At 64.9% G+C, this 223,515-nt stretch carries 208 protein-coding genes, 1 other RNA gene and 1 riboswitch (2 of these 210 running past the window's edge); of the genes, 115 read left to right on the top strand and 94 right to left on the bottom strand.

The window, feature by feature from the left end; all coding sequences use genetic code 11:
* On the top strand, window positions 1–815 hold the 3' end of the coding sequence (locus HNE05_RS19335; protein WP_173210403.1) for a bifunctional diguanylate cyclase/phosphodiesterase. 2,959 nt of this gene lie to the left of the window's left edge; only the last 815 of its 3,774 coding nucleotides appear in the window; its start codon lies off the left edge, out of view; the stop codon is at window positions 813–815.
* Window positions 816–1,029: 214 nt separating this feature from the next.
* Here the strand turns inward: HNE05_RS19335 and rimK are convergent, their stop codons facing one another.
* Together rimK and rimB are read right to left on the bottom strand one after the other, a co-directional pair.
* Window positions 1,030–1,935 (bottom strand): 30S ribosomal protein S6--L-glutamate ligase, encoded by a 906-nt coding sequence (gene rimK, locus HNE05_RS19330; RefSeq protein WP_173210401.1) that lies wholly within the window; start codon window positions 1,933–1,935, stop codon window positions 1,030–1,032.
* On the bottom strand, window positions 1,932–2,399 hold the full coding sequence (gene rimB / locus HNE05_RS19325; protein ID WP_173210399.1) for a retropepsin-like aspartic endopeptidase RimB: 468 nt from the start codon (window positions 2,397–2,399) through the stop codon (window positions 1,932–1,934). Before rimB ends, rimK begins: the two co-directional genes overlap by 4 nt.
* 147 nt (window positions 2,400–2,546) lie before the next feature.
* Between rimB and HNE05_RS19320 the strand changes: the two genes are divergently transcribed.
* From HNE05_RS19320 to HNE05_RS19300, 5 genes are all read left to right on the top strand, one after another.
* Window positions 2,547–2,855: a metalloregulator ArsR/SmtB family transcription factor gene (locus HNE05_RS19320; RefSeq protein WP_173210397.1), complete on the top strand. Its 309-nt coding sequence runs from the start codon at window positions 2,547–2,549 to the stop codon at window positions 2,853–2,855.
* 287 nt (window positions 2,856–3,142) lie between these two features.
* Window positions 3,143–4,111, top strand: coding sequence for an acyl-CoA desaturase (locus tag HNE05_RS19315; RefSeq protein ID WP_173210395.1), 969 nt, complete (start codon window positions 3,143–3,145; stop codon window positions 4,109–4,111).
* A 6-nt stretch (window positions 4,112–4,117) separates the two neighbouring features.
* Window positions 4,118–4,513 carry an RNA-binding S4 domain-containing protein gene (locus HNE05_RS19310; RefSeq protein WP_173210393.1) on the top strand — a complete coding sequence of 132 codons (396 nt, stop codon included), beginning with the start codon at window positions 4,118–4,120 and terminating at the stop codon, window positions 4,511–4,513.
* Window positions 4,514–4,597: 84 nt separating this feature from the next.
* Window positions 4,598–5,485: an Hsp33 family molecular chaperone HslO gene (hslO, locus tag HNE05_RS19305; protein WP_173210391.1), complete on the top strand. Its 888-nt coding sequence runs from the start codon at window positions 4,598–4,600 to the stop codon at window positions 5,483–5,485.
* Between the two features lie 158 nt (window positions 5,486–5,643).
* Window positions 5,644–7,185, top strand: coding sequence for a phosphoenolpyruvate carboxykinase (locus HNE05_RS19300; protein WP_173210389.1), 1,542 nt, complete (start codon window positions 5,644–5,646; stop codon window positions 7,183–7,185).
* Window positions 7,186–7,246: 61 nt separating this feature from the next.
* Here HNE05_RS19300 and HNE05_RS19295 read toward each other — a convergent pair whose 3' ends face one another.
* The 14 genes from HNE05_RS19295 to HNE05_RS19230 all read right to left on the bottom strand — a co-directional run bounded on the left by HNE05_RS19295 (window position 7,247) and on the right by HNE05_RS19230 (window position 17,886).
* Complete coding sequence (locus tag HNE05_RS19295) at window positions 7,247–7,648, bottom strand: hypothetical protein (protein ID WP_173210387.1); 402 nt, start codon at window positions 7,646–7,648, stop codon at window positions 7,247–7,249.
* A 239-nt stretch (window positions 7,649–7,887) separates the two neighbouring features.
* A complete protein-coding gene (locus HNE05_RS19290; protein ID WP_173210385.1) occupies window positions 7,888–8,142 on the bottom strand; it encodes a hypothetical protein in 255 nt (84 codons plus the stop codon).
* Between the two features lie 51 nt (window positions 8,143–8,193).
* Window positions 8,194–8,517, bottom strand: coding sequence for a DUF3392 domain-containing protein (locus HNE05_RS19285; protein ID WP_173210382.1), 324 nt, complete (start codon window positions 8,515–8,517; stop codon window positions 8,194–8,196).
* A gap of 229 nt (window positions 8,518–8,746) precedes the next feature.
* Window positions 8,747–9,043, bottom strand: a complete 297-nt coding sequence (locus HNE05_RS19280; RefSeq protein ID WP_173210380.1) for a hypothetical protein — start codon at window positions 9,041–9,043, stop codon at window positions 8,747–8,749.
* A 161-nt stretch (window positions 9,044–9,204) separates the two neighbouring features.
* A complete protein-coding gene (gene hemW / locus HNE05_RS19275; RefSeq protein WP_173210378.1) occupies window positions 9,205–10,365 on the bottom strand; it encodes a radical SAM family heme chaperone HemW in 1,161 nt (386 codons plus the stop codon).
* Window positions 10,362–10,958: an RdgB/HAM1 family non-canonical purine NTP pyrophosphatase gene (gene rdgB, locus HNE05_RS19270; protein ID WP_173210376.1), complete on the bottom strand. Its 597-nt coding sequence runs from the start codon at window positions 10,956–10,958 to the stop codon at window positions 10,362–10,364. Before rdgB ends, hemW begins: the two co-directional genes overlap by 4 nt.
* On the bottom strand, window positions 10,955–11,374 hold the full coding sequence (locus tag HNE05_RS19265; protein WP_173210374.1) for a DUF4426 domain-containing protein: 420 nt from the start codon (window positions 11,372–11,374) through the stop codon (window positions 10,955–10,957). Before HNE05_RS19265 ends, rdgB begins: the two co-directional genes overlap by 4 nt.
* Window positions 11,375–11,398: 24 nt before the next feature.
* Entirely contained in the window at window positions 11,399–12,019 is a 621-nt protein-coding gene (gene metW / locus HNE05_RS19260) for a methionine biosynthesis protein MetW (RefSeq protein ID WP_173210372.1), read from the bottom strand.
* Window positions 12,020–12,021: 2 nt separating this feature from the next.
* On the bottom strand, window positions 12,022–13,161 hold the full coding sequence (gene metX, locus HNE05_RS19255; RefSeq protein WP_173210370.1) for a homoserine O-succinyltransferase MetX: 1,140 nt from the start codon (window positions 13,159–13,161) through the stop codon (window positions 12,022–12,024).
* A gap of 130 nt (window positions 13,162–13,291) precedes the next feature.
* On the bottom strand, window positions 13,292–15,280 hold the full coding sequence (locus HNE05_RS19250; RefSeq protein ID WP_173210368.1) for a dynamin-like GTPase family protein: 1,989 nt from the start codon (window positions 15,278–15,280) through the stop codon (window positions 13,292–13,294).
* A gap of 175 nt (window positions 15,281–15,455) precedes the next feature.
* Complete coding sequence (locus HNE05_RS19245; RefSeq protein ID WP_173210366.1) at window positions 15,456–15,752, bottom strand: DUF167 domain-containing protein; 297 nt, start codon at window positions 15,750–15,752, stop codon at window positions 15,456–15,458.
* A complete protein-coding gene (locus HNE05_RS19240; RefSeq protein WP_173210364.1) occupies window positions 15,753–16,346 on the bottom strand; it encodes a YggT family protein in 594 nt (197 codons plus the stop codon). It abuts the gene before it with no gap.
* A gap of 9 nt (window positions 16,347–16,355) precedes the next feature.
* Window positions 16,356–17,174, bottom strand: coding sequence for a pyrroline-5-carboxylate reductase (proC, locus tag HNE05_RS19235; RefSeq protein WP_173210362.1), 819 nt, complete (start codon window positions 17,172–17,174; stop codon window positions 16,356–16,358).
* 19 nt (window positions 17,175–17,193) lie between these two features.
* Window positions 17,194–17,886, bottom strand: a complete 693-nt coding sequence (locus tag HNE05_RS19230) for a YggS family pyridoxal phosphate-dependent enzyme (RefSeq protein WP_173210360.1) — start codon at window positions 17,884–17,886, stop codon at window positions 17,194–17,196.
* A gap of 72 nt (window positions 17,887–17,958) precedes the next feature.
* On the opposite strand from HNE05_RS19230, the gene pilT reads away from it, so the two are divergent.
* Both pilT and HNE05_RS19220 read left to right on the top strand, forming a co-directional pair.
* On the top strand, window positions 17,959–18,993 hold the full coding sequence (gene pilT, locus HNE05_RS19225) for a type IV pilus twitching motility protein PilT (protein WP_173210358.1): 1,035 nt from the start codon (window positions 17,959–17,961) through the stop codon (window positions 18,991–18,993).
* A 72-nt stretch (window positions 18,994–19,065) separates the two neighbouring features.
* Window positions 19,066–20,211 (top strand): PilT/PilU family type 4a pilus ATPase, encoded by a 1,146-nt coding sequence (locus tag HNE05_RS19220; protein WP_173210356.1) that lies wholly within the window; start codon window positions 19,066–19,068, stop codon window positions 20,209–20,211.
* On the opposite strand, the gene HNE05_RS19215 is transcribed toward HNE05_RS19220, so the two are convergent.
* On the bottom strand, window positions 20,177–21,052 hold the full coding sequence (locus tag HNE05_RS19215; protein ID WP_173211738.1) for a TIGR03915 family putative DNA repair protein: 876 nt from the start codon (window positions 21,050–21,052) through the stop codon (window positions 20,177–20,179). The genes HNE05_RS19220 and HNE05_RS19215 overlap by 35 nt on opposite strands.
* Window positions 21,052–22,263 carry a putative DNA modification/repair radical SAM protein gene (locus HNE05_RS19210; RefSeq protein WP_173210354.1) on the bottom strand — a complete coding sequence of 404 codons (1,212 nt, stop codon included), beginning with the start codon at window positions 22,261–22,263 and terminating at the stop codon, window positions 21,052–21,054. Before HNE05_RS19210 ends, HNE05_RS19215 begins: the two co-directional genes overlap by 1 nt.
* A gap of 149 nt (window positions 22,264–22,412) precedes the next feature.
* On the opposite strand from HNE05_RS19210, the gene HNE05_RS19205 reads away from it, so the two are divergent.
* Entirely contained in the window at window positions 22,413–22,811 is a 399-nt protein-coding gene (locus HNE05_RS19205) for an NINE protein (RefSeq protein WP_173210352.1), read from the top strand.
* Window positions 22,812–22,871: 60 nt separating this feature from the next.
* On the opposite strand, the gene HNE05_RS19200 is transcribed toward HNE05_RS19205, so the two are convergent.
* From HNE05_RS19200 to gshB, 7 genes are all read right to left on the bottom strand, one after another.
* Entirely contained in the window at window positions 22,872–24,143 is a 1,272-nt protein-coding gene (locus HNE05_RS19200; RefSeq protein ID WP_173210350.1) for a dihydroorotase, read from the bottom strand.
* Window positions 24,143–25,144: an aspartate carbamoyltransferase catalytic subunit gene (locus HNE05_RS19195; RefSeq protein ID WP_160492279.1), complete on the bottom strand. Its 1,002-nt coding sequence runs from the start codon at window positions 25,142–25,144 to the stop codon at window positions 24,143–24,145. The genes HNE05_RS19200 and HNE05_RS19195 overlap by 1 nt, the downstream gene beginning before the upstream one ends.
* Before the next feature lie 9 nt (window positions 25,145–25,153).
* Window positions 25,154–25,660: a bifunctional pyr operon transcriptional regulator/uracil phosphoribosyltransferase PyrR gene (gene pyrR / locus HNE05_RS19190; RefSeq protein ID WP_173210348.1), complete on the bottom strand. Its 507-nt coding sequence runs from the start codon at window positions 25,658–25,660 to the stop codon at window positions 25,154–25,156.
* Window positions 25,661–25,758: 98 nt separating this feature from the next.
* A complete protein-coding gene (ruvX, locus tag HNE05_RS19185; RefSeq protein WP_173210346.1) occupies window positions 25,759–26,196 on the bottom strand; it encodes a Holliday junction resolvase RuvX in 438 nt (145 codons plus the stop codon).
* On the bottom strand, window positions 26,193–26,762 hold the full coding sequence (locus HNE05_RS19180) for a YqgE/AlgH family protein (protein WP_173210344.1): 570 nt from the start codon (window positions 26,760–26,762) through the stop codon (window positions 26,193–26,195). Before HNE05_RS19180 ends, ruvX begins: the two co-directional genes overlap by 4 nt.
* Before the next feature lie 60 nt (window positions 26,763–26,822).
* Window positions 26,823–27,719 carry an energy transducer TonB gene (locus HNE05_RS19175; RefSeq protein ID WP_173210342.1) on the bottom strand — a complete coding sequence of 299 codons (897 nt, stop codon included), beginning with the start codon at window positions 27,717–27,719 and terminating at the stop codon, window positions 26,823–26,825.
* 87 nt (window positions 27,720–27,806) lie between these two features.
* The gene (gshB, locus tag HNE05_RS19170) at window positions 27,807–28,778 is read right to left on the bottom strand and encodes a glutathione synthase (protein WP_173210340.1); all 972 of its coding nucleotides are present in this window, start codon (window positions 28,776–28,778) and stop codon (window positions 27,807–27,809) included.
* Window positions 28,779–29,020: 242 nt separating this feature from the next.
* On the opposite strand from gshB, the gene pilG reads away from it, so the two are divergent.
* The 8 genes from pilG to HNE05_RS19130 all read left to right on the top strand — a co-directional run bounded on the left by pilG (window position 29,021) and on the right by HNE05_RS19130 (window position 42,735).
* Entirely contained in the window at window positions 29,021–29,428 is a 408-nt protein-coding gene (gene pilG / locus HNE05_RS19165; RefSeq protein ID WP_160077107.1) for a twitching motility response regulator PilG, read from the top strand.
* Window positions 29,429–29,473: 45 nt separating this feature from the next.
* Complete coding sequence (gene pilH, locus HNE05_RS19160) at window positions 29,474–29,839, top strand: twitching motility response regulator PilH (RefSeq protein WP_068824882.1); 366 nt, start codon at window positions 29,474–29,476, stop codon at window positions 29,837–29,839.
* Between the two features lie 49 nt (window positions 29,840–29,888).
* Complete coding sequence (locus HNE05_RS19155; RefSeq protein ID WP_173210338.1) at window positions 29,889–30,425, top strand: chemotaxis protein CheW; 537 nt, start codon at window positions 29,889–29,891, stop codon at window positions 30,423–30,425.
* A gap of 84 nt (window positions 30,426–30,509) precedes the next feature.
* Window positions 30,510–32,552, top strand: a complete 2,043-nt coding sequence (locus tag HNE05_RS19150) for a methyl-accepting chemotaxis protein (protein WP_173210336.1) — start codon at window positions 30,510–30,512, stop codon at window positions 32,550–32,552.
* 68 nt (window positions 32,553–32,620) lie between these two features.
* Window positions 32,621–33,484 (top strand): CheR family methyltransferase, encoded by an 864-nt coding sequence (locus tag HNE05_RS19145; RefSeq protein ID WP_173211737.1) that lies wholly within the window; start codon window positions 32,621–32,623, stop codon window positions 33,482–33,484.
* A gap of 22 nt (window positions 33,485–33,506) precedes the next feature.
* A complete protein-coding gene (locus HNE05_RS19140) occupies window positions 33,507–41,219 on the top strand; it encodes an Hpt domain-containing protein (RefSeq protein ID WP_173210334.1) in 7,713 nt (2,570 codons plus the stop codon).
* Complete coding sequence (locus HNE05_RS19135) at window positions 41,212–42,234, top strand: chemotaxis protein CheB (RefSeq protein ID WP_173210332.1); 1,023 nt, start codon at window positions 41,212–41,214, stop codon at window positions 42,232–42,234. The genes HNE05_RS19140 and HNE05_RS19135 overlap by 8 nt, the downstream gene beginning before the upstream one ends.
* A gap of 30 nt (window positions 42,235–42,264) precedes the next feature.
* Entirely contained in the window at window positions 42,265–42,735 is a 471-nt protein-coding gene (locus tag HNE05_RS19130; protein WP_173210330.1) for a chemotaxis protein CheW, read from the top strand.
* A gap of 290 nt (window positions 42,736–43,025) precedes the next feature.
* Here HNE05_RS19130 and HNE05_RS19125 read toward each other — a convergent pair whose 3' ends face one another.
* Entirely contained in the window at window positions 43,026–43,745 is a 720-nt protein-coding gene (locus tag HNE05_RS19125; protein ID WP_173210328.1) for a 16S rRNA (uracil(1498)-N(3))-methyltransferase, read from the bottom strand.
* 130 nt (window positions 43,746–43,875) lie between these two features.
* The gene (locus HNE05_RS19120) at window positions 43,876–45,282 is read right to left on the bottom strand and encodes an adenosylmethionine--8-amino-7-oxononanoate transaminase (RefSeq protein ID WP_173210326.1); all 1,407 of its coding nucleotides are present in this window, start codon (window positions 45,280–45,282) and stop codon (window positions 43,876–43,878) included.
* Window positions 45,283–45,423: 141 nt separating this feature from the next.
* On the opposite strand from HNE05_RS19120, the gene HNE05_RS19115 reads away from it, so the two are divergent.
* The 3 genes from HNE05_RS19115 to HNE05_RS19105 all read left to right on the top strand — a co-directional run bounded on the left by HNE05_RS19115 (window position 45,424) and on the right by HNE05_RS19105 (window position 48,324).
* Window positions 45,424–46,908, top strand: coding sequence for a flavin monoamine oxidase family protein (locus HNE05_RS19115; protein ID WP_173210324.1), 1,485 nt, complete (start codon window positions 45,424–45,426; stop codon window positions 46,906–46,908).
* A 261-nt stretch (window positions 46,909–47,169) separates the two neighbouring features.
* Window positions 47,170–47,724, top strand: a complete 555-nt coding sequence (locus HNE05_RS19110; RefSeq protein ID WP_173210322.1) for a cytochrome b — start codon at window positions 47,170–47,172, stop codon at window positions 47,722–47,724.
* Window positions 47,725–47,748: 24 nt separating this feature from the next.
* Window positions 47,749–48,324, top strand: coding sequence for a YceI family protein (locus HNE05_RS19105; protein ID WP_173210320.1), 576 nt, complete (start codon window positions 47,749–47,751; stop codon window positions 48,322–48,324).
* A 216-nt stretch (window positions 48,325–48,540) separates the two neighbouring features.
* On the opposite strand, the gene HNE05_RS19100 is transcribed toward HNE05_RS19105, so the two are convergent.
* The 3 genes from HNE05_RS19100 to ahcY all read right to left on the bottom strand — a co-directional run bounded on the left by HNE05_RS19100 (window position 48,541) and on the right by ahcY (window position 53,320).
* The gene (locus HNE05_RS19100) at window positions 48,541–50,424 is read right to left on the bottom strand and encodes an RNA helicase RhlE2 (RefSeq protein ID WP_173210318.1); all 1,884 of its coding nucleotides are present in this window, start codon (window positions 50,422–50,424) and stop codon (window positions 48,541–48,543) included.
* A 567-nt stretch (window positions 50,425–50,991) separates the two neighbouring features.
* On the bottom strand, window positions 50,992–51,837 hold the full coding sequence (metF, locus tag HNE05_RS19095) for a methylenetetrahydrofolate reductase [NAD(P)H] (RefSeq protein WP_173210316.1): 846 nt from the start codon (window positions 51,835–51,837) through the stop codon (window positions 50,992–50,994).
* A gap of 73 nt (window positions 51,838–51,910) precedes the next feature.
* Entirely contained in the window at window positions 51,911–53,320 is a 1,410-nt protein-coding gene (gene ahcY / locus HNE05_RS19090; RefSeq protein WP_173210314.1) for an adenosylhomocysteinase, read from the bottom strand.
* 8 nt (window positions 53,321–53,328) lie between these two features.
* Window positions 53,329–53,423, bottom strand: a riboswitch (S-adenosyl-L-homocysteine riboswitch).
* 187 nt (window positions 53,424–53,610) lie between these two features.
* Here ahcY and HNE05_RS19085 point away from each other — a divergent pair.
* Both HNE05_RS19085 and HNE05_RS19080 read left to right on the top strand, forming a co-directional pair.
* Window positions 53,611–54,057, top strand: a complete 447-nt coding sequence (locus tag HNE05_RS19085; RefSeq protein WP_173210312.1) for a c-type cytochrome — start codon at window positions 53,611–53,613, stop codon at window positions 54,055–54,057.
* 514 nt (window positions 54,058–54,571) lie between these two features.
* Window positions 54,572–55,372: a lipase family protein gene (locus tag HNE05_RS19080; RefSeq protein WP_173210310.1), complete on the top strand. Its 801-nt coding sequence runs from the start codon at window positions 54,572–54,574 to the stop codon at window positions 55,370–55,372.
* Between the two features lie 76 nt (window positions 55,373–55,448).
* Here HNE05_RS19080 and HNE05_RS19075 read toward each other — a convergent pair whose 3' ends face one another.
* The 5 genes from HNE05_RS19075 to HNE05_RS19055 all read right to left on the bottom strand — a co-directional run bounded on the left by HNE05_RS19075 (window position 55,449) and on the right by HNE05_RS19055 (window position 60,645).
* Entirely contained in the window at window positions 55,449–56,144 is a 696-nt protein-coding gene (locus HNE05_RS19075) for a glycine-rich domain-containing protein (protein WP_173210308.1), read from the bottom strand.
* Window positions 56,145–56,163: 19 nt separating this feature from the next.
* Window positions 56,164–59,016, bottom strand: a complete 2,853-nt coding sequence (locus HNE05_RS19070; protein WP_173210306.1) for a class I adenylate cyclase — start codon at window positions 59,014–59,016, stop codon at window positions 56,164–56,166.
* 153 nt (window positions 59,017–59,169) lie between these two features.
* A complete protein-coding gene (locus tag HNE05_RS19065) occupies window positions 59,170–59,412 on the bottom strand; it encodes a TIGR02647 family protein (protein WP_173210304.1) in 243 nt (80 codons plus the stop codon).
* A gap of 85 nt (window positions 59,413–59,497) precedes the next feature.
* Window positions 59,498–60,274: a substrate-binding periplasmic protein gene (locus HNE05_RS19060; RefSeq protein WP_240008782.1), complete on the bottom strand. Its 777-nt coding sequence runs from the start codon at window positions 60,272–60,274 to the stop codon at window positions 59,498–59,500.
* Window positions 60,275–60,372: 98 nt separating this feature from the next.
* Window positions 60,373–60,645: a hypothetical protein gene (locus tag HNE05_RS19055; protein WP_173210300.1), complete on the bottom strand. Its 273-nt coding sequence runs from the start codon at window positions 60,643–60,645 to the stop codon at window positions 60,373–60,375.
* 133 nt (window positions 60,646–60,778) lie between these two features.
* Here HNE05_RS19055 and HNE05_RS19050 point away from each other — a divergent pair, with 133 nt between their 5' ends.
* Complete coding sequence (locus HNE05_RS19050; protein ID WP_173210297.1) at window positions 60,779–61,438, top strand: glutathione S-transferase family protein; 660 nt, start codon at window positions 60,779–60,781, stop codon at window positions 61,436–61,438.
* A gap of 57 nt (window positions 61,439–61,495) precedes the next feature.
* Here the strand turns inward: HNE05_RS19050 and HNE05_RS19045 are convergent, their stop codons facing one another.
* The 4 genes from HNE05_RS19045 to argH all read right to left on the bottom strand — a co-directional run bounded on the left by HNE05_RS19045 (window position 61,496) and on the right by argH (window position 64,504).
* Window positions 61,496–62,251, bottom strand: a complete 756-nt coding sequence (locus tag HNE05_RS19045; RefSeq protein WP_173210295.1) for an endo alpha-1,4 polygalactosaminidase — start codon at window positions 62,249–62,251, stop codon at window positions 61,496–61,498.
* A gap of 89 nt (window positions 62,252–62,340) precedes the next feature.
* Complete coding sequence (locus tag HNE05_RS19040) at window positions 62,341–62,820, bottom strand: GNAT family N-acetyltransferase (RefSeq protein WP_173210293.1); 480 nt, start codon at window positions 62,818–62,820, stop codon at window positions 62,341–62,343.
* A 19-nt stretch (window positions 62,821–62,839) separates the two neighbouring features.
* Complete coding sequence (locus HNE05_RS19035; protein WP_173210291.1) at window positions 62,840–63,082, bottom strand: hypothetical protein; 243 nt, start codon at window positions 63,080–63,082, stop codon at window positions 62,840–62,842.
* Between the two features lie 27 nt (window positions 63,083–63,109).
* A complete protein-coding gene (argH, locus tag HNE05_RS19030) occupies window positions 63,110–64,504 on the bottom strand; it encodes an argininosuccinate lyase (RefSeq protein ID WP_173210289.1) in 1,395 nt (464 codons plus the stop codon).
* 217 nt (window positions 64,505–64,721) lie between these two features.
* Between argH and HNE05_RS19025 the strand changes: the two genes are divergently transcribed.
* The 9 genes from HNE05_RS19025 to rsd all read left to right on the top strand — a co-directional run bounded on the left by HNE05_RS19025 (window position 64,722) and on the right by rsd (window position 72,784).
* Window positions 64,722–65,804 (top strand): sensor histidine kinase, encoded by a 1,083-nt coding sequence (locus HNE05_RS19025; RefSeq protein WP_173210287.1) that lies wholly within the window; start codon window positions 64,722–64,724, stop codon window positions 65,802–65,804.
* On the top strand, window positions 65,801–66,547 hold the full coding sequence (locus HNE05_RS19020; protein ID WP_173210285.1) for a LytR/AlgR family response regulator transcription factor: 747 nt from the start codon (window positions 65,801–65,803) through the stop codon (window positions 66,545–66,547). The genes HNE05_RS19025 and HNE05_RS19020 overlap by 4 nt, the downstream gene beginning before the upstream one ends.
* Before the next feature lie 101 nt (window positions 66,548–66,648).
* Window positions 66,649–67,590 (top strand): hydroxymethylbilane synthase, encoded by a 942-nt coding sequence (gene hemC, locus HNE05_RS19015; protein WP_173211736.1) that lies wholly within the window; start codon window positions 66,649–66,651, stop codon window positions 67,588–67,590.
* Complete coding sequence (locus HNE05_RS19010; RefSeq protein ID WP_173210283.1) at window positions 67,587–68,366, top strand: uroporphyrinogen-III synthase; 780 nt, start codon at window positions 67,587–67,589, stop codon at window positions 68,364–68,366. Before hemC ends, HNE05_RS19010 begins: the two co-directional genes overlap by 4 nt.
* 16 nt (window positions 68,367–68,382) lie before the next feature.
* Window positions 68,383–69,510 (top strand): uroporphyrinogen-III C-methyltransferase, encoded by a 1,128-nt coding sequence (locus HNE05_RS19005; protein WP_240008781.1) that lies wholly within the window; start codon window positions 68,383–68,385, stop codon window positions 69,508–69,510.
* On the top strand, window positions 69,507–70,742 hold the full coding sequence (locus tag HNE05_RS19000) for a heme biosynthesis HemY N-terminal domain-containing protein (protein ID WP_173210281.1): 1,236 nt from the start codon (window positions 69,507–69,509) through the stop codon (window positions 70,740–70,742). Before HNE05_RS19005 ends, HNE05_RS19000 begins: the two co-directional genes overlap by 4 nt.
* 275 nt (window positions 70,743–71,017) lie before the next feature.
* Window positions 71,018–71,509: a disulfide bond formation protein B gene (locus HNE05_RS18995; RefSeq protein WP_173210279.1), complete on the top strand. Its 492-nt coding sequence runs from the start codon at window positions 71,018–71,020 to the stop codon at window positions 71,507–71,509.
* Between the two features lie 89 nt (window positions 71,510–71,598).
* Entirely contained in the window at window positions 71,599–72,126 is a 528-nt protein-coding gene (locus tag HNE05_RS18990) for a DUF3833 domain-containing protein (protein ID WP_173210277.1), read from the top strand.
* A gap of 184 nt (window positions 72,127–72,310) precedes the next feature.
* The gene (gene rsd, locus HNE05_RS18985; protein WP_173210275.1) at window positions 72,311–72,784 is read left to right on the top strand and encodes a sigma D regulator; all 474 of its coding nucleotides are present in this window, start codon (window positions 72,311–72,313) and stop codon (window positions 72,782–72,784) included.
* 220 nt (window positions 72,785–73,004) lie between these two features.
* Here rsd and HNE05_RS18980 read toward each other — a convergent pair whose 3' ends face one another.
* A complete protein-coding gene (locus HNE05_RS18980) occupies window positions 73,005–73,652 on the bottom strand; it encodes an FKBP-type peptidyl-prolyl cis-trans isomerase (protein ID WP_173210273.1) in 648 nt (215 codons plus the stop codon).
* Window positions 73,653–73,779: 127 nt separating this feature from the next.
* On the opposite strand from HNE05_RS18980, the gene HNE05_RS18975 reads away from it, so the two are divergent.
* A complete protein-coding gene (locus HNE05_RS18975; protein ID WP_173210271.1) occupies window positions 73,780–74,883 on the top strand; it encodes an AlgP family protein in 1,104 nt (367 codons plus the stop codon).
* Here HNE05_RS18975 and HNE05_RS18970 read toward each other — a convergent pair.
* Window positions 74,880–75,338, bottom strand: a complete 459-nt coding sequence (locus HNE05_RS18970; protein ID WP_173210269.1) for a TIGR02444 family protein — start codon at window positions 75,336–75,338, stop codon at window positions 74,880–74,882. The two genes, HNE05_RS18975 and HNE05_RS18970, sit on opposite strands and share 4 nt — an antisense overlap.
* 104 nt (window positions 75,339–75,442) lie before the next feature.
* On the opposite strand from HNE05_RS18970, the gene HNE05_RS18965 reads away from it, so the two are divergent.
* The 3 genes from HNE05_RS18965 (at window position 75,443) to HNE05_RS18955 (ending at window position 78,665) form a co-directional block, all read left to right on the top strand.
* On the top strand, window positions 75,443–77,353 hold the full coding sequence (locus HNE05_RS18965; RefSeq protein WP_173210267.1) for an ATP-binding cassette domain-containing protein: 1,911 nt from the start codon (window positions 75,443–75,445) through the stop codon (window positions 77,351–77,353).
* A gap of 144 nt (window positions 77,354–77,497) precedes the next feature.
* Window positions 77,498–78,127 carry a LysE family transporter gene (locus HNE05_RS18960; RefSeq protein ID WP_173210265.1) on the top strand — a complete coding sequence of 210 codons (630 nt, stop codon included), beginning with the start codon at window positions 77,498–77,500 and terminating at the stop codon, window positions 78,125–78,127.
* Window positions 78,128–78,215: 88 nt separating this feature from the next.
* Entirely contained in the window at window positions 78,216–78,665 is a 450-nt protein-coding gene (locus tag HNE05_RS18955) for a YaiI/YqxD family protein (RefSeq protein ID WP_173210263.1), read from the top strand.
* A gap of 95 nt (window positions 78,666–78,760) precedes the next feature.
* Here HNE05_RS18955 and HNE05_RS18950 read toward each other — a convergent pair whose 3' ends face one another.
* On the bottom strand, window positions 78,761–79,231 hold the full coding sequence (locus tag HNE05_RS18950) for a thioesterase family protein (protein ID WP_173210261.1): 471 nt from the start codon (window positions 79,229–79,231) through the stop codon (window positions 78,761–78,763).
* Window positions 79,232–79,418: 187 nt separating this feature from the next.
* Window positions 79,419–80,084, bottom strand: coding sequence for an isoprenoid biosynthesis glyoxalase ElbB (elbB, locus tag HNE05_RS18945; protein ID WP_173210259.1), 666 nt, complete (start codon window positions 80,082–80,084; stop codon window positions 79,419–79,421).
* Window positions 80,085–80,234: 150 nt separating this feature from the next.
* On the opposite strand from elbB, the gene HNE05_RS18940 reads away from it, so the two are divergent.
* The 3 genes from HNE05_RS18940 (at window position 80,235) to ppk1 (ending at window position 84,822) form a co-directional block, all read left to right on the top strand.
* Entirely contained in the window at window positions 80,235–81,479 is a 1,245-nt protein-coding gene (locus HNE05_RS18940; RefSeq protein WP_173210257.1) for a sterol desaturase family protein, read from the top strand.
* Window positions 81,480–81,577: 98 nt separating this feature from the next.
* A complete protein-coding gene (gene hemB / locus HNE05_RS18935) occupies window positions 81,578–82,591 on the top strand; it encodes a porphobilinogen synthase (protein ID WP_173210254.1) in 1,014 nt (337 codons plus the stop codon).
* A 20-nt stretch (window positions 82,592–82,611) separates the two neighbouring features.
* The gene (gene ppk1 / locus HNE05_RS18930; RefSeq protein WP_173210252.1) at window positions 82,612–84,822 is read left to right on the top strand and encodes a polyphosphate kinase 1; all 2,211 of its coding nucleotides are present in this window, start codon (window positions 82,612–82,614) and stop codon (window positions 84,820–84,822) included.
* A gap of 109 nt (window positions 84,823–84,931) precedes the next feature.
* On the opposite strand, the gene ppx is transcribed toward ppk1, so the two are convergent.
* Window positions 84,932–86,434: an exopolyphosphatase gene (ppx, locus tag HNE05_RS18925; RefSeq protein ID WP_173210250.1), complete on the bottom strand. Its 1,503-nt coding sequence runs from the start codon at window positions 86,432–86,434 to the stop codon at window positions 84,932–84,934.
* Window positions 86,435–86,649: 215 nt separating this feature from the next.
* On the opposite strand from ppx, the gene trxA reads away from it, so the two are divergent.
* The 4 genes from trxA (at window position 86,650) to HNE05_RS18905 (ending at window position 91,041) form a co-directional block, all read left to right on the top strand.
* On the top strand, window positions 86,650–86,976 hold the full coding sequence (gene trxA, locus HNE05_RS18920) for a thioredoxin TrxA (protein ID WP_173210248.1): 327 nt from the start codon (window positions 86,650–86,652) through the stop codon (window positions 86,974–86,976).
* 251 nt (window positions 86,977–87,227) lie between these two features.
* Window positions 87,228–88,487 carry a transcription termination factor Rho gene (rho, locus tag HNE05_RS18915; protein ID WP_173210246.1) on the top strand — a complete coding sequence of 420 codons (1,260 nt, stop codon included), beginning with the start codon at window positions 87,228–87,230 and terminating at the stop codon, window positions 88,485–88,487.
* Between the two features lie 119 nt (window positions 88,488–88,606).
* The gene (ubiD, locus tag HNE05_RS18910) at window positions 88,607–90,073 is read left to right on the top strand and encodes a 4-hydroxy-3-polyprenylbenzoate decarboxylase (RefSeq protein WP_173210243.1); all 1,467 of its coding nucleotides are present in this window, start codon (window positions 88,607–88,609) and stop codon (window positions 90,071–90,073) included.
* On the top strand, window positions 90,073–91,041 hold the full coding sequence (locus tag HNE05_RS18905; protein WP_173210241.1) for a CDP-6-deoxy-delta-3,4-glucoseen reductase: 969 nt from the start codon (window positions 90,073–90,075) through the stop codon (window positions 91,039–91,041). Before ubiD ends, HNE05_RS18905 begins: the two co-directional genes overlap by 1 nt.
* A gap of 223 nt (window positions 91,042–91,264) precedes the next feature.
* On the opposite strand, the gene HNE05_RS18900 is transcribed toward HNE05_RS18905, so the two are convergent.
* Entirely contained in the window at window positions 91,265–92,242 is a 978-nt protein-coding gene (locus HNE05_RS18900) for an NADPH:quinone oxidoreductase family protein (RefSeq protein ID WP_173210239.1), read from the bottom strand.
* Between the two features lie 161 nt (window positions 92,243–92,403).
* Here HNE05_RS18900 and HNE05_RS18895 point away from each other — a divergent pair, with 161 nt between their 5' ends.
* Entirely contained in the window at window positions 92,404–92,820 is a 417-nt protein-coding gene (locus HNE05_RS18895; RefSeq protein WP_173210237.1) for a flagellar basal body-associated protein FliL, read from the top strand.
* A gap of 155 nt (window positions 92,821–92,975) precedes the next feature.
* Here HNE05_RS18895 and HNE05_RS18890 read toward each other — a convergent pair whose 3' ends face one another.
* Both HNE05_RS18890 and HNE05_RS18885 read right to left on the bottom strand, forming a co-directional pair.
* Complete coding sequence (locus HNE05_RS18890; RefSeq protein WP_173210235.1) at window positions 92,976–94,850, bottom strand: diguanylate cyclase domain-containing protein; 1,875 nt, start codon at window positions 94,848–94,850, stop codon at window positions 92,976–92,978.
* A 51-nt stretch (window positions 94,851–94,901) separates the two neighbouring features.
* Entirely contained in the window at window positions 94,902–95,351 is a 450-nt protein-coding gene (locus HNE05_RS18885) for an EVE domain-containing protein (protein ID WP_173210226.1), read from the bottom strand.
* Between the two features lie 197 nt (window positions 95,352–95,548).
* Between HNE05_RS18885 and HNE05_RS20605 the strand changes: the two genes are divergently transcribed.
* Entirely contained in the window at window positions 95,549–95,680 is a 132-nt protein-coding gene (locus HNE05_RS20605; RefSeq protein ID WP_275679047.1) for a hypothetical protein, read from the top strand.
* Window positions 95,681–95,742: 62 nt separating this feature from the next.
* Here HNE05_RS20605 and HNE05_RS18880 read toward each other — a convergent pair whose 3' ends face one another.
* From HNE05_RS18880 to HNE05_RS18865, 4 genes are all read right to left on the bottom strand, one after another.
* Entirely contained in the window at window positions 95,743–96,342 is a 600-nt protein-coding gene (locus HNE05_RS18880) for a 5-formyltetrahydrofolate cyclo-ligase (protein WP_173210223.1), read from the bottom strand.
* Between the two features lie 151 nt (window positions 96,343–96,493).
* A non-coding RNA gene (gene ssrS / locus HNE05_RS18875) (6S RNA) lies at window positions 96,494–96,672 on the bottom strand.
* A 33-nt stretch (window positions 96,673–96,705) separates the two neighbouring features.
* Window positions 96,706–97,020: a cell division protein ZapA gene (locus HNE05_RS18870; protein WP_173210221.1), complete on the bottom strand. Its 315-nt coding sequence runs from the start codon at window positions 97,018–97,020 to the stop codon at window positions 96,706–96,708.
* Window positions 97,017–97,226 carry a TIGR02449 family protein gene (locus HNE05_RS18865; RefSeq protein ID WP_173210220.1) on the bottom strand — a complete coding sequence of 70 codons (210 nt, stop codon included), beginning with the start codon at window positions 97,224–97,226 and terminating at the stop codon, window positions 97,017–97,019. The genes HNE05_RS18870 and HNE05_RS18865 overlap by 4 nt, the downstream gene beginning before the upstream one ends.
* A gap of 190 nt (window positions 97,227–97,416) precedes the next feature.
* Here HNE05_RS18865 and HNE05_RS18860 point away from each other — a divergent pair, with 190 nt between their 5' ends.
* The 13 genes from HNE05_RS18860 (at window position 97,417) to HNE05_RS18800 (ending at window position 113,856) form a co-directional block, all read left to right on the top strand.
* On the top strand, window positions 97,417–97,974 hold the full coding sequence (locus HNE05_RS18860) for a YecA/YgfB family protein (protein WP_173210218.1): 558 nt from the start codon (window positions 97,417–97,419) through the stop codon (window positions 97,972–97,974).
* A 14-nt stretch (window positions 97,975–97,988) separates the two neighbouring features.
* On the top strand, window positions 97,989–99,323 hold the full coding sequence (gene pepP, locus HNE05_RS18855; protein ID WP_173210216.1) for a Xaa-Pro aminopeptidase: 1,335 nt from the start codon (window positions 97,989–97,991) through the stop codon (window positions 99,321–99,323).
* 4 nt (window positions 99,324–99,327) lie between these two features.
* Complete coding sequence (ubiH, locus tag HNE05_RS18850) at window positions 99,328–100,512, top strand: 2-octaprenyl-6-methoxyphenyl hydroxylase (RefSeq protein ID WP_173210214.1); 1,185 nt, start codon at window positions 99,328–99,330, stop codon at window positions 100,510–100,512.
* Between the two features lie 7 nt (window positions 100,513–100,519).
* The gene (locus HNE05_RS18845; RefSeq protein WP_173210212.1) at window positions 100,520–101,002 is read left to right on the top strand and encodes a DUF4442 domain-containing protein; all 483 of its coding nucleotides are present in this window, start codon (window positions 100,520–100,522) and stop codon (window positions 101,000–101,002) included.
* 9 nt (window positions 101,003–101,011) lie between these two features.
* Window positions 101,012–102,229, top strand: coding sequence for a 2-octaprenyl-3-methyl-6-methoxy-1,4-benzoquinol hydroxylase (locus HNE05_RS18840; RefSeq protein ID WP_173210210.1), 1,218 nt, complete (start codon window positions 101,012–101,014; stop codon window positions 102,227–102,229).
* Between the two features lie 304 nt (window positions 102,230–102,533).
* Window positions 102,534–103,535 carry an extracellular solute-binding protein gene (locus tag HNE05_RS18835; protein ID WP_173210208.1) on the top strand — a complete coding sequence of 334 codons (1,002 nt, stop codon included), beginning with the start codon at window positions 102,534–102,536 and terminating at the stop codon, window positions 103,533–103,535.
* 164 nt (window positions 103,536–103,699) lie between these two features.
* Entirely contained in the window at window positions 103,700–104,506 is an 807-nt protein-coding gene (locus HNE05_RS18830) for a substrate-binding periplasmic protein (protein ID WP_173210206.1), read from the top strand.
* Window positions 104,507–104,567: 61 nt separating this feature from the next.
* Window positions 104,568–106,187 (top strand): ABC transporter permease, encoded by a 1,620-nt coding sequence (locus HNE05_RS18825; RefSeq protein ID WP_173210204.1) that lies wholly within the window; start codon window positions 104,568–104,570, stop codon window positions 106,185–106,187.
* 285 nt (window positions 106,188–106,472) lie between these two features.
* Entirely contained in the window at window positions 106,473–107,555 is a 1,083-nt protein-coding gene (gene gcvT, locus HNE05_RS18820; protein ID WP_173210202.1) for a glycine cleavage system aminomethyltransferase GcvT, read from the top strand.
* Between the two features lie 52 nt (window positions 107,556–107,607).
* Window positions 107,608–107,997 (top strand): glycine cleavage system protein GcvH, encoded by a 390-nt coding sequence (gene gcvH, locus HNE05_RS18815; RefSeq protein WP_173210200.1) that lies wholly within the window; start codon window positions 107,608–107,610, stop codon window positions 107,995–107,997.
* Between the two features lie 214 nt (window positions 107,998–108,211).
* On the top strand, window positions 108,212–111,088 hold the full coding sequence (gene gcvP, locus HNE05_RS18810) for an aminomethyl-transferring glycine dehydrogenase (protein WP_173210198.1): 2,877 nt from the start codon (window positions 108,212–108,214) through the stop codon (window positions 111,086–111,088).
* 345 nt (window positions 111,089–111,433) lie between these two features.
* On the top strand, window positions 111,434–112,771 hold the full coding sequence (gene potE / locus HNE05_RS18805; protein WP_173210196.1) for a putrescine-ornithine antiporter: 1,338 nt from the start codon (window positions 111,434–111,436) through the stop codon (window positions 112,769–112,771).
* Between the two features lie 179 nt (window positions 112,772–112,950).
* On the top strand, window positions 112,951–113,856 hold the full coding sequence (locus HNE05_RS18800; protein ID WP_173210194.1) for an amino acid ABC transporter substrate-binding protein: 906 nt from the start codon (window positions 112,951–112,953) through the stop codon (window positions 113,854–113,856).
* A 127-nt stretch (window positions 113,857–113,983) separates the two neighbouring features.
* Here the strand turns inward: HNE05_RS18800 and HNE05_RS18795 are convergent, their stop codons facing one another.
* The 4 genes from HNE05_RS18795 to HNE05_RS18780 form a co-directional block, all read right to left on the bottom strand.
* A complete protein-coding gene (locus tag HNE05_RS18795; RefSeq protein ID WP_173210192.1) occupies window positions 113,984–115,240 on the bottom strand; it encodes an esterase/lipase family protein in 1,257 nt (418 codons plus the stop codon).
* A gap of 91 nt (window positions 115,241–115,331) precedes the next feature.
* On the bottom strand, window positions 115,332–115,790 hold the full coding sequence (locus HNE05_RS18790; protein ID WP_173210190.1) for an NfeD family protein: 459 nt from the start codon (window positions 115,788–115,790) through the stop codon (window positions 115,332–115,334).
* Complete coding sequence (locus HNE05_RS18785; protein WP_173210188.1) at window positions 115,787–116,707, bottom strand: SPFH domain-containing protein; 921 nt, start codon at window positions 116,705–116,707, stop codon at window positions 115,787–115,789. Before HNE05_RS18785 ends, HNE05_RS18790 begins: the two co-directional genes overlap by 4 nt.
* 76 nt (window positions 116,708–116,783) lie before the next feature.
* The gene (locus HNE05_RS18780) at window positions 116,784–118,334 is read right to left on the bottom strand and encodes a L,D-transpeptidase family protein (RefSeq protein WP_173211734.1); all 1,551 of its coding nucleotides are present in this window, start codon (window positions 118,332–118,334) and stop codon (window positions 116,784–116,786) included.
* A 132-nt stretch (window positions 118,335–118,466) separates the two neighbouring features.
* Between HNE05_RS18780 and HNE05_RS18775 the strand changes: the two genes are divergently transcribed.
* Entirely contained in the window at window positions 118,467–119,183 is a 717-nt protein-coding gene (locus HNE05_RS18775) for a murein L,D-transpeptidase catalytic domain family protein (RefSeq protein ID WP_173210186.1), read from the top strand.
* A 13-nt stretch (window positions 119,184–119,196) separates the two neighbouring features.
* Here HNE05_RS18775 and tfpB read toward each other — a convergent pair whose 3' ends face one another.
* The gene (tfpB, locus tag HNE05_RS18770; protein WP_173210184.1) at window positions 119,197–120,981 is read right to left on the bottom strand and encodes a type IV pilus assembly ATPase TfpB; all 1,785 of its coding nucleotides are present in this window, start codon (window positions 120,979–120,981) and stop codon (window positions 119,197–119,199) included.
* A 36-nt stretch (window positions 120,982–121,017) separates the two neighbouring features.
* Window positions 121,018–122,382, bottom strand: a complete 1,365-nt coding sequence (locus HNE05_RS18765) for a CYTH domain-containing protein (protein WP_173210182.1) — start codon at window positions 122,380–122,382, stop codon at window positions 121,018–121,020.
* 113 nt (window positions 122,383–122,495) lie between these two features.
* Here HNE05_RS18765 and HNE05_RS18760 point away from each other — a divergent pair, with 113 nt between their 5' ends.
* The 5 genes from HNE05_RS18760 to HNE05_RS18740 all read left to right on the top strand — a co-directional run bounded on the left by HNE05_RS18760 (window position 122,496) and on the right by HNE05_RS18740 (window position 127,795).
* Complete coding sequence (locus HNE05_RS18760; RefSeq protein ID WP_173210180.1) at window positions 122,496–123,173, top strand: TIGR00153 family protein; 678 nt, start codon at window positions 122,496–122,498, stop codon at window positions 123,171–123,173.
* A 37-nt stretch (window positions 123,174–123,210) separates the two neighbouring features.
* On the top strand, window positions 123,211–124,476 hold the full coding sequence (locus HNE05_RS18755) for an inorganic phosphate transporter (protein WP_173210178.1): 1,266 nt from the start codon (window positions 123,211–123,213) through the stop codon (window positions 124,474–124,476).
* Window positions 124,477–124,689: 213 nt separating this feature from the next.
* Window positions 124,690–125,829 carry an acetylornithine deacetylase gene (gene argE, locus HNE05_RS18750; RefSeq protein WP_173210176.1) on the top strand — a complete coding sequence of 380 codons (1,140 nt, stop codon included), beginning with the start codon at window positions 124,690–124,692 and terminating at the stop codon, window positions 125,827–125,829.
* Between the two features lie 171 nt (window positions 125,830–126,000).
* Entirely contained in the window at window positions 126,001–127,299 is a 1,299-nt protein-coding gene (gene argA / locus HNE05_RS18745) for an amino-acid N-acetyltransferase (protein WP_173210174.1), read from the top strand.
* A 130-nt stretch (window positions 127,300–127,429) separates the two neighbouring features.
* Window positions 127,430–127,795 carry a VOC family protein gene (locus HNE05_RS18740; protein WP_173210172.1) on the top strand — a complete coding sequence of 122 codons (366 nt, stop codon included), beginning with the start codon at window positions 127,430–127,432 and terminating at the stop codon, window positions 127,793–127,795.
* A 73-nt stretch (window positions 127,796–127,868) separates the two neighbouring features.
* Here the strand turns inward: HNE05_RS18740 and rmf are convergent, their stop codons facing one another.
* The 4 genes from rmf to HNE05_RS18720 all read right to left on the bottom strand — a co-directional run bounded on the left by rmf (window position 127,869) and on the right by HNE05_RS18720 (window position 132,863).
* On the bottom strand, window positions 127,869–128,078 hold the full coding sequence (rmf, locus tag HNE05_RS18735; RefSeq protein ID WP_173210170.1) for a ribosome modulation factor: 210 nt from the start codon (window positions 128,076–128,078) through the stop codon (window positions 127,869–127,871).
* A gap of 145 nt (window positions 128,079–128,223) precedes the next feature.
* Window positions 128,224–129,810, bottom strand: a complete 1,587-nt coding sequence (gene gshA, locus HNE05_RS18730) for a glutamate--cysteine ligase (RefSeq protein ID WP_173210168.1) — start codon at window positions 129,808–129,810, stop codon at window positions 128,224–128,226.
* 326 nt (window positions 129,811–130,136) lie between these two features.
* A complete protein-coding gene (locus HNE05_RS18725) occupies window positions 130,137–130,523 on the bottom strand; it encodes a PaaI family thioesterase (protein WP_173210166.1) in 387 nt (128 codons plus the stop codon).
* Between the two features lie 3 nt (window positions 130,524–130,526).
* A complete protein-coding gene (locus HNE05_RS18720) occupies window positions 130,527–132,863 on the bottom strand; it encodes a Tex family protein (RefSeq protein WP_173210164.1) in 2,337 nt (778 codons plus the stop codon).
* A gap of 184 nt (window positions 132,864–133,047) precedes the next feature.
* On the opposite strand from HNE05_RS18720, the gene ompR reads away from it, so the two are divergent.
* From ompR to HNE05_RS18700, 4 genes are all read left to right on the top strand, one after another.
* Window positions 133,048–133,779, top strand: a complete 732-nt coding sequence (ompR, locus tag HNE05_RS18715; protein WP_173210161.1) for an osmolarity response regulator transcription factor OmpR — start codon at window positions 133,048–133,050, stop codon at window positions 133,777–133,779.
* Window positions 133,776–134,207 (top strand): hypothetical protein, encoded by a 432-nt coding sequence (locus HNE05_RS18710; protein ID WP_173210159.1) that lies wholly within the window; start codon window positions 133,776–133,778, stop codon window positions 134,205–134,207. Before ompR ends, HNE05_RS18710 begins: the two co-directional genes overlap by 4 nt.
* Before the next feature lie 3 nt (window positions 134,208–134,210).
* Window positions 134,211–135,524 (top strand): ATP-binding protein, encoded by a 1,314-nt coding sequence (locus tag HNE05_RS18705; RefSeq protein WP_173210157.1) that lies wholly within the window; start codon window positions 134,211–134,213, stop codon window positions 135,522–135,524.
* A 102-nt stretch (window positions 135,525–135,626) separates the two neighbouring features.
* Window positions 135,627–135,845, top strand: a complete 219-nt coding sequence (locus HNE05_RS18700) for a hypothetical protein (protein ID WP_173210155.1) — start codon at window positions 135,627–135,629, stop codon at window positions 135,843–135,845.
* Between the two features lie 59 nt (window positions 135,846–135,904).
* On the opposite strand, the gene metK is transcribed toward HNE05_RS18700, so the two are convergent.
* The 3 genes from metK to HNE05_RS18685 are packed head-to-tail and all read right to left on the bottom strand — an operon-like array spanning window position 135,905 to window position 138,265.
* Window positions 135,905–137,095, bottom strand: a complete 1,191-nt coding sequence (gene metK / locus HNE05_RS18695; protein ID WP_173210153.1) for a methionine adenosyltransferase — start codon at window positions 137,093–137,095, stop codon at window positions 135,905–135,907.
* 13 nt (window positions 137,096–137,108) lie between these two features.
* Entirely contained in the window at window positions 137,109–138,104 is a 996-nt protein-coding gene (locus tag HNE05_RS18690; RefSeq protein WP_173210151.1) for an ArsR/SmtB family transcription factor, read from the bottom strand.
* A 20-nt stretch (window positions 138,105–138,124) separates the two neighbouring features.
* Window positions 138,125–138,265 carry a hypothetical protein gene (locus HNE05_RS18685; RefSeq protein WP_173210149.1) on the bottom strand — a complete coding sequence of 47 codons (141 nt, stop codon included), beginning with the start codon at window positions 138,263–138,265 and terminating at the stop codon, window positions 138,125–138,127.
* Window positions 138,266–138,296: 31 nt separating this feature from the next.
* Here HNE05_RS18685 and tkt point away from each other — a divergent pair, with 31 nt between their 5' ends.
* From tkt to HNE05_RS18660, 5 genes are all read left to right on the top strand, one after another.
* Entirely contained in the window at window positions 138,297–140,297 is a 2,001-nt protein-coding gene (gene tkt / locus HNE05_RS18680; protein WP_173210147.1) for a transketolase, read from the top strand.
* Between the two features lie 90 nt (window positions 140,298–140,387).
* Complete coding sequence (epd, locus tag HNE05_RS18675) at window positions 140,388–141,473, top strand: erythrose-4-phosphate dehydrogenase (protein ID WP_173210145.1); 1,086 nt, start codon at window positions 140,388–140,390, stop codon at window positions 141,471–141,473.
* 2 nt (window positions 141,474–141,475) lie between these two features.
* Window positions 141,476–142,639, top strand: a complete 1,164-nt coding sequence (locus tag HNE05_RS18670; RefSeq protein WP_173210143.1) for a phosphoglycerate kinase — start codon at window positions 141,476–141,478, stop codon at window positions 142,637–142,639.
* Between the two features lie 186 nt (window positions 142,640–142,825).
* Window positions 142,826–143,890, top strand: coding sequence for a class II fructose-bisphosphate aldolase (fba, locus tag HNE05_RS18665; protein WP_173210141.1), 1,065 nt, complete (start codon window positions 142,826–142,828; stop codon window positions 143,888–143,890).
* 214 nt (window positions 143,891–144,104) lie between these two features.
* On the top strand, window positions 144,105–144,467 hold the full coding sequence (locus HNE05_RS18660; RefSeq protein ID WP_240008780.1) for a hypothetical protein: 363 nt from the start codon (window positions 144,105–144,107) through the stop codon (window positions 144,465–144,467).
* A gap of 34 nt (window positions 144,468–144,501) precedes the next feature.
* On the opposite strand, the gene HNE05_RS18655 is transcribed toward HNE05_RS18660, so the two are convergent.
* Genes HNE05_RS18655 through HNE05_RS18645 form a run of 3 tightly spaced genes read right to left on the bottom strand, consistent with a single transcriptional unit; the run spans window position 144,502 to window position 145,466 of the window.
* Window positions 144,502–145,020 (bottom strand): hypothetical protein, encoded by a 519-nt coding sequence (locus HNE05_RS18655; RefSeq protein WP_173210137.1) that lies wholly within the window; start codon window positions 145,018–145,020, stop codon window positions 144,502–144,504.
* The gene (locus HNE05_RS18650) at window positions 145,001–145,309 is read right to left on the bottom strand and encodes a hypothetical protein (protein WP_173210135.1); all 309 of its coding nucleotides are present in this window, start codon (window positions 145,307–145,309) and stop codon (window positions 145,001–145,003) included. The genes HNE05_RS18655 and HNE05_RS18650 overlap by 20 nt, the downstream gene beginning before the upstream one ends.
* Window positions 145,310–145,325: 16 nt before the next feature.
* Window positions 145,326–145,466 (bottom strand): hypothetical protein, encoded by a 141-nt coding sequence (locus tag HNE05_RS18645; RefSeq protein ID WP_173210133.1) that lies wholly within the window; start codon window positions 145,464–145,466, stop codon window positions 145,326–145,328.
* A gap of 298 nt (window positions 145,467–145,764) precedes the next feature.
* On the opposite strand from HNE05_RS18645, the gene HNE05_RS18640 reads away from it, so the two are divergent.
* The 5 genes from HNE05_RS18640 (at window position 145,765) to HNE05_RS18620 (ending at window position 150,960) form a co-directional block, all read left to right on the top strand.
* Window positions 145,765–147,762: a methyl-accepting chemotaxis protein gene (locus tag HNE05_RS18640; protein ID WP_173210132.1), complete on the top strand. Its 1,998-nt coding sequence runs from the start codon at window positions 145,765–145,767 to the stop codon at window positions 147,760–147,762.
* 73 nt (window positions 147,763–147,835) lie between these two features.
* Window positions 147,836–148,336: a YgjP-like metallopeptidase domain-containing protein gene (locus tag HNE05_RS18635; protein ID WP_173210131.1), complete on the top strand. Its 501-nt coding sequence runs from the start codon at window positions 147,836–147,838 to the stop codon at window positions 148,334–148,336.
* 16 nt (window positions 148,337–148,352) lie between these two features.
* Entirely contained in the window at window positions 148,353–148,790 is a 438-nt protein-coding gene (locus HNE05_RS18630; protein WP_173210129.1) for a hypothetical protein, read from the top strand.
* 202 nt (window positions 148,791–148,992) lie between these two features.
* Window positions 148,993–150,045, top strand: a complete 1,053-nt coding sequence (locus HNE05_RS18625) for a cyclic nucleotide-binding domain-containing protein (protein WP_173210127.1) — start codon at window positions 148,993–148,995, stop codon at window positions 150,043–150,045.
* Window positions 150,046–150,204: 159 nt separating this feature from the next.
* Complete coding sequence (locus HNE05_RS18620) at window positions 150,205–150,960, top strand: substrate-binding periplasmic protein (protein ID WP_173210125.1); 756 nt, start codon at window positions 150,205–150,207, stop codon at window positions 150,958–150,960.
* 10 nt (window positions 150,961–150,970) lie between these two features.
* Here the strand turns inward: HNE05_RS18620 and HNE05_RS18615 are convergent, their stop codons facing one another.
* A complete protein-coding gene (locus HNE05_RS18615) occupies window positions 150,971–151,441 on the bottom strand; it encodes a GreA/GreB family elongation factor (protein ID WP_173210123.1) in 471 nt (156 codons plus the stop codon).
* 108 nt (window positions 151,442–151,549) lie between these two features.
* Between HNE05_RS18615 and HNE05_RS18610 the strand changes: the two genes are divergently transcribed.
* Complete coding sequence (locus HNE05_RS18610; RefSeq protein WP_240008779.1) at window positions 151,550–152,302, top strand: substrate-binding periplasmic protein; 753 nt, start codon at window positions 151,550–151,552, stop codon at window positions 152,300–152,302.
* A gap of 18 nt (window positions 152,303–152,320) precedes the next feature.
* Here HNE05_RS18610 and HNE05_RS18605 read toward each other — a convergent pair whose 3' ends face one another.
* The 4 genes from HNE05_RS18605 to HNE05_RS18590 form a co-directional block, all read right to left on the bottom strand.
* Complete coding sequence (locus HNE05_RS18605; RefSeq protein WP_173210121.1) at window positions 152,321–153,130, bottom strand: hypothetical protein; 810 nt, start codon at window positions 153,128–153,130, stop codon at window positions 152,321–152,323.
* Window positions 153,131–153,187: 57 nt separating this feature from the next.
* Window positions 153,188–153,661, bottom strand: coding sequence for a GNAT family N-acetyltransferase (locus tag HNE05_RS18600; RefSeq protein WP_173210119.1), 474 nt, complete (start codon window positions 153,659–153,661; stop codon window positions 153,188–153,190).
* A gap of 76 nt (window positions 153,662–153,737) precedes the next feature.
* Window positions 153,738–154,259 (bottom strand): demethoxyubiquinone hydroxylase family protein, encoded by a 522-nt coding sequence (locus tag HNE05_RS18595; protein WP_173210117.1) that lies wholly within the window; start codon window positions 154,257–154,259, stop codon window positions 153,738–153,740.
* Between the two features lie 1,029 nt (window positions 154,260–155,288).
* Window positions 155,289–155,636, bottom strand: coding sequence for a hypothetical protein (locus HNE05_RS18590; RefSeq protein WP_173210115.1), 348 nt, complete (start codon window positions 155,634–155,636; stop codon window positions 155,289–155,291).
* Window positions 155,637–156,296: 660 nt separating this feature from the next.
* On the opposite strand from HNE05_RS18590, the gene HNE05_RS18585 reads away from it, so the two are divergent.
* Together HNE05_RS18585 and HNE05_RS18580 are read left to right on the top strand one after the other, a co-directional pair.
* Window positions 156,297–157,154 carry an HDOD domain-containing protein gene (locus tag HNE05_RS18585; RefSeq protein ID WP_240008778.1) on the top strand — a complete coding sequence of 286 codons (858 nt, stop codon included), beginning with the start codon at window positions 156,297–156,299 and terminating at the stop codon, window positions 157,152–157,154.
* A 107-nt stretch (window positions 157,155–157,261) separates the two neighbouring features.
* Complete coding sequence (locus HNE05_RS18580) at window positions 157,262–158,128, top strand: type 1 glutamine amidotransferase domain-containing protein (protein WP_173210113.1); 867 nt, start codon at window positions 157,262–157,264, stop codon at window positions 158,126–158,128.
* A gap of 243 nt (window positions 158,129–158,371) precedes the next feature.
* Here the strand turns inward: HNE05_RS18580 and HNE05_RS18575 are convergent, their stop codons facing one another.
* From HNE05_RS18575 to dbpA, 4 genes are all read right to left on the bottom strand, one after another.
* Window positions 158,372–160,168 carry a diguanylate cyclase gene (locus HNE05_RS18575; protein WP_173210111.1) on the bottom strand — a complete coding sequence of 599 codons (1,797 nt, stop codon included), beginning with the start codon at window positions 160,166–160,168 and terminating at the stop codon, window positions 158,372–158,374.
* Window positions 160,169–160,431: 263 nt separating this feature from the next.
* Window positions 160,432–161,568, bottom strand: a complete 1,137-nt coding sequence (locus HNE05_RS18570) for a BaiN/RdsA family NAD(P)/FAD-dependent oxidoreductase (protein WP_420827014.1) — start codon at window positions 161,566–161,568, stop codon at window positions 160,432–160,434.
* Window positions 161,569–162,008: 440 nt separating this feature from the next.
* Entirely contained in the window at window positions 162,009–164,201 is a 2,193-nt protein-coding gene (gene yccS, locus HNE05_RS18565; protein ID WP_173210107.1) for a YccS family putative transporter, read from the bottom strand.
* Window positions 164,202–164,441: 240 nt separating this feature from the next.
* A complete protein-coding gene (gene dbpA / locus HNE05_RS18560; protein WP_173210105.1) occupies window positions 164,442–165,818 on the bottom strand; it encodes an ATP-dependent RNA helicase DbpA in 1,377 nt (458 codons plus the stop codon).
* Window positions 165,819–165,948: 130 nt separating this feature from the next.
* Between dbpA and torT the strand changes: the two genes are divergently transcribed.
* The gene (torT, locus tag HNE05_RS18555; protein WP_173210102.1) at window positions 165,949–166,980 is read left to right on the top strand and encodes a TMAO reductase system periplasmic protein TorT; all 1,032 of its coding nucleotides are present in this window, start codon (window positions 165,949–165,951) and stop codon (window positions 166,978–166,980) included.
* A gap of 38 nt (window positions 166,981–167,018) precedes the next feature.
* Here the strand turns inward: torT and HNE05_RS18550 are convergent, their stop codons facing one another.
* Window positions 167,019–167,906, bottom strand: coding sequence for an acyltransferase (locus HNE05_RS18550; RefSeq protein WP_173210100.1), 888 nt, complete (start codon window positions 167,904–167,906; stop codon window positions 167,019–167,021).
* Between the two features lie 172 nt (window positions 167,907–168,078).
* Here HNE05_RS18550 and HNE05_RS18545 point away from each other — a divergent pair, with 172 nt between their 5' ends.
* The 9 genes from HNE05_RS18545 to HNE05_RS18510 all read left to right on the top strand — a co-directional run bounded on the left by HNE05_RS18545 (window position 168,079) and on the right by HNE05_RS18510 (window position 175,245).
* Complete coding sequence (locus tag HNE05_RS18545) at window positions 168,079–169,323, top strand: HD-GYP domain-containing protein (RefSeq protein ID WP_173210099.1); 1,245 nt, start codon at window positions 168,079–168,081, stop codon at window positions 169,321–169,323.
* A 70-nt stretch (window positions 169,324–169,393) separates the two neighbouring features.
* Window positions 169,394–170,074 carry a two-component system response regulator CreB gene (creB, locus tag HNE05_RS18540; RefSeq protein WP_173210098.1) on the top strand — a complete coding sequence of 227 codons (681 nt, stop codon included), beginning with the start codon at window positions 169,394–169,396 and terminating at the stop codon, window positions 170,072–170,074.
* Window positions 170,075–170,281: 207 nt separating this feature from the next.
* Entirely contained in the window at window positions 170,282–171,706 is a 1,425-nt protein-coding gene (creC, locus tag HNE05_RS18535; protein WP_173210097.1) for a two-component system sensor histidine kinase CreC, read from the top strand.
* Between the two features lie 148 nt (window positions 171,707–171,854).
* On the top strand, window positions 171,855–172,289 hold the full coding sequence (locus tag HNE05_RS18530; protein WP_173210095.1) for a CBS domain-containing protein: 435 nt from the start codon (window positions 171,855–171,857) through the stop codon (window positions 172,287–172,289).
* Between the two features lie 207 nt (window positions 172,290–172,496).
* A complete protein-coding gene (creD, locus tag HNE05_RS18525) occupies window positions 172,497–173,846 on the top strand; it encodes a cell envelope integrity protein CreD (RefSeq protein WP_173210093.1) in 1,350 nt (449 codons plus the stop codon).
* Between the two features lie 187 nt (window positions 173,847–174,033).
* Complete coding sequence (locus tag HNE05_RS18520; RefSeq protein WP_420826980.1) at window positions 174,034–174,336, top strand: hypothetical protein; 303 nt, start codon at window positions 174,034–174,036, stop codon at window positions 174,334–174,336.
* Window positions 174,333–174,464: a hypothetical protein gene (locus tag HNE05_RS20600; RefSeq protein WP_275678997.1), complete on the top strand. Its 132-nt coding sequence runs from the start codon at window positions 174,333–174,335 to the stop codon at window positions 174,462–174,464. Before HNE05_RS18520 ends, HNE05_RS20600 begins: the two co-directional genes overlap by 4 nt.
* A complete protein-coding gene (locus HNE05_RS18515; protein ID WP_173210091.1) occupies window positions 174,455–174,724 on the top strand; it encodes a hypothetical protein in 270 nt (89 codons plus the stop codon). The genes HNE05_RS20600 and HNE05_RS18515 overlap by 10 nt, the downstream gene beginning before the upstream one ends.
* Entirely contained in the window at window positions 174,700–175,245 is a 546-nt protein-coding gene (locus tag HNE05_RS18510) for a hypothetical protein (protein ID WP_173210089.1), read from the top strand. Before HNE05_RS18515 ends, HNE05_RS18510 begins: the two co-directional genes overlap by 25 nt.
* A gap of 171 nt (window positions 175,246–175,416) precedes the next feature.
* On the opposite strand, the gene HNE05_RS18505 is transcribed toward HNE05_RS18510, so the two are convergent.
* The 6 genes from HNE05_RS18505 to HNE05_RS18480 all read right to left on the bottom strand — a co-directional run bounded on the left by HNE05_RS18505 (window position 175,417) and on the right by HNE05_RS18480 (window position 181,767).
* Window positions 175,417–176,040: a glutathione S-transferase gene (locus HNE05_RS18505; RefSeq protein WP_173210087.1), complete on the bottom strand. Its 624-nt coding sequence runs from the start codon at window positions 176,038–176,040 to the stop codon at window positions 175,417–175,419.
* Window positions 176,041–176,189: 149 nt separating this feature from the next.
* Window positions 176,190–177,662: a flavin-containing monooxygenase gene (locus HNE05_RS18500; RefSeq protein WP_173210085.1), complete on the bottom strand. Its 1,473-nt coding sequence runs from the start codon at window positions 177,660–177,662 to the stop codon at window positions 176,190–176,192.
* 66 nt (window positions 177,663–177,728) lie between these two features.
* A complete protein-coding gene (locus tag HNE05_RS18495) occupies window positions 177,729–177,893 on the bottom strand; it encodes a hypothetical protein (RefSeq protein WP_173210083.1) in 165 nt (54 codons plus the stop codon).
* Window positions 177,890–179,017, bottom strand: coding sequence for a PepSY-associated TM helix domain-containing protein (locus HNE05_RS18490; RefSeq protein ID WP_173210081.1), 1,128 nt, complete (start codon window positions 179,015–179,017; stop codon window positions 177,890–177,892). The genes HNE05_RS18495 and HNE05_RS18490 overlap by 4 nt, the downstream gene beginning before the upstream one ends.
* Window positions 179,018–179,134: 117 nt before the next feature.
* Window positions 179,135–179,842: a 3'-5' exonuclease gene (locus HNE05_RS18485; RefSeq protein ID WP_173210079.1), complete on the bottom strand. Its 708-nt coding sequence runs from the start codon at window positions 179,840–179,842 to the stop codon at window positions 179,135–179,137.
* Window positions 179,839–181,767, bottom strand: a complete 1,929-nt coding sequence (locus HNE05_RS18480) for a DUF294 nucleotidyltransferase-like domain-containing protein (protein WP_173210077.1) — start codon at window positions 181,765–181,767, stop codon at window positions 179,839–179,841. The genes HNE05_RS18485 and HNE05_RS18480 overlap by 4 nt, the downstream gene beginning before the upstream one ends.
* A gap of 149 nt (window positions 181,768–181,916) precedes the next feature.
* Here HNE05_RS18480 and HNE05_RS18475 point away from each other — a divergent pair, with 149 nt between their 5' ends.
* Window positions 181,917–182,966 (top strand): NAD(P)H-dependent flavin oxidoreductase, encoded by a 1,050-nt coding sequence (locus HNE05_RS18475; protein WP_173210075.1) that lies wholly within the window; start codon window positions 181,917–181,919, stop codon window positions 182,964–182,966.
* Between the two features lie 200 nt (window positions 182,967–183,166).
* Here the strand turns inward: HNE05_RS18475 and HNE05_RS18470 are convergent, their stop codons facing one another.
* Window positions 183,167–183,373: a tautomerase family protein gene (locus HNE05_RS18470; RefSeq protein WP_160491784.1), complete on the bottom strand. Its 207-nt coding sequence runs from the start codon at window positions 183,371–183,373 to the stop codon at window positions 183,167–183,169.
* A gap of 33 nt (window positions 183,374–183,406) precedes the next feature.
* Window positions 183,407–184,147 (bottom strand): SDR family NAD(P)-dependent oxidoreductase, encoded by a 741-nt coding sequence (locus tag HNE05_RS18465; protein ID WP_173210073.1) that lies wholly within the window; start codon window positions 184,145–184,147, stop codon window positions 183,407–183,409.
* A gap of 143 nt (window positions 184,148–184,290) precedes the next feature.
* Between HNE05_RS18465 and HNE05_RS18460 the strand changes: the two genes are divergently transcribed.
* On the top strand, window positions 184,291–185,214 hold the full coding sequence (locus tag HNE05_RS18460; RefSeq protein WP_173210071.1) for a LysR family transcriptional regulator: 924 nt from the start codon (window positions 184,291–184,293) through the stop codon (window positions 185,212–185,214).
* A 60-nt stretch (window positions 185,215–185,274) separates the two neighbouring features.
* On the opposite strand, the gene HNE05_RS18455 is transcribed toward HNE05_RS18460, so the two are convergent.
* From HNE05_RS18455 to HNE05_RS18445, 3 genes are read right to left on the bottom strand one after another with little or no spacing between them, the layout of a single operon-like run.
* On the bottom strand, window positions 185,275–185,694 hold the full coding sequence (locus HNE05_RS18455) for a phosphate ABC transporter substrate-binding protein (RefSeq protein ID WP_173210069.1): 420 nt from the start codon (window positions 185,692–185,694) through the stop codon (window positions 185,275–185,277).
* A gap of 11 nt (window positions 185,695–185,705) precedes the next feature.
* Window positions 185,706–186,863, bottom strand: coding sequence for a hypothetical protein (locus HNE05_RS18450; RefSeq protein WP_173210067.1), 1,158 nt, complete (start codon window positions 186,861–186,863; stop codon window positions 185,706–185,708).
* Window positions 186,864–186,886: 23 nt separating this feature from the next.
* Window positions 186,887–188,509 carry a methyl-accepting chemotaxis protein gene (locus HNE05_RS18445; protein WP_173210065.1) on the bottom strand — a complete coding sequence of 541 codons (1,623 nt, stop codon included), beginning with the start codon at window positions 188,507–188,509 and terminating at the stop codon, window positions 186,887–186,889.
* A 263-nt stretch (window positions 188,510–188,772) separates the two neighbouring features.
* On the opposite strand from HNE05_RS18445, the gene HNE05_RS18440 reads away from it, so the two are divergent.
* Together HNE05_RS18440 and HNE05_RS18435 are read left to right on the top strand one after the other, a co-directional pair.
* Window positions 188,773–190,452: an ABC transporter substrate-binding protein gene (locus HNE05_RS18440; RefSeq protein WP_173210063.1), complete on the top strand. Its 1,680-nt coding sequence runs from the start codon at window positions 188,773–188,775 to the stop codon at window positions 190,450–190,452.
* Window positions 190,439–191,149, top strand: a complete 711-nt coding sequence (locus HNE05_RS18435; RefSeq protein WP_173210061.1) for a substrate-binding periplasmic protein — start codon at window positions 190,439–190,441, stop codon at window positions 191,147–191,149. Before HNE05_RS18440 ends, HNE05_RS18435 begins: the two co-directional genes overlap by 14 nt.
* Window positions 191,150–192,138: 989 nt before the next feature.
* On the opposite strand, the gene HNE05_RS18430 is transcribed toward HNE05_RS18435, so the two are convergent.
* Window positions 192,139–194,316, bottom strand: coding sequence for a malate synthase G (locus tag HNE05_RS18430; RefSeq protein ID WP_173210059.1), 2,178 nt, complete (start codon window positions 194,314–194,316; stop codon window positions 192,139–192,141).
* A 169-nt stretch (window positions 194,317–194,485) separates the two neighbouring features.
* Here HNE05_RS18430 and HNE05_RS18425 point away from each other — a divergent pair, with 169 nt between their 5' ends.
* Both HNE05_RS18425 and HNE05_RS18420 read left to right on the top strand, forming a co-directional pair.
* On the top strand, window positions 194,486–194,935 hold the full coding sequence (locus HNE05_RS18425) for a GNAT family N-acetyltransferase (RefSeq protein WP_173210057.1): 450 nt from the start codon (window positions 194,486–194,488) through the stop codon (window positions 194,933–194,935).
* A 102-nt stretch (window positions 194,936–195,037) separates the two neighbouring features.
* Window positions 195,038–195,556 carry a glycine cleavage system transcriptional repressor gene (locus HNE05_RS18420; RefSeq protein ID WP_173210055.1) on the top strand — a complete coding sequence of 173 codons (519 nt, stop codon included), beginning with the start codon at window positions 195,038–195,040 and terminating at the stop codon, window positions 195,554–195,556.
* A gap of 608 nt (window positions 195,557–196,164) precedes the next feature.
* On the opposite strand, the gene rarD is transcribed toward HNE05_RS18420, so the two are convergent.
* The 4 genes from rarD to HNE05_RS18400 form a co-directional block, all read right to left on the bottom strand.
* Window positions 196,165–197,061 (bottom strand): EamA family transporter RarD, encoded by an 897-nt coding sequence (gene rarD / locus HNE05_RS18415; RefSeq protein WP_173210053.1) that lies wholly within the window; start codon window positions 197,059–197,061, stop codon window positions 196,165–196,167.
* Between the two features lie 117 nt (window positions 197,062–197,178).
* Window positions 197,179–197,970 (bottom strand): substrate-binding periplasmic protein, encoded by a 792-nt coding sequence (locus HNE05_RS18410; RefSeq protein ID WP_240008777.1) that lies wholly within the window; start codon window positions 197,968–197,970, stop codon window positions 197,179–197,181.
* A 71-nt stretch (window positions 197,971–198,041) separates the two neighbouring features.
* A complete protein-coding gene (locus tag HNE05_RS18405) occupies window positions 198,042–199,016 on the bottom strand; it encodes a serine/threonine protein kinase (RefSeq protein ID WP_173210049.1) in 975 nt (324 codons plus the stop codon).
* Between the two features lie 140 nt (window positions 199,017–199,156).
* On the bottom strand, window positions 199,157–199,894 hold the full coding sequence (locus tag HNE05_RS18400; protein WP_173210047.1) for a ComF family protein: 738 nt from the start codon (window positions 199,892–199,894) through the stop codon (window positions 199,157–199,159).
* 72 nt (window positions 199,895–199,966) lie between these two features.
* On the opposite strand from HNE05_RS18400, the gene bioB reads away from it, so the two are divergent.
* The 18 genes from bioB to HNE05_RS18310 all read left to right on the top strand — a co-directional run bounded on the left by bioB (window position 199,967) and on the right by HNE05_RS18310 (window position 223,212).
* Window positions 199,967–201,025 (top strand): biotin synthase BioB, encoded by a 1,059-nt coding sequence (gene bioB, locus HNE05_RS18395; RefSeq protein ID WP_173210045.1) that lies wholly within the window; start codon window positions 199,967–199,969, stop codon window positions 201,023–201,025.
* Window positions 201,026–201,131: 106 nt separating this feature from the next.
* Entirely contained in the window at window positions 201,132–202,301 is a 1,170-nt protein-coding gene (gene bioF / locus HNE05_RS18390) for an 8-amino-7-oxononanoate synthase (protein ID WP_173210043.1), read from the top strand.
* Window positions 202,294–203,025, top strand: coding sequence for an alpha/beta fold hydrolase (locus HNE05_RS18385; protein ID WP_173210041.1), 732 nt, complete (start codon window positions 202,294–202,296; stop codon window positions 203,023–203,025). Before bioF ends, HNE05_RS18385 begins: the two co-directional genes overlap by 8 nt.
* Window positions 203,018–203,821, top strand: coding sequence for a malonyl-ACP O-methyltransferase BioC (bioC, locus tag HNE05_RS18380; protein ID WP_173210038.1), 804 nt, complete (start codon window positions 203,018–203,020; stop codon window positions 203,819–203,821). The genes HNE05_RS18385 and bioC overlap by 8 nt, the downstream gene beginning before the upstream one ends.
* A 9-nt stretch (window positions 203,822–203,830) precedes the next feature.
* Complete coding sequence (gene bioD / locus HNE05_RS18375; protein ID WP_173210036.1) at window positions 203,831–204,520, top strand: dethiobiotin synthase; 690 nt, start codon at window positions 203,831–203,833, stop codon at window positions 204,518–204,520.
* A gap of 92 nt (window positions 204,521–204,612) precedes the next feature.
* Entirely contained in the window at window positions 204,613–204,906 is a 294-nt protein-coding gene (locus tag HNE05_RS18370) for a hypothetical protein (RefSeq protein WP_173210034.1), read from the top strand.
* A 48-nt stretch (window positions 204,907–204,954) separates the two neighbouring features.
* Entirely contained in the window at window positions 204,955–205,722 is a 768-nt protein-coding gene (locus HNE05_RS18365) for a putative metalloprotease CJM1_0395 family protein (protein ID WP_173210032.1), read from the top strand.
* A gap of 169 nt (window positions 205,723–205,891) precedes the next feature.
* On the top strand, window positions 205,892–207,697 hold the full coding sequence (locus HNE05_RS18360) for a phenylacyl-CoA dehydrogenase (protein ID WP_173210030.1): 1,806 nt from the start codon (window positions 205,892–205,894) through the stop codon (window positions 207,695–207,697).
* Between the two features lie 134 nt (window positions 207,698–207,831).
* On the top strand, window positions 207,832–209,166 hold the full coding sequence (locus HNE05_RS18355) for a GGDEF domain-containing protein (protein WP_173210028.1): 1,335 nt from the start codon (window positions 207,832–207,834) through the stop codon (window positions 209,164–209,166).
* A 109-nt stretch (window positions 209,167–209,275) separates the two neighbouring features.
* A complete protein-coding gene (locus tag HNE05_RS18350; protein WP_173210026.1) occupies window positions 209,276–211,072 on the top strand; it encodes an acyl-CoA dehydrogenase C-terminal domain-containing protein in 1,797 nt (598 codons plus the stop codon).
* Between the two features lie 170 nt (window positions 211,073–211,242).
* Window positions 211,243–213,021, top strand: a complete 1,779-nt coding sequence (locus tag HNE05_RS18345; protein ID WP_173210024.1) for an acyl-CoA dehydrogenase C-terminal domain-containing protein — start codon at window positions 211,243–211,245, stop codon at window positions 213,019–213,021.
* Between the two features lie 448 nt (window positions 213,022–213,469).
* Window positions 213,470–217,078 (top strand): DUF2339 domain-containing protein, encoded by a 3,609-nt coding sequence (locus tag HNE05_RS18340; protein ID WP_173210022.1) that lies wholly within the window; start codon window positions 213,470–213,472, stop codon window positions 217,076–217,078.
* The gene (locus HNE05_RS18335) at window positions 217,075–218,439 is read left to right on the top strand and encodes a DUF3999 domain-containing protein (protein WP_173210020.1); all 1,365 of its coding nucleotides are present in this window, start codon (window positions 217,075–217,077) and stop codon (window positions 218,437–218,439) included. Before HNE05_RS18340 ends, HNE05_RS18335 begins: the two co-directional genes overlap by 4 nt.
* Before the next feature lie 137 nt (window positions 218,440–218,576).
* Window positions 218,577–220,397 (top strand): autotransporter domain-containing SGNH/GDSL hydrolase family protein, encoded by a 1,821-nt coding sequence (locus HNE05_RS18330; RefSeq protein WP_173210018.1) that lies wholly within the window; start codon window positions 218,577–218,579, stop codon window positions 220,395–220,397.
* Between the two features lie 165 nt (window positions 220,398–220,562).
* Window positions 220,563–221,570, top strand: coding sequence for a class 1 fructose-bisphosphatase (locus HNE05_RS18325; RefSeq protein ID WP_173210015.1), 1,008 nt, complete (start codon window positions 220,563–220,565; stop codon window positions 221,568–221,570).
* Between the two features lie 142 nt (window positions 221,571–221,712).
* Window positions 221,713–222,315: a DUF924 family protein gene (locus HNE05_RS18320; protein WP_173210013.1), complete on the top strand. Its 603-nt coding sequence runs from the start codon at window positions 221,713–221,715 to the stop codon at window positions 222,313–222,315.
* A gap of 70 nt (window positions 222,316–222,385) precedes the next feature.
* A complete protein-coding gene (gene bamE / locus HNE05_RS18315; protein ID WP_173210012.1) occupies window positions 222,386–222,640 on the top strand; it encodes an outer membrane protein assembly factor BamE domain-containing protein in 255 nt (84 codons plus the stop codon).
* A complete protein-coding gene (locus HNE05_RS18310) occupies window positions 222,637–223,212 on the top strand; it encodes a lipocalin family protein (protein ID WP_420826979.1) in 576 nt (191 codons plus the stop codon). The genes bamE and HNE05_RS18310 overlap by 4 nt, the downstream gene beginning before the upstream one ends.
* Here HNE05_RS18310 and HNE05_RS18305 read toward each other — a convergent pair whose 3' ends face one another.
* A protein-coding gene (locus HNE05_RS18305; protein ID WP_173210010.1) for a DUF2141 domain-containing protein crosses the window boundary here: on the bottom strand, window positions 223,213–223,515 show its 3' portion. It continues 144 nt past the right edge of the window; 303 of the gene's 447 nt are visible here — the last part of the coding sequence; its start codon lies off the right edge, out of view — the gene reads right to left on this strand; it ends in the stop codon at window positions 223,213–223,215.

Genomic DNA, 223,515 nt, shown 5'->3' with positions numbered 1-223,515 from the left:
TGCATTTCTTCGCCCCGGAAATGCAGGCGGTGATCGACCAGCGGCTGCAGTTGCAGAGCGAGCTACGCCAGGCAATGGCGCGCGATCAGCTGCACCTAGTGTTCCAGCCGCAACTGGCGCTGGCCACTGGCCGGGTTGCTGGGGCCGAGGTGTTGCTGCGTTGGCAGCATCCGGAACGGGGCAATATCCCGCCCGACCAGTTCATTCCGCTGGCCGAGGAGACCGGGCTGATCCAGGAACTCGGTCACTGGGTGCTGGAGCATGCCTGCGCCAGCCTGGCGCGCTGGCAGGCCGACTGGCCGCAGCTGGTGCTGGCGGTCAACCTCAGCCCGCGCGAGCTGCGCCAGAACGGCTGTGCCGAGCGCATCAGCAGCTGCCTGCAGCGCCACGGTCTGCCGCCCAGTGCCCTGGAGCTGGAAATCACCGAAGGCGTGCTGTTGCAGGATGTCGAGCAGTGCATCGAGGCCATGCATGCCCTCAAACGCCTGGGAATCCGCTTTGCCATCGACGATTTCGGCACCGGCTATTCGTCGCTGACCTACCTCAAGCGCCTGCCGCTGGACCGGCTGAAGATCGATCGCAGTTTCATCAATGATCTGGAAGGCGAGGCCAGCGGCCAGATGCTGGTCGAGACGATTCTGCTGATCGCCCGCAACCTGGGCCTGGAGTGCGTGGCCGAGGGCGTCGAGAGCGTCGTCCAGCTGGAGTGGCTACGCCAGCACGGTTGCTCGCTGGGCCAGGGCTATCACTTCAGCCGCCCGCTCGGCGAGAAGGAGTTCCTCGCCTGGCTGCAGCAGCACGGTGATGAGCCGTAGCCTGGATGCAATCCGGGAGGGCCGCGGAGGGCTGAAGACTTGCCCCGGATTGCATCCGGGCTACGTGTTGGGCGCGTAGGGGCTCAGAGTCGGGTGCGGATCTTTTCTGCATCGCCATAGCAGAGTGTGGAACGGGTACGGAGCGCTTTTGCCCCCTCTCCCGTTCACGGGAGAGGGCTGGGGAGAGGGTGCTTCTGAGGTCCGCGAGCGGGGCTTAGCCTTTGCCCTTGGTACGGGTCAGGTGCGGGCCGCCGTTCTTCTCGATGTACTGGATGATCATGCTGGCCACGTCCTTGCCGGTGGTGGTCTCGATGCCTTCCAGGCCGGGCGAGGAATTCACCTCCATCACCAGCGGGCCGTGATTGGAACGCAGGATATCCACCCCCGCCACCGACAGGCCCATGACCTTGGCCGCACGGATGGCGGTCATGCGTTCTTCCGGAGTGATCTTGATCAGGCTGGCCGAGCCGCCGCGGTGCAGGTTGGAGCGGAATTCGCCGGGTTTGGCCTGGCGCTTCATTGCCGCGATGACCTTGTCGCCGACCACGAAGCAGCGGATGTCGGCGCCGCCGGCTTCCTTGATGTATTCCTGGACCATGATGTTCTGCTTGAGGCCCATGAAGGCCTCGATCACCGACTCGGCGGCCTTTTCGGTTTCGCACAGCACCACGCCGATGCCCTGGGTGCCTTCCAGCACTTTGATCACCAGCGGTGCGCCGCTGACCATCTGGATCAGGTCGGGAATGTCGTCCGGCGAGTGGGCGAAGCCGGTCACCGGCAGGCCGATGCCGCGCCGTGAGAGCAGTTGCAGCGAGCGCAGCTTGTCGCGCGAGCGGCTGATCGCCACCGATTCGTTGAGCGGGAACACACCCATCATCTCGAACTGGCGCAGCACGGCGCAGCCGTAGAAAGTCACCGAAGCGCCGATGCGCGGGATTACCGCATCGAAGTTTTCCAGCGGCCGGCCGCGGTAGTGGATCTGCGGCTTGTGGCTGGCGATGTTCATGTAGGCGCGCAGGGTGTCGATCACCACCACCTCATGGCCGCGCGCGGTGCCGGCTTCCACCAGGCGGCGAGTCGAATACAGGCGCGGGTTGCGCGACAGGATGGCAATCTTCATTGGGCACCGGAAGGCAGGGAAAGCTGGGGTTTGTCTTGCACGTAGGTCAGCGCCGGGTTGACCACCAGTTGGCCGTCGACCAGTGCCTTGGAACCGAGCAGCACGCGGTAGCGCATGGTCTTGCGGCAGGCCAGGGTGAACTCCACCGACCAGGCCCGGTCACCGAGGGCGAGCAGGGTGCGGATCACGTAGCGGGTCTGGATATGGCCATTGGAGCTCTTGATCGACTTCACCGTTACCAGGGGCGCCTCGCACGGGTGGCGGCGCTGCACCTGGGTGCCGAAGTGGGCGGTGAAACGCACCCAGGGTTCACCGTCACGGTCGAACGGCTGGATATCGCTGGCATGCAGGGTCGAGGTGCTGGCGCCGGTGTCGATCTTGCCGCGCAGACCGACCATGCCCAGTTCGGGCAGGTTGATCCATTCACGCAGGCCGATCACGGCGAGTTGGTCGAACGTCTTCAATGCAGGCTTTCCCCAGGAGGTGCAGGCATTCTAGACAGCTCAGATGACAACCGCACCCCTGGCTGCATGTGCCAGAGCAAGGATTTGCCAAGCGCCGCGGCTCTGCTATAAAGCAATTAACTAAAATGTTAAGTAAGCGGTGGGCGCATGGCGACAGATAAGGTTTTCGAAGCGCTGGCCTCTACCCCGCGGCGGCAGATTCTGGCCTACCTCTCGGCCCAGCAACTGACCGCCGGAGACATTGCCAGCCGCTTCGCGATGAGCGCTCCGGCGATCTCCCGGCATCTGTCGATTCTCGCGGCGGCTGGCCTGGTGGTCGGCGAGCGTAAAGGCCAGTACGTGCTGTACCGGCTCAACCCCGACAGCCTGTTGAATACCCTGCTCGGCTTTGCCTTCGAGGTCTGCCCGACGGGTAGCCAGTTGAAGCGCGAGGGTGCGGAGCTGGCCAAGAAGTAATGTTAAGAACCTGTTCACGATCTTTTGGACTAGAGCCAGACAAGGCGCAACGACCAACGGGAGTAACAGCCGCAGGCTGGCCCGAAGGGTGAGCGCTAGCGAATCAAACAGGCGAGGAAGCGGAGTTTACGAGCTGTAAATGAGCATGACTCGTTTCACTCGCCCTTCGGGTCGCGCTAAAGCGCGTTAGCGGCAAGCCGCTTTCCGAGCCTGTTTTTAACGCGGTATGGCCGACGGACAGGAGATCGTGGATAGGTTCTAAAGGCCCGCTCGGGCTTGGAGGCGCCATGGATGTGATACCCGAGAGTCTCAAGAACCATCGCGTGCAGCTGGGCGCCGATGTCGTCCACGGCGAGGTGCGCTGGGAGCCGATCCGCTCGCTGTGGTTCAGTGGCATGGCGCTGGCCGCGCTGGTGGGTGGGGCGCTGACCTTCACCTGGGCGGCGTTCGCCCTGTTTGCCGGGACCACTGCGCTGGTGCTGCTACTCGGGCACTCGCTGGGCATGCACCGCAAGCTGATTCACGACAGCTTCCAGTGCCCCAAGTGGCTGGAGTACTTCCTCGTCTATTGTGGCGTGCTGGTCGGCTTGTCAGGCCCGCTGGGTTTGCTGCGCACCCATGATTTGCGCGATTACGCGCAGCGGCAGAAAGCCTGTCATGACTTCTTCGGTCATCGCCGCGCGCCCCTGCTCGATGCCTGGTGGCAGTTGCACTGTGAGCTGCGCCTGGCCAATCCGCCGGATATCCGCGTCGAGCCACGGATCACCGCCGACCCGGTCTATCGCTTCCTGCAGCGCACCTGGATGGCCCAGCAGTTGCCCTGGGCGCTGCTGTTCTTCGCCCTGGGTGGCTGGGCCTGGGTATTCTGGGGCGTGTGTGCGCGGGTCACCGCGGGGGTATTTGGCCACTGGCTGATTGGCCACTTCGCCCACCGTCATGGCGCGCAACATCATGTGGTCGACGATGCCAGCGTGCAGGGTTACAACGTGCCCTTTGCCGCCTTGCTGACCATGGGCGAGTGCTGGCACAACAATCACCACGCCTTTCCCGGTTCGGCCCGCCTCGGCTTGTATGCCGGCGAGTGGGACCCGGGCTGGTGGGTGCTGCAGGGCTTGGCCCGACTGGGCCTGGTCTGGGATTTGAAGACGCCGTTGGACTTGCCCTATCGGGCCGAGTTGCGCCGGGTCGAGGACGCTGTGCCGCAGGCCTGCAACTGTCCGCTGCGTGCGGTATTGAAACGCTGGGTATGGAGCTGATTGGTTTTGAGCGACAAAGACGACGACAAGGTACGCCTGGATAAATGGCTGTGGGCCGCGCGCTTCTACAAGACCCGGGCCCTGGCCAAGGAAGCCATCGAGGGCGGCAAGGTGCATTGCCGCGGCGAGCGCTGCAAACCGGGCAAGGAGCCCAAAATCGGTGACCAGTACGTGATTCGCACCGGCTTCGAGGAACGCACGGTGCAGGTGCGCGCGCTGTCCGTTGTGCGCCGTGGTGCTCCCGAGGCGCAACTGCTATATGAGGAGACCGCTGACAGTGTCGATCGCCGCGAGGCTAGCGCCGAGCTGCGCAAGGCCGGCGCCCTGGGCCTGCAGACCGATGGTCGACCGAGCAAGAAGCAGCGCCGCCAGCTCCAGAATTTTCGCGGCGGCCAGGAGTGAGGGGGTTCGCTAGACAACCGGCCCTTGGTCGCGCCGGGCTTTGCGCCTAAAATCGCCGCCCCAGTATTCAGGCAGCATTCGCCCATGGCCGACTTTACCCAACGTTTCCTCTTCGACGACGCCGACGTGCGTGGCGAGCTGGTCAGCCTCGGCGCGAGCTACCAGCATGTGCTGGCCAAGCATCCCTACCCGCAACCGGTGGCCCAGCTGCTCGGCGAGATGCTCGCTGCCGCCGCGCTGCTGGTCGGCACCCTGAAGTTCGACGGCCTGCTGATCCTGCAGGTGCGCTCCTCCGGGCCGGTGCCGCTGCTGATGATCGAATGCTCCAGCGAGCGCGAAGTGCGTGGCATCGCCCGCTACCACGCCGAGCAGATCGGCGCCGATGCCGGCCTGCGTGAGCTGATGCCGGATGGCGTACTGGCGCTGACCGTCGACCCGAAGCAGGGCCAACGCTACCAGGGCATCGTCGACCTGGAAGGCGACACCCTGGCCGATTGCCTGACCGCCTACTTCGCCACGTCCGAGCAGCTGTCCACCCGCTTCTGGTTGCACGCCGACGGCCAGCGCGCCCGTGGCCTGCTGCTGCAGCAGCTGCCGGTGGATCGCCTGCCCGATGCCGACGAGCGTGAAGCCAGCTGGCAGCACCTGCTGACCCTGGCCAATACCCTGACCGCCGAAGAGTTGCTCGGCCTCGACAACGAGACCGTGCTGCACCGCCTTTACCACGAAGAGGCGGTGCGCCTGTTCGAGCCCAGCCCGCTGCAGTTCCGCTGCAGCTGCTCGCGCGAGCGTTCGGCGCGGGCGCTGATCAGCCTGGGCCAGGGCGATGCCGAACTGCTGCTGGCCGAGCATGGCGGGCAGGTGGAAATCGATTGCCAGTTCTGCAACCAGCGCTATGCCTTCGATGCGGCCGATGTAGCGCAGCTGTTTACCAGTGGTGACAGCCAGGAGCCCTCGGCCACCCGGCACTGACACGATAGCGTGCGTCTATCGGTCGCTTAAGTAGACAAGAGGCTGCCAAGGTACGAGCTTTTCTGGCATACTCCCGCGACTTTTTTATCGCTGTAGTGCGGCTGCCTGCGCACTACACAACGTTTGGAAGACTCGGCCAGCCGCCGACGGGGACACTCATGACGCAAGCCAATACCGCCGTTTACACCGATATCAGCGCTGCCCAACTGGTCGAAGAGGCCATTCGCCGTGGCGAAGGCGAGCTGGCCGCCAACGGCTCGCTGGTCGTACGCACCGGCCATCGCACCGGTCGTTCCCCGGCTGACCGTTTCATCGTGCAGGAGCCGAGCACCGAAGCGAAAATCGCCTGGGGCTCGATCAACCGTCCGTTCCCGGCCGACAAGTTTGATGCCCTGTGGGACCGCGTCGAGGCGTTCAACAACGCCCAGGACCACTTCGTCTCCTACGTCCACGTCGGCTCGGCCGATGCCCACTACCTGCCGGTCAAGATGACCACCCAGACTGCCTGGCAGAACCTGTTCGGCCGTTGCCTGTTCATCAACCCGGAAACCTACAACCCGGGCGCCAAGGCCGAGTGGCAGATCCTCAACGTCGCCAACTTCGAGTGCGTGCCCGAGCGTGACGGCACCAACTCCGATGGCTGCGTGATCATCAACTTCGCCGCCAAGAAAGTCCTGCTCGCCGGCATGCGCTACGCCGGTGAAATGAAGAAAGCCATGTTCTCCGTGCAGAACTTCCTGCTGCCGGACGCCGACGTGCTGCCGATGCACTGCGCCGCCAACATCGGCGAAGAGGGCGACGTGACCCTGTTCTTCGGCCTGTCCGGCACCGGCAAGACCACCCTGTCGGCCGACGAAAGCCGTTACCTGATCGGTGACGACGAGCACGGCTGGGGCGTGGGCGTGGTGTTCAACATCGAAGGCGGTTGCTATGCCAAGTGTATCGACCTGTCCGAGAAGAACGAGCCGGTGATCTGGAAAGCCATCCAGTTCGGCGCCGTGCTGGAAAACGTCGTGCTCGACGAAAACCGCCTGCCGGATTACACCGACGACAGCCTGACCCAGAACAGCCGTGCGGCCTACCCGCTGGAGCTGGTCGAGAAGCGCAGCGAGAAGAACCTCGGCGGCGAGCCGAACGCGGTGATCTTCCTGACCTGCGACCTGACGGGCGTACTGCCGCCGGTGTCGATCCTCAGCGAAGAGCAGGCGGCCTACCACTTCCTGTCCGGCTACACCGCGCTGGTCGGTTCCACCGAAATGGGCAGCGGCGGCGGCATCAAGTCGACCTTCTCCACCTGCTTCGGCGCGCCGTTCTTCCCGCGTCCGGCTGGCGAGTACGCTGAACTGCTGATCAAGCGCATCCGTGGCTTCGGCTCCAAGGTCTACCTGGTCAATACTGGTTGGACAGGGGGCGGGTACGGAGTGGGTAAACGCTTCAACATCCCGACTACCAGAGGCGTGATCGCAGCGATCCAGAGCGGTGCGCTGATCGGTACCGAGACCGAGCAGCTGCCGATCATCAACCTGAGCGTGCCGAAGGCCGTTCCGGGCGTCGAGACCAACCTGCTCAACCCGCGCAACACTTGGGCTGACCAGAATGCCTACGACGAGGCGGCCAAAGGTCTGGCGCAACTGTTCATCGAGAACTTCAAGAAGTTCGACGTGTCCGACGCTATCCGCAGCGCCGGCCCTCAGCTGTAAGCTGTAGCGCCATAGAAAAAGCCGCCCTCGGGCGGCTTTTTTGTGCGCTGTCGTCTAGCGATCAGGCACGGGTTGCAGCGTAGGGCTCCGGCCTGGCCGGATCGTTCTCAGGCCGCTCAGGGCGGCTGGGTAGGTCGTCGATGTTCTGGGCCCGGTCGTTACGCTGCTGCGCTTCATTCAGATTCTGAGCGGTCTCCAAGGGACTCGGCTGGCTGTCGACTTCACTTTCGCTGGCCACTGCCAGATACGTTTCGATTTGCCGTTGCTGAGTATTGGCGCTGTAAATCTGTGCTGCCGCGTCGCGCTTGGCGGTCTGGCTCAGTTCGCGGCTTTGCTGGCGCTCATCGACTCGGTCGGAAGTAGCGTCCACAACCTTGTTCACCTGTTCGGGACTGGTCGGGCCGTACTTGTTGATGACCTGGGTCGAAGGCGGCAGATTTCCGCTGTAGCTATTGATCTGCATAAGGAGCCTATCTCCCTCTGATTGCCTAGTTTCACTTTAATACTAGGTGAGGGAGAGCATTAGATTGATTGGCAATAGCCGGTTTGTTAATTACGGATCAGTCATTGGCTGGCGTTGGTCAGTGAAGCGGATGGACTCGGCCAGAGCGCCTGGGCTGAGCAGGCTGGCGAGGATCAGCAACAGGGGAGCGATACGCTTCATGGTGCCTCCGTGGATGCGGGGGACTGCTTATTGTTGTTTTAGTCGACCACTTCCGCGCCCTCTATGGTCAGTTCGGGCAGGGCGTCAGGCATCGGACAGATCTGCAGGTACTTGATGCTCTCGCGCGGGATCATCAGCAGGTCGCCGTCCACCTCAATGCTCAGGTAAGGCGACTCAAGCTGTTTACGCAAGTTGCGGGCGATCAATGTCAGGTCTTCGCTCTGCTTGGGGATGCGCAGGGCCAGGCGTTGGCCATCCTGGAAATACACGTACAGATGCTTGAGTTCTTTCATCGGCTCTCCTTGGGGGGGGGCAGTGCTGCCCGCGCGAGGAGCGCCGGCAGCTCAGCTGCGGTCGGCCAGTACGCCGATCAGGAAGAAGACTAGTAGCAGTACCGGTGAGAGGGTGAAATTGTTGAAGTAGCCGAGCGCTTGGGCCAGCCAGGGGGTCAGGAAGACGATGGCCAGGCCATAGCCCACTGCGCAGACCAGAACGAAGATCAGGGTGCGCAGGAAAAAGTTGAAGCTGCTGATCGAGCGCTGCACCCAGGCATTGATGCCGGGGCCGAACAGCACGAACAGGGTGGCCATGATGGCCAGGGAGATGTCGTACAGATTGCCGCGGCACCAGCGCGAGAGGGTGACAATCAGGTCGAGCAGCAGATCCATCGGAAGTCCTATGGCCGGGATGTGGGGGCTGCCATTGCACCCTAGTCGGGGCGCGAATGCAAAGCGTGGCTGTGGTGCCGCGCAGGTCTTCCGAAGGTCGTAGTGGAAAAAATGGTGGGCATCACATGCGCTAGCTCCGCCAGGAGTTGGCGCCCAACTTTGCTCCAGTCGATCAGAGGCCTCGAGCGGCCCTGCCCGGTGTAATTCGCTGGCTGGCCGCCGGGTGGGATCAATCGTCCCGGCGGATCTCCCGTGACTCCTGCCGCGTATCCTGCTTGGTGCCGCGCTTGTCTTGCCGGCAATCCATGCGGCTGTCGTCCCCGTCCAGGCACTCCTGCTTGAGATCCCGCGCTTCCTCGCGGCCGCCCTGGCGGTTGTCACGCGCATCGTAGCGGTCGCCGCGACGGTCCTGGCGGCGCTCGGAGCCATAGGTGTCCGCCTGAGCCAGCGGTGAAATGAAGGGCGGAGCGGCAATGGTCAGCAGCAGAGCCAATCCTGTGAGATGCAAGCCGGAGGAACGCTTCATGTGATCTCCTGATTGATCGGGGCATGGGGCGGAGGAAGTATAGATGAGGCCGGTTCCGGCGCAGGTCGAAGCTGCTGGCGGTGCCCAGCGGCAGTGTTAGCGCGGACGGCGTGGCGTTGCCCTCTGACGTTGGCATGCGGTTTGTCGCCGGTGGGGCGGGCTCAGGGCAGGAAGTGCTGCAACAGGTCGTTGAGGAACAGCTGGCCTTCGCGGCTGGCGGTCAGGCGCTGTGGATCGGCGAGCAGCAGCTTGCGTGCCTCGGCTTCGCGCCGCGCGCCATCCAGCTGCGCCAGCGGCAGGCCGGTACGCTCGCTGAACAGCGCGGCAGGCACGCCTTCGCTGAGGCGCAGCACGTTCATCAGGAACTCGAAGGGCAGCTCGTCCGCTGTCAGCAGCCGATCGCCAGCCTGGAAGGGCTTGCTCGCATCGAGGTAGTCCTTGGGCAGGCGGGTCTTCCAGGTACGCATGATCTGTCCGCTCGGGCTGCTCAGCTTGGCGTGGGCGCCGGCGCCGATGCCGAGGAAGTCACCGAAGGTCCAGTAGTTGAGGTTGTGCCGCGCCGCCTTGCCGGTTTGCGCGTAGGCCGACACTTCGTACTGGGCGTAACCCTGCTCGGCGAGCAGGGCCTGGCCGGCTTCCTGGATGTCCCACAGCAGGTCGTCCTCTGGCAGCACAGGCGGCTGGCTCCAGAACACCGTATTGGGCTCCATGGTCAGCTGGTACCAGGACAGGTGTGTTGGCCCTTGGGCGATGGCAGTGCGCAGGTCGAACAGGGCGTCCTCGATGCTCTGCTCGGGCAGGCCGTGCATCAGGTCGAGGTTGAAGTTGTCGAAGCCGGCGGCGCGGGCCATGTCGGCCGCGCGGATCGCCTCGTTACCGTCGTGGATACGGCCGAGGGCCTTGAGCTTGGCTTCCTGGAAGCTCTGCACGCCGATCGACAGGCGGTTGATGCCCAGGCCGCGGTAGTCGCGGAACTTGGCCTGCTCGAAGGTGCCGGGGTTGGCTTCCAGGGTGATCTCGATGTTGCGGGCGAAGCGCACGCGCCGCTCGACGCCATCCAGCAGGCGGCCCAGGGCGTTGGCGCTGAACAGGCTGGGGGTGCCGCCGCCGAAGAAGATCGAGGTCAGTTCGCGGCCGTGGACATGACCGAGGTCGGCATCGAGGTCGGCCAGCAGGGCGTCGACATACTCCTGCTCCGGCAGCGTCGGGCCGGCGGCGTGGGAGTTGAAGTCGCAGTACGGGCATTTGCGCACGCACCACGGAATATGGATATAGAGGGCAAGAGGCGGCAGCTGGAAGCTCCCGCCGCTGGGCATGTTCATGCCAGCCCCAGACGTTGCTTGAGCAGGGCCATGGCGCGGGCGCGGTGGCTGAGCTGGTTCTTCTCGGCGGCCGGCAATTCGGCGCTGGAGCAATTGCGCTCGGCGACCCAGAACAGCGGGTCGTAGCCGAAGCCCTGCTCGCCGCGTGGCGCATGCAGGATGCTGCCGTGCCAGAGGCCTTCGCAGAGGATCGGCAGCGGATCGTCGGCATGTCGGACCAGCGCCAGGGCGCAGACGAACTGGGCGCCGCGCTGGGCGTCCGGGACGTCTTTCAGTACCTCTAGCAGCTTGGCGTTGTTGGCTGCATCGCCCTGGCCATCGGCATAGCGCGCCGAATAGATGCCGGGGGCGCCGCCGAGGAAGTCCACCGCCAGGCCGGAGTCGTCGGCCAGCGCTGGCAGGCCGGACAGGCGTGCGGCGTTGCGCGCCTTGAGGATGGCGTTTTCGACGAAGGACAGGCCGGTCTCTTCCGGTTCAATGCTGGAGAATTCGCTAACCGAGCGCACGCGCACGGCGTCGCCGAGCATGGCCTGGAGTTCCTTGAGTTTGCCGGCGTTATGGCTGGCCAGTACGAGTTCGCTAAAGGGCATCATTCGTCCGGAAACACTTCCTGGTTGAAGGTAAAGCTGTGCGGCGCGCTGTCGCCGACCTGCACGCTGAGGCTGAAAGTGAGGATTTCCCGCTCGCGCAGCGGGAATTCGGCCAGGTAGTAGACCGCGCCGCTTTCCAGCACCTGCTTGAAGCTCAGGGTGCTGGTCTGGCCCAGCAGGTTCTTGATCTGACCGCTGACCTGGGCTGGCACGCCCTTGCCGCCCTTGAGCGCGGCGACATTGACTACGCCGCCGGTCTTGCTGCGGGTCAGGCCGGCTGCGGCGGCAATATCAGGCTGCAGGAAGCTGGAATTGAACACGCTGTAGTGCACGTCCAGCTCGCCGAAGGTCTGTTTGCGTTCGGCAAAGGCGGGCAGGGCGACGAGCAGGCAGAGCAGCAGGGAAGCGAGGCGAGGCATAGTGGTTCTCCAGGCGTCAGGCGGTTAGACGGCTACACGGTGATCGGCCAGGCCGGGACCGCTGACGCGATAAATGCCGATCTCACCCATCAGATTAGGCCATAGCTTGCTGCCCAGGCTGTGGCGATGTTCATGGTCTACGGCCAGGCGCTCTTCGACGCGGGCGCCCAGCTGCAGGCACAGGCGCTCGAAGTCGGCGAAGGTGCAGAAGTGGATGTTCGGCGTGTTGTACCAGGTGTACGGCAGGAATTCCGACACCGGCATGCGGCCCTTGGTGGTCAGGTACCAGCGGCAGTGCCAGTGGCCGAAGTTGGGGAAGGTGATGATGCAGGTTCTGCCGACCCGCAACATCTCCGCCAACACCTTGTCCGGGTAGCGCAGGGCCTGCAGCGACTGGGTCATGACCACCACGTCGAAGCTGTTGCTGGCAAAGTTGCCCAGGCCCTCGTCGAGGTCCTGTTCGATCACGTTGACCCCGCGCTCGATGCAGGTGGCGATCTTGTCGCCGTCGATTTCCAGGCCATAGCCGCTGACCTGTTTGTTGGCGTGCAGCCAGGCCAGCAGTTCGCCGTCGCCGCAGCCGAGGTCGAGCACGCGGCTGCCGGCGGGAATCCACTCCTGAATGATTTCCAGATCAGCGCGCATGCTTATACCTCGATCCGCTTCATGTAACCGCCGAAGGCCTGCAGGTAGCGCGGGATCGGAATGAGGAAGGCGTCGTGGCCCTGTGGTGCGTCGATCTCCAGGTAGCTGACGTTCTTCTTGGCGGCCAGCAGGGCGTCGACGATCTCCCGCGAACGCGCCGGCGAGAAGCGCCAGTCGGTGGTGAAGGACATCACGCAGAAGTCGGCCTTGACCCCGGCCAGGGTCGTGGCCAGGTCGTCGCCGTGAGCGGCAGCAGGATCGAAGTAGTCCAGCGCCTTGGTCATCAGCAGGTAGGTGTTGGCGTCGAAACGCCCGGAGAACTCTTCGCCCTGGTAGCGCAGGTAGCTCTCGACCTGGAACTCGACACTGTGGAAGTCGTAGTTGAGCTTCTCGCTCTTCAGCCCGCGGCCGAATTTCTCGCCCATGGCGTCGTCCGACAGGTAGGTGATGTGGCCGACCATGCGCGCCAGCATCAGGCCGCGCTTGGGGATCACGCCCTGTTCCTGGAAGTGCCCGCCGTGGAATTCCGGATCGGTAAGGATTGCCTGGCGCGCCACTTCGTTGAAGGCGATGTTCTGCGCCGACAGTTTGGGCGCCGAGGCGATGCACAGGCAGTGACGGATGCGCTCGGGGTAGCTGATGGCCCACTGCAGGGCCTGCATGCCGCCGAGGCTGCCGCCGACCACCGCAGCCCATTGCCGGATGCCGAGCAGGTCGGCCAGGCGCGCCTGGCTGTGCACCCAGTCTTCCACGGTGAGCACCGGGAAATCGGCACCGAATACCTTGCCGGTAGCCGGGTTGAGGCTGGCCGGCCCGGTGGAGCCGTTGCAGCCGCCAAGGTTGTTCAGGCTGACGACGAAGAACTTGTCGGTATCGATCGGTTTGCCGGGGCCGATGCAGCTGTCCCACCAGCCCGGCTTGCGCTCGTCCAGGCTGTGGTAACCGGCGGCGTGGTGATGGCCGGACAGCGCGTGGCAGATCAGCACGGCATTGCTCGCCGTGGCGTTCAGCGTGCCGTAGGTCTCGTAGACCAGCTGATAGTCAGCCAGGCTGCGCCCGCAGACCAGCGCGAGCGGGTCGGCGAAATGGGCAGTCTGCGGTGTGACCAGACCGACGGAATCTTTGGGGAAGGCTGTCGGCATCGACCCTGCTCTCGATCAAGGAAGTGCAGCAGTCTAAAGACCGTGGCCCCCGGCAGCAAGCGCCGGGGGCAGGGGCTAAGGTCTTGAATTACTTGGCTTGGCCGATGATCAAGAGATCCTAAACGGCTTCTTAGGCGTGCTCGCCAGTGCCTTGCTGGCGGATCATCCCAGGCAGGGTGACGACCTTGCCCTGGCGCTGGATCGGTGCTGGTCGGCGCAGGGCGCGAAGCATCTCGTTGGCCTGAGCCAGCTGGGTTTCCAGTTCGCCGATGTAGCGCGCCAGTTGCTGGCCGCGCTGGCGGGCTTGCTGGGTGTCCTGGGCCAGGGCCTTGAGGCGCAGCATGTGGGTTTCCAGCAGCTGCTTGTGCTCCAGGGTGTGCTGCATCAGCGGCATCAGCGCATCGTTGGCCCATTGCTCGGCCTCGTTGCGCAGGCGCTGGTGCAGGCCGATGACTTCCTGCACCAGGGTGGCGAAGAAGCGTCGGGTCAGGACTTTCTGCTCGCTGAGCAGGGTTTTCAGGTGCAGGCGGAACTGGTCTGCCTTGCCTTGCAATTGTTTCAGCTCGCGCAGATAGCGCTGGCTGTTGAACTGTGGCGCGTCGACCCCGTGCAGTGGGTTTTCCTCGTTGTGCCGGCGGTAGATGGCGGCGACCATCTTGTTGGCCATTCCGGCCTCCTGGGCCAGGTTGCCCAGGTCGGTTTCCACCGCCTGGAAGAACTGCAGGATCGACTGGTTGATGCCGAAGGTGGTCCAGCTGCCGCTGAGGCCCTGGCGCACGGTGGCCAGGTGCTCGTCGAGCTTGTCCGGGCGCACGGCGCTGCGCAGCAGATCGCCCTGGCGCCGGAGCAGGCGCTGGTTGGTCTTCAGGCCGAGCAGGCGTTTGTGGTGCTGGCTGTGGTCTTCCTTGGTCTTGGCGGTCAGCTCGAAGAGCATCTGGCCATTGTCCTGCTGGTGCGTGGAGAGCAGCTCCTGCTGTTCACGGACCTTCTCCAGGCGCAGGTTGAGTACGTGCTGGCTGTTGTTGAGCAGGGCCAGCACCTGGTTGACCACGCGCTCTTCGAGCAGGCGCTCCTTCTGCGCGACGATGCGTTCGCAGAGCAGGTTTTCCAGGTCGCCGAGCTGGCTGCGTTCGAGCAGTGCCTCGTCTTTGCGCACCTTGGCCAGCATTGCCTGCTTGGCCGATAGCGGCAGTACGTTGTCGGCGGAAATGCCCAGCTGGCGCGCAGTGGCCAGCTGGATCTGGCCGATGGCCTGTTGTACGAATTCCTCGCCGGCGAGGTCGTCCCACAGCACGTCGATCTTGTTCAGCACGGCGAACAGGCTGGCCTGGGTTTCTTCGTCGAGCTGGCGAATATGCTGCTGCCAGATGGCCATGTCGCTGGCGGTGACGCCGGTGTCGGCAGCCAGCAGGAAGATGATCGCCTGGGCGCTGGGCAGCATCGACAGGGTCAGTTCCGGTTCGCTGCCGAGGGCATTCAGGCCGGGCGTATCGAGAATGCGCAGGCCCTGGCGCAGCAGCGGGTGGTCGAAGTTGACCATGGCATGGCGCCACGCCGGCACCAGCACCAGACCGGGTTTGCCGGCGCTTTCCAGCATGTCCGGGTGGAAGCCGAGCTGGATCGCCTGTTCCACTGGCATGGGTTTGGTCTTGGCCACCTGGGCGAAGGCCTGCACCATGTTGTCCGGGTCGCTGATGTCCAGCGGGATGTTCACCCAGTTGCCGGGAATGCGCTTGAACTGCGCCACGCTGGCCGCGGCGGTACGCGTTTCGATCGGCAGCAGGCGGATGTAGGAGCGTTCGGAGCGCGGGTCGAAGAACAGCTCGGTGGGGCACATGGTGGTGCGTCCGGCCTGCGATGGCAGCATGCGCTGGCCGTACTCGGAGAAGAACAGGCTGTTGATCAGCTCGGTCTTGCCGCGGGAGAACTCGCCGACGAAGGCCAGCGTGATGTGATCGGTGCGCAACAGGCGCAGGGCGCGCTCCAGACGCGTATCGACCGCTTCCGAGCCGAGGCGGTTGTGCACCAGCCAGCTACGGTAGCGGGTGATTTCGCGCATCAACTCGCGCTTCCAGGTGACGTAGGCGTCGACCTGTTGACTGAGACGTTCCATGCTCATCCGGTAACTCCTCTCGGGTAGCGCATCCTGCGGTGGTCAGGCGGTTCGATAGGGCACAATGCGATAAAGAGCTGCTCCGCCACACTGCCTGAGGCTTTGCCGGAGATAGCTGCATTATGCGGAGAGCTTGGGCGCCGTCAATTGTTCTGCTGCACAACTTCGGCCTGGTGGTTGCTCAAGGTGACCGAGCGGTCAAGCCGGGCAGCTCTGGCAGGCGCTGCGGGGCGTGAATGCGCACGCGTTTCTGCCGGTTCAGCTCGCCGCTTTCCAGGCTGACCTGGCTCTTGGCCACGCCGAAGGCCTTGCCGAGAAAGGCCAGCAGGTGAGCATTGGCCTTGCCTTCCACCGGTGGTGCGGTGAGGCGGATTTTCAACCGCTCACCATGCAGACCGGCGAATTCGTCCTTGCTGGCCTTGGGCTGCAGATGGCAGTCGAGCAGCAGGTCGTCGCCGTCCCAGCGGAACCAGCCCATTCAGATGAACGGGCTGAGGATGGCCGGCATGCCGCTCATGGCGGCGAGGTTGCCGATCACGAAGCGATCCAGCAGGTGCAGGGCCATGAAGGCGAAGATCGGCGAGATATCCAAGCCGCCCAGGTTCGGGATCAGCTTGCGGAACGGTGCCAGCAACGGCTCGCAGATCTGGTTGACCAGCTGCGCGCCGGGGTTGTAGCTGCCGGGGGCGACCCAGGAGAGGATCACGCTGATGATCATGGCGAAGAAGAAGATCTTCAGGAACAGCGAAGTCACTGCGATCACCGTCCACACCAGCAGCTGCAGACCATAGGCGAGCGGATTGGCTCCGGCGATGAGGATGATCACCACCATCAGCAGCAGTTGCACCAGCATCGCCAGCACCAGCGAAGCCAGATCCAGGCCGCCCAGGCCCGGGATGATCCGCCGCAGTGGCTTGAGCAGCGGCTGGGTGGCCTTGAGGGCGAACTGGCTGAGCGGGTTGTAGAAGTCGGCGCGCACCAGTTGCAGGATGAAGCGCAGCAGCACGATCAGCAGATACAGGCTGCCGAGGGTCTGGATGATATAGATGAGGGCTTCAGCGAATCCGGACATGGAAGTTCCTTATTGACCCAGTTGTTCGGCGAGTTCGGCGGAGCGTCTGGCGGCGGCGTCCAAGGCCTGCTGTACCAGGGCTTCGAAACCGCCGGCCTGGAAAGACTTGATCGCTGCCTCGGTGGTGCCGTTGGGCGAGGTGACGCGGCGGCGCAGTTCGGCGGCCTCCACATCGCTCTCGCTGGCCATGCGTGCGGCGCCGAGGGCGGTCTGCACGGTCAGCTGTGCAGCGATGGCGCGGGGCAGGCCGAGCTGTTCGCCGGCGGCAGTCATGGCTTCGATCAGCAGGAAGAAATAGGCCGGGCCGCTGCCGGAGACGGCGGTGACCGCGTCGATTTGCTGTTCCTCGTCGAGCCACAGGGCCAGACCGACGGCGCTGAGCAGTTGCTCTGCCAGCTGGCGCTGCGCGGTGGAGACCTCGGCGTTGGCGTACAGGCCGCTGACGCCCTGGCGCAGCAGCGCCGGTGTATTCGGCATGCAGCGCACAATCGGCCGCGGGCCTAGCCAGTTGGCCAGGCTGGCGCAACCGATGCCGGCGGCGATGGAAACGATCAGCTGGCCGTCGCTCAGGCTGGGCGCCAGAGCCTGGCACACGCCCTTGAGCACCTGCGGTTTGGTCGCCAGGACCACCACGTTGGCTCCGGCGATGGCGTCGTCATTGCTTTCGAACAGCTCGATGCCGTACTCGGCTGCGACCTTCGCCCGCTGCTCGGCGCCCGGGTCGCTGGCGCGGATATGGCTGGCCGGGGTGCCCTGGGCGAGCAGGCCGCCGATCAGGCTGGCGGCCATGTTGCCGGCACCGATAAAGGCGATACGTGGGTGATTCATTTAGCGGGTTTCCTTCACATCAATTCTGCGTTTGGCCGTAGTCGCGGGCACCAAACAGGGCGGTACCGATACGTACCCAGGTGGCACCTTCGGCGATGGCAGCTTCCAGGTCGTGACTCATGCCCATGGACAGGCTGTCGAGGCCCAGGTTCAGGTTGTCGCGCAGCTCGCGAAGGCGGGCAAAGGCGCGATGTTGTTCGTGAGCATCATCGGTCGGTTCGGGGATTGTCATCAATCCACGCAATCTCAGTTGCGGCAGTTGTGTAACCGCCTGTGCCAGTGCCGGCAGTTCGTCGGCTGTGCAACCGGATTTGCTGGCCTCGCCGCTGACATTCACCTGCAGGCAGATATTCAGCGGTGGCAGGTGCGCAGGGCGCTGCTCGGACAAGCGCTGGGCAATCTTCAGGCGGTCCACCGAATGCACCCAATCGAAGTGCTCGGCGATCTGCTTGGTCTTGTTCGATTGAATGGGGCCGATGAAGTGCCAGATCAAGTCCAGATCGGCCAACTCCTGCTGCTTGCCCAGAGCTTCCTGCAGGTAGTTCTCGCCAAAATCACGGAGGCCTGCCACATGCGCCTCGCGAACGGCCTTCGCCGGCTTGGTCTTGCTGACCGCGAGCAGGCCGATAGCTGTCCAATCACGCTGCGAGGCTTGCGCCGCCTCACGGATACGCGCGCGAACCTTTGCAATATTCTCTGCTATCGTGGACATTACTCGCGCTCTATAGCCCGCCCATCATGGGTTTGCGGCATTCTACCTGCTTGCATGTGATTGGGGAGTCCCATGGATATTACCGAGCTGTTGGCCTTCAGTGCCAAACAAGGCGCGTCGGACCTGCACCTCTCGGCGGGACTGCCGCCGATGATTCGGGTCGACGGCGACGTACGGCGGATCAACCTGCCGGCACTGGACCACAAACAGGTCCATGCGCTGATCTACGACATCATGAACGACAAGCAGCGCAAGGATTTCGAGGAATTCCTCGAGACCGACTTTTCCTTCGAAGTGCCGGGTGTGGCGCGTTTCCGGGTCAACGCCTTCAACCAGAATCGTGGCGCCGGTGCGGTATTCCGGACCATTCCGTCGAAAGTGCTGACCATGGAAGACCTCGGCATGGGCGAGGTGTTCAAGAAGATCACCGATGTCCCGCGCGGCCTGGTGCTGGTCACCGGGCCGACCGGTTCGGGCAAGTCGACCACCCTGGCGGCGATGATCGACCACCTGAACAGCAACAAGTACCACCACATCCTGACCATCGAAGACCCGATCGAATTCGTGCACGAGTCGAAGAAGTGCCTGGTCAACCAGCGTGAAGTGCACCGCGACACCCACGGCTTCTCCGAAGCCCTGCGCTCGGCCCTGCGTGAAGACCCGGACATCATTCTGGTCGGCGAAATGCGCGACCTGGAGACCATCCGCCTGGCACTGACTGCCGCGGAAACCGGCCACCTGGTATTCGGTACCCTGCACACCACCTCGGCGGCCAAGACCATCGACCGGGTGGTCGACGTGTTTCCCGCCGAGGAGAAGTCCATGGTTCGCTCCATGCTCTCGGAATCGCTGCAGTCGGTGATCTCGCAAACCCTGCTGAAGAAGATCGGCGGCGGTCGCGTGGCGGCCCACGAGATCATGATCGGTACCCCGGCGATCCGTAACCTGATCCGCGAGGACAAGGTGGCGCAGATGTATTCGTCGATCCAGACCGGTGGTTCGCTGGGCATGCAGACCCTCGACATGTGCCTCAAGGGGCTGGTGGCCAAGGGTCTGATCAGCCGCGAGGCGGCTCGCGAAAAAGCCAAGGCACCGGAAAACTTCTAAGCTTCTGGATCATCGGCAACAGGCTGCTGTCGGTCCTCCGGCAGCAGCGCACAGGACACACGGGCGAGAAAGATGGAATTCGAAAAGCTGCTGCGCTTGATGGTGGAAAAAGGTGGTTCCGACCTGTTCATTACCGCCGGTGTACCGCCGTCGATGAAGGTCAACGGCAAGATCATGCCGGTGACCAAGAACCCCATGTCGCCGGAACAAACGCGGGAAACCGTGCACTCGGTGATGAACGAGCAGCAGCGCCGCGACTTCGCCGAGAACCACGAGTGCAACTTTGCCATCAGCGCCCGCGGCGTGGGTCGCTTCCGCGTCAGCGCCTTCTACCAGCGCAACCTGGCAGGCATGGTGCTGCGCCGTATCGAGACCAACATCCCGACCCTGGACGACCTCAAGTTACCGGAGATTTTGAAGAAGCTGGCGCTGACCAAGCGCGGCCTGGTGCTGTTCGTCGGTGCCACCGGTACCGGTAAGTCCACCTCGCTGGCGGCGATGATCGGCTACCGCAACAAGAACAGCAGCGGCCACATCATCTCCATCGAAGACCCGATCGAATACATCCACCAGCACCAGAGCTGCATCGTCACCCAGCGCGAAGTGGGCATCGATACCGAATCCTTCGAGGTGGCGCTGAAGAACACCCTGCGCCAGGCGCCGGACGTGATCCTGATCGGCGAGGTGCGTACCCGCGAGACCATGGACCACGCCGTGGCCTTCGCCGAAACCGGTCACCTGTGCCTGGCCACCCTGCACGCCAACAACGCCAACCAGGCGCTGGACCGGATCATCAACTTCTTCCCGGCTGACCGGCAGAATCAGGTGTGGATGGACCTGTCGCTTAACCTCAAGGCCATTGTCGCCCAGCAACTGGTGCCAACCCCGGACGGCAAGGGCCGCCGCGCGGTGATCGAGGTACTAATCAACACCCCGCTGGCCGCCGACTTGATCCGCAAGGGCGAGGTGCATGAGCTCAAGGCGCTGATGAAGCGCTCCACCGAGCTGGGCATGCAGACCTTCGACCAGGCCCTGTACAACCTCTACACCCAGGGCGAGATCACCTACGAAGATGCGCTGCTCTACGCTGACTCGGCGAACGATCTGCGCCTGATGATCAAGCTCGGTTCGGAAACCGACGGCGACCACCTGACCAGCATGAGCCAGGGCCTGAGCCTGGAAGTCAGCGAGGAAGACCCGGGCCGACGCTTCCGCTAGGCGTCTGCTCGCTATCGTTGCGGTAGCGAATGATTTTCCCGGATCTCTGTGCGACAGCCTGGGCCTGGCCGTCGCGCTGGGCTCCGGCTCGCGCCTGACTCATCAGCTGCGGAATCAGCGGCCCTTCCGGCAGGTTTTTCCAGAAGCGTACCGGCATGTTGTTTTCCAGTACGCTGCGATTCAGCCGCGCCGGGTTGAAGGTACTGCCGTAGTAGGCCAGCCATAGCTGCTGGCCTTCATCCCCCGGCGCCTGCGCCAGCTGCTGCCACTCCTGTGGGCAGTGCTGCTGGTGCTGCAAGCGCTGGCCATCCCAGTACACCCCGTCTTGTGGCGTAGCGATCAGCCAACTGTGCTGGCCCATGCGCTCGGCAAAGTGCCCGCTGGCGCTGTGCAGAATGTCATGGGCTGGTTCGTGCCAGGCGACGAAGTCCGGCCCGTTCTCGACGTGGCAGGGCTGAAAGCGCAGAAAGGCATGCAGGTGATGGGCTTCGCGGCGCACGGCCTTGAGCCGTTTGTGCAGCTCGCTGCCGTCGGCATCCCCCGCCAGCATGGCGCTGCGGTCGCCGTGGCTGACCCGCCAGAGCACCCGGTAGAGCAGACTCCAGCGGTCTGCACAGCGATAGCGTGCGGCACTTTCGAGCAGGTTGAGCAGCTGGCGTGGCACCCGGATGGCGGTGGTCGCCAGGTGCGGCGTTGCGCAAGGCGTTCCGGCCGCGAACAGGTCGGTATCGCCGTCGTGGCTGTACCAGGTGACTTGGTCGGCAGTCACACCCTGTTGCAACAGCTCGCGTGCGGCCTGGCGCCAGCCGGCGAAGCTGCCATCGAAGCGCGCGCTGACCATCACCAGAGCACCATCTGTGCCGGTGTTTCGCTCAACTGCTGGCGCAGTACCTGCGACTCGTTGCCGGCCTGCAGGGGCCGATAGTCCTGGGTGACGATAAAGGGTTTGGCTTTTTCCAGAGCACAGCGCAGGCGGCTGACGTCCTCGAAGCGGATGCGCTTGTGTCGGCGCAGCGCCACCAGACGTTTGGCGCTGAGGACGCCGATGCCGGGGACACGGGCGATCAGGCTGGGTTCGGCGCGGTTCAGATCGACCGGGAAGTGCTCGCGGTTGGCCAGCGCCCAGGCCAGTTTGGGGTCGATATCCAGGGCCAGGTTGCCGGGGCCGCTGAGCAGTTCGCCGGCCTGGAAGCCATAGCCACGCAGGAGGAAGTCGGCCTGATACAGGCGATGCTCGCGCAGCAGCGGCGGCGCCTCGAAGGGCACGGTCTTGGGGCTGTGTGGGATCGGACTGAATGCAGAGTAGTAGACCCGGCGCAGGCGGTAGGCGCCATACAGCGACTGGGCGGTGTGCAGGATGGTGCTGTCGTCGGTGTCGTCGGCGCCGACAATCATCTGCGTGCTCTGACCGGCGGGGGCGAAGCGTGGTGCGCCCTTTTCCGCGCGGGCCTCGCTCTCGCCCTGGTGGATTGAGTGCATGGCCTGCTTGATGGTGCCCACCTGCTTTTCAGGCGCCAGGCGGATCAGGCTGCTCTCGGTGGGCAGTTCGATGTTGACGCTGAGGCGATCGGCGTAGCGCCCGGCTTCGGGGATCAGCAGCGGATCGGCATCGGGAATGGTCTTCAGGTGGATGTAGCCGCGGAACTGGTGTTCTTCACGCAGCAGTTTGGCGACGCGGATCAACTGCTCCATGGTGTAGTCGGCCGAGCGAATGATCCCCGAGCTGAGGAACAGGCCGCTGATGCAGTTGCGTCGGTAGAAGTCCAGGGTCAGGGTCACCACTTCCACGGGGGTGAAGCGCGCCCGTGGTACATCGCTGGAGCGGCGGTTGACGCAGTATTGGCAGTCGTACAGGCAGAAGTTGGTCAGCAGGATCTTCAGCAGCGCCACGCAGCGCCCGTCCGGGGTGAAGCTGTGGCAGATGCCCATGCCGTTGGTTGCGCCGAGTCCGCTCTTGCCCTTCGAGCTGCGCTTCGGCGCGCCACTGCTGGCGCAGGAGACGTCGTACTTGGCGGCATCGGCGAGAACGGTGAGCTTGTCGATCAACTGCATGACACAATCCATTTACTGTTCAAATATACAGTAGTTCGATTGCTCCTGATCCGGCAAGGCAGAAGTTGTAACGCAATGGATTTCTCTTGGCAGGGAAACCTTGGGTAGAGTGTGGCGTCAGACAGAGGCACATTGCGCAGGAGGCAGACATGCAACGACAGGACACCCACAGCAAGCTGATCGGTTATCTATTGTGGATCTTCGGTTTTCTGGGCGCGCACCGCTTCTACTACGGCAAGCCGGTAACCGGAACCATCTGGTTCTTCACCCTGGGTCTGCTGTTCATCGGCTGGATCATCGACCTGTTCCTGATCCCAGCGATGGATCGCGAAGCCGATTTGCGCTTCACGGCGGGGGATACCGATTACAACGTAGCCTGGATCCTGCTGACTTTCCTCGGTGTGTTCGGTGTACACCGCATGTACCAGGGCAAGTGGATCACCGGGATCATCTATTTGTGCACCGGCGGCCTGTTCCTTATCGGGGTGCTCTACGATTTCTGGACCCTTAATACCCAGGTTTCAATTGAAAACGCCTCGCGCAGCTGACGTTGATGAAGCACAAACGAAAAGCCCGCCAATCGGCGGGTTTTTTCATGGGCGGATGGTTCAGCCCTGGTAGCTGATGCGTCCGTCGACCAGGGTGTAGCGCACCTTGCCCGGCAGGCAGTGACCGATGAACGGACTGTTGCCGCCCTTCGAGTACCAGGTCTCGCCGGCCAGGGTCTGCGCTTCGGCATCGAACAGCAGCAGGTCGGCGGGAGCGCCCACGGCCAGGCGGCCGGCGGGTAGGCGCAGAGCCTTGGCCGGGCCGGCGGTGAGGCGCGCGAGCAGGGTTGGCAGGTCGAGCAGGCCGTCCTGCACCAGAGTCAGGGCCAGCGGCAGGAGCAGTTCGACGCTGCTGATGCCGGGCTCAGTGGCACCGAATGGCGCCAGCTTGGCATCCGCTTCGTGGGGCTGGTGGTGGCTGGCGATGGCCGAGATCACCCCGGCCTTCAGCGCTTCGCGCAGGCCGTCGCGGTCACGCGCGGCGCGCAGCGGCGGTTGCACGTGGTAGAGGCTGGAGAAGCCCTGCAGCGCTTCGTCGGTGAGGATCAGCTGGTACATCGCCACATCGGCGGTGACCGGCAGGCCACGGGCCTGGGCGGCGGCGATCATCTCGGCGCCGCGGGCACTGGTGAGCTGGCTGAAGTGCGCGCGCACGCCGCTTTGCTCGACCAGCAGCAGGTCGCGGGCCAGGGCCACGGTCTCGGCGGTTTCCGGGATGCCGGCCAGGCCGAGGAAGCTGGCGGTGGGGCCCTCATGGGCCAGGCCTCCGTCGGCCAGGTCGGCGTCCTGGGCGTGGAACACCACGGTCAGGTCGAAGGTCGCCGCGTATTCCAGGGCGCGGCGCAGGGTGCGGTTGTTGGCCATCGGCGCCAGGCCGTTGCCGAAGGCCACGCAGCCGGCGTCGCGCAGGGCCACCAGCTCGGCCAACTGCTCACCGGCCAGGCCCTTGGTCAGGGCGCCGATCGGGAAGACCTTGGCGTGGCCGGCCTCCTGGGCGCGGTCAAGGATCAGTTCGGCCACCGCCGAGGTATCCAGCACCGGTTTGGTCAGTGGCGGGCAGCACAGGCTGGTGACGCCGCCGGCGGCGGCGGCCAGGGTTTCGCTGGCGATGTTGCCCTTGCGGCTGTAGCCGGGTTCGCGCAGGGCCACGGACAGGTCGACCAGGCCGGGGCTGGCGATCAGGCCGTTGGCATCGATTTCCTGCTCGGTGACGAAGCCGCTGGGCGCCTGGTGGATGGCGACGATCTTGCCGCCGTCGAGGTAGAGGTCGCTGACCTGGTCGAGGCCACTGGCCGGGTCAATCACGCGGGCGCCGAAGATACGGGTGCGCATCAGTTCTGCTCCTCGGCATTCAGTTGGCGCTGGGCGGTCTGGCCGCTCATGGCCATGGACAGCACGGCCATGCGGATGGCGATGCCGTAGGTCACCTGGTTGAGAATCACCGACTGCGGGCCGTCGGCCACCGCTGACTCGATTTCCACGCCGCGGTTGATCGGCCCCGGGTGCATCACCAGGGCATCCGGCTTGGCCAGCTTGAGGCGCTGCTCGGTGAGGCCGAACAGCTTGTAGAACTCGCCTTCGCTGGGCAGCAGGCCGCCCTGCATGCGCTCGCGCTGCAGGCGCAGCATGATCACCACGTCGACATCCTTGAGGCCGCTGGCGAGGTCGCTGTAGACCTTCACCCCGTATTGCTCGATGCCGACCGGCAGCAGGGTCTTCGGCCCGATCACGCGGATATCCGGGCAACCCAGGGTCTTCAGCGCGAGCATGTTGGAGCGCGCTACCCGTGAATGGAGGATGTCGCCGACGATCGCCACCGAGAGGTTTTCGAAACCGCCCTTGTGCCGACGGATGGTGAGCATGTCGAGCATGCCCTGGGTCGGGTGCGCGTGGCGGCCGTCGCCGCCGTTGATGATCGCCAGGTTGGGGCAGACGTGCTCGGCGATGAAGTGCGCGGCGCCGGAGTCGGCATGGCGCACGACGAAGATGTCGGCGGCCATGGCTTCCAGGTTGCGCAGGGTGTCGAACAGGGTCTCGCCCTTGCTGGTCGAGCTGGTCGACACGTTGAGGCTGATCACGTCGGCGGACAGGCGCTGGGCGGCCAGTTCGAAGGTGGTGCGGGTGCGTGTGGAGTTCTCGAAGAACACGTTGCACACGGTCTTGCCACGCAGCAGCGGGACTTTCTTCACCGCGCGGGCACCGACTTCGAGGAAGGAGTCGGCGGTGTCGAGGATTTCCGTCAGCAGCTCGCGGGGCAGGCCGTCGAGCGAGAGGAAGTGGCGCAGCTGGCCCTGGTCGTTGAGCTGCAGCGAGCGCTTGGCGTCGATAGGCATGGAGGATTCCTAGGCGGAAAGGCTTTGCAGCTCGAGGGCGAGCGGCGCGGGGCCGAGCAATTTTACCCGCTCGTTGGTCGCCAGGGCGAGCGTTGCGCCGAGCACATCGGCATGGATCGGCAGCTCGCGGGCGTTCAGGTCGAGCAGGCTGACCAGGGTCACACTGGCCGGGCGGCCGTAGTCGAACAGCTCGTTGAGCGCGGCGCGGATGGTGCGCCCGCTCATCAGCACGTCGTCGATCAGCACCAGGTGCTGGTCTTCGATATCGAACGGCAGCTGCGAGGGGCGCACCTGCGGGTGCAGGCCGCTGCGAGTGAAGTCGTCGCGGTAGAAGGACACGTCGAGGGTGCCGAGCGGTTGATCCAGGCCCAGCTGCGCCAGCAGGGCCTCGGCGACCCACACGCCGCCGGTGCGGATGCCGATGAAGTGGGCCTGTTCGATGCCGCGACTGGCCAGCAGTTGCTGCAGCTCGGTGGCCATGCGCGGCAACAGTTCGGCGGGGTTGGGCAGGGTCATGGACGATCCTCGTGCAAATGGAAGCTGTTGGCACAACATAGCCGAGCGCGCGGCGTTTACTGCGTCAAATGCGCTCGAAGGCGTTTAAATGCAGGGTGTCACGGGTGCTCGGCCAGCCAGCCTTCGAGCAATAGTGCCGCGGCCAGGGCGTCGACCGGGTTGTCCCGGTAGCTGCCGCCGCGCTGGCCCTGGGCCATGCGTTCGCCCTTGGCCTCGTAGGTGGTCAGGCGTTCGTCGTGGGTGTGTACCGGCAGGTTGAAACGGCCGTTGAGGCGGCGGGCGAATTTCTCCGCGCGTTCGCTCATCTCGCTTGGGCTGCCGTCCATGTTCAGTGGCAGGCCGACGACTATGGCGTCCGGCTGCCACTCCTTGATCAGCGCTTCGACCTTCTGCCAGTCCGGTACGCCGTTCTGGGCCTTGAGCACGCACAGCTCGCGGGCCTGGCCGGTGATCACCTGGCCGACGGCGACGCCGATCTGCTTGCTGCCGTAATCGAAGCCGAGCAACAGGCGCAGGGGCTTGTCCGGGGCGCTCATGCGTGGCCGGCCTGGGCGCTGAGCAGGCTCAGGTTGACCCCGAGGCGGGCGGCAGCGGCGGCCAGGCGCTGGTCGAACGGCAGGTCGAAGAGGATGTCGGCAGCGGCCGGGCAGGTCAGCCAGGCATTGTCGACCAGCTCGGCTTCCAGCTGGCCGGCTTCCCAGCCGGCGTAGCCGAGGGTGATCAGGTGCTGCTGCGGGCCGGTGCCATCGGCGATGGCGAACAGCACATCCTGCGAGGTCGACAGGGCCAGCTCACCCAGCTCGAGGGTGGCCTGGAAGGTTTGCCCGCTCGGGTGCAGGACAAAGCCGCGGTCGGTTTGCACCGGGCCGCCGGCGAAGATCGGCAGGCTCTGGCAACGCAGCGGCGGCTCTTCGTCCGGGCGCAGCTGTTCGAGTACGTCGGCCAGGCTGAGGTCATTCGGCCGGTTGATCACCAGGCCCATGGCGCCTTGTTCGTTGTGTTCGACCAGGTAGGTGACGGTCTGCGCGAACTGCGGATCGGCCATGTGCGGCATGGCGATCAGGAAGTGGTGCTTGAGATAGCTGGGCGCGGAATTCTTCATGGGCCTAGTTTCAAGCTTCGCGCCGCTGGCTTCAAGTCTGGCGCCGTTGCATGCCGGTTCTCAGTTGCTCGACAGGCGGTCACCGCGCTCGAAGCGCCAGGTGCGGATGATCTCCAGGCGGTCGAACTCGGCCATATCGCCGGTGAACGGTGCGTAGGGCGCAGCCAGGCGCACGATGCGCAGGGCGGCCTGATCCAGCAGGGGCTGACCGGAGGGCTCGAGTACCTGCACTTCATACAGAGTGCCGTCGCGGTTGATCGACACCAGCAGGCGCAGGCTACCGTAGATGCGCTGGCGACGGGCCTCTTCCGGATAGTTGAGGTTGCCGACCCGTTCGACCTTCTTGCGCCACTCGTCCTTGTACCAGGCACCCTTGTCGCGCATGGTCGAGGCGGCATTCAGGCGATGGATCTTCGGGCGCTTGGCGTATTGCTGGATGTCCTGGGCCAATTCGGCTTCCAGGCTGGCGATCTCGGCGGACAGCTGCGAGCTGTCGAACACCGGCGCCGGGCGGGCGTCAGGCTCGGGCTGGGTGCGCTCGGTCTTGCTCGGGGTCTTCTGTTGCTGCGGGCTGCGGGTGGCGATGGCGGCCTTGGGTGCGGCTTCCTGGCGCTGCGCCTGTGGCGGTGCGCTGGGTGGGGTAATGCGCTTGACCTGGGTGTCCTGGAAGACTGCCTGTTCGGTGGTCTTCGGTGCGGCCTTGTGCTCCAGGGTGCCGCTGCCCTGCTGGTTGTTCTGCGCCAGGTAATCCGCGTCCTTGGGCTTCTCTTCGCTCTTGAAGGTGGAGAGGGTGATTTCCAGGCTCTTGCTCAGCGTGCCGGGTTTGGCCAGGGTGAAGCTGACGCCGAGGATCACGGCCAGGTGCAGGATGGTCGCGATGAGCAGAGTAAAGCCCAGGCGATCCGCGGGGCGGACGCCGGTGCTGGGCAATTGGGGTGGGAGCGTGGCAGCGTTCATCGACTTTCGGCGGGCAGCGGGTTGCCGCGCAGTCTGCCGACTTCGCGCTTCACGCTGCAAGTCTTGCGTCCAAAGCTGTTAGCTGGATCAAGCTTGTGGCTTGAGCTTGGCAGCTTGCAGTTTGTTTTCGATGGCCTCCATCAGGCGCTCGCCGATGCGGGTATCGAAGGCCTTGTCGATCTCGCGGATGCAGGTCGGGCTGGTCACGTTGATCTCGGTGAGGTGTTCGCCGATCACGTCCAGGCCGACGAACAGCAGGCCCTTCTCGCGCAGCACCGGGCCCACCTGGGCGGCGATCCAGCGGTCGCGTTCGGTCAGTGGGCGGGCTTCGCCGGTGCCGCCGGCGGCCAGGTTGCCACGGGTCTCGCCCTGCGCCGGGATACGCGCCAGGCAATAGGGGATCGGCTCGCCGTCGATCATCAGGATGCGCTTGTCGCCGTCTTTGATGCCGGGCAGGTAACCCTGCGCCATGCACTGCTGGGAGCCATGGGCGGTGAGGGTTTCCAGGATCACCGAAAGGTTGGGGTCGCCGGCGCGGTGGCGAAAGATCGAGGCGCCGCCCATGCCATCCAGGGGTTTGAGAATGATGTCACGCTGCGTTTCGGCAAACTCGCGCAGAATGTCCGACCTGCGGCTGACCAGGGTCGGTGGCATGCAGTGGGGGAACTGGGTGGCGAACAGCTTCTCGTTGCAGTCACGCAGGCTCTGCGGACGGTTGACGATCAGCACGCCGGCGCGTTCGGCCTGTTCCAGCAAGTAGGTGGAGTAGACGAACTCGTTGTCGAAGGGTGGGTCCTTGCGCATCAGGATCACGTCCAGCTCGCGCAACGGGCTATCCTGTTCGGTATCCAGCTCGAACCATTTTTGTGGATTGTCAAAGACGCGCAGCGGTGACATCCGGCCGCGGGCTTCGCCAGCGTTCTGATAGAGATCTTTCTGCTCCATATAGAACAGCGACCAGCCGCGGGCCTGGGCGGCCAGAAGCATGGCCAGCGAGCTGTCCTTCTTGAAGCTGATCTGGTCGATAGGATCCATGACGATCCCCAGGCGCACGCTCATCGGGGCAAACCTCCGCAAATTAATCTGGCAAATAGGCCAGGGCGGCCATACTGAGATGCGCAAGGGTGGCGCTGGTGGCCCTGCCGGTCAAGGGAAACCCCGTAAAGACGGGGCTTATAGATTGCATCTGGAGAGTGTGCTAAAAAGGCCCGACGATTGGGTCGCAGCCCGTCGGTGGCAGGGCCTCAGGCACACTGTATAACGTAAGAATAATGACTCACCGAGGCGATGGTAGGGCAGACATGGAACAGCATTCCGAGGGTTTGAAGGTCATGGTGATCGACGATTCGAAGACGATTCGTCGCACCGCTGAAACTCTACTGAAAAAAGTCGGATGCGAAGTCATCACGGCTGTTGATGGCTTTGATGCGCTGGCCAAGATCGCTGATACTCACCCGAGCATCATTTTCGTCGACATCATGATGCCGCGGCTCGATGGCTATCAGACCTGCGCCCTGATCAAGAACAACAGTGCTTTCAAATCCACCCCGGTGATCATGCTGTCCTCCAAGGACGGTCTGTTCGACAAGGCCAAGGGCCGAATCGTTGGCTCCGACCAGTACCTGACCAAGCCCTTCAGCAAGGAAGAGCTGCTCGGTGCCATCAAGACGCATGTCCCCGACTTCGTTCCGGTGGAGCAAGCCTCCTGATTTCCGGCCACAAGCCGGTGAAGCCTATTCCGTATGGGGAACTCCATGGCTCGTATTTTGATTGTTGATGACTCTCCGACTGAAATGTACAAACTGACGGCCATGCTGGAAAAGCATGGTCATCAGGTGCTCAAAGCGGAAAACGGTGCCGATGGCGTTGCCTTGGCCCGTCAGGAAAAACCCGATGCCGTGCTGATGGACATCGTCATGCCGGGGCTTAATGGCTTCCAGGCCACCCGTCAGCTGACCAAGGATGCGGATACCAGCCACATCCCGGTGATCATCGTCACCACCAAGGATCAGGAGACCGACAAGGTCTGGGGCAAGCGCCAGGGTGCGCGTGACTACCTGACCAAGCCGGTGGACGAAGACACGCTGATGAAAACTTTGAATGCGGTACTGGCCGGCTGAGACCGTGACAGTGCGTAGAGCCCAATAACAAGAAAAGGCCAAGGCCGGCATGTCGGACGCTCAATCCCCCTTTCAGCTCCTCGTGCAAATCGATCAGCGCTGTCGGTTGCTGGCGGCTGGCTTGCCGTCCCAGCAGCAGGCGGTACAGACCTGGAGCGGCATTGGTTTTCGCATGGGCGAGCGCTACTTCGTGGCGCCCATGGGAGAAATCGGTGAAGTCCTGCATGAGCCGCGGCACACCTTGTTGCCGGGCGTGAAAAATTGGGTCAAAGGTGTTGCCAACGTGCGTGGCCGGTTGTTGCCGGTCATGGATCTGTGCGGCTTCTTTGGTTCCGAGCTGTCGCCGCTGCGCAAGCAGCGGCGCGTCTTGGTGGTGGACCACCAGGAAGTGTTCGCCGGGCTGACGGTCGACGAAGTGTTCGGCATGCAGCACTTTCCGGTGGATACCTTCTCCGAGCAGTTGCCACCGCTCGAAGCGGTAATTCAGCCTTTTATCCACGGTGTCTTCCAGCGCGAACAGCCCTGGCTGGTGTTTAGCCCGCATGCGCTGGCTCAGCATCACGACTTCCTCGCCGTGGCGATCTAAAGTTTTTCGGTTGGGTCGGCATTTGCCGGCCTTTTGGCGTTACATGGGAACCGTAGTGCGGTCGGTCCAGGCGGGGGCCAGATAATGAAAAAAATCAATGCAGGCAATCTTTTGGCAGGTGTGCGCAGTAACACGCTGATCGCCGGACTGTTCATCGTCCTGATCATTTCCATCGTGTTGTTGTTCGCCAACTTCGCCTACCTCAACACCCAGTCGAACTACGACAAGGAATACATCAGCCACGCCGGTGAGCTGCGTGTTCTGTCCCAGCGTATTGCGAAGAACGCCACCGAAGCGGCAACCGGCAAGGCCGAAGCCTTTCCGCTGCTGAAAGAGGCACGCAACGGCTTCCAGGAGCGCTGGGGTTTCCTCACCGAGGGTAACGAAGCGACTGGCCTGCCTCCTGCTCCGGCCTCGATGCAGGCGGACATGGACGCGGTGCAGAAAGACTGGGACAGCCTGCGCAAAAACGCCGACGCCATTCTGGCCAGCGAACAGACCGTACTCTCGCTGCACCAGGTAGCCGCGACCCTGGCGGAAACCATTCCGCAGCTGCAGGTCGAGTACGAAGAAGTCGTCGACATCCTGCTGCAGAGCGGTGCACCGGCAGCCCAGGTATCCGTGGCCCAGCGTCAGTCGCTGCTGGCCGAACGTATCCTCGGTTCGGTGAACAAGGTGCTGGCCGGTGACGATGACTCGGTGCAGGCCGCCGACATGTTCGGCCGTGACGCCAGCCTGTTCGGTCGCGTACTCAAGGCGATGACCGAAGGCAACGCCGCTATGGAAATCTCCCAGGTTACCGACCCCGATGCTCTCGAGCGTCTGGCCGAGATTTCCGAGCTGTTCCAGTTCGTCTCCGGCTCGGTGGACGAAATTCTGGAAACGTCGCCGGAACTGTTCCAGGTCCGCGAATCCGCCAGCACCATCTTCAGCGAGTCGCAGACCCTGCTGGACAAAGCCTCCGGTCTGACCGGCGGGCTCGAGAACCTGGCCAGCGGGCGCTACTTCAACACCCTGGCCGGTTATGTGCTGGGCGCTCTGGCATTGGCTTCGATCATCCTGATCGGCCTGGTGATGGTGCGTGAAACCAACCGCCGCCTGGCCTCGACCGCCGAGAAGAACGAACGTAACCAGTCCGCGATTCTGCGTCTGCTCGACGAAATCGCCGACCTCGCCGACGGTGACCTGACGGTAGCGGCGACGGTAACCGAGGACTTCACCGGTGCCATCGCTGACTCCATCAACTACTCGATCGACCAGCTGCGTGATCTGGTAGTGACGATCAACTCGACTGCTGTTCAGGTGGCCGCCGCCGCCCAGGAAACCCAGGCCACGGCAATGCACCTGGCCGAGGCTTCCGAACACCAGGCCCAGGAGATCGCCGGTGCTTCCGCGGCCATCAACGAAATGGCCGTGTCGATTGACCAGGTATCGGCGAACGCCTCGGAATCCTCCGCGGTAGCGGAACGTTCCGTAGCCATCGCCAACAAGGGTAACGAGGTTGTACACAACACCATCACCGGCATGGATAACATCCGTGAGCAGATCCAGGACACCTCGAAGCGGATCAAACGCCTCGGTGAATCGTCCCAGGAGATTGGTGACATCGTTAGCCTGATTAACGACATTGCCGACCAGACCAACATCCTCGCCCTGAACGCCGCGATCCAGGCCTCCATGGCCGGTGACGCGGGTCGCGGCTTCGCCGTGGTAGCGGACGAAGTACAGCGCCTCGCAGAACGTTCCTCGGCGGCGACCAAGCAGATCGAGGCACTGGTTAAAACGATTCAGACCGACACCAACGAAGCCGTTATCTCCATGGAGCAAACGACTTCCGAAGTGGTGCGCGGTGCCCGCCTGGCGCAGGACGCCGGTGTGGCCCTGGAAGAGATCGAGAAGGTATCCAAGACCCTCGCGGCCTTGATCCAGAACATCTCCAACGCCGCTCGTCAGCAGGCCTCTTCGGCTGGTCATATCTCCAACACCATGAACGTGATCCAGGAGATCACCTCGCAGACCTCCGCCGGTACCACTGCCACCGCCAAGAGCATTGGTAACCTGGCCAAGATGGCCAGCGAGATGCGCAAGTCGGTGTCCGGCTTCACCCTGCCGGACGGTCAGGTCTGATCAACGGAGGCGCGGCGGCCTGAGAAGGCCGCCGCCCAGGGTTCCCGGCCATGAGCGAGGGGCACGGCATGCAGCCAAGCGGCGTCTGGGCCTTGAAACCCCTGGCCGATATGTCACAGGCGGAGTTTCGTGACTGGCAGGCCCTGCTCGAAGAGCGCACGGGCGTGGTGATCAACGAACAGCGGCGGGCATTTCTGCAGACCAACCTGAGCGCACGCATGCGTGAGCTGGAGGTTGCCGACTACGCCAGTTACTTTCGCATGGTCACCGATGGCCCGCGTGGTGCCGTGGAGTGGTCGACCCTGCTGGATCGTCTGACCGTGCAGGAGACGCGCTTCTTCCGTCACCGGCCCTCCTTCGACGTACTCGACAGTTATTTGCGCGGTCGTTTGGCCACTGATCAACAGCAACAGCCCTGGGCACTCTGGAGCGTGGGTTGCTCGAGCGGCGAAGAGCCTTACTCGATGGCCATCTGCGCGGCTGAGGTGCTGCGTGAGACCGAGAGTGCGCAGCAGTTCGGCGTGACCGGCACGGATATCAGCCTGAATGCGTTGAGCAAGGCTCGCGAAGCGCTCTACGGCGCGCGCAAGCTGGAACAAATGGATGCAGACCTCTGTGAGCGCTACTTCGCCACCGAGGTTGATGGACGCTTCAAGGTAGTGCCGGATCTGGCGGCACGTATCTGTTTCGCCAGATTGAATGTGCTGGAATTGGGCAAGGCGCCCCTGTCCGGCATGGACGTTATCTTCTGTCAGAACATGCTGATCTATTTCCGCCGCTGGCGGCGCCGCGAAATCCTCAACCGTCTGGCCGAACGCCTGGCGCCTGGGGGTTTGCTGGTCGTCGGGGTGGGGGAAGTGGTTGGTTGGCAGCATCCGGATCTGGTTCCGGTGGCCGACGAGCGTGTGCTGGCGTTTACCCGCAAGGGCTAAGAAAAGAATGATTGGAGTCGGTATGGGTGATCGGCACGACTATGTCGCCCTGGAGTGGGTCAAAGGCGAAATCGCGGAAACCCTGAAGCAGGCACGACAGGCCCTGGAGGCGTTCGTCGAGAACCCGCAGGATCCGACGCGCATGCGTTTCTGCCTGACCTATGTGCACCAGGTGCATGGCACCTTGCAGATGGTCGAGTTCTACGGTGCAGCCCTGCTCGCCGAGGAGATGGAACAACTCGCCCAGGCCTTGATGGAAGGCCGCGTGAGCAACCAGGGCGAGGCCCTGGAAGTGCTGATGCAGGCCATCCTGCAGTTGCCGGCGTACCTGGAGCGGATCCAGAGCGCGCGCCGCGACCTGCCGATGGTGGTGCTGCCGCTGCTCAACGACCTGCGCGCTGCCCGCGGCGAGAAGCTGCTGTCGGAAACCAGCCTGTTCTCCCCAGACCTGTCCGGTCGCCAACCGGCCCTGTCCCACGACTCCCTAGATAGATTGCGCACCGCCGAGTTGCCGGTTCTGCTGCGCAAGCTGCGGCAGATGCTGCAGATGGCCCTGGTCGGGATCATCCGCAACCAGGATCTGGCCACCAACCTGGGCTACATGGCGCGGGTTTTCGCGCGCCTGGAAACCCTGTGCAAGGATGCCCCGCTCGGCCCGTTGTGGCAGATCGCCTCCGGCATGGTCGAAGGCCTGGCCAATGGCAGCGTGGCCAATGGTGCCTCGGTGCGCACCCTGCTGCGCCAGGTCGACAAGGAGCTCAAGCGCCTGCTCGAACAGGGCGCCGATGGTATCAACCAGGCCGCGCCGGATGATCTGGCCAAGAACCTGCTGTTCTATGTGGCCAAGGCTCCCGCGCAATCGCCGCGCATCCGTGCCCTGAAGGATCAATACCGCCTCGACGACGCGCTGCCGGACAGCAACGTGGTCGACGAGGAACGCGCCCGCCTGGCTGGTCCGGATCGTGACGCCATGCGTTCGGTGGTCGCCGCCCTGTGCGAGGAGCTGGTACGGGTCAAGGACAGCCTCGACCTGTTCGTGCGTAGTGATCGCAAGCAGGTTGCCGAGCTCGATGGCTTGTTAGCGCCGCTCAAGCAGATCGCCGACACCCTGGCAGTGCTGGGTTTCGGCCAGCCGCGCAAGGTGATCGTCGACCAGCTCGACGTAGTGCATGGTCTTTCCGTGGGTCAGCGCGAGCCCAGCGATGCCGTGCTGATGGATGTCGCCGGTGCCCTGCTGTATGTCGAAGCGACCCTGGCTGGCATGGTCGGCCCGTCCGATGATCGTCAGGGCGAGCAGAGCCACCTGCCGACCACCGATGTGGCGCAGATTCACCAGCTGGTGATCAAGGAAGCGCGTACCGGGCTGGAACAGGCCAAGGACGCCATCATCGAGTTCATCGCCTCGCAGTGGAACCATGAGCACCTGGCCCGTGTGCCGGAACTGCTGACCCAGGTTCGTGGCGGTCTGGCGATGATTCCGCTGACCCGCGCCGCCGCCCTGCTGCAAGCCTGCAACCGCTATATCCAGGAACAGTTGCTGGCGCGCAAGGCCGTGCCCAACTGGCAGAACCTCGACACCCTGGCTGACGCCATCACCAGCGTCGAGTACTACCTCGAGCGCCTGGCCGAAGACCACGCGACCCAGGGTGACCTGATCCTCGATGTGGCCGAAGAGAGTCTCGATAGCCTCGGCTACCCGCTCAAGGAAAAGCCCTCGATTCTCGACCGCATCGAGCCGGTGGCCGAAACCTTTGCCCCCCTGGCCGATCCGCTGCACGACATCGATGTGCTGTCCGCCGAAGAGCCGCAGGCTGTTGCCGAGCCCGAGCCCGAGTTGCAGTTGGCCGAGGTGGAGTCTCTCGATCTCGAGCCGCTGAGTGACGCCGCTGCCTTCAGCATGGGTGAGCTGAGCAGCGAGTTCGCCGCGCTCGAACAACCGGCAGGCGATACCGAGTTGCTGGTGACCGACGACAACTGGAGCCTGGGCGAAGCCGACAACACCGATCTGGGCGCCGGCATCGACCTCAGCCTGGATGCTCCGCTGGAGCTGGCGGAGGCCGAACCGAGCGGCGACTTGCCCAGCCTGGATGTCGCCGAGCTGCCGGCGCTGGACGCCGACGCTGCGCCTGCAGATCTCGATCTGCAGCTGGAAGAATTGAACCTCGACGAAATCGGTGACGAGCCGCTCAGCTGGGACACGGCGGAAATCGCCGAACTGGACCTGCCGGAAGTCGAGTTGTCCAACGAGCCGTTCGCCGTCGAAGTTCCTGCTCCGCTGGTCGACAAGCCGCTGTCCATGGCCGATGTGATGGCCGCCCCGGTGCAGGCGATCAACCCGCCCGCCCAGGACGTGCCGCCCAGCTTGCTGCCGCCACCCGCCGACGAAGAGCCGGTGGATGAAGAGCTGCTGGAGGTCTTCGTCGAGGAAGTCGGCGAAGTGCTGGAAACCCTTGGCGAGTACCTACCGCAGTGGTGCGCCGATACCACCGACAAGGATGCCCTGACGGAAATCCGCCGGGCCTTCCACACCCTCAAGGGCAGCGGCCGCATGGTCCGCGCCCTGATCATCGGAGAGCTGGGCTGGTCGATCGAAAACCTGCTCAACCGCGTGCTTGACCGCAGCATCGAGGCCAATGCGCCGGTGCAGCAGGTGGTCAAGGATGTGGTCGCGCTGATGCCGGCCCTGGTCGAAGAATTCGCCGCTCACGCCCAGCGTCAGCGCGACGATGTCGACCTGCTGGCTGCCACCGCCCATGCCCTGGCGCGCGGCCAGCAGCCGCCGCCGAGCGGTCCTGGCTCGGCACCCAGCGTCGAGAGCGAGTTGCCGGCTGTCGAGATAGTGGAAACCGAGGGCGAGCCGCAGCCGGATGGACCGGCTATGCAAACGCTCGCTGAACTGGACGAAGCCCTGGATCCGCAGCTGCTGGATATTTTCCGCAATGAGGCGGAGACCCACCTGGATGCCTTGGTCGGCTTTCTCGCCGACTGCGCCCAGGAGCTGCCGCAGCCGGTCACCGATGACCTGCAACGTGCCCTGCACACCCTCAAGGGCAGTGCGTACATGGCCGGCATCCTGCCGATCGCCGAGATCGCCACGCCGCTGGAAAAACTGGCCAAGGAATTCAAGGCCAATCTGATCCCCATGGATCTGGCCGAAGCCGAATTGCTGCACCGTGCCGAACAACTGTTCCGCGCCGGTCTGGAGCAGCTGGAAAGCCAGCCGTTGGCAGCGATCCCCGGTGCCGCCGAGCTACTGGCCGATGTGCACAAGCTGCACCAGGAGCGTCTGGACACGGCCGATCAGGCGCGCCACGACGAACAGGGTGAGACCCGCGATCCACAGCTGATCTCCATCTTCCTCGCCGAAGGCATGGATATCCTGCTGGATGCCGAGGATCTGCTGCGCAAATGGCGCGAACATCCGAGTGAGCAGCAAGAACTCAGCGCCTTGCTGGAAGAGTTGACCACCCTCGGTCGTGGCGCCGAGATGGCTGAGCTGCCGCAGATCGACGAGCTGTGTCAGGCCCTGCTGGCCCTCTACCAGGCCGCCCAGGAAGGCCGCCTGGCCATCAGCGAGCGCTTCTTCAGTGAAGCCGAAGCCGCCCATGAAGTACTGATCGGCATGATGGATCAGGTGGCTGCCGGCCTGCAGGTCAGCACCCAGCCCGAGCGGGTCGAGGCGCTGCAAGCGTTGCTCGCTGAGTCCATCGACCCGGCTGCCCTGGCGCTGCTTGAGCCAGAGGCCGCGGCCAGCCTGGAAATCACCGAGCTTGAAAGTATCGAGCTGGATACCCCGCAAATAGATGAAGCCGCGCCGGTAGTAGACAGCGCTGAGCTTGAGCCGCCAGCTGTGTTCAGCGAGCCGGCGCCGGTGTTCAATGAGCCCGTGCCAGTCAGCAGCGGCATGCCGGAAGATATCGACGAGGAAATGGTCGAGATCTTCCTCGAAGAAGCCGTGGATATTCTGGAAAGCGCCGGCCAGGCCCTGGATCGTTGGCTGGGCGAACCGGACAACAGCCTGGCGCTGTCTTCCCTGCAGCGCGACCTGCACACCCTCAAGGGCGGCGCGCGGATGGCCGAGATTCGTGCCATCGGTGACCTGGCCCATGAGCTGGAATCGCTCTACGAAGGCCTGGTTGACCGGCGCTTCAGCTACTCGCCCTACCTGGCCAGCCTGCTGCAGCAGAGCCATGACCGCCTGGCCGTGTTGCTCGAGCAACTCCAGGGTAACCGTCCGCTGGCCGACTCCACTGCGTTGATCGAAGCGATCCGCAGTTTCCGTCAGGGTGGCGGTGCGCCGAGCTTGTCCGCTGCGGCTGTGGCCGTGCAGCCTGATTTCGAAGCCGAAGCCGAAGCCGAAGCCGAAGCCGAAGCCGAAGCCGAAGCCCTGCCTGAGCTGCAAGTGGAAGAACAACCGGTCGAGCTGAGCCAGGCCGATAGCCCGCTGGTCAGTGAGCTGGCCGAGTCCGCGGAAATGGACCTGGCCGAGCTGGCCGATGTGCAGTTCACCGCGCCGCAGCTGGACGAGTTGTCCGCTCCGGCCAACGACGAATGGCTGAGTGCGTCTGCCGAGTCTGCCGCTTTTGTGGTCGAAGAACCGCATCTGGAAGACCTGCCGAGTCTCAGCAACAGCGAATGGTCGCTGGAGGGAGCCCTGCCGGAACTGGGCAGCGAGCCATTGCCGGCTGAGTCCGTGCCCGTCGAAGACAGCGCAGCGAGCGATCTGCCGGTCGATGCCTGGGCGTCGGATGACAGCTCAGAGCTCAGCGAGCTGCCAGTCAGCGAAGAAGTACTGGATCTGCCAGCCGTCGCCGAGCTGGCGCCGGTCGACGACTGGGCCATGGCCGAGTTGCCTGCGCTCGAAAGCACTGAGCTGCCCGTCGAGCCGCCTGCGGCCGTCTCCCCACCGAGCGTGGTGGAGGATGAGCGCGATCCGGAGCTGGTGGAAATCTTCCTCGAGGAAGGTTTCGACATCATCGAGAGTGCCGGCGGGGCGCTGCAGCGCTGGATGGAGGATGTCGACAACACCCTCGAAGTCGAAGCCCTGCAACGCGATCTGCATACCCTCAAGGGTGGTGCGCGGATGGCCGAAATTCGTGAAATCGGCGACCTGGCCCACGAGCTGGAATTCCTCTACGAAGGCGTCGGTGACGGTCGCCTGCGCGCCGGCACCGATCTGTTCGGCCTGCTCCAGGCTTGCCACGACCGCCTGGCAGAAATGCTCGAGGCGGTACGTGACCACCGTGCGGTGCCAGATGGCGAGGCACTGATCGCCACCATCAAGCAGTTTCGTGCCAACCCCGCCGAACAGCTGAACATTCCGTCCAGCGTGCACCTGCAACCGGTGGTGGAGGAAGATACCGCCGCCGAAGCCGAGATTCTCGATATCTTCCTCGAGGAAGGTGACGAGCTGCTCGAGGCCATGGAAGCCACCCTCGGGCGCTGGGAAAGCAATCGCGAAGACGGCAGCGCCATCGATGAGCTGCTGCGTATCCTGCATACCCTCAAAGGGGGGGCGCGCTTGGCCGGGCAAAAGCGCCTGGGTGACCTCAGTCACGACCTCGAGCAGCACCTGACCGAGGCCCAGAAGCACAGCGCTCCCTGGCCGGAAAGCCTGTTCCTCGACGTGCAGTCCGGCTTCGAAGGGCTGCAGACGGCACTCGACCAATTGCGCAAGCGCCTGGACGACAGCCAGGCTGCCGAAGTTCAGACCGCACCGCTCGCCGCCCCTGAGCCGAGCACCCTGGCGCCGGCGCCGGTGGCCTTGAGCACACCGCTGGTGGCCGCCAGCAGCAAGCCGCAGGCGCAGCAGCAGCTCAAGGTGCTGCCGTTCGTCGAGCGCGCCGCCGAGGCTGCCGCTCGCGTCGCCGCGCAGCGTGCGCCGCAGGAGCTGGTCAAGGTCCCCGCCGATCTGCTCGAAGGCCTGGTCAACCTGGCCGGTGAGACCTCGATCTTCCGCGGTCGGGTCGAACAGCAGGTCAGCGACTTCGGTTTCACCCTCGGCGAGATGGAAGCCACTATCGAGCGGGTGCGCGACCAGTTGCGCCGCCTCGATATCGAAACCCAGGCGCAGATCCTCAGCCGCTACCAGGCCGAGGCCGAGCGTGCCGGCTACGAAGATTTCGACCCACTGGAAATGGACCGCCACTCGCAACTGCAGCAGCTCTCTCGCGCGCTGTTCGAGTCGGCCTCCGACTTGCTCGACCTGAAGGAAACCCTGGCCACGCGTAACCGCGATGCCGAGACCTTGCTGCTGCAGCAGGCGCGGGTCAACACCGAACTGCAGGAAGGTCTGATGCGCACCCGCATGGTGCCGTTCGATCGCCTGGTGCCGCGCCTGCGCCGTATCGTCCGCCAAGTGGCGGCCGAGCTGGGCAAGCAGGTCGAGTTCCATGTTGGCAACGCCGAAGGCGAGATGGACCGTACCGTTCTGGAGCGCATCGTCGCGCCGCTGGAACACATGCTGCGCAACGCCGTCGACCACGGTATCGAGCCGGCCGAGCAACGTCGCGCCAGTGGCAAGCCGGAGGTCGGCAACATTCGCCTGAGCCTGGGCCGTGAGGGTGGCGACATCCTCCTGACCCTGGCCGACGACGGCGGCGGTATCCGTCTCGAAGCGGTGCGCCGTAAGGCCATCGAACGTGGCCTGATGGACGCCGACTCCGACCTCACCGACCACGAAATCCTGCAGTTCATCCTTGAGGCCGGTTTCTCCACGGCTGAAAAGGTCACGCAAATTTCCGGGCGTGGCGTCGGCATGGACGTGGTGCACTCCGAGGTCAAGCAGCTCGGCGGCTCGATGAGCATCGAGTCGACCGTGGGCGAGGGCACGCGCTTCCTGATCCGTCTGCCGTTCACCGTGTCGGTCAACCGTGCGCTGATGGTGCTCTCCGGCGAAGACCTGTACGCCATCCCGCTGAACACCATCGAAGGTATCGTGCGGGTCTCGCCGTACGAGCTGGAGGCCTACTACGCACCGGATGCGCCGCGCTTCGAGTACGCCGGTCAGGCCTACGAACTGAAGTACCTCGGCGACCTGCTGAACAACGGCCAGCAGCCCAAGCTGATCGGCCAGAGCCTGCCGCTGCCGGTGATCCTGGTGCGTTCCAGCGAGCATGCCGTGGCGGTGCAGGTGGACAGCCTGGCCGGCTCACGCGAGATCGTGGTGAAGAGCCTCGGTGTGCAGTTTTCTGCGGTGCACGGGATCTCCGGTGCGACCATCCTCGGTGACGGCCGCGTGGTGGTCATTCTCGACCTGCTGGCGACCATCCGTGTGCGCCATGCGCACCTGCTCGGTCAGCTGCAGCAGCCGCGTCTGGCCAGCCATGTAGCGCAGACCGCCGCGGAAATCGAAGCCGAGCGGCCGACCCTGGTCATGGTGGTCGACGACTCGGTCACCGTGCGCAAGGTCACCAGTCGCCTGCTCGAGCGCAACGGCATGAACGTACTGACGGCCAAGGACGGCGTCGATGCCATCGCCCAGCTACAGGAACACAAGCCGGACATCATGCTGCTGGACATCGAAATGCCGCGCATGGACGGCTTCGAAGTGGCCACGCTGGTGCGCCACGACGAACGCCTCAAGGATCTGCCGATCATCATGATCACCTCGCGTACCGGTGAGAAACACCGTGAGCGGGCCATGGCCATTGGCGTCAACGAATACCTGGGCAAGCCGTACCAGGAATCCGATCTGCTCGAAAACATCCAGAAGTTGGTCAAGCGCCATGAGTGAGACTCGCACAGCTGCAAGGATTGCCGTGATTGCCGATACCTCGCTGCAGCGCCATGTGCTGCAGCAGGCGTTGTCTGGCAATGGATACCAGGTGGTGCTCAATAGCGACCCGGCCCGTCTGGATGAGGAGGCCCTGGCGGCCTGCGAGCCGGACCTGTGGCTGGTCGACCTGGCGCAGTCGGAAGACTCACCGCTGGTCGAAAACCTGCTCGAGCGCTCCAATGCGCCGGTGCTGTTTGGCGAAGGCCATGCCCCGGAGCGCCATTCGGAGAACTACCCGCGCTGGGAGCGCAGCCTGTTCGGCAAGCTCAAGCGTTTGGTCGGCGACCCGGCCCAGGTGATCGGTCCAGGCCTCGAAGCCCTGCTCGCCGAGGCGCAGCGCCCCGGACGTCTGGAGCTGCCAGCCGCCTTGGCCGATACCCCGCTGGTGGCCGGCGAGCCGGCGCGCCAGGTCTGGTTGCTGGCGGCCTCGCTGGGTGGCCCCGAGGCGGTCAAGGCCTTCCTCGATGCCTTGCCCGGCGGCCTGCCGATCGGCTTCGTTTATGCCCAGCACATCGGTGCCAGTTTCGAGACGGCGCTGCCGCAGGCCGTTGGCCGCCACAGCCAGTGGCACGTCAATCCGGTGCGCCACGGCGACCCGATACGTTGCGGCGAGGTGGTGGTGGCCCCGGTCTCCCACGAACTGGGCTTTGCCGACAACGGCGCCATGCAGGTCACTGACCGCGCCTGGCCGGAACCGTACAGCCCCTCCATTGACCAGATGATGCTCAACCTGGCCCAGCACTTCGCCGGCAACTGCGGCGTGATCGCCTTCAGCGGCATGGGTAGCGACGGCAGTGCCGCCGCAGCCTATGTACGCCGCCAGGGTGGCGCGATCTGGACCCAGCGCGCCGACAGCTGTGCCTGCCCGAGCATGCCTGACAGCCTGCGCGAGGGTGGCTACAGCGTACTCAGCGGCGATCCGCGCGAGCTGGCCGAAGCGCTGGTGAACCACCTGGCCAAACAGTGCGCCTGACGCATGCTGCGCCTTTGTAAGGATTGATCGATGAGCCAAGCCGTTACTACCGCCAACAGCACCAGCAACCTCACCGCCCTGCTGGTGCCCCTGGCCGATCGCACCCTGATGCTGCCCAACGTGGCGCTGGCGGAGCTGATTCCCTACCGGGCGCCGCAGATTACGCCGGGCCTGCCGGCCTGGTTTCTCGGCCAGATCGCCTGGCGCGACCTGCAATTGCCACTGCTGTCGTTCGAGGCCGCCTCCAATGGCCAGCCGCAGATCGGCCCCGGTGTGCGCGTGGCGGTGCTCAACGCCCTCGGCGGGCGTGACCAGGTCAAGTTCATCGCCCTGCTGGTGCAGGGTATCCCGCGCTCGCTGAAGGTTGATGGCCACCTGGCCCGGGCCAATGAAGTCCTGGCGCCGCTGGAACTGGACGCGGTGCAGCTCGGCGAAGCGGTAGTGAAGATCCCCGACCTGATCGGCCTGGAGCAGAAGCTGGCGGATGCCGGACTGATCTGAAGCGCCTGGCGAACCGTAGGCACCATCCCGCTAATGCTGTTCACTTAAAAAACGCCGCGATTTCGCCCAGAAATCGCGGCGTTTTTTCTGCTGCGGCCCCCTGTAGGAGCGAGCTCTGCTCGCGAGCCGGGCATCCCATAAAGCTTCGCGAGCAGAGCTCGCTCCTACGGTCTGCGGCTTTACTTGCGCCAATACCGTTTATCCAGTTGTAGCCCGGATGCAATCCGGGAAACAGGCCGCTCCGCACCCGGATTGCATCCGGGCTTCATGACGAACCTCCGCCATCCGCCTTAGAAATCACCCCACAGCTGCTGCGCCACGCTCAGCGCCACTACTGGTGCGGTCTCGGTGCGCAGCACCCGCGGGCCGAGGCGGGCGGCGTGGAAGCCGGCGGTTTTGGCCTGCTCAACTTCGGCGTCGGACAGGCCGCCTTCCGGGCCGATCAGAAAGGCCAGGGTGCTGGGTTTGGCGTGGCTGGCCAGTGGCTCGGCTACCGGGTGCAGCACCAGCTTGAGGTCGGCGTCGCTCTGTTGCAGCCAGTCGGCCAGCAGCACCGGCGAATGGATCAGCGGTACGACCGAGCGGCCACATTGCTCGCAGGCGCTGATCGCCACCTGGCGCCAGTGGGCCAGGCGTTTGTCGGCGCGCTCATCCTTGAGGCGTACTTCGCAGCGTTCGGAGACGATCGGGGTGATTACCGCCGCGCCCAGCTCGGTGGCCTTCTGGATTGCCCAGTCCATCCGCTCGCCGCGCGACAGACCCTGGCCCAGATGAACACGCAGCGGCGACTCGGCCTGGCCTTGGAGCTGCTCGCGCAGCTCGACCCGCACGTTCTTCTTGCCCACTTCGATCAGCTCGCCGCGGTACTCCTGGCCGCTGCCGTCGAACAGCTGCACGGCATCGCCCGCGGCGTGGCGCAAGACACGACCGATGTAATGCGCCTGGGTTTCCGGCAGCTCGTGCTGGCCGATGGAGAGCGGGGCGTCGATAAAGAAGCGGGAGAGGCGCATGGGCGAGAACCTGGGGCAGAGGCGCGAATTTTAGCGGCGTAGTCTGGGTGGGGGTAGGGTGGACGGCGCTTTATCCGTCCACCAAGTCCGTAGGGCGGGTGCAACCCGCGGGTTTCACCCGCCCTACGGCTCAGCCCGGGTCGCGGTGGTTGGGGTAGAGGTCGTTGGCGACTGCCACGCTGACCGATGTACGGGTGGCGATATCGATGCCTTCGCTGGCCACCTCGGCGAGGAAGTCGATCTGCTCTGGGGTGATCACATAAGGGGGCAGGAAGTACACCACGCTGCCCAGCGGGCGCAGCAGGGCGCCGCGCTCCAGTGCGTGCTGGTAGACCTGCATGCCGCGGCGTTCCTGCCACGGATAGGCGGTCTTGCTCGCCTTGTCCTGGACTATCTCGATGGCCAGGGCCATGCCGGTCTGGCGCACTTCGGCCACATGCGGATGCTCGACCAGGTGCGCGGTGGCGCTGGCCATGCGCGCGGCCAGGGCCTTGTTGTTCTCGATGACGTTGTCGTCGCGGAAGATATCCAGAGTCGCCAGGGCGGCGGCGCAGGCCAACGGGTTGCCGGTGTAGGTGTGCGAGTGGAGGAAGGCGCGCAGGGTGGCGTAGTCGTCGTAGAAGGCGGCGTAGACCTTGTCGGTGGTCAGCACGGCGGCCATCGGCAGGTAGCCGCCGGTCAGCGCCTTGGACAGCACCAGGAAGTCCGGGGTGATGCCGGCCTGCTCGCAGGCGAACATGGTCCCGGTGCGGCCGAAGCCGACGGCGATCTCGTCGTGGATCAGGTGCACGCCATAGCGGTCGCAGGCTTCGCGCAGCAAGGTGAGGTAGACCGGGTGGTACATGCGCATGCCACCGGCGCCCTGGATCAGCGGCTCGACGATCACCGCGGCGACTTCGTGGGCATGCTCGGCCAGAGTCTGCTCCATGGCGGCGAACAGGTTGCGCGAATGTTCTTCCCAGCCCATGCCCTCGGGGCGCAGGTAGCAGTCCGGGCTCGGCACCTTGATGGTGTCGAGCAGCAACGCCTTGTAGGTGTCGGTGAACAGTGCCACGTCGCCGACCGACATGGCCGCCACGGTTTCGCCGTGGTAGCTGTTGCTCAGGGTGATGAAGCGCTTCTTGCCGGGCTGGTCGCAGTTGAGCCAGTAGTGGTGACTCATCTTCAGCGCCACTTCGATGCCCGAGGAGCCGTTGTCGGCGTAGAACACCTTGTTCAGCCCGGCCGGGGTGATCTGCACCAGGCGCTCGGACAGCTCGATCACCGGCTGGTGGCTGAAACCGGCGAGCATCACATGTTCGAGGCTGTCCAGTTGGTCGCGGATGCGCTGGTTGATCCGCGGGTTGCCGTGGCCGAACACGTTGACCCACCAGGAACTGACCGCGTCGAGGTAGCGCTTGCCGTCGAAGTCCTCCAGCCACACGCCATTGCCGCGCTTGATCGGAATCAGCGGCAGGCGCTCGTGATCCTTCATCTGCGTGCAGGGGTGCCAGAGCACGGCCAGGTCGCGCTGCATCCACTCGGCATTCAGGCTCATCGCGGGGTCTCCTTGTTCGGGGGAGCGCCAGCCTAGCAGATCAACCGCCGCTTCTGCCCGCCCGCCGACGGATACGTCTGGCCTGCCACTAGGCCCTGACGTATCCTGCGCGCCCTCGTTCTGGCCCCAGGGATTTTCCGCATGTCCGCAGTCTGGTTGCGCGCTTCCGCACTCATGGTTTTAGCCGTCTTCAGCAGCCTGGCGCTGGGCAAGGACAAGCAGCCCACGGCCATCGTGGTCGGTGGCGGCCTGGCCGGCCTGACCGCCGCCTACGAGCTGCAGGGCAAGGGCTGGCAGGTCACCGTGCTGGAGGCAAAGCCGAGCATCGGCGGGCGCTCCGGCCTGGCCAGCAGCGAGTGGCTGGGCAGCGCCAAGCTGCAGCCGGTGCTGCATGCCTACCTCGAACGTTTCAAGCTCAAGGCTCTGCCGGCCCCGGACTATGTGCGCACACCGGGCTACCTGATCGACGGGCGTTACCAGTCCGCCGCCGATCTGGCCAAGAGCTCGCCGAGCACCAGCGAGGCCCTGGCGCGTTTCGACCAGAGCCTGGATGACCTGGCCGCGGCCATCGCCGATCCGCTCAACCCGCTGGCCAGCCACACCCTGAAAAGCCTGGATGCGTTGACCGCCGCGCGCTGGCTGGACAAGCTGGCGCTGCCGCCGATCGCGCGTGCCTTGGTCGATCAGCGGATTCGCTCGCGCTACGACGAACCGTCGCGCCTGTCGTTGCTCTACCTGGCCCAGCAGGCGCGGGTCTACCGTGGCCTGCCGGATACCGAGCTACGCGCCGCGCGCCTGCCCGGCGGCAGCCAGGTGCTGGCGCTGGCCCTGGCCAAGCAGCTCACGCAGGTGAAGACCAATGCGCGGGTCTCGGCCATCGTCCAGGAGCAGGGCAAGGTTACCGTCAAGGTCGGCGCCGCCGGCTACAGCGCCGACTACGTGGTGCTCGCCGTGCCGCTGCCGGCGCTCGCCAAGATCAGTCTGACGCCGACGCTGACCGCGCTGCAGCACAAGGCGCTGAAAGACATCAACTACGGCTGGCGCGACCAGATGCTGCTCAAGTTCAAGAAGCCGGTGTGGGGCAAGGCGCGCCTGTCCGGCGAGATCTTCAGCGACAAGGGCCTGGGCATGCTGTGGGTCGAGCCGGCGGCGAAAGGCGGGGCCAACCTGCTGATCAACCTGTCCGGTGACAACGCCCGTCTGCTCAATGCCTTCGGCGACCGGCAGATGGTCGACCAGGTGCTGATCCGCTTCGACGAACACTACCCGGGCGCCCGTGAGCAGTTCAGCGGCTACGAGCTGCGCCGCTACGGCAAGGACGCGCTGATTGGCGGTGCCTACCTGGCCTACGGGCCGGGCGAGATCAGCCAGTACTGGCGCCTGTGGGAACAGCCGCTGGGCCGCGTGCTGTTCGCCGGTGAGCACAGCGATGCGCTCTATCCGGGCACCCTCGAAGGCGCCCTGCGCAGTGGCCAGCGCGCCGCCAGCCAGGCCGTCGAGCTGCAGGCCGGCAAGACCATCGCCGCGCCGGGCCAGGCCGCCAAATCTGCTGCGCCGAGCACGCCTGCGACCAAGCACGACAAACAGGCCAAGCCTGGTTTCTTCGCGCGACTGTTCGGCGGGTAAATCCGTAGCCCGGATGCAATCCGGGAAAGTTGCAGGTCGATACCTTGCTCCCGGATTGCATCCGGGCTACGCCGTCTGTCTGTGGAACGGGGCCGTTCAGGCTCTTGCCGGTGAACCTTGCGGCTCCGCACCGGACTAATCCGCGCCTGGCCGCCTGCGTAGAACTATCTATTTACTCGATATTTCGAAGCGAAATTTTCCGCTTTAAATCGATGGATTTGCCGCTAGGCTTGCTCAATCGCTTTTCACGGACGTTTCGCAATGCAATGGCGCAATTCGAGTTCCCGCTATGGCCTGGTCAGCATCCTGCTGCACTGGGTTGTCGCCCTGGTGGTTTTCGGCCTGTTCGGCCTGGGCCTGTGGATGGTCGGCCTGGACTACTACAGCAGCTGGTACCGCACCGCGCCCGATCTGCATAAAAGCATCGGCCTGACCCTCTTCGCCCTGATGCTGGCCCGCCTGCTGTGGCGTTTGCTCAGCCCGCCGCCACTGGCGCCGAGCAACCACGGCAAGCTGACCCAGCTAGCGTCCAAACTCGGCCATGCCGCGCTGTACCTGGGCCTGTTCGTGCTGATGCTCTCCGGCTACCTGATCTCCACCGCCGATGGCCGGGGCATCAGCCTGTTCGGCCTGTTCGAGATTCCGGCGACCCTGACCAGCATTCCCGATCAGGCCGATATCGCCGGCCTGGTGCATGAATACCTCGCCTGGGGGCTGGTGGTTTTTGCCGGCCTGCATGCCCTGGCGGCCCTTAAACATCACTTCATCGACCGTGATGCGACGCTGACGCGCATGCTCGGTCGTGCCAGCAAGTAACCTAACCCACAAGGAGACTGAACAATGCTCAAGCAATCCCTCGCCGCCCTCACCCTGGGTGCCGCCCTGTTCGCCGGCCAGGCCATGGCCGCCGACTACGCCATCGACAAGCAAGGCCAGCACGCCTTCATCAACTTCAAGATCAGCCACCTTGGCTACAGCTGGCTGTACGGCACCTTCAAGGACTTCGACGGCAGCTTCAGCTTCGACGCCAAGGCGCCGGAGGCGAGCAAGGTCAACGTCAGCATCAACACCGCCAGCGTCGACTCCAACCACGCCGAGCGCGACAAGCACCTGCGCAGCGGCGACTTCCTCAACGTCGAGAAGAACCCCACCGCGAGCTTCGCCTCCACTTCGGTCAAGTCGACCGGTGCAGACACCGCCGATATCACCGGCAACCTGACCCTCAACGGTGTGACCAAGCCGGTGGTGATCAAGGCCAAGTTCCTCGGCGAAGGCAGCGACCCATGGGGCGGCTACCGTGCCGGCTTCGAAGGCAGCACCACGCTCAAGCTGAAGGACTTCGACATCCAGAAGGACCTCGGCCCGGCTTCCCAGGAAGTCGAGCTGATCCTGTCGGTAGAGGGTGTGCGCGAGTAACTTCGCCGCAGTCTGCTGCAGATACGAAAAAGCCGGCACTAAGCCGGCTTTTTCATGGGCAGGTGAAACGCTTCAGAGCCTGTTTAGGATCTTTTGAGCTAGAGCCGGGCAAGGCGAAATTGGGCGAGGGCGCGGAGTTTACGGGCTGTAAATGAGCAGCCCGAGCCCAATTTCAACGAAGCATGGCCGACGATCAAGAGATCCTAGGCAGGTTCTTTATTCCTGCTCAGACTTGCGCGTCAGTAGTGCCGGCTTCTCGCCGCGCGGACGGCTGGCAGCCAGGCTGTCCAGCTGTTCCGGCGTCGGCAGGCGCTCACCCTTGCGGATGATCAGCGGCTGCTTGGTCTGCACGGCCGGTTCCTGACGCTCCTGGCGCACGTCATCGCGACGTGGAGCACCGGCGCCGCGGCCCTGGCCCGAACCGTTACGGCCCTGGCCTTGCGGACGTTGGCCGGTCTTCGGCTTGCCGCTGCCCTGGCCACCAGCGCCTTGGCGTGGACCCTGGCCCTGACCTTGCGGTTTGCCCTGGCTACGACCCTGCGCGGGTTGGCCCGGCTGGCCACCGCGACGCGGGTTGGCGCGCCCTTGCGGTTTGGCCGGCACGGGTACGTAGTCCGCGCGGTTGCCAAAGTTGTCGAACTCGTCGTCGAGGAATTCTTCCGGATCACGATTTGGCGGCGGCGTCAGCGGCGCCTTCGGCTCGCGGGCGGCGCGGGGTTCGCGCTGCTCACGCGGAGCACGGGGCTCGCGCGGCTCACGGGCCTGGCGTGGCTGCTGCTCGCCGGCGGCGGCCTGGCCTTGCGGCTTGAGGCGGTCGCGGCGGTTGTTCGAGCGCTTTTCCTTGTCCACGGCGGCGCCTTCCGGCTTCTTCGCTTCGTGACGCGGGCGATCGGCGCGCGGCTGGCGCTCCGGGCGCGGGCCGCGCACTTCCGGTTTTTCAACTTCGACGGTGGACGGATCGAAGCCCATGGTGTTGCCGTCGCGAATGCGCTGCTTGGTCATCCGCTCGATGCCCTTGAGCAGCTTCTCCTCGTCCGGCGCCACCAGAGAGATCGCCTCGCCGCTACGCCCGGCCCGGCCGGTACGGCCGATGCGGTGCACGTAGTCTTCCTCGACATTGGGCAGCTCGAAGTTGACCACGTGCGGCAGCTGGTCGATGTCCAGGCCACGGGCGGCGATGTCGGTGGCGACCAGGATGCGCACATCACCTGCCTTGAAGTCGGCCAGGGCCTTGGTGCGGGCGTTCTGGCTCTTGTTGCCGTGGATCGCCACGGCCGACAGGCCATGCTTGTCGAGGTATTCGGCCAGGCGGTTGGCGCCGTGCTTGGTGCGGGTGAACACCAGCACCTGTTCCCATGCACCCTGGGTGATCAGGTGGGCGAGCAGGGCGCGCTTGTGGCTGGCCGGCAGGCGGTAGATGCACTGTTCGATGCGCTCGACCGTGGTGTTCGGCGGGGTGACCTCGATGCGCTCCGGGTTGTGCAGCAGCTTGCCGGCGAGGTCGGTGATGTCCTTGGAGAAGGTCGCCGAGAACAGCAGGTTCTGCCGCTGCGCGGGCAGCTTGGCGAGGACCTTCTTCACGTCATGGATGAAGCCCATGTCGAGCATGCGGTCGGCTTCGTCGAGGACCAGGATTTCCACGTGCGACAGGTCGATGGCGCGCTGGTTGGCCAGGTCGAGCAGGCGACCGGGGCAGGCCACCAGGACATCGACGCCCTTGGCCAGGGCCTGCACCTGCGGGTTCATGCCAACGCCGCCGAAGATGCAGGCGCTGACGAAATGCAAATCGCGGGCATACAGCTTGAAGCTGTCGTGCACCTGGGCGGCCAGTTCGCGGGTGGGGGTCAGGACCAGTACGCGCGGTTGTTTGGGGCCGTGGCGCTGTTCGCGGTCCGGGTGACCGTTGGGGAACAGGCGCTCGAGGATCGGCAGGGCGAAGCCGCCGGTTTTACCCGTACCCGTCTGAGCCGCCACCATCAGGTCGCGACCTTGCAACGCGGCGGGAATGGCCCGCTGTTGCACCGGTGTGGGTTGGGTGTAGCCGGCGGCTTCGACCGCACGGACTAAAGCCTCGGAGAGACCGAGGGAGGCAAAGGACATGTGAAATCCTGTCTAGTGAGGGCGAAGCCCTATGGGGGTGTATTGCCTGGCTTGAATCACGGCACTGGGGCGCGCAATCCCGACCGGTACTGCTGGCCTCGGGGGCAAGCATCCGGGCGCAAGCCTGGCGGGAATCCCGAGTATAACAGAGCCAGGTCCTTGCGCAGCTACCTGCCCGTCGGCCGATTCAGTGGCTGGGTGGCGGTAATCTCAGGGGAAGGTTGTCGCTGTCACTAGTAGGGGGCATCAGGAAAAATGCCGGTGGAGAGGGGACTGTCCTGTAGCCCGGATGCAATCCGGGAGCGGAGCTGCCTGCTTCCCGGATTGCATCCGGGCTACGACTGGCTAAAAAGCCGTTGCACCAGTGTCGGGGTAGATAAAGCACTCAGACCGTAGGAGCGAGCTCTGCTCGCGAAGCTTTATGCGAGGCCCCGTTCGCGAGCAGAGCTCGCTCCTACAGATTGTCCGCGGCAGAAAAAACGCCGCGATTTCTCTGCGAAATCGCGGCGTTTTCTTAAGTGAACAGCATTATGGCTAGTGCCCGGCTGGTTCAGTGCAGGACAACCTTCAGCGCGGCAGCTTGAGGTTGTTCCAGATGGCCAGGCTCGGCTCGGCCTGGTTCAGGGTGTAGAAGTGCAGGCCGGGTGCGCCACCCTCTAGCAGGCGTTCGCACATCTCGCTGACCACCTGCTCGCCGAAGCCCTGGATGCTTTGCAGGTCGTCGCCATAGGCTTCCAGCTGCTTGCGGATCCAGCGCGGGATCTCCGCACCGCAGGCGTCGGAGAAACGCGCCAGCTTGCTGTAGTTGGTGATCGGCATGATGCCCGGCACGATCGGCAGGTCCACACCCAGCTTGCGCACGCGCTCGACGAAGTAGAAGTAGCAGTCGGCGCTAAAGAAGTACTGGGTGATGGCGCTGTTGGCGCCGGCCTTGGCCTTGCGCACGAAGTTGGCCAGGTCGTCCTCGAAGCTGCGTGCCTGCGGATGGACTTCCGGGTAGGCGGCGACTTCGATATGGAAGTGATCGCCGGTTTCCGCACGGATGAACTCGACCAACTCGTTGGCGTAGCGCAGTTCGCCGCTGGCCATGCCCATGCCCGACGGCAGGTCGCCACGCAGGGCGACGATGCGGCGGATGCCGGAGTTCTGGTACTGCTGCAGCAGGCTGCGCAGCTCTTCCTTGCTGTCACCGACGCAGGACAGGTGCGGCGCGGTCGGCACGTTCACATCGCCGTCCAGTTGCAGCACGGTGTTGAGGGTGCGATCGCGGGTGGAGCCACCGGCACCGTAGGTGCAGGAGAAGAAATCGGGGTTGTAGGTCGCCAACTGACGGGCGACCGTCATCAGCTTTTCATGCCCGGCTTCGGTCTTGGTGGGGAAGAACTCGAAGCTGTAACGGCGTTCTTGACTCATAGCAGATTCCCTTTAGCGGCAGGCCGCCAGTGCGCGGGGCACTGGCGGCCTGAGGCTCACAGCATGCGGCTGCTTAGTAGCGGTAGGCTTCCGGCTTGAACGGGCCTTCCACGGTCACGCCGATGTACTCGGCCTGCTTGGGGGTCAGTTGGGTGACCACGCCGCCGAAGCCGCGGACCATTTCCAGGGCCACTTCCTCGTCGAGCTTCTTCGGCAGCACTTCCACGGTCAGGCGCGCGGCCTTGTCGGCGGCCGACAGGTTGGCGAACTTCTGGCCATAGAGGAAGATCTGCGCCAGCACCTGGTTGGCGAAGGAGCCGTCCATGATCCGGCTCGGGTGGCCGGTGGCGTTGCCCAGGTTGACCAGGCGACCTTCGGCCAGCAGGATCAGGTAGTCGTCGTTGCGCGCGTCGAAGCTGCCGGCGCCGGTGCGGTGGATCTTGTGCACCTGCGGCTTGACCTCTTCCCAGGCCCAGGTCTTGCGCATGAAGGCGGTGTCGATCTCGTTGTCGAAGTGACCGATGTTGCACACCACGGCGCGCTTCTTCAGGGCCTTGAGCATGTTGGCGTCGCAGACGTTGACGTTACCGGTGGTGGTGACGATCAGGTCGATCTTGCCCAGCAGGGCCTTGTCGATGCTGGCTTCGCTGCCATCGTTGAGGCCATTGAGGTACGGCGAGGCGACTTCGAAGCCGTCCATGCAAGCCTGCATGGCGCAGATCGGGTCGATCTCGGAAACCTTGACGATCATGCCTTCCTGGCGCAGCGATTGGGCAGAGCCCTTGCCCACGTCGCCGTAGCCGATAACCAGGGCCTGCTTGCCCGACAGCAGGTGGTCGACGCCGCGCTTGATGGCGTCGTTGAGGCTGTGACGGCAGCCGTACTTGTTGTCGTTCTTGCTCTTGGTTACCGAGTCGTTGACGTTGATCGCCGGGATTTTCAGGGTGCCGGCTTTCAGCATGTCGAGCAGGCGGTGCACGCCGGTGGTGGTTTCCTCGGTTACGCCGTGGATCTTGTCCAGCATGGCCGGGTAGCGCTCGTGGATGATCTGAGTCAGGTCGCCGCCGTCGTCGAGGATCATGTTGGCGTCCCACGGCTGGCCATCCTTGAGGATGGTCTGCTCGATGCACCACTCGTACTCTTCTTCGGTCTCGCCTTTCCAGGCGTATACCGGGATACCGGCGGCGGCGATGGCGGCAGCGGCCTGATCCTGGGTCGAGAAGATGTTGCAGGACGACCAGCGCACTTCAGCACCGAGGGCGATCAGGGTCTCGATCAGCACGCCGGTCTGGATGGTCATGTGGATGCAGCCGATGATCTTCGCGCCTTTCAGCGGCTGTTCGCCGGCGTATTTGCTGCGCAGGCCCATCAGGGCAGGCATTTCCGATTCGGCGATGATTAGTTCACGACGGCCCCAGGCAGCCAGGGAAATGTCGGCGACTTTGAAGTCATTAAAAGCAGCGCTCATGCAATAGCTCTCCATTCGTTGTCTGCGAATGGGCGCCGTTGATGCGTATGGTTAACGCCCTGACCGAGCCTGACATGTTCTCTATGGTTGAGAACCTGCTGCAGCGCCCCTCGGACAGGTGGCGGGAGCGACCGGAGCTGTGCCGGCCACGTGAAGCCTGGCGATTATAGCCAGCTGCGCAGGCAAGCCCAAGGCTTTCCGTCGCTTATCCGCAGTCTGTGGCGACCTGCGGCAATTGCCCTACTTGGCCGCGGCCGGGTGGGTGGCGATACTGGCGACCCTTTTTCAGTTTGTCCGCGCTCACCATGAAAGCCAAAAGCCTGTTGCTGTTCTGTGTTTGTGCCCTGCTCGTTGCCTGTGGCGGTGTCGATCCCAATTCGCCGCAGGGCAAGCGCCAGACCCTGTTCAAGCAGATGCTGAAGACCAGCGAAGATCTCGGCGGCATGCTGCGCGGGCGCCTGGCGTTCGACGCGCCGCGCTTTGCTCAGGGCGCACAGCAGCTCGATGAACTGTCGCGTCAGCCCTGGCAGCATTTCCCGCAGATTGCCGAAAGCGAGCGCAGCAGCGCCAAGCCCGAGGTGTGGCAGGAGCAGCAACGCTTCCAGCAACTGGCCCGTGAGCTGGAGGCGGCCACTTCAGCCTTGCGTACTGCCAGCGCGCAACAGCCGCTGACAGCGCAGGCTGTGGCACCACTGGTGCAGCGCGTGGAAGACAGTTGCGAAACCTGCCACAAGGCGTTTCGCGCGTACTGAATAGCGGCTGCGGGCTTTGTCGATTGGACGTCGGGCGCACCCGACGGGACGTCTCCTGCCACGATGGTGGTGTGCGGGCAATCCAGGGCGCTCGGCCGGAATGCGCTCATCGCCAAGCACCTATCGGGTGGAAATATGCATGATCTCAGTGACCGCTGCGCTGGTCGGATAGCAGGCTGCGGGCGATCGCCGGCAGCGTCGCTTGACCATTGCCGGGGCTGCAGGGCAGCTCGCGCCCAGGCTCGGCAGTACGCAGAAGGCGATGCCGGCCAGCCCCACGCCGACCAACCCCTGTCGTGGTGTTCTGGGTATGACCTTGCCCTATCGCGTCTCCGGCGCCGTATGGGGTGGTTGGCGCTAGACTCGTTCAGGCCTGCTCGATTGAATAATGCAGGTTTGCGTAGTAGCTCTCAGCTGCGTTAATTGTTAGCGGTTCGGCATGGAACGATGCCGGCGTCTGCCAGTCATCAGTAGACTAGAGTGACAAAGCCACACGCCGGCAAGGAGGCCCCGTATGTCCAGCCTACCCCTGTACTTCCCCCGGGATTTTTCCCTCGACCGCGCCCTGCTGTGCGCGCGCCTGGTCGATCAGGCCTACGGGCAATATCGTCAGTGGCTGGCTCAGCGTCAGCCGCATCGGCCCGAGGATTTCCACTGGACCCCGCCGGACATGCCGGGCTGGCGCTTCTCCGCGCCGGTGTGGAGCATTCTCAGCGAGCTGCACTTTCTCAACGAGTCCGAGCCGTTCGGCTTCGCCGCCGCCAATGACCAGGGTGAAACCTATCTGGTGCTGCGCGGCACCGAGTCCGTACACGACTGGCTGGATGACTTGGATGTCGATCAGCGCGCCTGGCCCTGGGGCGATGGCGCCGGCCCGGTGCATGATGGCTTCCTCAAGCTCTATACCTCGCTGCGCGACTTGGCCCTGGCGGCGCTCGACAGCCTGCAGCCGCGCGGGCCGATCTGGGTCTGCGGGCATAGCCTGGGCTGTGCGCTGAGCAGCATGGCGGTGCTCGACGTGCACGAGCGCTGGCCCGACCAGCCCTTGCAGCATTACAACTTCGCCAGCCCGCGGCTGGCCTCGCCGCAGTTCGCCGCCGGCTACAACGGCCTGGGCATCCCGACCTACCGGGTGGTCAATGACAGCGACCTGGTGCCGGAGATTCCACCCGCGGTCACCGGCGACTACCTCTACCTGCACCTGGGGCTGGCGGTGAGCTTTACCGCCAGCTATGCCAGCGTGTTGGCCAATCACAGCCTGGAGGGCAGTTACCTGTATGCCCTGCAAAATCCGCAATCGCCAATGAGCGGCTGAGAACCTGTTTAGGATCTCTTGATCGTCGGCCTTGCCTGGCTCTAGCTCAAAAGATCATAAACAGGTTCTGCGAGGTTCAGTCGCCGCCTCCGCCTCCGCAACCACCCCCGCAGCCCCCGCCATCGCCTGCGCCGTCACTGCCGCTGGAGGATGAGCCGGAGTCGCCGCCGCAACCGCTGCTGCAACCCGAGCTGCAGCCGATGTGGCTGGAGCAGTAGGCATCGCCGCTGCGGTAGCTGCCGGGGTTGGCGCCGCAGTCCAGGCGATAGTGGAAGCCATCGGCGATTCCCAGTTGGGCGTCCAGGGCAAATAGCAGCGGCAGGCGTGCGGGTGCCCCTGGGTCGAGGTTCTCGCGCAGGCAGGCCAGGCGCCAGGCGCGGCGGATACCTTCGCTGGCGCTGCGCTGGCTGGGCATCGCGTCGTTCGGTACATGGTGCAGGAAGCGTCCCAGGCCCTTGCGGCAGAAGGCCCGGTACTGGCGGGTGTAGAGGATGAACTCGTGCCAGGCCAGGTCTACCGCCTGCGAGGGCATGGCGACCAGACGCCGGTTGGCCAGGCGGCACAGCTGGAAGTACTCGCGCAGGCCACGCAGCACCTCGCCGGTCTGGGTCGGCGTGAGGTGCGGGTAACGCTCTTGCAGCTTGCTGCGCAGGCGGTCGGGAAAGGCGAAGCCGGCGATGAACGCATCGCGTTGCTGGCGGCGCAGCTTGCGCCAAAACCAGTAGCCGCTGCCGAGGGCGGCCGCGCCGAGCAGTGAGAGGGTAAGGGGCATCGTGGCATCCTTGTCCGGTTCAGGCGTTTTGCAGGGCGTTGTTCAACGCCGCTTCCAGTTCGCTCTTGTAACGCAGGTAGTGAATGGTCTCCGCCTGGCCGTCGCCAAGAATGCGCGACAGGTCCAGGTCGGTGATGTAGCAGGGATAGCGCTCGCTGGTGCGCCGCTGGGCGAGGATGTGCCGGGCCACGGCGGCGAACAGGTCCGCGCCATATTCCAGCTCGGAAAACTCGCGATGGTTGCAGTACAGGGTCACATGCACGTGAGCCTGGTCGGCTGGCTCGACGATGGCCTGCACGTCGTAGAACGGATGACTCACCGGCGCCTGTGGCGGTGTGCGGCGCTCGAGGTGGCGGGCGCGGTGGGGCGGCGCGGGTAGCACTTCGTAATACAGCACTTCGAGCGCTGCTGCGGGCAGTGGATTGTCCAGCGGCAGCAGGGCGTTGCGCCGGTACAGCACCGACTGCAGAAAGCGCTGCAGCGGGGTGAGCAGGCTTTGCTCATCGCGATACGGCAGGCGTTGGCGCCACAGTGCGTTGTGCTCGTCGAGCACGCTGAGTTCGGCCTGCTGGCCGTCCAGGCGATAGAAAACCTGGATGCACTGCGGCCGGCCGAGCGGCAGGATCAGCGCCAGATCTTCGCCTTCCAGGGCGAAACGGTCGACCTGCAGCGGGCTGTAGTCCGCCTGTTCTTCGCCGAGGTGTTCGATCAGGGCCGGCAGGTCGGCCAGGGCACTGTGGCTGACCTGGCCCGGTTGCAGTTCGAGGACGTGATAGTGCTGCTGCACCTGCAACAGGTACCGGCTATGGCGGTGGCTGCCGAGACTGACCAGCACATCGCGGAACAGTTCTTCGACGCGCTGGGCGATGGCGGCGGCGCGGTTACGGCAGAAGCAGCGGACCTGCAGTCTGGGGTGGCGGCCGTCGGCGGACAGGCCATTGATATAGTCGCGCAGGCAGTCGAGCAGGGCATTGGGGCCGTCGTAGCGGCTGACCAGCAGTTCGTTCCAGCTGTTCAGGCTGACCTGGTCGAGGGTCACCACCAGGTTTTCGCGCACCCCGGAATAACCCAGCGAGTCGGTGCGGCCGGTGGTCATGTGCACGTTGAGCTGGCTGTGCGCCTTCAGCGGGTCGAGGCCGACGTTGATCAGCAGCAGCACCTCGGCTGGTTCGGCACCGTGCAGCAGGGCTTCTTCCGCCACCGGCGGCATCGGCAGGGGCAGGGTCTGTTGCAGGCTGCTGAGCAGGTTGGACAGCTCGAACTCGCTCAAGTCGCTGCTGCCCGGATGCAGCGACAGGCGTGTGCTGCTGTCGATCACGCCGTTGCGGTGACACCAGGCGAGCAGTTCGATCAGCTCGCGGGCCCGTTTCAGTGGGGCGAAGTCCGGCCATTCCTGGCCGTTCAGGCTGCCGTTGTACAGCGCCCACTGGGTTTCCCCGCCGGCCTCGGCGCTGGCACTGTGGACCAGGGTCAGGGTGTCTTCGGCCAGGTCCGGGGCGATCCCGGGGTTGATGAATTCGATCTTCCCGGCCTTGCGCTCGAAGGCCGCATACAGGCGCCGGCCAAGCACGCCGAGGTCGCGGCTGTTGAGCTGGCTGCCGGTCTGCTCGCTGCGGGCGAACTGGGAGAGGAAACGATAGCTGTAGGTCAGCTCGTTGACCAGCGCACGACGTTCGGCGCTGACCTGGCGGACTTTCCACTGGCTGCGGCTGTCGAGCATCGCCAGCTCGCGCTGGCTCCAGTGCCACTCGCCGGTCAGGCGCTCGAACAGCAGGCGCTGCCAGCTCTTGGCACGGTTGCGCGGCGGGCTGCTGAGCTTCTTGTTGACCTTGAGGTACAGGCAGCGGCGGATCAGCTCCAGGCGCTCGAGCTCGCCGCGGCTGGTGAGGTATTCCTCCAGGCGGCGGTAGACCACGATGTAGGGGTCCAGCTCGTCGAGGTCGAGGTGGTTGGCGAACACCGCCTGCTTGTAGCGCAGGCTCAGGCATTCCACCCGCGGGTGCTCGCTGGCGTAGACCTCGGTGAGCAGCAGCTTGAGCACCGACTTGTAGGGCGACTCGATGCCCTTGAACAGCTGCCACATGCCGGCGCCGATGAACTCGCCCGGCGGAATGCGTGCCAGATGGCCGAGGTCGAGCACCTCTTCGGCGCGAATAAAGCGCTTGCTCAGCAGGGCGTGGGTGTAGGCGGCGTAGTTGGCCTCCTCGTAGACCGGCACCAGCCACCACAGCGGCGTGCGCCCGCCGAGCCAGATCGCGGTGCGGTAGAACTCGTCCAGCAGCAGATAGTGCTGGGTGGTGCCGCAGTCGTCGGAGGTCAGCTGGGCGTCCTCGCGGTCGCCGATGGTGAAGCGGGCCGGGTCGACCAGGAAGAAGTGTGCCTCGGCACCCTGGGTGGCGGCCCAGGCTTCGAGCAGGTCGCACTTCTTGCGCAGCTCGTGCAGGGCCTTGCTGTCCAGGTTCGGCGCGTGGCAGACCCACAGGTCCATGTCGCTCTGTTCGGCCTGGGCTACGGTGCCTAGGCTGCCCATGAGGAACAGGCCATGGATGGGCAGCGGCGGATTACCGCGGCGCGGCTTGTAGATGAAGGAGCGGGTCAGGCGGGTGGCTTCGGCGAGCAGTTCGTCACTCGGCTCGAAGCCGCACAGCCCGGCAGGCGCGGTGCCGGAAACGTACCCGGGGAGCAGCGGATGGTTCACATGCAGCAGCAGTGGCAACAGCTTGAGCACCAGTTGCTGGCGTGTCGACAGTGCCTGCATGGCCCGCGCCAGGCGCCCGCTGTTGACCTTGAGAAAGCGCGCGCGCAGTTGTCCCAGCACCTTGCGGTCGATGCCGTCATTGATGTCCGGGCGGATTTCCTGGGTGCGCGTCATGTGCTGCTCGAGCCGGGGATTACGGCAAGCCTACCAGTCGTTGCGATGACGTGGCAGGGGACCTTGTCGGTGTATCGGCAGGGCGCTGGCTGAGCTGTAGGGCAAGCAGAACCTTGGCGCTGCGGGCTTGGCTGGCCCGCAGCGCGAACCGGGTCAGGCGTGTTGCGGGGTGAGGATGGTCAGCAGGGCCTGGGCGTGTTCGGCAGCATCCAGGCCGAGGCTGGTCAGGTAGCCGCCGTCGGCCTGGGTGACCAGACCTTTTTCGTGCAGGCGGGTGATGGCCGCCTGGCATTTGTTGGTGGCGTTGTTATGCACTTTGATGCCCTCCTGCACGTTATCCAGGTTGTACAGCGCGAGGATTTCCATCTCGGCAATCAGTTCGGGGGTGTAGGCCATAAGGACTCCGGGTTCTTGTTATGGGGCTAGGGTCTGTTGACGTGTCGGCGCGCCCGCGACCAGTTTTCAGTGTAGCGGGCGCGGCTCAGTCTGCCGCCTGTTGATGCTGCCACTGGGCAAGTATCTGCTGGTAGCGGCCGTTGTCTTTGATTATGCGCATGCCCTGGTCGAAACGCTGCTGCATGGCTTCGGCCTGCGGGTGGTAGCGGGAAAAACTCAGGTAGAGCTTGGCCTGCAGCAGGGTGGCCACCAGGCTGAACGCGCCGCGCAGCTCCGGCTCTTCGCGAAACAGTGCCTGCGCGGTGCCACGGTAGGCGGCAGTGAACTCGACCCGGTCGTGCTGCAGCATGCGAAAACCATTGCGGTCGCGACGCACGGGCACCCGTAGCAGGTCGCGGTTGCTGTCGAAAGCGCTACCGTACTCGTAGCCGATGGTTACGGCGACCTTGCGCCCGGCCAGCTGTTTGAGATCGGTAACGGGTGCCGCCTGGTTGCTATTGGCCCAGAGCAGGATGTCATCGCTGAACAGCGCTTCCTGGGGCAGGCGAAACTCGGAGGCGATGCGCGCATCGGGTGCGGTATTGAAGCAGGCAGCGAGTTGCCCGATGCGGGTCAGCTCCATGCAGCGCGAATAAGGATAGGGCTGCAACTCGATGCGGGTGTTGGTGGCCGCGAAGGCGGCGCGCACGATGTCGACCGACATGCCCTGCACCTGGCCGTCGCGCAGAGCGGTGTAGGGGTACCAGTCGTCTTCCGCACCGATGCGCAGCACGTCGTCTGCCACTGCCCAACCCGGCAGGCACAGGCACAACAGGGCGCTCAGTAGGCGCAGACGAAGGTGGCGAGCGGGGCGATCCAACACATGTGCATCCCGGCCGGGGTATTGCCGCACCATAGCAGCGTGCGCTCGGCGCGGAATAGACCGAGGTCAAGAAAGTTGCCGAACCTCGGTGCAGCTTTTCAGTCTTCGCTTGGCAGTTCGGGCAGGGCGCGCAGGGCCTGCTCGTACCAGTCCATGTCGAAGGCACGGTCGTCGCGCAACATGGCGCCGATCTCGTGGGCCAGTACCAGGGCCATGAGCTGGAGAACTTCCTCGCGCTCGTAACCGACCAGGGTCAGCTTGTTGAAGGTGGCCTTGGCGGCGGGTGGGCTGTCCGCCTCCAGTTGGTTCTCGATGGCCTGGATCAGGGTTTCTTCAGCGAAGGCTTCTTCGCTGTCGTCATGTTCGCTCATGGGCGACTCCTCGGTGGCAGGCGCGCAGTTTGCCATGAGTGGCTGCTTGCCTGGGTATTCAGGGTTTTGATAGGCCTGTCGCAGCGCGCCCGTTCGGCTATAACTCTGGCAGTCCCTGCCCATGGAGAGCGCTATGCTCAAGCTTCACGGATTCGCCGTCAGCAACTACTTCAATATGGTCAAGCTGGCCCTGCTGGAAAAGGGCGTGCCCTTCGAGACGGTCGTCGTGCATGGCGGGCAGAGCCCGGAGTTCCTTGCCATCAGTCCGCGCGGCAAGGTGCCGGTGCTGCAGACCGAGCAGGGCTATATCAACGAGACCAGTGCCATCCTCGAATACCTGGAGGAGCGCGGCGAAGGTCGTCCGCTGCTGCCGGCCGAGCCCTACGCGCGGGCCCACGTACGTGCGCTGATGAAGGAGATCGAGCTGTACATCGAGCTGCCCGCGCGCAGCTGCTACCTGGAAGTGTTCTTCAGTGGCAAGGTCGACGAGTTGACCAAGAGCAAGGCCAAGGCCGATCTGCTGGCCGGGGTGGCCACCCTCAAGCGACACGGCAAGTTCGCGCCCTATGTGGCCGGCGCGCAGTTCAGCCTGGCCGACCTGTATTTCCTCTACAGCCTGGATCTGGCCGGCATCGTGGCGAAGAAGCTGTTCGCCCTCGATCTGCTGGCCGAGTTGCCGCAGGCCCGTGCGCTGTTCGCCCTGCTCGAGCAAAACCCGCATGTGCAGCAGATCGCCGCGGACAAGCAGGCGGCGATGACTGACTTTCTCGCGGCGATCAAGGCCAAGGGCTGAGTGCCGCCCCTGCGCCGGGGCGGCCCGTCCCGGGAGTATCTGGCGGGTAGCCGCGTTTCAGGGGCAGGGCTTGCCGACGCCCTTGAGGTCGAGCTTGAAGAACTGCAGGCGATAGCCGGAAGCCTTGGCCTGGCTGCACAGCTTGCTGTTGTAGGCCCGGTAGTCGGCAATGAACACCGGCTTGCCCTGGCTGCGCAGTAGCGAATAGCCGGCACATTCGTTGTACTGGTAGCAGCTCTCGTTGACGGCGAAATCGAAATGGCTGGCCAGTTGCGGCAGCAGGTCGACGGCATTCTTCAGGCCGACGCTGAGGTTGCGCTTGTGTGCCTCCTTGGCCAGCCAGCGGTTGAAGTCGAGCTGCTGGGCCTGGGTCAGTTTGAGGCCGTTGGCGTTGCTGTAGCCGTCCACGTTGTCCGGGTCGACACCATTGCAGCCCTTGTTGCGTGCCAGGTCCAGGCGCTTGGCCAGCAGCGCGCGCACGTCGCTGCGGCGAAAGTCCAGCCAGCGCTCGCCGGGCCAGTCTGGCAGCGGCTTGCCCAGGGCAGCCTTGGGGTAGAGCTTGGCGTCGCTGCGCCAGTATTCCCAGGTGCCGGCGCTGAAATAGCAGATGACGATGCGCCCCTGGGCCTTGAGGTTGCCGATGGTCTGCTTGGGCGTGTCGTACAGGTCGATGTCGTAGACATGCCGGTTGGGCGTCTGCAACGTGCCATTGAGCTGCAGATGCCAGCTGCTGCTGGCCGGAATGGCCAGTGGCGCGGCCAGGCTGGGGGCGGCGATGGACAGCAGGGTGGCAAGGCTGAGCAGCAAACGCATGGTGGGACTACCTGATGGATAGGCTATGCAACATAGACGAGTGATCCCCACCGCCCCAGTGCCGGGCGCCGGGCGGTAGGGCGCCGGGCTCAGCCGGCGGCGAAGTCCAGCAGCGCCTGGCCGGTCAGGCGGTAGCAGACCCAGTCGTCCTTGGGGCGGGCGCCAAAGGCTTCGTAGAACTCCATGGCCGGGGTGTTCCAGTCCAGCACCGCCCACTCCATGCGCCCGCAGCCCTTGGTCACGGCCAGCTGGGCCAGGTGGCGCAGCAGGGCTTTGCCGGCACCGAGCTTACGGTGCTCGGGAGCGACATACAGGTCTTCCAGATAGATGCCGTGCTTGCCCAGCCAGGTCGAGTAGCTGAAGAAGTACACGGCGAAGCCGACGGGTACGCCGTCCTGCTCGCAGATCAGGCCGTGGGTGGTGCTGCCGGCGCCGAACAGACTGTCGCGGATGCCGGTCACATCGGTCTTCACCTCGTGCTCGGCCTTCTCGTAGATGGCCAGGTCGGTGATGAAGCGCAGGATCAGCGCGGCGTCGTCGGCGGTGGCGGGGCGAATATGCAGGCTCATGCGAATGCTCTCGAAGTGTTCAGCTGTAGAGGAGGGCTAGGGTAGTCAGCGGCAGGCCGACCAGGCAGAGGAAGCCAAAGGCGGCAATCCAGCTGCTGTGCGAGTTCATGGGGTCGGACACGCGCAGCGGCAGGCGTGGATAGCGGCCCAGGGTCAGCAAGCGCAGCGCCAGCCAGCCCGCGCTATAGAAGAGGTAGCTGAAGATCAGCTCCAGAACGGCTTCGCCCAGGAAAAGCAGGCCGCGTAACAACAGTTCGAACATGGGAAGTCCCTTTCCCTCGTCTGGCGATCAGCGTGTCGCCAGCAGCTCCTTGCCACGCAGCACGGCGGCGCGCACCTGGTTCGGTGCGGTGCCGCCGATATGGTCGCGGGCGTTGACCGAGCCTTCCAGGGTCAGCACGGCGAACACGTCGTCGCCGATCTGTTCGCTGAACTGGCGCAGTTCGGCCAGGCTCATCTCGGCCAGGTCCTTGCCGCTGTCGACGCCGTATTTCACCGCGTGGCCGACGATCTCGTGGCAATCGCGGAACGGCAGGCCCTTGCGTACCAGGTAGTCGGCCAGGTCGGTGGCAGTGGAGAAGCCGCGGCGGGCCGCCTCGCGCATGATTTCGCGCTTGGGCTTGATCGCCGGGACCATGTCGGCGAAGGCGCGCAGCGAGTCGCGCAGAGTGTCGGCGGCGTCGAACAGCGGTTCCTTGTCTTCCTGATTGTCCTTGTTGTAGGCCAGCGGCTGGCCCTTCATCAGGGTCAGCAGGCCGGTCAGGGCGCCGAACACGCGGCCGGTCTTGCCGCGTACCAGCTCCGGCACGTCCGGGTTTTTCTTCTGCGGCATGATCGAGGAGCCGGTGCAGAAGCGGTCGGGCAGGTCGATGAACTGGAACTGTGCGGAGGTCCACAGCACCAGCTCTTCGGAGAAGCGCGACAGGTGCATCATCGCCAGTGAGGCGGCGGCGCAGAATTCGATGGCGAAATCGCGATCGGACACACCATCCAGGGAGTTGCCGCCAACGGCGTCGAAACCGAGCAGTTCTGCAGTGATCTCGCGAGCAATCGGGTAGGTGGTGCCGGCCAGGGCCGCCGAGCCCAGCGGCATGCGGTTGACCCGCTTGCGGCAGTCGACCAGGCGCTCGTAGTCGCGGCTGAGCATCTCGAACCAGGCCAAAAGGTGATGCCCGAAGGTGACCGGCTGAGCGGTCTGCAGGTGGGTGAAGCCGGGCATGATGGTGTCGGCTTCGGCTTCCGCCAGGCCGAGCAGACCCTGCTGCAGGCGGGTGACCTCGGCGAGGATCAGGTCGATTTCGTCGCGCAGCCACAGGCGGATGTCGGTGGCCACCTGGTCGTTGCGGCTACGGCCGGTGTGCAGCTTCTTGCCGGTGACGCCGATGCGGTCGGTCAGACGCGCCTCGATGTTCATGTGCACGTCTTCCAGGTCGATGCGCCAGTCGAACTGGCCGGCTTCGATTTCCGCCTGGATCTGCTTGAGCCCGGCCTCGATGCTGTCGCGCTCTGCGTCGGTCAGCACGCCGACCTTGGCCAGCATGCTCGCATGGGCGATGGAACCCATGATGTCGTGGCGATACAGGCGCTTGTCGAACTCGACGGAGGCGGTGAAACGGGCGACAAAAGCGTCGACCGGCTCGCTGAAGCGGCCGCCCCAGGACTGGTTGGTTTTCTCGGTGCTCATGGCAGAACTCGCGGGAAAGGCAGGCGCAGCGCCTGCGAAAAGGAAAAAGTGTGCCGATAATAACAGCCTTGCCGGTAAAACCGAGGTTCCGTTCCGCCGGCAGGGAAATGTCGCCGCGCTCACAGTTTTAAGCTCGGGACGACACTTGGGTGCCTTATTTCGCCCATCCGCAGCGCTCTGGCTTGCCGCCTGAGGGGTGCACAAGGAAACTGCCGGGATGCAAATCAAATGGTTCAACCAAGGGCGCAGCCTCGGCCCGGACGACGACTTCTTCCTGCCGGAGCTGTGCCTGCCCGAAGCGCTGCTGAGCATGGTCCTGCTCGCCGAGTTGCTGGTACTGGTGCTGGTGCTCTCCGAGCCGATGCAGCCCGGCTTCAACTGGGTGCGTCTGGCGCTGACCTCGCTGTTCGTGCAGTGGATCGTGCTGCTCTCGGCCGCGCTGCTGTGCCGTCTGCGCCCGTTGCTGGCGCGCCTGCGCGCGGCGCTGGCCGGCAGCCTGTGCTGCGCCATCGTGGTCGGCCTGGCCCTGGCGTGCACCGCTGTGGCGGATTACTTCGAGCTGGGCGGGCCGTTGCCGCGCAGTGGCGAGGTCAACCTGTACCTGCGCCATGGGCTGATCAGCCTGATCATGTCGGCGCTGCTGTTGCGCTATTTTTATCTGCAGAGCCAGTGGCGTCGGCAGCAACAGGCGGAACTGCGCGCGCGGATCGAGGCTTTGCAGGCGCGCATCCGCCCGCACTTCCTGTTCAACAGCCTGAACAGCATCGCCAGCCTGGTGGTGATCGACCCGTACAAGGCCGAGCAGGCGGTGCTCGATCTGTCCGACCTGTTCCGCGCCAGCCTGGCCAAGCCCGGCACGCTGGTGCCCTGGCACGATGAACTGGAGCTGGCGCGAAGATATTTGTCGATCGAGCAATATCGGCTCGGCGACAGGCTACAGTTGGATTGGCAGGTGGACGCAGTACCGGATGATTTGCCGATCCCGCAACTGACCTTGCAACCGCTGCTGGAAAATGCCCTGATCTATGGCATCCAGCCGCGCATCGAAGGCGGGCTGGTGCGGGTTGAGGCGCAGTATGAGGACGGGGTGTTCCAGCTCTGTGTGAGCAACCCCTATGACGAAGGTGTCGAGCAGCGGCCGTCGCGCGGCACCCATCAGGCGTTGGTGAATATAGATGCGCGTTTGGCGGCACTTTTCGGGCCGCGCGCAAGTCTCAGCGTGGATCGCCGTGACGGGCGCCACTTCACCTGTCTACGCTATCCATGTGAGAGACTCACGCAGGAAGCCAGAGCAATATGAATGTGCTGATCGTCGATGACGAACCCCTTGCCCGCGAGCGCCTCAGCCGATTGGTTGGCGATCTCGAGGGTTGTCGTGTCCTCGAGCCTGCGGCAAGCAATGGCGAAGAGGCCCTGGCCCTGATCGACAGCCTGAAGCCCGACGTGGTGCTGCTGGATATCCGCATGCCCGGCCTCGATGGCCTGCAGGTGGCGGCCAAGCTGTGCGAGCGCGAGGCGCCGCCGGCGGTGATCTTCTGCACCGCCCATGACGAATTCGCCCTGGAGGCCTTCCAGGTCAGCGCCGTGGGCTATCTGGTCAAACCGGTGCGGCCCGAAGCGCTGGCCGAGGCGCTGAAGAAGGCCGAGCGGCCCAATCGCGTGCAGCTCGCCGCGCTGACCCGCCCGGCCGGCGCCAACGGTGCCGGCCCGCGCAGCCACATCAGTGCGCGCACGCGCAAAGGTATCGAGCTGATTCCGTTGGAGCATGTGATCTTCTTCATCGCCGACCACAAGTACGTGACCTTGCGCCATGAAGGTGGCGAGGTGCTGCTGGATGAGCCGCTGAAGGCGCTGGAAGACGAGTTCGGTGACCGCTTCGTGCGTATCCACCGCAATGCTCTGGTCTCCCGCGAGCGCATCGAGCGGCTGCAGCGCACGCCGCTGGGGCACTTCCAGCTGTACCTCAAAGGTTTGGGTGGCGACGCCCTGACCGTTAGCCGCCGGCATGTGGCCGGGGTGCGCAAGTTGATGAACAACCTCTAACCGGCTGTGGCCGCATGGGTTGGCGCTGGCCGCGGCAATCCGGCGCCGACCTCGGCCGAGCCAGCCTGTTATCATTCCCGGCAGTTCAGTTTCCGGAAGTGATCATGTCCCGCGAAATCCGTATTGCCACTCGCAAGAGTGCCCTGGCCCTGTGGCAGGCCGAACACGTCAAGGCGCGCCTGGAGCAGGCCCATCCCGGCCTCAAGGTCAGCCTGGTGCCGATGGTCAGCCGTGGCGACAAGCTGCTCGATGCGCCGCTGGCGAAGATCGGCGGCAAGGGCCTGTTCGTCAAGGAACTGGAAACCGCCCTGCTGGAGAACGAAGCCGACATCGCCGTGCATTCGATGAAGGATGTGCCGATGGATTTCCCCGCCGGCCTCGGCCTGTTCTGCATCTGTGAACGGGAAGATCCGCGCGACGCCTTCGTCTCCAATACCTATGCCAATTTCGCTGAGCTGCCGGCCGGTAGCGTGGTCGGCACTTCCAGCCTGCGCCGCCAGGCTCAGCTGCTGGCGCGCCGGCCCGATCTGAAAATCCAGTTCCTCCGCGGCAACGTCAACACCCGCCTGGCCAAGCTGGATGCCGGCGAGTACGACGCCATCATCCTCGCCGCCGCCGGGCTGATTCGCCTCGGCTTCGAGAGCCGCATCCGTGCCTCGATCAGCGCCGAAGACAGCCTGCCGGCTGGCGGTCAGGGCGCGGTGGGGATCGAGTGCCGCACGGCCGATAGCGAGATTCACGCCCTGCTGGCGCCGCTGCACCATGCCGATACAGCCGACCGGGTGAATGCCGAGCGGGCGCTGAACAAGCACCTCAATGGCGGCTGCCAGGTGCCAATCGCCTGCTATGCCCTGCTCGAAGGTGAGCAGTTGTGGCTGCGCGGCCTGGTCGGCCAACCGGATGGCGGCCTGCTGCTGCGTGCCGAGGCCCGTGCGCCACGCGCCGCTGCCGAGCAGTTGGGCGTGCAGGTGGCCGAGCAACTGCTGGCGCAGGGCGCGGCGCAAATCCTCAAGGCGGTCTACGGCGAGGCCGCCGCCGAGTGACGGGCTGGCGCCTGCTGCTGACCCGCCCGGCCGCCGAGAATGCGGCCCTGGCCGCGACCCTGGCCGAAGCCGGGGTGTACAGCAGCAGCCTGCCCCTATTGGCCATCGAGGTGCTGGCGGAAATCGCCGAGCAGCGCAAGACGATGGATGAACTGGCGCGCTACAGCGCACTGATCGTGGTCAGCAAGCCGGCTGCACGCCTGGGCTTGCAGCTGCTCGAACGCTACTGGCCACAGCCTCCAGCCAGTCAGCGCTGGTTCAGCGTTGGCGCGGCGACCGCGCAGATCCTCGATGCGTACCTCGAACCCCACGGCCTGCGGGCTACCTGCCCGGCTGCTGGCGACGACAGTGAGGCCCTGTTGGCGCTGCCCGAGTTGCAGCAGGCACTGGCTACGCCGGCGCCGCGGGTGCTGATCCTGCGCGGCGAGGGCGGGCGCGAACTGCTCGCCGAGACCCTGCGCGAACGTGGCGTGGCGGTCGATTATCTGGAACTCTATCGCCGCGTGCTGCCGGACTATCCACCTGGTTGCCTGGTGCAGCGCGTGCGCGGGGAACGTCTCAACGCCCTGCTGGTCAGCAGTGCTCAGGGCCTCGAACATCTGCAGCAACTGGCCGGGGCTGACTGGCCTGAGCTGGCTCGGCTACCCTTGTTGGTGCCCAGCCCACGGGTCGCCGAGCTGGCCCGGGCGGCCGGTGCCCTGCACCCAATCGATTGTCGCGGCGCCAGTGCTGCGGCTGTTCTGGCGGCCTTGCGTGCAAGCGCGCCGCCCCTCTGATGCAAAGGATGGACACGTGAGCGAGACAGCCCCGCAGATCAGCGAAGCAACTCAGGACACTCTGACCAAGGCTCAGTCGCCCGCCGTAGCGCCGCCCAAGGCCAAGGGCCGTGGCCTCGCCGCAGTGGCGTTGCTGATCGGCGCCGCCGGCTTGGCTGCCGGTGGCTGGAGCAGCTGGCAGTTGTACCTGCAGCAGGACCAGGCGGCGCAGCAGCTGGCCCGCTTCAACGAGAGCAGTGCAGCGGCGCAGCAACAGCTGCAGGCCAGCGAGCAGCGCATCGCCCAGCGCCTGGCCGGGTTGCCGACTGCGGCCGACCTGGGCGCCCAGCGCGACCTGCTGGTGAGCCTGCAGGGCGATCAGCAGCGCCTGGCGCAAAGCCTCTCCGGGTTGCTCGGCAAGAGCCGCGAAGACTGGCGCCTGGCCGAGGCCGAGCACTTGCTGCGCCTGGCCATGCTGCGTCTCAGCGCATTGCAGGACGTCAACAGCGCCACCGCGCTGGTGCAGGGGGCCGACAGCATCCTGCAGGCGCAGGATGATCCGCAGGCCTTCGCCGCGCGCGGTGAGCTGATCAAGGTGCTGGAGGCGCTGAACAGCCTGCCGCAGGTCGATCGCAGTGGTCTGTTCCTGCAGCTGGCGGCTTTGCGTGGGCAGGTCGATCAGCTGCAGATGCTCGCCCCCGAATACATTCTGCCGAGCGAAGTGCCGACGGCCGCCAGTGCCAGTGACAGCAGTCGCTGGGCCGAGCTGTGGGCAAAGCTGTCGCGCTATGTGCGCCTCGACCTGCAGGCCGACCAGGATGTGCGTCCGCTACTGGCCGGGCAGAGCCTGGCGCAGGTGCGCCTGACCCTGGCGCTGGCCCTGGAGCAGGCGCAATGGGGCGCGTTGAATGGCCAGCCGGAGGTCTACCGGCAGGCCCTGACGGCGGCGCATGCGGTGCTCGACAACTACTTCGATCGTGACAATCAGGCGGTCAAGGCCATGCAGCAGCGCATCGGCGAGCTGGGTGAGCAGGCGGTCGTGGCCAAGCTGCCTAGCCTGGATCCGGCGCTGAATACCCTGCAGGCCTACCTCAAGTTGCGCGAGGCCCGTGAGCTGATGCCGGAAGCGGTGGACGCAGTGGAAACCGAGGAGGGCGGGCAATGATCCGCGCCATCCTGCTGCTGCTTCTGGTGGTCGCCACCACCACCCTGCTTGGTCTGGCCATCGCCGAACACAGCGGCTATGTGCTGATCGCCTGGAAGAGCTTTCGCTATGAGTCCAGCCTGTGGGTGTTTCTGCTCCTGGCGACACTGGTCTGGCTATTGGTCTGGGGCGTGCGCTGGCTGTGGCGGCTGTTCGTGGCTTCCGGTGGCCTGCTCAATCCCTGGTCGCGGCGCAATCATGGCAAGCGTCAGCAGCTGGCGGCCGACAAGGGCCTGCTGGATCTCGCCGAAGGGCGCTGGGAGCGTGCGGTGCGCCATCTGCAGCAGGCGGCCGAAGGTGAGCGCCAGCCGCTGATGCACTACCTGGGCGCGGCCCGGGCGGCGCAGCAGCTGGGCAATTACGAACAGAGCGACAGCTTTCTCGAGCGCGCCCTGCAGCGTCAGCCGCAGGCCGAACTGGCCATTGCCCTGACCCATGCCGAACTGCAGCAGGCGCGTGGTGAAAGTGCCGCCGCCCAGGAAACCTTGCAGGTGATGCGCCAGCGTCACCCGCGTCACCGTCAGGTACTGCGCCAGCTGCAGAGCCTGCTGCTGGCCCGGGCCGACTGGTCGGCCCTGCTCGATCTGTTGCCCGAGCTGCGCAAGGGCCAGGTGCTCGGCGGCGAGGACCTGGCTACCCTGGAGCGGCAGGTCTGGCAAGGTCGCCTGCTGGCTGCCGGGCAGGCCGGGTTGAACCAGGGTGAGGCCGCCTTGCAGCCGCTGACTGCGGCCTGGCAGCAGTTGTCCTCGACCCAGCGCAGCGAGCCAGAGTTGCTGCTCGCCTATGCCGGTCAGCTGCAGCAGCTGGGTGCCCCGGAAGAAGCCGAGGAGGTCCTGCGCAAGGGCCTCAAGCAGGCTTACGATAGCCGCCTGGTGCGGCTCTATGGCCTGCTGCGCGGGCGTGATCCGGCGCGTCAGCTGCAGGCGGCCGAAGCCCTGCTCAAGCAGCATCCGCAGGACCCCGTGCTGCTGCTCAGCCTCGGTCGCCTGTGTCTGCAGAACAGCCTGTGGGGCAAGGCCCGCGAGTACTTCGAGATCAGCCTGGAGTTTTCCCGCAGCGCGGAAACCTGTGCCGAACTGGCCCGTCTGCTGGCCCATCTGGGCGAGCTGGAAAAGAGCAATCAGCTGTTCCAGGAAGGCCTCGGCCTGCTCGATCAGCAACTGCCGAACCTGCCACTGCCGACGCGCGTCTGAGCGCGTGGGTAGTGGCCTGTTTGGCTAATTCAAATATCCAATTTCGGCGCCAGACTTCGCCATACTGCGTTGCCGCTCCTCACCGTAGCTCTGCTACGACTCGTCGCGGCGCCTTGTCTGGCAAACCCTGGCACTCGAACTTGAATGCACGGATTAGCCGCACAGGCCACTAGACGTGCGGCGCCTGGTCACGGACGAGGTGCCGCATGTTGCCTTGAAAGCCTGACCGGCTTTCCTCTACCGTAACCGCCTTTCCCGTCTGCTTCGGAGTCCTCATGGCTTTGGCCAATCCGCGTACCCTGTTTCTCCTCGCTTTTCTCGGTTGCCTTGGCCTGATGGGCGGTGCGTTGTTCCTTGAGCACTATGTCGGGCTGGAACCGTGCCCGATGTGCATCGTGCAGCGCGTCTGCGTGATCCTCTTCGCCGTGGTCTGCCTGATCGCCGCCATCCATGGCCCGGCGCGGCTGGGGCGTCGTCTGTATGCGGTGCTGGCCATGCTGTTCGCGGCGCTGGGTGCCGGCACGGCCGGACGCCAGGTGTGGCTGCAGGGCGTGCCGCCGGATCAGCTCGAGGCCTGTCTGCCGAGCCTGGAGTTCATGCTCGATGCGTTGCCGCTGCAGGAAATCGTCCGTCTGGTGTTCCACGGCACCGCCGATTGCGCGGAAGTGAGCTGGACGCTGTTCGGCATGAGCGTGCCGGAGTGGAGCCTGCTGGCCTTCGTCGGCATGATTCTGTTCAGCCTGTTCCAGTTGCTGCGTCGCAGTTGATCCGCAATAGCCGGTAACGGCGGGCGGTTGCCCGCGGTCCGCGCGCGCGGCATAGTCCTGGCACACCTTGCGGCTGCCGGAGTCCCATCATGCGTGCCTTGATCGTCTTGCTGTTCGCCCTGTGCATGGCCGGTTGCACGGGCACGGATGTTCGCCAGTACGCCGCCGAGCAGCCGGCCCTTGAGTTGTCGGACTACCTGAACGGTGAGCTGGAAGCCTGGGGCATGTTCCAGAACCGTTCCGGGGAAGTGGTCAAACGTTTTCACGTGGCCCTCACGGGTACCTGGCAGGGCGATGTCGGTACCCTCGACGAACGCTTCACCTACAGCGACGGCAGCACCGAGCGGCGCGTCTGGACCTTGCGCCGGCAGGCTGATGGCAGCTGGCGCGGAACCGCCGGCGATGTTGTCGGCGAGGCCATCGGCGAGGTGTCCGGCAATGCCCTGCACTGGCGCTACCAGCTGTTGCTCAAGGTCGATGGCGAGCAGTATGTGGTCGACTTCGATGACTGGATGTTCCTCATGGATCAGCGCGTGATGCTCAACCGTGCGCGCATGTCCAAGTGGGGGATCGACCTCGGGCAGGTGACTCTGAGCTTCTACAAACCGGTGAAATGACCCGGGTCAGCAATTTCCCGATCAAGGTGACTTGCTGGCGGGAGCCGGCGGGCATACTCTGGCCCAACGTCTCGTCAGTAATCCGGCACTTCACCGGGTGTTTTTTCGGGGCTGCCCAAGTTGCCAAATAATCGGCTCGGGGCTGCGGTACACCAGCATTCACCTGTAGGGAAGTGAGGACATCATGCTCGAGAGCTGCCAGAACGCCCAGGAACGTTGGGGTGGAGTACACCAGCTGATCGACCGCTGGCTTCAGGAACGTCATGAGCTGGTTCGCGCCTATGACCTCCTCAGTGACAAGCCTCAGGCACCTGCAGCCAATGCTCAGGATCTGCAGCGCTTCTGCGAGATTCTCGTCGACTATGTTTCGGCCGGGCACTTCGAGGTTTACGAGCAACTGACCGGCGAGGCCAAGGCCTTCGGTGACCAGCGCGGCCTCGAACTGGCCAAGCAGATCTACCCGCGTATCGAAGCCATCACCGAAGTGGCGCTGGCCTTCAATGACCGTTGCGACAACGGCGACTGCCGCGATACCGCTTCCCTGAGCGCGGAGTTGAAACGCCTCGGGCAAATGCTGCACGAGCGCTTCGAGCTGGAAGATTGCCTGATCGAAGTGCTGCACAATTCCCATGAGCAGCAGGGCGTCGCCTCGGTCTGAGAACCTGTCTACGATTTCTTGATCGTCGGCCATGCTGCGTTGAAATTGGGCTCGGGCTGCTCATTTACAGCTCGTAAACTCCGCGCCCTCGCCCAATTGATTCGCTGGCGCTCACCCTTCGGGTCAGCCTGCGGCTGTTACTCCCGTTGGTCGTTGCGCCTGCCTGGCTCTAGCTCAAAATATCGTAAACAGATTCTAAGGCGGTGCTGGACGCCGACTGCTAGTCGGCGATATCCAGCAACTCCAGCTCGAACACCAGCGGCGCATCCGGCGGAATCAGATCGCCGGCGCCAGCCTGGCCATACGCCTGTGCCGCTGGAATCACCACCCGCCATTTGGCCCCCACCGGCATCGCCCGTAGGGCGGTCTGCCAGCCGCTGATCAGGCTGTTGAGGCGGAACCACTGCGGCCCTTCACTCTGGTCAAACAGGCTGCCGTCGGCCAGCTCGCCGCGATAGCGTACTTGCACCCGTGCGGCATTGCCGGCTTTTCCCGTTCCGGGACGCAGCTCATGAACCAGTACGCCACCGGCCAATTCACGAACCCCGGGCTTGGCTTTTTCCGCAGCCAGAAAGCGCTGTTCCGTGGCCCGCGCCTGCTCGTGACGAACGGCCGCTGCACGCAGGGCGAGGCGTTCCTCGTGTTCATCGAGGAGGTTGTCGATGCGCTCTGGCGGCAGCCGCAAAGGCTCCGCGCGATAGGCCTGGCGCATGCCTTCGAGCAAGGCTTCCAGCTGCAGATCGGGCACTTCGCTGCGCAGCCGCTCACCCAGTCTGGCGCCCAGGCTATAGGCCAGATCATCCTCTGGCGTGGAGGCTGCAAGCAGTGCGGGCGAGAGGCAGAGCAGGAGCAAAAGACAGCGCAGCATCGGGGGAAATCTCGGGGTGAATGTGTGGACGATTATGCCAGTGCTTGCCATCGTCACAATGTGCAGCTAGCGACCTGAGAATCTGGCGTCTAGTATGGGGTCACCAACGTCCGTTAGGAGGCACGTCATGCCGACCAACAATAAGAAGTCCGTTACCACTCCGCTGCACCTGCTTCAGCAACTCTCCCACAGCCTGCTCGAACATCTGGAAAAGGCCTGCTCGCAGGCTCTCGTCGAAGCCGAAGGCCTGCTGACCAAACTGGAAAAGCAACGCGGCAAAGCCCAGGAAAAACTGCATGAAGCGCGCAGCAAATTGCAGGATGCAGCCAAGGCCGGCAAGGCCAAGGCGCAGGACAAAGCCAAGTCGCTGATCAGCGAACTGGAAGAGCTGCTCGACAACCTCAAGACCCGCCAGACCGAAACCCGTAACTACATTCTGCAGCTCAAGCGCGATGCCCAGGAAAGCCTGAAACTGGCCCAGGGCGTAGGCAAGGTGCGCGAGGCGGCCAATAAGGCCCTGAGCAGCCGTACGGCAGCCAAACCCGTGGCCAAGGCAGCGGCGAAACCTGCCGCCAAACCCGCAGTAGCGAAGAAGCCGGCTGCCAAACCTGCGGCAGCCAAGACGCCGCTCAAGGCCGTCGCCAAGCCGGCTGCAAAACCCGCGGCCAAGCCAGCCGTCAAACCGGCAGTGGCGAAGAAGCCTGCCGCCAGCGCCGCCAAACCGGCGGCCGCCAAAGCGCCGGCCAAGCCGGCCGCGAAGCCTGCAGCCAAGCCCGTAGCCAAACCGGCGGTGGCGAAGAAACCTGCAGCCAGCGCGGCCAAGCCTGCGGCAGCCAAGGCGCCGGTCAAGCCGGCCGCGAAACCCGCAGCCAAGCCCGCGGCCAAACCGGCAGTGGCGAAGAAGCCAGCAGTCAGTGCTGCCAAACCGGCGGCCGCCAAGGCAGCGGTCAAACCTGCTGCTAAGCCTGCAGCCAAGCCCGCAGCGAAGGCGCCGGCGCCGGCGGCCGGCGCGGCCAAGCCAGCAGCAGCCAAGGCTGCGGTCAAGGCGGTGGCCAAGCCCGCCGCGAAACCTGCGGCAAAACCTGCGGCCAAACCAGCGGTGAAGAAAGCCCCGGCCGCCAAGCCGGTCGCTGCCAAGCCGGCCCCTGCTCCGGCTGCCGCTCCTGCGTCCGCTCCGGCCGCCGCTGCACCTGCTGCCAGCAATGGCAGCACCCCACCGACCGGCGCTTAAGTCCGGTTTGCCACGGCGCGCAGCACCTGCAGCGCGTCGTGGTGCTGTTCTCCTGCACTGGTGGCCAAAGCCTCAAGCCAGGCCGCCGGTTGCGCCTGCTGCGGCCAGGCGCCCGTCAGGGTTTCCAGGCGCCGTAACAGCTCGCGCTCGGCCTCCAGTTCCAACGCCTTGACCTGCTCGCGCAGGCGCAACTGCGCCGCATCGAGTTGGGCCGCCTCCCGCCAGTTCTGGCGTAATTCCCGCAGCGGTTGCACGACCTGGCGTTGCCAGGGTTCGCTGAGTGCCTTGAGTGCTGCCAGGCGCTCGTCGTCGCAGGCCACGCCGCGCTGCTCCAGCCACAGTCCGCACAGCAGCAGGCACACGTCCGCCCCGGCCGCTTGCAGGCGCAGGCAGGCCGCTTCGACGCCGGGGTGGGCGTAGCACTGCTGGGCAAAAGTCCACAGGTCAGACGGCATGAGGCTCTCCGGGCGAGGGTGGGGCGAAACTGATAGACTGCGCCGCCTTTGGGCGTGCTCACACTACAGCTGCGCGTCCGCTCGATACAGTGTGAACGCGCGCGATGATCCGACTTCAGAACCTTACCTTACAACGTGGCCCGCAACGCCTGCTCGAAGGCGCCGAGATGACCCTGCACGCCGGCCACAAAGCCGGCCTGATCGGCGCCAACGGTGCCGGCAAGTCCAGCCTGTTCGCCCTGCTGCGCGGCGAGCTCGGCCCGGATGCCGGCGATTGCCACTTGCCGCCGGACTGGCGCATCGCCCACATGCGCCAGGAGGTCGACGACCTCGAACGTCTGGCCGTGGACTATGTGCTCGATGGCGACATCCTCCTGCGCCAGGTGCAGCGCGACCTGGCCGCCGCCGAAGCGGCCCACGACGGCACGGCCATCGCCCGCCTGCACAGTGAGCTGGACAACGCCGACGGTTACACCGCCGATGCCCGCGCGCGCAAGCTGCTGGCCGGCCTCGGCTTCAGCAACGAGCAGATGGACAAGCGCGTCGGCGATTTCTCTGGTGGCTGGCGCATGCGCCTGAACCTGGCCCAGGCGCTGATGTGCCCGTCGGATCTGCTGCTGCTCGACGAACCGACCAACCACCTCGACCTCGACGCAATCCTCTGGCTGGAAGAGTGGCTGAAGAGCTACCCCGGCACCCTGTTGCTGATCTCCCACGACCGCGACTTCCTCGATGCCGTGGTCGACCATGTGGCGCACCTCGAACAGCAGAAGCTGACCCTCTACCGCGGCGGCTACTCGGCCTTCGAGCGCACCCGTGCCGAACGCCTGGCGCAGCAGCAGCAGGCTTACGAGAAGCAGCAGGCGCAGCGCGAGCACATGGAGAAGTACATCGCCCGCTTCAAGGCCCAGGCGACCAAGGCGCGTCAGGCGCAGAGCCGGATCAAGGCGCTGGAACGCCTGGAAGAGCTGGCCCCGGCGCATGTCGATTCGCCGTTCGATTTCGTCTTCCGCGAGGCCGACAAGATCTCCAGTCCGCTGCTGGACATGGCTGACGTGCAGCTCGGTTATGGCGACAGGGCGGTGCTGCAGCAGGTCAAGCTGCAGCTGGTTCCGGGTGCGCGCATCGGCCTGCTCGGCCCCAACGGCGCCGGCAAGTCGACCCTGATCAAGACCCTCTCCGGTGAGCTGACCCCGCTGTCGGGACGCCTGGCCCGCGGCGAGAACCTGTCGATCGGCTACTTCGCCCAGCATCAGCTCGACTCGCTGGATGCCAAGGCCAGCCCGCTGCTGCACCTGCAGCGTATCGCCCCGGGTGAACGCGAGCAGACCCTGCGCGACTTCCTCGGCGGCTTCGATTTCCGTGGCCCGCGTTGTGACGAGGCGGTGCAGAACTTCTCCGGTGGCGAGAAGGCGCGTTTGGCCCTGGCGCTGATCGCCTGGGGCAAGCCCAACCTGTTGCTGCTCGACGAACCGACCAACCACCTCGACCTGGAAATGCGCCTGGCCCTGACCATGGCCCTGCAGGAGTTCTCCGGCGCGGTACTGGTGGTGTCACACGATCGCCACCTGCTGAAAAGCACCACCGACGAATTCCTCCTGGTCGCCGATGGCCGCATCCAGCCCTTCGACGGCGACCTCGAAGACTACGCGCGCTGGCTGGTCGATTTTCGCGCCCGCCAGCAGCCGCAAGCGACGGCAGCGCCAGCCGCCGACAAGACCGACAAGCGCGCCCAGCGCCAGGTTGCCGCCGCCCTGCGTCAGCAGCTGGCGCCGCACAAGCGCGAGGCGGACAAGCTGGAAAAGGAGCTGGGCAAGCTGCACGAGCAGCTGGCCAAGGTCGAACAGCGTCTGGGCGACAGCGGCATCTACGAGGCCGCGCGCAAGGACGAGCTGCGCGAGTTGCTGGCCGAACAGGCGCGCCTGAAAAGCCGCGAAGGCGAGCTGGAAGAAAGCTGGATGGTCGCCCTGGAGCAGCTGGAAGCGCTGGAGCAGCAGCTGGCGCAAGCCGACTAAGCGGGTCGGCCTGTACGGCCTGCTTTTCCGCTCTCGTTTAGCGGCTGCGCCTGCTGGGCGTCGTGCAGGCAAGCGCGTAGGCTAGGGTGACGGCTGGGCGCTCGCCGTCTGCCGTCATTCATTGCAATCACTGAGGTATTCGCCATGGCTATCGAAACCTGGCTCGCTTTCTTCGTCGCCTGCTGGGTGATCAGTCTGTCGCCGGGTGCCGGTGCCATTGCCTCGATGAGCGCCGGCCTGCAGTACGGTTTCTGGCGTGGCTACTGGAACGCCCTCGGCCTGCAGCTGGCGTTGCTGATGCAGATCGCCGTGGTGGCTGCTGGCCTCGGTGCGGTACTGGCCACCTCGGAACTGGCCTTCAACCTGATCAAGTGGTTTGGTGTGGCCTACCTGGTCTATCTCGGCTGGAAGCAGTGGGTTGCCTTGCCCGGCGAGATTTCCACTGGTGAGGGCGAGCGGCCCCTCGGGCGACCGCTGACCCTGGTACTGCGCGGTTTTCTGGTCAACGCCAGCAACCCCAAGGCGATCATCTTCATTCTCGCGGTGCTGCCGCAGTTCCTCGATCCGCAGGGATCGCTGCTGGCGCAGTACACGGTGATGGCGGCCACCATGGTGGCGGTCGATCTGGTGGTCATGGCCGGCTACACCGGCCTGGCCGCGCGCGTCCTGCGGGCGCTGCGCTCACCGCGCCAGCAGCGCATTCTCAACCGCACCTTTGGCGGCCTGTTCATGGCTGCCGCCGGCCTGCTGGCGATGGTGCGACGTACCGCCTGAGCTGCGTTTCCAGGTCTGAGGCCTTGCGCCCCGTTCCTGATCGATGGCTTACCATGGCGGCTTTTCCGTGGTTGGAGTAATCCGCGCAATGCGAGTCTGGATCGATGCCGACGCCTGCCCCCGAGGGGCGCGGGATCAGCTGGTGAAGTTCGCCCTCAAGCGCGGCTTCGAGGTGGTGCTGGTGGCTGGCCAACCAGTGGCGCGACCGGGCTTTACCTGCGTGCGGCTGATCGTGGTGCCCAGTGGTCCGGATGCGGCGGATGATTATCTGGTCGAGCATGCCGTGCCCGGCGAGCTGGTGATCTGCAGCGATGTACCGCTGGCCGATCGTCTGGTGAAGAAGGGTGTCAGTGCCCTCGATCCGCGCGGTCGCGAGTTCGATGAGCGCAACATGGGTGACAAGCTGGCCACCCGTAACCTGTTCGCCGATCTGCGCGAGCAGGGCCAGATGGGCGGCGGCCAGGCCGCCTATGGTGAGAAGGACCGCCAGGCCTTCGCCAACGCGCTGGATCGCATCCTTACCCGCCTGATGAAGTAGCCCGGATGCAATCCGGGGATAGAGTTGCCTGCTTCCCGGATTTCATCCGGGCTACGGCATAGCACATGCACCCTACGGCAGATTCATGGCGGCTCTCAACCGCACAGATAGGTGCCGGTGCCCACCGCCACCAGGCTGCCGTCGTCGCTGTGCAGCTCGCTGCGCACCACCGCCACCTTGTTGCCCGAACGCAGCAGCACGGCCGTGGCGGTGAACAGCTGGCCGCGACCGGGGCGCAGGTAATCGACGCGCAGGTCGATGGTGCCGAGCTTGGACAGCCGCTGCATGCGCTCTGTGCTCGACAGGTGCTGGTGCTTGTCGAAGGCGCCGATCAGCGCCATGGCGCCGCCGGCGACATCCAGCAGCGAGGAAATCACCCCGCCGTGCAGGATGCCGTGGACGAAGTTGCCGATCAGCTCGGGCTTCATCGGCAACTCCATCACCACCTTGTCGAGGGACAGCTCGACCAGCTGGATGCCCAGTACCTGGTTGAACGGGATGCGCTGGAAGAAACCGGCGACGGCGTCGCGCAGTTCGGCGGTGAGTTCGAAAGCGGGCTGGCTCATGGGTGGTTATGTCTGCGGCAAGGGCGGAAGGCCCCACGCTGCCGCAGTTGCGCCCGCTTGACCAGTGCTGCGGCGGAGTCACGGGGTGGAATGGCTCTTTTGCCCCGCTGATGGCGGGAGGCGTCCTGCGTAGGGTGCTCCGGACGCGCCAGAGGGTGGTGCTTCCTTGCACCCTACGGCAGAGCGGTCAGTGCGGGTTGGCGAGTTCCAGCACCCGATCGACCAGCTTGTTGATGCCGGAAGCCGCCTCGGCAATCGACTGGGCGAGCATGTAGGCCGGGGTGCTGACCAGTTTGTGCGCGCTGTCCTCGACTATGTCTTCCACCGTGCAAGCCTTGTGCGTGCCGCCCATGGCCTGCAGGGCCTCGGCGGCCGGGTCTTCGGCGCTGCCCAGGGTGCAGGTGACGCCGGCACCGAAGATCTGCACCGCCAGGGCCGGGGCGATGCAGATCAGGCCGATCGGCTTGCCGGCCTTGGCGAAGGCCTGGGCTGCGGCGAGTACATCGGCCTGCACCGTGCAGTCGGCGCCCTGCAGGGCGAAGTCGGAGAGGTTCTTGGCCACGCCGAAACCACCCGGCAGGATCAGCGCGTCGAAGTGCTCGACGTGCAGTTCGCGCACATCTTCGACATTGCCGCGGGCGATGCGCGCCGTTTCGATCAGGACGTTGCGGCTTTCCGCCATTTCCTCGCCGGTCAGGTGGTTGATCACATGCATCTGCGCCACGTTCGGCGCGAAACACTGCACCTGGGCGCCGCGCTGGTCGAGGCGCAGCAGGGTAATCACGCTTTCGTGGATTTCGGCGCCGTCGTAGACGCCGCAACCGGAGAGGATGACGGCTACCTTTTTGCTCATGGTGTGCTCCTGATCGGGAAAACTGCGGGTGTCGCCAAATGCCGGTCAGCCTGGCATGCCCGGTACTCAGTGGGCGTGCGGGTGTGGCTTAGCATGGCGGTAGATGAAGCAATCCTAGCCCGCGCCGCCGCGCAACGATATGGGTGAACCGTGAATTACATCCTCTATGCCGTGCCCGTGTTCTTCCTGCTGATCGGTCTGGAGCTGCTCGCCGACCGCTGGCGCGGCAGAAGCAGCTATCGCCTGGCCGATGCCCTGAACAGCCTGAGTGCCGGCGTGCTGTCGACCACCAGTGGCTTGCTTACGGCGGCGGTCGGCCTGCTCACCTACACCTTCGCCTGGCAGCAACTGGCGATTTTCCAGCTGGCTGCCGAGGATTGGCGCGTCTGGCTGCTGGCGTTCGTCCTCTACGATTTCTGTTACTACTGGCTGCATCGCCTGGGGCATGAGCGCAACATCCTCTGGGCGGCGCACTCGGTGCATCACCAGAGCGAGGAGTACAACCTCTCCACCGCCCTGCGCCAGACCAGTACGGGCTTCATCTTCGGCTGGATCTTCTACCTGCCGATGGCCATCGTCGGCGTACCGCCGCTGGTCTTTCTCGGTGTCGGCGCACTCAATCTGCTCTATCAGTTCTGGGTGCATACCCGGCACATCCCCAAGCTGGGCTGGTTCGAGTGGTTCTTCGTCAGCCCGTCCAACCACCGCGTGCACCATGCGCAGAACCCGGTTTACATGGATCGCAACTACGGCGGCGTGTTCATCCTCTGGGATCGCCTGTTCGGCTCCTTCCAGGAGGAGCGCGACGACGAGCCCGTGGTGTTCGGCGTGACCACCCCGCTGGCCAGCTGGAACCCGCTGTGGGCCAACCTGCAGTTCTATGCCGTGCTGTGGCAGGACGCGGTGCGCGCGGCATCCTGGTGGGACAAGCTGCGTATCTGGTTCATGCGCACCGGCTGGCGTCCGGCCGATGTCGAGGCTCGCCATCCGCGCGGCAAACCCGATCTGGCGCGCTTCGAGAAGTTCGTCGTGCCTCTCGGTCGCCCGCGTCAGCTCTATGCGTTGCTGCAGTTCGGCGTCTATCTGCTGCTGGGCAGCTACCTGCTGGCGGTCGGCGAGCAACTGACGGTGCCGCAGCTGATCCTGGCCTGTGCCTGGATGGCGTTCGGTCTGTATGTCATCGGTGCCTGGCTGGAGAATCGGCCCTTCGTGCTGTGGCTGGAGCTGGTGCGCCTGGTCTGCAACCCGCCGCTGCTGTGGTGGGTCGAGGCGCAGGGCTGGCCCGGTATCGGCGTGGCGCTGCCGGTCTGGGGCCTGCTGCTGGGCTACAGTGGCCTGAGTCTGCTGGGTCTGATCCTGCTGCAGCGGCAACGCGTCGCGCCGGCGCCTGCCTGATTCGGCGGTTGTGGCGCTGTCGCGGCGTCATCATTTGGTCATAATGGGGGCTTATAACCGTCACACTGAGCCCGCGCGCGTGGGCCCCGGAGTTTGCCGTGAGCTTTACCCCCGCCAATCGCCTGTTCCCTGCCACCCGCCTGCGCCGCAACCGCCGCGATGATTTCTCCCGCCGCCTGGTGCGCGAAAATCGCCTGAGTGTCGACGACCTGATCCTGCCGGTGTTCGTCCTCGACGGTGAAAACCGCCGCGAAGCGATCCCCTCGATGCCGGGCGTCGAGCGCCTGTCCATCGACCTGCTGCTCAAGGAAGCGGAGGAGTGGGTGGCCTTGGGTATTCCGGCGCTGGCGCTGTTCCCGGTGACGCCGCTGGAGAAGAAGTCGCTGCTCGGTGAGGAAGCCTGGAACCCGGACGGCATCGCTCAGCGCGCGATCCGTGCCCTGCGCAGCAAGTTCCCCGAGCTGGGGGTGATCAGCGACGTGGCCCTCGACCCCTTTACCACCCACGGCCAGGACGGCATCCTCGATGCGGATGGCTACGTGCAGAACGACATCACTGTCGATGCGCTGGTCAAGCAGGCGCTGTCCCATGCCGCTGCCGGTGCCCAGGTGGTGGCGCCGTCGGACATGATGGACGGGCGCATTCAGGCGATCCGCGAGGCCCTGGAGCTGGCTGACCACAGCAACGTGCGGATCATGGCCTACTCGGCCAAGTACGCCAGCGCCTACTACGGCCCGTTCCGCGATGCGGTCGGCTCGGCGGCCAACCTGGGCAAGGCCAACAAGGCCAGCTACCAGATGGACCCGGCCAACGGCGACGAGGCGCTGCACGAAGTGGCGGCCGACCTGGCCGAAGGCGCCGACATGGTCATGGTCAAGCCGGGCATGCCGTACCTGGACATCCTGCAGCGGGTGAAAACGGAATTCCGTGTGCCGACCTTCGTCTATCAGGTCAGTGGCGAGTACGCCATGCACATGGCGGCAATCCAGAATGGCTGGCTCAGTGAAGCGGTCATCCTCGAGTCGCTGACGGCTTTCAAACGTGCAGGTGCCGATGGCATTCTCACTTACTTCGCCAAGCGGGCGGCAGAATTGATCAAGGCGGGGCAATAAGCCCCCTGGGAAGTGATGGCATGAACACCGAGGGATTGAGCAATAACGCGGCGCTGGACGCACAGCCGAGCAACGAGAGCGTGGTCGAACAGGCCGTGGTCGAGGTCGTCGAGCCGGTCGTCGTCCCGCCTGCGCCGGTCGTAGCGCCCGTCGCGGTACCGGGGCTGGATGACAGCAGCCTGTACATTCACCGCGAACTGTCCCAGCTGAAGTTCAACATCCGCGTGCTGGAACAGGCGCTGGATGAGTCCTATCCGCTGCTCGAGCGCTTGAAGTTCCTGCTGATCTTCTCCAGCAACCTCGACGAGTTCTTCGAGATCCGCGTGGCCGGGCTGAAGAAGCAGATCAACTTCGCCCGCGAACAGGCCGGTGCCGACGGCCTGCAGCCGCACCAGGCGCTGGCGCGGATTTCCGAGCTGGTGCATGAGCAGGTCGAGCGCCAGTACGCCATTCTCAACGACAATCTGTTTCCGGCGCTGGCCAAGCACCACGTCAACTTCATCCGCCGGCGCTTCTGGAATACCAAGCTCAAGGCCTGGGTGCGCCGCTACTTCCGCGACGAGATCGCACCGATCATCACCCCGATCGGTCTCGATCCGACGCACCCCTTCCCGTTGCTGGTGAACAAGAGCCTGAACTTCATCGTCGAGCTGGAGGGCATCGATGCCTTCGGCCGCGACTCCGGTCTGGCGATCATCCCGGCGCCACGTCTGCTGCCGCGCATCATCAAGGTGCCGGAAGAGGTCGGCGGCCCCGGCGACAACTACGTGTTCCTCTCCTCGATGATCCACGCCCACGCCGACGACCTGTTCCAGGGCATGAAGGTCAAGGGCTGCTACCAGTTCCGCCTGACCCGCAACGCCGACCTGTCGGTGGACACCGAGGACGTCGAAGACCTGGCCCGCGCCCTGCGCGGCGAGCTGTTCGCGCGGCGCTATGGCGACGCGGTGCGCCTGGAGGTGGCCGACACCTGCCCGAAGCAGCTGTCCGACTACCTGCTCAAGCAGTTCAGTCTGAGCGAGAGCGAGCTGTACCAGGTCAATGGCCCGGTCAACCTGACCCGCCTGTTCGCCATCACCGGGCTGGCCAGTCACCCGGAGCTGCAGTACGCGCCGTTCACCCCGGTGATCCCCAAGCTGCTGCAGAACGCCGAGAACATCTTCAGCGTGGTCAGCAAGCAGGACATTCTCCTGCTGCATCCTTTCGAGTCCTTCACCCCGGTGGTCGACCTGCTGCGCCAGGCGGCGAAAGACCCGCATGTGCTGGCGATCAAGCAGACCCTGTACCGCTCGGGGGCCAACTCGGAAATCGTCGACGCGCTGGTTGAGGCGGCGCGCAACGGCAAGGAAGTCACCGCGGTAATCGAGCTGCGCGCGCGCTTCGACGAAGAGTCCAACCTGCAACTGGCCAGCCGCCTGCAGGCTGCCGGTGCGGTGGTGATCTACGGCGTGGTCGGCTACAAGACCCACGCCAAGATGATGCTGATTTTGCGCCGCGAGAACGGCGAGATCGTCCGCTACGCGCACCTCGGCACCGGCAACTACCACGCCGGCAACGCCCGCCTGTACACCGACTACAGCCTGCTCACCGCCGACGTGGCGCTGGGCGAGGACGTGTCCAAGCTGTTCAGCCAGTTGATCGGCATGGGCAAGACCCTGCGCATGAAGAAGCTGCTGCATGCGCCTTTTACCCTGAAGAAAACCCTGCTCGACCTGATCGCCTTCGAGACCCAGCAGGCCAGCGAAGGCAAGCCGGCGCACATCATTGCCAAGTTCAACTCGCTGACCGACCCGAAGATCATCCGCGCGCTGTACAAGGCCAGCCAGACCGGGGTGAAGATCGACCTGGTGGTGCGCGGCATGTGCTGCCTGCGTCCTGGCGTGCCCGGCGTGTCGCACAACATTCAGGTGCGTTCGATCATCGGCCGCTTCCTCGAACACACCCGGGTGTTCTACTTCCTCAATGGCGGCGAGGAGAAGATCTACCTGTCCAGCGCCGACTGGATGGAGCGCAACCTCGACAAGCGCGTGGAGACCTGTTTCCCGGTGGAGGGGCGCAAGCTGATCGTGCGGGTGAAGAAGGAACTGGAAGCCTATCTGACCGACAACACCCAGGCTTGGGCGCTGCAGCCGGATGGGCGCTATGTGCGCATCACGCCGAGCGGCAACGCCAACCTGCGCAGTGCCCAGGCCAGCCTGCTGGAGAAGCTGACCAGCCCGCTGGCGCGCTGATCCCGCGTGTCTGTGCACTGAGCACCATGCAAAAGCCCCGCATCTGCGGGGCTTTTGCATGGTGTCGATAATTGGTGTGGCTCGCCTGAGATGACGCGGCGAGCGCTGCCTAACGGATGGTCAGGGTGAAGCCGATGCGCTTCAGCCACTCGGCTTCCTGGGCGAAGTCGGCCTGGGTCAGCGGGTTGAGCTCCAGCCAGCCCGCCGGGAAGCTCAGGTCGAGGCTCTGCGGCCCGCCTTCCAGCTGCACCTTGGGCATTTCCTGGGCGCCGCGGATGTGGTGGAAGAGGATGGCGAAGCGCAGCAGGACGCACAGGCGCAACAGCTTGATGCCTTCCTCGCCGAACTCGGCGAAGCGGTCCTTGGGGATGTTGCGGCGGTGGCCGCGTACCAGCAGGGCCAGCATCAGCTGATCCTGGCGCGAGAAGCCGGGCAGGTCGGAATGTTCGATCAGGTAGGCGCCGTGCTTGTGGTACTGGTAGTGGGCGATATCCAGGCCGATTTCGTGCACCCGTGAGGCCCACTGCAGCAGGTCGCGGTGCCAGTCGTCGTCCAGTTGCCAGGCAGCGGTGACCTGTTCCAGCGCCGAGAGTGCCTTGGCTTCGACCCGGGCGGCCTGCTGCAGGTCGACGTGGTAGCGCTCCATGAGGGCGCTGAGGGTGCGCTCGCGCACGTCCTCGTGGTGATGGCGGCCGAGCAGGTCATACAGCACGCCTTCGCGCAGGGCGCCTTCGGAGTGATCCATGCGCTGCAGGTCGAGGGCGTCGAAGATGGCTTCGGCGATGGCCAGGCCGGCCGGGAAGATCTGCCGGCGGTCCGGCTTGATGCCATCCAGATCCAGCTTGTCGACCTCACCCAGTTTGAGCAGCTTGCGCTTGAGCCAGGCCAGGCCTTCGGGGTTGATCTCGCCATTGCCCAGGCCACCGGCCTTGATCGCCAGCCCGACGGCGCGCAGGGTGCCGGAAGCGCCCACGGCTTCCTGCCAGCCCAGGCGTTGCAGGCCCTGTTCGATGGTCATCAGCTCCAGGCGTGCGGCGGTGTAGGCCTGGGCATAGCGTGCGGCGGTGATCTTGCCGTCCTTGAAATAGCGCTGGGTGAAGCTCACGCAGCCCATCTGCAGACTTTCGCGCAGCAGCGGCTCGAAGCGCTGGCCGACGATGAACTCGGTGCTGCCGCCGCCGATGTCGGCGACCAGGCGCTTGCCCGGGGTATCGGCGATGCTGTGCGACACCCCCAGGTAGATCAGGCGCGCTTCTTCACGGCCGGAGATGACCTCGACCTGATGACCGAGCAGGGCTTCGGCGCGGCGGATGAACTCGCCACGGTTGCGTGCTTCGCGCAACGCGTTGGTGCCGACGATGCGCACCGCGCCCTGGGGCAGGCCTTGGATCAGCTGGGCAAAGCGACTCAGGCAGTCGAGGCCGCGCAGCATGGCTTCTTCGCTGAGCAGGCGTTCGTCGTCGATGCCGGCGGCCAGCTGTACCTTCTCGCCGAGGCGCTCGAGAATCCGCACTTCGCCATGCTCGGCCTTGGCCAGCACCATGTGAAAGCTGTTCGAACCGAGGTCGATGGCGGCGATCAAAGAAAACGACTTGGGAGCGGCTTGCGGCATGGTCAGGGGTCTCGCTGCTGAACGGAGGCATCCTGCCACGATCGGGCAGTCGGTCCAATTTCGTGCATGTTAACCTCCTGGGCTCGGCCTGCCGTACTCTTTCATCAGCTTATTGCTGCATATCAATAGTTAGGCTCAATCGACTTCGGCTTTCGGTGAGGTCAAAGCCGGGCTATGATGGCGCCACTTTTTGCTTCAAAACCTGGAGATTATCCATGAGCGATTTCATCACCAACGTCAGCGACGCCAGCTTCGAAGACGACGTGATCAAGGCCGACGGCCCGGTCCTGGTCGACTATTGGGCCGAATGGTGCGGTCCGTGCAAGATGATCGCCCCGGTCCTCGACGAAATCGCCCAGACCTATCAGGGCAAACTGAAGGTCTGCAAGCTGAACATCGACGAGAACCAGGACACCCCGCCTAAGTACGGCGTGCGTGGCATCCCGACCCTGATGCTGTTCAAGAACGGCAATGTCGAAGCGACCAAGGTCGGCGCCCTGTCGAAGTCGCAACTGGCGGCTTTCCTCGACGCCAACATCTGATTGCGCGCGGCTCTGCCGCCCCAGTCAGCTGCTGTGAGAAGCCCCGCACCTAGCGGGGCTTTTTCTTGGGCAGGCTAGACGCGTCACCAGGCCGGTGTTACATTCGGCCGGTCAGCGGTTCCTCCGCTGCCCTCCAAGCCGTCGCCGACGCATCCTAATTCGATAATATCGAGCGATTCAGTCGCCTTCTCGCGGCGCGGCTTCCAAAGCCCAGTGCTTTCCCTTCCCTTCCTCAAAGCTACGTCATTCCTATGAATCTGACCGAACTCAAGCAAAAGCCGATTGCCGATCTGCTCGAAATGTCTGAACAGATGGGCCTGGAAAACATGGCCCGTTCGCGCAAACAGGACATCATCTTCGCCCTGCTGAAAAAGCACGCTAAAAGCGGCGAAGAGATCTCCGGCGACGGCGTGCTGGAGATCCTCCAGGACGGCTTCGGCTTCCTGCGCTCCGCGGACTCCTCGTACCTGGCCGGCCCGGACGACATCTACGTCTCGCCCAGCCAGATCCGCCGCTTCAACCTGCGTACCGGTGACACCATCATCGGCAAGATCCGCCCGCCGAAAGAAGGCGAGCGTTACTTTGCCCTGCTCAAGGTCGACTCGATCAACTTCGACCGTCCGGAAAACGCTAAGAACAAGATCCTGTTCGAGAACCTCACGCCGCTGTTCCCCAACGAGCGTCTGAAGATGGAAGCCGGCAACGGCTCCAAGGAAGACCTCACTGCGCGTGTGATCGATCTCTGCGCCCCGATCGGCAAGGGCCAGCGCGGCCTGATCGTCGCCCAGCCGAAGGCGGGTAAAACGATCATGCTGCAGAACATTGCGGCCAACATCACCCGCAACAACCCCGAGTGCCACCTGATCGTTCTGCTGATCGACGAGCGCCCGGAAGAAGTGACCGAGATGCAGCGCACCGTGCGCGGCGAAGTGGTTGCCTCGACCTTCGACGAGCCGCCGACCCGCCACGTGCAGGTCGCCGAAATGGTGATCGAGAAGGCCAAGCGTCTGGTCGAGCACAAGAAGGACGTGGTCATCCTGCTCGACTCCATCACCCGTCTGGCGCGTGCTTATAACACCGTGATCCCGAGCTCCGGCAAGGTCCTCACCGGTGGTGTCGACGCCCACGCCCTGGAGAAGCCGAAACGCTTCTTCGGCGCCGCGCGTAACATCGAAGAAGGCGGTTCGCTGACCATCATCGCCACCGCGCTGGTGGAAACCGGCTCGAAGATGGACGAAGTGATCTACGAAGAGTTCAAGGGCACCGGCAACATGGAGCTGATCCTCGATCGCCGGGTTTCCGAGAAGCGCGTGTTCCCGGCCATCAACATCAACAAGTCCGGCACCCGCCGCGAAGAGTTGCTGACTGGCGAGGAAGAGCTGTCGCGTATGTGGATTCTGCGCAAGCTGCTGCACCCGATGGACGAAATCGCCGCCATCGAGTTCCTCCTCGACAAGCTGAAAGACAGCAAGACCAACGATGAATTCTTCCTCTCCATGAAGCGGAAATAATTCAGTCGTGACCACAAAGGCCGGGGAAACCCGGCCTTTGCGTTTCTGCGGCCTTCTGAATAACCCAGTTCGGCGCTAAACTTTGCGCCCCGACCTGCACGCCTATACGAGGCTCAAGCATGCAGTATCGCGACCTTCGCGACTTTATCCGCGGCCTGGAACAGCGCGGCGAACTCAAGCGCATCCAGACGCCGGTTTCCCCGGTGCTGGAAATGACCGAAATCTGCGACCGCACCCTGCGCAAGGGCGGCCCGGCGCTGCTGTTCGAAAACCCCACCGGCTTTGACATGCCGGTGCTCGGCAACCTGTTCGGCACACCCAAGCGCGTGGCCTTAGGGATGGGCGCCGAGGCAGTCAGCGAGCTGCGCGAGATCGGCAAGCTGCTGGCCTTCCTCAAGGAGCCGGAGCCGCCGAAAGGCCTGAAGGATGCCTGGAGCAAGCTGCCGATCTTCAAGAAGGTCCTGAGCATGGCGCCCAAGGTGCTCAAGGACGCACCGTGCCAGGAAGTGATCGAGGAGGGCGACGACGTCGACCTGACCAAGCTGCCGGTGCAGACCTGCTGGCCGGGCGATGTCGGCCCGCTGATCACCTGGGGCCTGACCATCACCAAGGGCCCGAACAAGGACCGGCAGAACCTCGGCATCTACCGCCAGCAGGTCATCGGTCGCAACAAGCTGATCATGCGCTGGCTCAGTCACCGTGGCGGCGCCCTGGATTTCCGCGACTGGTGCGAGAAGTTTCCCGGCCAGCCCTACCCGGTCTGCGTGGCCCTCGGTGCCGATCCGGCGACCATTCTCGGCGCGGTCACCCCGGTGCCGGACAGCCTCTCCGAGTACGCCTTTGCCGGTCTGCTGCGCGGCAACAAGACCGAGCTGGTCAAGGCCCGTGGCAGTGACCTGCAGGTACCGGCCAGCGCCGAAATCGTCCTCGAAGGGGTGATTCATCCCGGCGAGATGGCCGATGAAGGCCCGTATGGCGACCACACCGGCTACTACAACGAGGTCGACCGCTTCCCGGTATTCACCGTCGAGCGCATTACCCGCCGGCAGAAGCCGATCTACCACAGCACCTACACTGGCCGGCCGCCGGATGAGCCGGCGATTCTCGGCGTGGCGCTGAACGAAGTGTTCGTGCCGATCCTGCAGAAGCAGTTCCCGGAAATCACCGACTTCTACCTGCCGCCGGAAGGTTGTTCCTACCGCATGGCGGTGGTGACCATGAAGAAGCAGTACCCCGGCCACGCCAAGCGCGTGATGCTCGGCGTGTGGTCGTTTTTGCGACAGTTCATGTACACCAAGTTCGTTATCGTCACCGACGACGACATCAATGCACGGGACTGGAACGACGTGATCTGGGCCATCACCACGCGCATGGATCCCAAGCGCGATACGGTGCTGATCGACAACACGCCGATCGACTACCTCGACTTCGCCTCGCCGATCTCCGGCCTGGGCTCGAAGATGGGCCTCGACGCCACCCACAAGTGGCCGGGCGAGACCAGCCGCGAGTGGGGCCGCGCCATCGTCCAGGACGAGGCGGTCAAGCAGCGGGTGGATGAGCTGTGGGGCCAACTCGGAATCGATTGATGAAAGTCACTCTGCAACCCTCTGGCGCAGTACTCGAGGTCGAGGCCGGCGAGCGCATCCTCGATGCCGCGCGGCGCCTCGGCTACGACTGCCCGCAGAGCTGCCGTAATGGCAACTGCCATATCTGCTCGGCCCTGCTGGTCGAGGGTCGCGTACGCCAGAGCGGCGAAGATCGCGACCACGGTGAGCTGTACACCTGCCTGGCCGAACCGCTGCAGGACTGCGTGCTGCACTGGGATGGCGTGCTGGCGCCCGGCGAGCTGCCGCTGCGCGAACTGAACTGCCAGTTGCTCGAATGCACCGACGTGGGCGGCGACGTGTTCCGCGTGCGCCTGCGCACCCCGGCCGGCAAGCTGCCGCGTTACCACGCCGGGCAATACCTGTTGGTGCAGCGTGAGGATGGCGAATACTCCGCCTTCTCCCTCGCCTCGGCGCCGCACAGCGGGCGCGAGTTGGAACTGCACGTGCTGGCGCGCGAAGAAAGCGCCAACGAGTTGCTGGCGTTCCTCCGTCGCCAGGGTTTTGCCAGGGTGCAGCTGCCCTTCGGCGACACCCACCTGGCCGAGCTGCCAGCCGGGCCGCTGGTGCTGATCGCCGCCGGTACCGGCATGGCGCAGATGCACAGCCTGATCGAGCATTGCCGCGCCGCCGGCTTCCAGCACCCGGTGCACTTGTACTGGGGCGTGCGTCACGCCGAGGACTTCTACCAGCTGCCGCACTGGGCCGACTGGCAGCAGACCTCCGGTCTGCACCTGCATCGGGTGGTCAGTGAGCCGGGTGACTGGTCCGGGCGCTGTGGCCTGCTGCACGAGGCGGTGTGCGCGGACTTCGCCGACCTCAAGGCCCTGCACGTCTATGCCAGCGGCTCGCCAGCGATGGTCTACGGCACCCTCGATGCGCTGGTCGAGGCCGGCATGGATGCCCACCAGATGCGCGCCGACGTGTTTGCCTACGCGCCACGCGACTGAGCGCCGCTGGCGTTAATGAAAAAGCCGCCTTCAGGCGGCTTTTTCATGTGCAGAGGGAGTGGCGAGGTTTTGTAGCCCGGATGCAATCCGGGGAGCAGTCAACTCTGCTCCCGGATTGCATCCGGGCTACCGGTTTCGGTCGTGGGGGTGGATCGCGTTGCACCGATCCACCAAGCGGCGCTGAATGGTGGATGAAAAAGGCGTCATCCACCCTACGCTTGGCTCAACGCACCTGCACTACGACCTTGCCCACCGCCTTGCGCTGCCCCAGGGCATTGATCGCCTCGGCGGCCTGCTCCAGCGGGAAGACCTGCGACACCAGCGGCTTGAGCTTGCCTTCGGCATGCCAGGCGAACAGCTGCTGGAAGTTGGCGGCATTGTCCTGCGGCTGGCGCTGGGCGAACGAGCCCCAGAACACCCCGACCACCGCCGCGCCCTTGAGCAAGGTGAGGTTGACCGGCAGCTCGGGGATGCGCCCGCTGGCAAAACCGACCACCAGTAGGCGGCCGTTCCAGGCGATGGCGCGGATGGCTTGGTCGAACAGGTCGCCGCCGACCGGATCGTAGATCACGTCGGCGCCCTGGCCGCCGGTGAGCTTCTTCACTTCATCCTTGAGGCTCGCCTCGCTGTAGTTGATCAGGTGGTCGGCGCCGGCGGCCTTGGCCACGGCCAGCTTCTCTGCGCTGCTGGCGGCGGCGATCACGGTGGCGCCCATGGCCTTGCCGATCTCCACCGCGGCCAGGCCGACACCACCGGAGGCGCCGAGCACCAGCAGGGTTTCGCCCGGCTGCAGGTTGGCGCGCTGCTTGAGGGCGTGCATCGAGGTGCCGTAGGTCATGCCAAAGGCGGCTGCGGCATTGATATCCAGGCCGCGCGGAATCGGCATGACGTTGTAGCCGGGCACCGCCACCTGTTCGGCGAAGCTGCCCCAGCCGGTCAGCGCCATCACCCGGTCACCGGCCTTGACGTGCTCGACCTTCTCGCCGACTTCCAGCACCACGCCGGCCGCTTCACCGCCCGGGGAGAAGGGGAAGGGCGGCTTGAACTGGTACTTGCCTTCGATGATCAGGGTGTCGGGGAAGTTGACCCCGGCGGCATGCACCTCGAGGAGGATCTCGTTCTTCTTGGGCGCGGGGCTGGCAACGTCTTCCACTACCAGGGTTTCGGCCGGGCCGAAGGCTTTGCACAGAACGGCTTTCATCACGAGATTTCCTCAGCGGGTTGATGGTCTGGCAGTGTAGGTGGCACGCCCGGCCGGTCAACGAGCATGCCCCGGCCTGATGCCCTCGTATAAGCGTTGGGCTTGGGTGTGGCGGCGGCAATGGCTATGCTAGGTCACCCCTTTAGTGAGGAACTGCCGTCGTGAAAACCTGGATTGCTCTGCTGTTGGCCCTGTCATTGCCCTTTGCCGTTCAGGCCAACAGCGGTGGCGAAGAAGCGGAAGGCGAGAACGCGGCGCCCAAGGTGGCCTACTACAGCCTGGTGCCAGCCCTGGTTGGCAACTTCGGCGCAGGTCCCAAGCTGAAGTTCTTCAAGGCTGATATCGCCCTGCGGGTGACCGGCACCGAGGCCGAAGAGAAGGTCGAGCATCATGAGCCGCTGATCCGCAACCAGCTGGTGATGCTGTTCTCCCAGCAGACCGAAGCCAGCATGGGCAGCCAGGACGCCAAGGAAAAGCTGCGCCTGGAAGCGCTCAAGCAGGTGCAGGACGCGCTCAACCAGGAAGAAGGCAAGCCCTACGTCGAGGACTTGCTGTTCAACAACCTGATCATCCAGTAACCCGCCACTATTTGCCCCGCCATGCCGCAGGTGCGCCGTGCGCACCTGCGGGCCCGGACAATTTCTTGGTGCGCAGGGTGCACCCCACGGCCACATGTGCCTGCGCAGTGCATCGACCCTGCGATCTGCAGCAGCTCGGCCGACTTGGCGCCGGTTCAGGCGCCGGGGGATTCTGACGGGCTGTAGCCGGAGGCTTGTGCGGCGCTCCAGATGCGGGTCTGGTTGCGTCCGCCGTGTTTGGCCTGGTACAGCGCCTGGTCGCTGCGGGCGATCAGGCTGCCGGGGTGCTCCTCGTTGGCCGGTTGGGCGACGGCCAGGCCAATGCTCAGGGTCAGGTATTGCTGTGGGCTGCCAGGGTGGGGGATGGCCAGGTTGGCGATCAGTTCGTGAACCCGCGCAGCCACATGCTCGCCACCATCCAGGCCGGTGCTGGTCAGGATGATGGAGAATTCCTCGCCGCCGTAGCGACAGGCTACGTCGCCCTCGCGTTGCAGGCACTCCTGCAGCACGGTCGCGACCTTGCGCAGCACATCGTCGCCGGCCAGGTGGCCGAGTGCATCGTTGTAGGCCTTGAAGTGGTCGATATCGATCATCAGCAGGGTCATCGGTGCGCCGATGCGGCGCAGGCGCCGCCATTCCGCCTGCAGCTGTTGATCGAAGAAGCGTCTGTTGTACAGGCCGGTCAGACCATCCAGCTGGGACAGGCGTTGCAGGCGTGCCTCCAGGGCCAGGCGCTCGCGGTTGTCGCGGGACACGGCAATCAGGTATTCGCGCTCATGCAATTGCACCAGCTGGGTGTTGATCTCGGCGGCCTGGCTGCTGCCGTCGCGCCGGCGCATTTCGCGCTGGAAGATGCGCGGCTGGTTGTCCTGCTGGGCGCTACGGGCCTGCTGCAGCCAGGCATGGAAGCCTGGCAGCAGCTGTTCGGGATCATTGCGCAGTAGCTGGGCGAAGTGTTCCGCGCGGTAACCGAGGCTGGCATAGGTGGCCTGGTTCATGTGCAGCAGCTCGCGGCTTGCGGTATCGAAGATGAACAGGCTGTCCTGGCAGGAATCGGTGAGGTCGAGCACCAGTTGCAGGCGCTCGCGGCTGTCGCGCAGGCGGCGTTCGACGGCTTCGCGGCGGGTCGCCTCGATTTTCAGCAGGCGATTGCTCACCTGCAGGGCCTCGGCGCGGCGGGCGTTTTCCAGGGCCAGGGCGAGGGCGGCGACCAGCAGCAGGCTGATGGCCAGGCTGGCCCCCAGCACCACCTGTGGCAGTGGCGAATTGAGGCGCTGCAGGAGCGCCTGGGTCGGTATCAACTGCAGGCTGAAGGTGCGATTGTTGAGTAGCTGCAGGGCCACGCGCTGGGGCATCTGCGGCAGGCTGCCCGGTGCCTGGCGGCTGTACAGGGGGTGGTCGTTCTCCAGCAGCTGCACGCTGAATTCGTCGCTGTCGAGGCTGTCGAGCAATTGCGTCATCAGAGGCTCGACGCGAAACACGCCTTGCAGGAATCCATCGAACTGGCGCTGGCCCTGGGCGTCCTTGAGGAACAGGGGGGTATAGAGGACGAAACCACGGCCGCCCTGGACCAGTTGGAAGCTGTTGGAGAAACGTTGTTCACCAGTGTTCCTGGCCTGCATGGCCAGGGGGTAGTTGGGGTGCTCGGCGCTCAGGCGAAAATTCTGCGCCGCCTCGTTGCCAGCCAGCGGCAGCAGCCAGCGCATGCGCAGATCGGCGCCGACCCACTGGATCGACTGATAGGCCGGAAAGCCCTGCAGGGCCATGTTCGCTTCGTGCTCCCATGCGGCCTGTTGCAGGCGGCCCAGGTTATTCCACAAGCGGGCGATGCGCTCGAGGCTTTCCACCTCGATGCTCAGGTTGTTTTCCAGTTGCCGGGCGAGGGTGCGCGCCTGGTAGCCGACGTGCTCCTCCAGGCGCTTGTGCTGGTCGTTTTCCAGCAAGCGCGCAAGCATCAGGCTGGCGCTGCACAGCACCAGCAGGAGAAGGGCCAGCGCCAGCCTTGCCGGCCAGACCGAGCGTGCGCGCATGAGGGAACTCCAGGAGCGTCTCGATCCTGATAGCACAGTGCGCCACCAGACTCAACGCATGGCCAGGATTGCCGCCCATTGCTCGCTGCTGACCGGCATTACCGATAGCCGGCTACCGCGTTGCACCAGGGCCAGTTCGCTCAGTTCACCGGCGGCTTTCAACTGGGCCAGTGGCAGCACGCGCGGGAAGGCTTCGACGAACTCCACGTCGATGGCACTCCACGGGTTCTTCTCGTGGCTGGCCTTGGCGTCGAAGTAGTGGCTGGCGGGATCCAGGGCGGTCGGGTCGGGGTAGGTGGGGCCGACGATGCGGGCAATCCCGGCGATGCCCGGTTCGGGGCAACTGGAGTGATAAAAGAAGAACTGATCGCCTTCCTGCATGCTGCGCAAGAAGTTGCGCGCCTGGTAATTGCGTACGCCATCCCAGCGTGCGCGACCGAGGCGCTGCAGGTCATGGATCGACAGTTCGTCGGGTTCTGATTTCATTAGCCATTTCGGCATGAACTTTGCTCCTGTTTGCCGGTCTTCGATGGCGTAGTTCAAATCGTTCTCGCTACCGACAGCTATAAGGTGCCAGCAGTGGTTCGGTCCAAAGTGCTCCGCAGAGAGCAGAAGGCCAGCCTGGCGCCTTGCATGACCAATAAGAACACCACCACCGGTCAGTCGATGCAGTGTGCCTGGAAAGGGGGAGGCAACCAATGAAACGCAAGAAGCCGGATATATTGTGGGTACTGGTAATCCTGTTCAGTCTGGGCATGGTTACCACGGGTTACACCCAGAACCTCTGGGAGCGTCAGGGCGAACAGGCTATCAGCCAGTCTCAGCCGTAAACGCAAGACGTATGAGCGCCGCAGGGATCGCGGTGCCATCGTTGTCTCTCGCCAGCAGGCGTTCAGCCGTACCAGCCGCCATCCGTCACTACCGCCTGTAGCCGCACATCCCAGCTGGCCAGTTCCAGCCTGTCCACCTTCTGGCATTCATGGGCCAGTCCCAACAGTGTCGGCTTGTGCCAATTTTTGCGCAGCTGGCGATAGGCCAGTTGTCGATCATAAAAACCACCGCCCATGCCCAGGCGTCCGCCATGCTCGTCGAAGCCGACCAGTGGTAGCAGGATCAGGTCCAGGGTCCAGGTGCGGCGTTGGCGCTTGGGATTGGACAGGGGTTCGGCGATGCGGAAGCGATTGGCTGCCAGTCGATCGTGCAGCTGCAGGCGCTGGAAGCGCATTCTGGTGCGTGGCCAGCGGCTGAGTACCGGCAGGTAGACGGCCTTGCCGCGCGACTGGGCGGCGTGCAGCAGTGGGCGCGGGTCGATCTCGCCATCATTGGGCAGGTACAGGGCAATATCGCGGGCGCGGCGAAACAGCGGGTGCTGGGCCAGCTGCCGATAGAGGGCGCGGGCGGCCTGTTTCTGTTGCAAGGGGGAGAGGTTGCGGCGCGCCTGGCGCAGCTGGCGGCGCAGAACCGGGCGGGACAAATTGCCGGCTTCAAGCATGCGAGCCTGCTCAAGCTCTGCTGCGCATCGGTCATGCTGCGTTAAAACCGTCTTCGGAATGCTCATTTACAGCTCGTAAACTCCGCTTCCTCAGCCGCTTTTGCCTTGCCTGACCTTCGCTCGCGAAAGCTTGAGCAGGCTCGAAAAATGAGGACTCCCCGGTTGTGCCGCTATCGGGTTAGCCCTTGAACCCGAAAGTTCAAGGTGGAGATTGCAGGAGGCGTTCAGGCTTTCCGTCAGGCGGACATGCACACCGGCCCCACTTGCAACCCCCGTGGTTGTGCGTATCGGCTCAGGGACATCACCGACTGGCAAACACACCAGGGAGCTGGCGCGAGTATACCCCAATCGCCCGCTCTGCAATCAGATGCCGAGGCCATCCTGATCGGTGGCCAGGGCGCTGTCGACACGGGTGAGCAGGTCGCGCACCCGCTCGCGGGTGTGGTCGGCTTCCTGATCCAGGCGCTGCTGCTTGTGCAGCAGGTCGTGGGTGATGTTCAGTGCGGCCATCACGGCAATCCGGTCGGCGCCGATGACTTTGCCGCCGGAGCGGATCTCGCGCATCTTGCCGTCCAGATAGCGCGCGGCGCTTTCCAGATTGCTGCGTTCGTCTGGCGGGCAGGCGATGCAGTATTCCTTGTCGAGGATATGTACGGTGACGGTGTTTGCTTGGGTCATGAGTCCTGCTCCAGGGCTTTCAGGCGCGAAATCATCGATTCGACCTTGTGCCGGGCCAGTTCGTTCTTTTCGATCAGATGGGCGCGTTCCTCGCGCCAGGCCTTCTCGCTGGCCAGCAGGGCACGGTTCTGCGACTTGAGCTGCTCCACGCGCTGGATCAACAGCTCCAGTTTGCGTGTAAGGGCTTGCAGTTCGAGGTCTTCCATGGGCTCCCTACCTGGGTGATGAGTGGCGGAACTATAAAGGATTGCCGGGCTTGCGATGCGACCGGATCGCGATTCTCGCTGGCTGGCCGCGGCCCGCTGACGCAGGGCTTCGATGGTCTTGCCGCGCCTGCCGGTGCTAGGATACGAAGCCTCCATTCTAGACATTGCGCTGCCTAGCGCCTAGCTGCCCATGACCTCTTCGAATTCGCCGTACTCCGCTTTCGCCGCCCTGCTCGCCAGCAGCGGCAAACCCGTTTCCCCCGCCGAGCTGCACGGCCTGCTGCTCGGTCGCAGCTGCGCCGGTGCCGGCTTCGAGCCCGAGGCCTGGATCCAGGACGCCGTCGAGCTGCTCGGCGACGAGCCGGCCGACAATGTGCGCCAGGCGCTGATCGGCCTGCAGGAAATGGTCAAGGGCGAGCTGACCAGCACCGACATCACCGTGGTCCTGCTGCTGCCCAGCGACGATGCGCCGCTGGTCGAGCGCGCCCAGGCCCTGGGCCAGTGGTGCCAGGGCTTCCTCGACGGCTTCGGCATGATCCTCGGCAACACCGCGCTGAGCGGCGAGGCCATGGAAGTGCTGCAGGATCTGTCCGCCATCGCCCAGGTGCAGAGTGCCCTGGAAGAGTCCGAGGACGGCGAGAACGACTACATGGAAGTGATGGAATACCTGCGTGTTGCCCCGCTGCTGCTGTTCACCGAGTGCGCCAAGCTGGCGCCGGTGGCCGCTGCCAAACCTTCCCTGCATTAAGGTCGGATATCGCCATGGTCAGCATCCCCAAGTCGGAATACGCCCGGCGGCGCAAGGCGCTGATGGCGCAGATGGAACCCAACAGCATCGCCATCCTGCCGGCGGCGCCGGTGTACATCCGCAACCGTGATGTCGAGCATGTCTATCGCCAGGACAGCGACTTCCAGTACCTCAGCGGCTTCCCCGAGCCGGAAGCGGTGCTGGTGCTGATCCCCGGTCGCGCCCATGGCGAATACGTGATGTTCTGCCGCGAGCGTGATCCGGAGCGTGAGCTGTGGGACGGCCTGCGCGCCGGCCAGGACGGTGCGATCAGCAACTTCGGCGCCGACGATGCGTTCCCCATCGGCGATATCGACGACATCCTGCCGGGCCTAATCGAAGGCCGTGAGCGCGTTTACTACGGCATCGGACGGAACCAGGAGTTCGACCACCGGCTGATGGAGTGGGTCAACGTGATCCGTTCCAAGGCCCGCCAGGGCGCCACTCCGCCTAACGAATTCGTTGCCCTCGACCATGTGCTGCATGACATGCGCCTGTACAAGTCGGCCAATGAAGTGAAAGTGATGAGGGAAGCCGCCGAGATCAGCTCGCGCGCGCATATCCGCGCCATGCAGGCCAGCCGTGCCGGCCTGGCCGAGTACCACCTGGAAGCCGAGCTGGACTACGAGTTCCGCAAGGGCGGGGCGAAGATGCCGGCCTACGGCTCAATCGTCGCTGCCGGCCGCAACGCCTGCATCCTGCACTACCGCGAGAACGATGCGCCGCTCAAGGATGGTGATCTGGTGCTGATCGACGCCGGCTGCGAGATCGACTGCTACGCCAGCGACATCACCCGCACCTTCCCGGTCAGCGGTACGTTCTCAGCCGAGCAGAAGGCCATCTACGAGCTGGTGCTCAAGGCCAACGAGGAGGCGTTCAAGCACATCGCCCCCGGCAAGCACTGGAACGAAGCCCATGAGGCCACCGTGCGGGTGATCACCGCCGGCCTGGTCGAGCTGGGTCTGCTCGAAGGCCAGGTCGACGAGCTGATCGCGGCTGAAGCCTACAAGCCTTTCTACATGCACCGCGCCGGCCACTGGCTGGGCATGGACGTACACGATGTCGGCGAATACAAGGTCGGCGGCGAGTGGCGCGTGCTCGAAGTGGGCATGGCGATGACCGTCGAACCCGGCATCTATATCGCCGTGGACAACCAGAACGTGGCCAAGAAGTGGCGCGGCATCGGCGTGCGCATCGAGGACGACGTGGTGGTGACCAAGAGCGGTTGCGAAATCCTCACCACCGGCGTGCCGAAGACGGTCGCCGAGATCGAGGCGCTGATGGCTGTCGCCCGCAGCCAGGCGGCCTGAGTCGATGAAGCGGGTGCAGCTGGCGATTATCGGCGGTGGCCTGGTCGGCGCGAGCCTGGCCCTGGCCCTGCAGGCCGGCGCCAAGGCGCGTGGCTGGCAGATCGTGCTGGTCGAGCCGTTCGCCCCTGGCGACAGTTACCAGCCCAGCTACGACGCACGCTCCACGGCGCTGTCCTTCGGTACCCGGCAGATCTATGAGCGCCTCGGCCTGTGGCCGGCGATCAGCCCGCGTGCCGAGGCGATCAGCCAGATTCATGTCTCCGACCGTGGCCGCTTTGGTGCCGCGCGCCTGAGTGCCGAGGACGAAGGGGTGGCGGCCCTCGGCTATGTGGTGGAAAACGCCTGGCTCGGCCACTGCCTGTGGCAGGCCCTCGACCGCGACGTGGTGAGCTGGCGCTGCCCCGCCGAAGTCACCCGCCTGGAAGCCCTGGCCGATGGCTACCGGTTGACCCTCAACGATGAGGAAATCCTCGATTGCGACCTCGCTGTGCTGGCCGATGGCGGACGCTCCGGCCTGCGCGAGCAGCTGGGCATTGCGGTGCGCCATACGCCCTATGGGCAGACGGCGCTGATCGCCAATATCAGCCCCACCGAGCAGCACGCCGGCCAGGCCTTCGAGCGCTTCACCGACGAAGGGCCGATGGCCATGCTGCCGCTGGCGGACAACCGCTGCGCGCTGGTCTGGACTCGTCCGGGCAATGACGCCGCGCGCCTGCAGGCGCTGGACGAGCGCGCCTTCCTCACCGAGCTGCAGCAGGCCTTCGGCTACCGCCTCGGCGCCCTGCGCCAGGTCGGCGCCCGGCATACCTACCCGCTGGCACTGGTCGAGGCTCTGGAGCAGGTACGTCCACATCTGGTGGTGCTTGGCAATGCCGCGCACAGCCTGCACCCGGTGGCGGGGCAGGGCTACAACCTGGCCCTGCGCGACACCCTGGCCCTGGCTGACTGCCTGCTGGCCAGCCCAGCGCCGCTCGGCGATTTCGCTACCCTGCAACGCTACCTGAGCGTCCAGCAGCAGGATCAGGCGCTGACCGTCGGCTTCTCGGATCGGGTTACCCGCCTGTTCGGTCGCAACGAGTCGTTGCTGGTGGCCGGGCGCACCCTCGGCCTGCTCGGTCTCGACCTGCTGTCGCCGGCCAAGCGCTGGTTCGCCCGCCAGGCCATGGGCCTGGGCACCCGTACACTTTAGGATGGTCATGAGTAACCGCCGACTGGCCCGCAAGGCGCGTTTGCTGCGCTGGGCGATGAATCTCTACCCGCCCTATCTGGGTGCGGGTATCCGCGTATTGAAGATGGCCCCGGATCTGCGCGCGATCCGTATTCGCATGGGCCTGGGCTGGTACAACCGCAACTATGTCGGCACCCAGTTCGGCGGTTCGCTGTATTCCATGACCGATCCCTTCTTCATGTTGATGATCATGGAAAACCTCGGGCGCGATTACATTGTCTGGGACAAGGCCGCGCACATCGATTTCGTCGCGCCGGGCAAGGGCCCGGTGTACGCCGATTTTCACATCGATGAGACCCTGCTCAGCGACATCCGCAGCCATACCGCCCAGGGCGACAAGTATTTGCCCGAGCTCAAGGTGGAAGTGCGCGACGGCGCCGGCAGCCTGGTCGCCACCGTACACAAGACTCTCTACGTCCGCCTCAAGCCGCGTGCGCGGCAAGTGGCATAAGGAAAAGCGATGCAAGCGGATCTGATCATCGTGGGCGCCGGCATGGTTGGCAGCGCCCTGGCTCTGGCCCTGGAGCACAGTGGCCTGGATATCCTGGTGGTCGACGGCGGCCCGCTGAGCATCAAGCCCTTCGCGGCCGACGCCGCCTTCGAGCCACGGGTCAGCGCGCTGTCCGCCGCCAGCCAGCGCATTCTCGAACGCCTCGATGTATGGCCGGGGATTGCCGCGCGGCGGGCCTCGGCCTACTGCGACATGCAGGTGTGGGACGGCTCCGGCACCGGCAGCGTGCACTTCTCCGCGGCCAGCGTGCATGCCGAAACCCTCGGCCACATCGTCGAGAACCGCGTGGTCCAGGATGCCCTGCTCGAACGCCTGCACGACAGCCGCCTGGGCCTGCTCGGCAATGCGCGCCTGGAGCAGCTACGCCGCTCCGGCGATGGCTGGCTGCTCAAGCTGGCCGATGGCCGCGAGCTGCGTTCGTCGCTGCTGGTGGCCGCCGACGGCGCCAACTCGGCGGTGCGTCGCCTGGCCGGTTGCGCCACCCGCGAGTGGGATTACCTGCACCACGCCATTGTCACCAGCGTGCGCTGCGCCCGCCCGCACCAGGCCACGGCCTGGCAGCGTTTCACCGACGACGGCCCGCTGGCCTTCCTGCCGCTGCGCCGAGGCGACGATGAGCACTGGTGCTCGATCGTCTGGTCGGCGGTGCCGGCCGAGGCCGAGCGGCTGATGGCGTTGGACGACGACGCATTCCGCCACGAACTGGGCAAGGCCTTCGAGTGGCGCCTGGGCGAGGTCAGCCAGGTCGACCCACGCCTGTGCATCCCGCTGCGCCAGCGCCACGCCAAGCGCTACGTGGAAAGCGGCCTGGCGCTGATCGGCGACGCTGCCCACAGCATCCATCCGCTGGCCGGGCAGGGCGTCAACCTCGGCTTCCTCGATGCCGCGGTGCTGGCCGAAGTGCTGCTGCATGCCCTCGAGCGCGGTGAGCAGCCGAACGACGTGCGTGTGCTCAGCCGCTACGAGCGCAGGCGCATGCCGCACAACCTGGCAATGATGGCGGCCATGGAAGGCTTCGAGCGCCTGTTCCAGGCCGACCCGCTGCCGCTGCGCTGGCTGCGCAACAGCGGCCTGAACTGGGTCGACGACTTGCCGGAGGCCAAGGCGCTGTTCGTTCGTCAGGCTCTCGGCCTGTCCGGTGATCTGCCGCTGTTGGCGCGGGCTTGAGAACCTGCTCACGATCTCCTGTCCGTCGGCCATACCGCGTTAAAAACAGGCTCGGCAAGCCGCTTGAGGCTAACGCGCTTTAGCGCGACCCGAAGGGCGAGTGAAACGAGTCATGCTCATTTACAGCTCGTAAACTCCGCTTCCTCGCCTGTTTTTGCCTTGTCTGGCTCTAGTACAGAAGATCGTGAACAGGTTCCGACAGGCTTCCTGCAATATTCGTTAACGCCTGCGACATCTGTGTAGTTGAGAAGCTAAATAGTATTCACTACTATTCGGCTCCTTCTTCTCAACATGAGGCGGCATCATGCAGGCTCGCACAGGTCTTATCGCTACCCTGGCTCTCTCCGCACTGGCTACCAGCGTCCAGGCGGCCGATGAAGTGGTGGTCTACTCCGCGCGCATCGACGAGCTGATCAAGCCGGTGTTCGACGCCTACACCGCCAAGACCGGCGTAACGGTGAAGTTCATCACCGACAAGGAAGCGCCGCTGCTGGCCCGCCTCAAGGCCGAGGGGGCGAATACCCCGGCCGACCTGTTGATCACCGTGGACGCCGGCAACCTCTGGCAGGCCGAGCAGGAAGGCGTGCTCAAGCCGCTCAAGTCGGCCGTGATCGAGGCCAACATTCCGTCGCAGTACCGCTCCAGCACCGGTGCCTGGACTGGCCTGTCGCTGCGCGCGCGGACCATTTTCTACTCCACCGAGCGCGTGAAGCCGGAAGAGTTGTCGACCTACGAAGCCCTGGCTGATAGCAACTGGGAAGGCCGCCTGTGCCTGCGCACCAGCAAGAAGGTCTACAACCAGTCGCTGACCGCCACCCTGATCGAGGCCCATGGCGAAGCCAAGGCCGAAGAGATCGTCAAAGGCTGGGTCAACAACCTGGCCACCGACGTGTTCGCCGATGACACCGCCTTGCTCCAGGCCATCGACGCCGGCCAGTGCGACGTAGGCGTCACCAACACCTACTACTACGGCCGCCTGCACAAGCAGCAGCCGGATCTGAAGGTCAAGCCGTTCTGGCCGAACCAGGCCGACCGTGGCGTGCACGTCAACATGTCCGGTGCCGGCGTGACCCTGCACGCTCCGCATGCCGCCGAGGCGCAGAAGTTGCTGGAGTGGATGACCGGCGCCGAAGCGCAGAGCCTGTTCGCTGACGTCAACCAGGAGTACCCGGCCAACCCGGTGGTCAAGCCGTCTGCCGAAGTGGCTGCCTGGGGCAGCTTCAAGGCCGACAGCGTGCCGATGGAAGTGGCGGGCAAGCGCCAGGCCGAAGCGACCAAGCTGATGGATCGCGCCGGCTGGAACTGATGCTTGTGCGGCAGCTTCTTGTCCGCGGCTAATCACCGCGAGGCCTATAATCAGTAAGCGCAGCACCCGGCTGCGCCTTACTGGTTGCAATACCCCCCCTGATGTTGCCGGCACCCCTGTGTCGGGCAGTGCGGGGACCCGTTGCGCGCCGACAGGATTTGCCGATGTTTGCCAAGCCTCTACTGGCAGCGGGATTGCTGACCATTGCCATGGGCACTGCCCAGGCCGAAACCATCATTCTGGTGGCCGATGCCTGGTGTCCCTACAACTGCGATCCGGACAGCGAGCGTCCGGGTTTCATGGTCGAAATCGCCCAACGGGTATTCAGCGCTGCCGGATATAAGGTGGTGTATCTGGTCGAGCCCTGGAACCGTGCCCAGCAATCGGTGCAGGCCGGGCGCTATCAGGGGCTTATCGGTGTTACGCCGCGCATGCTGCAGAAACTGGAGCAGCCGCTGCAGGCTCCGCAGCAGGAGCAGGCGCGCATTCGCGGCGCCTATTTCACCCTGGCCGACAGCACCTGGCGTTACAACGGCACGCAGTCCTTGTATTCCGAGCGCTTGGGTCTGATTGCCGGCTACGGCTATGCACCGATTCGCGATTACATCGCGGCTAATGAGGGTACGGAGCGGGTGCAGTATGCGCATGGCGAGGACGCACTGCAGAACAACCTTAACAAGCTGTTGCACGGACGTATCAGTCTGGTGCGCTCCGACGAGTTGGCGTTTCGCTATACCGCAAAGCAGATGGGGCTGGCCGACCGTTTCCGTGACGCTGGTGGCGAGCAGCTGGGCGAGATTGACCGTTTGCTGTACATCGCCTTCGCGCCCGAGGAGGTTTGTCCGGCCTGCAGTGAATATGCACAGATCCTGTCGGACGGCATGAGCAGCCTGCGTCAGAGTGGCGAGCTGGAGAAGATTCTGGCGCGCTATGGCCTGCATGATTGGCAACAGGCGCCGGGGGCGGACTAGCTGGCCAGCTGCCGTTATACTGCGCGCGCCCTAGCCTAGCTGTCAGCCCTGAGGACTTTGCGTGGCCCATCCCGCCCAGCGCCGTTGGTATCCCATCGCCTTTGCCATCGCCGCCCTGGTCCTGCTGCCGCTTTCGGTATTGCTGCTGTCCTGGCATGAGGTCGACCAGAGCATCTGGGCGCACCTGTGGCAGACGCAATTGCCGCGCCTGCTGGCCAATACCCTGCTGCTGGTGGTCGGGGTCGGCACGGGCGTGGTGCTGCTGGGTGTCAGTCTGGCCTGGCTGACCAGTCTCTGCGAGTTCCCCGGGCGGCGCTGGCTGGACTGGGCGCTGATGCTGCCCTTCGCCATTCCTGCCTATGTGCTGGCCTTCGTCTTCGTCGGCCTGCTGGACTTTGCCGGGCCGCTGCAGACCCTGGCCCGCGACTGGTTCGGCAGCGGCCTGCGCTTCCCGCGGGTGCGCTCCAGCGGCGGGGTGATCATCGTCCTGGTGCTGGTCTTCTACCCCTACGTCTACCTGCTTGCCCGCGGCGCCTTTCTGGCGCAGGGCAAGGGCCTGATGGAGGCGGCGCGGGTGCTCGGCCAGTCGCCCTGGCAGGCGTTCTGGCGTGTCGCCCTGCCGATGGCGCGCCCAGCCATCGGCGCCGGTCTGGCCCTGGCGATCATGGAGACCCTGGCCGACTTCGGCGCGGTCTCGGTGTTCAACTTCGATACCTTCACCACCGCCATCTACAAGACCTGGTACAGCTTCTACAGCCTGTCCAGCGCCACCCAGCTGGCCAGCCTGCTGCTGCTGGCGGTGCTGCTGGTGCTGTATGGCGAGCGCCGTGCGCGGGGTGCCACGCGCCCGGCCAGCGAGCGGCCACGGGGCCAGCCGCTGTACCACCTGCGCGGTTGGCAGGCGGCGCTGGCCAGTGGCTGGTGCGGCCTGGTGTTCACCTGCGCTTTCGTCGTGCCGATGGCGCAGCTGCTGGTGTGGTTTTTCCAGCGCGGCCGTTTCGATCTGGATGAGCGTTATGTCGGGCTGATCCTGCATACCCTTTATCTGGGTGGCCTGGCGGCCCTGCTCACCGTGAGCGTCGCCCTGCTACTGGCCTTTGCCCGCCGCCAGGCGCCGACCCGTGGCATCCATGCCGCGGTGGGCCTGGCCAATCTCGGCTATGCGCTGCCCGGCTCGGTGCTGGCGGTGGCGGTGATGCTGGCGTTCAGTTACTTGGACAATCATCTGGTCATCCCCCTCTCCAGCTGGCTGGGCGGGGCGGGCAAGCCGCTGCTGCTGGGCAGCCTGGGCGCCTTGCTGCTGGCCTACCTGGTGCGCTTCATGGCGGTCGCCTACGGGCCGCTGGAGAGCAGCCTGGCGCGCATTCGCCCGTCATTGCCGCAGGCTTCGCGCAGCCTCGGCGTAGGTGGCCCGCAGCTGTTCCTGCGGGTCTATCTGCCGCTGCTGGTGCCGGGCGCGCTGAGCGCCGCGCTGCTGGTGTTCGTCGATGTGCTCAAGGAAATGCCGGCGACCCTGCTGATGCGCCCCTTCGGCTGGGACACCCTGTCGGTACGGGTGTTCGAGATGACCAGCGAGGGCGAGTGGGCGCGTGCCGCGTTGCCGGCGCTGAGCCTGGTGCTGGTCGGCCTGTTGCCGGTGATAGGCCTGATTCGCCGCTCGGCCCGCCAGCCAGGGCACTAGGGTTGGCTGCGCGTCGGCCGGGCTGCGTTGAAACGCAGTAACAGCTCTGGCTGGTCAAGCGCGTTCGGCCTGCTCATTTACAGCTCGTAAACTCCGCGGCCTCACGCGCTTTCGCCTTGCCCGGCTCTAGCTCGCCGAACCCTAGACTATGCGGTCATTTTGCGAGATGACCAGACGCCTTTGCGGGGCTACAATGCGCGCCTGCTGACGCAGCCCGACCATGAACCCCGTATCCGCTGCAGGCCCCGGCCGGCGCGGGCGGGCGTCTAGCGCAAGGAGTTACCCATGGGACAACGTACCCCTCTGTACGAACAGCATCTGGCGCTTGGCGCCAAGATGGTCGATTTCGGTGGCTGGGACATGCCACTGCACTACGGCTCGCAAGTCGAGGAGCACCATCAGGTGCGCCGTGACTGCGGCGTGTTCGACGTTTCCCACATGACCGTGGTCGATGTCACCGGCCCTCAGGCCCAGGCCTGGCTGCAGTACCTGCTGGCCAACGACGTGGCGCGTCTGAAAACTCCAGGCAAGGCCCTCTACAGCGGCATGCTCAACGAGCGCGGCGGCGTGGTCGATGACCTCATCGTCTACCTCACCGACTGGGGCTACCGCGTGGTGGTCAACGCCGCCACCCGCGACAAGGACCTGGCCTGGATGCAGGCGCACACCGCCGGCTTCGACGTCACCCTGGCCGAGCGCGCCGAACTGGCCATGCTCGCCATTCAGGGCCCCCAGGCCCGCGCCAAGACCGCCGAACTGGTGAGCTCCGCGCGTGCCGCGATCATCAACGAACTCAAGGTGTTCCAGGGCCTGCCGGAAGGCGACTGGTTCATCGCCCGCACCGGTTACACCGGTGAAGACGGCCTGGAAATCATGCTGCCGGCCGAACAGGCCGCCGCCTTCCTCAGCGAGCTGGTCGGTGCCGGCATCGCCCCGATCGGCCTCGGCGCCCGCGACACCCTGCGCCTGGAAGCCGGCATGAACCTGTACGGCCAGGACATGACTGACGACGTTTCGCCGCTGGCCGCCAACATGGCCTGGACCATTGCCTGGGAACCGGCCGAGCGCCAGTTCGTCGGCCGTGCCGCCCTGGAAAGCCAGCGTGCCGCCGGTGACCAGCCCAAGCTGGTCGGCCTGGTACTGGAAGAACGTGGCGTGCTGCGTGCCCACCAGGTGGTGCGCATCGAAGGCGTTGGCGAAGGCGAGATCACCAGCGGCAGCTTCTCGCCGACCCTCGGCAAGTCCATCGCTTTGGCCCGAGTGCCGGCGGCCACCGGCGAACGCGCCGAAGTGGAGATTCGCGGCAAGTGGTACCCGGTGCGCGTCGTGCAAGCCAACTTCGTGCGTAACGGCAAAGCCACCATCTAACTGCTAACTTTTCCGGGCGGGCTACCCGCCACCTGATCCTGAGGACACCCTGATGAGCACTATCCCCGCCGATCTGCGTTTTGCTGCCAGCCACGAGTGGGCCCGCCTCGAAGCGGATGGCACCGTCACCGTGGGTATTTCCGACCACGCTCAGGAAGCCCTGGGTGACGTGGTCTACGTCGAACTGCCGGAAGTCGGCAAGCAGCTGGCCGCCGGTCAGGAAGCCGGTGTGGTGGAGTCGGTGAAAGCCGCCTCGGACATCTACGCACCGATCGCCGGCGAAGTCATCGCGGTCAACGAAGCCCTCAGCGACAGCCCCGAACAGGTCAACGGCGAACCTTACGCCGCCTGGTTCTTCAAGCTGCAGCCGAGCAATGCCGCCGACCTCGACAGCCTGCTGGATGCCGCCGGCTATCAAGCCGCCTGCGAAGCCGACGCCTGAGAAGCGGCCAGGATCTGCTGCGCGTCGGCCAGACGTCGTTGGAAGCGGCCTCGGGGTGCTCATTTACAGCACGTAAACTCCGCCCCCTCGGCCACTTCCGCCTAGTCTGGCTCTAGCTCGCGAGATCCTGATCCGCTTCTACGAACCGCCCCAGGTCACCTTCGTCGCCGAGCCTCGATTCGTCGAGGCTCTGTCATTTCCCGAGAGTCCCACCATGTCCCAGACGCCCCGTCTCGCCCAGTTGCACCAGCCCGATGCCTTCCTCCGTCGTCACCTCGGCCCCGATGCCGGCGAGCAGCAGGCCATGCTGTCCGTCCTCGGCGTGGCCGACCGCGACGAACTGATCGTGCAGACGGTGCCACCGGCCATCCGCCTGAATGGCCCGCTGGCTCTGCCGCCGGCGCTGGACGAGCAGGGCGCCCTGGCCAAGCTCAAGGGTTACGCACAGCAGAACCAGCAGTGGACCAGCCTGATCGGCATGGGCTACCACGGCACCCTGACCCCGACCGTGATCCTGCGCAACGTGCTGGAGAACCCGGGCTGGTACACCGCCTACACCCCCTACCAGCCGGAAATCGCCCAGGGTCGCCTGGAAGCGCTGCTGAACTTTCAGCAGCTGACCATCGACCTCACCGGCCTCGACCTGGCCAGTGCCTCGCTGCTCGACGAAGCCACTGCCGCTGGCGAAGCCATGGCCCTGGCCAAGCGCGTGGCCAAATCGAAGAGCAACCTGTTCTTCGTCGACGAGAATTGCCACCCGCAGATTATCTCCGTGGTGCAGACCCGCGCCGAAGGTTTCGGCCTGGAAGTGCTGGTCGGCAACCTCGATGAGCTGAGCCAGCACCAGGTCTTCGGCGCCCTGCTGCAGTACCCGGACACCCACGGCGAGATTCGCGACCTGCGTCCGCTCATTGCCGCGCTGCATGCCCAGCAGGCCCTGGCCTGCGTCTCGGCCGACCTGCTGTCGCTGCTGCTGCTGACCCCGCCGGGTGAGCTGGGCGCCGACGTGGTGTTCGGTTCGGCCCAGCGCTTCGGCGTGCCGATGGGCTACGGTGGCCCGCACGCGGCGTTCTTCGCCACCAGCGACGCCTACAAGCGCGCCATGCCCGGGCGGATCATCGGTGTATCGAAAGATGCCCGCGGCAACACCGCGCTGCGCATGGCCCTGCAGACCCGCGAGCAGCACATCCGCCGCGAGAAGGCCAACTCCAACATCTGCACCTCGCAGGTGCTGCTGGCCAACATCGCCAGCTGCTACGCCGTCTACCACGGCCCCGCAGGCCTCAAGCAGATCGCCCAGCGCGTCCACCGGCTGACCGCCATCCTCGCCGCCGGTCTGGCGCAGAAGGGTGTGCAGCGCGACAACCAGTACTTCTTCGACACCCTGACCCTGGAAGTCGGCGGCATGCAGACCGCCATCATCGAGTCGGCCAAGGCGGCGCGCATCAACCTGCGCATCCTCGGCCGCGGCAAGCTGGGTGTCAGCCTGGACGAGACCTGCAGCGCGCAGACCGTCGAGCAGTTGTTCGCCATCTTCCTCGGCGCCGACCACGGCCTGAGCGTGGCCGAACTGGATGCCGGCGAACTGCCCCAGGGCATCCCGACCGAGCTGCTGCGCACCTCAGCCTACCTGACGCACCCGGTGTTCAACACGCACCACAGCGAAACCGCCATGCTGCGCTACCTCAAGCGCCTGGAGAACAAGGACCTGGCCCTCAACCAGTCGATGATCCCGCTGGGCTCCTGCACCATGAAGCTCAACGCCACCAGCGAGATGATCCCGATCACCTGGCCGGAATTCGCCAGCCTGCACCCCTTCGTGCCGGCCGAGCAGGCCCAGGGCTACAAGCTGATGATCGATGAGCTGGAAGAGTGGCTGCGCGCCATCACCGGTTTCGACGCCATCTGCACCCAGCCCAACTCCGGTGCCCAGGGCGAATACGCCGGCCTGCTGGCGATCCGCAAGTACCACCAGAGCCGTGGCGATGGCCACCGCGACATCTGCCTGATCCCGGCTTCGGCCCACGGCACCAACCCGGCCACCGCGCAGATGCTGAGCATGCGTGTGGTGGTGGTGGACTGCGACGCTGCGGGCAACGTCGACTTCGACGACCTCAAGGCCAAGGTGTTGGAGGCCGGCGATAAGCTGGCCTGCCTGATGATCACCTACCCGTCGACCCACGGCGTGTACGAGGAAGGCATCCGCGACATCTGCGACGCGGTGCATGCCGCCGGTGGCCAGGTGTACATGGACGGCGCCAACCTCAACGCCCAGGTTGGCCTGGCCCGTCCGGCCGATATCGGCGCCGACGTGTCGCACATGAACCTGCACAAGACCTTCTGCATCCCCCACGGCGGTGGCGGCCCGGGCATGGGCCCGATCGGCGTGCGCGCGCACCTGGCGCCGTTCGTCGCCAACCACCCGGTTATCGAGCTGCAGGGACCGAACCCGCAGAACACCGCGGTCAGCGCTGCGCCCTGGGGCAGCGCGAGCATCCTGCCGATCAGCTGGATGTACATCGCCATGATGGGCCCGCAACTGGCCGACGCCACCGAAGTGGCGATCCTCAACGCCAACTACCTGGCCAGCCAGCTGACCGGCGCCTTCCCGGTGCTCTACACCGGCCGTAACGATCGCGTCGCCCACGAGTGCATCCTCGATCTGCGCCCGCTCAAGGCGGAAACCGGGATCAGCGAGGAAGACGTGGCCAAGCGCCTGATGGACTACGGCTTCCACGCGCCGACCATGTCCTTCCCGGTGGCGGGCACGTTGATGATCGAGCCGACCGAGAGCGAGTCCAAGGAAGAACTGGATCGCTTCATCAGCGCCATGCTGAGCATCCGTGCGGAGATCGCCAAGGTCGCCAGCGGCGAGTGGCCAGCCGAGAACAACCCGCTGAAGAACGCCCCGCACACCCTGGCCGACGTCACCGGCGTGTGGGAGCGGCCGTACAGCATCGAGGAAGCGGTGACCCCGTCCGCGCACACCCGCGCGCACAAGTACTGGCCAGCGGTGAACCGTATCGACAACGTGTTCGGCGACCGCAACCTGTTCTGCGCCTGCGTGCCGATGGACGACTACCGCGAGTAAATCGCGCGAGGGCCATGAAAAACCGCCTTCGGGCGGTTTTTTATTGCCGGCGATTTCTCCTGCGCAAGCGGCTGCAGCCGCGACCTCCTGCGCATATGGGGCGGGCTGCGGAGAAAAGCCGGACTGCGTTCAAGGCTTTGCTACGCTCTTGATCTGGTGCAGTGCGGTAAATATTTCTGCAGTCATAGTGCCCCAGAGTAGCGGGCATGACGGATGCGGCGGGGGAGGCCGGCATCGGCAGGGTTAGTCCGCTACACATCAGGCTACTCATATTCGCGTTGTCTGCTCCCGGCTCCTGAGGTGCCGGAGCCGGTTGCGTGTGGCAAATCGATCAGGGAGTCTTCGATGGCTGAAGCAAGCAAGAAAATGAGCCTGATGGGGCTTACCACCCTGGTGGCGGTGAACATGATGGGTTCCGGCATCATCATGCTGCCGTCGAGCATGGCGCAGCTGGGGGCGGTGTCGCTGCTGTCATGGATCATCACGGCCATCGGCTCCATGGCCATCGCCTACTGCTTTGCCCAATGCGGCATCTACTGCCCGCGCTCCGGCGGCATGTCGGCGTACAGCGAGGAGGCGCATGGCAAGTCGGCGTTCTTCCTCTGCTCGTTTCTCTACTTCCTCTCGTTGGCGATCGGCAATGTGGCCATCGGCATCTCCGCTGTGGGTTATCTGACGCCCTTCTTCCCCTGGCTGGGCAGCGGCGCCATTCCGCTGTTCATCGGTACGGTCGGACTGATCTGGCTGACCACCGTGGCCAACTTCGGTGGCCCGAGCATCACCGGCAAGATCGGCTCGATCACCGTCTGGGGCGTGATCATTCCGGTGGCGGGGCTCAGCGTGATCGGCTGGTTCTGGTTCGACAGTGCGGTGTTTGCCGCGGCCTGGAACCCCAACAACCTGGCCACCAACGATGCCATCGCGCAGAGCATCCCGCTGACCCTGTGGGCCTTCCTCGGCATGGAGTCGGCGGCGCAGAACTCAGACGCGGTAGACAATCCCAAGCGCAACGTGCCGCTGGCCTGCCTGTTCGGCACCCTCGGTGCGGCGGTGGTCTACATCCTCTCGACCACGGTGATCCAGGGCATCATCCCCAACGCCGAGCTGGCCAATTCCAGCGCGCCGTTCGCCTATGTCTACGCGCAGATGTTCAATCCGCTGGTGGGCAACATCATCATGATTCTCGCGGTGATGGCCTGCATCGGCTCCCTGCTGGGCTGGCAGTTCACCCTCGGCCAGACCGCCAAGGTCACCGCCGAAGAGGGCATGTTTCCCAGGCTGTTCGCCCGCGTCAGCAAGCTGGATGCACCGATCATCGGCATGATCGCCTGCGCCGTGCTGCAGACGCTGCTGGCCCTGTCGACCATCTCGCCGAACGCCAGCGAGCAGTTCAGCAAACTGGTCAACCTGGCGGCGGTCACCAACCTGATTCCTTACGTCACGGCGCTCTCCGGGCTGCTGGTGATCATGTACAAGGCCCAGGTCGGTACGGCGATCTTTACCCGCAATGTGGCGGTGCTGCTGGTGGCGATGCTTTATTGCTATTACGCCCTGTATGCCTCCGGCAAGGATGCGGTGTTTGGTGCGGCCATCGTCCTGGTCATCGGTTACCTACTCTACGGCTTTATCACCAAGCGTTTCGTCGACGCGCCGACCAGACCGACGACCCGCGGGAGGTCCTAGAGCCTGTTCACGATCTTTTGGACTAGGGCCAGACAAGGCAAAAAACAGGCGAGGAAGCGGAGTTTACGAGCTGTAAATGAGCTTTCCGAGCCTGTTTTTAACGCGGTATGGCCGACCGACAAGAGATCGTGGACGGGTTCTTAGGCATGGCACAGGCATCACTATTCAGGGAACAGGACATGACGCTAAATCCGATCAAATCGACCATCCGGGCGCTGCTCTGCCTGGTTGCGGCGCTGCCGCTGCTGGCCGCTGCCGACACCCTCGAGCGGGTGCGCAGCAGCAACAGCATGACCCTGGCGTTCGTGCCGGAAGTGGCGCCCTTCAGCAGCCAGCAGGGCGAGCAGGTCAGTGGCTATGGCATCGACCTGTGCCGGCGTATCGCGCAGAGGGTCCAGGCCGAGCTGGGAGCTGGCGAACTCAAGCTGAATTTCCTGGCGGTCGCAGACGCGAAGAAGACTGCTGCGCTGGCCACGGGCAAGGCCGACATTCTCTGCACGCCAAGCCCGGAAAGCCTGGCCGCACGCCAGGCGGTGAGCTTCTCGGTGCCGGTCTACACCGCCGGCCTGGGTGTACTGGTACGCGAGGATGCGCCGCAGACTCTGTTGGCCGTGCTCAGCGGCCAACCTGCGCATAGCGGGCCGACCTGGCGGGCCACGGTCAACCGCGGCCTGGCCCAGCATACCTACGTGAGCATGGCCGGCGGCGTTACCCAGGCGTGGATTCTGGAGAAGGTGCGACGTCTGGGAGTAGTGGTGAAGCTGTTGACGGTTGAGAGCTACGACCAGGGTGTGGCGCTGATCGCCAGTGGCCAGGCCGATGCCTTCTTCTCCGAGCGCATGTTCCTCGAGCACTACCTGAGGGCTCACAGTGGTACCGAGCAGCTGCAGGTATTGCCGCGCATCTTCGAGTCGGTGCCGGTCGCGCTGGGTGTGCCGCGCGGTGACGAGGATTGGCGCCTGCTGGTCGATAGCGCATTGAGCGAACTGTACCGCTCCGGCGAGCTTGAGCGACTGTATACCGAACACCTCGGCAAGCCGGGTGAGGCGGAGCAGGCGCTGTTCAAGGTCTATGCGCTGCCTTAGAGCCTGTGCACGATCTCCTGTCCGTCGGCTACCACGTTTAAAGCAGGCTCTAAAAAGATCGCGGACAGGCTCTTAGCGTCTATCTCAGCTCTTACGGGTGCGCGTAGCGCACCTTACGGTGAGTCGCTCAGCGGCAGCCACTGTCCGGCAACTCGCTCAGCGCCCGCCGGATCAGCTCCTGGCTGCGCGGGCTGGCGAGGATGCTGGTGTGGTCTTCGGCCAGCAGGAACAGGCGTTGCGCTTCATCCTGGGCGGCGGCCCGCAGCTCGCTGGCCAGTGGCACCACGCCGTCGTTGGGCTGCTCCAGCAGCCGGCTGTTGCCGCTGTAGCTGACCAGCAGCCACTGGCTGATATGTGCCGGCAATGGGGTGGCGAAGAGGCTTTGCAGGTACTGGCTGCCCGGCGCCAGATCGCGCCAGACCGGCGCCACCACTGGTGCCCGGGCGATGCCGTCCGCCGCCGACGGGTGGCCATCCCAGGGTGTGGCCAGGGTGAGGAACAGGCATTGCCGGTCGGTGCCGCCGCCGGCGCTGAGCAGTTGCACGGCGCGGCGTGCCACCAGCCCGCCCATGCTGTGGGCGAACACATGGAAGCGCTGCGGGCGGTGGCGCAGTTGCACATCGCGCAACGCCTCGCCGAGCAGGTAGGCGCTGTGGTTCAGCGGCAGGCCACTGGGATAGTGGAACAGCACCAACTGGAAACGCTCGCGGTCGATGTGCTCAGCCAACTCGCGCCACACCGGCGGGCCGCTGTTGATCCCGTGCACCAGGACTATCGGTTCCTTGTCCGCGTCCCAGGGCTCCAGCAGGTACAGGCCGTAACCGACCTCGCTGAGGAAGTCCAGGGGCTGCCAGGCGCCCTGGCTGACCCGTTGCGGCGAGAAGCGCGGGTCATCGAAGTCCACCACCTGCAGATAGTTGTGCTGCAGGCGCGGCAGCTCGCGGTAGGCCTGGCTCAGGTCGAGGGCCGGCGGCGTAGCGCGCGAGTGACTGGCGAGTTCGGGCTGCAGCAGGTTGAGCTGGCCGAGCTGGCTACGCTGTTCGGCGTTTGGCTGCACTCGGAAGGGCGCGGTGCGGGCCTGTGGCAGCCAGTGGTGTGGCTCGTCGGCATCCAGGCGCAGATTACCGTTGCGATCACTGAAGGCCAGCAACTGGTAATCGCCGGCGGGCATGCTGAAGTAGAACAGCCCGCCCGGCTGGACGATGCGGTAGGCCAGCAGCCGAGCCTGCGGGTCGAGCAGGGCGACCAGCGCCTGCTCCGAGCCCTGCAGGGTGCCGGGGATCAGCAGCAGTTCGCGCTGGGCACTGGCGTACTGACGATCCAGCTCCAGCAACTGGCAGCCGCCCAGCAGGGCGAGCAGCCCCAGTACAAGCAATCGGGCCATCCATGCACTCCATCCAGATGTAAAAAACTGCAATCCAGCTGCTCGTCAGCCAACGCCTGGCCCATCGAGCAGCCCGTTGCTACATGAGTCGCTAGCCTTGCGGGTGCACCGCTTCGACCTTGAGCAGCACGCCGTCCTGGCCGACCACACGGACTTCGCTGCCGGCTGGCAGATCCGCACCGATCACCAGCCACAGGCTGTCGCCGGCCTTGATCTTGCCGCGTCCGCCGACGATGGCCTCGTGCAGGACGAACTGGCGTCCGAGCAGCTCGCTGCCGCGCTGGTTCAGGCCGGGCTGGTCGGAGGGCTTGCCGGCGCTGCGCTGGCGTTGCCACCAGAGCACGGCGGTGAGCACCGAGAGCACGGCGAACAGGATGAACTGCAGGGTCCAGGGCAGCTCCGGGAAGAGGAAGGTCAGCACGCCGACGCTGGCGCCGGCCAGGCCGATCCACAGCAGGTAGCCGCCGGCGCCGAAGACCTCGAGGATCAGCAGTACGGTGCCGAAGGCCAGCCAGTCCCAGTAGGAGAGGTGCTGCAGGTAGGCCATCATTTCTGCTGGTCACCGAAGGTGGCCTTGACGATTTCGCCGATGCCGCCGACCGCGCCGATCACCTGGCTGGCTTCCAGCGGCATGAGGATCACCTTGCTGTTGTCGGAGCTGGCCAGATTGCCCAGGGCCTCGATGTACTTCTGCGCAACGAAGTAGTTGACCGCCTGCACGTTGCCGCTGGCGATGGCCTCGGACACCATGCGCGTGGCCTCGGCTTCGGCCTGGGCGGCACGTTCGCGCGCTTCGGCTTCGAGGAAGGCGGCCTGGCGCTGGCCTTCGGCCTTGAGGATGTCGCCCTGCTTCTGCCCTTCGGCAGTGAGGATGGCGGCGGCACGCAGGCCCTCGGCTTCGAGAATCTGCGCGCGCTTGATCCGTTCGGCTTTCATCTGCCCGGACATGGCCGCCATCAGGTCGGCGGGCGGGCTGATGTCCTTGATCTCGATACGGGTGATCTTGATACCCCAGGGCGCGGTGGCTTCATCCACGGTCTTGAGCAGACGCTCGTTGATCGCGTCGCGCTGGCCGAGCATGGCGTCCAGCTCCATGGAGCCGAGCACGGTACGGATGTTGGTCATCACCAGGTTGCGGATGGCGTGCTCGAGGTTGTTCACCTCGTAGGCGGCCTGCGCCGAGTTGATGATCTGGAAGAAGCAGATGGCGTCGATCTGCACCGTGGCGTTGTCGGCGGTGATCACTTCCTGCGGCGGGATATCCAGCACGCTTTCCATCACGTTGAGCTTGCGGCCGATCTTGTCCATCACCGGCACGATGATATTGAGGCCCGGCTTGAGTGTGTTGGTGTAGCGGCCAAAGCGCTCCACCGTCCACTCGAAGCCCTGCGGCACCACCTTGAAGCCCATGAACACCACGGCCACGGCGAGGCCGACGAAGAGCAGCAGTACGCCACCAATTTCCATATTAATTCTCCTGTCTTGTACATAGGGGGTTAACGCATCTAAGCACAGTCGCTACCACGTTGCTGCCTGGTCCGCTTCAACTGCCACTCGCGCGCAGTGCCTGGATCAGTCGGGCATCGTGCTGGTAAGTGTCGGGGGCATAGCGCAGCTGGCCGTCGGCATCCACTTCGACCGTCCAGTAGGCGATCAGCAGCGGCGCCGGTTGCGCCAGACGGTATTGCTGGGTCTTGCCGCTGGCAATGCGGGTCTGCACGCTGGCCAGCTCCGCGGGTGGCAGCAGCCAGGTCAGCAGGCTGTCGACGGCCTCGACCCGCACACAGCCGGAGCTGAACAGGCGCGGGGCTTTTTCGAAGAGGTTCTTGCTGGGGGTGTCGTGCAGGTACACCGAAAACGGGTTGCCGAAGCGCAGGGCGACCTGGCCGAGCGGGTTGCGCACCCCGGCAGCCTGGCGCAGGAGGATGGCGCCAGGGTTGTCCCAGTCGATCTGTTCGGGATCGAGCCAATTGCCGTCATGGTCGTAGACGTCCATCTCATGCTCGCTCAGGTAGCTGCGGTCGGCGCGGATGGCCGGCAGCTTGTCCTCGCGCAGGATGGTCGGCGGCACTGTCCAGGTCGGATTGAGTGTCAGTCGGTTGATCCGTGAGGCTAGCAGCGGGGTTTGCCGCTCGACCCGACCGACCTGGGTGCGGGTGCGCCAGCGTTCTTCGCCTTGCTGCAAGACCAGCAGTTCGGCGGCGGCGACATTGATCGCCACCTGGGCCTGGCCGAGGTCGTCGGCCAGCCAGCGCAGGCGCTCCAGGTTGACGCGCAACTGTGCGCGGCGGGTCAGGGCATCGAGGTTCAGTTCGGTCAGGCTGGCCGGGCCGAGGATGCCATCGGGCTTGAGCCCGTGTCGCGCCTGGAAGTCTTCCAGGGCGGTGACGGTACTCGGGTCATAGAACTCGGCCTGGACCTCGTCGACTGGCAGGTTGAGGCGCTCGCGCAGCAACGGCACCCGCGCATCCTGTTTGCCGGGGCGCAGCAGCGGGCCGGTCGGCAGCGCTGGCCAACTGGGCAGGGGTTGCAGGCGTTCATGGGCATAAACAGCTCGCAGGCGCTGGTACTGCGGCAGGGTGGGGCGGGCGCTGGCAAATGCGGCGGCGGGGTCATCCACTTGCAGCAGGGCGATGGACAGTGTCGCCAGCTGCGGGTCCGGGCGGGTTTGTTGTGGGTCGCGCCACAGCGGTTCCAGCTGCTGCTGGTCGAGACGGCCACTGCGCAGGTCGCGCAGGGCGCGCAGGTAGCTGCTGCTGGCCTGCAGGTCGTTGCAGTGGTCCGCGCTCTGCGGGAGTGGATAGTCAGCCGGGTTGAGGCCGTCGTCCGCCAGTTGCGCGAGTTGCTCCTGGAGCAGTTGCAGATGGGGGGCGTCACGCCAGGCCGGACGGCCGTCGCGCTGTGCATAGAAGTTGTTCAGCAGGGTTGCCGTAGAGTCGTCTAGGCTTGCCAGAACGGCCGTACAGGGGCTGGCGGGCTGCATCAACAGCGGGCGCAGGTCGACCGGCTGGGCGTCGGGTGCCTCCATGGCGTTCGCGACCAGTGGCAGGGTGAGCAGGAGAATGCTCGGGTAAGATGCACACTTTTTGAACAACATACTGCTCCAGTCCATGGCTCAGGGTACCCCGTCAGCAGTGACGGGCGGCTGCTAGTCAGTATAAGTGGATTGGCGTCGGCCCTTGTGACAGGGCACGACGGGCGTAGCGTTTTTTGAGGTATTGCGCGCATGTTTGGACGAGTTGGCCGCTTGGCCCTGATGGGGCTCTGGCTGTTTTGTGCACCGCTGCTGGCGGCGCCCACGGCGAATGACCAGCTGATCAAGGACCTCGCCCGCGTGGCGCCGGGCCTCAATCAGCAGGCGCTGCGGCATGCCGTGGCGGCCATGCAGTGTGCGGTCAACCACGGCGCCGAACCCGCCAGCCGGCTGGCGGTGATCGATTACTCGCAGCCGTCCACGGCGCGCCGGTTGTGGATCTTCGATCTGCAGCGCAAGCGCCTGCTGCTGAGTGACTACGTGGCCCACGGCCGCCGCTCCGGGGAAAACTTCGCGCAGAGTTTTTCCAACCGCGAGGGCAGCTACCAGAGCAGCCTCGGCCTGTTCCGTACCGCCGAGAGCTACCGTGGCAAGCATGGCTATTCGTTGCGCATGGATGGCCTGGAGCCGGGGTTGAATGATCTGGCGCGCGAGCGCGCCATCGTCATTCACGGTGCCAGCTACGTCGACCCGCGCCTGGTGCGCAGCCAGGGCCGTATCGGCCGCAGCCTGGGCTGCCCGGCGGTGCGTCCGCAAGTGGCGCGGATGGTGGTCGACAAGCTCAAGGGCGGGCAATTCCTCTTTGCCTGGCACTCGGATCGGCGCTGGCTGCGCAACTCCGCCTACCTGGACTGCAAACCGCAGCGGGTGGCGAGCATCCTCGCCCGCCAGGCCCCGCCGAAAAGCTGAGCTTTTAGTAGCGCTACTTCTGCTCGCTCTGCGGGGTGACCCGCAGCACTTCCTCGATGGTGGTCAGGCCGGCGGCGACCTTCTGTGCGCCGGACAGGCGCAGGCTGCGCATGCCTTCCTTGAACGCCTGGCGGCGCAGGGTGACCAGGTCGGTGTCGGCGGTGATTAGCGGCTTGATGCCGTCGTTCAGCAGCATGATCTCGTACACCCCGGCGCGGCCGCGGTAGCCAGTCTCGCGGCATTCCAGGCAGCCGACGGCGCGTTGCGCCTGGGTTGGCAGCGGCGAGCTCCAGGGTTTGGTCAGGCTCTGCCAGTCTTCCTCGCTGATCTGCACCGGCTCCTTGCAGTGCGGGCACAGGGTGCGCACCAGGCGCTGGGCCATCACGCCGAGGATGGTGGCCTTGAGCAGGTAGTGCGGCACGCCCAGTTCGAGCAGGCGGGTGATGGCGCTGGGCGCATCGTTGGTGTGCAGGGTCGACAGTACCAGGTGGCCGGTGAGTGCCGCCTGGATCGCCATCTCGGCGGTTTCCAGGTCGCGGATCTCGCCGACCATGATGATGTCCGGGTCCTGGCGCATCAGGGCGCGCACGCCGCTGGCGAAGGTCAGGTCGATGTTGTGCTGCACCTGCATCTGGTTGAAGGCGCCCTCGATCATCTCGATCGGGTCTTCGATGGTGCAGACGTTCACTTCCGCCGTGGCCAGTTGCTTGAGCGTGGTGTACAGGGTGGTGGTCTTGCCCGAGCCGGTGGGGCCGGTGACCAGGATGATGCCGTTGGGCTGGCCGGTCATGCTTTCCCAGCGGCGCAGGTCGTCGGGGGAGAAGCCCAGCTGCTCCGGGCGCTTGAGCAGCACTTCCGGGTCGAAGATACGCATCACCATCTTCTCGCCGAAGGCAGTGGGCAGGGTCGACAGACGCAATTCGACTTCGCCGCCGTCCGGGGTCTTGGTCTTGATCCGACCGTCCTGCGGCTTGCGCTTCTCGGCCACGTTCATCCGCCCCAGGCTCTTCAGGCGGCTGACGATGGCCACGGTGACCTGCGGCGGAAACTGGTAGACGTTGTGCAGCACGCCGTCGATGCGAAAGCGCACGGTGCCCTGTTCGCGGCGCGGCTCAATGTGGATGTCACTGGCGCGCTGCTGATAGGCGTACTGGAACAGCCAGTCGACGATATTGACGATGTGCGCGTCGTTGGCGTCCGGCTCCTGGTCGCTGGCGCCGAGGCTGAGCAGTTGCTCGAAGTTGCCCACACCGCTGACCTTCTGGTCGGTCGCGTTGGCGCCGCTGACCGAGCGGGCCAGGCGGTAGAACTCGGTGGTGAAGCGCTGCAGGTCGGTGGGGTTGACCACCACCCGCTTGATCGGCCGCTTCAGCACATGGGTCAGGTTGGCTTCCCAGCTGTGCACGAAGGGCTGGGCGCTGGCGATGGTGACCGCCTCGCTGTCCACCGCCACCGCGAGGATCTTGTGGCGCTGGGCGAAGGCGTAGGACATCAGCGGGGTGACCGCGGCGACATTGATCTTCAGCGGGTCGATGCGCAGGTAGGGCTGGCCGGCCCAGGCGGCCAGCCACAGGGTCAGGCTTTCCAGATCGTGCTTCTTGCCAGGGTGCTGCAAGTCATCGACCTGCTGCGCGGCGAGGAACTCCAGCGGGTGCAGCTTGGCGTTCTCCGCGCCGCGGCGCAGCATCAGGCACTGCTCGGCCTGTTCCTGCGACACGCGGCCCTGGACCATCAGCTCGCGCAGGATGTCGTTGAGGTCCAGCGCGCGATCCTGGGTCGACGAAGCTAGAGCGGACATGCGGTTCCCTTAGTGGTGATCTGCCAGCCTGTCAGCTTATTGCACCAGCAGCTTCCAGGGTTTGAGCGTGGCCACAGTATGAGCCTGCGCCACCCGTGCGGCCAACACCTCGGCATCCAGCGGTTGCAGGGCCAGCTCGTGCAGCTTGCACAGCTCGCCGTACAGCCGGTCGACTTCCGCCACGTCCAGAACCTGGCGGGCCAGATGCAGCCAGGCCTGGATGCGCTCGATGCGCGGCAGCTGTTCGGCGAGGTCTTCCGGTTGCTGCTGGTAGCGCTTGAGCTGCAGGGCGGCGCCTTCTTCTTTGAGCAGGGTCGGTAGCCAGTTGCCCAGCACCGCGGCGCCCTGGCGATTGCCACGGTTGTTGCGCTCGACCGTCCAGCTGCGCGCCAGCAACCAGCGCGACAGGTTCAGCGAGAACAGGCCCCAGCGGTTGCCCTGCAGTTCGGCGGCGAACAGTGCCGGGGCATTCTTGCGCAGGCTGTCGTCGGTCTGGCCGGCCAGCAGGCGCGGGCGCCAGTCGCCGAGCAGGCCATCCAGTGCTTCACGCAGGGTTGTGCTGGAGGCACGCGGCGCCGCCTGGCCGAGGCTGCTGAGCAGCGCGCGCAGTTCCACCAGTTTTTCCAGCCACTGGGCCAGCAGTTTCCAGTGACCGTTGAAGCGGTACTGTTCGGCCAGCCGCTGGCTGCTGCCGAGCAGGTGCCAGGCGAGAGCGCAGAAGGCATCGTCCAGGCTCTGTTCGGCGTTCAGTTCGGGTGCCGGCAGGCTCAGGCTGTAGCTGCCCGAGTCGAACAGGCGGTAGCCGCGCTCGGCCTTGCTGATATCGCAAGGCATCAGCGGCAGGTCGGCCGCCAGCTCGGCGGCCAGCTCCAGCAGGGCGGCCGGATCACCTTCGCGCAGTTCCAGTTCCAGCTCGCAGATTTCTTCCTCGCCTTCGCCGGCGATCACCTTGCCCAGGTCCAGGGCAGCCTCGATGACCACCTTGGCCTTGCCGCGGCCCCAGGCGATCTCGGCCTTTTCCCGGACGAAGTCGGTGGTGAAGATCGGTTTCAGCTGCTTCTTGTCCAGTTCGGCCAGGCTGGCCGGCCAGCATTCGGCGCTGAGCTTCTTGGTGTCGAGCTTGGCTTTGCTCAGGTACCAGTCCCACTCATTGCGCTCCGACAGGCCTGCTACGCTTTGCCCACGGGTTTTCAGGGTCTGGATGAACTGCTCGCCGTCACGGCGCAGGCGCAGGGCGACTTTGGCCTGGGCCAACTCGCGCTCGGGAGTATCGAAGTACTGGTTGAACAGCTCGCAGGTTTGCCAGCCGGACTTGTTGCGTTTCTTCAGCAGCGGATGATCACGCAGGGCGGCCAGGGTTTCGCGGCTGACGCGCAGCTTGATTTCGGTTTCTTTGTGCATGGTGCGCAGTTCCGGTGCCTATCATTAAATTGTTGCAGTCCGATGACTCGTGCTGGCTTGCCAGTCGAGTGCTCCCTATACTTGCGGCCTTTTTTCCAACCGGGGTAAACCCTATGCCTACCAATCCCTTTGTCAGTCTGTTCGGCCGTTCGCCGATCGGTCCGATGCAGCAGCACATCGCCAAGGCACATGAGTGTGCGGCCAATCTGGTGCCGTTCTTCGAAGCAGTGATGGCGCAGGACTGGGCGAAAGTGGCCGAGGTCCAGAAGGAAATGGTGCGGCTGGAAAAAGAGGCCGACAAACTCAAGAAGAGTGTGCGGCTGAACCTGCCGAAAAGCCTGTTTCTGCCGGTGCCGCGTTCGGACTTGCTTGAACTGCTGAGTGTACAGGACAAAGTTGCCAATCGCGCCAAGGACATCGCCGGGCTGATGCTTGGCCGCGAGATGGACATTCCCGCGGATCTGCAGCCGCTGATCCGCACCTTCGTGCAGCGCACCGTCGATGCCAGCGCCCAGGCGCTGAAAGCGATGAACGAGTTGGACGAACTGCTCGAGGCCGGTTTCAGCGGTCGCGAAGCCAAGCTGGTGGAGACCCTGGTCGAGGAGCTGGACGAGATCGAAGACGATACCGACCGCCTGCAGATCGAGGTGCGCCGCGCCCTGTTCAAGCTGGAGAAGGACATGCCCGCCGTGGACGTGATGTTCCTCTACCAGATCATCGATTGGGTCGGCGATGTCGCCGACCGCGCCCAGCGTGTGGGCAACCGACTGGAACAACTGCTGGCGCGCTAAGCGCCAGTATTCTTTCTGGGATTACAGGTAACTATTTATGTCTCTGATTGCGGATTACGGCTTCGTACTCCTGGTACTCGCCTGCTGTTTCGGCTTTTTCATGGCCTGGGGCGTGGGCGCCAACGACGTGGCCAACGCCATGGGTACTTCGGTGGGTTCGCGGGCGCTGACCATCAAGCAGGCGATCCTGATCGCCATGGTCTTCGAGTTCTGCGGCGCCTACCTGGCTGGTGGTGAAGTCACCGAGACGATCAAGAACGGTATCGTCGATGCTGAGGCGATCACTCCGGATCTGATGGTGCTGGGCATGATGTCGGCGCTGCTGGCCGCCGGTACCTGGCTGATGATCGCGACCCACAAGGGCTGGCCGGTCTCCACCACCCACTCGATTGTCGGTGCGGTGATCGGTTTTGCCGCCGTCGGCGTGTCCACCGATGCGGTGCAGTGGGCTTCGGTCGGCCCGATCGTCGCCAGCTGGGTGGTGACGCCGTTTCTCTCCGGTCTGGTGGCTTTCGGCCTGTTCATGAGCGTGCAGGCGCTGATCATCAACACCGACAACCCGTTCCTGAACGCCAAGCGCTTCGTGCCGTTCTACATGTTCCTCACCGGTTTTATGGTGTCGATCATGACCCTGTCCAAGGGCCTCAAACACATCGGCCTGAACCTGTCCGGCGCCGAAAGCCTGCTGCTGTCGATCGGTGTGGGTGCCTTGGTCATGCTGCTTGGCATCGCCATCCTCAGCCGGATCAAGATTGATGTGGAGGCCGACAAGGCCTTCCACTTCGCCAGCGTCGAGCGCGTGTTCGCCGTGCTGATGATCTTCACCGCCTGCTCCATGGCCTTCGCCCACGGCGCCAACGACGTGGCCAACGCCGTTGGCCCGCTGGCCGCCATCGTTGGCGTGATCCAGTCCAACGGCACCGCCGCGATTGCTGCCAAGTCTGCCGTGCCGGGCTGGGTGCTGCTGCTCGGCGCCGTCGGTATCGTCATCGGCCTGGCCACCTACGGCTACAAGGTGATCGCCACCATCGGCAAGGAAATCACCGAGCTGACCCCGAGCCGCGGTTTCGCCGCCGAGCTGGCCACCGCTTCCACCGTGGTCGGGGCGTCGGCCATCGGCCTGCCGGTTTCCACCACCCACACCCTGGTTGGTGCGGTGCTGGGTATCGGTATCGCCCGTGGCATCGGTGCGCTGAACCTGGGCGTGATCGGCTCGATCTTCATGTCCTGGATCATCACCCTGCCGGTCGGTGCGGGGCTGTCGATTTTGTTCTTCTATATCCTGCGCGGCATCTTCCTCTAAGAACCGGTCTACGATCTCTTGATCGTCGGCCATGCTGCGTTGCAATTGGGCTCGGGCTGCTCATTTACAGCTCGTAAACTCCGCTCCCTCGCCCAATTGCGCCTTGCCTGGCTCTAGCTCAAAAGATCCTAAACAGGTTCTGAGCTGCGTTAGGCGGGTTTCTTCTGCGGCGGCGATGGCCCTATCATGGGCCATCCCCCGCGGAGAACGCCGATGTCGCTTCCCTCCCTGCAAGACCAGTTCGCCGCGCTGATTGCCGCGCCGTCGGTAAGTTGCACCCAGCCGCACTGGGACCAGTCCAACCGTGCCGTGATCGACCTGCTGGCCAGCTGGCTGGGTGAACTCGGCTTCGCCTGCGAAATCCAGGATATCGCGCCGGGTAAGGCCAACCTGCTGGCCACCTATGGCAGTGGCCCCGGCGGCCTGGTGCTGGCCGGGCACAGCGACACCGTGCCGTTCGATGCCGCGCTGTGGCAGAGCGATCCGCTCAAGCTGACCGAGCAGGGCGACCGCTGGATCGGCCTCGGCGTGTGCGACATGAAGGGTTTTTTCCCGCTGGTGATCGAGGCCGTGCGCGGCCTGCTTGACCAGCCGTTCCGCCAGCCGCTGCTGATTCTCGCCACCTGCGACGAGGAAAGCTCGATGTCCGGCGCCCGCGCCCTGGCCGATGCCGGCAGGCCGCTGGGGCGGGCCGCGGTGATCGGCGAGCCGACGGGCTTAAAGCCGATCCGCCTGCACAAGGGGGTGATGATGGAACGCATCGACATCCTCGGCCAGAGCGGTCATTCCTCCGACCCCAGCCTCGGCCACAGTGCCCTGGAGGCCATGCAGGATGCCATGGGCGAGCTGCGGGCCCTGCGTAATCAGTGGCAGCGCGAGTTCAACAACCCGCAGTTCAGCGTGCCGCAGCCGACCCTCAACCTCGGCTGCATTCACGGTGGCGACAATCCCAACCGCATCTGCGGCCAGTGCGCGCTGGAGTTCGACCTGCGCCCGCTGCCGGGCATGGACCCGGAGCAGTTGCGCGCGGCGATTCGCAGCAAGTTGCAGCCACTGGCCGAGCGGCATCAGGTAAAGATCGACTTCGCCCCGCTGTTCGCCAATGTGCCGCCCTTCGAGCAGAGCGCCGATTGCGAGTTGGTACGCCTGGCGGAAAAGCTGACCGGGCATGCGGCGCAGTCGGTGGCATTTGGCACCGAAGCGCCGTATCTTCAGCAACTCGGTTGCGAGACCATCGTCCTCGGCCCCGGCGATATCGCCTGCGCCCACCAGCCGGGCGAGTTTCTCGAGCTGGCGCGTATCCAGCCCACGATCACGCTGCTGCGCCAACTGATTCAGCACTACTGCCTATGACCTGCCAGACCGACCGGAGCCTGTTCACTGTGCTACGACGATAACCACAGACAGCCCCCTCTCCCATTTATGGGAGAGGGTTGGGGAGAGGGCGAGCCGATGCCCCTCTCCCCCGGCCCCTCTCCCGTGAACGGGAGAGGGGAGTCATGGACCCGTACTGCGAACACTCTCATGCACGACTACGTCAACTGGCTGCGCCACGCTACGCCCTATATCAACGCCCACCGGGATTGCACCTTCGTGGTCATGCTGCCCGGCGAAGGCGTCGAACACCCGAATTTCGGCAATATCGTCCACGACCTGGTGCTGCTGCACAGCCTCGGCGTGCGCCTGGTGCTGGTACACGGCTCGCGCCCGCAGATCGAGACGCGCCTGGCCGCTCGCGGCCTGACGCCGCGCTACCACCACAACCTGCGCATCACCGACGGGCCAACCCTGGAATGCGTGATCGATGCCGTCGGCCAGCTGCGTATCGCCATCGAGGCGCGCCTGTCGATGGATATCGCCGCCTCGCCGATGCAGGGCTCGCGCCTGCGCGTGACCGGCGGCAACTTCGTCACCGCGCGGCCGATCGGCGTGCTCGATGGCGTCGACTACCACCACACCGGCGAGGTCCGTCGCGTCGACCGCAAGGGCATCGGTCGTTTGCTCGACGAGCGCAGCATTGTGCTGCTGTCGTCGCTCGGTTACTCGCCCACCGGGGAGATCTTCAACCTGGCCTGCGAGGACGTCGCCACCCGCGCCGCCATTGACCTGCAGGCCGACAAGTTGCTGCTGTTCAGCGCCGAACACGGTCTGCTCGACGAAGCCGGCAAGCTGGTGCGTGAGCTGCGCCCGCAACAGGTGCCGGCGCACCTGGCGCGGCTCGGCGCCTGCTACCAGGCCGAGCTGCTGGATGCCGCCGCCCAGGCCTGCCGTGGCGGGGTCAAGCGCAGCCATATCGTCAGCTACATGGACGATGGTTCGCTGCTCACCGAGCTGTTCACCCGCGACGGCGGCGGCACCCTGGTCGACCAGGAGCAGTTCGAATCGCTGCGCGAGGCGACCATCGAGGACGTCGGCGGGCTGATCGACCTGATCACTCCGCTGGAGGACCAGGGCATCCTGGTGCGCCGTTCGCGCGAAGTGCTGGAGCGCGAGATCGAGCAGTTCAGCATCGTCGAGCGCGACGGCCTGATCATCGCCTGCGCGGCCCTGTACCAGATCGCCGACTCGGACTGCGGCGAGCTGGCCTGCCTGGCGGTGAACCCGGACTACCGGCATGGTGGACGTGGCGACGAACTGCTCGAACGCATCGAGGAACGCGCGCGGGCGCAGGGCCTGAAGACCCTGATCGTGCTCACCACGCGCACCGCCCATTGGTTCCAGGAACGCGGCTTCGAGCCGAGCAGCGTCGAGCGCCTGCCGGCCGCGCGGGCCTCGCTGTACAACTACCAGCGCAATTCGAAGATCTTCGAAAAGGCCCTTTGACTGCAGCCCTCTCCGCTAGTAATCGGAGAGGGCTCGTGGCCACCCGTTCAGGCCGTCACTCGGTACTTGTGCGTCAGGTGCCAAGACTCGACGCTTTGCGCCTTCTCAATTGCTACTCAGGGACGAAATCATGCGGCCTGTACTCAACCGGATAATGCTGTATGTGCGCGATGTCCAGGCCACCTGCGACTTCTATGAGCGTCATTTCGGGTTTGTCAGCCAGCGGCAAGCCGACGACCGAGTCGTGGAGTTGAGCGCCCCAGGTGGCGGGGCAATTCTCATGCTGCATCCGGCGGCCAAAAGCGTCAAAACCGGACAGGTCACCGTCAAGCTGGTCTTCGATATCGAGGACGTGGACGGATTCAAGGCAAAGTGCCTGGAGCAAGGGCTGGCGTTTGGCGCTACGCATCAAGCGGACGGCTACCGCTTCGCCAATGGCAAAGACCCTGACGGCAATACCGTTTCCATTAGCAGTCGGGCGTTTTCCAGGGCGTAGCCCGGATGCCATCCGGGAGCGGGTGAGCGGTCGTTCGAGAGAGGTTCCCGGATGACATCCGGGCTACGGCCACTCAGGCGCTGCGGCGCTGGTGCTGTTTGAACTGCTCGTTGCCGTCGTCCCAGCCGGCTTCCCAGGCTGCGGCCAGGACCTCGGCGGGATAGGGCTGCTGGTGCTGCGGCTGGCCGGTGAGGCCTGCCATGTAGCCTTGCTGATAAGCCTTGTTCAGGCTTTCCAGGCTCCAGTGGCTGTCTTCGCTGTGGTGTTCGTCGGGCGGCGTCATCGGGCGTGGCCAATGCGGGTTTCCCACACAGGTTAGCCGTCGTCGGGGGCGACCGCGAGCCATTGGTCAGGGCTGAGCGGTCGAACTGGCGGATTTGTGACGGGCTGCCCTTAATGGCCACAGCCCGTCACCTAGGTCGCTGATTTCAAACACCAATACCGAGAATGCTGGCCTGGTAGGCGGCGACGAAGCTATCGAAGTCGCCCGGCTCGGCACTTTCCAGTTCGGCCTGCTCGGCCAGCGAGGTGCGCGCCATGGCCACGAAGCCGGCCTGTTCCTCGGCAGTCAGCGGTTGGGCGCGGAAATTCGCCGCATGTTCCTTGCTGTGGCGCAGGGCCATGGCGCGGAAACTCTCGCCGGTCTCGCGCAGCTCGGCCAGTACCTGCGCCGACGGCGTTTGCGCCGGGTCGTCGACCTTGCGCTGCTGCAGGTGCAGGGCGGTCTGGTAGGCGTCGCCGCCATAGGCGCGGTCGAGCAATTCGGCGATCGGCGCGAAGCGTTCGAGCAGCTCGCTAGCCCAGGTCTGCAGTTCAACCGGCTGGCCGTCGCGCTGCAGCTGCAGGCCTGGGCGGCGGCCTTCCTTGACCGTCTTGAGGAAGTTCTCGGTGCTGGCACGGCACACGCCGCTGGCCAGCAGCGGGCTGTCCTCCAGGGCGCAGAACAGGATGAAGGCGTCGAGGAAGCGTGCCTGATCGAGGTCGATGCCCAGCGGCAGGTAGGGGTTGATGTCCAGGCAGCGCACTTCCACGTACTGCACGCCGCGGCTCATCAGCGCCTGGATCGGCCGCTCGCCGGAATAGGTGACGCGCTTGGGGCGGATGCTCGAGTAGTACTCGTTTTCGATCTGGATGATGTTGCTGTTGAGCTGCAGCCATTCGCCGGCGGCGTTCTTGGTGCCGATCTCGGCATAGGCCGGGTAGGGCGTGGCCACTGCCGAACGCAGGCTCTCGGTGTAACTGGCCAGATCGTTGTAGCAGGGCGTCAGGCCGGCCTGGGCATTGCTCTGGTAGCCCAGGTCGCTCATGCGCAGGCTGGTGGCGTAGGGCAGGAACAGGGTGTCGGCGTCGAGCTGCTGCAGCTGGTGCGGGCGGCCGCGCAGGAAGCTGGCGTCGAGCGCCGGCGAGGCGCCGAACAGGTACATCAGCAGCCAGCTGTAGCGGCGGAAGTTGCGGATCAGCGCGATGTAGCTGGCCGACTGGTAGTCGCGGGCGCTCTGGGTGTCGCCGTCCAGCTGCTGCAACAGCGGCCACAGGCCTTCGGCCAGGCTGAAGTTGTAGTGGATGCCGGCGATGCACTGCATGGTCTTGCCGTAGCGCAGGGCCAGGCCCTGGCGGTAGACGTACTTGAGGCGGCCGATATTCGAGCTGCCGTAGCGGGCGATCGGGATGTCCGCCTCGTCAGGCAACAGGCCGGGCATCGACGGACTCCACAGGTATTCGCCGTCCAGCTGGCTGCTGGCGAAGCGGTGGATGCGCTCCAGGTCGGCGAGGGTGTCCGCCGGGTTCGCCTCGGCCGGGGTGATGAACTCCAACAGCGCTTCGGAATAGTCGGTGGTGATCTGCGGGTGGGTCAGCGCCGAACCCAGGGCACGCGGGTGTTCAGTCTGCGCCAGGCTGCCGTCGGCGTTCACGCGCAGGCATTCACGCTCGATGCCGTGCAGGTTCTGGGTCAGCAGGGGCAGGGCGGCAGCATCGCCGAGCAACGCCAGGCGGCGGGAGAAAAGCTCGCTCAAGATGGTTATTCCTTCACTCGACGGTCGCCCTTATATGGGGGTGGAAACGTCGCTTACAAGGCGGAATGGACGGATTGGCCTGGAGGCCTGACCGGAAAAGGGCAGGATGCGCCGAGCGGGGGGCTTGGTGCAATCCTGAGAGAGGCGCCGGGTGGTATCCCGGCGACTTCCTGAATTTTATGCAGACGGTTGCAGGCACCGATCGCTTTTGCCCCCTCTCCCGTTCACGGGAGAGGGCTGGGGAGAGGGTGCTTGGCCTATGCCCTCTCCCCCGGCCCCTCTCCCACAAGTGGGAGAGGGGAGCAAGCGAGGCCGCAGACGGAAGCTTATTTGCAGATAAAGGTCGCCTGGGCCGTGGCGATCAACTTGTCACCCTGCTGCACCCGCGCCTCCAGCACATGCACCTTGCGCCCGGCATTTAGCACGCGGGCGGTGCAGAGAATCTCGCCCTGCTCGACCGCGCGGATGTAGTTGACCTTGCACTCCAGGGTCATGCTGCCGGCCGCGCCGCCGAACAGGCTGTGGCTGGCCTGGCCGAGGGTGGTGTCGATCAGCGAGAACAGCGCGCCGCCGTGCATGCGTCCGTGCAGGTTGAGCAGGTGCTCCTGCATGCTCATGCGCGCCTGGGCTTCGCCGTTCTCGGCCTTGTCGATGACGATGCCCAGCAGCTTGCTGAAGTTGCTGTCCTGGCCAACGGGGGAGGCAGTACTCATGGCTTACTTCTTCAATTGTTTGGCGTTGGCGAACAGCGCGGCCATGCCCGGGTTGGCCGGGGCCGGCTTGTCCTGGCTGGAATGGCGCTCGCTGCGCGGCTGGTTGCCGCCGCGATTCTGCCCGCCGTTGCCGGGGCGTCCGCCACCGCGCGGGCCGTCGACCTTCTCGCCGGGGGTGTCGCTCATGCGCATGGTCAGGCCGACGCGGTTACGTGGGATGTCCACTTCCATGACCTTGACCTTGACGATGTCGCCGGCCTTGACCACCTCGTAGGGGTCCTTGACGAACTTCTCCGACAGCGCCGAGATGTGCACCAGGCCGTCCTGGTGCACGCCAATGTCGACGAAGGCGCCGAAGTTGGTGACGTTGGTCACCACGCCTTCCAGCACCATGCCCGGCTGCAGGTCCTTGAGGGTTTCCACGCCGTCCTGGAATTCGGCGGTCTTGAACTCCGGACGCGGGTCGCGGCCGGGCTTGTCGAGTTCCTTGAGGATGTCGGTGACGGTCGGCAGGCCGAACTGCTCGTCGGTGAACTTGGCCGGGTCGAGGCGCTTGAGGAAGGCCGAATCACCGATCAGCGAGCGGATATCGCGCTCGGTACCCTGGGCGATGCGCTCGACCAGGCGGTAGGTTTCCGGGTGCACACCGGAGGCATCCAGCGGGTTGTCGCCGTTCATCACGCGGAGGAAACCGGCGGCCTGCTCGAACGTCTTCTCGCCCAGGCGCGAAACCTTCTTCAGCTCGTCGCGGGTCTTGAACGCGCCGTTGGCGTCGCGGTGGCTGACGATGTTCTGCGCCAGGGTCGCGTTGAGGCCGGAGATGCGCGCCAGCAGGGCAACGGAGGCGGTGTTCACATCCACGCCGACGGCGTTCACGCAGTCCTCGACCACCGCATCCAGCGAACGCGCCAGTTTGAGCTGCGACACGTCGTGCTGGTACTGGCCGACACCGATGGATTTCGGGTCGATCTTCACCAGCTCGGCCAGCGGGTCCTGCAGGCGGCGGGCAATGGACACGGCGCCGCGCAGCGACACGTCCATGTCCGGGAATTCCTTGGCGGCCAGCTCGGAGGCCGAGTACACCGAGGCGCCGGCTTCGCTGACCATCACTTTGGTCAGCTTGAGGCCCGGCAGTTTCTTGATCAGGTCGGCGGCCAGCTTGTCGGTCTCGCGGCTGGCGGTGCCGTTGCCGATCGAGATCAGGTCGACCGCGTGCTTGGCGCACAGCTTGGCGAGGATCGCCAGAGTGCCGTCCCAGTCATTGCGCGGCGCGTGCGGGTAGACGGTGGCGGTTTCCAGCACCTTGCCGGTGGCGTCGACCACCGCCACCTTGCAGCCGGTACGCAGGCCCGGGTCGAGTGCCAGGGTGGCGCGCGGGCCGGCTGGGGCGGCCAGCAGCAGGTCGTGCAGGTTGCGGGCGAAGACGTTGATCGCCTCTTCCTCGGCCTTCTCCCGCAGCTCGCTGAACAGGTCGGTTTCCAGGTGGGTGTAGAGCTTGACCTTCCAGGTCCAGCGCACCACTTCGCCCAGCCATTTGTCGGCGGCGCGGCCACGCTGCTCGACGCCGAAGCGTTCGCCGATCATGCCTTCGCACGGGTGCATGCTGCCCGGCGCTTCGTCGCCGACCTTGAGGCTGGCGCCGAGGATGCCTTCGTTACGGCCGCGGAAGATCGCCAGGGCGCGGTGCGAGGGGACGCCCTTGAAGGCTTCGTCGTGCTCGAAGTAGTCGCTGAACTTGGCGCCTTCGGCCTCTTTGCCAGCCACCACGCGGGCGCTGAGGGTGGCGTTGTCCTTGAGGTAGCTGCGCAGGCGCTCGAGCAGGGTGGCGTCTTCGGCGAAGCGCTCCATGAGGATGTACTTGGCGCCTTCGAGCACGGCCTTGACGTCGGCGAAGCCTTTCTCAGCGTCGACGAAGCGTGCGGCCTGCTCTTCCGGATTCAGCGTCGGGTCATTGAACAGGCCGTCGGCCAGCTCGCCGAGGCCGGCTTCCAGGGCGATCTGGCCCTTGGTGCGGCGCTTCTGCTTGTACGGCAGGTAGAGGTCTTCGAGGCGCGTCTTGGTCTCGGCCAGGTTGATCTCGCGGGTCAGCTCGGGCGTCAGCTTGCCCTGTTCCTCGATGCTGGCGAGGATCGCCGTGCGGCGCTCGTCCAGTTCGCGCAGGTAGCGCAGGCGTTCTTCCAGGTTACGCAGCTGGGTATCGTCCAGGCTGCCGGTGACTTCCTTACGGTAGCGGGCGATGAATGGCACGGTGGAACCTTCATCGAGCAGGGCCACGGCGGCGGCAACCTGTTGCGGGCGCACGCCCAGCTCGTTGGCGATGCGAGTGTTGATACTGTCCATTTAAAACACCTGACGGAGAACACCAGCCGTCCACGCTAAAGGTGGCCCGGCACGAAAGCGCCGCATTATAAACACCGGTCCTTGCGGCATTGGGAACCGTTCGGGGAAAAATCTGCTAACAATGGGGCCAGCCGCCAATCATCGGTGCTGGGCAATAATGCCGGCACTTCGAATGGGAGAAATCATGAGCAGCACACCCGTAGTGGAAGGCGAGAAGATCCTTATCGTCGACGATGACCCCGGCCTGCGCCGCCTGCTGGAGCGCTTCCTCAGCGAGCAGGGCTACCGTGTGCGCGCCGTGGAGAACGTCGAGCAGATGGACCGCCTACTGGCCCGCGAGCTGTTCCAGCTGCTGGTGCTCGACCTCATGCTGCCCGGTGAGGACGGCCTGTCCGCCTGCGGCCGCCTGCGCGCGGCGAACAACCAGCTGCCGATCATCATGCTCACCGCCAAGGGCGATGAAGCCAGCCGCATTCAGGGCCTGGAGCAGGGCGCCGACGACTACCTGGCCAAGCCGTTCAACCCGCGTGAGCTGCTGGCGCGGATCAAGGCCGTGCTGCGCCGCCAGGCGCCGGTAGTGCCGGGTGCGCCGGGCAGCGAGGACGAGAGTGTCAGCTTCGGCGAGTACGAACTGTCCCTGGCCACCCGCGAGCTGAAGAAGGGTGACGAGGTGCACATGCTCACCACCGGCGAGTTCGCCGTGCTCAAGGCCCTGGTCCAGCACGCCCGCGAGCCGCTGACCCGCGACAAGCTGATGAACCTGGCCCGTGGCCGCGAGTGGGACGCCCTGGAGCGCTCCATCGACGTGCAGATATCGCGTCTGCGCCGGCTGATCGAACCGGACCCGTCCAAGCCGCGCTATATCCAGACGGTGTGGGGCGTGGGTTATGTGTTTGTGCCGGATGGCAGCAAGTGACATGGCGCGTGCTTCTAGCAGGCAGTCTGCAGATTTTGTTGGTCAGTGCTGCAGCCATTCTGCTGTTCGTGTATCTGCATGAAACTGCCGTATCAATGGCTGTGGCGCGAGGCCGAACCCTGCGTGGCGGTGTCAGTTGGGGCATTACCGTACAGCTGGCGTTGTATGTCTTTGCCTTTCTGACGCTGCTGCAAAACGCCGCTGCGTTACGCTGGCCTGCCAGGCGGATGAGCTTGGCGGTGCTGGCCTGGCTGGTCTTCGCCGTGCTGTTCACGCTGTTAGGCAATCCCTTTGGTTCCTGGGCTCATCCTTACCGGTGGGCGCTCCTGATGTTCTGCTCTGCTGCAGGCTGTGCGCTGTCTCTGGTTGGCCAAGGTCTGTGGCAACTTGTGCAGCAGCGCCGGTTGCCTGTTCAGGCTAGGGTCTGATCAATGAAAACCCCGCTCTGGTTTCCGCAAAGCTTCTTCGCTCGCACCCTCTGGCTGGTGCTGGTGGTCGTGCTGTTTTCCAAGGCGCTGACCCTGGTTTACCTGATGATGAACGAGGACGTGCTGGTCGATCGTCAGTACAGCCACGGTGCCGCGCTGACCCTGCGTGCCTACTGGGCAGCCGATCCGGAGGACCGTGCGCATATCGCCACTGCGGCGACCCTGAAGCAGGTGGCCGCCGACCAGGTGCCGCCGACCGAGCAGCACTGGCCCTATTCGGAGATCTTCCTACGCCAGATGCAGGCCGAGCTGGGCCCGGACACCGAGGTGCGGGTACGGGTCAAGAGCCCGCCCGCGCTGTGGGTGCGGGCGCCGAATCTGGGGGACGGCTGGACCAAGGTGCCGCTGTATCCGCACCCCCTGCGTGGGCAGAAGATCTGGAGTGTACTTGGCTGGTTCCTCGGCATCGGCCTGCTATCCACGGCGGCGGCGTGGATCTTCGTGCGCCAGCTCAGCGCGCCGCTCAAGCGCCTGGTGTTCGCTGCCCGCCAGCTCGGCCAGGGGCGCAGCGTGCGGCTGCCGGTAAGCGACACGCCGAGCGAGATGACCGAGGTCTACCGCGCCTTCAACCAGATGGCCGAGGATGTCGAGCAGGGCGCCCGCGAACGCGAGCTGATGCTGGCCGGGGTGTCCCATGACCTGCGCACGCCGCTGACCCGCCTGCGCCTGTCGCTGGAGTTGCTCGACAGCGACTCGGAGCTGACCGAGGACATGATCCGCGATATCGAGGACATGGACGCCATTCTCGACCAGTTCCTCGCTTTCATCCGCGACGGCCGCGACGAGAAGCCGGAATCCTGTGAGCTCAGCGAGCTGGTGCGCGAAGTGGTGGCGCCTTACAACCAGCAGCGCGAGCAGGTGCGCCTGTGTCTGGAGCAGGTGCCGCCGTTTCCGCTGCGCCGGGTGTCGATGAAGCGCCTGCTGACCAACCTGCTGGAAAATGCCCTGCGCTATGGCGGCCAGGGGGTCGAGGTGGTAGCCAACCTGTCCGGCGATAGCAGCGCGCCCTATGTGGTGCTCAGCGTGCTGGATCGCGGCCCGGGCATCGATCCGGCCGAACTGGGTGAACTGTTCAACCCCTTTATCCGCGGCGATCGCGCCCGTGGTGGCAAGGGCACCGGCCTCGGCCTGGCCATCGTCAAGCGCATCGCCGCGCTGCACGGCGGCAGTGTCGAGCTGCGCAATCGCTCGGGCGGCGGGCTGGAGGCGCGTATCTGCCTGCCGCTGGGGCTGCTGCTGCCGCGGGATGCGGTATAGCCGCTGAGCTTCTGCTGTCCGGGGAAATTGCCGATCATGGGGCGGTGCAGGCAGAATGCCGGCCCCGCTGGAGTGTCAGCGACTGAACATGGAGGTTTGAGCATGAATACCGTCGGCTTGCTAATCGCCCTGAGTGGTTTCATTTGGTCGGTTGCCCGTGGCATTCAGGTGTCGCTGCTGTGCTGCGTCCTGAATTTCATCTTCCCACCCATTGCGCAGGCAATCTTTGCCATTTACGAGCCGGCGATCCGTTTCCCGTTGTTGGTTCTCGTCTCCGGGCTGGGTCTGATGTACACCAGTGGCGGCCTGCAGTTCGGCTGAAAGTCCACTGCCAACAAAAAGCCCCGCACTAGGCGGGGCTTTTTGCATTGCGCTAAGGCTTACAGACCGGCGGCAGCGCGCAGCTCGGCAACCTTGTCGGTCTTTTCCCAGGTGAAAGTGGTGAAGCTGTCGCCACCCACGGTCACTTCCTGAGGGGTACGGCCGAAGTGGCCGTAGGCCGCAGTGGCGCGGTACATCGGGTGCAGCAGGTCGAGCATCTTGGTGATGGCGTACGGACGCAGGTCGAACACTTCACGCACCAGCTGGATGATCTTGTCTTCGGCGATCTTGTGGGTGCCGAAGGTGTTGATCGAGATCGAGGTCGGCTGGGCCACGCCGATGGCGTAGGAAACCTGGATTTCGCAACGATCGGCCAGGCCGGCGGCGACGATGTTCTTCGCCACGTAGCGACCGGCGTAGGCGGCCGAACGGTCAACCTTGGATGGGTCCTTGCCGGAGAACGCGCCACCGCCGTGACGGGCCATGCCGCCGTAGGAGTCGACGATGATCTTGCGCCCGGTCAGGCCGCAGTCGCCCACCGGCCCGCCGATCACGAAGTTGCCGGTCGGGTTGATGTGGAACTGGGTGTCCTTGTGCAGCAGCTCGGCCGGCAGGGTGTGCTTGATGATCAGCTCCATCACCGCCTCACGCAGGTCGCTCAGGCTGACCTCCGGGTTGTGCTGGGTGGACAGCACCACGGCGTCGATGCCGACCACCTTGCCGTTCTCGTACTGGCAAGTGACCTGGCTCTTGGCGTCCGGGCGCAGCCACGGCAGCAGGCCGGACTTGCGCGCTTCGGCCTGGCGCTCGACGAGGGCGTGGGACAGGCGGATCGGCGCCGGCATCAGCACATCGGTTTCGTTGCTGGCGTAGCCGAACATCAGGCCCTGGTCGCCGGCACCCTGGTCTTCCGGCTTGGCGCGGTCGACACCCTGGTTGATGTCCGGGGATTGCTTGCCAATGATGTTCAGCACGCCGCAGGTGGCGCCGTCGAAACCGACGTCGGAGTTGGTGTAGCCGATGTCGCAGATCACGTCGCGGACGATCTGTTCCAGGTCGACCCAGGCGCTGGTGGTGACTTCGCCGGCGACGATGGCCACACCAGTCTTGACCAGGGTTTCCACAGCCACGCGGGCGTGTTTGTCCTGGGCGATGATGGCGTCGAGGACGGCATCGGAAATCTGGTCGGCGATCTTGTCCGGATGGCCTTCGGACACGGACTCGGAGGTAAACAGGGCGTATTCGCTCATTTCAAAATCCTATTCATACCTGGGTTTGCTTCGCATCCGGCTTGGCAAAGTGCCGTACCTGAATCTGAAAGCCGTTCTTGAGGCCCACATAGAGGCTCTCGCCGGGCGTGAGCCCCGCGGCATCGGCCCAACGGGCCAAGTCTTCCTGTTCGAAGCCGAGCCAGAGATCGCCGCAGGCCGTCCTGGCCCAACTCTGGTCATGGCTGCACAACTCGGTGATCAGCAGGCTGCCGGCCGGTTTGACCAGGCGCGCCAGCTGCTTCAGTGCCTCGGCCGGGGCGGCGAAATGGTGCAGGACCATGTTCACCACCACGCAGTCGGCGGCGCCGATTTCGTCGTTCAGGGCATCGGCGAGCTGCAGCTCGACATTGCCCAGTTGTTCTTGCTCACAGCGCTGGCGGGCCAGCTCGAGCATCGCCGCACTGTTGTCCAGCGCGGTCACGTGATGGAAGCGTCGCGCCAGTTCCGGCAGGAAACCGCCGTCGCCGGGGCCGACTTCGACTGCCGTGGCGCCGGCGGCAAAGCCCAGTGCATCGAGCAGGGCCAGCACGCTGTCGCGGTACTGCGGCAGGCCGGCGATCAGGTCCTGCTGGGCCTGGAACTTGTCCGCTGTCTTGGCGAAGAAGTCGCGGCTGGCGGCGGCGCGTTGCGCGTGCACGGCGGCGATGCGCGCCTGCACCTCGGCCGGTAGCTGCAGTTCGTCGACCTCCGCCAGCAGCGCGGCATGCAGGGTGCCGCCGAGCAGTTCGCTGTGCGGCAGGGCGCGACGGTAGAAGATCGCATTGCCTTCGCGGCGGGTGGCCACCAGGCCGGCCTGGGCCAGCACTTTGAGGTGGTGGCTCATGCCCGACTGGCCGATGGCGAAGATCTGCGCCAGTTCCAGCACGCCGAACGAGTCGTTGGTCAGCGCGCGCAGCACGTTCAGGCGCAGCGGATCGCCGCCGGCCTTGCACAGGGCGGCGAGCTCATCGGCTGGCTCGAAACGGAGCTGGGGCACGCGCATATTCATAGTGGCGGCAGTCTAGTCGGTCATTTTTCATCCAGCAACATCAATATCAAAACTTTTTGATATTGATGTTTGGGCGGATCGGCCGGCAGCTTTCGTCGATCTTTCATTGCCCCGCAGCGCCTGGCTGGGCGAAAATGCGCGCCTTTTTCCGCTTCTCTCATTTAGCAACAGTCCTTCCCAGGAGATTCAGCGATGTCCAGCCGTCGTGAGCGTGCCAATGCCATTCGTGCCCTCAGCATGGATGCTGTGCAGAAAGCCAACAGCGGCCACCCCGGTGCCCCCATGGGCATGGCGGACATCGCCGAAGTGCTGTGGCGCGACTACCTGCAGCACAACCCGCAGAACCCGAACTGGGCCGACCGCGACCGCTTCGTTCTGTCCAACGGCCACGGCTCGATGCTGATCTATTCGTTGCTGCACCTGACCGGCTACGACCTGGGCATCGACGATCTCAAGCAGTTCCGCCAGCTGCACAGCCGCACCCCGGGCCACCCGGAATACGGCTACACCCCGGGCGTCGAGACCACCACCGGCCCGCTGGGCCAGGGCATCGCCAACGCCGTCGGCTTCGCCCTCGCCGAAAAAGTCCTGGGCGCGCAGTTCAACCGTGACGGCCATGCCATCGTCGACCACTTCACCTACGCCTTCCTCGGCGACGGCTGCATGATGGAAGGCATCAGCCATGAAGTCTGCTCGCTGGCCGGCACCCTGGGCCTGGGCAAGCTGGTCGCCTTCTACGACGACAACGGCATCTCCATCGACGGCGAAGTGCATGGCTGGTTCACCGACGACACCCCGGCACGCTTCGAAGCCTACGGCTGGCAGGTGATCCGCAATGTCGACGGCCACGATGCCGAAGAGATCAAGATCGCCATCGAGACCGCGCGCAAGTCCAGCGACCGGCCGACCCTGATCTGCTGCAAGACCGTGATCGGCTTCGGTTCGCCGAACAAGGGTGGCAAGGAAGAGTGCCACGGCGCACCTCTGGGCAATGACGAGATCGCCGCCACTCGCGCGCAGCTCGGCTGGAGCCACGGCCCGTTCGAGATCCCTTCGGAGATCTACGCCGAGTGGGACGCCAAGGAAGCCGGCGCCGCCCGCGAAGCCGCCTGGAACGACAAGTTCGCTGCCTACGCCGTCGCCCATCCCGAGCTGGCTGCCGAGTTCAAGCGCCGGGTTGCCGGTGAACTGCCGGCCGACTTCGCCGAGAAAGCCGCTGCCTACATCAAGGACGTCGCCGAGAAGGGCGAAACCATCGCCAGTCGCAAGGCCAGCCAGAACGCGCTGAATGCCTTCGGCCCGCTGCTGCCGGAATTCCTCGGCGGCTCGGCTGACCTCGCCGGCTCCAACCTGACCCTGTGGAAAGGCTGCAAGGGCGTGTCTGCAGAAGACGCCTCCGGCAACTATATGTTCTACGGCGTGCGCGAGTTCGGCATGAGCGCGATCATGAACGGCGTGGCCCTGCACGGTGGTTTCATCCCCTACGGCGCGACCTTCCTGATTTTCATGGAATACGCACGCAACGCCGTGCGCATGGCTTCGCTGATGAAGCAGCGCGTGCTGTTCGTGTTCACCCACGACTCCATCGGCCTCGGTGAAGACGGCCCGACCCACCAGCCGATCGAGCAGCTGGCCAGCCTGCGTGGCACGCCGAACCTCGACACCTGGCGCCCGGCCGACGCGGTGGAATCCGCAGTGGCCTGGAAATACGCCATTGAGCGCGCCGACGGCCCGTCCGCGCTGATCTTCAGCCGGCAGAACCTGCCGCACCAGGCGCGCGACGCCCAGCAGCTGGCCGACGTGGCCCGTGGTGCCTACGTGCTCAAGGACTGCGCCGGCGAGCCGGAGCTGATCCTGATCGCCACCGGTTCGGAAGTCGGTCTGGCCGTGCAGGCCTACGACAAACTGACCGCGCAAGGCCGCAAGGTGCGCGTGGTGTCGATGCCGTCGACCAGCGTGTTCGACCAGCAGGATGCGAGCTACAAGCAGGCCGTGCTGCCGCTGCAGGTGGGCGCGCGCATCGCCATCGAGGCCTCGCACGCGGACTACTGGTACAAGTACGTGGGCCTGGAAGGGCGCATCATCGGCATGACCACCTTCGGTGAGTCCGCCCCGGCGCCGGCGCTGTTCGAGGAGTTCGGCTTCACCGTCGAGAATCTCCTGGAAACCGCCGAAGAGCTGCTGGACGCCTGACGGACTGTGTAGGAGCGAGCTTGCTCGCGATGCTCAAACATTGATCGCGAGCAAGCTCGCTCCTACAGGTTGACTGCAATCGTGCCCAACATGCCCAACGCCCGCCCCTATAAAGTCGCCCTCAACGGCTACGGCCGTATCGGTCGTTGCGTGCTGCGCGCTTTACACGAGCGTGGCGCGGCGGCCGGTTTCGAGATCGTCGCGTTGAACGACCTGGCCGACCAGGCCAGCATCGAATACCTGACCCGTTTCGACTCCACCCACGGCCGTTTCCCCGGCGAAGTACGGGTCGAGGGCGATTGCTTGCATATCAATGGCAACTGCGTGCAGGTGCTGCGTCAGGCCACGCCTGAAGCCGTCGACTGGGCCGCGCTGGATATCGACCTGGTGCTGGAGTGCTCCGGCGTCTACCACAGTCGCGCCGATGCCGAGCGCTTCCTGGCGGCGGGTGCGCCGCGCGTGCTGTTCTCCCAGCCGATGGCCAGCGAAGCGGATATCGATGCCACCGTGGTGTTCGGTGTCAATCAGGCCTGCCTGACAGGCGCCGAGAAGCTGGTGTCGAACGCCTCCTGCACCACCAACTGCGGGGTGCCGTTGCTCAAGCTGCTCAACGAGGCGGTGGGTCTGGAGTATGTCTCCATCACCACCATCCACTCAGCGATGAATGACCAGCCGGTGATCGACGCCTACCACCATGAAGACCTGCGCCGTACGCGCTCGGCCTTCCAGTCGGTGATCCCGGTATCCACCGGCCTGGCCCGCGGTATCGAGCGCCTGCTGCCGGAACTGACCGGGCGCATCCAGGCCAAGGCCATCCGCGTGCCGACGGTCAACGTGTCCTGCCTGGATATCACCCTGCAGACCGCTCGCGACACCAGTGCCGAAGAGATCAACCGGGTACTGCGCGAGGCCGCCACCAGCGGCCCGCTCCAGGGCCTGCTGGCCTACACCGAGCTGCCCCACGCCAGCTGCGACTTCAACCACGACGCCCATTCGGCGATTGTCGATGGCAGCCAGACCCGCGTGTCCGGCCCGCGCCTGGTGAACCTGCTGGCCTGGTTCGACAACGAGTGGGGGTTTGCCAACCGCATGCTCGACGTTGCCCAACATTTCCTTGATGTTTCTGCCTGTTCCACCGAACAGAAAGCCACTAACCAGCCCCTTGTGAAGGACTGACCATGACTGTTTTGAAGATGACCGACCTCGACCTCGCCGGTAAGCGCGTGCTGATCCGCGAAGACCTCAACGTGCCGGTAAAAGACGGCGTGGTGAAGAGCGACGCGCGCATCCTCGCTTCCCTGCCGACCATCAAACTGGCCCTGGAGAAGGGCGCGGCAGTCATGGTCTGCTCGCACCTGGGTCGTCCGACCGAGGGCGAGTTCAGCGCAGAGAACAGCCTGGCACCGGTAGCTGCCTACCTGAGCAAGGCCCTCGGTCGTGACGTGCCGCTGGTGGCCGACTACCTCGGTGGCATCGACGTGCAGCCGGGCCAGGTCGTGCTGTTCGAGAACGTGCGCTTCAACAAGGGTGAGAAGAAAAACGCCGATGAACTGGCCCAGCAGTACGCCGCCCTGTGCGACGTGTTTGTCATGGACGCCTTCGGCACCGCCCACCGCGCCGAGGGCTCTACCCATGGCGTGGCCAAGTTCGCCAAGGTCGCCGCTGCCGGCCCGCTGCTGGCGGCCGAGCTGGACGCCCTGGGCAAGGCCCTGGGCAACCCGGCCAAGCCGATGGCAGCGATCGTCGCCGGCTCCAAGGTGTCGACCAAGCTCGACGTACTGAACAGCCTGAGCCAGATCTGCGACCAGCTGATCGTCGGCGGCGGCATCGCCAACACCTTCCTCGCTGCCGCCGGTTTCCCGGTCGGCAAGTCGCTGTACGAGGCCGACCTGATCGACACCGCCAAGGCCATCGCCGCCAAGGTCAGCGTGCCGCTGCCGGTTGACGTGGTAGTGGCCAAGGCCTTCGCCGAAGACGCCGAAGCCACCGTCAAACTGGTGTCCGACGTGGCCGAGGACGACATGATCCTCGACATTGGCCCGCAAACTGCTGCGCAGTTCGCCGAGCTGCTGAAGTCGTCGAAGACCATCCTGTGGAACGGTCCGGTCGGCGTGTTCGAATTCGACCAGTTCGGCAACGGCACCAAGGTCCTGGCCCAGGCCATCGCCGAAAGCCCGGCGTTCTCCATCGCCGGTGGTGGCGACACCCTGGCCGCCATCGACAAATACGGCGTCGGCGCACAGATCAGCTATATCTCCACCGGTGGTGGCGCCTTCCTCGAGTTCGTCGAGGGCAAGGTGCTGCCGGCCGTGGCAGTGCTGGAACAACGCGCCAAGGCCTGAGTTGTCACTCTATAGCAGTGCGGTAGCCCGGATGTAATCCGGGAGAACCTTGAGGCAACCCGGATTGCATCCGGGCTACGGATTGAATAGAGGCCAGGCAGCCCCCTGGTCTCCAATAACTTGAATAGCGCCTGCCCCTGCGGCAGGCTTGCACGATTAACGAGCCCCACCGGGAGAAAGAACACCATGGCACTTATCAGCATGCGCCAGATGCTCGACCACGCCGCCGAATTCGGCTACGGCGTGCCGGCCTTCAACGTCAACAACCTCGAGCAGATGCGCGCGATCATGGAAGCGGCCGACAAGACCGATTCCCCGGTGATCGTCCAGGCTTCCGCCGGCGCCCGCAAATACGCCGGTGCGCCGTTCCTGCGCCACCTGATCCTGGCCGCCATCGAAGAATTCCCGCACATCCCGGTGTGCATGCACCAGGACCACGGCACCAGCCCGGACGTGTGCCAGCGCTCGATCCAGCTGGGCTTCAGCTCGGTGATGATGGACGGCTCGCTGAAAGAAGACGGCAAGACCCCGGCCGACTACGACTACAACGTCGCCGTCACCCAGCAGACCGTGGCATTCGCCCACGCCTGCGGCGTGTCGGTGGAAGGTGAGCTGGGCTGCCTGGGCAGCCTGGAAACCGGCATGGCCGGCGAAGAAGACGGCGTTGGCGCCGAAGGCGTGCTCGATCACAGCCAGATGCTGACCGACCCGGAAGAAGCCGCCGACTTCGTCAAGCGCACCCAGGTCGATGCCCTGGCCATCGCTATCGGCACCAGCCACGGCGCCTACAAGTTCACCAAGCCGCCGACCGGTGACATCCTCGCCATCGACCGCATCAAGGAAATCCACAAGCGCATCCCCAACACCCACCTGGTGATGCACGGCTCTTCCTCGGTACCGCAAGAGTGGCTGGCGATCATCAACCAGTACGGCGGCGACATCAAAGAAACCTACGGCGTGCCGGTCGAAGAAATCGTCGAAGGCATCAAGTACGGCGTGCGCAAGGTCAACATCGACACCGACCTGCGCCTGGCGTCCACCGGTGCCATGCGCCGCCTGATGGCCACCAACCCGAGCGAGTTCGACCCGCGCAAATTCTTCGGTGCCACCGTCACCGCCATGCGCGACATCTGCATCGCCCGCTACGAAGCCTTCGGCACCGCCGGCAATGCCTCCAAGATCAAACCGATCTCCCTGGAAGGCATGTTCCAGCGCTACGCCAAGGGCGAGCTGACCGCCAAGGTCAACTAAGAACCAGGTTCTAAATTACCGCGCTGTCACCAAGAGCCCCGCCATGCGGGGCTCTTGCGTATCAGGGGCAAAGCTGTAGGAGCGAGCTCTGCTCGCGAAGCTTCTGAGGCGCTGCTTCGCGAGCAGAGCTCGCTCCTACGATGCCGATGCCGGAGTACACGCCATGAAGTCAGCCATTGCCACATTCTGCGTTGTTCTGTTGCTGGCGGGCTGTATGCAGCAGCCCGCTGTCGTTGCTCCTGCGCCAGCCCCCACGCCGTTGGCAACCGACCCACAGCAGTGCCTGAGCCAGGCCGAATGCACCACCAAGACCTCACGCACCCTGCTGTTCGTCTTCGACTATGCAGCTGCCGGTGGTGCTCTGGTGCAACGCCAGGAGCGCCTGCTGTTCACCCCGGCGGATGCGCCACGGAGCGAGTGGCCGGCCATCTACATCCGCCTGGCCGAGCCCATGAGCGGGCGCTTCGACTTCAATGCCGAGTGCCAGACGCCAAGCTGTCGCTACAGCACCGCGCAGTTGCTGCAGGTCTATCGCGACTATCTGGCTGGCAAGCCAGGTGGCTTTTCCCGACCTTAGGCCCAGCCAGGCGGAGAATGACGGGGATGGGGAATCACGGCGAGCAGACCCATTGCTGGGCACTCTTGTCGTAATGGGCCGCCGTCACCCTGCGCCCGCTGTCGTTGTGCTGCAGGCAGAAGTTCTTGTAGAACGTGGCTCGATTGCCTCTCTTCAGATCGGAGCCGGCCAATGTCACGCTGTACAGACCATCCACCAGCGGCTTGGCTGCCTGGCTTGGGTTGAAGTGTGCAATGCGCTCGCCATAGGCAATGCAGGTGTTGCCGGTGAGCGGCAGTGCGTGTTCCGGGTCTGCCGCACTAATTGCCCAGTACGAGCCGGGGGCGGCACCGGTCACTTGGATGGCATGCACCACGACCTGGCCTGCATCGACCTTGAGCGTGCGGTTGAAGAACAGCCCCGCTGACTTGAACTCGGTCCCACCAAAGCACAGCCGATCATTGGCGATCCAGACGTTGGCGTCGCCATCGAACAGGCGCGACATGGCCTGACTGCTGAGGCTGAGCAGGCACAGGCTGACCAGTATCGGCCACTTAGGGGCGTGCGTTGGCATTGCTGGGATCCTTGAGAAAGTCGGCTAGTACCAGGTTGAACAGGCTACGGTCACGCACTTGGCGCCCGCTATTCGATAACGCGCTGAGGCCGCTGGAGAGGGCATAGTGGTCGGCGATGATGTCGCCCTGCTGTTCCATGTTGTAGTCCTGCAACTTTTTCGTGGCATCCAGGGTGTATTGGTACGGGTCGCCCAGCAGTCCCCAGAGACTGCCAGGGTGCAGCAACATGCCATGCAGCTTGACCCAGTAACCCAACTGGTGCTGCCAGACATGAACCATCTCGTGCATGAACCAGTGCTTGTATTCATCCTGCTTGGCGCTTGAGAAGTCTTCCTGGAAATATGATCGCAGTGTTGTCCGGCTGCAGTCCAAACGGCAGGTATTCATCGCGATGCACCTTGACCTTGGTGTAGTCGATGGAGTCTTGGAAAATCGAGCGAGCCATGGCGATTTCACCGCTGGGGAGTGGGAGTTTTTCGGCCAGCGCTTGTCCTGTATCTGGCGCGCTTCATCTAGAACGATCGTGCATCACGTTCGTCTGATAAAACCCTGCGCTACTCGCGCCGCCATCAAGCCCTCGATACAGATCCCGATACAGTGGCATCTCCATCTAGACTCTTTGCAGGAGCGTGTAGAAGAGGGACCGCTGTACGGCATCGCACAGACCGGCACGAGCCGGCAGGTGGTGAGGTGTTGCATTACATCCACCGAAGCATTCGCAGATCGAGAGCCAGGAGTGAACAATGAGTTCGCTTAAAACAATTCAGGCCCGCTACACCCTTATCTTCATTGCCTTTATCGCCGTGATCTTTGTCCTGACCGAAGAGGGCATTCGCCATCTCATCACGCCCAAGCTGAAGGCCTCGGAAGAGCAGCTGGTGCTGGACAAGGTCAACAGGATCGCCGAGACCATCCTCTTCGAGCTGGCCAAGGTCGAGGCGCAGTCGCGCAGCATCACCCAGACCATTCCACTGCTCGACAGCGCCAGCATCGATACCGTGGTGCCCGGCCTGGTCGACCAGTACGGTGATCCCAAGGTGTTCGGCGGCGGTATCTGGCCGCTGCCGCAGCAGCGCTCCGAGCGCGACAAGCACAGCACCTTCTTCCACCGCGACGGTAGCGGCAAGATGACGGTGAACACCTACTGGAACTCCGACGAGTCGCTCAAGTACTACGAGCAGCCCTGGCACCGCGCCGGCATGCAGGCCCCGCGCGGCCACTGCGCCTGGGCCGCGGCCTACAAGGACGACGCCAGCGCCCAACCACGCACCAACTGCGCCATGGCCATCAGCAAGGACGGTGCGCCGTTCGGCGTGTCGACCATCGACGTGACCCTGGGCTTCTTCAACAACCTGGTGGCCGAGAAGGAAAAGGAAATCCACGGCGAGGTGATGATCGTCGAGCCGGACGGCAAGATCCTCAGCAACCAGTCGCGTATCGGCGGCGAGATCGTGCTGAAGAACGTTTCCGAGCTGGCTCGCCAGTCGTTGTTCGTCAACGAGATCCAGGAAGGCCTGGGCCAGATCGGCCGCGACGCCTTGTTCAAGCACCAGTTCCAGGCCGAGGACGGCGATGACTGGACCTTCTACCTGCAGCCGATCGAGGGCACGCCCTGGCTGCTGGCCGCGGCGCTGCCGACCCACCTGCTCACCGAGAACAGTGCCGGCGTGCTGAAAACCCTGGCCACCCTGCAGATTCCTCTGGTGATCCTGTTGCTGGCGATGATGCTGTTTTCCATCCGCCAGCTGATGCAGCGCCTGCATGTGCTGCGCGGCAATATCGACTCGTTGTCCGCCGGCGATGCCGACCTGACCCGGCGCATCGCCCTCAAGGGCGAGGACGAGATGGACGCGGTGGGCAGCTCGGTCAACCGCTTTATCGCCTACCTGCAGAACATGATCGCTGATGTCACCCAGGCTTCCGCGGTGATCGCCGAAGAGCTGGCGCAGCTCCAGCAGCAGTCGCGCCACACCAACGAAGTGCTGACCCGCCACGCCTCGGAAACCGACCAGGCGGTGACGGCCATCACCGAGATGAGCTCCACCGCCGACACCGTGGCGCAGAGCGCGACCGAGACCGCCAGCTTCACCCGCGATGCCAACGACAAGGCCGAACAGTCCCGTGTGGTAGTGGCCGAGGCCTCGACCAGCGTGCTGGCCCTGGTCGATGAGGTGGAAAGCGCCACCGCGCGCGTGCAGGAGATGCAGCAGGACGCCCAGCGCATCAACGATGTGCTCGGGGTGATCGGCGAAATTGCCGGGCAGACCAACCTGCTGGCGCTCAACGCCGCCATCGAGGCGGCGCGTGCCGGTGAGCAGGGCCGTGGCTTCGCCGTGGTCGCCGACGAAGTGCGTGCCCTGGCCGGGCGGACCCAGCAGAGCACCTCGGAGATCAACGAGATGCTCAGCAAGCTGCAGCAGGGCGTCAGCTCTGCCGTGCAGGCCATGGAGAAGACCAAGGCCAGCTGCCAGGCCACGGCGGACAAGACCTCGCGGGTCAACGTCGGCCTCGACGACATGGCCTCTTCGGTCGGGCGCATCCACGACCTCAGCGCGCAGATCGCCACGGCTGCCGAGGAGCAGAGCGCGGTGACCGAGGAGATCAACCAGAACATGGTTGCCATCCGCCACATGGTCGATGACCTGGTCAGCAGCGGGCAGCAGGCGGACAAGAGCACCGATGCGCTGCTCGCCTCCAACCGCCGCCTGGTCGAGCTGGTCAACCGCTTCAAGGTGCGCTGAGTGGTCACTGCCCACGGGTGCCGCGCGGCCCCGTGGGCGGTAGACTGGTGACCCGTACCCGCAGTACCGCCCGATGACCGCGCTCAGATACCTCCAGGCCTACCCGATGCACCTGCAGCAGCAGGTGATGCATATGATCGCCGACGGCCGTCTCGGTGATTACCTGACCACGCGCTATCCGGCGCGCCACCAGATCCAGAGCGACAAGGCCCTGTATGCCTACACCCTGGGGCTCAAGCAGGAGCATCTGCGTAACGCGCCGAACATCGACAAGGTGCTCTACGACAACCGCCTCGATCTGACCCACCGCGCCCTCGGCCTGCACACGGCGGTATCGCGGGTGCAGGGCGGCAAGCTCAAGGCGAAGAAGGAGATCCGCGTGGCCGCGCTGTTCAAGGAGGCGGCGCCGGAATTCCTGCAGATGATCGTGGTGCATGAGCTGGCGCACCTGAAGGAATACGACCACAACAAGGCCTTCTACAAGCTCTGCGAATACATGCTGCCGGGCTACCACCAGCTGGAATTCGACCTGCGCGTGTACCTGACCTGGCGTGAGCTGGTGGCGCCGAACTGACTGCAAGGAATCACTCATGGACGAGATCAATCCGTACGCCCCGCCGGGCAGTGAACTGGCTCGTGTCGACAGCGGACTGCTACCGCGTGGCTATAGCGCCTATCAGTGGTTCAGCCGCAGTTACGCTGCGCTGGTTTCCCTGATCTACCTGTATGTGCTCTGGGAGGGCAGAGCGGGGTTGCTGGAGCTGGCCATCATGCTGCTGATGCTGGGCTTGCCGACGTTGCTGTACGGTTTGCTGGTGAGCCGTCGGCACGTGGCTTTTGTGTGCTGCGCGGTCTTGCAGCTGCTCTTGCTGGTGTTCCTGTTCATTCTCAACATCGAGCGTGTTGGCAACGCTGTCGCCATGAGCAAGCAGCTCGCCGCCTGGTCATTTGCCTTAATCAGCCTGCTGTCCCTGCTCGCCAGCTGTCACTTCCACTGGCGTCTGCGGCGCTCGTCGTACAAGAACTGAGCAGCAGGACGCAGCCCACGGCTGGCAGGGCCCCGGCGGGATCATGCGCAGGTTATCCACAGAGTCATCCCCGCCAGCTGTGCATAACGTATCCGACCAGCGTCAGCACCAGGCTGCTGGCCAGGCACTATGGTTAAGGTATGCCCTTGGCAATGGAACCTCCTTCACGCGCAAGGCCGCGTCTTCTCGCGGAGTACAGCTCATGAGTAGTTCAACGCTCAGCATCGAACAGCTGAGCAGCTTCAGCCCGATGGACTTCCTCACCCCGCAGTACCGCCAGCAGCTGCATGCCAGCCTCAAGTACGTGCAGCGGCCGGCAGGCACGCTGTTGTTGCAGAAGGGTGAGCGCTCGTTGGCGCAGTACTACTTGCTCAGCGGTAAGGTGGCGGTGGACGCCGGCCATGCCAAGCAGACCTTCGAAGGCGGCTCGCCGCAGGCGCATATGCCGCTTAACGGCAGTCAGCCCAATCCCGCCACGGTCAAGGCGCTGACCGATATCAGTCTGTTTGCCGTCGAGCACCAGTTGCTCGAGCGCCTGCTTGGCTGGAGCCAGGAGGCGGCCTACCAGGTCAACAGCCTGGGCGGTGGCATGCTGGTGGAAGAGGATGACGGTGAGGACTGGCTGGCGCGTCTGCTCGGCACCCCGCTGTTCGGCCGCCTGGCGCCCTCGCACCTGCATGCCCTGCTGGCGCGCTTCGAGTATGTCGAGGCCAAGGCCGGTGACAACGTGGTCAGCTACGGTGAGCCGGGCGAGCACTTCTATGTGATCAAACGCGGGCGGGCGCGTATCAACCTGCCCACGGCCTATCGCGAGCAACCCACGCAAACCCTGGAGTGTGGCGACTTCTTCGGCGAGGAGGCGCTGGTCAGTGGCTCGGTGCGTTCGGCCAGCGTGACCATGCTCGAAGATGGCGAGCTGGCGCGCCTGCACCGTGACGACTTCGTCGAGCTGGTGCGGCCGACCCTGATCCCGCGCATCAGCGACAAGGAGTTGGAAAAAATCGGCCAGCAGGCCGGGCGCAAGTACCTGCTGCTCGATGTGCGCCTGGCTGTCGAGTACCGCCTGGGCCATCTGCCGGAAAGCTTCAACCTGCCGGTGGCCAACCTGCGCACCCATGCCGACAGCCTCGATCGCGCGACCTGTTATGTGGTGACCCCGGAAGGCGGCATCCGCAGCGAACTGGCCGTACACCTGCTCAACCAGCTCGGCTTCGACGCCTACCTGCTCGGTGAGGCTTCTTCGGCCGCGGCCTGAGCCTAGCGCTGCCGGCAGGCCCAGAAGAACCTGCTGGCAGCGCCCCGGCCGGTCTACTCAGTCACGCTTTGCCGCCGACACACAGGCTATCGTTGGCTGCAGTCGGTTCGACTACCCTAGGTTGAGCCTTACGTATTACCCCGAGGCCTGATTGGCAACATGCGCTGCTTCCCACGTTACCTTTTGGCTGCTGTGCTCGGCCTGTTGCTCGGCGGGCCGGCGCAGGCCCGCCAATGGTTGGTAGTCGGTACCCACTTCCCGCAAGTCTATGAGCGCACGGCCGAGGGCCATTTCATCGGCCTGGCACCTGCCGTACTACGCCGCCTGGCGGTCGAGCTGGGCGACAACCTGCGTTTCGAGCTGCATCCCTGGGCGCGGGCGCAACTCATGGTTGAACTGGGTCAGGCGGATATCCTCGTCGGCCCCTACCGCAACGCCGAGCGCGAGGCGCGTTTTGCCTTCGCGGCCGAACCCTTTTACCAGGACAGCATGGTGCTCTTCGCCCGCCGCGGTCATGAACCGCCCTGGGACGGGCTCTACCAGAACCTGCAGGGGCGGAGGATTGCGGTGGTGCGTGGCTGGACCTACGGCGGGCAGTTCGAGCAGGCTCGCCAGCAGCTCAACCCGGTGGTGGTCGAGAGCGTGCAGAATGGCCTGCGCATGCTCGCCATCGGCCGCGTCGACCTGCTGGCCAGCAACCAGCGCAATACCCGGCCGTATCTGGCCGATCAGCAGCTTGCTGCACAGATACGAGAGCTGCAGCCGCAGCTGGATATCCAGCGCGGCTACTTCGCCTTCCCCCGTGACGCCAGGCACGCGGCGCTGCGCCAGCGCATCGATGAGCAGTTTCGTCAGTTCATCGCCAGCGGCCGGCTGGCCAGCCTGGGGCAGTCCCTCGGAGTGGCCGTTCCTTGACGGATGGGCCTCAGATCACCTGCATGATCTGCCAGCGCTGCGGGCCGCTGCTCACTTCGTCACCCGCGCCGAGCCCCAGCAGTTGCTGCCCGAGCGGTGCGCGCGGGGTGATCAACATGACCTCGCCCCATGCGCTCGGCAGTTTCAGACCGGCGCCATCGGGGCCGAGCAGCAGGCACTGGCGCCGCCCATCGGCTGTCTGCAGCAACACCAGGGCGCCGAGCTGAATGCCTTGTTCCTCGTCGAAGTCGCGCATCTGCAGGGTTCGCCAGGCGTGCAGGGCCTGGCGAATTTCCTCCACCCGCCGTGCTTGCCCGGCGGCCAGGTAGGAGGCCTCCAGGCCGAGGGTGTCGTACTTGTTCTCGGCGATGTTTTCTTCGTGCGTGGCCGCCTCATGGGCGGTTTGCGCGGCACGCACGGCCATGGCCAGATCGGCCTCCAGGTGCTCGCACACCTGTTGTTGCAGAAGGGTCTTGTCCATGGTCGCGGCGGGCAGTGAACGGGTGTGCAGGGTAGCAGGCCACCCTGGTCGGGGTCTTGTGCCCATGCGCTGGTCTAGACTCAGGCAGATTCCGCAAGGTGATCTCCCATGCGCGCTCTTCGCCGCTGCTGCCTGCTCTGCCTGATGTTCTGCTACGCCGGCCTGGGGCTGGCGGCCGAGCCCTTGCAGCTGTACACCGAGGAGTACCCGCCGCTGAACTTCAGCCAGGCGGGCAAGCCTGCCGGGCTCGGCGTCGAGGTGGTGAAGGAAATCCTCCGTCGTACCGGGCAGCAGGCGTCTATCGAGGTGGTGCCCTGGGCCCGTGGCTACCAGGCGACGCTGAACGAGCCCAATACCGGGTTGTTCGTCGCCATGCGCACCGAGGAGCGCGAACAGCTGTTCAAGTGGGTTGGGCCGATCATCGTCGGCGTCACCAGTTTCTATGCCCTCAAGGGTTCCGGCTTGACCATCGACAGCCTGGACGACGCCAGCAAGGTCGGCACCATTGCCGTGCCGCGCCAGTGGTACAGCTACCAGACGCTCCAGGCCAAAGGCCTGCCCAACCTCTATGGGGTGATCGGGCCGAAACAGATGATGACCATGTTGCGTCATCGGAGGGTACCCGTGGTGGTGGCGGACAACGTCACCCTGGCCAGCCTGCTCGCCCTGGGTGATCTCAAGCCTGAGGATGTCGAGCCTTTGCACAGCTTTCTGCGCAGCTATGCCTACATCGCCTTCTCGCCATCGACCGACGATGCGCTGATTGCTCAGTGGCAGACGACATTGGATGCGATGAAGGCCGACGGCAGTTTCAGCACGATTTACCACCGCTGGCTGCCGGGGCAGGAGTTGCCGGACTAGCACACTTGGCGCCCCGCACTAGTCGTTGCAGTCACGCAGGCGCATGAACTCGGCGCGGCTGATGCGCTGGATATCCTGGCTGCCGTAGCCATAGTCGTCGGCAGGGCTGAGGCCCAGGGTCATGCGATAGAAGCCGAAGCGCGGAGTGATCGTCAGCGGATGGTGCTCCTTGGCCGTCAGCTGCAGGTTCAGGCCCCGTGGCTGGGCGCTGTAGGCGCTCAAGCAGCGCTCTTGCAGGCGAACCTCGCCACGCCCTGGCTGCGACCAGCTGGCCTGCAAATCCTGTAGCTCGGTGGCGTAGGAGTCACGGCTCTGCACGCGGGCAATCAGGCCCATATCCGCGCGGTCGGGGGCGATGATCTGTTCATCCTCCAAGGCGTAGTCATACTGCGGAGTGCCATGCACATTCAGCACCACCACGCGGTCGGGCAGGCGCACCTGGTAGTCGGTGTCGCCCAGCAGTTTGTCCCACACAGTGATGCGCTCCTCGAAGCGCCAGCTGTTCCAATAGCTGACCGAGGGCCGGAAGCGGGCATAGTCATGGCGCAGCTCGCCCAGGTCGGCATACACCTGCGGGTAGGCATAGGCCACGGCGGTATTGGCCATCTCGACCTGACTGACCCGGCCGAGATGGCGCCAGCTGAAGCCATACAAGGCGCCCAACTCCCACGCTGTCACACTGACGCACAGCAGCACGCTCAGGCCATAGCGCCGCAGCGCCAGCGACCAGCCGCGCCGGGCCCCGCACCAGGGAAACAGCAACAGCCCGCGAACCAGTGCAGTTAGCACCAGCAGTGCGCAGAGCAAGAGTCCCAACATCATCAGCATTGCCCGTCCTCCTTGGTGAAGGCCGGCAGTCTGCGGCGCCAGGATGGAGGCGCTGGGTCAGGTCTGTGGAGATTGTGTGGAGCGGCGGCGCATGCCGATATGCGGGATAGCGTCTTCCAGATAGACCTCGCCGACCGGCGCGAAGCCATAACGGCCGTAGTAGCCCTGCAGGTGCGCCTGGGCCGACAGATATATCGGCAAGCCCGGCCAGCGCTCGGCACAGGCCCGCAACGCCCGCTCCATCAGTGCATGACCGAGCCCCATGCCGCGCGCCTCAGGGGCGACCGCCACGCGGCCGATCACCACATCACCGCCCTGTTTCGCCGGGTCGAGCAGGCGCAGATAGGCCACCAGCACATCGCCCTGCCAGGCCAGCAGGTGGCAGGTAGCACCGAGCAGGTCCTGCCCATCCACATCCAGATAAGGGCAGTTCTGCTCCACCACGAACACCTGCGTGCGCAAGGCGAGCAGGGCGTAAAGCTCGTGGATGGAGAGGTCGGCGTGATGGCGGATAAACCAGGTGATGGGCATGGGGGCGGCTCTGTGGTGCAAGGTTGCAACGGGGTGCTGGTGCGTAGCGAACGACTTTAACCGGCTGCTGGGCAGTTCATAGCTTGCGCGAGAGCCAGATAGCCATGGATGTACACGAAGAGACGACTGCCCAAATAAGCCAATTGGCTCTAACTGGCTCACCACCATTGTCCAGCGCGTGCTCAAGGTGGGATTTCTCGTCTGCCTCAATCGCCTTGACGGCCAGCCAGGCCGCCTGGTCGTGCTGTTCTAGAAAGTGAAGCTGCTCTTGCAGGTGTTTGTAGACGGTACTTTCGACGGCGGCAGTGCATGACCAGATGGCTTTCGGCCCGAGCAGGGCTGTGATCAGGCCCAGGGTTGCACCGCCCAGGTTCCACAGGGGGAGGGCATAACAGGTGCGCGCATGCCTTTTTCGCAGTTCTGACTCGAATGTCCGGTAGTGCGACTTCTCATGCGCCAACATTTCTTCAAGCGCAGGAACGCAGCTTGGCCACAGGCGCCTGGAAATGGCGATTTGAGTTGTATAGATACTGATAGCGCCACGCTCTCCGGCATGGTCGACGCGCAGGATGCGTTCGACTTCTTTTTGCGTGGTCACTGAAACTCCTATAAGGGACGAACGTTTTGCTGAAGGGGCCGCGGGATGTGGTCCGGAGCGATCGAGGCGGGTGACTTAAACTCGTTGTTAGAGGCGGGCAGGTGCTTCCCATTGAGGCGTGTCCCGACTGCGGAGCTAATGAATGAGCTGTACATAGCTAATCACGAGAACTACTGGGGTGACATACGCGCCACTGACTAGTGCGGCCCAGAACGCTGGGCGGGGCCGGCTCCGAGACAATGCGAGCAACAAGCCGGAGAGCGCCAAAGCGGCAAGTGCGAGCCACCAACCGACCTCTAGAGATATTAAGCTCGCTGCGGTTTGTCGGGACATGATGTTCTTTGGCTCAACGATATCGCTCACGAAGAAGTGTGCGTACCAAATGCCACCCAGTGCACGTAGCCAAGCCACGGATGCTAGGGCAAGCAGTAAGCGGGCGAGAAGCAGTGACATGTGGTCTCTAACGGTTGATTAAGGGGCCGGCTTTAAGCCGATCCCGAGCGAGCGGCTTGGGCCATTTGTTATGTGTTCAATTTTGCTGAGGCTTGGCGCACTTCGCGATTTCAGCCGGTGGGCGCCAGTGCTTTCTGTTTGCATAGTTGCACAGATGCGGACACCCGCCTCCAATATCCAAACCATCTCCTGATGTAATGCAGTCTACGTAACAGGAGTCTATCTTGTTGCATCTGGTTTTAAGTAAATCTACGACGCAGGTTTCTTCAGTGGTGAGGGGCTCTGTACGGGATACAGGGAAATTGCACGAACTTATAAGGCGCAATTCCTCCCGGCTCATTTCTGCTGGTTTATTTTCCAGATAATGCTGGGTCATTAATATAACTGTGGTGGTTATTGTTGCTGAGAGAAAAATCTTGATGAGGTTGCTCACATGCTACCTTTGAAAAATACCGTTTGGTTAAAGGAGGCTTTAGCCCGCTCCAGCGAGCGCGGCGAGTGGTTTGAGCCGTTTGCTAGGCAGGTTACGCAGATGCGTCAGATTGAAAAGGCTAGCTGTGTATTGAGTTGAATTCATTATCGATGTTCTTCGCTTTGCCAGCTTGCTATGAAGTATTTCTTTATTGACTCGAAATCATGCTTGTTGAGTGTTTTTAGCAGGCCTGTGCGCAGGTCTCTGGATTCTGCTATCGGTATAAATAGGTCTTCTTCAATTTCTGCGGTGCAACTGGCTGCAGGGTTTTGGTCAAGCCACTTAACGTAAGAAATAACTCTTTTAATATTGTCGGTCTCGCCAAGAATTATGGCCTCTTTGAGGATGAAGAAAAGCGGCTGTTGAACCAGTGCGCCAGAGTATGTTTCTGCTTGCGCTGCACTCTGATGTTGCGGGAATAGTTTTATGAATTCGCGTCGCCAGCCAGGCACTGTGATGCCTTCCTTTGCCTAACGTTTGGTTAAGGGGTTGGCTTTAACCCATCCCGGTGAGCGTAGCGAACGGTTTGAATCAGTTGTTAGGAGCTTGCACTCAACCGCAACTGTCAAAATAAATTTCAGGTCCGCGAAATATATTTTCAGAACCTCCTGCGCAAGCACCTGCCCCGTCATCTCTCATGTAAAAGAACAATACAGGGCACCCCCCGGATCCAGAACTAGGGCGAGCTGACTGCAGCTCTGACTTCGACAAGCGAGCTCTCATTTTTTCTTGTAATACATTGCTCACATGGCATTCCGATTCAAGCGATGAATACATGAAAAATGAGATTGCTGTGATGAGTGCAGCCGGTAATGAATGTATGAATACTATGAATAAATATTTCCGCCATGACTCGGTTTTGAGCATCCTTGCCTCCTAATATTCCTTGCCAGACCTTGATCGTTTTCTGTCTAGAGGCTGCCATAGTTAATGCGAAAGCCTTGGGAGAAGCCGCGACGGGGTCAGCGCCCTCGGCTCCCGAGCATCGTCCCGAGCACTTGAGCCGAACCTACTGACTCCCCCCTGACCTGTCCACCGCGTAACGCTGTGCCTTTGTCTCACCACCCGCCGAGCGCCACCTACACTGCAACGGAAGTGCGCGGAGGTGTGTGTTGGTCAATGAGACGTCCGATTATTCGATCTACCGGCGGGTGGTGTCGCAGCTGATGCAGGGTCAGGAGCAGTTGCCCAGCCTGCCGACCATTACCCTGGATATCCGCCGGGCCCTGAGTGACGAGCGGATGACGGTGCCGGCGCTGGTACGGCTGGTCAGCCGTGATCCGGCGTTGAGCGCGATTCTGATGAAGCATGCCTCCTGCGCGCTTTATCGGCATGCGCTGGTGCCCAAGACGCTGCATGAGGTGATCACCCTACTCGGCATGGCCGAGGTGGATCGCATCACCATGGTGCACAGCATTCGCAGCCTGTTCACCCTGCACAGCGCGGCGCACAAGCGGTTGTTCGTCGAGGTGTGGGAGCGCCTGGTGCTCAAGGCCAGCACCAGCGCCATGCTTGCCCGCCTGCTCGGCCATGTGGCGCCGGAGCATGCGTTGCTGGCCAGCCTGCTCAGCGAGGTGGGCACCCTGGCGGTGCTGTCGGCGTTCAAGGATGAGGCGCAGATTCCTTCCGGCGAGCTGTATTACAAGCTGTGCCGCGAGTACAGCAAGTCGCTCGGGGTGATCGTGCTGAAGAAGTGGGCGGTGGACGACGAGTACATCGGGGTGATCCGCAACGCCGGCAACTGGAGTCTGTGTGAAAGCCGCGAGCTGGGGCTGATCGATCTGGTCAACCTGGCGCTGTTCCATGCGATCAAGGAGCAGAACCCGCAAGCCGAGCTGCCGCTGCTGGTGGAGCTGGCGGCTTACCACAAGCTGTTGCCGCCGCTGAATTTCGTCAGTGCCAATGGCGAGCTGGAGCTGGTGCTCGCCCATCGCGCCGATATCCATGAGATTGCTGCCACGCTGCGCTGAGCGGCCGGATTGGCAGCCCTGGCCGTGGACGCTGGCACGCTGGGCCACGGTGCGGCGCGGGGTGAGCTGCTATGGTCGAGCCTTTGCCGCCTACCGAGAGACCGCGCATGCCCGCACCCTGTGTCGTCATTCCCCTGCCGTGCCGTGACTACGACCCCAGTGAAGCCGCCCTGAGCTGGCGCCTGCTGCGCCAGGCCGGTTACCGCGTGTGTTTCGCCACCCCGGACGGCCTGCCGGCGCAGCCGGACCCGCTGATGCTGAGCGGTGAAGGGCTCGATCCCTGGGGGCGGATTGCCGGCCTGCGCCGCTTCAAGCTGCTCGGCTTGCTGCTGCGCGCCCGTGGCGATGCGCGCGAGGCCTGCGCGGAGATGCTGGCCGATGCGGATTATCGCCAGCCGCTGCGCCACGAGCGCCTGCGTGTCGAGGACTTCGCCGGGGTGGTGGTGCCGGGTGGGCACTGGGCGCGCGGCATGCGCGAGTACCTGGAAAGTCCGGCGCTGCAGGCCTTTATCGCGGCGTGGATGGCCGCCGACAAGCCGTTGGCGGCGGTCTGCCATGGCGTCTTGCTGGTGGCGCGCAGCCGCGCGGCGGATGGCCGCTCGGTGCTGCACGGGCGCAAGACCACCGGGCTGACCTGGCAGATGGAGAAGACTGCCTGGGACCTGACGCGCTTCTACGGGCGCTGGTGGGATCGCGATTATTACCGCACCTATCTGGAGGCGCCGGGTGAGGCGGCCGGGCATATGAGTGTGCAGGGCGAGGTCGGGCGCCTGCTGGCCAGCCCGGCGGACTTTCTCGATGTGCCCAAGGATGCCGCCGACTACTGGCGCAAGACCAGCGGCCTGCACCGCGACAGCGCCAGCGACAGTCGTCCGGCCTGGGTGGTGCGGGACGGTAACTATGTGTCGGCGCGTTGGCCGGGCGATGTGCACAGCTGGACGCGGAGCTTTATCGAGTTGCTGCCAAAGGTCTGAGCGAGGCGGCCTCTTGGGGATAAGGCGTCGGCGGGGCGCAGCCCTCTCCCCCGGCCCCTCGGCTTTAGCTCCCGGCGACGCTCTACCTCCTGCATCCCTGCAGTCGTCTCCCGTAAACGGGCGAGGGGTGACTAATCCTTCGCTCCGGGGCTAACGGCGCCGTGGCGCGGCTTGTAGGCCCCACTGCCATACGGGGGAGTGGGGCGTTTCCGAGAGCAGTAACAGACTCCTGACCGCCGCCCTTCAGGCCGGCGTGACCTCATGCAACTGCACGCGGTTGCGGCCGCTGGCCTTGGCGGCATACATAGCGGCGTCGGCGCGGCGGATCAGCAGAGTGCCGCTGTCCTCGCCGCGACTGAGGGCGATGCCGATGCTGGCGCCGACTTGCACGGTCAGTTGGTCCAGTTCAATGGGCAGGCTGATCTGTTCGAGAATCCGCTGCGCCACCTGTTCCGCGTGCTGGGGCGAGCTGATGGTCTCGCAGACCAGCACGAACTCATCGCCACCCAAACGCGCCGGCAGGTCGGTTTCGCGGGCGCAGTGCTGCAGGCGCCGGGCGATGGCGGCGAGCACCTGATCGCCGAGGGCGTGGCCGTGCTGGTCGTTGATCGGCTTGAAACCGTCCAGGTCGATCAGCATCACGGCCAGCAACTCCTGGCGCCGCTGCGAGCGGCGGATGGCCAGCTCCAGCTGGGTCTGCAGCGCGGTGCGGTTGGCCAGGCCGGTGAGCGGGTCTTTCATGGCCAGGCCGCGCAGGCGCTGGTTGGCATCTTCCAGGGCCTCGGTGCGCTCGGCCACGCGCAGCTCCAGCTGGCGCTCATGCTGCTGCAGGGCCTGTTCCTTCTGCCGTTTGAGCACGTTGAAGCGCGCGGCGAGGGCGAAGGACAGCAGGATCATCTCCAGCGACGAGCCGATCTGCATGGCGTGGATGGTGAAGAAGTTCGACGGGATCAGGGCGAAGTTGCGCAGCGCCAGCAGGACGGCGCCGCCGAGCAGCATGCTCCAGGCCAGGGCGAAGATGCCGGCGCCCGGCACCCGATTCTTCAGGCAGACGAAGCCGGTGCCGAGCAGGGTCAGGCACATGGCGATGCCGGAAATCGACATGATCTGCAGGGCCAGTTGTACCGGTAGCAGCAGGGTGGCGAGGGCGCAGCAGGCTACGACGACGAAGGCCAGGCGCAACCAGCGGTCGCCACGCGGCAGCCATTTCGGCGTATCGAGGAAGCTGCGCGCGAAGAGGATGCCGATGGCCGCTGCGCCATTGATGCCGAAGGGCAGGGCGCGGTTGGTCCACCAGCCGGCTTGCGGCCAGAGGAACTGCGCGCCGATGCCGTTGAGGCCGAGGATGCCGATGGCGAACACGCTGACGAACAACACGTAATAGAAAAACGGCCGTTCGCGCAGGGCGAGGAACAGCAGCAGGTTGTAGCAGCCGAGGGCGAGCAGGGTGCCGCCGTAGAGCGCCTGAACCACGTAGCCCTGGATGCTGTGCAGTTCGTGGGCCTGCCGCGAGTAGAGGCTGGCACCGAGGGTCATGCTGCCTGCGGAGCTGGCGCGCAGGTACAGGGTGCGGCGCTCGCCAGGTTGCAGGTGCAGGTCGAACACCGGGTTGCGGTTGCCGACGCTGCGCTCCGCGAAGGGCAGCATGTCGCCGGCCTGGCTGTGGCGCACGCCGTCTGCGCCGGCATCGTAGAGGTCGACCCGATCCAGCGAGGGATAGTCGATTTCCAGGCGCCAGTCGCGCGGCTGGCTGGCCGCGGACTCGACCTGCAGGCGCAGCCAGATGGCGCCTTGGACATAGCCGAAACCCAGGTCGCGGCGCCCGGCGCTGCTGTGGAAACGCTCGGGGCTGGCGAGCAGCGCCTGCAGTTGCAGCGCGCCGCTCGGGTCGGTGAGGTAGTCGACTTGGCCGAGCAGGGCCACGGGCTGGCTGTCATCGTGCAGCACCAGGGCGGCCCGCGCAGGCAGCGTCAGCAGGCTCAGCAGCAGGGCGAGCAGCATCAGCAGGGGCAGCGAAGGATGGTGACGGGCGTCAGGCATCGGGATACTCGGGTGATCTGCGCCGCGGGGCGCCATCCGCCAATACTGGCAGAGTGCCAATAGGGCTGCCCAGCCTTGCTCCACGATTTTAAAGTCTTTTGGCGGCCTGCCAGGCTGCTGTTCAGGGTGGATGGGGGGCGCCTTTTCCCACTCTCCCGTTTACGGGAGAGGGATGGGGAGAGGGTGTGCTGACCAATCCCCTCTCCCCCAGCCCCTCTCCCACCAGTGGGAGAGGGGAGCTTCCGCGATCATGGAACAGGTTCTCAGACGAACTGCGCCGCCGCATGGGCCGAGGCCCAGGCCCACTGGAAGTTGAAGCCGCCCAGATGACCGGTGACGTCGAGCACCTCGCCGATGAAGTACAACCCCGGTGATTTCAGCGACTCCATGGTCTTCGACGAGACCTCGCGGGTGTCCACGCCGCCCAGGGTGACTTCGGCGGTGCGGTAGCCCTCGGTGCCAGCCGGGATCAGCGTCCACTCGGCCAGGCGCGTGGCCACGGTATTCAGCTCGGCCGGGGTGTACTGCTTGAGCGGCTTGGAGACGAACCACTGTTCGGCCAGCAGGTTGGCCATCTTCTTGGTGAACAGCTCGCCAAGTACGGTCTTCAGTTCGCTGTTGGGCCGCTCGCGCTGTTGCTCGGCCAGCCACTCGGGCAGGTCGAGGTGCGGCAGCAGGTTGATCTGCACGCTGTCGCCGGGCTGCCAGTAGGAGGAAATCTGCAGGATCGCCGGGCCGCTGAGGCCGCGGTGGGTGAACAGAATGTTCTCCTTGAAGCTCTGCCCATTGCAGCTCACCAGGCAGTCTTCCACCGAAGTGCCGGACAGCTCGGTGCACAGCTCCTTGAGCTGCGGCTCGGTAATGGTGAACGGCACCAGGCCGGCGCGGGTCGGCAGCAGCTCGTGGCCGAACTGCCGTGCCACCTGGTAGCCGAAGCCCGTTGCGCCGAGGGTGGGGATCGACAGGCCGCCAGTGGCGATCACCAGGGATTCACAGTCGAAGCTGCCGCCGCTGGTGAGCAGGCGGTAGCCGGCCTCAAGCTTGTCGATCTGCTCGATGCTGGTGTCCAGGCGCAGGTCGACGCCGGCCGCGTCGCACTCGGCCAGCAGCAGGTTGAGGATGTCGCTGGCCTTGTTGTCGCAGAACAGCTGGCCGAGCTTCTTCTCGTGGTAGGGCACGCCGTGCTTGCCCACCAGCTCGATGAAGTCCCACTGGGTGTAGCGGGCCAGGGCCGATTTGCAGAAGTGCGGGTTGCCGGAGAGGAAGTTGCCCGGCTCGCTGTACATATTGGTGAAGTTGCAGCGTCCGCCGCCGGACATGAGGATCTTCTTGCCCGCTTTGTTGGCGTGATCGAGCAGCAGCACCTGACGCCCGCGCGCGCCCGCCTGGGCTGCGCACATCAGGCCGGCGGCGCCAGCGCCAATGATGATGACCGGGAAGAAGGACACGGCTGGAACCTCGGATAAGTCGCAAAGGCGCGCATTCTAGCGGAAAGCGCTGGCGGGCTTGCGGGTGGTCGTCGGACGAGCGCGGCAGGCGCGGTCGTAGCCCGGATGCAATCCGGGAATGCAGGCAGCTCCGGCCCCGGATTGCATCCGGGCTACGGCTTGGCGAGCTTGCGCGCGGTTGTCGGCGCGGTGGTGCGTAGGGCGGGTGAAACCCGCGGCAGTCGTTATCGGGCACGCGGGTTTCACCCGCCCTACGGCCCCTCTCCCCAGCCCTCTCCCATAAATGGGAGAGGGGGCAGGAGCGGCTCCGTGCATCCACCAGTTTGCGGTGCTGGGGGTTAGTCACCCCTCTCCCGTTCACGGGAGAGGGGCCGGGGGAGAGGGCCGCTGTATCAGGCCGCCTTGGCCACCACCGCCTCCGGCTGCTGCTTCTGCAGGTGGGCGACCAGGGTGCGCAGTGGGGCCAGCTGGCGGCAGATCAGGCCGAGCTGCACCTGCACCAGGCGGTGGCCTTCGTCGATCTCTTCCGGCAGCTGTTCCAGCTCCTCGGCCAGGGCCTGGTCGGCCTCGCTGTAGACCGCCACCGGCTGGTTGTCGCGCAGGCTGCTGGCGATGCTCTCCAGCGCCGCGCTGATATGCGCCACGGCGCGGTCGTGCAGGGCGTCGCTGGCATCGTCGGCCAGGCTCACGCGGTGCGCGCCGAGGGCCGACAGGTAGCTGAGCAGGGTGTGCGACAGCACCAGGAAGCGAAAGCCGGTCTCGGCGTCTTTCCTGAAGTGGCCGGGCTCCATGAGCATGTTGCTCAGGGTGGTCGACAGCGCCGCATCGGCGTTGTGTGCGTTGCGCCGGGCCAGGCGGTAGCTCAAGTCGTCGCGCTTGCCGGAGGTGTACTGTTGCATGATCTGCAGCAGGTAGCGGCTGTTGCTGCTCAGGGTGCTGGCCAGTACCTGGTTGAGCTTGCGCCCCTGCCAGTCGGGCAGGATGAAGAACACCGCCAGGCCGGCGATCACCGTGCCCAGCACGGTATCCACCAGGCGCGGCCAGATCACCGCATAGCCGTCGCTGACCTGGTTGAAGCAGAGCACCACCACCAGGGTCATGGCGCTGGTGGCCAGGGTGTAGCGGTCGACCCGGTTGGTGAAGAAGGCCACCCCGGCGACCACGGCGAACAGCGACTGCAGCAGCGGATCGGGGAACAGGCTGATCAGCGCCCAACCTGCCACCAGGCCGAGCAGGGTGCCGCTGACCCGCTGTACCAGGCGCAGGCGGGTGGCGCCGTAGCTGGGCCGGCAGACGAACAGGGTGGTCAGCAGAATCCAGTAGCCCTGTTGCGGATGCACCCAGTGCAGCAGGCCATAACCGGCGGCCAGGGCCACCGACAGGCGCAGGGCGTGACGGAACACCAGCGAGGTCGGCGAGACATGCTGGCGCAGGCGCTCGAAGGCATCCTTGAGGTTTTGTGGCGAGCGGTCGAGCAGCGTGCTGTCCTGCTCGTCGGCCAGGGCATCGGGGTTGCTGGCGCTGGTCAGCTTGCGTTCCAGGGTTGCCAGGTTGCCGGCCAGGGCGGCCAGCGAGCGCAGCAGGCGGCGCCAGGCCGGGTTGTTCTGCTCGCGCAGGTAGGCCATGGAGGCGTTGAGATCGGCCATGGCCTGGCTGTTGTCGTTGTAGTCGAACGGCTGGCGCATGCGGATGGCCGTGCCGAGGGCCTGGCAGGCCTTGCCCTGCTGGCTGAGCAGGCGCCCGCAGCGGAACATCACGTCGCTGTGGAAGAAGGCTTCGGCCAGGGCGTTGTACGGGTGGTGCGAGGAACTGGCGCGCTCGTGGATGTCCTGGGCGATGAAGTACAGCTTGAGGTAGCGGTTGGTCTTCTGCCCGCTGCGCTTGCGGCTCATGCGGTTGAGGATGATGTCCTTGGCCTGGTTCAGGGCATTCACCACCTGACCGTTCTGCTTGGCCACGGCCAGGCGCCGGGCTTCCACATCCAGCTGGCGCAGCGGTTCGAACAGCGCGGCCTTGAGACGCAGGAACGCGCCCAGCTCGATGAACACCCGCGCCAGTGCCTGCTGCACCGGCTGCTGGCTGAACAGCGCGCTCCAGATCACCCCGAGCAGGCCGTACCAGGCCGCACCGGCAATCAGCAGCAGCGGCTCCTGCCAGAAACTGCCCATGCCGCCGCCACGGTGTTCCAGGCCGATGGCCGTGTAGATCGCCAGGATCAGGGTGGCCGAGGCCACCGCCGCATAGCGTTCGCCGATGCCGCCGAGCAGGGTCATGGCGAAGGCGGCCAGGGCCAGGCCGATGCCGAACAGCCAGGGGTAGGGGAACAGCAATTGCACCGCGGTGGCGGTGGCGGCGAAGCACAGCAGGGTGACCAGCAGGGCCTGCAGGCGGCCGCGCCAGTGGTCGTCGCTCTCGGCCAGGGCGCTGGCGATGCAGCCGAGGAACAGCGGGATGACCAGGGCGATCTTGTCCAGGTACCAGCACAGTGCCATGGAGCCGGCCAGCGCGATGAACACGCGGATGCCGTAGGTGAATTTTTCGCGCGCCCACAGGCTGCGCAGGGTGAAGTCGAGCGATGAAGGCATGGGCGAACGGCTACCCGCCGGGAGTGTGATAAGGGTCTTGGAGAAGACGGCGCAAGCCACCGTCAAGGCACCAGTCTAGCGGGCGTTGGGGCAAAAGCCGCGGGCGATTTTGCCGCTGGGCTGTGAGGTCGGTAGTGGGTGGCCGCGCGGGGCCGATCCTTGAGCGACCTTGCACTCAGCGGCTGGTTGCGATCTGCCCGCCGTGTTCATCGCCGGTTGGGGCAGACCGTAATCAGGTGCTCAGAGTGGGCGTACGCGCAGCGAGCGACCCTTGATCTTGCCTTCGCTGAGGCGCTTGAGCGCTAGCTTGGCCACGTCGCGCTCGACGGCGACGAAGGCCTGGTAGTCGAACAGGGCGATCTTGCCGATCTTCGCGCCGGGCAGCCCGGCCTCGCCGGTGAGTGCGCCGAGGATGTCGCCGGGGCGCAGCTTCTCCTTGCGCCCGGCACCGATGCACAGGGTGACCATCGGCGGTTGCAGCGGCTCGCCGCTCTGCACCTTGAGGCTGCTCAGCGGGTGCCAGTTCAGCGGGCTCTTCTGCAGGGTTTCGATGGCCTGGGCGCGTTGCCCTTCGGCCGGGGCGACCAGGCTCATGGCCATGCCCTTGGCACCGGCGCGGCCGGTACGGCCAACGCGGTGGATGTGGATTTCCGAGTCACGCGCCAGCTCGACGTTGATCACCATGTCCAGGGCGTCGATATCCAGGCCGCGGGCCGCCACGTCGGTGGCCACCAGCACCGACAGGCTGCGGTTGGCGAACATCGCCAGCACCTGGTCGCGGTCGCGCTGTTCCAGGTCGCCATTCAGTGCGGCTGCGGAAATGCCGTTGGCCGTCAGGTGATCGACCAGCTCCTGGCACTGCTGCTTGGTGAAGCAGAAGGCCACGCAGGATTCCGGGCGGTAGCTGTGGAGCAGCTTGAGCACGGCATCCATGCGCTGCTCCGGGGCGATCTCGTAGAAGCGCTGTTCGATCTGCGCATCGTCGTGCAGGGCCTCGACCTTGACCTGCTGCGGGTCGCGCATGAAGGTCGCGCTGAGCTGCTTGATACCGGTCGGGTAGGTGGCGGAGAACAGCAGGGTCTGCCGCTTGGCCGGGGTCTGGTTGATGATCTCGGCGATGCTGTCGTAGAAGCCCATGTCGAGCATGCGGTCGGCTTCGTCGAGCACCAGGCAGTTGAGGCCGTCGAGCTTGAGGGTGCCCTTCTTCAGGTGTTCCTGGATGCGCCCCGGGGTGCCGACGATGACGTGGGCACCGTGTTCCAGCGAGCCGATCTGCGGGCCGAACGGCACGCCGCCGCAGAGGGTGAGGATCTTGATGTTGTCGGCGGCGCGGGCCAGGCGGCGCAGCTCCTTGGCGACCTGGTCGGCCAGCTCGCGGGTCGGGCACAGCACCAGCGCCTGGCAACCGAAGAAGCGCGGATTTAGCGGTGCCAGCAGGCCGATGCCGAAGGCTGCGGTCTTGCCGCTGCCGGTCTTGGCCTGGGCGATCAGGTCCATGCCCTTGAGAATCACCGGCAGGCTTTGCGCCTGGATCGGCGTCATCTCGGCATAACCGAGGGCGTCGAGGTTGGCCAGCATGGCGGCGGAAAGGGGCAAGGAGGAGAAAGCGCTGTTCACGGGAGGAGCCTGCAAGAAGGAATGAGGCGAAGTGTATCAGGCGTGGTCGCCCTCACCCGTAGGAATATCCAGCGCCAGCGCCTAAGCTGCTGGGAAACCACTCTGCTGTCACCGGCTAAGGCTCGTCTCGATGCGCGCGCTCAAGGGCCTGTTGTTCTGCCTCTGCCTGACCAGCCTGCAAGCTGTGGCTGACTGGTACCCCGTGGCGGTGCAGGCAGATGGCCAGCCGCTGAACTACCAGCCGCTGGCGCGCGCCGCGCAAGCCTGGCGCATCTGTGCGCTGCTGCCGCACGGCAAGGATCGCTACTGGTGGGGCGTGGCCTGGGGCCTGGATGACGAGGCCGCGCGCCAGGGCGTGCGACTGGGCATCTACGAAGCCGGTGGCTACGAGAACCCGCAGACGCAGATTGCCCAGCTGCAGGCGTGCCGCGCGCAGAAGGCCGACGCCTATGTGATCGCCTCGATCAACACCACGGATCTGTGCCCGCTGATCGCCCAGCTGCAGGGCGAGGGCAAACCGGTCATCGACCTGGTCAATCGCCTGGATTGCGCAGGGATCAGCGCCCGCTCGCAAGTCAGCTTCGCCGACATGATGCGCGAAGTGCTCGCCTATATCGAAGGCAGTCGCGAGCCCGGCCCGTTCAGTATCGGCTGGCTGCCGGGACCACAGGGCGCCGGTTGGGTGGCGGATGGCGAGAGCAGCCTGCACCAGGCTTTGCAGAACCAGCCGGTGACGCTCTATCACGGCGGTTATGCGCCGGTGGATCGCGCCAGCCAGGCTCAGCTGGTGCGTCGTCTGCTGAGCGAGCACAGCGATGTCGACTACCTGCTGGGCAATGCCGAAGCCGCCGGTTTTGCCGCGCAGCTGGTGCAGACTTCCGGCAATCATTACCGCGCCCAGGTGCTGGCGACCTACACCACCGAGCGCATCATCGAGCAGATCCGCGATGGCTTCATCCTCGCCGCCCCCACCGATTCACCGGTGCTGCAGGCGCGCATCGCCATTGATCTGGCCGTGCGTGCGCTGGAGCGCCAGCCGCATCCCAGGCTGGTCAGCCCGCTGATCGAGATGCTCGATCAGCGCAGCCTGTCGCGCTTCGATATCAGCCGGCTGATGCCGCCGGAAGGCCACTGGATGATCCGCCGCGATTTGCCGCAGTAACGGCTTTTCTGACTCTTGCTGCTTGCTGCCGGCGCCTGTTACAGCTGGCGCTTCAGCTCGCTGATCCGTGCGTCCTTGTCTGCCCATAAAGCGCTGACCCAGCCCTGGACGAACTGGCGGAACTGCGCATCGCCCTCGTAGTCGCCGCTCCACAGGGTCGGGTCCAGCTCCAGGGTGCGGATGTCGACTATGACCTTCTCCAGCTGGCCACTGAGCAGCGCCCAGAAGCCCGGTGCGCGGTTGCCCGGATAGACCACCGTGACATCCAGCAAGGCATCCAGTTGCGGGCCCAGCGCGGCCAGGGTGAAAGCCACGCCGCCGGCCTTGGGCTTGAGCAGGTGCTGGTAGGGCGAGCCTTGCTGGGCCTGCTTGGCCGGGGTGCAGCGGGTGCCTTCGAGGTAGTTGACCACGGTCACCGGCAAATCCTTGAAGCGCTCGCAGGCGGCTTTGGTGATCTCCAGATCCTTGCCCTGCATATGCGGGTGCCTGGCCAGGTAGGCCTTGGAATAACGCTTCATGAAGGGGTAATCGAGGGCCCAGAAGGCCAGGCCGAGGAACGGCACCCAGATCAGCTCCTGCTTGAGGAAGAACTTGAAGTAGGGCGTCTTGCGGTTGAAGGCCTGGACCAGCGCCGGGATGTCGACCCAGGACTGGTGGTTGCTCACCACCAGGTAGGAACGGTCGCTGCGCAGCCCGGCGCCGCCGCGGATGTCCCAGACGGTGGGGGTGAGCCAGGCGAAGATCAGTTTGTCGATTTCCGCCCAGGTCTCGGCGACCCACATCACCCCGCGCGAGAACAGCGCGCGCAGGCGCCGGTTGGGCGCGGCCAGCTTGAGCAGGGCGATCAGCAGCAGCGGGCCGATCAGGGTCAGGGTATTGAGCAGAAGCAGCAGGATGATGCTGCTGGCGGTCAGCAGTCGACGCATGGCAAGTCCTTGTCGCCCTCGTGGAGGGTGGATGATAACCGCTCGTCTGGCGGCTGCATCCGACTCGACTAAAGGACGTGTTGGTTGACTGATGTCAATGTGCCTCTGTGGCGTTCTATCGCATATGCTGAGTGGGTCGTTGCATTCCTCTCACCTGTCCCTGGTCTCTAACGTGCTGAAGCGCATTGCGGTTTCCGAGTTGTGTCTCGGTATGTATATCCACGAATTCTGCGGCTCATGGATGGACCATCCCTTCTGGAAGGGCCGCTTCCTGCTCGACAGCGAACGCGACCTGCTGCGCATCCATGCCAGCGAAGTCAGCGAGGTGTGGATCGATGTCGGCAAGGGCCTCGATCTGGCGCCTGGTCAGGCCAGCAAGACGGTTGAGGAAGTCGCGGCGGAAACCGAGGCGCGTCTGCTGGCCGCCGAGAGCAAGACGCCACCGGCACGGGTCAGCCTGGAGCAGGAGTTGGCGCGGGCGCAGAAACTCTGTGCGCGCTCCAAGGCGGCCGTGGTCGAGATGTTCAGTGATGCGCGCATGGGCCAGGCGGTCGAACTGGAGCACGCTGCCGAACTGGTGGAAGAGATTTCCGACTCGGTGCTGCGCCACCCCAATGCGCTGATCAGTCTGGCGCGGCTGAAAACCTCCGACGAATACACCTACATGCACTCGCTGGCCGTGTGTGCCCTGATGATTGCCCTGGCCCGTCAGCTTGGCCTGAGTGAGGAGCAGGTGCGGGAGGCGGGCATGGCCGGCCTGCTGCATGACATCGGCAAGATGGCGATCCCGGATGCGATCCTCAACAAACCGGGCAAACTCACCGACGCCGAGTTTGGCACCATGCGCAGTCACCCCGAAGCGGGCAGCAAGATGTTGCGCGACCTCCAGCAGGTCAGCGCGCTGGTGCTGGATGTGTGCCTGCACCACCACGAGAAATACGATGGGACCGGCTACCCGCATCGTCTGGCCGGCGAGCAGATCAGCCTGTTCGCGCGCATGGGCGCGGTGTGCGATGTGTATGACGCGATTACTTCGGATCGCCCCTACAAACAGGGCTGGGACCCCGCCGAGTCGATCCGCAAGATGGCCGAATGGAAGGGCCATTTCGACGAGAAGGTGTTCCAGGCCTTCGTCAAATCGGTCGGCATCTACCCGGTCGGCGCCCTGGTGCGCCTGGAAAGCGGCCGCCTCGGCGTGGTCATGGAGCAGCACGAAAAGTCGCTGCTGACGCCACGGATCAAGGTGTTCTTCTCCGCCCGCTCGAAGGTGCCGATTCCCCCGGAGATCATCGACCTGGCCAAGCTGGTTGGCCGCGACAAGATCGTCGGCCGTGAGTCGGTCGAGGACTGGGGCTTCAAGAACATCGAGGAACTCTGGTCGGGGCTGGAGGCGCGCAAGGGCTCGTACTTCGACTGAGAAGCGGATTGACGCCGCGCCTGCCGCTGCGGCACCGTGCCGGCATCAGCCCTCTGCCCGCACGGACGCCATGCCGCACATTCTGATTGTCGAAGACGAAGCCGCCATCGCCGATACCCTGGTCTATGCCCTGCAGGCCGAGGGTTTCACCACCACCTGGCTGCAACTGGCCGAACCGGCCCTGGCCCTGCAGGAGCGCAGCCCGGCCGATCTGCTGATTCTCGATGTCGGCCTGCCGGATATCAGTGGCTTCGAGGCCTGCAAGCGGCTGCGGCGCTTTTCCGAAGTGCCAGTGATCTTCCTCACTGCCCGTGATGCCGAGATCGATCGGGTGGTGGGCCTGGAAATCGGTGCCGACGACTATGTGATCAAGCCCTTCAGCCCCCGTGAAGTGGCGGCGCGGGTCAAGGCCATCCTCAAGCGCATGGCACCTCGCGTGACTGCCCCGGTCGAGGCTGCGAACGGCCCGTTCCTGCTGGATGCCGAACGGGTACAGATCCATTACCACGGCCAGTTGCTGGCCCTGACCCGGCACGAATTCCGCCTGTTGCAGACCCTGCTCGGCCAGCCGCAGCGGGTGTTCTCCCGCGAACAGCTGCTCGATTCGGTTGGCGTGGCGGCCGATGCCGGCTACGAGCGCAATATCGACAGCCACATCAAGAGCCTGCGCGCCAAGCTGCGCCAGGTGGCCGCGGATGCCGAACCGATCCAGACCCATCGGGGGCTGGGCTACAGCCTTAAGCTGGTCTGAGAAGCTTTGCGGATCTTTTTTGCAGCGCCATAACGGCGCGTAGAGCCAGCACGCAGCGCTTCTGCTCCCTCTCCCGTTTACGGGAGAGGGTTGGGGAGAGGGTAGGTGGGCCAACACCCTCTCCCCCGGCCCCTCTCCCACAAGTGGGAGAGGGGAGTTGTCAGGCTCTGGGCCATGACGTCACAACAGTTTTCAAGGTGCTCAGCAATGCCCTTAGGCGTACGGATCTTCCTGGTTTATTTCCTCTTCGTCGGCCTGGCCGGCTGGTTCGTGCTGAGCACGGTGATGGACGAGATCCGCCCCGGTGTGCGCCAGAGCACCGAGGAAACCCTGGTCGATACCGCCAACCTGCTGGCGGAAATCCTGCGTGACGAGGTCAAGGCCGGCAGCCTGGGGCAGAGTCGTCTGCCCGCGCTGCTCAAGGCCTATGGCCAGCGCCAGCCGCAGGCGCAGATATGGGGCGTGGAAAAGAGCGCGGTCAATCACCGCATCTATGTCACCGATGCCCAGGGCATCGTCCTTCTCGACTCCAGCGGCGCGGCTCTGGGCCAGGACTACTCGCGCTGGAACGATGTCTACCTGACCCTGCAGGGCCAGTACGGCGCCCGCTCGACCCGCGAAGACCCGGCCGATGAGGACAGTTCGGTGATGTACGTGGCGGCGCCGATCAAGGATGGCGAGCAGATCATCGGCGTGGTCTCGGTGGCCAAGCCGAACAAGTCGCTGCAACCCTATATCGAGCGCTCGCAGCGCCGCCTCGGCTGGCTCGGCGCCGGGCTGATCGTGCTCGGCCTGCTGATTGGCGGGGTGTTGTCCTGGTGGCTCAGCGGCTCGCTGCGCAAGCTGACCCGCTATGCCCAGGCGGTCAGCCAGGGCCAGCGCGCCGAGCTGCCGGCTCTGCGCGGTGGCGAGCTGACCCAGCTGGCGACGGCGGTGCAGAAGATGCGCACGGAGCTGGAGGGCAAGGACTATGTCGAGCGCTACGTGCACACCCTCACTCACGAACTGAAGAGCCCGCTGGCGGCCATCCGTGGCGCCGCCGAACTGCTCGAAGGCGAGATGCCGGCCGAGCAGCGCCAGCGTTTCGTGGCCAATATCGCCAGCGAAGGCGCACGCCTGCAGCAACTGATCGAGCGCCTGCTCAACCTGGCCCTGGTCGAACAGCGCCAGGGCCTGGAAGAACGCGTGCCGGTGCTGCTGCATGAGCTGGTCGAGGAGCTGCGGCAAAGCCAGGCGGCGCGTATCGAGGCGGCCGGGTTGCAGGTGGAAAATCTTATCGATACCGGGTTGAGCGTCAGCGGCGAGCGCTTTCTGTTGCGCCAGGCCCTCGCCAACCTGCTGGACAACGCCCTCGACTTCACCCCGCCCGGCGGCCTGCTGCGCTTCTCTGCCGAGGTGAAGGGCGACGCCGTACAGCTCAGCCTGTTCAATCAGGGCGAGGCCATTCCCGACTATGCGCTGCCACGTCTGAGTGAGCGCTTCTACTCGTTGCCGCGCCCCAGCAGTGGGCGCAAGAGCACAGGTCTGGGGCTCAACTTCGTGCAGGAAGTGGCCGGCCTGCATGGCGGTTCGTTGCAGGTCGGCAATGTGCCCGGCGGTGTCCAGGCGCTGCTGCGACTGGCCTTGAGTTAGCGCCGCTGCTGCGCGCGGGCCCGCTTGTTGCATTTGTTCGTGTGTCGTTGCGCTGCAGAGCGACTTCGCCTGCGACCTATGCCGATAGTCGTGAAACGCGTCGGTCTCTGCTAAAACAATGGGGTCATTGCCAGGGAGTAGAACAAGAGTGAGATCAGTCGCAGAAATTCTCAGAACCAAAGCCAATGCCTATATCTACAGCGTCGGCCCCGATGACACGGTGCTCGCGGCCGTGCAGCTGATGGCGGAAAAAGGCGTCGGCGCGCTGGTGGTGATGGCCGGCGGGCGCCTGGTCGGCATCGTCAGCGAGCGTGACTATGCGCGCAAGGTGGCGCTGCTGGAACGTTCGGCGTTCGGCGCCAAGGTCAGTGAAATCATGACCGCCGAGGTGATCACCGTCGGCCCGCGCAACACCACCCAGGAGTGCATGCAGCTGATGACCGATCGCCACCTGCGCCACCTGCCGGTGGTGGCCGAAGGCGAGCTGATCGGCCTGCTGTCGATCGGCGACCTGGTCAAGGTGACCATCGCCGACCAGGCCAGCCTGATCCAGCAACTGGAGCAGTACATCCGCGGCGAATAAGCCGGACCTGCTAGCGGCGAGGCAAACGCCGGGCCCGCTCGTGTGGGAGCGGATTTATCCGCGATGTGCTCTAGCCATCGCGGCTGAAGCCGCCCCACAGGGTTCCTCGAACCACACAAACTCCATCTTCTCTCCATAATCCGCGCATTCACCGCACACTGACCCGCAGCAGACTCTCCCCCACATTCACCCCCGGAGAGTCCCACCATGAACCGAAGCCTTGCCATCAAGCTGGGGTTGATCGCCCTGCTGATCTTCCTGCTGATGATCCCGATCATCATGATCGACGGCATGATCGAGGAGCGTCAGGGCCTGCGCGACGAGGTGCTGCAGGACATTGCCCGCAGCTCCAGCTACAGCCAGCAACTGACCGGCCCGCTGCTGGTGTTGCCGTACCGCAAGACCCTGCGCGAGTGGAAGACCCACGCCAAGACCGGCCAGCGTTACCTCGAGGAGCGCGAGGAACGTGGGCGCCTGTACTTCCTGCCCGAGCGTTTCGTCATGGGTGGCGACGTGACCACCGAGCTGCGTGCTCGTGGCATCTATGAGGCGCGCCTGTACCACAGCAACAACCGCATCAGCGGCCATTTCGAGCTGCCGGCGCAGTTCGGCATCAGTGAGGATTTCGCCGACTACCGCTTCGAGGCGCCGTTCCTCTCGGTCGGCATCAGCGATATTCGCGGCATCAAGAACGACCTCAAGCTCAAGCTCAATGAACAGACCCTCGGCTTCCAGCCGGGCAGCGCCGACAGCCTGCTCGGGGCTGGCGTGCATGCGCCGTTGCCGGCGCTCGATCCGTCCGCAGCGCAGCGTCTGGAGTACGCGTTCGACCTGCAGCTGCAGGGTACCGGCCAGCTCGACGTGACCCCGGTCGGCCGCGAAAGCCAGGTCGAACTCAAGGCCGACTGGCCGCACCCGAGCTTCGTCGGCGAGTACCTGCCGAGCGAGCGCGAAATTCGCCAGGACGGCTTCAACGCGCGCTGGCAGACCAGCTTCTTCGCCACCAACCTGGAAGAGGCGCTGGGCGATTGCGTGGGCGGCGGCGAGTGCCACGCCTTTAAGGCGCGCCATTTCGGCGTCAGTTTCGTCGATCCGGTGGACCAATACCTGAAGAGCGACCGGGCGATCAAATACGCCCTGCTGTTCATCGCCCTGACCTTCGCCGGCTTCTTCCTCTTCGAAGTGCTCAAGCGCCTGGCCGTGCACCCGGTGCAGTACGGCCTGGTCGGCCTGTCGCTGGCGCTCTTCTACCTGTTGCTGCTGTCGCTCGCCGAGCACATGGCCTTCGCCCGCGCCTACGCCCTGGCCGCCTCGGCCTGTGTGCTGCTGATCGGCTTCTACGTCAGCCACGTGCTGCACAGCTGGTTGCGCGGCGCCGCGTTCACCGCCGGCCTGGCCGGGCTCTACGCGATGCTCTACGCCCTGCTCAACGCCGAGGATTACGCCCTGCTGATGGGCTCATTGCTGGTCTTCGCTCTGCTGGCCGCCGTGATGGTGCTGACCCGCAAGCTGGACTGGTACGGCATAGGTAAAACCACCGCGGCTCCGGCCGCCTAATCACTGCGGGCGCGGCCCCGGCCGCGCCCGCCAAGAACCTGCTCACGATCTTTTGGACTAGAGCCAGGCAAGGCAAAAGCAGGCGAGGAAGCGCAGTTTACGAGCTGTAAATGAGCATTCCGAGCCTGCTGTTAACGCGGCATGGCCGACGGCCAGGAGATCGTGAGCAGGTTCTAAGGAGTTGATGATGATTCGCCTGTTGATGCAGTTTTCCGCCTGTTTCGCCCTTGGCCTGGTGGTGGCCGGGCTGTTGCTGATCGGCCTGATGTTCGTCGGCCAGTTCAGCCTGATCGATGGCCTGATGCTGACGGGCAAGCCGCTGGCCAGCCTCGGCCTGCTGCTGCCGGAGGCCTTCTGGAGCGCCCTGATCGGTGTTCCGGATGCCGCCGCCAATAGCCATGTGCAGTCCTTCCTGCAGCTGTGCGTGGCCCTGGCCCAGGTCGCCCTGTTGCTGGCGCTGGGTTTCTTCCGCCTGTGGTACGTGCGATGAGCGGCCATGTCGGCTTGCGCGAGGACGCGCGCCAGGGGCATCTGCTGGCGCGGCGCATTGCCCGCTTGTTCGCTGCGCAGCGCGGGCTGGATAAACCGCAGCACAAGGAACAGCCGAAATGTCGCTAAGCCGTTTTTACGCATGGGACTTCAGCGTCGGCCTGATGAGCGGCAGCACCCTGGCTTACCTGCTGGTCGTGTTGCTTGGTCTGCTGCTGCCGTCCTGGCCGTTCAATGCCTTCTTCACGCCGTTGGCGCTGCTTAGCCTGGCCCTGCAAGTGCCGTCCTGGGCGTGGGTTGATGCCGAGCGCGGCGCCTTCCTGCGTCGTGGCCTGCAGCTTGGCGGATTGCTGGTGGTGGCGCTGTGGCTGGGTTATTTCCTGTGCTGAATGCGCGTCTGGGACAGGCTGTCCGCTGGCTCGGCCGCCTGCTCTATCGCGGCCTGCTGCTGTACTGCTGGTTGTTGCTGGTGCTGTACCTGGGGTTCAAGGTGGCCGAGCGGCAACACTCCATCGCGGCCCTGCCAGCGGGCATCGAACCGGCCGGTGTAGTGCTGATCGGCGGCGAGAGTGGCTTGCGCGAGGGTTGCGGGGTGGCGGTGTGGCGCATGTCGGCGGCCATGCGGCAGCGTCTGGCCAGCCATGGCCTGGCCGCATTGGCCGAGGCGCGCCAGGCCCGTGGGCATGCCGACGAGCCTTATTACCGCTATGAACCCTGGCAGACGACCCCGGCAGGGGAAAAGATTTCGCCGGTGGAGCTGGGCTTGCAATGTGCCGACAGCGACCAGGCCCTGACTCGGCGTATCCTCCGCGCAATGCACGGCCCCGGCGCGTTCTACAGCCACAAGGACGAAGGCCTGCTGCTGGTGATCCCGGCCGAGGGGCTGATTGTGTTCGGTTACTTCGGTTAGAGCCTGCTGAGGCTCTTTTCTGCCGCACCAGCGGGCGTGTCGAGGCCGGTGCGGAGCGCTTTTGCCCCCTCTCCCGTTCACGGGAGAGGGTTGGGGAGAGGGTGTGCTGGCCCATACCCTCTCCCCCGGCCCCTCTCCCACAAGTGGGAGAGGGGAGTGTCCGAGAGGCTCTCAGGCCGGAAGCATGCTCGCCAGCATCGACGGCCGCTGGCTGACATCGGCGTACCAGGCGGCCAGCCCGGCATAGCGTTCACGCCAGCCCAGCTCGGGTTGGCGCAGGTCGAGGTAGCCGAGGGCGCAGGCCAGGCTGAGGGCGGCGATATCGAAGTGGCTGCTCAGCTCGGCCAGGCAGTCCTGCTCGAAGTAGGCCAGGGCTCGCTCGATCTTCTCCTGTTGCGCGGCCAACCATTCGTCCCAACGCTTTTCCGGCGGCCGCAGGAAGGTCTCGTAGCGCATCAGCACCGCCGCATCGAGGATGGCATCGGCCAACGAGGCCAGGGTCAGGCGGCGCCAGCGCGCACTGCCGCTAGGCGGGATCAACGGCGCGCCGACATGCTGCTGGTCGAGGTAATCGAGGATCACCCGGCTGTCGTGCAGCACCGAGCCATCGGCCAGGCGCAGGGCGGGAATCTTGCCGGCCGGGTTGCTCTCGACGACCCCGGCGTCCGGGCTGAGCGGCGTCAGCTGCGCTGCCTGCAGAGCCACGCGCTCGCTCTGTCCGGTCTCGTGCAGCAGCACCAGCACCTTGCGTACGAAGGGCGAAGAGGGGGAATGGAACAGGGTCATAGTGCTCATCGGGGGCTCCTTAGCAGGTGAGCAAGCGTAGCCCGGATGCAATCCGGGAGCGGAATTTCCCGGATTGCATCCGGGCTACGAGTTGGGCGCATGTGCTTGGTTAGACAGCACGCATCGCCGATCTTGCCTTGCCTGGTGCTACGCAGAACTCAGGCCTGGCTTTCCAGGGCAAATTCACTGGCACGCCAGTGCCGGGTGCGGCGCCAGTAGGCCAGGGTGCTGGCCGGCCACAGGGTGGTGTTGTGGCCGGCGGCGTCCAGGTACCAGCTGCGACAGCCGCTGGCCCACACCGAGCTGGCCATGCGCTGGCGCACTTCGCGGGCGAAGGCCTGCTGCACCTCGCGGCGCACCTCGATGCTGCGCAGGTTGGCGCGGCGCAGGTGCTGGATGGCCTGGCGGATGAAGTGGATCTGCGCCTCGATCATGAAGATCATCGAACTGTGGCCCAGGCCGGTATTCGGCCCGGTGAGCATGAAGAAGTTGGGGAAGTCGGCGCAGGCGATACCCAGGTAGGACTCGGCGCCCGCCTGCCAGGCCTGGCCCAGGGGCAGCCCGGCGCGGCCGCGGATGTCCACGCCGCTGAGGTATTCGGTGGCGCGAAAGCCGGTGGCGAAGATCAGCGTATCGACCGGATGGCGCACGCCGTCGGCGCTGTCGATGCAGTCCGCCCCGACCCGGCTGATGGCGCTCTGCACCAGTTGCACGTTGGGCCGTTGCAGGGCCGGGTAGTAGTCGTTGGCGATCAGGATGCGCTTGCAGCCGATGCGGTAGTCCGGGGTCAGCGCGGCGCGCAGGGCCGGGTCGGCGACCTGGCGCTGCAGATGGTGGCGGGCCATGGCCTCGGCCGGCTTGAGCAGCCAGTCGCTGCTGCGGGTGAAGCCGGGCGCGCGGGACTCGTTGATCCAGTAGATCAGCGCGCGGTAGGCCTTCTGCCAGGGCGCCAGCTGCAGCAGGCGCTGCTCGGTGGCGCTGAAGCGCCGGTCGGCCTTGGGCAGGATCCACGGCGGCGTGCGCTGGAACAGCAGCAGCTGCCCGGCCTGCTCGGCGATCTGCGGGACGAACTGGATGGCGCTGGCGCCGGTGCCGATCACCGCCACGCGCTTGCCGCGCAGGTCATGCTGATGGTTCCACTGCGCCGAGTGGAACTGCACCCCGCGAAACTCCGCCAGCCCCGGCAGCGGCGCAATGCTCGGCTCGCTGAGCGCGCCGACGGCGCTGATCAGCACCCGGGCGCGCAGCGTCTCGCCATCGGCCAGGCGCAGGCACCAGAGACCGGCCGCCTGGTCATAGTCGGCGCCAGCGAGCGCGGCATTGCAGCGGATGCGCGGGGCCAGGCCGTAGCGCGTCACGCAGTGCTGCAGGTAATCGAGGATTTCCGCCTGCCCGGAGTACTTGCGTGACCAGTGGGCGCGCGGCTCGAAGGAGAACGAATAGAGGTGCGATTCGACATCGCAGGCGGCGCCCGGATAGTGGTTGTCGCGCCAGGTGCCGCCGATGCTGGCGGCCCGTTCGAGGACCAGGTAATCGTCGATGCCGGCCTGATGCAGGCGGATCGCCATGCCGATGCCGGAGAAGCCGGCGCCGATGATGGCAACGCCGAGAACGGGGGACTCGCTGGCCATGAACTCACCTGCTGGGGATGGTGCGCCCACTCTAGGTGATCATTCCGGGCCGCGCGAGTGCAGGCTTCAGCCGCGCCGTGGCCACAGCGGCCAGACGCCGAGCACGGCCGGCAGACCCAGGCCGAGCCAGGCCAGGGCGTCCCACCAGCCATCGCCGAGCAGGGCGGCGAACAGTCCGGCGGCGCCCAGCAGGGCCAGTACGGTCGGCAGGGCGAAGGTCGCTTGCCTCATGCCACCACCTCGTCGCGCAGGGCCGCGCGCGGCGCGCGGCGGCGCACCCACCAGAGGTACAGGCCGCTGCCCAGGACGATGATGGTCAGCACATCCAGCACGGCCCAGAGGATCTGCATCGGCCGGCCGCCGTAGTCGCCGAAGTGCAGCGGCTGCGACATGGCCAGGGCGTCCATGTACCAGGGGCGCGTGCCGACGGCGGTCACGGCCAGGGTTTGCGCGTCGATCAGCACCGGGGTCCACAGGTGCGCGGTGAGGTGCGTGCTGCCGACCATGAACACCGCGTAGTGGTGCGCGCTGGAGAAGCGCGTGCCGGGGAAGGCGATGAAGTCCGCCTGCATGCCGGGTGCGGCCTGGCTGGCGATCTGCAGCAGGTCGCTGGCTGGGGCGCGCTGGGTCAGCGGCGGGGCGTTGCGGTAGGGCGCGACCATCGCCGCCAGGGTGTCATTGCGCCAGGCCTCGATCAGCAGGTCGGCGGTGGCGCTGATCACCCCGGTGACGCCGACCACCAGGGCCCAGGTCAGGGTGACGATGCCGATCAGGTTGTGCAGGTCGAGCCAGCGCAGGCGCGTGGACTTGTCGCGGCGCACGGCGGCGAAGGGCAGGCGGCGCATGAACGGGGCATAGAGCACCACGCCGGAAATGATCGCCAGCACGAAGAGAATGCCCATCAAGGCCAGCAGCAGCTTGCCCGGCAGGCCGGCGAACATATCCACGTGCAGGCGCAGCATCAGCATCATGAAACCGCCGTTGGCCGCCGGCATGGCCACGGCCTCGCCGCTGCGGGCGTCGAGCATGAAGGTGTGCGAGGAGTTGGGTTCGGTGCCGGCGGTGGCGGCCATGATGGTCACCACGCCGTTGGGTTCGTCCGCTTCCCAGCCGAGGTATTGCACCACCTCATGGGGGCGCGCCCGTTCGGCCGCCTCGACCAGCTGCTGCAGGTCCAGGCGCGGGCTGTCGGCCGGCAGCTCGCGCAGCTGCGGCGCCTCGCCAAGCAGGTGTTCCAGCTCGTGGTGGAAGATCAGCGGCAGGCCGGTCAGGGCCAGCATCAACAGGAACAGGGTGCAGACCAGGCTGCTCCAGGTGTGGATGACGGACCAGCGGCGGATAGTGCGTGAGTGCATGGGGTTTAGGTGCGCAGAAGCTGTCGGCAGGAGAGGTGCCGACATTCTAGTGAGCGCCCGACGCCAGGGGAATCGAGAATTGTTTACTAATGATATTGAGTCTGGCTATCGGTCGATCTACAGCGACGGCGCACGCTGGCGCCGACGCCGGCCCTGCAGGCGCTGGTCGAGGGCGGCCAGGCTGTCCAGCTTCTGGCGGCGCGCCTTGCTGAACAGGATCAGCGCCAGCTCGGCGGTGGCCAGGGCGTCGGCGCTGGCGTTGTGGCGCTCGGCGGCCTGCAGCTGGAAGTGCGCCAGCCAGTCGTCCAGTCCGGCGTGGCGCAGGCTGACTTCGGGGCACAGCAGCGGCGCCAGTTCGGCGACATCGAGGAAGGCGTGGCGCAGGCGGTAACCGAGGCTCTCGCGCAGGGCGCGGCCGAGCATGTGCTGGTCGAAGCCGGCGTGGAAGGCCAGCAGCGGGCTGTCGCCGAGGAACTCCATAAAGGCCAGCAGCGCCTCGGCGGGATCGGTGCCGGCGGCGATGGCGCTGGGCGCGATGCCGTGGATCAGGGTACTGGCGCTGGCCTGGTGCCCGGCACGGTGCAGGGTGCATTCGAACTGCTGGCTGAAGTCGATGGCGCCGTCTTCGATCACCACCGCGCCGATCGCCAGCAGCTGGTCGCGCTGCAGGTTTAGGCCGCTGGTTTCCAGGTCAAGCACCACCAGACGCTGTTGTTGTAGCGGCGCATCGCCCAGAGGTGCGGCGGGTTGCAGCGCGGCCAGGCGCTGTTGCTGGGCGGCGCTCAGGGGCGGGGTGTCGCGGCGGATCCAGTTGAAGATGCTCATAGCTGATAGCGCAGCGCCAGGCTGGCTTGCAGGCGCTGGGCCTGGCGGAACGACTCGCGCAGGATGCGCCGGTCCAGCTGGTTGAGGCTGTCCGGGTCGAGGCGGTTGGAAAACGGCAGGCCCTGCAGCGCCTGCTGCTGGTGCAGTTGCAGGCGGGTCTGCTGGATGAAGTGGTAGGCCTCCTCATAGGCGGCGCCGTCGAGGGTATCGATCACGCCTTTTTCGACCAGCTCGGCGAAGCGCCGCTGGGTGTTGCAATCCTCGACGCCGTGGACCAAGGCGAGCAGGCGGGCACCATCGACGAAGGGAGTGAGGCCTTCGGTCTTGAGGTCGAGGGTGTCCTTCTCGGCGCCGCTGCGGGCCACCACGAAGTCGCGGAAGCGCCCCACCGGTGGCCGGTGTTGCAGGGCGTTGGCTGCCAGCATGCGCTGGAACAGGCTGTTGTCGCGGATCTCGGCAAACAGTTGCTGGCGCAGTTGCGCGCCGCCGTCCTCGTCGCCCCAGATCACCCGCAGGTCGAAGTAAATGCTGGAGCCGAGCAGGTTCTCCGGGCTGGCCTCGCGCACGAAGCTGCTGAAGCGTCGTGCCCACTCGCTGCGCGACAGGCACAGCGCCGGGTTGCCGGCCATGATGTTGCCCGGGCAGAGGCTGAAGCCACACAGCGCCAGCTGCTGGTTGATGCGTTTGGCCAGGGGCAGCAAGCGCTGGCGGATGGCCTCGGCCTCCTCGGCGCTGGCCGCGTCGAAGAGGATGCCGTTGTCCTGGTCGGTGTGCAGGGTCTGTTCGCGGCGTCCCTCGCTGCCGAAGCACAGCCAGCTGAACGGCACGCCGGGGTCGCCGAGTTCCTCGATGCACAGCTCGATCACCCGGCACACGGTGTGGTCGTTGAGCAGGGTGACCAGCTGGGTGATCTGCGTCGAGCTGGCGCCGTGGGCCAGCATGCGTTCGACCAGCAGGCGGATGTCGCTGCGCAGGGCGGCCAGGGTCTCGACCTTGCCGGCATGGCGGATGGTGCGCGCCAGGTGCACCAGGTCGACCCGCTGCAGGGAGAACAGGTCGCGCTCGGAAACCACGCCGACCAGCTGGCCGTGCTCGACCAGGCAGACGTGGGCGATATGCCGTTCGGTCATCGCCAGGGCGGCATCGAAAGCACTGGCCTGGGGCGACAGGTGGAAGGGGCGCTGGGTCATCAGCGCCTCGATCGGCTGCTCCAGCGAGCTGCCATCGGCGACCACCCGACGCAGGTCGCGCAGGGTGAAGATGCCCAGCGGGCGGTTGCCTTCATCGACGATGACGATGCTGCCGACATGCTGCTCGTGCATGCGCCGCACCGCCTCGCGCAGCGGCGTTTCAGCGCTGCAGCCGACCGGTTGTTGCATGGCCAGTTCGCGCAGCGAGGTGTCCAGCGAGTACTGCGCGCCGAGGCTTTCCGCGGCGCGCAGCTGCACCTGCTGGTTGACCTGGTCGAGCAGGCTGCTCACCCCGCGCAGGGCGAAGTCGCGAAACGGTGCGCTCTGGCTGAACAGGCGGACGAAGGCTTCTTTGCCCAGCAGCAGGCAGAAAGTGTCTTCGCCGGCCAGGTGTTCGGTGCGGGTGGCGCGTTCGCCGAGCAGGGCGGCCAGTGGGAAGCACTCGCCGCTGGCGATCTCGAAGGTAGTCTCGCTGCCGCGTTTGGCCGAATGCGGGCGCTCGCCGACCACCAGGCCCTGCTTGACGATGTAGAAGTGCTGCACCGGGCCGTCGGCGGGCTTGATGATGCTCTCGCCGGCGCCGTAGAAGCGCAGCTGGCAGTGCTCGACCAGGTAGGCCAGCTGGGCGCTGTCCATCTGGTTGAACGGCGGATACTTGCGCAGAAACTCCATGGTGCCGTGGATGTTCTGCAGCACGGCGGTCTTGCCGGCGGCGCTGCTTTCCTTGGACTGCATGCGGGCTGCCCTGATGGCGGAGATGTCAGCATGGTCGGCGCTTGCCGCGCATTTGCCCATTGGACATAGGTCGCAGGCGGCCGATCAGGCTGGCGGCACGGCGTGGATTGCGGCAGATTGGCGACTCTCTTGGGTAGGAGTTCTTCGCCATGTCTGCCGTGCTCACCGAACTGCTGGGTATCCGCCATCCGCTGATCCAGGCGCCGATGGTCGGCGTGTCCACTCCGGCGCTGGCGGCGGCAGTGTCGGATGCCGGTGGCCTGGGCTCGCTGGGAATTGGTGCCAGCACGCCGGAGCAGGCGCGCGCGCTGATCGCCGCGACCCGCGCGCTGACGGACGCGCCCTTCAACGTCAACCTGTTCTGCCACCGCCCGGCGCTGGCCGATGGCTCCCGCGAGGCAGCCTGGCTGGAGCAACTGCGGCCGTTGTTCGGCGAATTCGGCGCCGAGCCGCCGGCGCGGCTGACGGAAATCTACCGCAGCTTCCTGGCCGATCCGGCCATGCTGACGATGCTCCTGGAGGAGCGCCCGGCGGTGGTTAGCCTGCACTTCGGGCTGCCGCCGCGGGCCTGGATCGCGGCGTTGCAGCAGGCCGGCCTGCGTGTGCTGGCCTGCGTCACCAATCTGGCCGAAGCGCGCCTGGCCGAGGCGGCGGGCGTCGATGCGCTGGTGGCTCAGGGCATCGAGGCCGGCGGTCACCGCGGGGTGTTCGAGCCCGAGGCGGGCGACGCGGCCATCGGCACCCTGGCGCTGGTGCGTCTGCTGGTGACGCAGACCACGCTGCCGGTGATCGCCGCGGGCGGCATCATGGACGGCGCCGCGATCAATGCGGCGCTGGCCCTGGGTGCGGCCGGCGTGCAGTTGGGCACGGCCTTCGTGCTCTGTCCCGAGTCGGCGGCCAATGCGCCGTACCGGGCGGCGCTGCGCAGTGAGCAGGCTCAGCGCACGCAGATCACCGCGAACATCTCCGGGCGCCCGGCGCGCGGCCTGCCCAATCGCCTGTATGGCGAGTTCGCCGCGGCGCTGCCGGATTACCCGATCGCCTACGACGCGGCCAAGGCCCTGCACGCGGCAGCCAGCGCCCAGGGTTGCCATGACTTCGCCGCGCAGTGGGCCGGGCAGGGCGCACCGCTGGCCCGCGAGCTGCCGGCGGGCGAACTGGTTGCCCTGCTGTTGGCGGAGATGCAGGCCAACCACTAAAAGCAAAAAGGCCCGGGTGGATAATCCACCCGGGCCTCTTCGAACCTGTTTACGATCTCCTGACTCGCGGCCATACCGCGTTAAAAACGGCCTCGGAATGCTCATTTACAGCTCGTAAACTGCGCTTCCTCGGCCGTTTTTGCCTTGTCTGGCTCTAATTCAGAAGATCGTAAACAGGTTCTTACAGCCTATCGGATCAGTCAGCCGGGTTGCTGGCTGCGGTACTCGGTGGTGGTCATGCCGGCGTAGCCCCAGTTATCGGTATCCACTTCCTCGATGACGATATGGGTCAGCTCCGGGCGCTTGTTCAGCACCCGTTGCAGGGTTTCGGTGATTTCGGCGATGACCTGGGCTTTCTGCTCGCGGCTGACGCCGTCCTTGGTGATGCGGACGCTGACAAAGGGCATGTTGTGGTTCCTCGTGGGTGATGATTCGGGGGCTTACCAGGTGCCGCTGCTCATGCCGCCGTCCACCGGCAGCACGGCGCCGGTGGTGAAGGCCGCCTGGCTGAGGTAGAGCACGGCGTCGGCGATTTCACTGGCGCGGGCGATGCGCCCGGCCGGTTGCAGGGTATTGAGAAAGGCGTGCTGCTCGGCGCTGTACATCGGCGTATCGACGATGCCTGGCGCCACCGCGTTGACCTGGATATTGTGCGGCGACAGTTCCAGGGCCAGGGCGCGGGTGGCCTGGTTGAGGCCGCCCTTGAGCAGCACCGGCAGGGTCGCCGGCACCTTGATGCTGGGCTGCAGGGCGATGCTCGCGGTGATGTTGACGATATGCCCGCGGCGCCGCGGGATCATGTGTGCCGCCACCGCCTGCGAGGCGTACACCACGCCCTTGAGGTTGGTGCTGATCAGCGCGTCGATCTCCTCCACGGAATAGTCGGTGAACGGCTTGGCGTTGAAGATGCCGGCGTTGTTGACCAGCACGTCGACTTGGCCGAAACGCTGCACGGCGGCGTCGACCAGCTGGCGAGCGGTGGCCGGCTCGCCGATGTCACCGGCCACGCCGAGGAAGCGTTCGGGGCGCTCCAGTTGCACGGCGGCTTGTTGCAGGCGCGCGGCGTTGCGCGCATTTCCGACCACGTTGTAGCCGTGGTCGAGGAAGGTGCGGGCAATGGCCAGGCCGATGCCGCTGGAGGCGCCGGTGATGATCACTGTTTTCGTGGGGCTGCTGGGCATGATCTCGCTCTCTCGAAGGTAAGTCGGAAGTCCGCAGGCTCGGTTTCAAGATCCGCGTCCTGTTGCGAGACACTGTATTCATGCGCCAGAAGCTGATAAATCTGCCGCTGATCACTTCACTTGATACCTGGTGTAACTAATCCATGAGGCGCAGCTTCGACGAGGTGCAGCTCGGCAGCATCGAACTGTTCTGCCTGGCGGCCGAGCTGGGCGGTTTCACCGCGGCGGCCCAGGTCGCCGGGGTGACGCCGGCTGCGGTCAGCCGTTCGGTGGGCCGCCTGGAGGCACGGCTGGGCGTGCGCCTGTTCGTCCGCACCACCAGGCACATCCGCCTGACCGAAGGTGGCCGGGGCTACTTCGAGCAATGCCGGCAGGCGCTGAGCCAGCTGATCGAAGCCGAGCGCCAGGTCAGCGGGCAACAGCTGGAGGCGGCCGGCACGTTGCGCATCAGCCTGCCCACCACCTATGGCCATCACCGCGTGCTGCCGCTGTTGCCGGCGTTCCGCCAGCGCTATCCGGGGGTGAAGGTGGAGGTGCACCTGAGCAACCGCAATGTCGACTTCGTCGAGGAAGGCTACGACCTGGCCATTCGCGTGCGCGCCCAGCCGGACTCGGGGCTGATCGCCCGGCCGCTGGAGGAGGCGGCGCTGGTGGTGGTGGCGACGCCGGCCTATCTGCAGCAGGCCGGTACGCCGCAGGGCCTGGATGAGCTGGCACAGCACGAATGCATCCAGTTCGAGCTGCCCAGCAGCGGGCGGAAGATTTCCTGGCTGTTCAATGAGCAGGGGCGCGAGCGGGAGATCTTTACCGCGGGCAACTACTGCTGCGCCGACGATGTGCTTGGCGGCGTGACCCTGGCCAGCAGCGGCGCCGGCCTGTTCCAGACCTACCGCTTCATCGTCGAGCGGCAGCTGGCCAGTGGCGAGCTGGTGGAAGTGCTGCAGCCTTTTGCCGGGCGCTCGCGGCCGTTTACCTTGCTCTATCCCCACGGCCGCCATGTGCCGATCCGCGTGCGGGTATTCGTCGAGTTTCTCCTGCAGGCCGCGCGCGAGTGGCGCGGCGCCTGATCAACGGGCAATAAAAAAGCCGACGGGTTGCCCCGTCGGCTTCTTCACCACGACCCCGTCTTACGGCAGGGTCAGCAGCACTTTCACCTGGTCGGTGACCGCGGCCTTGTCGACATAGCCGATGGCATCGGCTTCGGCGGCGACCTTGGCCACCACCTCGGCATCGCCGGCCACGCTCGGCAGCGGCTGGCCCTTGCCGGTGAACACCAGGCCGGACCAGTAGGACTTCAGCTGCGCTTCACTCTTGCTGGTGACCGTGGCGTAGAACTTCTCCTTGGTCGGGTTCCAGTCTTTCTGGTCGACGCCTTTCAGCGACTTGTTCTTGCCCAGGAAGATGTTGGCGACATCGGCCTGCGACGGCGCAGCCGAGGAACCGGCGTTGACGATCACGGCAACTTCGGCCTGGGCCATGCCGATCTGGGCCAGGGCAGCGGCGCCCAGGCTGGCGGCGGCCAGGAGAATGCGGATGGACTGCTTCATGTGCATGCTCCTCAGAATACGAAGTCGACGCCGGCGCTGATGATATCGCCGTCGTAGTTGCGGGCCGGCACGCCGAGGAGGCCGTTGGTGCGTTCGTTGACGGTGTTGTCGTAGAGCTCCTGGGCGTCACGCACGAACACGCCGTCGTAGCCACCGTTGGTGTCCACGCGCTTGTATTCGCCCTTCAGCACCACGGTCGGCAGGATGTTGTAGTTCAGGCCGAGGGTCCAGGAGTTCTGGCGACCATCATCCTCGTCCAGCTGGGCATAGGTGACATGGGTCAGGAAGTCGCCGAAGCGGCGGCCACCCATCAGGTAGAAGGAGTCGGTGCTGTGCGCGTTGTCGTTCTCGATCACGCGGCTGGTCCACTCGTTGGCGGTCAGCCAGGTACCGTTGTCGTACTGGTAGCCGATGGAGGTGAACTTGCCGGTGTCCTTGTCCAGCGCCAGCAGGGTGGCCGAGCTCGGGTTGCCGAAGATGTCGACGAAGCTGCCGGAGATGTCGGTTTCGATGTCGGCTTCGGTGTAGCCGACGCGCAAGGTACCGTAGTCGTTGGTGGCCAGGCTTACGCTGGCGCCAAAGACGTTGTCGTAGTCGATGTCGAACTCGTCGTCGTACAGATAGTAGTCACGGTTCTTGGCGGCGCCGCCAGCGACCTGGAACGAGACGGTGGCGAAGGACAGCGGCAGGTTGTAAACCAGGTCGGCGCCTTCGTAGTTGGACAGCTGGACTTGGCTGTAGACCTCGTCGGGTAGGCGCAGCCAGGGGTAGGCGAAGCCCACGTCGATGCTCTCGGAGTACATGTACACCGGGGTGCGCAGGCGGCCGAAACGCAGCATCAGGTTGTCGGTGCTCTGCCAGGACAGGTAGGCCCACTCCAAGTTGGCCTTCCACTCGTCGCTGTAGGCCTTGGCGGTGGTCTGCAGGGTCAGGCCGACGGTGTCGGTGACGCCGTAGGTCAGCTGGGCGCCAAACTTGCTCAGCTGGTCGCCACGCCAGGAGTCGTTGGTCTGGCCGGAGATGCCGTAGCCACGGCCATCGTCTTCGCCACCCAGGTGGGTGATGCCGACGGTGCCGAAACCGTTGATGAGGGCTTCGCCTTGTTCCAGCGCGAATGCCGAGGTGCTGGCAAGGCAGAGGGCCAGGCCGAGGACGCGGGCAGTAGTCATGCGGTGATGCTCCGTTGAAAGGATTAAACGCGGAATTGGGCCGTCGCCGCGCGCAGGTGATCCCCTGTGCTGACCAGTTGCTCGCCTAGACGGGCAGTGGCCTCGGCCCCCTGTGCGGTTGCTTGTGCGTCCTGCTGCAACACTTGGGTTTCTTGTTGGATCGAACTCGACAGGCCGATCTGCTCATGGGTGAACTGAGCGATGCCGGCGTTGAGCTGGTTGATCTGGCCGACGGCCTGGGCAATCGCTTCGAGCACCTGGGTGGCCTGTACCGAGCGCTCGATGCTGGCCTGGGCCTTCTCGCCGTTGCTGGTCATCACGTTGAGCACGCCGTTGGCGCTGCTCTGCAGGCGCTGGATGATCTGCTGGATCTCGGCGGTGGAGGCGGCGGTCTTCTGCGCCAGGTTGCGCACCTCGTCGGCGACCACGGCAAAACCACGGCCCTGCTCGCCGGCACGGGCCGCTTCGATGGCGGCGTTGAGCGCCAGCAGGTTGGTCTGTTCGGCGATGCTGCGGATCACGGTGAGCACCGAGCCGACCTGCTGGGTTTCTTCTTCGAGTTGCTCCATGGCCTGCACGGCGCTCATCACGCTGCTGCCCAGGTCGCTGATGCTGGTCGACAGGCTGCCGATATTCTGCCGTGCGGTTTCCGCCTGGCGGGCCGCGGCATTGGCTTCTTCGGAGGCCTGCTGGGAGCGGTGGGCGACTTCCTGAATGCTGCTGGTCATGGTCTGGATATCGCGGCCGATCGAGTCGGTGTGGTGCTGCTGCGACTGGGCGTTCTGCTTGGCGCCCTGGGTCAGCTGATACAGCTCCTGCGACATCTGCCCCAGCGGGCTGGCGGCATCGATGGTCTGGCGGATGGTGCCCTGGAGTTTTTCCAGGAAGCGGTTGAACAGCTGGATCATCTCGCCGATCTCGTCATTCGAGTCGACATTGACCCGCCGGGTCAGGTCGCCTTCGCCACGGGCGATGGCTTTCAGCGAGTCGATCACGCCATGCACGTTGCCCATGATGCCGCGGATCACCAGTACCGAGCCGATGCTGACCAGCGCCACCAGCAGGATCGACAGGCCATAGCCGACGCGGGTGGTGGTGGCGTTGTCGGTGCGCGCCTGCGCCAGGGTGGTCTGGAAGTCTTCGTAGGCATGGGCGCGGAAGACGTCGCCGAGCTGCTGTGCCTGGCTCAGGTCAGTGGCCATGCGGTCGAGGCTGGGGCGCAGGTCCTCGAAGCTGGCGCTGCCCTTGACCAGTTGCTCGGAGGCGGCCAGGGCATTGTCGGCATAGCGCTGGATGGCGCTGCGCCAACCTTGCAGTTCATCGCTGCGGGTCGGGTTGTCCTTGGCCAGGCCCTGCAGCTCCTGCTGCTTGCTGGCGATTTCTGCGAGCACCTTGCGCGCATCGTCGAGGGTCGCCAGCTCGCCGGCGGCCACCGCGTTGTTGAACAGGCCGGGCAGGCGCGAGAACTGGAAGATCACCGCGTCGGCTTTCTCCAGGGTAGGAAAACTGTGGGTTTCCAGCGTCACCAGGCGCACATCGTTATCCGCCAGCTGCAACGAGCTGTAGCCCACATAGAGCAACAGTCCGCACAAGGCAACGGCGGGTAACAGCGACAACTTCAGGGTCAGCGACAGATTCTTCAACATGGCAGGTGTACCCAAATGGGGGCGCGAAGTGTACAGGAAGCCAGTTAGTAGCTAGAGGCCACTTATTGGTCATGGTTTGACCATGCGTATTTATGCTGGTCTGCCCTAACTGTCGGCCGACCTCCGTATTGCTATAGCCAGAAAACCGCGTTTCTGCCCGCCAACTGGGGCAAATCGCCATATTTGCGTCGGTATTGGGGCGGTTGGAGGGACGAACGGCAGATGCCGCACTAGAATGGCCTGATAAGAAAAAGGAGAGACGAATGCGCTCCGTGATGTGGCTCGTCTTGCTGTTCAGTACCCTGACCCACGCCGCCAACCCCCTGCAGGAAGCCATCGCCGAGCTGCAACCCAGCTCCCTGGCGGCCGCCGAGCAGCGCGCCGAGCTGGCCTGGTTCGCCGCCGCGGGCAAGCCGTTTGCGGGGGTGCAGGTGCGCGTCATCGCCGAGCACATCCCCACCCACTGGTACGAGGCGACGGTGCTGGCGCCGTTGTTCAGCAGGCTCACCGGTATTCGCGTGATCCACGAGATCAGTGGCGAGGACGACGTGGTGAACAAGCTGCGCACCCAGCAGCAGACCGGCCTGCCTCTCTACGATGCCTATGTCAGCGACAGCGACCTGCTCGGTCAGCACTTTCGTGATGGCCAGGTGCTGGTGCTCTCCGACTTCATCGCCGGCGCCGGCGCCAGCGTCACCTCACCGACCCTCGACCTCGCCGATTTCATCGGCCTGCCCTTCGTCACCGCGCCGGACGGCAAGCTCTACCAACTGCCGGACCAGCAGTTCGCCAATCTCTACTGGTATCGCCAGGACTGGTTCGAGCGCCCGGAACTGCGCCAGGCATTTCGCGAGCGCTATGGCTACGAGCTGGATGTGCCGCAGAACTGGTCGGCCTATGAGGACATCGCGGCCTTCTTCACCGAGCAGGTCGGCGAGATCGATGGCCAGCGCGTCTATGGCCACATGGACTACGGTGGCTACGACCCCTCGCTGGGCTGGCGCCTGTCCGATGCCTGGCTGGGCATGGCCGGGGTGGCCGACCTCGGTTTACCCAACGGCCTGCCGGTGGACGACTGGGGTATTCGCGTCGAAGGCTGTCGCCCGGCGGGCGCCAGCATGGCCCGTGGCGGCGCGCTGGACAGCCCGGCGGCGGTCTATGCGGTGCAGCAGTATGTCGACTGGCTCAAGCGCTATGCCCCGCCTGAGGCGCAGCAGATGAGCTTCAATCAGGCCGGCAATATCGCCGCCCAGGGCCACGTGGCCCAGCAGATCTTCTGGTACACCGCTTTCACCGCCGACTACACCAAGCCCGGTACGCCGGTGGTGGATGGCGAAGGCAAGCCCAAATGGCGGGTCGCGCCGTCGCCGCGCGGCGCTTACTGGCAGGACGGCATGAAGTCCGGCTATCAGGATGTCGGCGCCTGGACCCTGCTCAACACGACGCCGCTGCGCCAGCGCCAGGCGGCTTGGCTGTATGCCCAGTTCGTCACCGCCAAAAGCGTGTCGCTGCGCAAGACCCTGGTCGGGCTGACGCCGATCCGCCGCTCCGACCTGGACTCCCCGGCCCTGCTCGCCGAGGCGCCGCGCCTCGGTGGCCTGGTCGAGTTCTACCGCAGCCGCGCGGCGCGGCGCTGGACCCCCACCGGGGCCAATGTGCCGGACTACAGCGGCATGGCCAGCCTGTGGTGGCGTCAGCTGCACCCGGCGATCAGCGGCAAGCTCAGCGCGGCGCAGGCGCTGCACAACCTGGCGGTCGCCTTCGACCAGCACCTGCAGGTTGTGGCTCAGCGCCAGCAGAACCCTTGTGCACCGCAGCTCAATCCACCGCGCGGGGCGCAGTACTGGTTGCCGCAGCCGGGCGCGCCCTGGCCGCAACTGGCGGATGAGCGCCCGCCTGGCCGCACCCTGAAGTACCAGGAGGCCTTGCGTGCGTGGGATTAGCCTGTTGTTGCTGAGCCTGCTCAGCCTGCCGAGCGCAGCCGCCGAGATCGAGCTGTTTGCCTGGGAGCGGCCACCGCTGGTGCAGCAGAGCCTCGATGGTCAGGGTGCCGGGCTGGTGCCCGAGTTGACCCGCGAGCTGTTTCGGCGTGCCGGCATCTCCTACCAGTTAAGTTTTCTGCCGCTGCAGCGCGCCCTGGTGAAGGTCCAGCAGGAGTCCAACGGTTGCGTGTTGCTGGTCGAGCGCCGCCAGGAACGCGAGCCCTACTACGCTTGGGTCGGTCCGCTGCTGATCTCGCGCCTGGGACTGTACGCCAAGGCCGATGACGACCTGCAGCTGGACAGCCTGGAGCAGGCGCGTGGCCTGCGCATCCTCAGTCATCAGGGTTCGGGGGCGGGTGACTACCTGCAGGGTGTCGGTCTCGACGTGCTCTATTCGAACAAGGAGTCGCTCAACCTGAGCATGCTGCAGCGCAGCCGCGCGCGGCTGTGGGCGACCAGCGCGGCGGTGGTTCACGCGCTGGGGGCCAAGCCCGCACCGCGTGAGGTGCTGCCCTTCCTGACGCTGATGGAAGACATCGCCTGCCATCCGCAGCTTGATCCAGCGCTGCTGCAGCGCCTGCAGACGAGCTTGCAGCAGATGTACCACGAAGGCTGGGTGCAGGCGCTGTACCAGCAGCATGGCGTGAGCCTGGAGTAGAACCTGTCCACGATCTCCTGTCCGTCGGCCATACCGCGTTAAAAACAGGCTCGGAATGCTCATTTACAGCTCGTAAACTCCGCTTCCTCACCTGTTTTTGCCTTGTCTGGCTCTAGTCCAAAAGATCGTGGACAGGTTCTAAGCGCCGGGGCGGCTCAGCCGCGCTCTGGCTGCCAGTGTCTGCGCGAGGCCCGTCCACTAAGAGTGCCCCGTTAGCGGAGGCTGTTCCCCGGGCATAAAAATGGTTCTTCGCGGAATCAGGGGGAGATGATGATTGACGCAGGGCTGGCACGTTTGTGTGAGGTTGCCTTGCCTCGATGCGCAGCTGTTTATCGAGCAAGTCGATAGCTCTGGTTTCGCCCTCCCGGGCGACTCACTTTTTCCAAACGCGGAAAAAGTAAGCAAAAACGCTTTCCCCGATCATCCGGCCCTACGCTTCGCTCCGGGTCCGCTCCCTCCATCGTCGCTCCAGGGGCCCGCGCCGAAGGGCCATCCCTGGCCCATCGGCGCTCTCGCGACATCCATGTCGCTCAACCCCTTACGCAACGATTCCGCTCGCCCTTCTGCACGGGGCGTTTGGTGTTGCCTGGAAGTTCTGCGTCTGGAAAAGCATCAGGCCACTCGGAGCCCAGCCCCGTCAGGAGGCCGACTGGAGGTGTTGCGTAGGGGGACGAGCCGCAGGGATGCGGCGAGAGGCATAACGGGCCATGGATGGCCCGTGTATGCCGGGCCCCCGGAGCGGCACCGGAGGTAGGGAACCCCGCCGCAGGCGGGGCCGGATGTCGGGCGCGCTTTCTCTTTGGTTACTTTCTCTTTCGCGCGAGCAAAGAGAAAGTAACTCGCCGGGAGGCGAAACCAGAAGCTTCGAAACAGTCAATAAGCAGCCATGCCCCAAATACAACCGGTGGCAAGACCGCTTTTCCCCGAAATTATGCGAAGAACCATAAAAAAACCGCCCCGGAGGGCGGTTCTTTCACAGCTGCGGCGAATTACAGACCGTTGGCGGCCTTGAACTCGCGGCGGCGGCGGTGCAGGACCGGCTCGGTGTAGCCGTTCGGCTGCTTGGTGCCTTCGACCACCAGTTCCAGGGCAGCCTGGAAGGCGATGTTGCTGTCGAAGTTCGGCGCCAGCGGACGGTACAGCGGGTCAGCGGCGTTCTGCCGGTCAACCACCGGCGCCATGCGCTTGAGGCTGGCAACGATCTGCTCTTCAGTGACGATGCCGTGACGCAGCCAGTTGGCCAGCAGCTGGCTGGAGATACGCAGGGTGGCGCGGTCTTCCATCAGGCCGACGTCATTGATGTCCGGCACCTTGGAGCAGCCGACGCCCTGGTCGATCCAGCGCACCACGTAACCGAGGATGCCCTGCGAGTTGTTGTCCAGTTCGTTCTGGATTTCCTCGGCCGACCAGTTGGTGTTCGGCGCCAGCGGGATGCTCAGGATGTCGTCGATGGAGGCACGCTCGCGCTTGGCCAGTTCGGCCTGGCGGGCGAACACGTCGACCTTGTGGTAGTGCAGGGCGTGCAGCGCGGCGGCGGTCGGCGACGGTACCCAGGCGGTGTTGGCACCGGCCATCGGGTGCATGATCTTCTGCTCGAGCATGCCGGCCATCAGGTCGGGCATGGCCCACATGCCTTTGCCGATCTGGGCGCGACCTTGCAGGCCGGTGGCCAGACCGATGTCGACGTTCCAGTTCTCGTAGGCGGCGATCCACTTCTCGCTCTTCATGGCGGCCTTGCGCACCACGGCGCCGGCTTCCATGGAAGTGTGGATTTCGTCACCGGTACGGTCGAGGAAGCCGGTGTTGATGAACACCACGCGCTCGCTGGCGGCCTTGATGCAGGCTTTCAGGTTGACGGTGGTGCGGCGCTCTTCGTCCATGATGCCGACTTTCAGGGTGTTGCGAGTCAGGCCGAGGACGTCTTCGACGCGGCTGAAGATTTCGCTGGTGAAAGCGACTTCTTCCGGGCCGTGCATCTTCGGCTTAACGATATAAACCGAGCCGGTACGGGTGTTCTTGCGGCTGGTGTTGCCATTCAGGTTGTGGATGGCGATCAGGCTGGTGAACAGGCCGTCCTGGATACCTTCCGGAATCTCGTTGCCCTGGGCATCGAGAATCGCCGGGTTGGTCATCAGGTGACCGACGTTGCGGATGAACAGCAGGCTGCGGCCGTGCAGGGTCAGCTCGCTACCGTCGGCTTTGGTGTAGACGCGGTCCGGGTTCATGGTGCGGGTGAAGGTCTGGCCGCCTTTGGCCACTTCTTCCGCCAGGTCGCCTTTCATCAGGCCGAGCCAGTTGCGGTAGACGATGACTTTGTCATCGGCATCGACGGCGGCAACCGAGTCTTCGCAGTCCATGATGGTGGTCAGCGCGGCTTCCATCAGCACGTCTTTGACGCCGGCGGCGTCGGTTTGGCCGACCGGGGTGCTGGCGTCGATCTGGATTTCGAAGTGCAGGCCGTTGTGCTTGAGCAGTACGGCTGCAGGCTTGGCAGCTTCTCCCTGGAAGGCGATGAACTGGGCGGCGTTCTTCAGGCCGGTGCTGTTGCCGTTTTTCAGGCTCACGGCCAGTTGGCCGTTCTTCACTACATAAGCGGTGGCGTCGACGTGGGAGGCACCTTCCAGTGGCGCGGCTTCGTCGAGGAAGGCGCGGGCGAAAGCGATGACCTTGTCACCACGGACCTTGTTGTAGCCCTTGCCTTTCTCGGCGCCGTTTTCTTCGCTGATCACGTCGGTGCCGTACAGCGCGTCGTACAGCGAACCCCAGCGGGCGTTGGAGGCGTTCAGGGCGAAACGCGCGTTCATCACCGGGACTACCAGCTGCGGGCCGGCCAGACGGGCGATTTCTTCGTCGACGTTTTGCGTGGTGGCCTGGAAGTCAGCCGGTTCCGGCAGCAGGTAGCCGATTTCCTGGAGGAAGGCTTTGTACGCGGCGGCGTCATGCGCCTGGCCGGCACGGCCTTGATGCCAGGCGTCGATCTTGGCCTGGAAATCATCACGCTTGGCGAGCAGGGCGCGGTTTTTCGGGGCCAGATCATTGATCACGGCTTCGGCGCCAGCCCAGAACTTGTCGGCAGCGATGCCGGTACCGGGGATGGCTTCATTGTTGATGAAGTCGTAAAGGGCTTTGGCGACCTGCAGGCCACCGACTTGAACGCGCTCAGTCATTGCTTGCCTCACTTGATTCCAGACAGCTCTAAATCCGGGCCGGACGGCCATGTAGTACGAGCCGCGGGATACTACATGACTCAAACGAAAAAATCAGTCACGGCCTGTCAGTGCCCGCCAGGCGGCGCTCTACCTATACTGGCGCGATCAACTGACAGTGGAGGTTGCAATGCGCGTGGTACAAGCGGGTGTAAATGATCTGGATGAACTGGTCGGCCTGTTCGCTGGCTACCTGGAATTCTACGAGGTGCCCCGGGCCGCCGGGGAGATCGCCAAGTTCATCGGCGCGCGCCTGCAGCGCGACGATTCGACCCTGTTTATCGCCCGTAATGAGCAGGGTGTGGCACAGGGCTTCGTGCAGCTCTATCCCTTGTTTTCCTCGCTGAGTATGGCGCCGGCCTGGCTGCTCAACGATCTGTATGTGGCGCCCAGTGCGCGCCGCCAGGGTGTCGCCGAGGCGCTGATGAATGCCGCCCGCGCCCACGGCGTGGCCACTGGCGCCTGTGGCCTGCAGCTGGAAACGGCAAAGACCAACCTGGGCGGCCAGGCCCTCTATGAAAAGCTAGGCTATGTACGCGATGAGGTGTTTTATACCTATTGGCTGAGCCTGGCGGATTGAAGGCTTGCAGTCCCAGGAGCGAGCTCCGCTCGCGAAGCATTGCGCTGATCGGGTTCGCGAACAGAGCGCGCTCCTACATTTAATTACAACAGGGGGTTTTCCATGAATCATCTGGTACTCACGGTAATCGCCCCGGACCAGCCGGGCCTGGTCGAGCGCATCGCCCAGTGCATCGCCGCCCATGGCGGCAACTGGCTGGAGAGCCGCATGTCGCGCATGGCCGGGCAGTTCGCCGGCATCCTGCGCGTGGCGGTACCGGCGGAAGGCTACGACGAACTGGTCGAGTCGCTGCAGGCCCTGAACGCCCAGGGCATCCGCGTGCTGGTGGCGGAAAGCGGCATCGAGCCATCCTGCACCTGGAAGCCCATCCTCCTCGACCTGGTCGGCAACGATCGCCCTGGTATCGTCCGCGACATCACCCGCCTGCTGGCCGAGCAGGGCGTCAACCTGGAAAGCCTGACCACCGAAGTGGCGCCCGCGCCGATGAGCAGCGAACCGCTGTTCCACGCCGAAGCGGTGCTGGCGGTACCGCTGACGCTGTCGCTGGATGTGCTGCGCGACAAACTGGAAAACCTCGCCGATGACCTGATGGTGGAGCTGAACCTGCGCGTCGACCCCTGAGAATCTGCCTACGACCTCTTGATCGTCGGCAGATTCTGATATCCCCGAATTCCGGGGATGGACCTGTGGATAAACTGGGGAGCCCCGGCGCACGCACTAGTGCCCCGGGGCTTTTCTTTAAGTGCCTAAAAAACCAGCAGTTTCCGGATGTTGTGCACAAAGGCAGGGGATGCTTCTGTGGATAACCACGGGATGAACGACGCCAGGCACCGGCTGCTGTGGGTTACGTGGGATTGAGCGTTTTCTGAGCGACTGCGCGACGGCTCTGCCTTGGGCAGCCAGGCCGTTGGCGCACAGGTGTCGGCTCAGTTGGCTGCACGGTGATATCCCCGATTTGCGGGGATGGCCTTGTGGATAAGCTGGGGAGTGACGGCGCCACCCCTAGTGCCCCGCCGGTTCTCGGTGGCTGACTAAAAAACCAGCAGTTTCAATACGTTGTGCACAAAGACCGGGGATGCTTCTGTGGATAAGGCGGGGATGACTGGCGCAGCGTGAGCAGTGGCGCGGGGTGCGGCGGGGTGGGTGTTTTTTGCTCAATCGGTGGGGCTGTGTAGGGCGGGTGAAACCCGCGTGTCCCCGGCGCGGGTTTCACCCGCCCTACAGCAGTGTTAGAGGCTCTGTCCGCGGCGCCGCAGACTGATCCAGATATCCAGGCTGTACAGTGCCAGCCCGGCCCAGATGCAGATAAAGGCCAGCAGCTTGCTCGGGTCGAGATGCTCGTCGAACAGCAAGATCGCCTGCAGCATCACCAGGGTCGGCGCCAGGTACTGCAGGAAGCCCAGGGTGGTGTAGGGCAGATGGCGTGCGGCGGCGTTGAAGCACAGCAGCGGCACCAGGGTGATCGGCCCGGCGGCGATCAGCCACAGCGCCTCTGAGGTGCTCCAGAATGCGCCTTGCGTGCTCATGGCCGCCGGGTGCCAGAGCAGCCAGCCGAGCGCCAGTGGCAGCAGCAGCCAGGTTTCCACCACCAGGCCGGGCAGGGCGGCCACCGGCGCCTGCTTGCGGATCAGCCCGTAGAAACCGAAGGTCAGCGCCAGCACCAGCGAGACCCAGGGAATGCTGCCGACCTGCCACAACTGCTGCAGCACGCCCAGCGCGGCCAGGCCTACGGCCAGCCACTGCAGGCGGCGCAGGCGTTCGCCGAGCAGGAGCATACCGAGCAGCACGTTGATCAGCGGGTTGATGTAGTAGCCCAGGCTGGCTTCGAGCATGCGCCCGTTGTTCACCGCCCACACATAGACCAGCCAGTTGCTGGCGATCAGCAGGCCGCTGATGGCCAGCACGCCCAGGCGCCTGGGGTTGCTACGCAGTTCGCGCAGCCAGCCCGGATGCTTCCACACCAGCAGCAGCGCGGCCCCGAACAGCGCCGACCACAGCGCGCGATGGACGATGATCTCCAGCGCCGGCACGTTCTGGATTGCCTTGAAATACAGCGGGAACAGACCCCAGATGGTGTAGGCGATGATGCCCAGCAGATACCCGCGCTGCGGGTTGGCGGTGGCCATGCAGAATCCTTGGTTAGGCAGCTAACTAAGCCAGCGATTCTAGTGGGGCAGGGCGAGCTTGTCTGGTCGTTCAGCTTTGGCAGTGGGCATTGGTTGACGATTGGCGTAAGGAAGAGTTTACAGAGGGTCAGTAGTTGGTGTCGGTTGTGGTGCCTGGCTGGGCACGGGCTCACCGGGCAGCCATTTGTGGTAGATGGCGGTAAAGCTGCCATCGGCCTTCATCGCATCCAGCTCGCGCTGCCAGTGTTGTATCAGTGCATCGTCTGTGTCGCGGGAAAAGGCGATATAGCTGTCGCTGTGCGTCAGGGTGAATAGCCGCTGCACCTCATCGGCCTGGATATCGCCCTGGGTCAACAAGGTGTTGAGGCTGAGGTTGTCCAGCACTATCAGTTTGACCCGGCCGCGCTTGAGCATACTGACCATCTGCGCCGGCCCGGTAACTGGGGCCAGGTTGGTGAAACCCTCGGCCAGCAGGCGCTGGTGGCTGTGCCAGCCGCGCGCTACGGCTATCTTGTCGAAATGCCGAGCCTGTTCGAGTCCACTCAGGCTCAGGTAGGAGCTGGTCAAGGAATAGAAGCTGATGACATTGCGGGTCAGCGGCCCGACCCACTTGAACAGCGGCTCGCGCTCAGAGGTACGCATGGTCACGAATAACCCGGTGTTAGCGCGCACCAACGCCTCTTGATAGCCACGCGCCCATGGCACCACGTTGATGGGCGCATTCTGCCCGGTGCGGCGCATGATCTCGCGCACCACCTCGGTGGCCAAACCGGTGGGTTGGCCATTCTGGGTGAAGTTGATCGGCGGGTATTCCTCGGTGTACAGGTGCAACGGTTGGGCTGACGCGGCCAGGCAAAGGCTGCCGAGCAGAAACGCACAGAGCCAGCTGCACAGTCGAGTTGCAGTCACGGCGAATGCCTCGCGGCGCTGGAGTGGTGTATTCAGCATAGTAGAGCCAGTCCGCTGGGTGCGGGCGCCGATCAGAACAGCTTCAGCGGCTCTTCATCCAGCGCCGCCATCTGCTCGCGCAACATCAATATCTGTTCGCCCCAGTAACGTTCCGTGCCGAACCAGGGGAAGCTCATGGGGAATGCCGGGTCGTCCCAGCGCCGCGCGAGCCAGGCGCTGTAGTGCATCAGACGGAGGGCACGCAGGCCTTCGATCAGTGGCAGTTCGCGGCTAGCGAAGTCGTGGAACTCGTTGTAGCCGTCGACCAGTTCGGCCAGTTGCCCGAGGCGTTCGTGGCGTTCGCCGGCGAGCATCATCCAGATGTCCTGCACTGCCGGGCCCATGCGGCAGTCGTCGAGGTCGACGATATGAAAACTGTCGTCGCGGCACAGCAGGTTGCCCGGGTGGCAGTCGCCGTGCAGGCGGATCGGCGTGTAGCGCACGCTGGCGAACAGCTGGTCGAGGCGCTTGAGCAGGTCGCGCGCTACCGATTCGTAAGCCGGTAGCAGGCTGCGCGGGATGAAGTTGCCATCCAGCAGGGTCGCCAGCGACTCGTGACCGAAGTTGACCACGCCCAGCGCTTCGCGGTGGGCGAACGGGCGGCTGGCACCGACCGCGTGCAGGCGCCCGAGCAGTTGGCCGAGGCGATACAGCTGGTCGAGGTTGCCCGGCTCCGGGGCGCGACCGCCGCGGCGTGGGAACAGGGCGAAGCGGAAGCCGGCGTGCTCGAACAGACTCTCGCCGTCGCGCACCAGGGGCGCCACCACCGGGATTTCGCAGTCGGCCAGTTCGGCGCTGAAGGCATGCTCCTCGCGGATCGCCGCATCGCTCCAACGTGCCGGGCGATAGAACTTGGCGATCAGCGGCGTCTCGTCCTCGATGCCCACCTGATAGACGCGGTTCTCGTAGCTGTTGAGGGCCAGCACGCGGGCATCGCTGAGGTAGCCGAGGCTCTCCACGGCATCCAGCACCAGGTCGGGGGTCAGCGTGGCGAAAGGATGGGACATGGGCGACTCCGGTTGCGGGGCGCAGAGTGTAGCGCCCTGGTTGGCGCAGGTCGTGTGCCTTCTTTTAGAGCCTGTTTCGGAACGTTTGCGCTGATGCACCGCCCGAATCCGGTGCAGCAGGGTCGACGAGCTAAAGATCCTCAGGTCTCGCCCGGTTTGGGCGTGCGCGCCAGGCAGTAGATATCCACCCGCGCGGCGCCGGCTTTGCGCAGCAGGCGGGCGACGGCCTCGGCGGTGGCGCCGGTGGTCAGCACGTCGTCGATCACCGCCAGGTGCTTGCCGGCGATGACGGCTCTGGCGTCCAGGGCAAAGGCCTGGCGCAGGTTGCGCAGGCGTGCGGCGGCATCCAGGTCCTGCTGGTGGGCGGTGTCTTGCGGGCGCTGCAGCCAGTGCTTGTGCGTGGGCAGGGCGAGACTGGCGCCCAGCCAGTCGGCGAGCATCTCGGCCTGGTTGAAACCGCGCTGGCGCAAGCGCTTGCCGGCCAATGGCACCGGCAGCAGCAGGTCGGGGCGCGGCAGGCCTTCGGCGAAGGCGTGTTGCAGATGATGTGACAGCAGGTCGGCCAGCAGACGTCCCAAGGGCCAACGGGCCTGGTGCTTGAAGCGGGTGATCAGGCAGTCGATCGGGAAGGCATAGCGCCACGGCGCTTCCACTCGTGCGAAAGCCGGCGGTCGCTTGAGGCAGGCGCCGCAGACCAGTCCGCTATCCGGCAGTGGCACGGCGCAGACCGCGCAGTGCGCGCCCAACCAGGGCAGTTCGCTCTCGCAGGGGCCGCATAGCGGCAGCGCCGACTCACTGGGTTCGGCGCAGAGCAGGCAGAATTGTTTGTTTTTTGTCCAGATGTAAACCTGGTTGTCCCGGTGTGGTTGACAGCGCATGGTCCTTCCCTGACGATGCCGAGCAGCCGTGTTGCGACCAGCCTAGCAGCCAACGAATAAGGAATACCCCCGATGAGTGCCAGCATTTCTTCCGTCACCCGTCACGACTGGAGCCTCGCCGAGGTCAAAGCGCTGTTCGAACAGCCGTTCAACGACCTGCTGTTCCAGGCCCAGACCGTACACCGCGCGCATTTCGACGCCAACCGCGTGCAGGTCTCGACCCTGCTGTCGATCAAGACCGGCGCCTGCCCGGAAGACTGCAAGTACTGCCCGCAGTCCGGCCACTACAACACCGGCCTGGACAAAGAAAAACTGATGGAAGTGCAGAAGGTGCTGGAGGCCGCCGCCGAGGCCAAGGCCATCGGCTCCACCCGCTTCTGCATGGGCGCGGCGTGGAAGCACCCGTCGGCCAAGGACATGCCCTACGTGCTGAAGATGGTCGAAGGCGTGAAGAAGCTCGGCCTGGAAACCTGCATGACCCTGGGCAAGCTCGACCAGGAGCAGACCCGCGCCCTGGCCGAGGCCGGCCTCGACTACTACAACCACAACCTGGATACCTCGCCGGAGTTCTACGGCAACATCATCACCACCCGCACCTACAGCGAGCGCCTGCAGACCCTGGCCTACGTGCGTGAGTCCGGGATGAAGATCTGCTCCGGTGGCATCCTCGGCATGGGCGAGTCGGTCGATGACCGCGCCGGCCTGCTGATCCAGCTGGCCAACCTGCCGGAACACCCGGAAAGCGTGCCGATCAACATGCTGGTCAAGGTCAAGGGCACGCCGCTGGCCGAGGAGCAGGACGTCGATCCGTTCGACTTCATCCGCATGCTCGCCGTGGCGCGAATCATGATGCCGAAATCCCACGTGCGCCTGTCCGCCGGGCGCGAGGCGATGAACGAGCAGATGCAGGCCCTGGCCTTTATGGCCGGCGCCAACTCGATCTTCTACGGCGAGAAGCTGCTGACCACCAAGAACCCGCAGGCGAGCAAGGACATGCAGCTGTTCGCCCGTCTCGGCATCAAGCCGGAAGAGCGCGAAGAGCATGCCGACGAAGTGCACCAGGCCGCCATCGAACAGGCCCTGGTCGAGCAGCGCGACTCCAAGCTGTTCTACGACGCCACTTCGGCCTGATGCTCCATTTGGTGGATGAATAGAGCGTCATCCACCCTACAAGGCCCCATTCCCCCGTAGGGTGGATAACCCGCTTGCGGTTATCCACCGGCTTCCGGTGTTTGCCATGAGTTTCGATCTAGCCGCCCGCCTCGCCGAACGCCACGCTGCGCATCTTTATCGCCAGCGCCCGCTGCTGGATAGCCCGCAAGGGCCGCTGGTGCAGGTCGATGGTCGCCAACTGCTGGCCTTCTGCTCCAACGACTATTTGGGCCTGGCCAACCACCCCGAAGTGATCCGGGCGCTGCAGCAGGGGGCGGAAAAGTGGGGCGTCGGCGGCGGCGCCTCGCACCTGGTAATCGGCCACAGCACCCCGCATCACCAGCTGGAAGAGGCCCTGGCCGAGTTCACCGGTCGGCCGCGCGCATTGCTGTTTTCCACCGGCTATATGGCCAACCTGGCGGCGGTGACGGCGCTGGTCGGGCAGGGCGACACGGTGCTGGAAGACCGCATCAACCACGCCTCGCTGCTGGATGCCGGCCTGCTCTCCGGCGCGCGTTTCTCCCGCTACCTGCACAACGACGCCGCCAGCCTGGCCAGTCGTCTGGAGAAAGCCACGGGCAGCACTTTGGTGGTCACTGACGGGGTGTTCAGCATGGATGGCGACCTGGCCGATCTGCCCAACCTCTGTGCGGAGGCCAAGGCCAGCAACGCCTGGGTGATGGTCGACGACGCCCACGGCTTCGGCCCGCTGGGCGCCACCGGCGGCGGCATCGTCGAGCACTTCGGTCTGGGTCTGGACGATGTGCAGGTGCTGGTCGGCACCTTGGGCAAGGGGTTCGGCACGGCCGGGGCTTTCGTCGCCGGCAGCGAGGAATTGATCGAGACGCTGATCCAGTTCGCCCGGCCCTACATCTACACCACCAGCCAACCGCCGGCGGTGGCCTGCGCCACCCTGAAGAGCCTGGAACTGCTGCGCAGCGAAGGCTGGCGGCGTGAGCACCTGAACAGACTGGTCGCGCGTTTCCGCCAGGGTGCGGCCGAAATTGGCCTGAGTCTGATGGACAGCCCGACGCCGATCCAGCCGATCCTGATCGGCGACAGCGAGCGTGCGCTGAAACTCTCGGCCTTATTAAAAGAGCGTGGTCTGCTGGTCGGCGCGATTCGCCCGCCGACGGTGCCGGTGGGCAGCGCGCGCCTGCGCGTGACCCTGTCTGCCGCGCACAGCGAGGCGCAGCTGGAACAACTGCTCGACGCGCTGGCCGAGTGCTGGCCACAGGTGCGCGACGATGCGTGAACAACTGATTCTGCTACCCGGTTGGGGCCTCGGCAGCCTGCCATTGGAAGTGCTGGTCGAGGCCCTGCGCGGCCTGGCCCCGCAACTGCAGGTGACTATCGAAGCGCTGCCCGAACTAGATAGTGGCGAGCCGCGCGATTGGCTGCTGGAGCTGGACGAACGCTTGCCCGAGCACACCTGGCTGGGTGGTTGGTCACTGGGCGGCATGCTCGCCAGCGAACTGGCGGCGCTGCGTGGCGAGCGTTGCCGCGGCCTGCTGACGCTGGCCAGCAACCCCTGTTTCGTTGCCGGCAGCGACTGGCCCCATGGCATGCCCGAGGCAACCTTCAACGCCTTTGTCGACGCCTGCCGGCAGGACTCGCGCGCCACCCGCAAGCGTTTCAGCCTGCTCTGCAGCCAGGGTGCCGACACCGCGCGTGATCTGGCGCGGCAGCTGCAGGCCGGCGCGCCGCAACTGGCGCCCGAGGTACTGCTGGGCGGGCTCGAGGTGCTCGGCAATTTCGACGGGCGCAGTGCCATCCAGCGCTTCGCCGGACCGCAGTTGCACTTGCTGGCCGGCGCCGATGCGCTGGTGCCGGCGGAGGTGGCCGGTGATCTGCTGGCGCTGCAGCCGGATATCGTGGTCGGCCTGATCGAAGACGTCAGTCACGCTTTCGTGCTGGAGCGGCCCCATGAAGTGGCGGCGGCGATCCTGGCGTTCCTCAGCGAGGCTGACCATGACTGACTGGCACGAACAGAGCGGCTTGCCGGACAAGCGCCGGGTGGCGGAGTCCTTTTCCCGTGCGGCGCACAGCTACGACAGCGTCGCCGCCCTGCAGCGCGCCGTGGGTATCGAGCTGTTGGCGCGCCTGCCGCTGCAGCTGGCGCCGCAGCGCTGGCTGGACCTGGGTTGCGGCACCGGGCATTTCAGTCGGGTCCTGGCCGTGCGCTTCCCCGGCGCCGAGGGCGTGGCTCTCGATCTGGCCGAAGGCATGCTGCGGCACGCCCGGCCGCTGGGCGGTGCGCAGCGTTTCGTCGCTGGTGACGCCGAGAGCCTGCCGCTGCGCGATGGCTGCTGCGATCTGCTGTTCTCCAGCCTGGCGGTGCAATGGTGTGGCGATTTCTCTGCCGTGCTCGACGAAGCGCGCCGCGTGCTCAGACCCGGCGGCATGCTGGCCTTCACCAGCCTGTGCGTCGGTACCCTGCAGGAGCTGCGCGACAGCTGGCAGGCGGTGGATGGTTTGGTTCACGTCAATCGCTTCCGCCGTTTCGCCGACTATCAGCAGCTGTGTGCCGACAGCGGTCTGCAGGTGCTCGGGCTGGAGCGTCGGGCGCAGCGCCTACACTTCCCCGATCTGCGCGAGCTGACCCATGAACTCAAGGCGCTCGGCGCACACAACCTCAATCCGGGACGCCCCGGCGGCCTGACCGGGCGGGCGCGGATTCGCGCGCTGGTCGAGGCCTATGAGGTGTTCCGCCAGCCCGAAGGCCTGCCAGCCACCTACCAGGTGGTCTATGGCGTGCTGCAGAAACCGTTCTAGAGAGTCACCATGACCCAGGCTTATTTCGTCACCGGCACCGACACCGAAGTCGGCAAAACTACCATCGCCGCCGGCCTGTTGCGCGCCGCGCGTCTGGCCGGGCTGAGCACGGCGGCCGCCAAGCCGGTGGCCTCCGGTTGCGAGGTAACGGCAGAGGGGCTGCGTAACAGCGATGCCCTGGCCCTGCTCGGCGAATGCACGCTGCCGCTCACCTACGCGCAGGTCAATCCACTGGCCTTCGCTCCGGCCATCGCCCCGCATCTGGCGGCGCGCGAGGCGGGTGTGGCCTTGACGCTCGACGCGCTGCTCGCCCCGGTACAGCATGTGCTCGCCCAGGGCGCCGACTTCACCCTGGTCGAAGGCGCGGGTGGCTGGCGCGTACCGCTGGCCGGGCAGGCGAACCTGTCCGATCTGCCGATTGCCTTGGGCCTGCCGGTGATTCTGGTGGTCGGTGTGCGCCTCGGCTGCATCAACCATGCGCTGCTCACTGCCGAGGCGATTGCTCGTGATGGCCTGACCCTGGCCGGCTGGGTGGCGAATATCGTCGAGCCGCACACCTCGCGCCTGGAAGAGAACCTGGCGACCCTCGCCGAGCGCTTGCCTGCGCCATGTCTGGGGCAGGTGCCGCGTCTGGCGCAGGCAAGCCCGGCGGCGGTGGCCGGGTATCTGCAATTGGACTTGCTGGAGATGCCGGCATAAGTAGGGGCTCGGACATAGCCATTTGCTTGTACAAAAAATGAGCATTTTCTGCTTAACTCTTCTGCATACCTCTGTACGAGTGGGATCGCAGCATGGAAATTTCTGGTAGTGCCTTCAATTCGGGTCTGAACGCCATTCAGGCCGGGCAGCGTCGCGTTGACCAAGCCGCCACTGAAATTGCCAGCAACACCCTGCCTCAGGCTCCGGTAGAAACGCCGCCGGCGCAGCAGGTCAACCCGTCTCCGAGCGGTGCGGCGAACACCCAGGCCGACCTGGCCGAAAGCCTGGTCGCCCTCAATGTCGGAAAGACCGAGGTGCAAGCGGGTGCCAAGGTCGTGGAAACGGCTGACGAAGTACTGGGTACGCTGATCGATACCCGCGCGTAAGCGTACGCAAGAGCAGTCTCGCCCGGCATCAGGGCGAGGAGGAGTTGGATGCAGATCGGCAGCGCCACGCCTTATGTCGCGCCTTCGCCGTCACCCTTGTCGGCACGTGCTCTCTCGTCCGCTGATTCCGTTGGTCCGTCTTCCCCCGAACTCAACCGCAGCAATCAATCCCCTGTCACGCCCACTCCGGCGCCGGGCTCGGATGAGCAGGCCTCGTTGCGCGAGGAGGCCGACAGCCCAGGCAATGGCGAGGACGCCAAGTCTTCTGCGAGTGACGCCGAACAGCAGCGTCAGCAACAAGCGCAAGTCACCGAACTGGCCAGCCGTGATCGCGAAGTGCGCGCCCATGAACAGGCCCATGCAGCCGTGGGGGGCACCTATGCGGGCGCCCCTTCCTATAGCTACAAACGCGGCCCGGATGGCAAGTCTTATGTGGTGAGTGGCGAAGTCAGCATCGATGTCAGCCCGATTCCCAATGATCCGCAAGCCACCCTGCGCAAAATGGAAGTGGTGCAGCGCGCTGCGCTGGCGCCGGCAGAACCGTCCTCCCAGGATCGGCGTGTCGCGGCGCAAGCCCAGGCCATGGCTGCTCAGGCGCGCACCGATCTGGCCCAGCAACAGCGTGAAGAGGCCGTTGCCGCCAGCGAGGAGCGGCGCTTGCGTGCCGAAGAGCGCGAGCAGGAGCGGCTAGACAAAGATAAAGAGAAAGAGGAGAAACCTGTGCAGCAGCCTCCGATATCTGCGCCTAGTCTTGATCTGTATCGGGGACTCAATGAGTTGCCGAGCCCAGAGCCGATGGTCGATCTGCTTGCCTGAGTGGTCGCTTTCGGATGCTTGACAAGGTTGGGGCGTAAACGTATGTTTCAAACGCCTGTTTGATTGCTGCGCCAGCTCATGGCTGCCGGGCTCTGGGAGTAATCCCACAAGCGACCGAGATTGTTCCGGTCAAACAAAATCAAGGAATCCACCGTAGAGGTTTACCGCTATGCCTGAGTACAAGGCCCCCTTGCGTGATATCCGCTTCGTTCGCGACGAACTGCTCGGCTACGAAGCGCACTATCAGAGCCTGCCTGGCTGCCAAGACGCCACCCCGGACATGGTTGACGCCATTCTGGAAGAAGGCGCCAAGTTCTGCGAGCAGGTAATCGCCCCCCTCAACCGCGTGGGTGACCTGGAAGGTTGCACCTGGTCCCCGGAAGGCGTGAAAACTCCGACCGGCTTCAAGGAAGCCTACAAGCACTACGTCGAAGGCGGCTGGCCTTCCCTGGCCCATGACGTTGACCACGGTGGCCAAGGCCTGCCGGAGTCCCTGGGTCTGGTTGTCAGCGAAATGGTCGGCACCTCGAACTGGTCGTGGGGCATGTACCCAGGTCTGTCGCACGGCGCGATGAACACCATCGCCGAGCACGGCACCGACGACCAGAAGCACACCTACCTGACCAAGCTGGTATCCGGCGAGTGGACCGGCACCATGTGCCTGACCGAGCCGCATTGCGGTACCGACCTGGGCATGCTGCGCACCAAGGCCGAGCCGCAGGCTGACGGTTCCTACAAGGTGTCCGGCACCAAGATCTTCATCTCCGCTGGCGAACACGACATGGCCGATAACATCGTCCACATCGTGCTGGCCCGCCTGCCCGACGCGCCGCAAGGCACCAAAGGCATCTCGCTGTTCATCGTGCCGAAGTTCAACGTCAATGCCGACGGTTCCGTTGGTTCGCGCAACGCCGTGTCCTGTGGCTCGCTCGAGCACAAGATGGGTATCCACGGTAACGCCACCTGCGTGATGAACTTTGACGGCGCCACCGGTTACCTGATCGGCCCGGCGAACAAAGGCCTGAACTGCATGTTCACCTTCATGAACACTGCCCGCCTGGGTACTGCTCTGCAAGGTCTGGCTCACGCCGAAATCGGTTTCCAGGGCGGCCTGAAGTACGCTCGCGAGCGTCTGCAGATGCGTTCCCTGACTGGCCCGAAAGCGCCGGAAAAAGCCGCTGACCCGATCATCGTCCACCCGGACGTGCGTCGCATGCTGCTGACCATGAAAGCCTTCGCCGAAGGCAACCGCGCGATGGTGTACTTCACCGCCAAGCAGGTCGACATCGTCAAGTACAGCCAGAACGAAGAAGAGAAGAAAGCCGCTGACGCGATGCTGGCCTTCCTCACTCCGATCGCCAAGGCGTTCATGACCGAAGTCGGCTTCGAAGCGGCCAACCACGGCGTACAGATCTATGGCGGCCACGGCTTCATCGCCGAGTGGGGCATGGAGCAGAACGTTCGCGACAGCCGTATCTCCATGCTGTACGAAGGCACCACTGGCGTTCAGGCCCTCGACCTGCTGGGTCGTAAAGTCCTGATGACCCAGGGCGAAGCACTGAAAGGCTTCACCAAGATTGTGCACAAGTTCTGCCAGACCAACGAAGCCAACGAGGCCATCAAAGGCCTGGTCGAGCCGCTGGCCAAGCTGAACAAGGAGTGGGGCGACCTGACCATGAAAGTGGGCATGGCCGCGATGAAAGACCGCGAAGAAGTCGGTGCCGCTTCGGTGGACTACCTGATGTACTCCGGTTACGCCTGCCTGGCCTACTTCTGGGCTGACATGGCACGCCTGGCTGCCGAGAAACTGGCTGCCGGTACTGCCGACGAGGCCTTCTACAAGGCCAAGCTGCAGACCGCACGCTTCTACTTCGCACGTATCCTGCCGCGTACCCGCGCGCACGTCGAAGCGATGCTGTCCGGCGCCAGCAACCTGATGGAAATGGACGAAGCTCACTTCGACCTGGGCTACTAAGCCCTTCCGACCTCAGGTCAGAAAAACCGCGGCCCTCGGGTCGCGGTTTTTTTTCGCCCAGGAAAAAACCGGTGATCGCTAGCTGCTGAAAATGCGAGCTATTACTGATGCCGGAATGCCCATGTGCAGGCAGAATGCCGCATTCCGTTGCAGTGCCTTGCCGCACTGGAGTGCTTGCCGTGTTCCCGCTTGCCGCTATCCGTTTCAGTCATTTCCTGTTGCCGCTGCTGTTGCTGCTTGGCGGGGGGCTGGCTGCGCGTCTGGCGGTGCTGAATGAGTTCTTCCTGTCGCTGTTCAATGTGCTGCCGACCTTGCTGTTATTGCTCGGCGGTACTTTCTGCGTGGTCTACAACCGCCAGCGTGAGTTGTCGCTGCTGGTGGTGGTGTACCTGGGCTACTTCTTGCTCGATACGCAGACCGATTACTTCCGCCAGCACGCCAAGGTGCGCGAGGACGCGGCACTGGTGTTCCACCTATGCAGCCTGTTGCTGCCGCTGCTGTACGGCCTGTTCGGTGCCTGGCGCGAGCGCAGCCATCTGCTCCAGGATCTGGTGGCGCGTGCCGCCGTGCTGCTGGCGGTCGGGGGTGTGGCGGTGGCCCTGGCGCAGCGTTATCCCGCTACGCTGCAGCGCTGGCTGACGGAAATCCACTGGCCGCTGCTGCATGGCAGCTGGATGAGCCTGATCCAGCTGGCCTACCCGCTGTTCTTGATTGCCAGCGTGTTGCTGCTGGTGCAGTACCTGCGCCAGCCGCGGCCGCTGCATGCCGCCCTGCTGTTTGGCCTGTTCGCGCAGCTGTGGATGTTGCCGCAGACCTTCATCCTGCCCCATGCCCTGCAGGTGATGAGCAGCCTGAGCATGCTCATGCTGGTCTCGGCCGTGGCGCACGAGGCTTATCAGATGGCCTTTCGGGATGAGCTTACCGGCCTGCCGGGGCGCCGCGCGCTGAACGACCGCCTGGAGCGTCTGGGGCGCAGCTATGTGATCGCCATGGCCGACGTCGATCACTTCAAGAAGTTCAACGACACCCATGGTCACGATGTCGGCGATCAGGTGCTGCGCCTAGTCGCCGCTCAGCTGCGCAAGATCGGTGGCGGCGGCAAGGCCTACCGTTATGGCGGCGAGGAATTCACCCTGGTGTTTCCCGGCAAGACCCTGGCCGAATGCCTGCCACACCTGGAAGTGGTGCGCCAGGCCATCGAGGTCTACCGCATCCAGCTGCGTGACAAGCAGCAGCGCCCGCAGGACGACAAGCAGGGACGTCAGCGCCGCGCCGGTGCCAGGGCCGGCGAGGTTTCGGTGACGGTGAGCATGGGCGTAGCCGAGCGTAGCTTGGAGCAGAGTCGTCCGGAGGAGGTGATCAAGGCGGCGGACAAGGCGCTGTACAGCGCCAAGAGTGCCGGGCGCAACTGTATTCGCAGCCCCGGTCAGCGGCGTGGTGCGGTCAAGCTGGAAAGTGCCGACAGCTGAGCGCGGCTGCTGATGGTGCTGTATTCAGCATCTGCACGGTGATTGTTGCCGGGCCTGCTTCGGCCGTAGCGTAGGGTGATACCCACGCACCCGTTACGGAGAAGCCAGCATGCCCGAGTACAAAGCGCCCCTGCGCGATATGCGCTTTCTGATCGATGACGTCTTCGACTTCCACGGTAGCTACGCCGCTCAGGGCGCCAGCGATGCCAGCCCGGATATGGTCGGTGCGATTCTCGAGGAGGGCGCCAAGTTCTGCGAGCAGGTGCTGGCGCCGCTGAATCGTTCGGGCGACGAAGAGGAGTGCCAGATCAACGATGGCGTGGTGACCACGCCCAAGGGCTTCAAGGAAGCTTTTGCCCAGTACGCCGAAGGCGGCTGGATGGGCCTGGCCGCCGACCCGACTTATGGTGGCCAGGGCCTGCCGCACTCCCTTGGGCTGCTGATCAGCGAGATGGTCGGCGCCAGCAATACCTCCTGGGGCATGTACCCCGGCCTGACCCACGGCGCCATGTCGGCGATCCACGCCCATGGCACTGAAGCGCAGAAGCAGACCTACCTGAGCAAGCTCACCGAAGGCCGCTGGACCGGCACCATGTGCCTGACCGAGGCCCACTGCGGTACTGACCTGGGCCTGATCAAGACCCGTGCCGTACCCCAGGCCGACGGCAGCTATGCGGTGACCGGCAGCAAGATCTTCATCTCCGCCGGCGAGCACGACATGAGCGAGAACATCGTCCATCTGGTGCTGGCCAAGCTGCCGGATGCGCCGGCCGGGACCAAGGGCATCTCGCTGTTTATCGTGCCCAAGTTCCTACCCAATGCAGAAGGGGAGGCGGGCGAGCGCAACGGCGTCAGTTGCGGCTCGATCGAACACAAGATGGGCATCAAGGCCTCGGCCACCTGCGTGATGAACTTCGACAGCGCCACCGGCTACCTGATCGGCGAGGCCAACAAGGGCCTCAACTGCATGTTCACCATGATGAACCACGCGCGCCTGGGCACCGGCATGCAGGGCCTGTGCCTAGGCGAGAGCAGCTTTCAGGGCGCGATCAAGTACGCCAGCGAGCGCCTGCAAATGCGTGCGCTGACCGGGCCGAAAGCGCCGGACAAGTCCGCCGACCCGATCATCGTGCATCCCGATGTGCGGCGCATGCTGCTGACCATGAAGGCCTTCAACGAAGGCAACCGCGCGCTGGCCTACTTCACCGCGCAACTGCTCGACCAGGCGCATGCCGCCGACAGCGCCGAGCAACGCGAGGAGGCGGAAAACCTGCTGGCCTTCCTCACGCCGATCTGCAAGGCCTTTATGACCGAGACCGGGCTGGAGGTGACCAACCACGGCATGCAGGTGTTCGGCGGCCATGGCTTCATCCGCGAGTGGGGCATGGAGCAGCTGGTGCGTGACTGCCGCATCGCGCCTATCTATGAAGGCACCAATGGCATCCAGGCCCTCGACCTGCTCGGGCGCAAGGTGCTCGGCAGCCAGGGCAAGCTGCTGCGTGGCTTTACCAAGATCGTCCACAAGTTCTGCGAAGCCCAGGCCGAGCATCCGCAGCTCAAGGGTTATGTCGCCCAACTGGCGGCACTCAACCAACAGTGGGGCACGCTGACCCAGAAGATCGGCATGGCGGCGATGAAGAACCAGGACGAAGTCGGCGCCGCGTCGATGGACTACCTGATGTACTCCGGCTACATCACCCTGGCGTACTTCTGGCTGCGCATGGCCCTGGTCGCCGAGCAAAAGCTGGCGGCGGGCGCCGGCGAGGCGGCGTTCTACCAGGCCAAGCTGGCCACCTGCGAGTTCTACTTCAAGCGCCTGTTGCCGCGTACCGCCACTCACCTGGCCGGTGCCGAGGCGGGTAGCGAGTGCCTGATGCGTTTGCCGGCCGAGCACTTCGCCCTCTGACCAGCGGCTTAGTGCTGCAAGAGGCTGTTAGTTGGCGGGTTTTTGCGTTGTGGCGTTCGGTAAACAGACTGTGACTGTCTGGTCATGACGCGACCCTATGTGTCTGAAAAGTTGTTCGGTTAAACTTCGAACACTCCCGTATACCTGCTGTTTCGTTCGAGGATTGCTCCATGGCTGACTACAAAGCTCCCCTGCGCGACATGCGCTTCGTGCTCAATGAAGTGTTCGAAGTTTCCAAGCTGTGGGCACAGTTGCCGGCCCTGGCCGAAGTGGTGGACGAAGACACCGCCGCAGCCATCCTCGAAGAAGCAGGCAAGGTCACCGGTGGCGTGATCGCCCCGCTCAATCGCAGCGGCGACGAAGAAGGCTGCTCCTGGACCGACGGTGCGGTGAAAACCCCGGCCGGTTTCCCGCAGGCCTACCAGACCTATGCCGAAGGCGGCTGGGTTGGCGTCGGTGGTGACCCGGTATTCGGCGGCATGGGCATGCCCAAGGTGATCTCGGCCCAGGTCGAGGAAATGGTCAACTCGGCCAACCTGTCGTTCGGCTTGTACCCGATGCTGACCGCCGGTGCCTGCCTGTCGATCAATGCCCACGCCAGCGAAGAGCTGAAAGAGCAATACCTGCCGAACATGTACGGCGGCACCTGGGCGGGCTCCATGTGCCTGACCGAGCCGCATGCCGGCACCGACCTGGGCATCATCCGCACCAAGGCCGAACCGCAGGCCGACGGCAGCTACAAAATCTCCGGCACCAAGATCTTCATCACCGGCGGTGAGCACGACCTGACCGAGAACATCATCCACTTGGTGCTGGCCAAGCTGCCGGACGCCCCGGCCGGTCCGAAAGGCATCTCGCTGTTCCTGGTGCCGAAGTTTATGGTCAATGCCGACGGCTCGCTGGGCGAGAAGAACGCGCTGTCCTGTGGTTCGATCGAGCACAAGATGGGCATCAAGGCTTCGGCCACCTGCGTGATGAACTTCGACGGCGCCACTGGCTGGATCGTCGATGCGCCGAACAAGGGCCTCGCCGCCATGTTCACCATGATGAACTACGAGCGTCTGGGCGTCGGCATCCAGGGTCTGTCCCTGGGTGAGCGCAGCTACCAGAACGCCGTGGAGTACGCCTGCGATCGCATCCAGAGCCGCGCGCCGACCGGCCCGGTGGCTAAAGACAAGGCCGCCGACCCGATCATCGTGCACCCGGACGTCCGTCGCATGCTGTTGACCATGAAAGCGCTGAACGAAGGTGGTCGCGCCTTCTCCAGCTACGTGGCCATGCAGCTCGACACCGCCAAGTTCAGCGAAGACGCCGCCACCCGCAAGCGCGCGGAAGAGCTGGTTGCTCTGCTGACCCCGGTGGCCAAGGCCTTCCTCACCGACATGGCGCTGGAAACCACCACTCACGGTCAGCAGATTTTCGGCGGCCACGGCTACGTCCGTGAGTGGGGCCAGGAGCAGCTGATCCGCGACTGCCGCATCACCCAGATCTACGAAGGCACCAACGGCATCCAGGCGCTCGACTTGGTCGGTCGTAAAGTCGTCGGCAGCGGCGGTGCGTTCTACAAGCACTTCGCCGAAGAGATCAAGGCCTTCACCGACAGCGCCGACGCCTCCCTGGCCGAGTTCATCAACCCGCTGAAAGACGCCATCGCCAACCTGGAATTGATGACCGCCGATCTGCTGGAGCGCGCCAAGGCCAACCCGAACGAAGTCGGCGCCGCTTCGGTCGAATACCTGCATGTGTTCGGTTATACCGCCTATGCCTACATGTGGGCCCTGATGGCGCGCACCGCGCTGGCCAAGCAGGATCAAGGCGATTTCTACGTCAGCAAACTGGGCACCGCGCGTTTCTTCTTCGCCCGCCTGCTGCCGCGCATCCACTCGCTGACCGCTTCGGTCAAGGCTGGTAGCGAAAGCCTGTACCTGCTGGACGCCGCTCAGTTCTAAAACTGGCGCGGTAAGACCAGAAGCCCCGGCCTAATCAACCGGGGCTTTTGTTTGGGCGACTGTTCAGTTTCATCTGTGGCCGTCTGAGAATCTTCATCGCGGATAAAATCCGCTCTCACACTGGGTAGGACGGGTGAAACCCGCGTTGCCCCTGTCGCGGGGTGTCACCCGATGTAGGGTGGATGACGCTCTGCTCATCCACCACTGGCCTCGCTCGGTGGATCGGTGAAGCGTGATCCACCCTACGTGCCCGCGGGCCGGGCGCTATCCGCCTTGCCGAGGTCGCGGGTTTCACCCGTCCTCGGGGCTATGTGCCTGTGGCCCAGTTGGCAATCGTCTCTGTATGGTCAGGCGAGCGCGCCGATATACTCGGCCATCCGCGGTCGCACGTGCAGCGTTGGCTGCCGCGCGCAAAGGATTTCGCCCCAACGGCTCGGGAAGCAAATGCATGCAATGGATCTTCATGCTGGTCGGCCTGGTGCTCGGTGCGCTGGCCGGTGAATCGGTCACCAGTGCCCTGCTTGGCGGTTTGATCGGGTTGGGGCTGGGGCAAGCCCTGCGCCTGCACCAGTTGGCGGGCGAGAACGCCAAGCTGCGCCAGGAACTCAAGGGGTTTGCCGAGCGCTTCGAGCGTGGCACCACGGCACTCTACGAACGCTTGCTCAAGCTGGAGCAGGGCGGCCAACCCGCCGAGCAATCCGTGCCCGCCGAACCCGCTGCCGTTGTGCCAGAGTTGGTGCTGCCGGCCGCGTCTGCACCCGCGCCGGTCGAGCCGGACAGCGAGCTGGTCTTCGAGCTGCCAGAGTTGCAGCCCGTCACCGAGCCGGTGCTGTCCCGCGAGCAGCCGGACAGCTGGCAGTCGGCGCCGATCCAGCCGGCCCGCCCTGCCGAGCCGATCGCGCCGCCTGCTCCCAGAAAGCCCCGCGAACCTTCGCCCATCGAGCGGGCCATCGGTCTGGCCAAGGCCTGGCTGTTCGGTGGCAATACCGTGCTGCGGGTTGGCGTGGTGCTGTTGTTTCTCGGCCTGGCCTTCCTTCTGCGTTATGCCACCGAAGGCATGGTGGTGCCGGTCGAGATGCGTTATGCCGGCGTCGCCGCTAGTGCCATTGCCCTGCTCGGGCTGGGCTGGTGGCTGCGCGAGCGGGTCGGCAGCTACGGCCTGATCCTGCAAGGCACCGGCGTGGCCGTGCTGTACCTGACCACCTTCGCGGCGATGCGCCTGCACCCGCTGCTCGATCCGAAGATGGCCCTCGGCCTGCTGGTGCTGGTCACCGTGTTTTCGGCGATCCTGGCGGTGGCGCAGAACGCCCTGGGTCTGGCGGTGGCGGCGGCGCTGGGCGGCTTCGCCGCACCGATCCTGACCTCCACTGGCAGCGGCAACCATGTGGCGCTGTTTTCCTACTTGATCCTGCTCAACAGCGGCATCTTCGCCATCGCCTGGTTCAAGGCCTGGCGCCTGCTCAACCTGGTCGGTTTCCTCGGCACCTTCGGCATCGGCTTCGCCTGGGGGCTGCGTTACTACAAGGCGGAACTGCTGTGGAGCACCGAGCCATTCCTGATCCTGTTCTTCCTGATGTACGTGGCCATCGGCCTGCTGTTTGCCCGGCGCAAGCTGCGCGAGGCCGAGGCGGCGCCGCAGGAACGTGGCGAACTGCTGCGCTGGGCGCGGGACAAGGCCGATTACGTGGATGGCAGCGTGTTGTTCGGCACGCCGCTGGTGGGCTTCGGCCTGCAGTACGCGATAGTGCAGCACATCGAGTTTGCCGCCGCCTTCAGCGCCCTCGGTCTGGGCCTGTTCTATCTGTTGCTGGCCCGCGTGCTCAGTGGCCGCGCGCCGGGGCGTACGCTGTTGCTGGTGGAAACCTGCCTGGCCCTCGGGGTGATCTTCGCCAGCCTGGCCATCCCGCTGGGCCTGGATGCGCGCTGGACGTCGGCAGCCTGGGCGGTGGAAGGCGCTGGGATCTTCTGGCTCGGCCTGCGCCAGGGGCGGCCGTTGGCGCGCGCCTTTGCCCTGCTGCTGCAGTTGGGCGCGGCGCTGGCGTTCCTCGGTGAACTCAGTTTCAGCATGCCCAGCGCCACGGTGCTGGGGGGCGCGCCATTGGGCGCATTGATGCTCGGTGCGGCGCTGCTGTTCAGCTTCTGGCAACTGCGCCAGGCGCCGCTGGAGACCAGCAAGGCCTGGGAACGCCGTGGCCTGCCGTTGCTGGCAGTGGGCGGGTTGCTGTTTCTCTATCTGATCGCACCGCTGTGTTTCGCCGCCGAGGGCACCGCCATCAGCTGGGCCCTGGCCGGGTTGGCGACGTTGTGGGTTGGCCTGCGCCTGCAGTCGCGCACTTTCCTGTTCAGCGCCTTTGCTGTGCAACTGCTCGGTGGCCTGATCTTCCTCAGCAAGCTGCAGGGGGCAGAACAGGGCGAGGGCGGCGTGCTCGATTCCGGCTGGCGTGGCCTGCTGGTCTGCTCGCTGATCGGCCTGGCGCTGGTGGCCGGCATGCTGATTGCTGCGCGCGACAAGCTGGTCAGCAGCGATCGCGGCCTGCTGCGCGGCTTGTCACTGGTGATGCTGGTCGGCCTGGTGTTCATCAACCTGGCGGTGCTGTTCGTGCTGCCCTGGCACAGCGCCAGCGCGGTGTGGGCGGGCACCGGCCTGCTGATCATCTGGCTCAGCCTGCGCCTGCAGCTGCGCGTCAGTTTCTTCTTCGGCCTGCTGCTGCAGGTGGTTGGCGGCATTGCCTTCCTCGCGGCCAGCCCCCTGCTGCTCGGCTATCTGCCCAGCGAGGGGCTGCGTCCGCTGGCCCATGCCGGCTTCTGGACGCCGCTGGTACTGGCCATTGCCGCGCAGATTGGCGCCTGGCGCCTGCGTCATGTGTTGCTGCGCCAGCAGGCCGGTGAACTGGGCAGCCTGAGCCTGCAGCGCTTGTCGCAACTGTTGCTGGTGTGGGGTGCGGGCTGGTGGGCGCTGGCCCTGGCGGCCGAGATCGTGCGCTTTGTCGCGCCGGGTCTGCAGGGTTCGCTGCTGTTGCTGGCCGCGGCGCTGAGCGTGGCGCTGTGGGCCTGGCTGGCGGCACGTCTGCGCTGGCGCGCCTTGGCCTTGCTGTGCACGCTGCTGGTGCCGGTGGCCGGGGTGATCCTGCTGCAGGTCGGCGAACGCAACTATCACCCGGCGGCGGATTTCGGCTGGTTGGCCTGGGGGCTACTGTTCGCCGTGCACCTGTTGTCGCTGCGCCGCCTCGCGGGCCTGTTGCCGGGTGGTGCCTTGAGTGCCGCCCATGTGCTGGGCTGCTGGTTGATCCTCGGGGTATTGGCGCTGGAGCTGCGCTACCTGCTGATGCTGTTGTCCGAGCAGTACAACGCCTGGCGCTGGCTGGGCTGGGCGTTGCTGCCGAGCGCCTTCCTCCTGCTGATGGCGGCGTCGCGACCATGGCCGTGGCCGGTGGCGGCTTATCCACGCGAATACCGGGTGTGGGCGGCCGCCCCGCTGGCGGTGCTGATGCTCGGCTGGTTCTGGCTGGCCAATATCGCCAGCGCCGGCGGCGCCGAGCCGCTGCCTTATATCCCGCTGGTCAACCCGCTGGAGCTGGGCCTGCTGTTCAGCCTGCTCGGGGTGTATCAGTGGTTGCGCAGCGGGCTGCCGCAGCTGGGCGTTGCGGCGGTGCGCACGGAGCAGGTGGCGCAGCTGGTGGCTGGCGTTTCGCTGTTTGCCCTGTTCACCGCCACGGTGTTCCGCGCCGCTCATCACTGGGGCGGCGTGCCCTATCAGCTCGATTTGCTGCTCGACTCGATGCTGGTGCAGGCCGGCTTGTCCATCGTCTGGACCCTGATCGCCCTGCCGCTGATGATCGTCGGTCACCTGCGCGGCCGGCGCGAACTGTGGCTGGTGGGTGCCGCACTGATCGGCGTGGTGGTGGCCAAGTTGTTCTTCGTCGAGCTGGGCAACCGCGGTGGCCTGGAACGCATCGTGTCCTTTATCGGCGTCGGCGTGTTGTTGCTGGTCGTCGGCTATTTCGCACCGCTGCCGCCACGCAAGGCGGACGGTGAATCCGCACAGGTGAAAGCATGAGCAAAGTCTTGTTGTGTCGTCCGTTGCTGCTGGCCGCGCTGCTCTTGGCGCCTTGGGCGAATGCGGGTGAGCAGGCTGGAGACTACGCCACCCGCGTGCCCCTGACGCTGGCTGGCGAGGGCCCCTGGTATCGCCTGGAGCTGCCGCCGGCTCTGCATTTCGCCGCCCGCCATGCAGACTTGCGTGACCTGCGCGTATTCAACGGTGAAGGCGAGGCCCTGGCCTATGCCCTGACCCTCGGTACTGCGCAGGCCGCCGAGCAGCGCCAGCAGGTGGCGGTCAAATGGTTCCCGCTGATGGGCGCGGCGACTGCCCAGGGCGCGCCGGCCATCCGCGTGCAGCGCAGCACCAGCGGCACCCTGGTCGAAGTGGCGCCCGAGGAGTCGGCGCCGGCCGAGCAGATCCTGCGCGGGTGGTTGCTCGACGCCAGTGCCGTGGACCTGCCGTTGCATCGCCTGCTGTTGGACTGGAGCGCCGACAGCGAAGGCTTCCAGCGTTTTTCCATCGAGGCCAGCGACGACCTGCAGCACTGGAGCAGCTGGGGCGAGGGCAGCATCGCGCGTCTGAGCTTCGCCAACGAGCGCATCGACCAGCGCGAGGTCGCGCTGCCGGGGCATAAGGCGCGCTATTTGCGCCTGCTCTGGTTGGCGCCGCAGCAGGCGCCGGCCCTGACAGCCGCGCAGCTGGTCAGCATCGGCAATGCCGACACGGCGCCGCCGCTGGTCTGGTCTGCGCCACTGCCGGCGCGCAGCAGCAAAGCCGGCGAATACAGCTGGGAGCTGCCGCTGTCGCTGCCCATACAACGGGTCAAATTCAGCCTCGATCAGGCCAACACCCTGGCGCCGGTAAGCTTGTCCAGCCGCCGTGATGGCAAGCTGGAGTGGCAGCCGCTGGCCCGCGGTCTGCTCTATCGCCTGCCGCAGAATGGCAAGGAGGTGCGGCAGGACGAGATCGAGCTGTATGGCGCGCCGGTGCAGCAGCTGCGCCTGCAGGTGGACGAGCGCGGCGGCGGCCTGGGCCAGCAGGCGCCGCAATTGCAGGTGGCGATGCGCAGTACCCAGGTGGTGTTCCTCGCCCGCGGTTCGGCGCCTTACCAGCTGGCCATCGGCAAAGCGGCCGGGCAGTCGGCGGCCTTGCCGCTGAGTACGCTGATTCCTGGTTACGAGCCGGCGCGTCTTTCCAGTCTGGGTCTGGCGACGGCGCCGCAGCAGGTGCCGGCGGCTGTCGAGGCGGCCGCGCAGCAGGCGCAGTCGCAGGCGGACTGGAAGCGCATCGGCCTGTGGGCAGTGCTGCTGGCCGGCGTGGCGCTGCTCGGCGGGATGGCCTTCAGCCTGCTGCGCAAGCCACAAACCGGCGCATGATGAGGCGATCATGCAGGTAACGGTGGCGATCCGTCGGGCGATGATTAGTTCAAACAAGAGTTTGATGAAATGAGATACGAATCACGCTAGAGTCGGCGAGTGGTACCCAGTCCAATAACAATCACAAGGACATTTCGATGAAGCGCGTTCTGACTCCGCTGGCCGCGGCTTGCCTGCTTGCCAGTGCTTCCCTGCCCCTGTCGGCATCCCCCTATTCAACCATGGTGGTATTCGGCGACAGCCTGAGCGATGCCGGCTGGAATACTGGCGCCGACGGCCCCATCCGGTACACCAATCGGGTCGGACCGACCTACCTGGCAGGCGAGGCCTTCGGCCCGGTTAGCCCCATGCTGTTGGGCGGCAAGCTGGGTTTTGGCGAGGACGACAGCGCGGCGGCCAATGCCGGGGGTAACAACTGGGCGGTGGGCGGCTATCGCACCGATCAGATTCTCGATACGGTCAACGACAACTACCTGGCGAGCAATGGCTTCCGTGCGGATTCCAATGCGCTTTACTACCTCACCGGTGGCGGTAATGACTTCCTCCAGGGGCAGGTGTTCAGTACTGAAACCGCTCAAGCCTCTGCAGGGCGCTTGGTCGATAGCGTTGAGGCGCTGCAGCAAGCAGGCGGCAAATACATCATGGTCTGGTTGCTGCCGGACGTGGGCTTGACCCCAAATTTCTTCGGCGGGGGTTTGCAGAACACCGTTTCGAACCTGGCCCAAGACTTCAACAACGAGTTGGTCATTCAACTCGCTCAGGTCAATGCAGAGGTCATTCCCCTCAACGTCCCCCTGATGCTCTCGGAAGTCTTGGCCGACCCGGCGCGCTACGGCCTGCTGGCTGATCGCACCGAGCTGCTGAGCACCTGCTTTGACGACTGCGGCGCCAACCAGAACCCGGTCTACGGGCTCAACGGTACCAGCCCCGATCCGAGCAAGCTGCTGTTCGACGACAGCGTGCACCCGACCATTGCCGGGCAGACGTTGATCTCCGACTATGCCTACTCGCTGTTGTCTGCCCCGTGGGAAATCGGCCTGCTGCCGGAAATGGCGCATGGCAACCTGCGCTCGCACCAGGATCAGTTGCGTGCCCAGTGGCAGGCCGACTGGGAAGCCTGGCAGGCGGTTGGCCAGTGGCGTGCATTCGTCAATGCTGGCGGCCAGCGCCTCGACTACGACGTCTATGACAGCTCTGCCGATGGCAATGGCTACAACCTGAACTTCGGTGGCAGCTACCGCATCAACGAGGCCTGGCGTGCCGGTCTCGCCGCCGGTTTCTACGAGCAGAGCCTGGAAGCCGGCGCTGCCGACTCCGATTACGACCTCAACAGTTACATCGGCACCGCCTTTGCCCAGTATCAGGAAAACCGCTGGTGGGCCGAGCTGGCGGCCAGTGCCGGTCACCTCGACTATGCCGATCTCAAGCGCAAGATGGATCTGGGTCCGACCACCCGTGCCGAGGAAGGCGACACCGATGGCTCGCTGTGGGCCTTCACTGGCCGTTTCGGCTACGACATCGCCCAGCCGGGTAGCCAGTGGCACCTGAGCCCGTTCATCAGCGCCGACTATGCCCGTGTCGAACTGGATGGCTATGCGGAAGATGGCCAGAGTTCCACTGCGCTGACCTATGACGACCAGGAGCGGACCTCCAAGCGTCTGGGTGTTGGCCTGCAGGGCATCATCGACCTCAATACCCGGACCCGCCTGTTTGCCGAAGTGGCGCAGGAGCGCGAGTACGAGGACGACGTCAGCGAAGTGAGCATGTCGCAGAACGCCCTGCCGGGTATCGAGTACACGCTGGAAGGCTATGTGCCCACCGACAAGACCACTCGTGCCAGCCTGGGTGTCAGCCACAAGTTGGCCGAAGGCCTGTCGCTGCGCGGTAGCTACAGCTACCGCAACAGCGACGACGATGACCAGCAGGGGATCAACCTCTCCCTGTCCTGGGACTTGTAAGCCCTCTACCGTAACCGCGTCCCCACAGTGGGGCGCGGTCACGGTGCACTCCTCAATTATCCCCGTGTCGCCATCCTCTCATCAGCTGTCGGGTTCTGCAGAGGCGCTGGCGCCCGCAAACGGTTAAACTGCGCGCGATTTTGACTTCCCTTCCGGAGCTCCTCCATGTCGCGCGTCACCCTCAGCCGCTATCTGATCGAACAGACCCGCAGCCACAACACCCCGGCTGATCTGCGTTTCCTCATCGAAGTGGTCGCACGTGCGTGTAAGGAAATCAGCCACGCCGTGTCCAAGGGCGCCCTCGGTGGCGTGCTCGGCAGCATGGGCACCGAGAACGTGCAGGGTGAAGTGCAGAAGAAGCTCGACGTGATCTCCAACGAGATCCTTCTCGAAGCCAACGAATGGGGCGGCCACCTGGCCGGCATGGCGTCCGAAGAAATGGACAATGCCTATCAGATCCCTGGCCAGTACCCGAAAGGTGCTTATCTGCTGGTGTTCGACCCGCTGGACGGCTCCAGCAACATCGATGTCAACGTCTCGGTCGGTACCATCTTCTCCGTGCTGCGTTGCCCGGATCGCAATGGCGAAAGCGGTGATCTTGGCGAAGAGGCCTTCCTTCAGCCGGGCACCCAGCAAGTCGCGGCCGGCTACGCCATCTACGGCCCGCAGACCATGCTGATGCTGACCCTCGGCGACGGCGTGATGGGCTTCACCCTGGATCGCGAAATGGGCAGTTTCGTGCTCACTCACGAGAACATCCGCGTGCCGGAAAGCACCGCCGAATTCGCCATCAACATGTCCAACCAGCGTCACTGGGAAGCCCCGGTGCAGCGCTACGTCTCCGAGCTGCTGGCTGGCAAGGAAGGCCCGCTGGGCAAGAACTACAACATGCGCTGGATCGCCTCGATGGTGGCTGATGTACATCGCATCCTCACCCGTGGCGGCCTGTTCATGTACCCGCGTGACGCCCGCGAGCCGGAGAAGCCGGGCAAGCTGCGCCTGATGTACGAAGCCAACCCGATGTCGATGCTGATCGAACAGGCTGGCGGCGCCGCCACCAACGGCACCCAGCGCATTCTCGACATCCAGCCGGAGTCCCTGCACCAGCGCGTGGCGGTGTTCCTTGGCTCCAAAGAAGAAGTCGAGCGCGCCACGGCCTACCACCAGGGCTAAAACCTGCTTTACGATCTTGCGAGCTAGAGCCAGACAAGGCAAAACTGGCCGAGGGAGCGGAGTTTACAGCTGTAAATGAGCATCCCGAGGTCAGTTTTAACGCGGTATGGCCGACGCGCAGCCAGATCGTAAGGAGGTTTTGATGATGCCGGCCTGGCAGCCCCTGCTCGACTGGTGGTTCGGTGATGCCGAAGCCGCCAGCGACGTGGCGGCCCAGCGCAGCAAGCTGTGGTTCGGCTACCAGGCGAGCCAGGACGCCGAGGCGCGTGAGCGTTTCGGCGAGCTGAGTGCCCAGGCGCTGGCGGGTGGGCTGCAGGATTGGACCGAGCAGGCCGAGGGCTGGCTGGCCCTGATCCTGCTGCTCGACCAGCTGCCACGGATGATCCATCGCGCCACGCCACAGGCCTTTGCCGGCGATGCCCGCGCCCAGCAACTGGTGCGTTGGGGGCTGGCGCAAGGCCTGGAGCGGCAGCTCGCGGCGATTCGCCAGGTATTCGTCTATCTGGTGCTGGAGCATGCCGAGGATCTGGCCACGCAGAACTTGGCCGTCGAACGTTTCCGCGCCCTGCGCGAGCAGGTGCCAGCCGCCGAGCGCGAGCTGTTTGGCGGATACCTCGACTATGCCGTGCGCCACCAGCAGGTGATCGCCCGTTTCGGCCGCTTTCCCCATCGCAACGCGATCCTTGCGCGCATCTCGACGCCAGCCGAACTGGCCTTCCTGCAGGAACCCGGCTCACGCTTCTGACGTCCAATGGCGCACAAGCGGGCTGACTGTGCCAAGCTCTCCCGCAGTTAAAACCCCTCAGGAGTCTCCCATGTCGCTGCGCAATCTTGCCCTGCTGTCCGTCTGTGTCCTGCTCGCCGCCTGCAGCAAGGTCAATCAGGATAATTACGCCAAGCTCAAGGCCGGCATGCCCAAGGCCGAAGTGGAAAGCCTGCTCGGCAGCCCCACCGAGTGCTCTGGCGCCATCGGTATCACCAGCTGCAACTGGGGCGATGAGAAGGTCTTTATCAGCGTGCAGTACGCTGGCGACAAGGTCATGATGTTTTCCGGCCAGGGTCTGAAGTGATCGCGCGCGCTTTGTCTCGCCTGCTGCTGCCGACCGTGCTGTTGGGCCTGGTCGGTTGTGCCGGCCCGGGTGCCAGCAGCGAGGCGCCGCAGACCGCTGGCGCGGTGGACCTGCAACGCTACCAGGGCACCTGGTACGAGCAGGCGCGCTTGCCGATGTTCTTTCAGCGCAACTGTGCGCAGTCCGAGGCGCATTACCAGCTGCAGTCCGATGGCGCGGTTGGCGTGCGCAACCGCTGCCGCACCCTCGACGGCGAGTGGATCGAAGCCAAGGGCCAAGCGACCCCGCAGGTGGCCGGGCAGACGGACAAGCTGTGGGTCAGCTTCGATAACTGGTTCAGCAACCTGTTCCCCGGCGTGGCCAAGGGCGATTACTGGGTGCTGTACCTGGATAGCGATTACCGCACCGCGCTGGTCGGCAATCCCAATCGCGAGTACCTCTGGCTGTTGACGCGCGACGCGCAGATTTCCCTGGAGACGCGCTCCGAAATGCTGCAGCAGGCCCAGGCACGCGGCTATGACACCAGCGAGCTGATCTGGCGTGTGGCAGACTCGGCGATCGATCAACCGTAGCTAGGGCTTGTTCCGTGGCGCCTGCAGGCGGACGGTCAGCCGGCTGTCCGTGGCGCCATGCACGAACAGGCAGTCCAGTGGCCTGGGCTTGCCATTGAGCAGGGCGGGGTTGTTCGAAAAACCCACCGGCTCCAGAGGTATGCCGCGCGGACTGAGGTCGAGGTGGCCATTGCCGTTGCTGTCCTGAAACAGCTGGATGGCGAAGCGTCCGGGTGGCAGGTTGCGCAGGCGCAAGACTGGCGCCTCGCCCTGGATCAGGCGCAGCGGCGGCTCCTGCCACGCAGGGCGGTCGGCGAAGACCAG

This window comes from Pseudomonas campi, assembly GCF_013200955.2.
GTDB lineage: Bacteria > Pseudomonadota > Gammaproteobacteria > Pseudomonadales > Pseudomonadaceae > Aquipseudomonas > Aquipseudomonas campi.
The sequence above is the reverse complement of the archived record's forward strand: the minus strand, read 5'-3'. Positions and strand labels throughout refer to the sequence as shown.

What these genes read in the sequence shown, in the direction of transcription:
- HNE05_RS18620 (WP_173210125.1), top strand. Translation starts at nt 150,205, where the DNA reads ATGCGCTGCTTCCCACGTTACCTTTTGGCTGCTGTGCTCGGCCTGTTG.
- HNE05_RS19145 (WP_173211737.1), top strand. Translation starts at nt 32,621, where the DNA reads ATGCAGCCAAGCGGCGTCTGGGCCTTGAAACCCCTGGCCGATATGTCA.
- HNE05_RS19105 (WP_173210320.1), top strand. Translation starts at nt 47,749, where the DNA reads ATGCTCAAGCAATCCCTCGCCGCCCTCACCCTGGGTGCCGCCCTGTTC.
- metF (WP_173210316.1), bottom strand. Translation starts at nt 51,837, where the DNA reads ATGAGTCAAGAACGCCGTTACAGCTTCGAGTTCTTCCCCACCAAGACC.
- yccS (WP_173210107.1), bottom strand. Translation starts at nt 164,201, where the DNA reads ATGCCTTCATCGCTCGACTTCACCCTGCGCAGCCTGTGGGCGCGCGAA.
- HNE05_RS19070 (WP_173210306.1), bottom strand. Translation starts at nt 59,016, where the DNA reads ATGACGCGCACCCAGGAAATCCGCCCGGACATCAATGACGGCATCGAC.
- HNE05_RS18690 (WP_173210151.1), bottom strand. Translation starts at nt 138,104, where the DNA reads ATGAATATGCGCGTGCCCCAGCTCCGTTTCGAGCCAGCCGATGAGCTC.
- HNE05_RS18950 (WP_173210261.1), bottom strand. Translation starts at nt 79,231, where the DNA reads ATGAGCCAGCCCGCTTTCGAACTCACCGCCGAACTGCGCGACGCCGTC.
- HNE05_RS18360 (WP_173210030.1), top strand. Translation starts at nt 205,892, where the DNA reads ATGCCTGAGTACAAGGCCCCCTTGCGTGATATCCGCTTCGTTCGCGAC.
- HNE05_RS18340 (WP_173210022.1), top strand. Translation starts at nt 213,470, where the DNA reads ATGCAATGGATCTTCATGCTGGTCGGCCTGGTGCTCGGTGCGCTGGCC.
- HNE05_RS18900 (WP_173210239.1), bottom strand. Translation starts at nt 92,242, where the DNA reads ATGAAAGCCGTTCTGTGCAAAGCCTTCGGCCCGGCCGAAACCCTGGTA.
- bamE (WP_173210012.1), top strand. Translation starts at nt 222,386, where the DNA reads ATGTCGCTGCGCAATCTTGCCCTGCTGTCCGTCTGTGTCCTGCTCGCC.
- HNE05_RS18425 (WP_173210057.1), top strand. Translation starts at nt 194,486, where the DNA reads ATGCGCGTGGTACAAGCGGGTGTAAATGATCTGGATGAACTGGTCGGC.
- HNE05_RS19250 (WP_173210368.1), bottom strand. Translation starts at nt 15,280, where the DNA reads ATGAGCATGGAACGTCTCAGTCAACAGGTCGACGCCTACGTCACCTGG.
- HNE05_RS18720 (WP_173210164.1), bottom strand. Translation starts at nt 132,863, where the DNA reads ATGGACAGTATCAACACTCGCATCGCCAACGAGCTGGGCGTGCGCCCG.
- HNE05_RS18330 (WP_173210018.1), top strand. Translation starts at nt 218,577, where the DNA reads ATGAAGCGCGTTCTGACTCCGCTGGCCGCGGCTTGCCTGCTTGCCAGT.
- trxA (WP_173210248.1), top strand. Translation starts at nt 86,650, where the DNA reads ATGAGCGATTTCATCACCAACGTCAGCGACGCCAGCTTCGAAGACGAC.
- rsd (WP_173210275.1), top strand. Translation starts at nt 72,311, where the DNA reads ATGCTCGAGAGCTGCCAGAACGCCCAGGAACGTTGGGGTGGAGTACAC.
- HNE05_RS18980 (WP_173210273.1), bottom strand. Translation starts at nt 73,652, where the DNA reads ATGCTGCGCTGTCTTTTGCTCCTGCTCTGCCTCTCGCCCGCACTGCTT.
- rarD (WP_173210053.1), bottom strand. Translation starts at nt 197,061, where the DNA reads ATGGCCACCGCCAACCCGCAGCGCGGGTATCTGCTGGGCATCATCGCC.
- HNE05_RS19080 (WP_173210310.1), top strand. Translation starts at nt 54,572, where the DNA reads ATGTCCAGCCTACCCCTGTACTTCCCCCGGGATTTTTCCCTCGACCGC.
- HNE05_RS19175 (WP_173210342.1), bottom strand. Translation starts at nt 27,719, where the DNA reads ATGAACGCTGCCACGCTCCCACCCCAATTGCCCAGCACCGGCGTCCGC.
- HNE05_RS18385 (WP_173210041.1), top strand. Translation starts at nt 202,294, where the DNA reads ATGCGTGAACAACTGATTCTGCTACCCGGTTGGGGCCTCGGCAGCCTG.
- HNE05_RS18705 (WP_173210157.1), top strand. Translation starts at nt 134,211, where the DNA reads ATGAAAACCCCGCTCTGGTTTCCGCAAAGCTTCTTCGCTCGCACCCTC.
- tkt (WP_173210147.1), top strand. Translation starts at nt 138,297, where the DNA reads ATGTCCAGCCGTCGTGAGCGTGCCAATGCCATTCGTGCCCTCAGCATG.
- HNE05_RS19150 (WP_173210336.1), top strand. Translation starts at nt 30,510, where the DNA reads ATGAAAAAAATCAATGCAGGCAATCTTTTGGCAGGTGTGCGCAGTAAC.
- HNE05_RS18960 (WP_173210265.1), top strand. Translation starts at nt 77,498, where the DNA reads ATGGCTATCGAAACCTGGCTCGCTTTCTTCGTCGCCTGCTGGGTGATC.
- HNE05_RS18500 (WP_173210085.1), bottom strand. Translation starts at nt 177,662, where the DNA reads ATGGCCAGCGAGTCCCCCGTTCTCGGCGTTGCCATCATCGGCGCCGGC.
- HNE05_RS18495 (WP_173210083.1), bottom strand. Translation starts at nt 177,893, where the DNA reads ATGAGGCAAGCGACCTTCGCCCTGCCGACCGTACTGGCCCTGCTGGGC.
- HNE05_RS18480 (WP_173210077.1), bottom strand. Translation starts at nt 181,767, where the DNA reads ATGCAGTCCAAGGAAAGCAGCGCCGCCGGCAAGACCGCCGTGCTGCAG.
- HNE05_RS18615 (WP_173210123.1), bottom strand. Translation starts at nt 151,441, where the DNA reads ATGGACAAGACCCTTCTGCAACAACAGGTGTGCGAGCACCTGGAGGCC.
- argE (WP_173210176.1), top strand. Translation starts at nt 124,690, where the DNA reads ATGTCGCTTCCCTCCCTGCAAGACCAGTTCGCCGCGCTGATTGCCGCG.
- torT (WP_173210102.1), top strand. Translation starts at nt 165,949, where the DNA reads ATGCGCGCGCTCAAGGGCCTGTTGTTCTGCCTCTGCCTGACCAGCCTG.
- pilT (WP_173210358.1), top strand. Translation starts at nt 17,959, where the DNA reads ATGGATATTACCGAGCTGTTGGCCTTCAGTGCCAAACAAGGCGCGTCG.
- HNE05_RS19085 (WP_173210312.1), top strand. Translation starts at nt 53,611, where the DNA reads ATGAAAGCCAAAAGCCTGTTGCTGTTCTGTGTTTGTGCCCTGCTCGTT.
- bioB (WP_173210045.1), top strand. Translation starts at nt 199,967, where the DNA reads ATGAGTGCCAGCATTTCTTCCGTCACCCGTCACGACTGGAGCCTCGCC.
- HNE05_RS18830 (WP_173210206.1), top strand. Translation starts at nt 103,700, where the DNA reads ATGTTTGCCAAGCCTCTACTGGCAGCGGGATTGCTGACCATTGCCATG.
- HNE05_RS19245 (WP_173210366.1), bottom strand. Translation starts at nt 15,752, where the DNA reads ATGGGCTGGTTCCGCTGGGACGGCGACGACCTGCTGCTCGACTGCCAT.
- HNE05_RS18490 (WP_173210081.1), bottom strand. Translation starts at nt 179,017, where the DNA reads ATGCACTCACGCACTATCCGCCGCTGGTCCGTCATCCACACCTGGAGC.
- HNE05_RS18865 (WP_173210220.1), bottom strand. Translation starts at nt 97,226, where the DNA reads ATGGAAGACCTCGAACTGCAAGCCCTTACACGCAAACTGGAGCTGTTG.
- creC (WP_173210097.1), top strand. Translation starts at nt 170,282, where the DNA reads ATGCCCTTAGGCGTACGGATCTTCCTGGTTTATTTCCTCTTCGTCGGC.
- rdgB (WP_173210376.1), bottom strand. Translation starts at nt 10,958, where the DNA reads ATGATGCCCTTTAGCGAACTCGTACTGGCCAGCCATAACGCCGGCAAA.
- HNE05_RS19295 (WP_173210387.1), bottom strand. Translation starts at nt 7,648, where the DNA reads ATGCAGATCAATAGCTACAGCGGAAATCTGCCGCCTTCGACCCAGGTC.
- HNE05_RS18990 (WP_173210277.1), top strand. Translation starts at nt 71,599, where the DNA reads ATGCGTGCCTTGATCGTCTTGCTGTTCGCCCTGTGCATGGCCGGTTGC.
- HNE05_RS19000 (WP_173210281.1), top strand. Translation starts at nt 69,507, where the DNA reads ATGATCCGCGCCATCCTGCTGCTGCTTCTGGTGGTCGCCACCACCACC.
- HNE05_RS18700 (WP_173210155.1), top strand. Translation starts at nt 135,627, where the DNA reads ATGAATACCGTCGGCTTGCTAATCGCCCTGAGTGGTTTCATTTGGTCG.
- HNE05_RS19210 (WP_173210354.1), bottom strand. Translation starts at nt 22,263, where the DNA reads ATGCAGTTGATCGACAAGCTCACCGTTCTCGCCGATGCCGCCAAGTAC.
- ruvX (WP_173210346.1), bottom strand. Translation starts at nt 26,196, where the DNA reads ATGAGCGCCCCGGACAAGCCCCTGCGCCTGTTGCTCGGCTTCGATTAC.
- HNE05_RS18605 (WP_173210121.1), bottom strand. Translation starts at nt 153,130, where the DNA reads ATGCTGATGATGTTGGGACTCTTGCTCTGCGCACTGCTGGTGCTAACT.
- HNE05_RS18335 (WP_173210020.1), top strand. Translation starts at nt 217,075, where the DNA reads ATGAGCAAAGTCTTGTTGTGTCGTCCGTTGCTGCTGGCCGCGCTGCTC.
- HNE05_RS18650 (WP_173210135.1), bottom strand. Translation starts at nt 145,309, where the DNA reads ATGCACGAGATGGTTCATGTCTGGCAGCACCAGTTGGGTTACTGGGTC.
- HNE05_RS18365 (WP_173210032.1), top strand. Translation starts at nt 204,955, where the DNA reads ATGCAGATCGGCAGCGCCACGCCTTATGTCGCGCCTTCGCCGTCACCC.
- HNE05_RS18635 (WP_173210131.1), top strand. Translation starts at nt 147,836, where the DNA reads ATGACCGCGCTCAGATACCTCCAGGCCTACCCGATGCACCTGCAGCAG.
- HNE05_RS18420 (WP_173210055.1), top strand. Translation starts at nt 195,038, where the DNA reads ATGAATCATCTGGTACTCACGGTAATCGCCCCGGACCAGCCGGGCCTG.
- HNE05_RS18970 (WP_173210269.1), bottom strand. Translation starts at nt 75,338, where the DNA reads ATGCCGTCTGACCTGTGGACTTTTGCCCAGCAGTGCTACGCCCACCCC.
- metW (WP_173210372.1), bottom strand. Translation starts at nt 12,019, where the DNA reads ATGCGCGCTGATCTGGAAATCATTCAGGAGTGGATTCCCGCCGGCAGC.
- HNE05_RS18460 (WP_173210071.1), top strand. Translation starts at nt 184,291, where the DNA reads ATGAGGCGCAGCTTCGACGAGGTGCAGCTCGGCAGCATCGAACTGTTC.
- HNE05_RS19230 (WP_173210360.1), bottom strand. Translation starts at nt 17,886, where the DNA reads ATGTCCACGATAGCAGAGAATATTGCAAAGGTTCGCGCGCGTATCCGT.
- HNE05_RS18845 (WP_173210212.1), top strand. Translation starts at nt 100,520, where the DNA reads ATGAGTAACCGCCGACTGGCCCGCAAGGCGCGTTTGCTGCGCTGGGCG.
- HNE05_RS19120 (WP_173210326.1), bottom strand. Translation starts at nt 45,282, where the DNA reads ATGAGCCTGAATGCCGAGTGGATGCAGCGCGACCTGGCCGTGCTCTGG.
- HNE05_RS18975 (WP_173210271.1), top strand. Translation starts at nt 73,780, where the DNA reads ATGCCGACCAACAATAAGAAGTCCGTTACCACTCCGCTGCACCTGCTT.
- bioD (WP_173210036.1), top strand. Translation starts at nt 203,831, where the DNA reads ATGACCCAGGCTTATTTCGTCACCGGCACCGACACCGAAGTCGGCAAA.
- bioF (WP_173210043.1), top strand. Translation starts at nt 201,132, where the DNA reads ATGAGTTTCGATCTAGCCGCCCGCCTCGCCGAACGCCACGCTGCGCAT.
- pilG (WP_160077107.1), top strand. Translation starts at nt 29,021, where the DNA reads ATGGAACAGCATTCCGAGGGTTTGAAGGTCATGGTGATCGACGATTCG.
- HNE05_RS19050 (WP_173210297.1), top strand. Translation starts at nt 60,779, where the DNA reads ATGCTCAAGCTTCACGGATTCGCCGTCAGCAACTACTTCAATATGGTC.
- HNE05_RS19195 (WP_160492279.1), bottom strand. Translation starts at nt 25,144, where the DNA reads ATGCCTATCGACGCCAAGCGCTCGCTGCAGCTCAACGACCAGGGCCAG.
- HNE05_RS18440 (WP_173210063.1), top strand. Translation starts at nt 188,773, where the DNA reads ATGCGCTCCGTGATGTGGCTCGTCTTGCTGTTCAGTACCCTGACCCAC.
- ubiD (WP_173210243.1), top strand. Translation starts at nt 88,607, where the DNA reads ATGCAGTATCGCGACCTTCGCGACTTTATCCGCGGCCTGGAACAGCGC.
- ppk1 (WP_173210252.1), top strand. Translation starts at nt 82,612, where the DNA reads ATGAACACCGAGGGATTGAGCAATAACGCGGCGCTGGACGCACAGCCG.
- potE (WP_173210196.1), top strand. Translation starts at nt 111,434, where the DNA reads ATGGCTGAAGCAAGCAAGAAAATGAGCCTGATGGGGCTTACCACCCTG.
- HNE05_RS18955 (WP_173210263.1), top strand. Translation starts at nt 78,216, where the DNA reads ATGCGAGTCTGGATCGATGCCGACGCCTGCCCCCGAGGGGCGCGGGAT.
- HNE05_RS18600 (WP_173210119.1), bottom strand. Translation starts at nt 153,661, where the DNA reads ATGCCCATCACCTGGTTTATCCGCCATCACGCCGACCTCTCCATCCAC.
- HNE05_RS18800 (WP_173210194.1), top strand. Translation starts at nt 112,951, where the DNA reads ATGACGCTAAATCCGATCAAATCGACCATCCGGGCGCTGCTCTGCCTG.
- HNE05_RS19125 (WP_173210328.1), bottom strand. Translation starts at nt 43,745, where the DNA reads ATGCGCCTCTCCCGCTTCTTTATCGACGCCCCGCTCTCCATCGGCCAG.
- pilH (WP_068824882.1), top strand. Translation starts at nt 29,474, where the DNA reads ATGGCTCGTATTTTGATTGTTGATGACTCTCCGACTGAAATGTACAAA.
- argA (WP_173210174.1), top strand. Translation starts at nt 126,001, where the DNA reads ATGCACGACTACGTCAACTGGCTGCGCCACGCTACGCCCTATATCAAC.
- rmf (WP_173210170.1), bottom strand. Translation starts at nt 128,078, where the DNA reads ATGACGCCGCCCGACGAACACCACAGCGAAGACAGCCACTGGAGCCTG.
- HNE05_RS19040 (WP_173210293.1), bottom strand. Translation starts at nt 62,820, where the DNA reads ATGAGCCTGCATATTCGCCCCGCCACCGCCGACGACGCCGCGCTGATC.
- HNE05_RS19290 (WP_173210385.1), bottom strand. Translation starts at nt 8,142, where the DNA reads ATGAAAGAACTCAAGCATCTGTACGTGTATTTCCAGGATGGCCAACGC.
- HNE05_RS20605 (WP_275679047.1), top strand. Translation starts at nt 95,549, where the DNA reads ATGAAACGCAAGAAGCCGGATATATTGTGGGTACTGGTAATCCTGTTC.
- creD (WP_173210093.1), top strand. Translation starts at nt 172,497, where the DNA reads ATGAACCGAAGCCTTGCCATCAAGCTGGGGTTGATCGCCCTGCTGATC.
- bioC (WP_173210038.1), top strand. Translation starts at nt 203,018, where the DNA reads ATGACTGACTGGCACGAACAGAGCGGCTTGCCGGACAAGCGCCGGGTG.
- HNE05_RS18550 (WP_173210100.1), bottom strand. Translation starts at nt 167,906, where the DNA reads ATGCGTCGACTGCTGACCGCCAGCAGCATCATCCTGCTGCTTCTGCTC.
- HNE05_RS19025 (WP_173210287.1), top strand. Translation starts at nt 64,722, where the DNA reads ATGCAAATCAAATGGTTCAACCAAGGGCGCAGCCTCGGCCCGGACGAC.
- HNE05_RS18775 (WP_173210186.1), top strand. Translation starts at nt 118,467, where the DNA reads ATGTTTGGACGAGTTGGCCGCTTGGCCCTGATGGGGCTCTGGCTGTTT.
- HNE05_RS18520 (WP_420826980.1), top strand. Translation starts at nt 174,034, where the DNA reads ATGATTCGCCTGTTGATGCAGTTTTCCGCCTGTTTCGCCCTTGGCCTG.
- hemW (WP_173210378.1), bottom strand. Translation starts at nt 10,365, where the DNA reads ATGAACATGCCCAGCGGCGGGAGCTTCCAGCTGCCGCCTCTTGCCCTC.
- HNE05_RS18995 (WP_173210279.1), top strand. Translation starts at nt 71,018, where the DNA reads ATGGCTTTGGCCAATCCGCGTACCCTGTTTCTCCTCGCTTTTCTCGGT.
- hslO (WP_173210391.1), top strand. Translation starts at nt 4,598, where the DNA reads ATGGCCGACTTTACCCAACGTTTCCTCTTCGACGACGCCGACGTGCGT.
- HNE05_RS18765 (WP_173210182.1), bottom strand. Translation starts at nt 122,382, where the DNA reads ATGCACAAAGAAACCGAAATCAAGCTGCGCGTCAGCCGCGAAACCCTG.
- HNE05_RS19100 (WP_173210318.1), bottom strand. Translation starts at nt 50,424, where the DNA reads ATGTCCTTTGCCTCCCTCGGTCTCTCCGAGGCTTTAGTCCGTGCGGTC.
- HNE05_RS18655 (WP_173210137.1), bottom strand. Translation starts at nt 145,020, where the DNA reads ATGCCAACGCACGCCCCTAAGTGGCCGATACTGGTCAGCCTGTGCCTG.
- HNE05_RS19110 (WP_173210322.1), top strand. Translation starts at nt 47,170, where the DNA reads ATGCAATGGCGCAATTCGAGTTCCCGCTATGGCCTGGTCAGCATCCTG.
- HNE05_RS18645 (WP_173210133.1), bottom strand. Translation starts at nt 145,466, where the DNA reads ATGGCTCGCTCGATTTTCCAAGACTCCATCGACTACACCAAGGTCAAG.
- HNE05_RS19035 (WP_173210291.1), bottom strand. Translation starts at nt 63,082, where the DNA reads ATGTTCGAACTGTTGTTACGCGGCCTGCTTTTCCTGGGCGAAGCCGTT.
- HNE05_RS18685 (WP_173210149.1), bottom strand. Translation starts at nt 138,265, where the DNA reads ATGAGAGAAGCGGAAAAAGGCGCGCATTTTCGCCCAGCCAGGCGCTGC.
- HNE05_RS19265 (WP_173210374.1), bottom strand. Translation starts at nt 11,374, where the DNA reads ATGCCTCGCCTCGCTTCCCTGCTGCTCTGCCTGCTCGTCGCCCTGCCC.
- HNE05_RS18670 (WP_173210143.1), top strand. Translation starts at nt 141,476, where the DNA reads ATGACTGTTTTGAAGATGACCGACCTCGACCTCGCCGGTAAGCGCGTG.
- HNE05_RS19180 (WP_173210344.1), bottom strand. Translation starts at nt 26,762, where the DNA reads ATGAAGAATTCCGCGCCCAGCTATCTCAAGCACCACTTCCTGATCGCC.
- HNE05_RS19045 (WP_173210295.1), bottom strand. Translation starts at nt 62,251, where the DNA reads ATGCGTTTGCTGCTCAGCCTTGCCACCCTGCTGTCCATCGCCGCCCCC.
- HNE05_RS19115 (WP_173210324.1), top strand. Translation starts at nt 45,424, where the DNA reads ATGTCCGCAGTCTGGTTGCGCGCTTCCGCACTCATGGTTTTAGCCGTC.
- gcvH (WP_173210200.1), top strand. Translation starts at nt 107,608, where the DNA reads ATGAGCACTATCCCCGCCGATCTGCGTTTTGCTGCCAGCCACGAGTGG.
- HNE05_RS18505 (WP_173210087.1), bottom strand. Translation starts at nt 176,040, where the DNA reads ATGAGCACTATGACCCTGTTCCATTCCCCCTCTTCGCCCTTCGTACGC.
- HNE05_RS19200 (WP_173210350.1), bottom strand. Translation starts at nt 24,143, where the DNA reads ATGCGCACCCGTATCTTCGGCGCCCGCGTGATTGACCCGGCCAGTGGC.
- HNE05_RS19240 (WP_173210364.1), bottom strand. Translation starts at nt 16,346, where the DNA reads ATGTCCGGATTCGCTGAAGCCCTCATCTATATCATCCAGACCCTCGGC.
- HNE05_RS18880 (WP_173210223.1), bottom strand. Translation starts at nt 96,342, where the DNA reads ATGCTTGAAGCCGGCAATTTGTCCCGCCCGGTTCTGCGCCGCCAGCTG.
- HNE05_RS18890 (WP_173210235.1), bottom strand. Translation starts at nt 94,850, where the DNA reads ATGCGCGCACGCTCGGTCTGGCCGGCAAGGCTGGCGCTGGCCCTTCTC.
- HNE05_RS18760 (WP_173210180.1), top strand. Translation starts at nt 122,496, where the DNA reads ATGCCTACCAATCCCTTTGTCAGTCTGTTCGGCCGTTCGCCGATCGGT.
- ahcY (WP_173210314.1), bottom strand. Translation starts at nt 53,320, where the DNA reads ATGGAGAGCTATTGCATGAGCGCTGCTTTTAATGACTTCAAAGTCGCC.
- metX (WP_173210370.1), bottom strand. Translation starts at nt 13,161, where the DNA reads ATGCCGACAGCCTTCCCCAAAGATTCCGTCGGTCTGGTCACACCGCAG.
- HNE05_RS18350 (WP_173210026.1), top strand. Translation starts at nt 209,276, where the DNA reads ATGCCCGAGTACAAAGCGCCCCTGCGCGATATGCGCTTTCTGATCGAT.
- HNE05_RS19075 (WP_173210308.1), bottom strand. Translation starts at nt 56,144, where the DNA reads ATGCCCCTTACCCTCTCACTGCTCGGCGCGGCCGCCCTCGGCAGCGGC.
- HNE05_RS18355 (WP_173210028.1), top strand. Translation starts at nt 207,832, where the DNA reads ATGCCGCATTCCGTTGCAGTGCCTTGCCGCACTGGAGTGCTTGCCGTG.
- HNE05_RS18885 (WP_173210226.1), bottom strand. Translation starts at nt 95,351, where the DNA reads ATGCCGAAATGGCTAATGAAATCAGAACCCGACGAACTGTCGATCCAT.
- HNE05_RS19155 (WP_173210338.1), top strand. Translation starts at nt 29,889, where the DNA reads ATGTCGGACGCTCAATCCCCCTTTCAGCTCCTCGTGCAAATCGATCAG.
- HNE05_RS19130 (WP_173210330.1), top strand. Translation starts at nt 42,265, where the DNA reads ATGAGCCAAGCCGTTACTACCGCCAACAGCACCAGCAACCTCACCGCC.
- HNE05_RS18325 (WP_173210015.1), top strand. Translation starts at nt 220,563, where the DNA reads ATGTCGCGCGTCACCCTCAGCCGCTATCTGATCGAACAGACCCGCAGC.
- tfpB (WP_173210184.1), bottom strand. Translation starts at nt 120,981, where the DNA reads ATGTCCGCTCTAGCTTCGTCGACCCAGGATCGCGCGCTGGACCTCAAC.
- HNE05_RS19020 (WP_173210285.1), top strand. Translation starts at nt 65,801, where the DNA reads ATGAATGTGCTGATCGTCGATGACGAACCCCTTGCCCGCGAGCGCCTC.
- rimK (WP_173210401.1), bottom strand. Translation starts at nt 1,935, where the DNA reads ATGAAGATTGCCATCCTGTCGCGCAACCCGCGCCTGTATTCGACTCGC.
- HNE05_RS18660 (WP_240008780.1), top strand. Translation starts at nt 144,105, where the DNA reads ATGCAGCAGCCCGCTGTCGTTGCTCCTGCGCCAGCCCCCACGCCGTTG.
- metK (WP_173210153.1), bottom strand. Translation starts at nt 137,095, where the DNA reads ATGAGCGAATACGCCCTGTTTACCTCCGAGTCCGTGTCCGAAGGCCAT.
- fba (WP_173210141.1), top strand. Translation starts at nt 142,826, where the DNA reads ATGGCACTTATCAGCATGCGCCAGATGCTCGACCACGCCGCCGAATTC.
- HNE05_RS18580 (WP_173210113.1), top strand. Translation starts at nt 157,262, where the DNA reads ATGCCCGCACCCTGTGTCGTCATTCCCCTGCCGTGCCGTGACTACGAC.
- rho (WP_173210246.1), top strand. Translation starts at nt 87,228, where the DNA reads ATGAATCTGACCGAACTCAAGCAAAAGCCGATTGCCGATCTGCTCGAA.
- HNE05_RS18790 (WP_173210190.1), bottom strand. Translation starts at nt 115,790, where the DNA reads ATGATGGCCTACCTGCAGCACCTCTCCTACTGGGACTGGCTGGCCTTC.
- HNE05_RS18445 (WP_173210065.1), bottom strand. Translation starts at nt 188,509, where the DNA reads ATGTTGAAGAATCTGTCGCTGACCCTGAAGTTGTCGCTGTTACCCGCC.
- HNE05_RS19285 (WP_173210382.1), bottom strand. Translation starts at nt 8,517, where the DNA reads ATGGATCTGCTGCTCGACCTGATTGTCACCCTCTCGCGCTGGTGCCGC.
- HNE05_RS19205 (WP_173210352.1), top strand. Translation starts at nt 22,413, where the DNA reads ATGCAACGACAGGACACCCACAGCAAGCTGATCGGTTATCTATTGTGG.
- HNE05_RS20600 (WP_275678997.1), top strand. Translation starts at nt 174,333, where the DNA reads ATGAGCGGCCATGTCGGCTTGCGCGAGGACGCGCGCCAGGGGCATCTG.
- HNE05_RS18370 (WP_173210034.1), top strand. Translation starts at nt 204,613, where the DNA reads ATGGAAATTTCTGGTAGTGCCTTCAATTCGGGTCTGAACGCCATTCAG.
- HNE05_RS19280 (WP_173210380.1), bottom strand. Translation starts at nt 9,043, where the DNA reads ATGAAGCGTTCCTCCGGCTTGCATCTCACAGGATTGGCTCTGCTGCTG.
- argH (WP_173210289.1), bottom strand. Translation starts at nt 64,504, where the DNA reads ATGAGCACCGAGAAAACCAACCAGTCCTGGGGCGGCCGCTTCAGCGAG.
- HNE05_RS19315 (WP_173210395.1), top strand. Translation starts at nt 3,143, where the DNA reads ATGGATGTGATACCCGAGAGTCTCAAGAACCATCGCGTGCAGCTGGGC.
- HNE05_RS18965 (WP_173210267.1), top strand. Translation starts at nt 75,443, where the DNA reads ATGATCCGACTTCAGAACCTTACCTTACAACGTGGCCCGCAACGCCTG.
- HNE05_RS18870 (WP_173210221.1), bottom strand. Translation starts at nt 97,020, where the DNA reads ATGACCCAAGCAAACACCGTCACCGTACATATCCTCGACAAGGAATAC.
- HNE05_RS19135 (WP_173210332.1), top strand. Translation starts at nt 41,212, where the DNA reads ATGAGTGAGACTCGCACAGCTGCAAGGATTGCCGTGATTGCCGATACC.
- HNE05_RS18570 (WP_420827014.1), bottom strand. Translation starts at nt 161,568, where the DNA reads ATGTGCGCAGCCCAGGCGGGCGCGCGCGGGCGTCAGGTGCTGCTGCTC.
- creB (WP_173210098.1), top strand. Translation starts at nt 169,394, where the DNA reads ATGCCGCACATTCTGATTGTCGAAGACGAAGCCGCCATCGCCGATACC.
- epd (WP_173210145.1), top strand. Translation starts at nt 140,388, where the DNA reads ATGCCCAACGCCCGCCCCTATAAAGTCGCCCTCAACGGCTACGGCCGT.
- HNE05_RS18450 (WP_173210067.1), bottom strand. Translation starts at nt 186,863, where the DNA reads ATGACTACTGCCCGCGTCCTCGGCCTGGCCCTCTGCCTTGCCAGCACC.
- HNE05_RS18640 (WP_173210132.1), top strand. Translation starts at nt 145,765, where the DNA reads ATGAGTTCGCTTAAAACAATTCAGGCCCGCTACACCCTTATCTTCATT.
- elbB (WP_173210259.1), bottom strand. Translation starts at nt 80,084, where the DNA reads ATGAGCAAAAAGGTAGCCGTCATCCTCTCCGGTTGCGGCGTCTACGAC.
- gcvT (WP_173210202.1), top strand. Translation starts at nt 106,473, where the DNA reads ATGGGACAACGTACCCCTCTGTACGAACAGCATCTGGCGCTTGGCGCC.
- HNE05_RS19055 (WP_173210300.1), bottom strand. Translation starts at nt 60,645, where the DNA reads ATGAGCGAACATGACGACAGCGAAGAAGCCTTCGCTGAAGAAACCCTG.
- proC (WP_173210362.1), bottom strand. Translation starts at nt 17,174, where the DNA reads ATGAATCACCCACGTATCGCCTTTATCGGTGCCGGCAACATGGCCGCC.
- HNE05_RS18515 (WP_173210091.1), top strand. Translation starts at nt 174,455, where the DNA reads ATGTCGCTAAGCCGTTTTTACGCATGGGACTTCAGCGTCGGCCTGATG.
- HNE05_RS18840 (WP_173210210.1), top strand. Translation starts at nt 101,012, where the DNA reads ATGCAAGCGGATCTGATCATCGTGGGCGCCGGCATGGTTGGCAGCGCC.
- HNE05_RS18465 (WP_173210073.1), bottom strand. Translation starts at nt 184,147, where the DNA reads ATGCCCAGCAGCCCCACGAAAACAGTGATCATCACCGGCGCCTCCAGC.
- HNE05_RS18470 (WP_160491784.1), bottom strand. Translation starts at nt 183,373, where the DNA reads ATGCCCTTTGTCAGCGTCCGCATCACCAAGGACGGCGTCAGCCGCGAG.
- HNE05_RS18320 (WP_173210013.1), top strand. Translation starts at nt 221,713, where the DNA reads ATGATGCCGGCCTGGCAGCCCCTGCTCGACTGGTGGTTCGGTGATGCC.
- HNE05_RS18725 (WP_173210166.1), bottom strand. Translation starts at nt 130,523, where the DNA reads ATGAGTACTGCCTCCCCCGTTGGCCAGGACAGCAACTTCAGCAAGCTG.
- HNE05_RS18755 (WP_173210178.1), top strand. Translation starts at nt 123,211, where the DNA reads ATGTCTCTGATTGCGGATTACGGCTTCGTACTCCTGGTACTCGCCTGC.
- HNE05_RS18740 (WP_173210172.1), top strand. Translation starts at nt 127,430, where the DNA reads ATGCGGCCTGTACTCAACCGGATAATGCTGTATGTGCGCGATGTCCAG.
- pepP (WP_173210216.1), top strand. Translation starts at nt 97,989, where the DNA reads ATGGTCAGCATCCCCAAGTCGGAATACGCCCGGCGGCGCAAGGCGCTG.
- pyrR (WP_173210348.1), bottom strand. Translation starts at nt 25,660, where the DNA reads ATGACCCTGCCCAACCCCGCCGAACTGTTGCCGCGCATGGCCACCGAG.
- HNE05_RS18400 (WP_173210047.1), bottom strand. Translation starts at nt 199,894, where the DNA reads ATGCGCTGTCAACCACACCGGGACAACCAGGTTTACATCTGGACAAAA.
- HNE05_RS19300 (WP_173210389.1), top strand. Translation starts at nt 5,644, where the DNA reads ATGACGCAAGCCAATACCGCCGTTTACACCGATATCAGCGCTGCCCAA.
- ompR (WP_173210161.1), top strand. Translation starts at nt 133,048, where the DNA reads ATGAGCAGCACACCCGTAGTGGAAGGCGAGAAGATCCTTATCGTCGAC.
- HNE05_RS18345 (WP_173210024.1), top strand. Translation starts at nt 211,243, where the DNA reads ATGGCTGACTACAAAGCTCCCCTGCGCGACATGCGCTTCGTGCTCAAT.
- HNE05_RS18485 (WP_173210079.1), bottom strand. Translation starts at nt 179,842, where the DNA reads ATGAGCATCTTCAACTGGATCCGCCGCGACACCCCGCCCCTGAGCGCC.
- HNE05_RS18575 (WP_173210111.1), bottom strand. Translation starts at nt 160,168, where the DNA reads ATGCCTGACGCCCGTCACCATCCTTCGCTGCCCCTGCTGATGCTGCTC.
- HNE05_RS18905 (WP_173210241.1), top strand. Translation starts at nt 90,073, where the DNA reads ATGAAAGTCACTCTGCAACCCTCTGGCGCAGTACTCGAGGTCGAGGCC.
- HNE05_RS18455 (WP_173210069.1), bottom strand. Translation starts at nt 185,694, where the DNA reads ATGAAGCAGTCCATCCGCATTCTCCTGGCCGCCGCCAGCCTGGGCGCC.
- HNE05_RS18610 (WP_240008779.1), top strand. Translation starts at nt 151,550, where the DNA reads ATGCGCGCTCTTCGCCGCTGCTGCCTGCTCTGCCTGATGTTCTGCTAC.
- HNE05_RS18625 (WP_173210127.1), top strand. Translation starts at nt 148,993, where the DNA reads ATGAGTAGTTCAACGCTCAGCATCGAACAGCTGAGCAGCTTCAGCCCG.
- HNE05_RS18785 (WP_173210188.1), bottom strand. Translation starts at nt 116,707, where the DNA reads ATGGAAATTGGTGGCGTACTGCTGCTCTTCGTCGGCCTCGCCGTGGCC.
- gshB (WP_173210340.1), bottom strand. Translation starts at nt 28,778, where the DNA reads ATGAGCGTGCGCCTGGGGATCGTCATGGATCCTATCGACCAGATCAGC.
- HNE05_RS19215 (WP_173211738.1), bottom strand. Translation starts at nt 21,052, where the DNA reads ATGGTCAGCGCGCGCTTCGATGGCAGCTTCGCCGGCTGGCGCCAGGCC.
- ppx (WP_173210250.1), bottom strand. Translation starts at nt 86,434, where the DNA reads ATGCCGCAAGCCGCTCCCAAGTCGTTTTCTTTGATCGCCGCCATCGAC.
- HNE05_RS18430 (WP_173210059.1), bottom strand. Translation starts at nt 194,316, where the DNA reads ATGACTGAGCGCGTTCAAGTCGGTGGCCTGCAGGTCGCCAAAGCCCTT.
- ubiH (WP_173210214.1), top strand. Translation starts at nt 99,328, where the DNA reads ATGAAGCGGGTGCAGCTGGCGATTATCGGCGGTGGCCTGGTCGGCGCG.
- HNE05_RS18475 (WP_173210075.1), top strand. Translation starts at nt 181,917, where the DNA reads ATGTCTGCCGTGCTCACCGAACTGCTGGGTATCCGCCATCCGCTGATC.
- HNE05_RS18795 (WP_173210192.1), bottom strand. Translation starts at nt 115,240, where the DNA reads ATGGCCCGATTGCTTGTACTGGGGCTGCTCGCCCTGCTGGGCGGCTGC.
- HNE05_RS19220 (WP_173210356.1), top strand. Translation starts at nt 19,066, where the DNA reads ATGGAATTCGAAAAGCTGCTGCGCTTGATGGTGGAAAAAGGTGGTTCC.
- gcvP (WP_173210198.1), top strand. Translation starts at nt 108,212, where the DNA reads ATGTCCCAGACGCCCCGTCTCGCCCAGTTGCACCAGCCCGATGCCTTC.
- HNE05_RS18835 (WP_173210208.1), top strand. Translation starts at nt 102,534, where the DNA reads ATGCAGGCTCGCACAGGTCTTATCGCTACCCTGGCTCTCTCCGCACTG.
- HNE05_RS18860 (WP_173210218.1), top strand. Translation starts at nt 97,417, where the DNA reads ATGACCTCTTCGAATTCGCCGTACTCCGCTTTCGCCGCCCTGCTCGCC.
- HNE05_RS19320 (WP_173210397.1), top strand. Translation starts at nt 2,547, where the DNA reads ATGGCGACAGATAAGGTTTTCGAAGCGCTGGCCTCTACCCCGCGGCGG.
- HNE05_RS19065 (WP_173210304.1), bottom strand. Translation starts at nt 59,412, where the DNA reads ATGGCCTACACCCCCGAACTGATTGCCGAGATGGAAATCCTCGCGCTG.
- HNE05_RS19140 (WP_173210334.1), top strand. Translation starts at nt 33,507, where the DNA reads ATGGGTGATCGGCACGACTATGTCGCCCTGGAGTGGGTCAAAGGCGAA.
- HNE05_RS18630 (WP_173210129.1), top strand. Translation starts at nt 148,353, where the DNA reads ATGGACGAGATCAATCCGTACGCCCCGCCGGGCAGTGAACTGGCTCGT.
- HNE05_RS18405 (WP_173210049.1), bottom strand. Translation starts at nt 199,016, where the DNA reads ATGTCCCATCCTTTCGCCACGCTGACCCCCGACCTGGTGCTGGATGCC.